A 192134-nucleotide genomic window follows, 5' to 3' on the forward strand; every position below is an offset into this window, starting at 1 on the left:
GGCCAGATGCACATCCACACCGCCATTGGCCACCCGTCGAGCGATATGCTCGAGTATATCCCCTGGCTGCGCGAGTGTTTCACCGAACCCGTCAGCGTCACCGACGGCTGGTACGACGTCCCGCGCGAGCCGGGCGCTGGCACCACGCTGCGCGCGGACGCCCTCGAACGTTTCGGTGTGGCATGAGCGGCGCCGGAATGATGAAGGCCGTGCAAATCGACGCGCCCGCGTCGATTTCGCTGGTCGAGCGCCCCAAGCCCGCGCCCGCGGCCGGCGAGGTGCGACTGGCGCTCACCCACGTAGGCTACTGCGGCTCGGACCTCAGCAGCTTCCAGGGCCGCAACCCCATGGTCAGCTTCCCGCGAGTTCCCGGCCACGAGATCGCCGCGGTAGTGGATGCGCTTGGTGAGGGTGTCGAGGGGCTGAGCCCCGGCCAGCCCTGCACCGTGCTGCCCTATTTCAATTGCGGAACCTGTATCGCCTGCCGCAAGGGCCGGCCAAACGCCTGCCGCAACAACCAGACGATGGGCGTGCAGCGCGAGGGCGCGATGGCCTCCTACGCCTGCGTGCCGGCCGCCCATGTGATCCCCGTCGACGGCTTCGCGCAGCGCGATCTCGCGCTTATCGAGCCAATCGCGGTGGGCTTCCACGCGGTCGAACGTTCCAACCTCGGTGCCGACGACACGGTTGCGGTGCTCGGCGTCGGGATGATCGGCCTCGGTGTGCTCCTGGGCGCAGTGGCGCGCGGCGCGCGGGTGATCGCGGTTGATGTAGCCGATGCCAAGCTCGACCTCGCCCGCCGACTTGGCGCGACCGAGACGATCGACGGCGCCGCTGAAGACACCGTCCAGCGCCTTGCCGAGCTGACTGGTGGCGATGGGCCGACGGTGATCATCGAGGCGGCGGGCGCCGCCGCCACCTTTCGCCAGGCGGTCGATGCGGTCTCCTCCTGCGGGCGCGTGGTCTATGTCGGCTACACCAAGACCGAGGTCTCCTACGAGACTCGGCTGTTCCCGATGAAGGAGATCGAGATCTTCGGTTCGCGCGGTGCGACCCGCGACGATTTCCGGCGCGTCGTCGACTTCCTCCGCGCTCGGCCCGGCACCGGCGATCTCATTATCAGCAGCATGCCCGGGATCGCACAGGCGACCGAGGCGATGCTGGCCTGGGCCGCAGACCCCGGCTCGGTGACAAAAATCGTCATCGAAATGGACACCGCCGCGACGGAGACCGCGTGATGCCGCTCGATCTCTCCGCCTATTCCCTTGCGGGACACCGCGTTCTGCTCACCGGAGGTAGCGGCGGCATCGGAATGGGAGTGGCACGCTGCCTTATCGCTGCAGGGGCCGAGGTCCTCCTCTCGGGGACGCGGGCCGAGAAACTTGCCGCGGCACGGACCGCGCTGGGGGGCAATGTCGGGACGGTGGTGCATGACGTCACCCGGTTTGGCGAGGCCGAGGCGCTCGCGATGCGCGTAGAGGCAGACTACGGCCCGGTGAGCGCGCTGATCAACAACGCGGGCAACACCGTCAAGAAGCCGATCGCCGAGATGAGCGACGCGGATTTTTCCTCGGTGATGGAAACGCATGTGGCCGGAGCCTTCGCTCTGAGCCGGGCGTTCCTGCCGCAGATCACGGCCTCGGGGAAGGGCTCGATCCTCTTCACCGCCTCGATGGCCTCCTACCTCGGCATCCCGCATGTTATCGGTTATTCGGCCGCCAAGACCGCGCTGCTTGGCATGGTGCGTGCGATGGCGACCGAGCTTGCACCGGAAGGCGTGCGGGTCAATGGCGTGGCGCCGGGCTGGATCGGCACCGATATGGTGCGCAAGAACACGGCCACCGACCCCGAACGTCTGGCAAAGATCATGGGACGGATTCCGATGAATTGCTTCGGTGAGCCTGAGGACATCGGCATGGCCATGACCTTCTTGCTCTCCCAGGCCGCGAAATACGTCACCGGCCAAGTGCTTGCGGTCGACGGCGGCGCGCAGTCGGGCTTCTGAGAGACGCGCCCGGCGAAGATCTTGGCGCCGCTCCCCTGCGCCAAGAAATTCTCTTCAGTCAAAGCGAAGCTCGCTCGATCCCGCCCGGCCCGGCAGCTGGGCGGGCCGACCGGGGCCAAAGATTTCTTAATAGACAGAGCCCTCCGGACCCGGGCGTACAGCCGCATACCGCAACCCCGCCGGGAAGAAGAGCATTTCTCCCGCCGTCACCTCGTAACGGGTCTCGTCAATCACAACCTTGGCCGTGCCGGAGTTCATGCCAATATCTGGTCATTACCCTGCCAATGGGTCTGACCATCGAAATTCGCTCCCGGCTCGGTCATCACTCGGACAGCCGAAAGGTGATCACCGCAGATGCCCTGCCGGCTCGACCCCGACCTCATCCCCATGATTTCCGCGAGGCTCTCCCAGTCAACGTGCATAGGCTCAGGACTTCGGTAACGGGAGCGTCCCAGTCAAGGGTTTTCGCGCATGTCGAATGTCCCGCTTAACCGCGGTCTAGTCCTTTGAACCGTTGATCCGCTTCCCTATTCGGCGGCCTTCTTTTGAGATCGACCCGGGTACATGCTTCGGTCCGTGCTCGGCGCGGTGGCCGCCAACATGATGCTGGTTCAATGCAATTCCGGTGTGCCCATCTCATTGGCGTGCTCGACATGGTCGGCATCAGTCCTGAGCACGGCATCACCGAAACCGCGTCCCGTGGGGACCTCAAAGGCCCGCGATTAGGTGGGCAGCAGTCTGGAACCTGTGTCGTCAACCGGCATAAAGCACCGGCGTATCGAAGCGGAAGTCGGTGTCATCCTTCCACATCCGGTGCAGGATCACGGCGATACGTCGGGCCAGCGCAACCATTGCGCGCTTGGTGCCCCGGCGGCGCGCGAGTTTCGCCGCCCAGGTTCGCAGCCATGTTGCCCGCCCGCGATGCATCATGACGGTGGCAGCCTGGCACAGGGCACGACGCGGGTTGACGTCGCCCGCCTTGGTGATCCCGCCCGAGATGTCGCGCTCGCCAGACTGGTTGCGAGACGGCGTCAGACCGACCCACGGCCCGACCTTTTTCGAGGATGTGAAGCGACCAGGATCATCGATCGCAGATCGGTAGGTCAGTGCCACGACCACGCCAATCCCGGGCATCGACATTAGGCGCAGACAGACCGGATCGTCATGAGCAAGTTGGCGGACATGGCGTTCAAGCCCTGCCAGTTCTCGCCGCAGCGCTGCCCGCGCGCGAAGCATGGGCTCGGTTGCCGCTTCGGTAACGGGAGCGTCCCAGTCAAGGGTTTTCGCGCATGTCGAATGTCCCGCTTAACCGCGGTCTTGTCCTTTGAACTGTTGATCCTGAGAACGGCGGTGCAAAATTAGTCCACGGTGTGGAGTGCGCCCCTCGGGCTGGACCAGTCAGGCGGCTCGCTTTGACCGGGGCGCGGCGTTTCTTTCTTCGAACTGGTTGGGGCTCAAGTAGCCGAGCGCAGAATGCAGCCTGGTGGAGTTGTAGACGTTGTCGATGAAGTTTGGCAAATCCGCTGCGACGTCTTCGAAGGTCTCGTATTCGGTCACATAGACCGCCTCGACCTTCAGCGTCTTCATGAAGCTTTCGGCTTGCGCGTTATCGTAGGGATTCCCTCGACGGCTCATGGACCCGAAGAAGCCGTGGCGCTCGAGGATGCGGCGATGCCGGGATGCGGCATATTGCGCTCCCCTGTCGGTATGAAAAACACATCCCGGCAGCGGGCGTCGGGATGCGGTTGCAGCCTTCAGCGCAGCCGCTGTGAGGCGCACGTCGATGTTGCGGCCCAGCCCGTAGCCCACGACCTTGCGCGACCAGGCGTCCAGAATGACGGCCAGATATACGAAGCCGGTCCCGATGGCGACATAGGTGATGTCCCCGACCCAGAGCTGATCCGGTCCATGGACTTCAAACCCTTTGGCAACATTCGGATAGATCGGGCTATCGTGGCTGCTGTCGGTGGTTGCGACATAACGGCGTTTCCGCTTTGGATTCAGATCATTCTCACGCATGATCCGCCGCACTTTCTTCGAGTTCACGACAAGACCACGGTGGCGTAATTCAGCAGTGACACGGCGATACCCATAGTTGCGGCAGGTCTCCGTGATCAACAGGATCTCGCTGACGGCCGGATCTTCTGCGGTTAGGCTGGAAGCGTCGTAAAAACTGGAACGGGGAAGATCCATCAACTCGCACCCCCGTCTGACCGAGAGGCCGACGGGCCGGTGATCACGGATGTAGATCCGTTTCTCTGCGACCGTGTGTGCGCCCGCGCCGTTTTTAAAAACTCGATCTCGAGCGCCTGACGGCCGACAAGCCGTTCGAGCGCCGCGATCCGCGTTTCGTATTCGGGGAGCAGTTCCTCTTCGATGGCGTCATCGTCAAATTCGCCGCGCTCATACTTGTCGATCCAGATCGGGATCAGCGTGCGGCAAATATCGTGCCTCTGGCTGAGCGCGCGCATCGACTCGCCGTTGAAATAGGCTTCGACGACTTCGCGTTTCTTGGACGTGCTGTGACGACGGTGCTTCTTGGTCATGCGGTTCTCCTTATCAGAACCACGACCCGGTCAAAATCTTCAGCTCAAGCTGTCCAGCCCGAGGGGCGCACTCCATGCGGCGGCAGGGAGGGCGTGGAGATCTATACCGTGGAGTTATATCGAAAGGTTCGTCTGGCCTGCGCCGACGGCATGAGCAAGCGTGCGGCAGCAGCCCATTTCAACATCTCTCGTGATACGGTGGAGAAGGCCTTGGCGTTCTCGGTGCCGCCTGGCTATCGGCGAACGGCGCCGATCAAGCGGCCAAAGCTGGACGGGTTTACCGAGATCATCGACGGGTGGCTCGATGGCGACAAGACGGTGCATCGCAAGCAGCGGCACACCGCCAAGCGCATCTTCGACCGGCTTCGTGATGAGCATGGGTTCACCGGCGGCTACACGATCATCAAGGACTACGTTCGGGAGCGCCAGCGGCGTGGACAGGAGATGTTCGTGCCGCTGGCGCATCCTTCGGGGCATGCGCAGGCGGATTTCGGCGAAGCGGTCGTTGTCATCGCTCGCCATTGCGCTTGAACCAATGGCGCACAATGGCTCGCCGTCGAACAGAAGGCTCATTTCTTCGTCATGGATCTGCCGCAGAGCGACGCGTGTTTCGTGCGAGCCTACCCCGCAGCGACGGCGGAGGCCTGGATGGATGGCCATGTCCACGCCTTCGCGTTCTTCGGAGGCGTGCCGCTGTCGGTGCTTTACGACAATGACCGCTGCCTGGTCTCGAAGATCCTGCCTGACGGGACACGTCGGCGCGCCACGCTGTTCAGTGGGTTGCAGTCGCACTACCTGTTTCGCGACCGCTACGGGCGACCGGGCAAAGGCAATGACAAGGGCAACGCCGAAGGGCTCGTGGGATATTCGCGGCGGAACTTCATGGTTCCCGTCCCGCGCTTTGCCAGTTGGGAAGCTTTCAACGCTGATCTCGAAGTCCGGTGCCGCAAGCGCCAGCGCGACGTCTTGCGGGGCGAGGCCGAGACGATCGGCGCACGGCTGCAACGCGATCTGGCGGAGCTAAGAGCCCTGCCAGGAACGCCGTTCGACGCCTGCGAGCAGGTCAGCGCCCGGGTCAGCTCTCAATCTCTCGTTCGGTACGGCACCAACGATTACTCGGTGCCGGTTGCTTATGGGCATCGGGATGTTTGGGTGCGCGGCTATGTTGATCAGGTCGTGATCGGCTGTCGCGGCGAGGTCATCGCCCGGCACCCGCGGTGCTATGCGCGCGAGGACATGATCTTCGACCCGATCCATTACCTGCCGCTGCTCGAGAAGAAGATCAATGCCCTGGATCAGGCCGCCCCCTTGGCGGGCTGGGTCCTGCCAGTTGAGTTCGAGACCCTGCGCCGCCTCATGGAGGCGCGGATGCAGAAGATGGGCCGCCGCGAGTACGTGCAGGTGTTGCGCCTTCTGGAGACCTTCGAACTCGCCGACGTGCATGCCGCGGTGAAGAAAGCGCTGAAGCTGGGGGCGGTCGGCTTCGACGCTGTCAAACACCTCGTGCTGTGCCACGTCGAGAGGCGGCCACCGAAGCTTGATCTCGACGTCTATCCCTACCTGCCGCGGGCCAACGTGGGGACCACCTCGGCGGCAAGCTACATGTCTCTGCTGTCGGGAGACGCGGCATGACCGGTGCGCCGCAGATCCTGCTTGCTCATCACCTGAAGACGCTGAAGCTCCCGACCTTCTTGCGGGAGCACGAGAAGCTGGCGCGCCAATGTGCAGCCGAGGGCCTGGACCACGTCCAGTTCCTCGCCCGACTGGTCGAACTGGAACTGATCGACCGCGAGGGACGGATGATCGAACGCCGGATCAAGGCTGCAAAGTTCCCCGCCAAGAAGAGCCTGGACAGCTTCGACTTCAAGGCGATCCCGAAGCTCAACAAGATGCAGGTACTGGATCTCGCCCGTTGCGAATGGATCGAGCGGCGCGAAAACGTCATTGCGCTCGGACCGAGTGGCACGGGCAAGACGCATGTTGCTCTGGGGCTGGGACTGGCCGCTTGTCAGAAAGGAATGTCGGTCAGCTTCACTACGGCCGCGGCACTGGTCAACGAGTTGATGGAAGCCCGCGACGAGCGCCGCCTCCTGCGGCTCCAGAAGCAGCTGGCCTCGGTCAAACTGCTCATCATCGATGAGCTGGGCTTCGTGCCTCTGTCAAAGACCGGCGCCGAGCTACTCTTCGAGATGATCTCGCAACGCTACGAGCGGGGCGCCACGCTCATCACCAGCAACCTGCCGTTCGACGAATGGACCGAGATCTTCGGAACAGAGCGGCTGACCGGCGCTCTGCTCGACCGCCTGACCCACCACGTCAACATCCTCGAGATGAATGGCGAGAGCTACAGGCTCGCGCAAAGTCGGGCCCGAAACGCCGGCCAGACCCCATAGAAAACCGCAACGCGCGCTTGAGCCCGCCGCTCGGGCTACGCCCTCCCGGCGGGCTCAAGCGCGCAAGAAAGTGGCCTGCTTTTGCGCCGCCCCTGGAGTGCGCCCCTCGGGCTGGACAGCTTGAGCTGAAGATTTTGACCGGGTCGTGGTTCTGATAAGGAGAACCGCATGACCAAGAAGCACCGTCGTCACAGCACGTCCAAGAAACGCGAAGTCGTCGAAGCCTATTTCAACGGCGAGTTGATGCGCGCGCTCAGCCAGAGGCACGATATTTGCCGCACGCTGATCCCGATCTGGATCGACAAGTATGAGCGCGGCGAATTTGACGATGACGCCATCGAAGAGGAACTGCTCCCCGAATACGAAACGCGGATCGCGGCGCTCGAACGGCTTGTCGGCCGTCAGGCGCTCGAGATCGAGTTTTTAAAAACGGCGCGGGCGCACACACGGTCGCAGAGAAACGGATCTACATCCGTGATCACCGGCCCGTCGGCCTCTCGGTCAGACGGGGGTGCGAGTTGATGGATCTTCCCCGTTCCAGTTTTTACGACGCTTCCAGCCCAACCGCAGAAGATCCGGCCGTCAGCGAGATCCTGTTGATCACGGAGACCTGCCGCAACTATGGGTATCGCCGTGTCACTGCTGAATTACGCCACCGTGGTCTTGTCGTGAACTCGAAGAAAGTGCGGCGGATCATGCGTGAGAATGATCTGAATCCAAAGCGGAAACGCCGTTATGTCGCAACCACCGACAGCAGCCACGATAGCCCGATCTATCCGAATGTTGCCAAAGGGTTTGAAGTCCATGGACCGGATCAGCTCTGGGTCGGGGACATCACCTATGTCGCCATCGGGACCGGCTTCGTATATCTGGCCGTCATTCTGGACGCCTGGTCGCGCAAGGTCGTGGGCTACGGGCTGGGCCGCAACATCGACGTGCGCCTCACAGCGGCTGCGCTGAAGGCTGCAACCGCATCCCGACGCCCGCTGCCGGGATGTGTTTTTCATACCGACAGGGGAGCGCAATATGCCGCATCCCGGCATCGCCGCATCCTCGAGCGCCACGGCTTCTTCGGGTCCATGAGCCGTCGAGGGAATCCCTACGATAACGCGCAAGCCGAAAGCTTCATGAAGACGCTGAAGGTCGAGGCGGTCTATGTGACCGAATACGAGACCTTCGAAGACGTCGCAGCGGATTTGCCAAACTTCATCGACAACGTCTACAACTCCACCAGGCTGCATTCTGCGCTCGGCTACTTGAGCCCCAACCAGTTCGAAGAAAGAAACGCCGCGCCCCGGTCAAAGCGAGCCGCCTGACTGGTCCAGCCCGAGGGGCGCACTCCACCCGTGGCCGGTTTTTGCTCCGCCCTTGACATTATGAATTTCGACCCCAACGCGCAAGACTGCAATTTAGCGGCAAACAGCGCCCCCCCTTTCACCGCGAGGCGTCTACCGCCAGCGCGGCAATCCTGTAGAACCCATGCGCCATCTTTGTGAATGGTGTAAGCACGAAGAATGCCAGCACCGAGCCCAGATGAAGGGCAAGCAAAACCGGCATCACCGAGCTCTGCCCGAGCCCATAGAGGAACAGCCCGCTGAGGCCTACGAACCCCAGAAGACTGACAAAAGCGATCTCGCCGCCGAAGGCTCGGTTCGCTCCGAGCTGCCTGTCGGACTTCAGCTTCAGCCGGATCATCTCAACACACCCGAGCACTAGCAGCAGCCCGCCGGAGAGCCCCAGCAATTTCGGAGCGGAAATGATCCCATAGGGAGCGGGCATGCCCAGGACATAGTGCATCACGGTCGCGACGCTGGTGGAGGCAAAGCACAGCAGGAAGCCGTACATCACCGCTTGGTGTGCCGCCCGCCGCGCGTGGCTGAAGCGATCCTCGACCTCGAAGTTGCAGCCGTCGCCATGGCCGCCCTTCAGGTTCTTCATATTGGCGGCCTGCCGGAAGGCCCGCGCAAGGTGCACCATCTCCAGGGGCTGAGCTCCAACGCGGTGCCAGTATCGACGCAGACTGATTCCAATGCTGAGCAAAGGGAAGAGGAACGCGGGCAAGAAAATTGCCACCATGGCATTGTGCGACTGGACAGCGTAGAAGCCCTCCCCGCTGACCGGTTTCAAGATGCTCGCCAACCAGAACAGCAGCGCAAAGCCGAGCACGGCAGCAGCTGCGATCATCACGCCATTCTTCTGAAACGCCTTGCCCGCTGCGCTTGGGAAGGCCAGGTCTTCCCAACTCTCCTGGCGGACGTTCGCCAGCGCCTGCGGCAGGTTCAGATCGAATTCATGCGGGGCGGTGTATTGGCAGGCGTAGTAACAGCCCCGACAATTGTGGCATAGATTGGCAAGCTGCGTCAGATCTCCGTCTGAGAAGGCGCGCTCAGCATGGAGCGCGGGGAAAACGGAGCAATAGCCCTCGCAATAGCGGCAGGCGTTGCAGATTTCGGCCTGACGGCGGGCCTCGTTCAGGAAATCAGTTTGCATGGGCTGCGGCCTCCCTGCCTGCGATGCGTCCGAAGACGGTGCCGATCGTCATGCCAAAACCGGCGAGATAACCCTGCCCCAGAATGGATCCGGCCATGGTTTCTCCTGCGGCCCAGAGGTTTGAGACAGGGCGGTTTCCGATGGAGCACTGCGCACGCTCGTCCACTTTCAATCCCAGGTAGGTGAAGGTTACGCCCGTCCGGAGCGAGTATCCGTAGAAGGGCGGCTCGGTGATGGCGCGCGCCCAATTTGTCTTGGGCGGGGTAAGCCCCTGCGTAGAGACGCCGTCCAGCTCGGTCGGATGGAAATCGGAGGGGTCGCCGCAGGCTGCATTGAAGTCGGAGATGGTCTGCAGCAGTGCGTCCGCGGGAAGGCTCATCATTTCTGCGAGTTCCTCCAGCGTGTCGGCCTTGATCGGCGGGAAGACCGAAGGCATGAACAGGTTGAGGGATTTCGCATCGATGATGACATATCCCACTTGGTCGGGCTGCGCGGCCACAAGCCTCCCCCAGATCGCATAGCGTTTTGGCCAGACGTCTTCGCCTTCGTCGTAGAAGCGCTGGCCGTCCTTGTTCACCACGATCGAGAACGGGACGCAGTCCAGTCGCGTGACGATGCCGCCGTCGAATTTCGGCGCGCGCCCGTCGATGGCGACGGCGTGGCACTGGGTCGGATCGCCCACCTGTTCGATGCCCTGTTCGAGCAGATCTCCCAGCACCACACCCCGATTGTAGGGCGTGCCCCGAATGAGGAAATTCTTGGCCGCAGGTCCCCAGGCGCGGGCAAGCCAGTCGACATCCGCCTGAAAGCCCCCTGCGGCCACGACAACGGACTTGGGCGCCAGGCGATGACTCTTGCCGCCTTGCGTGTAGTCAAGGAAATCGATGCGATCTTCATTCAGTTCGAGGTGCGTCACCTTCGCCTCGTATTCGACTTGCACGCCGAGGGCTTCGGCGGTGCGGTAATAGGCGTTCACGAGGCTTTTGCCCCCGCCGAGGAAAAAAGCGTTGGTCCGGGCCAGCGACAGCGTCCCGGACAGCGAGGGCTGGAACCGGACACCGTGCGCTTCCATCCACGGCAGGCATTCTTCCGAGGTGCGGATCGCCAGGCGTGCGAGCACTTCATCAGTCTTGCCCCCGGTGACCTTCATCAGGTCTGCCAGGTATTCCTCTTCGCTGTAGCTCTCGACGAGCGGACCCAGTGGCCCATCGTGCATGCACCGAAAGTTGCGGGTGTGTCTCGAATTTCCGCCGCGGTACGTTTTGGGCGCGCCTTCCAGGATCAGAACGCGCGCGCCGGCCTCCGCAGCTGTGATGGCGGCGCAGAGCGCCGCGTTGCCGCCGCCGATCACGACGATATCGGGGTTTTTTTCAGGGCGGGTCACAGCAGGTCTCCATCGAAGCCGGAGGTCCGGCCGGGTTGGGCGCGCAGGGCACGGACACGCACCCGCTGTGCCGCTTCGATATGCGCGCGCATGGCGGCCTCGGCCAGGGTGCCATCGCGCCTCTTGATCGCGTCAAGAACGCCAAAATGCTCTTCCACGGCCTTTTCGGCGCGGTCCGGTTCGGTCAACGTCGTCGGGCCTAGGATCATGAGCGCTTTTTGCAGCGCGTGGATCGACCGCGCGAGAAACCGGTTCTTGGCCGCATCAAGAAGGGCGGCGTGGAACTGGCGGTTCAATACGAAGGCCTCGGGCGCGCCGCCAAGCTGAGCCATCTGCTGGTTCATCTCGAAGAGCTCTTCGATCTCGATGTCCGAGGCGGCGCGCGCGGCGAGCCGTGCGGCGGTGCCTTCGAGGACGCTGCGCATCTCGTAGAGCTCCATAACCTCGGCATAATCCAACGTTCGGATACAGGCGCCCTGACGGGGTACATGTGTCACGACGCCATCTGCTTCGAGCTGCCGGATCGCTTCACGCACAGGCGTGCGCGACATGCCCAGCCTTTCCGCCAGCTCCGTTTCCCGCAGACGGTCACCGGGGTTCAACCGCCCTTCGCGAAGTTCGGTCATCAGCCGAGCGTAGGCGCCGTTCGCCTGCGGGCCGCTGTCATCTTCGGTCGCCATCGCCTCCTCCGAATACACCTTGTATGCAACTGGATACACGCGTATTCATTTAATGGTCAAGAGAGGCAGGAGGCAGGTTTGCGCAAACATTTCTTGGAACAGGTGACTCTGCGGCGAATGATGACCCTAGCCCTGGCGGCGCTCGGCACCCTGATCTTCCGGCTCTGCCACCTGCCGTTGCCTTTCCTCTTCGGCCCGATGACCTTTTGTCTCGCCGGGGCGCTGGCGCACGCCCCGCTGAAAGGCTTCGGGCAGGTTTCCGTTGCGGCCCGTACGATCCTCGGCGTCGCGGTGGGCGCGTCGATCACGCCCAGCGTCATCGCCGAGCTGCCGCGCATGGCAACTTCGGTCGCCCTGATTCCGCTCTTCATTGCGCTGATCGCACTCGTCGGAGTGCCTTTCTTCCGGCGGCTCTGGGGCTTCGACGCCCCGACAGCCTATTACGCCGCGATGCCGGGTGGACTTCAGGACATGGTGATCTTCGGCAGCGAGGCCGGGGCCGATCCCCGCGTGCTGTCGCTGGTCCACGGCACCCGCGTGCTCATCATCGTGACGCTGGCACCCTTCATCCTCGGACATTTTTATGGCGCGCCGCTGACGAACCCGATCGGGGCACCGGTCACCGATTTACCCGTGCATGAACTGTTGATCATGGCCGCAGCGGCCTGGATCGGTTGGAAGGGAGGAGAGCGCCTCTGCCTATTCGGCGCGTCGATCCTGGGGCCGATGATCGTCACGGCGGTCCTGTCGCTGACGGGCCTGGTCCACTCCCGGCCGCCCGCCGAAGCGATCCTCGTCGCGCAGTTCTTCATCGGCTGCGGGATCGGGGTGCAGTTCCTGGGGGTGACCTGGAAGGAATTGACCCGCGTCGTGGCGGCGGGCATCGCCTATGTCTTCGTGCTGGCACTGCTCGCCGCAGGCTTTTCCGGCGTTGTCACCGCGCTCGGGCTGGGCGCACCGGTTGCGGCATTCCTCGCCTTTGCACCCGGAGGTCAGGCCGAGATGACAGTTCTGGCCATCGTGACCGGCGCTGATCTGGGCTTCGTCATCACCCACCATCTGACGCGCATCGTCATCGTGATCGTCGGTGCCCCGGTCCTGGCAGCGTTCATAGAGCGAAGACGGAAGGGTTGACCATGTGGATCGGCACCCCGGCGCTGTAGGCATTGACCTGCTCGAAGATGTCGGCGAACTGCTTGTCGAATTCATCCTCTGTCACGAAACCAATATGCGGCGTGGCGATCAGCTTCGGATGCGACAGGAGCGCGTCATTGGCATCGGTAAGAGGTTCGGACTCGAATACATCCACGGCCGCCAAGCCGGGACGGCCTGCTTTCAAACCCGCAAGCAGCGCGCCCGGCGTGATGAGCCCTGCTCGGGAGGTGTTCACAAGCACGGATCGTGGCGACATGCGCCCAACGTCTTCCCTGGTAACGATGCCGCGTGTTCCGGACGTTAGGCGCAAATGGAGGGACACGACGTCGCTTTGCTCGAAGAAAGCGGCTCGGCTCTGAGCGACGTGAAGGCCTGCGGCGCTCGCCCTCGCACGCCCTTCCTCCGAAGCCCACCACAGCACGTCCATGCCAAAGGCCCGTGCGTAATCGGCTACGGCGCGGGCGATGCGCCCGTAACCGTAGAGCCCCAGAGTGCGGCCTCGCAGTGTGCGTCCCACGCCCATTTGCCAGCGTCCAGCCTTGGCGCTCGCCATCTGTTGCGGCAGCTGCCGCATGGCCGCGAGAATCAGCGCAAAGGTCAGTTCAGCTGCAGCGTAATTCACGCCATCCGCTCCGGTGTTTGAGCACAACAGCACGCCACTGTCTGTACAGGCGCCGACATCGACATGCGGCCAGGCACCCCGCTGAGAGATCAGCCGAAGGTTCGGCAAACGCTCAAGCAGGCCGCGTGTGACGGCTGTGCGCTCGCGGAAGAGCACGATACATTCGGCCTCGGCGAGACGGGCAGCGAGCGCAGCCTCGTCGGATTCGTGATCCGTCCAGACCGTGACGTCATGTCCCTTGAGCAAGCTAAAGCAAGGCAGCTCCCGCAAGGTGTTGAACCAGTCGTCCAGGATATGCACCTTCATGCCGCCGCTCTCTCTTCAGCCCTGCGCAGAGAGCGCCTTGATGGCCCGGCAGACGCGGTCATGCAAGATCACTAGATCGGCCTTCCTTGGTGCCTGCTCGAGGATCCGCTGAGATAAGTCATTACGGATCTCCTCGAGTTCGCGCCGCACATGGCCGAGTTTCTCAAAATCGCTCATTCAAGGCTCCTCAATGCGACAAGAGTACGGGAATATCAATCTGCGCCAGGACCTCGGAGGTGACACCCCCCAGCAGATCCTCCCGGAACTTCGAGTGCTCGAAGGCCCCGAGCACCAGCAGCGACGGTTGATGCTTCCGGCACCAGGAAATCAACGTGGCAGCCACCGGATGTGACGTGGGCCATTCCTCGTGAACGGCGTCCACACCGTGGCGGGAAAGATGCTTCATCAGATCCTCGATCGGCCAGCCGGTACGTGGCCCGACGGTCAACACACTGACGCGCCCGTCGTCCTCGAGAATGCGCAGGCTGTCCGACAGGGCACGCGCCGCGGCCCGGCCCCCATCCCAGGCCAGCGCTGTATGGCTGAGCCTCCCTCCGCCTTCGTACCCGGAGGGCACGACAACGACGGGACGACCGGAAAGCAGTGCAATGCGATCCGGGTGAAGGGTCACATGTTCATCGTCGGTGTCTGAATAGCTGCCCACGATGAGCATGTCATAATGCCGCGCGGCCTCGGACAGGACGGTGTCGACACGGCCCGTCACCTCTTTGAGTTGGAGCGCGTTGACCAGTCCCAAGGCCGTCCGTTCAGCTTCGAACTTTGCTTCAATCTCGCGCAGGATACTGGAGTTGGCCGCATCCAGCAGCGCACGCGCCTCCTTTGGTATCCAGCGCGAGCGCTTGTCGATCACCTCGTGCGCGCTGTGCGCCATCATTGCGGTGACATGCGCCCCCGAGCGCTCCGCAAGCGAGGCGGCATAGCGCAGGGCCGCGATCGAGCCCTCGGAACCATTGAAAGCCACGAGCAGGTTCTTCATCGGCATGTCAGCGACCCTTCCAGACAGAAGCAGGCACGTAGACGAGCCCGTCCGCCAGCTTGCGCGCAGTACGCAGCAGCCCGGCGGAGTTGAGGGTGAAGTGGTTGTTCAGCTCAAAGTCCACCAGCACCTCGATATTACCGGAGGCATGTTCCAGAACCACGTTTGCAGGGCTTTCCGTGGGCCGCTCCAGCATTCCATCGGCGACGGTTCCGGGGGTCAAAGCACAGGACGCGAGGCATTGTGATCCCGTCACCGCCATCGAGGGATGCGTCGTCCAAGGCATGAAGTAACGTGTACAGATCGTGCCTCCATCGCGGGCGGGCGCCAGCAGGCCGAACTTCGGCGTGACGGATTGCGAGACATCCCCCATACCCATCGCGGCCCCCGCGAGGCGCCGCACACTCTCCATCCGGGCAAAGAAGTCCCGGTTCGCGTCCAGATCCGCCACGGTTTCGTATCCGGTCAGGCCGAAATCGGCGGCCCGGGCGATGACCATCGGCATCGCCACGTCCATGCAGGTGACCTCGATGCCCTCGAAGGTGTCGCGCAGGTTGCCCGTGGGCAGGAAGGCACCGGTCGAAGATCCCACCACACCCATGAAGTTCAGCGCAATCGGTGCGGCGGTGCCAGGAACCCCGGCAATGGCCGTGTCGCCCTCGTAGCGCACCGCCCCGCCCGGGGTGTGCACCCGGGCAAGCACCCGTGCCCCGGTATTGACGGCGCGAATGCGGACTTCGGTATCGTCGCCGGACGGGGTGACAATACCCATTTCGATTGCGGCCGGGCCGACTCCGGACAGGATGTTGCCACAGGTGGGTTTGAAGTCCACGAGCCGGTCCTCGACCGAAACCTGGGCGAAGAAGTAATCCACGTCCGCCCACTCGTCCGCCGACGGTGAAAGCATGGCGACCTTCGTGGTCACGGCGACGCCTCCGCCGATGCCATCGAGGTTGATCGCATTGCCCGAGCCAAGCGCCGCGATCAGCACCTCGGCAAGGGTCTCGCGGTCGTCCGGCAGGTCGGCGCGGTTGAAGTAGGGTCCCCGCGAGGTGCCACCACGCATGAAGACAAAAGGAATGCCTGTCTGTGTCATGTCATTGTCTCCGGAAGGATCATTTCAGTGGCCAGGGGAGATCGACGGCGTGCTGCAGCAGCCCCGGCGGGAAGTCGCGGTTCAGCGCGCCCCCCATCACGCACATCAGCGTGATTCCGGCGGCCGTCAGGATCAGCGCCTTCGGCCATACGGCCTGTGCCCGAACCCTGAGGAAGATCACGAGGAAGCCGGCCAGTGCGAGGATGAAGCCAAGGAAATATGTCGCGACGATCAGCCCGCCGAACCATGCAAGTGTGCCCCAGAGCCCGTAGGGCGCGTCAGCGTCCTCGCCCGCCATTTCCTTGTCGGCAAAGATGCTGTCACCCTCGGGCCGCAGGATCATCTGCACCAGCAGGATGAGCAGCGCGGCCAATGTGACGCCGCCGATCACCAGCGGCACGATCTTGTCCGTCATGTTGTAATCGGGGATCGCGTTGGCGTTGATCAGAGCGGTGACGACATAGGCCATGATGACCATCAGGAAGATGATCGGCGCGCGCTTGGACCCCGACTGCACGTCGCCCTCGGCCATGATGGTCTTGGCCTGGCGAAGACCCAGCACCACCGAGACGACCGTAATGATGAGCAGAACGATCACGATCGGCGAGAAGAGGTAATCCATGCCCTCTTCGAATGACTTGCGGAAGCGGAAAGACGCGATCTGGAACGCCTGGTTCGAGAATTTTTCGACCGGGTTCGAGAGCACGAAGCCGATCAGGAAGGCCGGACGCGACCAGTCGAAGCGGCGCAGGAAAATGCCGATCAGGCCGATGGCAAAGAGCGCGAGGATGTCCTCGAAGTTCTGTCCCGACTGGAAGGCCGCGAAGGCGATCAGCATGAACAGGAACGGCGCAAGGTAGGTGAAGCGGATGGTGGTCAGCTTGGCGATGCCGCCCGAGACGCCGATGCACAGCAGAGTGCCGACGACATTGGCCAACGCCAGCAGCCAGACGATGGAATAGGTGATGTCGAGGTTGTCGCGCAGCATCGCCGGGCCGACCTCGATGTCGCCCGAGCCCAGCAGGGCGATGGCACCGATGAAGATCGCCATCGAGCCCGAACCGGGAATGCCGAACAGCAGCGTCGGAACCAGCCCGCCGCCCTCCTTGGCGTTGTTCGAGCTTTCCGGCCCGATAACGCCGCGGATCTCGCCCTTGCCGAATTGCGACTTGTCCTTTGTGGTCTGGACAGCGTGGCCGTAGGCGATCCAGTCCACGACCGAGCCGCCGAGGCCGGGGATCACCCCCACGACAACGCCGATCAGCGAGCAGCGCACCGACAGCCACTTGTTGGCGAACCAATCGCGTACGCCGTCCATCCAGCCGGCGCCAAGGGAGGCATCCTTGGCGATGGAACGGTCCTGCCTCAGCAGGGACACGATCTCGGGCACGGCAAAGATACCCAGGCCCACGATCACCAGCTGCAAACCGTCGGTCAGGTAGGGGAAATCATAGCTGGCCATGCGCAACGAGCCGCCCGCATCGGCTACGCCGATGGTGCCGATCAGCATGCCGAGACCCGCCGCCGCGAGACCTTTCAGCGCAACGCGCCCTGCGAGCACGGCCACCATGGACAGGCCCAGGATCGAGATCATCAGCATTTCCGGCAGGCCGAAGGCCAGGACCAGAGGACGTGCGACCACGATGAACAGCGTCAGGAACACCGCGCCGACGAGACCGCCGAACAGCGAGGCGGTGAAAGCCGCCGACAGCGCCCGCGCCGCCTGCCCCTTGCGCGCCAGCGGAAAGCCGTCGAGCACGGTGGCCTGGGATGCGGACGAGCCCGGAATGCCCATGAGCACGGAAGAGAACGTGTCCGAGGTCGGAACCACGGCCACCATACCGATCATCAGCGCAAGACCGAGCACGGGTTCCATGCCGAACATGAAGGGCAGGAGCAGCGACAGACCGGCGATGCCACCGAGACCGGGAAACACGCCGACGGCAAGGCCCATGACCACGCCCAGAACCAGGTATCCCAGAACGACAGGTTGCAAGATGAGAGCCCATGCGTCGGCAAGCGCCGGCAGGGCGGTCGCGAAGAGTTCCATCGCACCGTTCTTTCGGTTGAGTTTTCAGGGGGAAGAAGCGCTGCGGGTCGCGGCCGTAGGGACGCGACCCGCAGGTGTGTCGATTACTCGATCGTCACGCCGTAGGAGACCTTGAGCCAGTCGATGACATAGGCCTTGGCCTCAGCGCTCACGGTGGTGGCTTCGTCTGTGGCCTTCTTTGCGCCTTCGCCGACGAACATCTGGTACTTACCGACTTCGTTCGAGGAGATCTCTGCGAAATCAGCGCGCGCGCGCACCGCCTCGAAGGCCGCGACATAGGTGTCGATCACCTCCTGCGGGGTGCCCTGCGGCAGGAAGGCGATCTTCTGCGACGGATAGCCGGCGATGAAGAAGGCCTTCCATGCGTCCCAGGCGACACCTTCGGTCTCGCAGCCTTCCGTGGCGGCGCAAACTTCCTTGAAGGAGGGCATGTCCGGGAAGGTGGGGTCGCGCACGATCGCACCTTCTTCGTCCAGCGCGCCCCAAGTCATCATCGGAATAGCGGTGCCAGCCTCGACCAGATCCGAAGCGCCGGACAGGTAACCGGAGGATGTCTGGTAATCGATCGTGGCTTCGCCGCGCTCGAACATCAGCCGGCCGTCACCGCGACCTTTGATGCCGAAGACCGGCTCCACCTTCATGCCCAGCAGTTCCCAAGCCAGCAGCGGAACGAGATCGAGACCGGTGGCCCCCTGCGAGCCGAAGATCAGGTCCACGTCCTGCAGCGCGTTTGCCGAGCCGTCGAACTTTGCGCCGTCTTCCGGGTTCAGATAGGCTACGCCGCCGGTGCCGGTCGCCATGACCGCGATCCAGTCCTTGAATTCGTAGCGCACGCGGGGGTCGCTCAGCAGATAGGGAAACTGCGTCGACCCCGACGAGCCGAAGAGCAGCGTTCCGTCCTTGTGCTCCTGCTCCTGGAACCAGTTCGCGCCTTTCGTCGATCCGGCACCCGGCATGAACTTCACCACCACGGTGGGGTTGCCCGGCAGTTCCTGAGACAGGAGCGGCGCGAAGAAGTTAGCCCACTTTGCCGATCCGCCGGTTTCCGAGAAGGGGATCACCCATTCAATCGTCTTGCCGGAAAAGTCGACTTCGGCCAGCGCCGGGCCAGTCGTGAGTGCAAGGCCGGCAACGGCAGCGGCGAGGTTCTTGATGGTCATTGGTATCCTCCCGTAGAGCACGGCGCGGCGCATCCACGTGCGACGCTCCGAGTGATAGTGTTTCAAGGGAAACAATTCCCTCCTCCGATGCCGCCAATGTGCCGTTCCAACCTTGCGCGAAACTTGCGCAACATGACAAAGAAGTAATCATGCGTATCGCCGTCATCGAAGACAATGAGGCTCTGGCCCACGGAATAGCCTTCCGCTTGCGGGACCGTGGGCACTCGGTAGACCTGCTCCATGACGGCGCGGAAGCCGATGCCTTCCTCGCGCAGGAGGGCGCGGATCTCGTCGTTCTGGACCTGAACCTGCCACACATGGACGGGATCGACGTACTCCGGGCCCTGCGCCGCCGCGGCGACGGAACGCCGGTCATCCTGTTGACCGCACGCTCGGAGACGGCAGAGCGGGTGGCGGGATTGGATGCCGGGGCGGACGACTATCTGACCAAACCCTTCGAGATGGACGAGCTCGAGGCGCGCCTACGCGCGATGGCGCGTCGCAAGAACCTCGAGTTTGCCGCGCGCGAACCGCTTGGCCCCTTGGTTTTCGACCGCGCCGGCCGGCAGCTCTTGCAGGACGAGCAACCGCTCGACATCCCGCGCAAAGAGATCGCAACCCTCGAGTGTCTGCTTGAGCGGCGCGGGCGCCTCGTCTCCAAGTCACAGCTCATCAGCCATGTCTACGGAATTGGCGCTGACGCAGACGACACCGCAATCGAGCCGCATGTCTCGCGTCTGCGAAAACGGCTCGACCCCTTCGGGATACGGATCAAGACAGCGCGCGGGCTCGGATACATGCTGGAAGTCGGTGGTGCTTGAGCCTCGCGGAAGGAGGCGTCGCAAGGCCATGTCACTTCGGCTGCGGCTGTTCCTGGTGATCTTGCCTCCGCTTCTGGTCGTTGCCGTTCTGCTTGGCCTCTGGCGTTTCGCCGCGGCGCAAGAGACCTCAGAAGAGCTGTTCGACCGCAGTCTCCTTGCCGCGGCGCTTGCGATTTCGCGAGATGTGGCGATCTCCGATGGCGATGCCCTTTCGCCGAGCACCCGAAACTTCATCTCCGACGCAGGCGGGGGAGAGATTTTCTACCATGTCACCGGACCTGGTGGCTACTACGTGACGGGATACGCCTATCCCCCGCGCGCCGCCGGGCAGCTGAGCCGGGACATGCCCAGCTACTACGTGGCCGACTATCGGGGCGATCAAATGCGCGTCCTGCGCATGATCGAGGACCGCACCATTGGCAACCTCTCGGGCGAGACGGTAGTCACCGTCTGGCAGCGGGTGAGCGACCGTCAGGCTTTCGCCCGGGAGCTGGCTCTGCGAGCCATTGGTATCATGGCGGGCTTGATGGCCACGCTGGCTCTGGTGATCTGGTTCGGCGTCCAGATCGGCCTGCGCCCCCTCAACGATCTGCAGGAAGCCATCCGCCGACGCTCTCCCGACGAGCTCGGACAGATCCGCCGACCGGTTCCAAAAGAGGTCGCCGGGGTGGTCTCGACCCTCAATCGCCTCTTCGGACAGCTGCGCGACAGCATCGAGGTGCACCAGGCGTTCATATCCGATGCAGCCCACCAGTTGCGGAACCCGGCCGCAGCGCTCTTGGCCCTTGCAGAGACACTGCCCGATGTCCGGGACGACGGCGAGCGGAACGCCCGCCAAGCCGAACTCATCTCCGCCGCGCGCGCCTCTGCGCGCCTGGCGAACCAGTTGTTGCAGCTTGAACGCCTGCGCTATGGCGATGGCGGCACACTTTCCCGGTTCGACCTGAACGATGTGGTGGAACAAGCCTGCCAAGGTCTCGCGCACGCTGCACTGTCCCGCGATATCGAATTCTCTTTGGAACGTTGCGCGCAGAGCCTGATGATGGACGGGGACCCCACACTCCTTGGAGAGGCGATCACCAACCTCTTGGAAAACGCCCTGCGCCATGGCGGCGACGAGATGACCAGAATTTCGGTGCAAACGGGCATGGACGACGCCGTGATTACTGTTACTGTGCAGGACGACGGCCTAGGCATTCCGCTTGACCAGGCTGAGACGGCGTTCCGCCGGTTCTCACAGTTGCGCAACGGCGAGGGAACCGGCCTTGGACTTGCGATCGTTGAACAGGTGATGCGCAAACACCGCGGCAGCGTGCGGCTGGAGAACGTTGAAAAAGGTACCAACGTGCGTCTCGAAGTGCCGCACGCGTAGGGGTTTCGCCAGTGACGGGAGCGGCATTTTGCGTGCCAATGTGACTGCAATCCGCTCCGCGGGACGCGGCTTCCGGAGCCAGACCAGAACTGACATGCTCGTCGAGCAGACCCCCGGCTTTTTCGAGTTTTACGACCTGCCGACCATCGCCCTTAAGACCTTGCCTCGCGTCGCCCGCATCGCCTCCTGAGCCACGCGCTCTTCTCTCCGACGCGGGTGAACTCGACGGCCGCACTCTCTGTTGCAACCAAGTTGAAATGTCCTCGGCTGCGCAAAGCAGAAATGTCTCACCGAGGGTGGAGAAGCATGGCCGGGCAGGGCGAAGACCCCACATATCGCAGCCCTGATCGGCCATGCGTTCAGAGCCGGAGCTTGCGGGGCTCCTTTGCGCTGTAGAAGGCGCGGAAACCTTGCTCATCGAGGAGCTTCTCGAAGGCCCGCCAGGCAAGGCCGTCGGCAAAATATGGAGGGTTGTCCAAGATCGTCAGCGTCCCGAAGGCGTTCTCCACTGACAGGATCCACGAAGGATCGTCTGAGGTTCGGTAAATCTCCACGGTGAAGCGGTGGCCGTCGATCACCACGTCCTGCGTCAGGTTCGAGAAGATGATCTCCGGCTCTGTATTGCCTGCCATGTGCCTGCCTCGCTCACTCACTCGCTCGCGGCGGAGGTTAGCATCGCGGCGACGCGGCGACAGCGTCATTCCGGGGGTGCTGCGGCCCGCGCCTTTGCCTGGCGCGCTGCCAGCGAGTTCCAGCCGTCGTTGCGGCGACCTGTCGGCTCGTAGCGGGTCCGCTGCTTGCCGGCCCGCCGCTTCTTCGGACGCGCCTTGTCCTGCTCGGCCTTGATGTATTCCAGCACCGCGCTCAGATGCTTGTTCTCGGTGATCGCGGCATGGCTGACGCGCTGGTCTTTGTCGAACACGGAGTAGGGCAGCGACACGCCTTTCCAGCGGACTTCGAACCGGCCATCGGGGAACTCGTAGGTGTCGACATACTTGCCAGGCAGTGCGCGCGTGATGTCGTTCTCCGCAAGGATGATGCGCTGCCGCTCATAGGAGAAGGCCAGTTGCCTGGTGACATAGCGCTCATCGCGGAAGCACAGGATCTCTCGCAGACGTTCCGGTTCCATGTTCAGGGACCGGTGCAGGTTGTCGGCCCGTAGCGGCGCCTTGGCGAACTTCGCATTATGGCGCGCCAAGAACCTTGGCAGGATCGCGTTGCCGGCTGCCATGTCGCAGACGCCTGCCAGCCGTAGTTCCTTCACCAGCCGATCCTGCAGGGTACGGTTCGCGCGCTCGACGCGGCCCTTTGCCTGGCTGCTGTTTGCACAGAGGATCTCGATGTTCAGATCGTTCAGCGCCCGACCGAACTGGGTCATGCCATGGCCCGACTTCGCCCCTTGCTTGGCGACACGGAACACCGAGTGTTTGTCGGAATAGCGAGCCTTGGTCCGCCATTGGTTCGAGGACAATGGCGAGCGCCACGGGCCGGCCGTGCGCCGCGAGATACCGCTCGAGCGCGCCGAAATAGCTGAAGGTGCTCTCAGAGGCTACAAACTCCAGGTGCATCAGCGTGCTGGTGGCGTCGTCGACAAAGGCCAGCAACGTGCAGGCCGGACCACGTTCCTCGAACCAGGCGTGATCAGAGCCGTCTATCTGCACGAGTTCGCCATAGCAGTCCCGGCGCCGGCGCGGCTGGTGAAACATTCTGCGCTGCTTGCGCGACAGCCAGATGCCGACATCCTGCATCCATTTGCGCAAGGTCTCCCGCGACACCTACAGGCCATGGTCTTCCGCCAGCTTCTCGGCTGCGAACGTGGGCCCAAAGTCGGCGTAGCGCTCACGGATCAGCGTCAGCGCAAACTCACGCACCGCGGGATCGATCCGGTTGTTGGACGGACGTCCGCGGGCCTTGTGCCGGATCGCCGCCGGACCATCGGCCTGGAACGTCTTCAGAAGCCGATGAACCTGCCTTCGGCTCAAGCCCAGGACCGAGGCTGCCGCCACCGCAGACATCCGGCCTTGCACCACATCACTCAGGACTTCGATCCGGTTCAGCTCGCGCTCGCTCATGACCACCAATCCCACGGCCGCACTCCAATCCTGCCCAATCAGGGGAGTGTGACACTTCAGCTTTGCTCATGTGAGACATTCTAACTTGGCGCTTACACTCTTACTTCGGGTAAAAACGGATTATGTGATTCCATTACCCGTGGCACAGCTGCTGGCAGGATCGCTGATCGCGCTTGTCGCCTGGATGATGCTGTCGCCGTTCCTCTGACAACCCATTCACGGCGCGGACGGTCGCCTTCGCCCACAGTGCAGAGCGGAAAAGGCCCGCCATTGGCGGGCCCTTTGGCAATTGGCATGCATGTGCCCTCGCGCGGGGCAAGTTGGGCCTACTGCTCGGCGTCTGCCGCCGCTCAAGCGGGATCAGTGGGTCAGGCCGCTGTCGCCACGGCGAGGATGTTGTAGGGCAGCCCCTCGACCGGGATCGTCACCGTTCCTGCAAGACTTGCGGGGTCGACAAGCCGCACCAATCCCTCAAGCGGATCGGTGAGCGCGATGCGGTCCCCCGCCACGGCCAGGCGCGGACGTGGATCGCGCCAGTGCCCATCCATCGAGCAAGGCTGCGTGATGCGGGCCGAGGCCTCGATTTGCGCCGGGTGTTGTCTGCGGCGGCGGGCCAGGCGCGCCTGATGCAGTGTGCGAAATGCTGACCAAACCGGTTCACCCATTTGCGAACGGCTTAACGGCTGACGACTACGCCTCGCTCGGCGAGCGGACCCTCTAAATCCGCCGTACTCAGCGCGAGCCGATGGTCGGCCCAGACGGCGTCTGGGGATGATCACGCGGGGGAAATGCAAGCCTTTCAGGCGCGGTATCTAAGGTGGGATCTTCATTTCCACCAGTTAGACCGGCTCAACACGGAAAGCAAATTGGCACTCCCTCCTCCAATTGTCGCCCAAGGAATGAAAGAGCCATCGGCGAAACTGCCCGTTTCTTAGGCGAAAACCACACCCTTTGCAACTGATGAAAAAGTGTTGTCTTTTTTCACTTGTGCGAAATGAAAATATTTACGAGTTTTTCACTGAGCCTATTTGGTGGCAACCAGCATAGCGGACCACGACTGGGACGAGAATCCGGAGATCATATGATCGGACAAGATATCAAGGCGTTACGGGTAGCCCGTCAGCTCACGCTTCAGGCATTGGCGAAGGCGCTCGACCGTTCCGTTGGCTGGATGAGCCAAGTGGAGCGCGGCTTGTCGGAGCCCTCCATGAAGGATCTGCGAGCGATGGCGCGGATCTTCGACGTGCCCCTGTCGATGTTCTTCGGCGCCACCGACGCCCCCCCGGAGGAGCGCGGATACGTGGTCCGGGCAACTGCGCGCCGCGAAATCGGTGAGCGGGACGAAGGTCTTGTCGAGTCGCTCGTGTCGCCCGATCTGACCGACGATTTCGAAGTCATCCACTCGACCTTCCTGCCGGGCAGTGCGCTCGACGAGCCCAAACAACGCGCCACCACCGAAGTGGCCTACCTTATCTCCGGGCGGCTCGACATCTTCATCGGTGATCAGCGGTTCACCATCGACGCGGGCGACAGCTTCCGCATCAAGGGCTCGGAATACCGCTGGGCCAACCCCTACGACGACCCCGCCTGCGCGATCTGGGTCATCTCCCCCCCTGTCTACTGAGGTTTCATCATGGCTCTTCCCTCCACGGCCCGTGTGGTCATCATCGGCGGCGGTGTCGTCGGCACCTCCGCGCTGTATCATCTGGCCAAGGCCGGCTGGACCGATTGTGTCCTGCTCGAAAAGAACGAGCTGACGGCGGGCTCCACATGGCATGCGGCGGGCAACTGCCCCAACTTCGCCGCTAATTACGGCATTATGAACATGCAGCGCTATGGGCTGGCGATGTATCGTGATCTGGCCGCCGAGGTGGATTACCCGATCAACTACCACGTCACCGGCGCGGTGCGGCTGGCCCACACCCACACGCGCATGATGGAATTCGAACGCGTGCGCGACATGGCCGCCCAGATGGGTCTGCAAATGGACATGTGCACGCCCGATGAACTTCAGGCCCACATGCCTTTCATGGAAACCCATGATCTGGAAGGCGGGCTGTGGGATCCGCTCGATGGCGATATCGACCCCTCTCAGGTCACGCAGGCACTGGCCAAGGGCGCTCGCGCGCTTGGCGCCACCATCGCCCGCTTTACCCCCGCCACCGGCGTCAGCCGGGAGAATGGGGAGTGGGTGGTGCACACCGATCAGGGCGATATCCGAGCCGAATTCGTGGTCAACGCCGCCGGCTACTACGCCGCCCGCGTCGGCGAATGGTTCCTGCCCCACGGCGGGCGCGAGGTGCCGCTCACCGTCATGAGCCACCAGTATTTCCTCACCGAGGCGATCCCCGAGATCAAGGCCTGGACCGAGGAGAACAAGCGCAAGGTGCCGATGCTGCGCGACGTCGACAGCTCCTACTACCTGCGGCAGGACACCTTTTCGCTGAACCTCGGCCCCTATGAGCGAAACTGTCAGGTTGGTTGGGCGTCGGGCGCGGAGATGCCCGAGGATTTCAGCTTCCAGCTTTATCCCGACGATCTCGACCGTCTGGAGTGGTACATCATGGACGCGATGGAGCGCGTGCCGCTTCTGGGGTCCCAGGGCGTTCAGCGCAACATCAACGGCCCGATCCCCTACGCCCCCGATGGCCTGCCGATGATCGGCCCGATGCCGGGCGTGCCCAATGCCTTCGAGGCGCACAGCTTCACCTTCGGCATCGCGCAGGGGGGCGGCGCAGGCAAGGTGCTGTCGGAATGGATCATGCACGGCTACACCGAATGGGACATGTGGTCGGTCGATCCGCGCCGCTACACCGACCACGCCGATGCCGGGTTCACCACGGCCAAGGTGATAGAGACCTACGGCCACGAATACGCGATGCACTTCCCGCATCACGAATGGCCTGCGGGCCGCGACAAGAAGCTCTCGCCCAACCATGAGCGCCTGCTGGCCGATGGCGCGCAGATGGGCGCCTACAACGGCTGGGAGCGCGCAAACTGGTTCGCCAAAGAGGGTGACGACACCTCCGAAGATGCGACGCACACCTGGGACCGAAATGGCCCATGGCAGGCCCGCGTCCGCGAAGAGGTGCTGGCCGTGCGCGATGGCGCAGGGGTGATCGATCTTGCCGGGTTCTCGCGCTTCGGCGTTTCGGGCGACGGCGCGGCAGAGGCGCTGCGAGGCCTCATTACCGGGGCCCTGCCCAAGGTGGGGCGGATGAACCTGATCTACATCGCCGACGACCGGGGCCATGTGCTGACAGAGATGTCCTGCATCCGCCACGGCGAGGATGATTTCACCCTGACGACCGCTGCCGTCGCCCTCTGGCACGATGCCGAGATCCTGCGCGCCGCCATGCCCGAGACTGTGACGGTCACCGACAAGACCCGCGATGTCGTGGGCATGCTGGTCACCGGTCCGACCTCGCGTGATGTGCTGGCCGGGATCTCTGATGCCGACCTCACCCTCGGCTGGCTCACCCACCAGCAGGCCAAGGTGGCGGGCAAGCCCGCGATGCTGGCGCGCGTCTCCTTTGTCGGGGAACTGGGGTGGGAGGTGCATTGCGCCCCCGAGGATGCCGCGCCGGTTTATGCCGCGATCCGCGATGCAGGGGCCACGCCCTTCGGAATGTATGCACTCAATTCCATGCGGATCGAAAAGGGTTATCTCACGTGGAAGGGCGATCTGTCCGCCGATTACACCCTGTTCGAGACCGGCCTCGGCCGCTTCGTCAAACTGGACAAGCCGCAGGATTTCCCCGGCAAACCCGCGCTGGCAAAGGCGCAGCAACAGCCCGCCAAACGGCTCGCGTCTCTGACCGTCGAAACCGGGCAGCAGGATGCCCCCTACATGGCCAGCGTCTTTGCTGACGGCGAACTGGCGGGCGTGGTGCTGTCCTCGGCCTACGGCCACCGCGTTGAGGCGGCCATCGCGCTGGCGATGCTGGATGCCTCTGTCCCTGCAGGCGCTTCGGTCGAGGTGGCCGTCTACGGCCAGCGGCTGAGCGCCACGGTCAATGAAACGCCAACCCTGTGGGATGAAGACAACGCCCGCATCCGCGCCTGACCCCGGATCTGAAAGGACGCCCAACATGGCCCTCCCCCCTGAACGCGCCCGCGTCGTGATCGTCGGCGGCGGTGTGATCGGCTGCTCTGTCGCCTATCACCTCACACAACTCGGCTGGAAAGACGTGGTGCTGCTCGAACGCAAGCAGCTGACCTCCGGCACCACATGGCACGCCGCGGGCCTCATCGCCCAGCTGCGCGCCACCAAGAACATGACCAAACTGGCGAAATATTCGCAGGAACTCTACGGCAAGCTCGAAGAGGAAACCGGCGTCGCCACCGGTTTCCGCCGCAACGGCTCGATCACCGTGGCCCTGAGCGACGAGCGCCGCGAGGAGATCCTGCGGCAAGCGTCGATGGCCCGCGCCTTCGGTGTCGAGGTCGAAGAGATCAGCCCGTCGGAGCTGAAAACCCGCTATCCGCATGTGAACGTTGATGACGTGAAGGCCGCCGTCTACCTCGACAAGGACGGGCAAGGCGACCCCGCCAACATCGCGCTGGCGCTGGCCAAGGGCGCCAGGATGCGCGGCGCACAGGTGATCGAGCGTACCAGGGTCACTGGCTTTGGCCGCGACGGGCGCCGTATCGACAGCGTTTCCTGGCAGTCCGAGAGCGGCGAGAGCGGCACCATCCAATGCGAAATGGTGGTGAACTGCGCCGGCATGTGGGGCCACGAGGTCGGCCGCCAGATGGGCATCAACGTGCCGCTGCATGCCTGCGAGCACTTCTACATCGTCACCGACACCATCCCCGGCCTGACCCAGCTGCCCACCCTGCGCGTCCCCGAGGAATGCGCCTACTACAAGGAAGACGCCGGCAAGCTGCTGCTCGGCGCCTTTGAACCGGTGGCCAAGCCCTGGGGCATAAACGGCATCTCCGAAGACTTTGAGTTCGACCAGCTGCCCGAGGATTTCGACCATTTCGAGCCGATCCTCGAACAGGCGGTGAACCGGATGCCCCTGCTGGCCGAGGCGGGCATCCACACCTTCTTCAATGGTCCCGAAAGCTTCACCCCCGATGACGCCTATCACCTTGGCCTTGCGCCGGGGATGGACAATGTCTGGGTCGCCGCCGGCTTCAACTCCATCGGTATCCAGTCGGCGGGCGGCGCGGGATCGGCGCTGGCCTCGTGGATGGACACGGGCGAAAAGCCGTTCGATCTGGGCGATGTGGACATCGCGCGGATGCAGCCCTTCCAAGGCAACAAGACCTATCTCTTTGAGCGGTCGAAGGAAACGCTGGGCCTGCTCTACGCCGATCACTTCCCCTATCGGCAAAAGGCCACCGCCCGCGGTATCCGCCGCTCGCCGCTGCATGACGCGCTGCTGCGCGAGGGCGCGGTCATGGGCGAGTTGGCCGGCTGGGAGCGTGCCAACTGGTTCGCGGACGCAGGCCAGACGCCGGAATATCGCTACAGCTGGAAGCGCCAGAACTGGTTCGACAACGCCGCCCGCGAACACAAGGCGATCCGCGAAAACGTCGGCATCTACGACATGTCGTCCTTCGGCAAGATCCGAGTTGAAGGCCCGGATGCGCAAGCGTTCCTCAACTACGTCTCCGCCTCCAACCTGTCGGTCCCGGTGGGCAAGATCGTCTACAGCCAGCTACTCAACGCCTCCGGCGGGATCGAAGCGGATGTGACCATCACCCGCCTGTCCGAAACCGCCTACCTCGTCGTCACCCCCGCCGCCACGCGGCTGGCCGATCAGGAATGGCTGCGCCGCCACATGGGCGATTTCCGCGTGACGCTCTTTGATGCCACCGGGTCCGAGGCGGTGATCTGCGTCATGGGCCCCAAATCGCGCGATCTGCTCTCCCGCGTTTCGCCGGCTGATTTCTCCAACGAGGCCAACCCCTTCGGCACCGCGCAAGAGATCGAGATCGGCATGGGCCTCGCCCGCGCGCACCGCGTCACCTATGTCGGCGAACTGGGGTGGGAGCTGTATGTTAGCACCGACATGGCCGCCCATGTCTTCGAGGTGCTGCGCGAGGCAGGCCGCGACATGGACGCAAAGCTCTGCGGGCTGCACATGATGGACAGCTGCCGCATCGAAAAGGGCTTTCGCCACTTCGGGCATGACATCTCGTCCGAGGATCACATCTTGGAGGCCGGCCTCGGCTTCGCCATCAAGAAGACAGATGTGGATTTCGTCGGCCGCGACGCCGTTCAGCGCAAGCGCGACGAGGGCCTACGAAACCGCCTCGTCCAGTTCAAGCTGACCGACCCGGAGCCGATGCTCTATCACGCCGAACCCATCGTGCGCGACGGTGCCATTGTCGGCTACCTCGCATCCGGCGCCTACGGCCACCACCTCGGCGCGGCGATGGGCATGGGCTACGTCCCCTGCCCCGGCCAGTCGGTTCAGGATGTGCTTGGCTCCACCTACGAGATTGAGGTCGCCGGGCGCCGCATCAGGGCCGAAGCCTCGCTCAAACCCTTCTATGACCCGAAATCGGAGCGCGTGAAGGTCTGACCTTCCCGGGCCCCCGCAACCAACAGGAGCACGCAAGAGATGAAGATCCTTGTCCCCGTCAAGCGCGTGATCGACTACAACGTGAAGGTCCGCGTCAAACCGGACGGCAGCGGTGTCGATCTGGCCAACGTCAAGATGTCGATGAACCCCTTCGACGAAATTTCGGTCGAGCAGGCGATCCGCCTGAAGGAAGCCGGGACCGCAACCGAGGTGGTCGTCGTCTCCATCGGTGACAAGAAGGCGCAGGAAACCCTGCGCACCGCACTGGCCATGGGCGCCGACCGCGCCATTCTCGTCGAGGCCGAGACCGGCGACGATATCGAGCCGCTGACCGTCGCCAAGATCCTGGCCAAGATGGTAGCCGACGAGGCCCCCGAGCTGGTCATCGCCGGCAAGCAGGCGATTGACAACGACATGAACGCCACCGGCCAGATGCTGGCTGCGCTCCTCGGCTGGGGTCAGGCAACTTTTGCCTCCGAGGTCGAAGTAGAGGGCGGCAAGGCCTCTGTCACCCGTGAGGTCGACGGTGGCTTGCAGACCATCTCGGTCAAGTTGCCGGCCGTCATCACCACCGACCTGCGCCTGAACGAGCCGCGCTACGCCTCGCTCCCCAACATCATGAAGGCCAAGAAAAAGCCGCTCGAAGAGAAGACTGCCGCCGATTGCGGCGTCGATCTCGCCCCGCGCCTCAAGGTGCTGGCAACCGAAGAACCGGCAGGCCGCGCGGCGGGGATCACCGTCGGCTCGGTCGAGGAATTGGTCGGCAAACTCAAGGAACAGGGGCTGGTCTGATGGCTGTACTTCTACTGGCAGAAATGGCAGGCGGCGCGCTGGCGCTGGATGCAACCGCCAAGGCCGTCACGGCGGCGGCGCAACTGGGCGAGGTGACTGCGCTGGTCTGTGGTCCCACGGCAGCGGGCGAAGAGGCCGCAAGCCTTGAGGGCGTGGCAAAGGTGCTCGTCTGCGAAGATGCCGCCGTGGCCAACGGTCTGGCCGAGAACCTGGCTCAGCTGATCCTCGACCAGGCGCAGGGCTTCACTCATATCGTGGCCCCGGCGGGCAACTCCGGGCGCAACGTGCTGCCCCGCGTAGCCGCTCTGCTCGACGCGATGGTGATGACCGACGTGACCGAGGTGGTCTCGGCAGATACCTTCAAGCGGCCGATCTACGCTGGCAACGCGATCCAGACCGTCCGGTCGATCGATCCGGTCAAGGTGCTGTCGATCCGCACAACCGGCTTCGAGGCCGCCGGCACCGGCGCGGCCGCTCCGGTAGAGACCGTGGCACTGTCCGCTGTGTCCGACCTCAGCGTGCATGTGGAAGACAAGGTCGTCTCCTCCGACCGGCCCGAGCTGACCTCGGCCAAGGTGGTCGTCTCCGGCGGTCGCGGCATCGGCTCCGAGGAGAACTTCGCCCTCGTCTCGACCCTCGCGGACAAGCTGGGCGCGGCGGTCGGTGCCTCGCGCGCGGCGGTGGACTCGGGCTTTGCCTCCAATGACCTCCAAGTCGGCCAGACCGGCAAGGTGGTGGCGCCCGACCTCTATATTGCCGTCGGCATCTCCGGCGCGATCCAGCACCTCGCGGGGATGAAGGACAGCAAGGTGATCGTCGCGATCAACAAGGACGAAGACGCCCCGATCTTTCAGGTCGCGGACTACGGCCTTGTGGCCGACCTCTTCGACGCCGTGCCGACACTGACAGAGGCGCTCTGATCGATGGGCGCGCAGCTGATAGACGGCAAGGCCTACGCGCAGGCGGTCCGAACCCGCGTCGGTCTGCGCGTCCGCGAACTGGTGGCCGAGACCGGGCAAACGCCCGGTCTGACCGTGGTGCTGGTGGGCCATGACCCCGCTTCGGAAATCTACGTCCGCTCCAAGGGCAAGCAGGCGGTGGAGGCAGGCATGGCCTCCTTCGAGCACCGCCTGCCCGCTGACACCAGCGCCGAAACCCTCCTAGCGCTGATCCACCAACTCAACGAAGACAGCCTCGTGCATGGCATCCTCGTGCAACTGCCGCTGCCGGATCATCTGGATGCGCGCGCGGTGATCAACGCGATCTCGCCGCAAAAGGACGTGGACGGCTTTCATATCTCGAACGTCGGAATGGTCGGCACGGGGCAAGATGCCATCGTGCCCTGTACGCCGCTGGGCTGCATGATGATGCTGCGCACCCTGCACGACGACTTTCGCGGCAAGACCGCGCTGGTCATCGGCCATTCCAACGTGGTTGGCAAACCGATGGCGCGGCTGCTGCTGAATGCCGATTGCACGGTGATGGTGGCGCACAAGTCTTCGACCAACATCCCCGAACTGGCGCGCATGGCCGATATCGTCGTGGCCGCCGCGGGCGTGCCCGGGCTGGTCAAGGCCGATTGGCTCAAGCCCGGTGCCACGGTCATCGACGTCGGGATCAACCGCGTTGCGGCCCCCGACCTCGGGCCGGACAAGACGCGCATCACGGGCGATGTCGACATCGCCGCGCGTGAGATTGCCGGTGCCATCACCCCCGTGCCCGGCGGTGTCGGCCCCATGACCATCGCCTGCCTGCTGGCCAACACACTCTCTGCCTATTGTCACCTGCTCGGCCTGCCCGACAGTCCCATCTCCCTAGACCCCCAGGACCCGACATGACCAAGTTTTGCCTGACCGTGACCTGCCCCTCCCGGCGCGGAATTGTCGCTGCGATCTCGACTTTCCTTGCCGACCATGCCTGCAACATCACCGACAGCGCCCAGTTCGACGATCAGGAGACGGGCCAGTTCTTCATGCGCATCAGCTTCGTGCCGGAGGACGGCGCGGCGCTGGAGGCTCTGAACACCGGATTCGCCACCATCGCCGAAGAGATGGAGATGACCTACGCCTTCCACGACGAGGCCGAGAAGATGAAGGTCGTCATCATGGTCTCTCGCTTTGGCCACTGCCTGAATGATCTGCTCTACCGGGTGAAGATCGGCGCGCTCCCTGTCGAGGTGGTGGCGGTGATCTCCAACCACATGGATTACCAGAAAGTCGTGGTAAACGCCGATATCCCCTTCCACTGCATCAAGGTGACGAAGGACAACAAGCCGCAGGCCGAAGCCGCCATCATGAAGGTGGTCGAGGATACCGGCGCGGAGCTGATCGTGCTGGCCCGCTACATGCAGATCCTCAGTGACGAGATGTGCCAGAAGATGTCGGGCCGGATCATCAACATCCACCACTCCTTCCTGCCGTCGTTCAAGGGCGCGAACCCCTACAAGCAGGCCTACGAGCGCGGCGTGAAGCTGATCGGCGCGACCTCGCACTACGTCACCGCCGACCTCGACGAGGGGCCGATCATCGAACAGGATACCGTGCGCATCACCCATGCCCAAAGCGCGACGGACTACGTGTCGCTGGGCCGCGACGTTGAAGCCTCCGTGCTGGCGCGCGCCATCCACGCCCACGCCCATCACCGCGCCTTTCTCAATGGCAACAAGACGGTGGTCTTCCCTGCTTCGCCGGGCAGCTTTTCCTCGGAACGGATGGGCTGAACCGGACGCCGAAACCGGCCTTACAGATAGAGATAATTGGACCTAATCGCAGGTGTGATCCGGCGGTACGCAAGGGTGACCGCGCATGATCACGCGCCTGAAGACGAGAGCACACATGACCACACCGCAGCAAACCCCCGAAGACATCATCGCAAGCTACGCGGGCGTGAACCTGATCGGCAATGCCCGTGTCCCTTCCGCTGTCACGCTCGACGTGCTGAACCCGGCCACCGGGGCCGTGATCGGCGCGGCTGCTGCAAGCGACGCGGCAGAGACCGCCACCGCCGTGGACTGCGCGCGCGAGGCACAGATCGCCTGGGCGCAGGTGCCCGCGCGCGACCGGGGCAAGGCCGTCGCTGCCGCCGCCCGCGCCGTGGCGGACAAGGCCGAGCTGATAGCGCAGGTGCTCGCCCGCGAGACCGGCAAGGCCATCCGCACCGAATGCCGGGGCGAGGTCACTGTCGCCACCGACATCGTGGAATTCTACGGCGGCCTCGGCTCCGAGCTGAAGGGCCAGACCGTGCCCTACAACCCGCGCATGCTGACCATGACCACGCGCGAGCCGCTCGGCGTCGTGGCGGCCATCGTGCCCTGGAACGTGCCGCTCGTGCTCTTCGCGCTGAAGGTCGGCCCGGCGCTGGTTGCGGGCAATACCGTGGTGGTCAAATCGTCAGAGGAGGCGCCCTTTGCCACTTATCTCTTTGCCGAGCTGATGATGCAGCACCTGCCGGCGGGCGTGCTGAACGTGGTGAACGGCACCGGCGCGACATGCGGCAACGCGCTCACCAGCCACGCGGACGTGGCCAAGATCACCTTCACCGGCTCCGAGGCCGTAGGCGAGACCATCAACAGGATCGGCGCGAGCCGGATCATTCCCGTCTCGCTGGAACTGGGCGGCAAATCCGCGATGATCGTCTGCGCCGATGCTGATCTGGACAAGGCCGTAGCCGGGGCGATCTCGGGCATGCGCTTCACCCGGCAGGGCCAGAGCTGCACCGCCGCCAGCCGCATCTATGTTCATGACAGCCTGCACGATGCCTTCATGGAACGGCTCGGCGCGGCGCTCGACAAGCTGGTCATCGGGGACCCGCTGGACGAGGCCACGGACATCGGCACCATCATCAACGCCAAGCAAGTTGCGACCATCGACAGCTACATCGCCAAGGCCGAGGCCACCCCCGGCGCGCAGGTTCACCGCTATGGCGCCCTGCCAGATGATGCCGCGCTGTCGCCGGAGCTGTTTGCCCGGCCGACCATCCTCACCAGCCTGCCCGACGATCATCCGTGCGTGATGGAAGAGATCTTCGGCCCCGTCGCCGTGGTCAAAGGCTGGTCTGACTACGACGCGGTGCTGACCTTGGCGAACTCGACGCACTACGGCCTGGCCGCGTCGGTCTGGACCGGCAGCCTGTCCACCGCGCTCGACAGCACGGCGCGGCTGAACGCGGGCTATGTGCAGGTGAACCAGAACCTGACGATCCAGCCCAACGTCTCCTACGGCGGGTTCGGCCGGTCGGGTCAGGGCAAGGAAGCCTCGCTGGAGGCGATGGTCGAGCATTTCACGCGCTCCAAGACCATCGTGATGAACTTCGACTGATACGGCGCTGATGCCCGACATCATCATTCTGGCCGCTTCCACTCTGGCGGCGGGATTCTTGCGGGGCGTGACCGGGTTCGGCTTCGCCCTCGCTGCCGTTCCGCTCTATTCCCTCAGCGTGCCGCCGCTTCAGGCGGTGATCCTGGCGCAGATGCTGCAGATCGCTGCCGCGCCGGTCGATTTTCTGCAAGTTCGCCGTCATGTGGATCGGCGCGCGCTTGGCCTCCTTTGTACCGGGGCGCTGGTCTTTACGCCCGTCGGCGCATTTTTCGCGCTGCACCTGCCGGCGGATGTGCTGCGGCTGGCGATTGCCGTGGTGGTGCTCATGGGGCTGGTGGCGCTTCTGGCACGGTTCGCAGTGCCGGGCGGGCGCGGCGCCACGATCATCGCAGGAGCCATGGCCGGGTTGCTCGGAGGCCTTGCAGCGATGCCCGGCCCGCCCGCCGTCGCCTATTTCTTGGGCCGAAGCGCCGATAGGCGGGTCAGCCGCGCCTCGCTGATGCTGTTCTTTGCCTTCACCGCCTGCGTAGCGCTTGGGTCTCTGGCCCTTGCCGCAGATGTGCTGCGGTGGGAAATGCTGGCGCGGGCTGCCAGCGCCTGGCCGCTGATGATCCTCGGGACATGGGCCGGCACCCGCCTGTTCGAACGTCTGGGCGAAGGTCACTACCGCATCGCTGCGTTGGCGGTGCTGTTCGTGTCGGCGTTTCTGACCGGGGCGAAGGGGCTGACCGGACTGTTCTGAGTAGAAGGACAAAGGCCCCTGCTTGGGTGCGCCATGCCGTGCCTCGACCTCGTTCGGCGCAAGGATCGCCCCCCCGATCGCGCAATCAGCCATACCCACAGCCCCGAACGCAAAACGCCACCCCCGACGGGGTGGCGCTTCTTCTTGCAGGCGGCGGCTCCGGTCAGGAGCGGCCCTTCCACGGCACGAGGTGCCCTTCGGCCTTGCGCATGAGGATGTCGATGGCGAAGCCGATCACGCCGATGATCACGATGCCCATCATCACGATATCCGTCGACTGGAACTTCGAGGCGGCGACGATCATCTTGCCCGCGCCTTTCTCGGCGGCGACCAGCTCGGCGGCGACGACCGTGCCCCAGCAGACCCCCATGGCGACCCGCGCCCCGGTGAAGATCTCGGGCAGCGAGTTGGGCACTATCACATGGCGCAGCACCTGCCATTTGGAGGCACCCAGAGAATAGGCCGCATGGACCTTGATTATGTTCACACCCGACACGCCGGCCCGCGCGGCAATGATCATCACCCAGAGCGCTGCGAGGAAGAGCAGCACGATCTTGCCTTGCTCGCCGATACCGAACCAGATGATCACCAGCGGGATCAGGGCCAGCGGCGGCACCGGGCGCATGAACTCGACGATCGGATCGAACCAGCCGCGCGCCCAGCCCGACAGCCCCATGGCATAGCCCAGCGGGATCCCCACGATGGAGCCCAGCACGAAGCCCGCGACCACCCGCCAGAGCGACCAGCCGACGTGTTCCCAAAGCGAGACATTCTGGTAGCCGTTCTTCGCGATGTCGAAGAACTGTCCCACCACGGCCTCGGGCGCGGGCATCCAGATCGGCTCCATCTGCAGCCCGCTGTCGGGCGTGAAGTTGAGTGAGCCCTTTGCTGTCATGACCACCTGGCCGTGAGGGACGGAGGCCATGCCCCCCGGAGCGATCGGCTGGCCCGCGACGGAGGTGATCCGCGCGTCCTCGCCGTCGTTGCGCTGCGCGCTGATGAGCACCGACCGCCAGGCGGCGACGGTGGCGGTGTCGCTGGTGACGAAGCCGGTCGCCGGGCCGGGCTCAGGGTCTTCGGCCGCCGTGTCGGCGTCATGCACGGTGACGGTCACGGTGCCCTGCCCGGTGCTGCCGTCCGGCGCCTCGGCGGTGTATTCAAAGGACGTGGTGCCGGTATAGGGCCCCGGCACATGGATCGGCACCAGCTTCGATCCGGTGAAGGCGCCCCAGACGAGGAAGACCACCACCAGCGACAACACCGAGGCGATGCGATCCGGTTTCACCGCGCTTTCGTCGCCGAAGGTCACGGTCTTGAGCGAGGTGAAGTCGCGCATCTGCCCGATGCGGCGGCGGATCAGCGTGATCGCGAAGGCCGCGCCGAAGAACAGCGCGACGTAGACGGCAAGTATCAAAAGTCCGGTCATGTCAGTGTTCCGCCCCGCCCATGATTTCCTCTTCCATTTCCCAGATCATCCCGAGGATCTCGTTCTTCATCTCGCCGAACTTCGGGCCTTCCTTGACGCGGCGCAGATCGCCGCCCACGGCCGCGTCGGCAAAGGGCAGACGGTATTCGCGGTGGATGCGCCCGGGGCGCGGCGCCATGACCAGCAGGCGCTCGCCCAGCAGCAGCGCCTCATCGACCGAGTGGGTGATGAGGATGATGGTCTTGCCGGTCTCCTTCCAGAGTTTCAGCACCAGCCCCTGCATCTTCTCCCGGGTCAGCGCGTCGAGCGCGCCCAGCGGTTCGTCCATCAGGATCACGTCGGGATCATTGGCCAGGCAGCGGGCGAGCGCCACGCGCTGCTGCATCCCGCCGGACAGCTCATAGACCGCCTTGCTCTTGAAGGCGCCCAGACCCACCGTATCGAGCAGGTTCTCGACGATCGTGTTACGGTCGACCTCGGACATGCCCTTCATGCGCGGGCCGAAATCCACGTTGTGGCGCACGTTCATCCATTCGAACAGAGCGCCTTTCTGGAACACCATGCCGCGTTCCGACCCCGGTCCGGTCACGGGCCTGCCGTTCAGGGTCACGCCGCCATCGGTCTGCGACAGGAACCCCGCGAGGATGTTCAGCAGCGTGGACTTGCCACAGCCCGATGGCCCGAGCACGGAGATCAGCTCGCCTTTCTGAATGTCGAGCGACACGTCCTGCAGCGCCTGCACATGGCTGCCGTTGGGCAGGTCGAAGCGCATGGACAGGTTGTCGATGCTGAGAAATGACATGGGTCGCCCCCCTTCGATGATCATGCGGCTGGCGGGTCGTGCAACCCGCCAGCCGAGCCGGTGTTATTGCGTGGTGACTGTGGCCGCGAGCGGACCGGTGTTCACCGCGTCCTCGTAGCTCGGCAGCGCAGAATTGATGCTGCCTGCCTCGACGAAGACATCCGCCACGCCCTTCATAAAGGTCGCCGCATTGCCGCCCAGCCACTTTGCCGAGAGTTGCTCTTCGACCGACGGGAAGGAGAAGGTGGCGATGGAGGCCTCGGCCGCTTCGGGCGTCATGCCCGCTTCGGAGGCGATCTTCGCCAGCATCTCGGGCGATCCGGTCTGGGTCCACTCGGCGTTGTACTGTGCGGTGACGGCGAGGAAATCAGACAGCATGTCGGCGTTTTCGATGACGAAGTCGGTGGGCGCCGAGGTCACGTCGAATACGAGAATTCCCAACTCTTCCTTCTCGGCACCGGTCAGCAGCACGTTGCCGTGTTCCTTCATCCGCGCGAGCCCGCCGCCGTACCCACAAGCGAAATCGACTGCGCCCTGCGCCAGCGCCGCTGCGCCATCGGTAGGGGCCATGTCCACCACGGTCAGCGAGGCAACATCGACGCCGAAATGCTCCATCTGACGCAGGAAGCCATAATGCGCTGCGGTGCCCAGCGGCACTGCGACCTTCTTGCCCGCCAGCTCGTCTGCCGAATCCTTGTCGATCTCGAGCATGGTGGCAACGACGCAATTGTCGTTCTCGGAGTAGCTGACGGCCACGTCGACCACCTGCAGCGGCTGGCCTGCCGATGCCGCGACGACGAAAGGAGGCACGCCCTGGCTGATCGAGATCTGCACGTCGCCCGAGGCCATGGCGGCGGACATCGCGGTGCCGGTCTCGAAGGAGACCCAGTTCACATCCATACCGAGCGCCTCGTCATAGGCACCATCGGCCTTGGCGGCGAGGAAGGGCATCGGCCATTCGAGGAAATAGCCCACGGTCAGCTCCTGGGCTGCCGCGGATTGCGCGGTCAGGGCCAGTGCGGCGCCGGTCATCAGTCTGGAAAGGGTGGTCATGGTGGTGTCTCCGTTGTTGGCTCTGTACCGCGGGGCTGCGTCTTCGGGTCTTGTCGCCCGCTGCCTGACGATTGCGGTTGAGACAAAGCAGACACCGCCCGACCGGAGCGGCTCAACGGCCTTCATCAACTGGACTTACAGGTTGGAGCAAACCGGCCCTATTTGAACGGCCTGCCTGGTGAATACCTGGGCGCATTGCGGGCCGCGGGTCGACCACACCCCAGGCTTGCCCCTCCCACCCCCCGTCTTCTCCCCTGAAAGGTCCCGAACGATGAACCGCATCACGCCTCCGAACGATTTCACCGACATCGTCAGCGCCGATCGCGCCCATGTCTGGCACCACCTGACGCAGCACGCGGCGCATGACACGGTCGATCCCGCGATCATGGTCGAGGGCAAGGGGATGCGGGTCTGGAATCAGGCCGGCAAGGAACATCTGGACGCGGTCTCGGGCGGCGTCTGGACGGTGAACGTGGGCTATGGCCGCGCCAGCATCGGCCAGGCCATCGCCGAACAGGTCACGAAGATGAACTATTTCGCGGGCAGCGCCGGGTCGATCCCCGGCGCGCGATTTGCTCAAAAACTCATCGAGAAGATGCCGGGCATGAGCCGGGTCTACTACGTCAACTCGGGCTCCGAGGCCAACGAGAAAGCGTTCAAGATGGTGCGCCAGATCGCCCATAAGCGGTTCGGCGGCAAGAAACACAAGATCCTCTTCCGCGAGCGCGACTACCACGGCGCGACCATCGCCACCATCTCTGCGGGTGGCCAGCCAGAACGCAACGCGGGCTACGGCCCTTTCACGCCGGGCTTCGTCCAGGTGCCGCATTGCCTCGAATACAGGGCGCAATGGGATGTGGAAAACTACGGCGAGCGCGCCGCTGATGCCATCGAGGAGGTCATCCTGCGTGAAGGCCCTGACACCATCGGCGCGCTCTGCCTCGAGCCGGTGACGGCGGGCGGCGGCGTCATCACCCCGCCGGTGGGCTACTGGCAGCGTGTGCGCGAGATCTGCGACCGCTACGATATCCTGCTGCATATCGACGAAGTGGTCTGCGGCGTCGGACGAACAGGCACCTGGTTCGGGTATCAGCACTACGGCATCGTGCCGGACATGGTGACGATGGCCAAGGGCGTGGCCTCCGGCTATGCGGCGATCGCCTGCCTCGTGACCACCCAAGAGGTCTTCGACCGTTTCAAGGACAACGCCGCCGATCCCATGAGCTTCTTCCGCGATATCTCGACCTTCGGCGGCTGCACGGGCGGACCGGCTGCCGCGCTGGAAAACATGGCGATCATCGAAAGCGAAGGGCTGCTGGCCAACACCACCGCCATGGGCGCGCGGCTGATGGACAACCTGCATGCGCTGGCAGAGCGCCATCCGGTGATCGGCGACGTGCGCGGGCTGGGGCTGCTCTGCGGCGCCGAGCTCGTGTCCGACCATGTCAGCAAGGAGCCGGTGCCGGAGGCGCAGGTGAAGGCCGTCGTGGCGGATTGCATGGCGCAGGGCGTCATCATCGGCGCCACATCGCGCGCCCTGCCGGGGATGAACAACACGCTGTGTCTTGCCCCTGCGCTGATCGCCACGGGCGATGACATCGACACGATCACCGATGCCATCGACAGCGCGCTGACACGGGTCTTTGCCTGACGGAAAGGGGCTTGCATGGGGGACTGCCGCGCATAATCTTGCGCGGCAGTCCCCAGAGGAAACGACGTGCCCATTCCGCCGGAAATATTCCTGCTCCCCCACGGGAGCACGGCCACGCTGCAGCAGCAGATCCAGCAGATCGTGGCGGACGCCATCGTCATGGGCCGCTGCGCCCCCGGCGAGCGACTGCCGTCTTCGCGGCGGCTGGCGCAGCACCTTGGCGTGTCGCGGATCACGGTCACGCTGGCCTACAGCGAACTGGTCTCCAACGAATACCTCCACGCCCGCGGCGGCTCGGGCTTCTATGTCGCCGAAAACGCGCCGCGACGTCCGGTCTTCAACGACAGTTGCAAGGGTAGCGCGCCGGGCATCGACTGGCAGCGCCGCCTGCCGCGGACCATTCCCGAACGCGACGACATCCTGCGCCCGCCGAACTGGAGCGACTACCGCTACCCTTTCATCTACGGCCAGTCCGACACAACGCTCTTCGATCACGCCAACTGGCGCAAATGCGCGATGCAGGCGATGGGCCGAAAGGACTTCGACAGCCTCACGCACGACAGCTATCAGCAAGACGATCCGCTGCTGGTGGAATACATCCTGCGTCACATCCTGCCCCGCCGGGGCATCCACGCCGCGCGCGACGAGCTGATCATCACCATGGGCAGCCAGAACGCGCTTTGGATGATCGCGCATCTGCTGCTGGATCAGGCGCCGAGGACCGTGGTCGAGAACCCGTGTTATCCCGGCCTGCGCAAGATCTTCGACCAGAAGGGGCTGGTCGTGACCTCAATCGACGTGGACGAGGACGGGCTTCCGCCAGAGGCGCTGCCGCCGGAATGCGACCTGGTGTTCATCACGCCCAGCCATCATGCGCCGACGAATGCGACCATGCCAGTCGCCCGGCGCAAAGCTCTGCTGGAACGCGCCGACGCGGATGATTTCCTCGTGGTCGAAGACGATTACGAGTTCGAGATTTCCTTCGGCAGCGCCCCCGCCCCTGCGCTGAAATCGCTCGACCGGGCCGGCCGCGTGGTCTACGTCAGCTCGTTTTCCAAGTCGATCTTTCCGGGGCTGCGTCTGGGCTACATGGTGGCCGCCCCCGAGCTGATCCGCGAGGTGCGCCGTCTGCGCAACGTGGTCATGCGCCACCCGCCGAGCCACCTTCAGCGCACCACCGCCAACTTCCTGTCGATGGGTCATTACGACAGCCAGATCCACCGCATGACACGGGTTTACGGCCAGCGCCGCGCCCTCATGGAAAAAGGCCTGAAGGATCTCGATCTCGGCACGGTCGCCCGCAGCGGCTCGGGCGGGTCGTCCTTCTGGATCAAGGCCCCCCCCGGCATCGACACCTCCCGTCTGGCGATGGATCTGCGCGCGCAGTCGTTGCTGATCGAGCCGGGGCAGGCCTTCTTTGCCCGTCGCTCGCCGGACACGACACACTACCGCCTCGCCTATTCGACCATCCCCACCAACCGCATCCAGGACGGTCTGGAGTTGATCGCTGCGGCACTAACAGCTTGATTGTGCGCGAGACGCCGTTGCGTGACCGGCCCGCCGCTCAGATGTCGAAGGCTGCCACGAAAGCATCCAGCGCGGCATCGCTGTCGCCCGCGGCGAAGGCTTCCATACCTACCGGCCCGGCATACCCCATACGCTGCAAAGCACGTGCGACGCCGGAATGGTTGATCTCGCCAGTTCCCGGTTCGCAGCGGCCGGGATTGTCGGCGACCTGCACCTCGCCGATCCAAGGCAGGCAGGCTTCGCACCAGCGGATGAGATCGCCCTCGCCGATCTGCGTGTGATAGAGATCGAGGTTGATGCGCAGCTGCGGGCGGTTCACCGCAGAGACAAGTGAAAGGACATCTGCGGTCGATCCGAACGGGCAACCGGGATGATCCAGCGGGTTGAGGTTCTCCAGCGTGAAGACCACGCCGAGCTCCTCGCCCAGATCGCAGAGCCGGTGCAGCGTGTCGCGCGCGCACAGCTCCATGCCGGGCGAGAACGCCCCGTGCTGCGGGATCGGGATGCCCCCGTCTCCAAGCCCAGTACCATGCAGGTTCAGTCGGTCCACGCCAAGGCGTTTGCCCACGGCGGCGGTCTCACGGGCCGAGGCCAGAAGCATGTCAGCCCCTTCGGCATCCGTCAGCCGACCCTTAAGATAGCCATTCATGATGGTGTAGTTTGCGCCGACCTTTTCCAGTTTGCACAAGTCGTGATCGGGCCAGTTCCAAAGGCCCACGCCCAGGCCGCGCTCGGTCAGACGTGTTGCGCGCCAGTCGATGGGACGGTCCAGCCAGAGCATTTCGGCACAGGCGGCGAGTTGAAAGGTTCGGGACATGCGGGTCACTCCTGCGGGCGCGATGGCCTGGATTTACATGAGGTGTGCAACGGGAGGCGCGGCGACGAAACGCCATTTGCGCAGAGGCCCGGCCATGACGTTAAGGTAGTACATCTCGAAGCCATGCGGCGCTCCGCAGGGGTGGTGGCCACGCGGGACACAGACGACGTCACCATCATGCACGGCCATGGTTTCGTTCAGCTGCAGATCGTCGGTATAGACGCGTTGGATGCCGAAGCCATCCGCCGGGTTCAATCGGTGGTAATAGGTTTCTTCGAGATAGGTGATCCGCGGGAAATCATCTTCGTCGTGGCGATGGCTGGGATAGGACGACCAGTTGCCCGCCGGGGTGAAGACCTCGGTGACCAGCAGGCTGTCGCAGTAAACCTCGTTTTCCATCGCAATGTTGTTGATGAAGCGGATGTTCGACCCTTCACCGCGCTGGGTCAGCTCGATTCCGTCCGGGCCGATCCGCCGCGCCGCGTGGCCCCCTTTGCCGGGGGCCTTGCAGACCGCAATCACGCAGTCCGTCGTGGCCACCGCGGTCCAGTCCGATCCGTTCGGAAGATACAGGCAGTGCGGCGGGGTTTTCTCGAAGACACTCATGCGCGCGCCGAGTTCGCCCCACACCTGACCCGCGCCGCTCAGCTGCGCCTTGCCCTCGACCATGACGAGGATCACCTCGTCGCTGCCGGTGCTCTCTGCGATGCTTTCGCCGGCACGCAACCGCCACAGGTCAAAGCCAACATAGCGCCAACCTGCGCTTTCCGGCGTGATCCGATGCACCTTGCCGTGGGTGCCAAAGGGACGTTTCAAAAGCTCGGGCATTCGGGTCTCCGTCAGATCAGGCCGGTTTCGGCGGCGATACGTTTCAGCGTTGCAAGACCGAGCGTCTGGTACAGCAGCGGGTTGCGCTGGTCCGGGTCCTGTTCCGCTTCGATGACGATCCAGCCGTCGTAGCCATAGGTGCCAAGCACCTTGAGCAGCGGCTCGAAATCAACCTCGCCCTCCTGATCACCCGGGACCGTGAACACCCCGGCCCGCACCCCGTCCATGAAGGACATGCCTTCGGTCTCCACCCGCTCGCGAATTGACGGACGGACGTTCTTGGCATGGAAATGCCGCACGCGGTCGATGTGACGGGACAGGACCTCAGCCGGGACACCACCGCCGAAGGAGCAATGCCCGGCATCGAACAGCAGCTTTGTCGCAGGGCCGGTGGCCGCCATGAAGGCATCGATGTCCTCCGGCGACTGCACCACGGTCCCCATGTGGTGATGGTACACGAGCTCGATGCCCTGCGCCGCGGAATACTGCGCGATTTCCTCGACCTTGGCCCCGAACGCTTTCATGCCTTCTGCATCCAGCACGGGTCGCGTGGTGAGCGGCTGATCCAACCCCTGCACGGAATTGGAGGTCTCGCAGGCGATGCACACCTTGCAACCATTGTGCTTCAGCCGGTCGAGATGCGGCTGGATCGCTGCCTTCTCCTCCTCCACCGACTGCGCCAGCAGGTTCAGCGAATGCCAGGCGGAGATGAAGGCAAGGCCCGCCTCCTCCATCATCACGCGCAGCTCTTCGGGATCGGCGGGCCAGCGGTGGCCGTTCTCGATCCCGTCAAAGCCGATCTGGCGGCCTGCCTCGTCGAGGATGCGGTCGGTGGGAATATGGGCGCCGAGCGTCTGGTCGTCGTCATTGGCCCAGGCGATGGGGTTGGTTCCGAAACGGATCATGTATGGTCTCCTCGGGAGCGCTCAGTTCACGAGACGCTGACGTTGCTTGTTGTCGAGATACTGCGCGTAGGCGCGGGCCAGCGTGTCACCCTCGCCGGTCTCCGGCACGGCCACATCCCACCAGTGTCCGGCCTCACCGAAGCCGGGGCCTTCGGTGGCGTCCGTGTCGATCACGATGACCGTGGGGATGTCGCGCCCCCGTGCCTCGGCGATCTGACCTTCGAGATCGGCAATGCTGCGCGCCTTGACCGCATGGGCGCCCATCGACGCGGCATGGGCCACGTAGTCGATCTCCGGCTGGGCCACGACGTTGCAGTCCTTGTAGAGGTTGTTGAATTCCTCGCCACCGCAGCCCTGCTGCAGCCGGTTGATGCAGCCGTAGCCGCGGTTGTCCGTCAGGATCACCGTGAACGGCACGCGCCGCATCACCGCCGTGGCAAGCTCGGAATTGGCCATCATGTAGCTGCCGTCACCGACGAAGCAGATCACCTCGCGTTCAGGCCGGGCCAGCTTGATCCCCATTGCACCGGCGATCTCATAACCCATACAAGAAAAGCCGTATTCCATGTGATAGCCGCTCTGCGAGGGCCGCCACAGCAGCTTGAGCGCACCGGGCATCGTGCCTGCGGCACACATGACAATCGCGTCCTCCCCCGTGGCCCGCTGAACCGCGCCGATCACCTCGGCGTCGCTGGGACGCTCGTCCTCGGGGCGCTTGCGGTCGCGGCAATGGTCGGTCACAGCATCCAGCCAAGCGGAGCGGGCAGCCGCATCGGCTGTCTTTGCCCGATAGGGCCCGAGGGCGGCAGTCAAAGCGTCGAGTGCGACCTTGGCGTCGCCCATGACTGGGAGGGCGCCATGTTTGACCGCGTCGTAGGCCGCGACGTTGATCGAAACCAACCGCCGCCCCGGGTTACTGAACAGTGCCCAGGACCCCGTCGTGAAGTCCTGAAAGCGCGTGCCGACACCGATCACCAGATCCGCCTCGGACGAGACGGCATTCGCCGCGGCCGATCCATCGACACCGCTGGCACCGAAGTTCATCGGGTGGCTTTGCGCCAGCGCCGATTTCCCGGACTGGGTTTCGACCACGGGGATATTGTGGGCTTCGGCAAAGCGGGCAAGAGTGTCCTCGGCCTGTGAATATATCACCCCGCCGCCGGCGACGATCACCGGTTTGCGCGCGGATCGGATCAGCGCGACCACATCCTCGATTTCGCGCGTATCGGGCTGCGGACGCCGGATGCGCCAGACGCGCGGTTCGAAGAATTCGACCGGGTAATCATAGGCCTCAGCCTGCGTATCCTGACAGAATGCCAGAGTGACGGGCCCGCAGGTTGCCGGGTCGGTCATGGTGGCCAGCGCACGCGGCAGCGCGGACAACAGATGCTCCGGGCGGCTGATCCGGTCGAAGTACCGCGACACCGGCCGCAGGCAATCATTGGCAGAGACCGTGCCATCCTCGAAATCCTCGATCTGTTGCAGCACCGGATCGGGACGGCGACCCGCAAAGACGTCACCGGGGATCAACAGGATCGGCAGGCGGTTCACATGGGCCAGCGCTGCCGCGGTCACGAGGTTTGTCGCCCCCGGCCCGATCGACGAGGTCACCGCCATGGCGCGGGTCCGCCTGCTGGCCTTGGCATAGGCGATGGCCGTATGCGCCATGGTCTGTTCGTTCTGGCCCCGCCACGTGGGAAAGTCCCCCTGCGCCTTTTCCAGAGCCTCGCCCAGACCGGCCACATTGCCGTGGCCGAAGATCGCCCAGATGCCTTCGACAAAGCGCTGACCCTCTTCATTGGTCTGCACGGCGAGCCATTTGACCATGGCCTGCGCGGCGGTCAGTCGGATCGTGTCGGTCATGCGTCCACTCCAGCTGCAAGAGAATTGTCTCCGGCGCGCGCGCGGTCCCAGACTTCGCACAGGCGAGCATAGCGCTCTGCCATCTGTGCGACGGCGGTCTTGTCGTCCATCTCGCCGCGCATCCAGGCCCGCGCCGCATCGCCGAAGATCGTGCGCCCCACGGCAAAGCCCTTCACCAGAGGCTGCTTCGCGGCGAGCGCAAAGCTCTCCGCCAGCTCGGCCTCCGGCGCATCGAGGCCCAGCACCACGATGCCGCGCGTCCTCGGGTCATTGCGCTCGATGGCGTCGACCGCCTTCTGCCAGGCTTCTTCGGTGCGGAACGGCTCGAGCTTCCACCAGTCGGGGAACACCCCCGCGTCGTAGAATTGCTGGATCAGCGTCGCGGTGGTGTCGTCATCGACCGGCGCCACCTTCGAGGGGATGACCTCAAGCAGGAACTCCAGTCCATTGCGGCGCGCCGCGGTGAAGATGCGCTTCACGCGCTCTTCCTGCAATTTGCGCGTCGCCGCGTCGTCGTCGGGGTGGCAGAAGACCAGCAGCTTGACCACGTTCTCACGCGCCCATTCGCGGAACTGCCCGTAATCCTCACCGAGCTCAGGCTCAAAGCGGATCGGGCGCGAGCCGGGAAGCTCGGTCGGCCGCCCGATCCAGAGCCCGGAGCCGCTGGCCGCGTGCAGCGCAGACCGTCCAATGCGGTTGTCACAGAGTATGCCGTAGCCGCCCTGGCCGTCTTGCACCTTGAGTGCCGCCTGAAGGCAGAGCGCCTTGAACGCGCCGCCTTTTTCCAGCGTGTAGCCTTCCATCTCCTCGAGCTGCATGCGGTGGTCGAAGGCGAAGGTGCGCAGGATCGACCAGTCGCCGCGACGATTGGTGGCCCAGTGCACCTGCTCAAGCTCCGCATCGTTGCGCAGGTCGGGGCGGATGATACCCCGGTTGAAGAAAAACCGAAGCTCTTCCCAGCTTGGGTAGGCTGGCGTGCAGCCATGGCGCGACACCGCGAAGGCGCCACAGGCATTGGCGTATTTCAGCGCCACCGGCCAGCGCTCGCCGTCAAGCCACCCCTTGAGCAGACCTGACATGAAGCCATCGCCTGCACCCAGCACGTTGAACACCTCGATGGGGAAGCCGGGGCCCGTCTGGCCATCTTCGAGGCTGCCAGGGATCTCACCCTCAAAAGCCACCGCGCCCATTGGCCCGCGCTTGCAAACCAGCGTCGCGCCTGAGACCGCGCGCACCGCGCGCAGCGCCTCGATGGTGTCTGTGGAGCCCCCGGCGATGTGGAACTCTTCCTCGGTGCCCACGATCAGGTCGAAATGGCGCAGCACCTCCTGCAGGCTCGCGGTCACCCGCGCGCTCTCGACAAAACGACTCTCGCCGTCGCCATGGCCTGCCACGCCCCAAAGGTTCGGACGGTAGTCGATGTCGAGCGCCGTTTGCCCGCCGTGCTTCTTCGCCAGCGCCAGCGCCTTGAGTACCGCCGCGCGCGGGGTTTCATGCGCGAGATGGGTGCCGGTAACGACCACGGCGCGGGCAGAGGCTACGAGTTCCTCGTCGACGTCGTCCTCGCAGAGCGCCATATCAGCGCAGTTCTCACGGTAGAAGATAAGCGGGAATTGCTCCTGATCGCGGATTCCAAGGATCACCAATGCACTCAGCCGGTCTGGGTCGGTTTTCACGCCAGCGACCTCGACACCGTGGCGCACCAGCTCTTCTCGGATGAAGCGCCCCATGTGCTCGTCGCCCACGCGTGAGATCAGCGCTGAGCGCATCCCGAGCCGCGCGGTGCCGCAGGCCATGTTGGTGGGCGAACCACCGATATACTTGTCGAACGAGCCCATATCCTCGAGCCGCCCGCCGATCTGCGCGCCGTAAAGGTCCACCCCCGCGCGGCCGATGGTGATGACGTCCAGTGTCTTGCTCATGTCGCGTCTCCCAGGGTGACAGCCTGGCCGCCAGAGGCGGCCATGGCATGGATGATGCGCTCGATCTCGAGCCCGGCGGCGAAGTCCGGGCCGGCGGGCACGGCGCCAGCGATGGCTGCGCAGAGGTCGCGCGCCTCGATGACCTTCTGCTCGTTGAAGCCGAAATTGTGCCCGGGTGCGGGGCAGAAGGCGGCGAATCCGGGCTGCCCGGGTCCACTCAGGTGCCGCGTGAAGCCGGGCGTTCCGGCGCGGTGCACCCAGAGCTCGTTCATGGCTTCCTGATCGAAGAGGATCGTCCCCTCCGAACCATGTACCTCCCATTGCAGGCGGCACTTGCGGCCCCGCGCCACGCGGGAGGTCGCAAAGGATCCCTGCGCTCCGCTCTCGAAGCGCAGCAGGGCCAGCGCGCTGTCTTCGTTCTCGACCGGCCGCATGCCTTCGGGCGAGGCCCGTTCCGGGATCGCGATCTGGGTCATCGCGGTCAGCTCCGCCACCGGGCCCATCAGCGCCAGCATCTGGCTGATGAGATGGCAGCCGAGATCGCCGAGCGCGCCCAAACCGCCGCCCTCATGAGTCATGCGCCACGACCAGGGCAGCGCGGGATCGGCGGAATAGTCCTCGTCATAGACACCGCGGAAGCTGCGCAGCTCACCGATCTCGCCGCGCGCGATCATCTCCTGCGCGGCGCGGAAGGACGGGTTGCGCAGGTAGTTGTAGCCCAGAAGCGTGCGCTGCTCAGGGCGTGACAGCGCCAGACCCGCCATCGCCTCGGCATCGCTGAGGGTGAGCGCCATGGGCTTTTCCAGCCAGACATGCTTGCCTGCCTCGAGGGCGGCGTCCGCCATGGCACGGTGCATGCCGTTGGGTGTGGTGATCGAGACCACGTCAACGCCTGGGTCCAATACCGCCGCGCGCCAGTCCGTCGTGGCGCGGGCAAAGCCGAACTGCGCCGCATGCGCCTCGGCCTGCGCCGCGCTGGCATCGCAGAGGATCTCGAGCCGTGGCCGCGCGCCCCCGAAGACGGTGGCGACGTTGTTCCAGGCCATGGCGTGGCACTTGCCCATGAAGCCGGTCCCGATCAGGGCCACTCCGAGCGATGTTTGGGGCATGTCATGCATGGTCGCACCCGGTTGTTCGGTGGGAAAAGGTGCGGACGGCACAGCGTGGCGCCGCCCGCGGGGGGAGGACCTCAGATCGTGCCGCCGAGCGAGCCTTCGAGCTCGGCCAATTCCTGACCGCCGGCCATGAGATCCTGAAGCTCTGCCGAGCTGATCTCGCCCTTCACGGCGGTGCCGAGGGTCTGGCCGCGATTGAGCACGGTGAAGCGGTCTCCGACCGCCATCGCGTGGCGCACGTTGTGGCTGATGAAGACCACGCCAACTCCCTGCTGGCGCACCCGGTCGATGGTCGAGAGCACGTTCGAGGTCTGGCGAACGCCGAGTGCCGAGGTCGGTTCGTCGAGGATCAGCACCTTGGCCCCGAAATAGACCGCCCGGGCGATCGCGACGGTCTGGCGTTCGCCGCCCGAAAGCGTGCCGACCGCTTGGTCGGGGGCGCGGAGGTTGATGCCCATCTTGCGCATCTCCTCCATGCAGATCTCGTTGGCGCGATCGATGTCGAAACGCTTGGCGATCCCCCTGCCCCTGGTCGGCTCGCGCCCCATGAAGAAATTCCGTGTCACCGACATCAGCGGGATCATTGCGAGATCCTGGAACACCGTCGCGATGCCCGCCTCCATGGCATCGCGCGGGCTGTCGAAGGCCAGCGGTTTTCCCTCGAAGAAGATCTTGCCGGCAGTGGGCTTGTGCACGCCTGACATGGTCTTGATGAAGGTCGACTTGCCGGCGCCGTTGTCGCCCAGGAGGCAGTGGCATTCGCCCGGGGTGACATCGAAGGTGACGCCGTTCAGGGCGATGACATTGCCGAAGTGCTTCTTGATATTCTCCATATGGATGATCGGCTTGACTGCCTTGGGAACATCACCGTGATGAAACTTGGTATCATGCGACATCTCAGCGTTCCCCCGTCACGCGCTTGCGGATCACGTTGTTGAAGACCACGGCCAGCAGAAGCATTCCGCCAAGAAAGATCTGGAACCAGTCCTGATCGAAATCGGTGTAGGTCAGGCCGATGGTGACCATGCCGAAGATGATGGCACCGAAGAAGGCGCCGATGGCCGAGCCGTAGCCGCCGGTCAGCAGGCAGCCGCCGATCACCGCCGTGATGATCGCCTCGAACTCCTTCATGAAACCGCGGCGCGCATCGGTGGAGCCGGCGTCGATCACTGTGATCACGGCGACCAGCGCTGCGGCGCAGGCGGTGAGCATGAAGAGCGAGATCTTCACATTGCGCACCGGCACGCCGGAGTTCTTGGCGGCGTTGGTGTCGCCGCCGGTGGCGAAGACCCAGTTGCCGATCGGGGTGCGCAGCAGCACGTAGGTGGCGACCAGTGCGAAGGCGATGAACCAGAGGATCTCGACCGGGATGCCGGGAACCTTGGGGGCGCCGGACTTGAAGGTCTCTATCAGGCCGATCGAGGCCAGCCAGCCGAAGAGCCCGGTAAGGGCATCGCCGGAGAAGACCGGCGCGAGCCAGTCGCCCTCGACCGCGTCGCGGACGCCGCGCAGTTGGGTCGAGCCGCCGGTGAAGAGCTTGAGCCCGACCAGCGAGGCGCCGCGCAGGATGAAGAGCCCGGCCAGTGTCACGATGAAGGAGGGAAGCCCGGTACGCAAAACGATCATTCCGTTCACCGCGCCGATGCAGGCCGCGAAGGCCAGGGTCAGCGGAATGGCGAGGATCAGCGGCAGGCCGGCATTGACCGTGAGCACCCCGAAGATCATCCCCGCGAAGGCCACCATCGAGCCGATGGAGAGATCGAACTCGCCGCCGATCATCAGCATCGCCGCGGCGATGCCGAGAATCCCGAGCTGAGCCGCCGGGGTCATGAAGTTCATGATGCCCGACAGAGTGAACATCGCGCTGTCCGCGGTGAACAAGAAGAACAGGGTGACGAGCACGACGCCGCCGATGGCTCCCAGTTCCGGTTTCTTCATGAGTTTGGTTGCAAAGGATTCCGCGCGTATGCGCTCATCCGGCTGCTCGATCATGTCGGCAGACATCGTCCCCTCCCGTAGCGGTGGTGAGTGGGCCGCGCGCGTCCCGCGCGACCCCTTGATCGTTCGATCAGCGGATGCCCTGAGCGGACAGGTCGATCACCTGCGCGGCGCTCTCCTGGGTCACGAGGTTCGGGCCCGAGGGCACATCGCCACCCGGCACCAGCCCGTAGGCTGCGTTGAGCGCCAGGAAGGTGACCGGCAGGTAGCCCTGCAGGAACTGCTGCTGGTCGATGGCGAAGGCGGCTTTGCCATCGGCCACCGCCTCGAGGAACCCGGCCGAGAGATCGAAGCTCGCAACCAGCACGTCGTCACGGCCAAGCGCTTCCACGGCGGCCACTGCCGGCTCGCCGACCAGCGAGGCGCCGAGGCCCAGAACGGTGTCGACGTCGGGATCGGAATCGAGCGCCGCGCGGACCTTGGATTCAACCTCGGTCGGGTCGTTCATCGTCGGGATAACGGTGACCTCCTGCCCGAAGCCCTCGGCGAAACCCTCGCAGCGCATGTCGAGCGCGACGTTGCCGACCTCCTGGTTGACGCAGATGCCCTTGGTGCCACCCATCTCGGCCAGCTTCTGGCCGGCGGCGAGGCCCGCATCATACTCGGACTGGCCGACATGCAGCAGCGCGCCAAGTTCGCGGGCCACGTCGGAGCCCGAGTTCATCGAGATCACGGGGATGCCGGCCTCGACGGCGCGCTGGATCGACGGCCCGAGGGCGTCGGCATCCGGGATCGAGACCACCAGCCCATCGGGCTCCTGGTTCACCGCAGCATCGATCATCTGGCTCATCTGGACCATGTCGAAGGTCTCGGGCGAGCGGAACTCGACATTCGCGCCGGTGTCTTCGCCAGCCTTCTGGACGCCGTTCTTGACCACGGACCAGAACGGATCGTTGGCCTGTCCATGCGCCACGACGATGATGTCGGCGGCAAGCGCGGGCGCGGCCACGGCAAGCGCGGTTGCGGTCGCGACGGATGCGAGCAGTTTGTTCATGATGGTGTTTCCTCCCTGGAAATATGCGCGGCTAGAGCGCGCCGCTCCTCGATACCCGGCACAGTCGGGGCCGGCCCCGTTCGACCCGCGCCCGCGGCGTCTCCTCTTGCCGCGCGTACGGGAATTCCTGCCCGTCAAAGCGTGACGATCTCGCCGGTCCCGAGGGATTGCGTCGCCGCCTCGGCAAGCTCCAGCGCCGCGACGCCATCCTCGAGCGTCACCGGCATCGCAGTGCCATCGAGCACCGCAGAGACAAAGGCTTCCCACTCGGCGGCATAGGCCGGCATGTAGCGCTCGAGGAAGAAGTAGGTCGGCTTCGCCGAGACCACGCCGGCGGTGGTGGATTTCACCACGCTGTTCTCGAGCATGTTGCCCGCCTGAAGCAGCCCCTCCGAGCCCAGCAGCTCGATGCGCTGGTCATAGCCGTAGACCGCGCGGCGGCTGTTCTTGATCACGGCGATGCTGCCGTCGGCATAGGTCATCGTCACGACGGCGGTATCGACATCCCCTGCCGCGCCGATCTCCGGGTCGACGATGCTGCTGCCGGTGGCCCGCACCGACACCGGGCGCGATCCCATCAGGAAGTTCGCCATATCGAAATCGTGGATCATCATGTCGCGGAACAGCCCCCCAGAGACCTTGATGTAGCTGACCGGGGGCGGCGCCGGATCGAAGGAGGTGAGCGACAGCAGCTCGGACTTGCCGATCTCGCCGCCGACCGAGGCCCGTTTCAACGCCGAGAAGTTCGGGTCGAAGCGCCGGTTGAAACCAATCATCACCGGCTGGCCGGTGGCGGAGACGGCTTTCAGGCAGGCGCGTGCCCGCTCGAGCGAGAGGTCAACGGGCTTTTCGCACAGCACCGCCTTTCCTGCCGCCGTTGCTGCTTCGATCAGGTCGGAATGGGTGTCGGTGGAGGTCGCCACCAGCACCGCGTCGATCTCGGGATCGGCGATGATCTCCTCGGAATTGCAGACCGCCGCGCCATAGCCGGCGGCGAGCTTTTCCGCGCTCTCGGCATAGACATCCGAGACCGCGGCCAGCGCCGAGCGTGGATTGTTGGCGATGTTGACCGCGTGTACCTGACCAATCCGGCCAGCGCCGAGCAAACCTACCTTGAGCATGATGTCCTCCCATTTTGCGGCGCCTCCAACGCCGCAGTTGATAGAAGGAATACAATCTTTGCACGCGCGTGCAAGAAATTTTTGCACGCGCGTGCGCAACGCTGACAATGAGCTTTTCCAACTCCTTGCTCTCGCGTGCAAAAACGCGTGCGAATTTCGTGATAAGTTGCTAGAACTGCGATGGCGGCGCAGATCCTGCACTGCGGAAATCAACGTCGAGGGGAATCAGATGACGGCAAGCGAGGGTCGGGGCAACGTGACGGCCGATGACGTGGCTGTCGCCGCCGGCGTCTCGCGCTGGACCGTGAACAGGGCCTTCAAGAAGGAGGCCTCCATCTCGCCCGCCACCCGTGAGAAGGTCATGACCGCGGCCAGATCGCTGGGCTACATCCCCGATCTCAGCGCGGCGGCGCTCGCCTCGGCGCGCTCGAATCTCGTGGCGCTGCTGATCGACGATTTCTCCAACCCCCACAAACTCGTCATGCTCGAGCGGCTGACGCGGGCGCTGCGCGGGCGCGGCTGGGACACGCTGCTAGTCAACACGCTCGATCGCGACGACACCGCCCCGGCCCTGCTCAACGCCAGCCAGCGCCGGGTCGATGCCACGATCCTGATCGGGATCCAGTTCGACGACGACGTGCTCGATGCCGCCCACGGCGCGCGCCGTTTCAAGAAGCTGATCATCTTCGCGCGGACCTCGGAAAACCCCGACACAATCTCGATCGCGGTGGATGACGTCGCGGCGACTCGCGAGATTGCACGATATGTCACCGATCGTGGCTACAGCCGGCCGCTCTATGTCGCCGGCCCGCGCACCGTCTCGGCGCACCTGATGCGCAAGGAGACCTTCATCGAGTTTTGGCGCGGCCATTTCGGCGTCGAGCCCGAAAGCGTCACTGTCGAGGCTTATGACCCGATCCTGGCCGCCGCCTGCAGTCTCGAACTGCTCGAGAACCGGCCGCGCGCGGAGCATCCGGACATCATCGTCTGCGAAAACGATGCCCTCGCCCTCGGCGTCATCGACACCATCCGGCACCGGCTGAAGCTCCGGGTGCCGGAGGATATCGCCGTGATCGGCTTCGATGATGTGCCGCAGTGCGAAAGCCCGAACTATCGCCTGACGACCTATCGCCAGCCCCTGACCGAGATGGCAAACTATCTCGTCGACGTGCTCGAGAGCACCGAGCCCGGCAATCTCGACCGGACCTTCGAGGGCCAGCTGATCGTGCGCGAAAGCGCCTGACGCGAAGCAGGGCCATGATCGCGCCCGTCGCGCGGCTCACAGGATCAGGGTCGCGCGGAAGTCGTTGACATTGGTGTGAGTGGGCCCGGTCTTGATCAAGGCGTCGCAGGAGTGAACAGACTGTAGCTGTCATGCGCGACAAGCATCTGGCGCGGGTCGAGGCCCGCCCCCGTGGCCCGCGACAGAATATCCGGCCCGATCAGCGCACCGGCGGCATCCTCGGTCCCGTCGATGCCGTCCGTGTCAGCAGCAAGCGCGCTGACCCGTGGCGCTCCGTCGAGCGCCAGGGCGAGAGAGAGGAGGAACTCGGTATTTCGGCCTTCCCGTCCGGGGCGCTCCTGTCCGATCGTGACCGAGGCCTCGCCGCCAGAGAGCAGCACGGCGGACGCACCTGCGGGTGCCGCGTGCCGCCGGACGGACGCCGCGATGCCCGCCATGACCTTGCCGAGCTCCTGCGCATCCGCCTCGAGCGCGTCGCCAAGCAGCACCGGCGTGACACCTGCCGCCCGAGCGACCGCCGCCGCGCAACACAGGAACAGATCCATGACTGACCCCTCCCCGATCCGCGTCGATATCGTCTCCGACGTTGTCTGCCCGTGGTGCGTGATCGGCTATCGCCAGCTGGCCCGCGGCGCCGAGGCGACAGGCATCCCGCTCGAACTGAACTGGCACCCGTTCGAGCTGAACCCCGAAATGCCCCCCGAGGGTGAGAACCTGCGCGCCCATCTTGCGGCGAAATACGGCACCACGCCCGAGGCCTCGTGCCAGGCTCGCGACCGGCTGACGGGGCTTGGCGCCAGCCTTGGCTTCACCTTCGATTATGCCGACGACATGCGTATGGTGAACACCTTCAAGGCACATCAGCTCATCGAGTGGGCCGGCGAGAGCGGACAGGCCCACGCCGCGAGCCTCGCGCTGATGGAAGCGTTCTTCACTCGGCGCGAGGTTCTCAACGACACCGAGGTTCTGGCGAGGGTCGCTACCTCGCTCGGCCTGTCGCCCGACGACGCCCGCGCCATGCTTGAAAGCGGCGTCAATGCGGCGCTGGTGCGGGAAAAGGAGCGGTTCTGGACCTCGCGCGGCGTCTCCGGTGTGCCAACGATGATCTTTGCCCCGCGCCACGCGGTGAGCGGCGCGCAGGGCGAGGCCAATTACGCCCGCATTCTCCAACATCTCTCGCAGGAGGCCGCATGACCGAGATCCACCGCGAAGAGACCGAGACCAAGGGCCGCTACTGGACCGTGGTCGACGGCCACGAGGTCGAGATGACCTATTCCCGCGCGGGTGCGACGCAGATCATCATCGACCACACCGGCGTTCCCGACGCGCTGCGCGGCCAGGGGGTCGGCCTGCGGCTGGTCGAGCTCGCGGTGCAGGATGCCCGCACCGAGGCGCGCCAGATCATGCCCCTCTGCCACTTCGCGCGGGCTCAGTTCTCCCGCCAACCCGAGTGGCACGACGTGCTGTGAGACGAAAGACGATAGGCGCATGGCACGGCTGCTCCAAATCTGTCAATCGGCAGCGAACTTTGGGTCTGACGCATATTTGATGCAGCTGATTCCTTGCAGCGCTACATTTTGGCAATCTTCGCGGGAGGTTGCCCATGGCATCTGGAATGGATCGACGGGCGTTCCTGCCCGGAGGGTTGAAGGCGGAACGTGTCGAAGAGGTGGACGACAGGGTGTTGATCTATGCGCGTCCGGTCGGGGGAGCTGCCGCCTGCCCAGGATGCGGCGAGATTTCCCGACGCATTCATAGCCACTACCAGCGCCGTCTTGCGGATCTGCCGGCGCATGGGCGGCAAGTAAGCATTGTTCTGTCTGCTCGGCGCTTTCGGTGCCGGTCGATCTCATGCCGGACACGGATCTTTGCGGAGCGGTTCGCGCCAGCGATTGCTCAGGCCTACGGACGGCGGACGGGACGCCTGCAAGACCTGGTCCGTCATCTCGGTGTCGCCCTCGGTGGACGCCCGGCTCAGGCGCTGGCCACACGACTGCTCCTGCCAGTCAGCAAGGATACCTTCCTGCGCAGCGTCCGCACCGCGCTGAGACCGCCGGCCAGCGCGCCACGGGTGATCGGCTTAGACGACTGGGCTTGGCGGCGCGGCCAACGCTACGGGACAGTGATCTGCGACCTCGAGAAGCGGCAGATCATTGATCTGCTGCCCGACAGGGAGCCGGCGACCGTGGAAGCATGGCTGCGGAGTCAGCCTCAGATCGAGGTGGTCGCCCGCGATCGGAACGGCGGCTACGGCGGCGCGGTCACGCGTGCCCTACCTTGGGCGATCCAGGTGGCGGATCGTTGGCACCTCCTCGAGAACGTCAGCGCGGCATTTCTGGCAGCGGTGCGACGCCAGATGCCAATAATCCGCCGCACGGTTGGGGCGACGGAGCTCGACGCCGCCCTGCTCACCGCGGCCGAGCGCCTGCAATACGACGGCTTCCAGCGCCGACAGCATACAAACGAAACCGTCCGCCGTATGACCAGTGAAGGTATTCCGATCAAGCGCATCGTGCGGACGACAGGGCTGAGCCGCGGCCTCGTCCGCCGGATCGTGCGTGGCGAGCGCGACGATGTCTTCCGGGTGCGCCAAAACAGCCTGACCCCTTGGTTACCTCGGCTGGAGGAAGATTGGGCCGGCGGGTGTCGCAATGCCACAGAGCTCTGGCGCCGGCTTCGCACCTCGGGCTTCGGCGGTAGCCTCCGAGTGGTTGGCGAATGGGCGACGCGACAGCGGCGTGCAGAGAGTGCGATGCTGGCCGGCAACGGGAAATGCCCATCCGCGCGCAGGATCGCGCAGCTTATGACCTCGGCACGAAACCATCTGTCCAAGGCGGACGCCGTGCTCATTGCGCAAATTGAAGCCGCGCTGCCAGCTTTGGCGGCCACCCGTCTCCTCGTCGATCGGTTCGTCGCCATGGTGCGCAACGGCACATCGGGCGACCTGGCGGCGTGGCTCGTTGAAGCAGCGACCAGCGAGATCGCCTCATTCTCCCGCGGCCTCGCCGCTGATCGAGCTGCTGTGGTCGCAGCCCTGACGGAGCCTTGGTCCAACGGTCAAACGGAGGGACAGATCAACCGCCTCAAGACCCTCAAACGACAGATGTACGGCAGGGCCAACATCGAGCTTCTGAAAGCGCGTCTGGTCGCTGCATCATGACGCTGGAGATGCACCAAATTTGATTCGTAGCCAGTTTTCCATGCCTGTTCACAGACAAGACTGCGGAGAGCTTCCTGGGCTTCATCGACATAACTTCGATCCGCCTCTGGCTTCGCCATTTGTCGACATGACCTAATGCGCCCACACACGCCGCGAGCGACGCGCCAAGATGAAGGCGAGAGTCGCGAGATGATTTTCTGCCAGACTTGCGCTCGCGCGCTGAGCCGCCGGAGCGATCATCCTCATTCGCGACCCGGGACGCCAAAGCGCTCGGCCTGCGCCCGAGCGCAATTTTCGAGCACCGCGAACAATTCGAGGCTGCCCGGACCGCGCACGAAAGGATGCGGCTGATCCTGCATCCGATCTCTCAGCGCCGCGAGCCGGGGCAGCGTTCCATCCCGCCGAGGGTGACCGGACAGAACCACGTCAACCCCTGCCTGCTCCGAAATCCGAGCCATTCTCGCGGCAGAGTCGGCGTAGGTTTCGAACATCCACCGGGTCTGCCCAAAGTTGAAGCCGGTTCCGCCCCACAGCATGGCAACGTGATTGTTCTGCCCATCGGTCACCTCGAACACCGGCGACAAGGTGCCAGGCGTATGACCAGGGGTTAGGTGTATCGTCAGCTCCGAACTGCCGAAGCCGAGGGTCTCTCCGTCGGTCACGGTTCCGCCACGCTCCGGCGGTGGGCCAAAGCGCGGATGCGTCCCAAGCCGCTCCACGAAGTCCCAGTCCTGCGCCGACATCAGCACCTCAACTCCAAGTTCGCGCGCGATATAATCCGCGCCGCCATAGTGATCGCCATGTCCGTGGGTCACCAGAACCGCCTGAATGTGGGTGGGGTCAAGACCGAGCGTTGCCATCCCGCCAAGGATGAACTCCTCGGCCTCTTCATCGCTGTTCAACCCGTCGATCAGTATGTAGCCGTCCTCGGTGCCATAAAGCCATGCCGTAACCGTCGGCGTTCCGAGAAACCAGAGATTGTCGAAGACCTGCGTCGGTGGAACCGCCTCGCGTGGGATGGTCTCTAGGGTGCTCCTCGAGGCGGCACTGGGCTGCGCGCCGGGCTTGCGAGGGAGATTGACGTCGCGGATCCGAGCCTCGAGATCGCAGAGCGACGCATAGCCAGGAAACGCTTTGGAGGCAGCGATCCCGCGTTCAGCGAACCGCTGTGCTTGCGGTGGGACCTCAGCGATCGCAGGACAGGTTACGGCCGCCGCCAGGATCGCGATGAGAGATGATCTGAGCATGGTGGCCTCGTGCAAGTGGCAGATCTGGACCGCCGGCCTGACCGCTCCGGCCCAGCGGCTTACATCTGGGCATAGCCCCGCGGCCGATAGGTGACAATCAGAGACCGAGATGCGGCGAAACCGCGGCCTGCTCAGAGGGTGAAGGCCGTGACGAAGGCATTTAGAGCGGCGGCGTTGTCAGCCGCCGCAGAGGCCTCTACGCCCACAGGTCCGCGATAGCCCGCTTGTACCAGTGCCTAGGCGACGCGGTCATATGCGATCTCGACGGTTCCCGGCTCGCAGCGGCCGGGCTTGTCGGCGACCTGGATCTCGCCGATCCAAGGCAGGCAGGCCTCGCACCAGCGGATGAGACCGCCCTCGCTGATCTGCGTGTGATAGAGATCGAGGTTGATGCGAAGGTGCGGCCGGTCGGCGGCGGCGATTAGCGCCAGAACGTCGGCGGTCGCGCCGAAGGGGCAGCCGGGATGGTCACGCGGGTTTAGGTTTTCCAGCGTGAAGATCACGCCTCTTCCTCGCCCAGATCGCAGATCCGCTGCAGACCCTGGGCCAAACTTCTCGCGCCGCAATTCGCCGACAATACGTTCCACCCACCGCTGCGCCTCAACCGCGTCTTCCAGGGCGGCCTCGGTTTCCGAGAAGCGCGCGTTTAGGCGGGCGCTTACTTCAGCCAGGGCCATGTCGGTCATTGCCACGATCTTGCACATGGCCTCCGGAGGCTCCATCGCACAGCGCTGCCGACTCATTCCACTGCAGCTTATTCCGTCAGCTACGGCCGGGCTGGCCCCATCGAGTGGTCCTGGTAAATGCTAATGCATCGTCAGTCTTCAATCTACCCGGATGAAGGTCTTCAGTGCCGGTACCCGATATCCAAGAGCGCTTTGTGGCCGAGCGAGCCAAGCAGACACTTATGCCAATTATATCGACTATGAATATAAATATAACGCTCTGCTTTCGCCACGCGTATTCCGCCTACGCTTCCATGCGCCCTGTGATCAGGAGGATCGCAAGACGCCGCCGAAGCGGCTGCTCCGGTGATTTTTTAGGAGGAGATTCCCATGAAATCCTTGGCAACAAGCGCTATGCTCATAGGCTTGGCTCTGCCCTTGTCTCCGGCTCTTGCGCTCGACACGACCGATATGATCGCCGCGCGCCAGCTCATCTTTGGGCGAGAGAACGTCGACCCCGAAACCGGAGAAACATCATCAGACAAGGTGATTTTCTCATGGCTTTCCGCGTCGAGTTTTGCGGCCTCGGTCGAAGGACGCGTGTTCATGCTCGACAGCTACATGACGCGTCAGGAGATCACGCCAGGCCGCACACCGCTGGTCATCGCAGACCTCGTCAATTTGAACCCCGAAGCAATCTTGCTTGGCCATGGTCACGGCGATCACGCCGACAACGCGGCCTATATCGCGGGCAAGACCGGTGCGACCGTTTATGCGACAGAAGAAACCTGCGGCACCTTGCAAAAGGATTTCGAGCGCATGGCATCAGACCCTCTGATTGCAGAGGTTCCGGCGCGCGCCTTCCCGGACGAAGCAAAATTGAACTGCTCGGCCGTAACCACAGCAGGTTCGACGCCCGGCACCGAAGTGCTCCGACTGCCATTTCTTGAACCCCAGGCCTGCACCGTCGCATTCCGGCATCTGCATTCCGTCGCCGTGGATCCTGACCATGACTTCCCGCCCACGCCGGTCGAAATCATCGTTGATGAACGCGACGAGTACCTGTTCCCGGCCGGTGTCGAGCAATGGCCCAATCCCCGCAACATGCCAGACAATTTCCAACCCTCGGAGGGCCAGTTCAACACGCAGACCACACCTGGTGCACCCGGTGGCCCCGAGTTGCTCTTCTTCAGCTTCATGCTGCGGAACGGCAGCAATTTTTCCTTCGTATATCACAACACCGCTGGTGCGCTGAAAGAAGGGAAAGGCAATGGCTGGGACGGCAGTCCCGAGGATGGCGCGAGGATAGTGCACCTGCTGGAAGCTCTTGGCCCGACAGACGTCCAGCTTGGAACTGCGGCAACGGGGAACTTCGACAATAATGGCCTGCGTGATCTCATCATGTACCAGCAGGCAATTCAGCCGAAGATCTACATCCCGAACCACATCACGACAGGCAGCAGAGCTCGCGAAGGGTCCTCGCTTTCCGTTTATGCTGGCTATGTGAATCAGCTCGATCTCATGGGGATCCCAAAAGAGGAGCGTCCCCGCCTGCACTGGCTCGTCGATCCTGTCGACTACATCAAGCCAATCGTGTTCGACGTCGACAACACCGCCTGGGCAGATCCAGCGAAGCCTGACATCTTGTCCGGATATTGCGAGATGAGCGGTATCGACCAACCCGCCCCGATCACGCTGGAGTAAGAAATGTGGTGCTGGCATTGCCAGTCAGGGCGATGCCAGCACCGCATCCGGGGCAATGCTCGTGCTGCTGTGCCATGTACATAAGGCGCAAGATCGCCGGGCGCTCTCTATCAGTCCCTGAATGGATAGGTCGGATCGATTGCCTCCTGAGCCGCCCTCGTCGCGCCGTTTCTGGCAGCAAGTCGGGCGAGCCTCGCTGAATGGATAAAAGCTTTCAGCTCCACTCGTGCCGTCTTCGAAAACTCGACGTCACCGGTACGTCGCCACGCGGATGTTGTTGGTAGAGCCCGATTGGCCGAAGGGCACCCCGGCGACGATCAGCAGCCGTTCGCCGCTGCGGCAGTCGATCAGCCGAGCGCTTTCGTCGCGGGCCATCGAGATCATGCTGTCGTAGTCCAGCGCCGAGCTTTCGAGCACCGAGCGCGCGCCCCAGACCAGCGCCATGCGGCGCGAGACCTGATCGCGCTGGGTGACCACGATCAACGGCAGCATCGGGCGGCGGGCGGCGAGCCGCGTCGCGGTGGCGCCGCTCATCGAATAGGCCACGATGCAGCGCGCCCCGACCGCATCGCCAAGCGCCGCGCCGCTGTCGGCGATCGCGTCGGCGGCGGTCTGCGGCGCTTCGCGCGACGCGCAGACGGCGCGGGCGTAATGGTCATGCGCCTCGGTACTGCGGATGATCCGGTCCATTACCTCAACCGCCTCGGCGGGGAAGGCGCCGGTGGCGCTTTCCGCCGAGAGCATCACCGCATCCGCGCCGTCGTAGATCGCCGTCGCCACATCCGACGCCTCGGCCCGGGTCGGCGCGGGCGAGGCGGTCATCGACTCCAGCATCTGCGTCGCCACAATCACCGGGCGGCCCTCGCGGCGGCAAAGCGCGATAATCTCCTTCTGCCGCGCCGGCACCTCCTCGGGTGGGATCTCGACACCCAGATCGCCGCGGGCGATCATCACCGCGTCGGCGCCGCGCACGATGGCGCCGATCTCCTGCAGCGCCGAGGGTTTCTCGATCTTCGCCACCAGCCCCGCCTGCCCGGCGATCAGCGGCAGGATCTCACCCAGATCAGCGGCCTTCTGCACGAAGGAGAGCGCCACCCAGTCCACCCCTTGCGCCAGCCCGAAGGCCAGATCGGCGCGGTCCTTTTCGGTCAGCACCGGCAGGTCGAGCAGGGTGTCGGGCAGGTTGACCCCCTTGCGGTCGCTGACCTTGCCACCCTCCAGCACCTCGGCCTCGATCCGACCCCCGGCAGCATCCAGAACGCGCAGCCGCACCCGCCCGTCGTCGATGAAAAGCCAGTGCCCGGGGGCGGCGGCGGCAAAGACCTCGGGGTGCGGCAGCGGCAGCGCGGCGGGATCGGCGGTGGTCTCGGAGAGCACGAAGCCCACCCGCTCGTGACGGTCGAGCACACGGCAGCCACCGGCGATGCGGCCAAGGCGGATCTTCGGGCCCTGCAGGTCCTGCAGGATCCCGATCGGCACGCCGACCTCGGCCTCGAGCGCGCGGATCGCCCGGATCACCGCCGCATGGCCGGCATGGTCGCCATGGCTGAAGTTCAGGCGGAAGGTGTCGACCCCCTTGTTGAACAGCGTGCGCAGCATGAACGGGGCGGCAGAGGCCGGCCCCACGGTCGCCACGATCTTGGCCCGTCGGTTGCGGATCATCGGAAGTGTCCTTTGCAGAGGTTAGCCGGCCGGTCCCGAGATCAGGATGGCGCGGAAGTCGTTGACATTGGTCAGCGTCGGCCCCGGCACCACCTGCGCGCCGAGCGCGGCGAAAAAGCCGTGGCTGTCGTTGGCGGCAAGCGCGGCCTGCGGGTCGATCCCCAGCGCGGCGGCCCGGCTCAGCGTGGTCTCGTCGATGATCGCCCCGGCGACCTCGGCGGCGCCGTCGACGCCGTCGGTGTCGCAGGCGATGGCACTGATCCCCGGCGCGCCCCGCAGCGCAAGGGCGAGCGCCAGCGCGTATTCGGCATTCGGCCCGCCGCAGCCATTCCCCCGGCGCGTCACCGTGCATTCGCCGCCCGAAAGCAGCAGCACCGGCGGCGCGTCCGGGCCAAGGCGCGCGCGGGTCTCGAGCGCCAGCGCGGCGTGGGCCTGGGCCAGATCGCGCGCCTCGCCCTCGAGCGCATCGCCGAGCATCTCCACCCGGCAGCCCGCGTCTTCCGCCAGCGCGGCGGCGGCCTGCAGCGATTGCGACGGCGCGGCGACGATGCGGGTCTCGCTGCGCGCGAGCTTGGGGGCGCCGGGCGGCTGGGTCACCGGCGGGCCGGCCAGCACCGCCCGCATCGCGGGGCTGAGCGGGATCGACCAGCGCCGGGCAATCTCCAGCGCCTGCGCGGGCGTCGAGCTGTCGGCGACGGTCGGTCCAGAGGCGATGAGCTCCGGGTCGTCCCCCGGCACGTCCGAGACCACCAGCGAGAGCATCCGCGCCGGCCATGCGGCGGCAGCAAGGTTGCCGCCCTTGGCGCGCGACAGGTGCTTGCGCAGCGTGTTCATCTCGGCGATCGGCGCACCCGAGGCGAGCAGCGCGCGGGTCATCTGCTGTTCTTCGTCAAGCGTGATCTCTCCCGCCGGGAAGGTCAGCAGCGACGAGCCGCCGCCGGAGATCAGCGCGAGCACGAAGTCGCCCTCGCCGCAGCCCTTCAGTAGTTCGATCATCCGCCGCGTCGCCTGCAACCCGCGCGCATCCGGCACCGGGTGCGCGGCGAGCGCCACCTCGATGCCCCGCAGCGGCCTTGCATAGCCGTCGCGGGTGAGGATCAGCCCCTCGCAGGGGCCCCAGGCGCGCTCGACCGCCTCGCCCATGCGGGCCGAGGCCTTGCCCGAGCCGATGACCACCACCCGGCCCGCGGGACGCACCGGCAGCCAGTCGGGGATGCAGCGCATCGGGTCGGCCGCCGCCACCGCCGCGTCGAAGAGCCCGCGCAGGAAGGTCTGGCGCTCGGTCTGGGCGGCTGCGCCATTTGCCTCAGCCAAGCGCATCGGCCACCGCCTTGCCGCAGGTCTGCGTGTCGGCGCTGCCGCCAAGGTCGCGGGTGCGCAGGGCGGGTTCGACCAGCACCCGCTCGATGGCGGCGACGATCTCGGCCGCCGCCTCGGGGTGACCGAGGTGCTCGAGCATCATTGCCCCGGCCCAGATCTGCCCGATCGGGTTGGCGATCCCCTGCCCCGCGATGTCGGGCGCCGAGCCGTGCACCGGCTCGAAGAGCGAGGGGAAGCGGCGCTCGGGGTTGATGTTGCCCGAGGGCGCGATGCCGATGGTGCCGGTGCAGGCCGGGCCGAGATCCGACAGGATGTCGCCGAAGAGGTTGCTGGCGACCACCACGTCGAAGCGGTCGGGGTTCAGCACGAAATGCGCGGTCAGGATGTCGATGTGATACTTGTCCCAGCTGACCTCGGGATAGGCGCGGGCCATCTCCTCGACCCGCTCGTCCCAGTAGGGCATGGTGATCGAGATGCCGTTCGACTTGGTGGCCGAAGTGAGCCGCCGGCGCGGCCGGCGCGCGGCCAGCTCGAAGGCATATTCCAGCACCCGGTCGACGCCGGTGCGGGTCATCACCGTTTCCTGCAGCACCACCTCGCGCTCGGTGCCGGGGAACATGCGCCCGCCGATCGAGGAATACTCGCCCTCGGTGTTCTCGCGCACGATCCACATGTCGATGTCGCCCGGGCCGCGCCCGGCGAGCGGCGAGGCCACGCCCGGCATCAGCCGCGCCGGGCGCAGCGAGATGTATTGGTCGAACTGCCGGCGGAACTGCAGCAGCGAGCCCCAGAGCGAGACATGGTCGGGCACCGTCTCGGGCCAGCCGACCGCGCCGAAGAAGATGGCGTCGTGACTCTCGATCTGCGCCTTCCAGTCGTCCGGCATCATCTGGCCGTGTTGCGCGTGGTACTCGCACGAGGCGAAGTCGAACCCGTCGAGCTGCAGCCCGAGGTTGTGGCGCTTCGCCACCGCCTCGAGCACGCGCAGCCCCTCGGGCACCACTTCCTTGCCGATGCCGTCACCGGGGATGACGGCGATTTTCACCCTGTTGCTGGTCATGGCTCCGGCCTTTCTCAGAGGTTCTCGCCGCGGATCGCTTCGCAGACCGCCTCGGTCACCTCGTGGGTGGTGGCGCTGCCGCCGACGTCCGGCGTCAGGATGCCGTCGGCGCAGACCTTCTCGACCGCGCGCATCAGCCGGTCGGCGGCCGGCTTCTCGCCGAGGTGCTCGAGCATCTGCGTCGCGGTCCAGAAGGTGGCGACGGGGTTGGCGATGCCCTTGCCGGTGATGTCGAAGGCCGAGCCGTGGATCGGCTCGAACATCGAGGGATACCGCCGCTCGGGGTCGATGTTGCCGGTCGGCGCGACGCCGAGCGAGCCGGCTAGCGCCCCGGCCAGATCCGACAGGATGTCGGCGTGCAGGTTGGTCGCGACGATGGTGTCGAGACTGCGCGGGTTCTTCACCATGCGCACGGTCATCGCGTCGACCAGCATCTTGTCCCATGTCACGTCGGGGTATTCCTTCGACACCTCGGCGGCGATCTCGTCCCACATCACCATGCCGAAGCGCTGCGCGTTCGACTTGGTGACCACCGTCAGCAGCTTGCGCGGGCGCGACTGGGCCAGCGCGAAGGCATAGCGCATGATCCGGGTGACGCCGACGCGGGTGAAGATCGAGACCTCGGTGCCGACCTCCTCGGGCAGCCCCTTGTGCGCCCGCCCGCCGTGGCCGGAATATTCGCCCTCGGAATTCTCGCGCACGATCACCCAGTCAAGATCGCCCGGCCCGACCCCCGCCAGCGGCGAGGAGATGCCCGGCAGGATCTTGGTGGGGCGCACGTTGGCATATTGGTCGAAGCCCTGACAGATCGGCAGGCGCAGCCCCCAGAGCGTGATGTGGTCGGGCACGTCGGGCGCGCCGACCGCGCCGAAGAAGATCGCATCAAAGGCCTTCAGCTGCTCGGGCCCGTCCTCGGGCATCAGCGCGCCGGTCTTCTTGTAGCGTGCCGAGCTCCAGTCGAATTCGGTCACGTCGAAGCCGAAGCCGCCGTCGCGCCGGGCCAGCGCCTCGAGCGCCTGCAGCCCTGCGGCGATGACTTCCGGGCCGATGCCGTCTGCCGGGATGGCTGCGATCTTATAGGTCTTCATGGGCTCTCACCGTTCTGTGTCAGGGGCAGCCGGCGGCCGGCGCGCATGACGAGGGGGCCGCCGCTGCCGGCGCTGCCCTGTCTCCTCCCCTCGCGACGCCGCTGCGGCAATCACCGGGAAAACCTACGAGGCGAGGCATGGACAGCTCAACTTTCGCAGGATTATATACAGAACTGAAATAGTGGGCGGAGGGCCAAGATGGACATCGCGCAGCTGAAATGTTTCCTCGCCGCCGCCGATGCGCTGCATTTCGGGCGGGCGGCGCAATCGCTCGACATGCTGCCTGCCTCGCTGGGGCGGCAAATCCGCATCCTCGAAGAGCGGCTCGAGACCCGGCTCTTCCTGCGCACCACCCGTTCGGTCGCGCTGACCGAGGCGGGCAAGGCGGTGCTCGAGGACGTGCGGGGGCTGGTCGAGCAGGCGGAGCGGATCGAAGCCCGGGTGCGGGAAATCCGCAAGGCCGAAAGCTCGGTGCTGCGCGTCGGCGCGATCGACAGCGCGGCGGCGGGGCTGGTGCCGCAGCTGCTACAGCTGATGCGCGCCGAGCACCCGGAGCTTGAAGTGCAGATCGTCGAGCAGAAGACCATCCACCTGCTGCCCAAGCTGCTGAGCGGCAGCCTCGACCTTGCCTTCTGCCGCCCGCCCGACATGCGCGATCCGCGGATCAACTTCCGCACGCTGTTCTTCGAAAGCGCCGTGGTCGCCCTGCCCTCGGACCACCCGCTGGCGGCCCGCGCCGAGGTGTCGATCCGCGATCTGGTCGACGCGCCGCTGATCGTGCCCGACCGCCGCTCGCGGCCGCATTCGCACGACCTGACCATCAAGCTGTTTCTCGACGCCGGGCTCACCGCCCGGATCGCGCAGGTCGCCGAGGAGAAGCACACGATCGTCAACCTCGTCGCCTCGGGTTCGGGCCTCGCCATCGTGCCGCGCTGGACCTCGCGCATCGCGGTGCCCGGGGTGACCTTCGTGCGGCTGACCATCCCCGAGGGCACCACCCGCTCGAAGCTGATCCTCGCCGCCGCCTGGACCCGGGGCGCGCGCGACCCGCAGCGCGACGCGCTCTTGGCAACGCTCGAGCAGCACCTTGCCGAGATCGAGGCCAGCGCCTGAGAGGGTGCCTGATAATAACGATTTTGAATATAATCTACGGCGCATTCATCTGAGCGCCCCGCCCCGCCATGGTGTCCGTCGTGGGTGCGGCCCTGTCGCAAGGCGCCGCACCGGAGGAGACCTTGGGAGGAAGATCATGAAATTCACCACCATCTCGGCGTTCGTCGCCGGCGCGCTTGTCGCGCTGCCCGCCGCCGCGCAGGACAAGTCCGACTGGCCGTCGAGCCTGTCGATTTCCACCGGCTCGCAGGGCGGCGCCTATTTCGTCTGGGGCTCGGGGCTGGCCTCGATGATCGGCGAGGCGCTCGGCGTCAGCGCCTCCGTCGAGGTCACCGGCGGGCCGATCCAGAACGTCGCGCTGGTCGAGGCGGGCGAGACGCTTGTCGGCTTCACCACCATGGGCCCGGCGCAGGAGGCGATGGCCGGCGAGAGCGAGCTGATGCCGGGCATGGAGGCGGCCAACCTGCGCGCGCTCTTCCCGATGTACCGCACGCCGCTGCAGGCGGCGGCGCTGAAAAGCTCGGGCATCGCCACGGTCGAGGATCTGGCCGGAAAGCGGGTGAACTTCGGCCCCGCCTCGGGCACCTCGGCGACCTACTGGCAGCGCTACTTCTCGGACGCGGGCATCGAGGTGAACGCCAGCTTCGCCGGCGCCTCCGACGCCGCGGGTCAGCTGGGCGACGGGCTGATCGACGCCTTCGTCTACGCCTCGGGCATCCCGACCGGCGCCTATTCCGAACTGGCGATCCAGCAGGACGTCACCTTCATTGGCCTCTCGGAGGCCAATGTCGCCGAGTTCACCGCTGCCGTGCCCTCGATGCAGCCCTTCACCATCCCGGCGGGCACCTACAAGGGGCAAGACGCGGATGTCGCCACCGTCGCCATGTGGAACTACGCCATCGCGCATGAAAGCCTGCCCGAGAGCCTTGCCTACGAGATCACCAAGCTGGTGCTGGGCGACAACGCGCGCATGCAGCAGGTCCACAAATCCGCGGTCGAGACCATGGCCGAGAACTGGGACACCAACGATTTCATGACGTTCCACCCCGGCGCCGTGCGCTATTACGAGGAAATCGGGATCACCATCCCCGAAGAGCTGCGCTGAGCCGGTCTCGCGCGCTGCCCCGCGGGCCGGAGGCACCGGCCCGCGGTTTCCCTGACACGCTTTGCATTCCGGTGATGCCATGACCACACCCGCCCGCGGTGACCTTTCCGCGCCGGGCTCGCTCGACGAGCTCGACGCCCCCGTCTCGGCGACCTCCGCCGTCGACGAGGAGCCCCCCGCCAGCAACCAGCGGATTTTCGATGGCATCCGCAACCATGCCTTTGCCACCGCCTGCGCCGCCTACACGCTGTTCCACCTCATCGTGATGAACCTCTACCCGCTGGAGACCTGGACCTACCGGCTGCTGCACCTCGGCGGCGGGCTGGCGCTTGGCTTCCTGCTGTTCGGCGCGCATACGGTCGATCCCGACAGGCCCTCGCGCAGCCGCAGCCTGCCGAGCCTTGCGCTGCTGGTTCCCGCCGCGGCCTGCGTGCTCTACGGTTTTGCCGCCATCGCCACGCTCTGGGGAAGCTGGTGGCTGACCGGCGCCGCCAAGCCGCCGGCCTGGACGATCACCAGCTTCGGCCTGCCGCTGACGCTTGGCACGGCGCTGACCGTGGTGCACGGCTGGCTGTTCTCCGACAGCAAGCTGAACCGCTGGACGCCGACCGACGTGCTGCTGACCCTCGCGGCCATCGCCTCGACCGGCTATGTCATCTACTTCGCCCGCGCCCTGCAACTGCGCGCGGGCATGCCGATGGCCCAGCCCTCGGACATGTGGGCGGCGATCACCGGCGTTATCCTGATCCTCGAGGCGGTGCGGCGCATGGCCGGGCTGGCGCTGGTGATCATCGCCTCGGTCTTCGTGGCCTATGCCTTCGCCGGGCCCTGGCTGCCGGGGATCCTGCATCACGACGGCTACACGGCGAAGCGGTTCTTTTCCTACATCTTCACCGACAACGGCATCCTCTCGGCGCCGATCGCGATCTCGTCGACCTACATCATCCTCTTCGTGGTCTTCGCCGCCTTCCTGCAGGCGACGCATGTGGGGGCCTATTTCGTCAACGTCGCCTTCGCCGCCGCCGGGCACAAGCGCGGCGGGCCGGCCAAGGTGGCGGTCTTCGCCTCGGGGCTGATGGGCATGATCAACGGCACCTCGGCGGGCAACGTGGTAGCCACCGGCTCGCTGACCATCCCGCTGATGAAGCGGGTCGGCTACCGCGCGCAGACCTCGGCGGCGGTCGAGGCCGCGGCCTCGTCGGGCGGGCAGATCATGCCGCCGATCATGGGCGCGGGCGCCTTCATCATGTCCGAGATCACCGGCATCCCCTACACCGACATCATCTGGGCGGCGCTGATCCCGGCGGTGCTCTACTTCGCCTCGGTGTTCTTCATGGTCGACCTCATGGCGCAGCGCTTCGCCATGGTCGGGCTGCCGCGCTCGGCGCTGCCGAAGCTCGGCGCGCTGATGCGGCAGGCCTATCTTTTCGCGCCGATCGTGGTGCTGATCTGGGCGCTCTTCGTCGGCTACTCGGTGATCCGCTGCGGCACGCTGGCGATGATCACCGCCGCCGTGGTCTCCTGGCTGACGCCGAACCGCATGGGGCCGCGGCAGCTGTTCCACGCGCTCGACCTCGGCGCGCGCATGGCGCTGCAGCTGGTGGCGGTCTGCGCCGCGGCGGGGATCATCGTGGGGGTCATCGCGCTCACCGGCATCGGCACGCGCTTCTCGGCGCTGCTGCTCGGCATCGCCGACCAGTCGCAGCTGCTGGCGATGGTTTTCTCGATGTTCGTCGCGGTGATCCTCGGCATGGGCATGCCGACCACCGCCGCCTATGCCGTCGCCGCCTCGGTGATCGCGCCCGGCCTCGTGAACCTTGGGATCGAGCCGCTGACCGCACATTTCTTCATCTTCTACTTCGCGGTCATGTCGGCGATCACCCCGCCTGTGGCGCTTGCCGCCTACGCCGGCGCGGCGCTGGCGCAGTCCGACCCGATGAAGACCAGCGTCGAGAGCTTCCGCATCGGACTTGCCGCCTTCGTGGTGCCCTACATGTTCTTCTTCTCGGACTCGCTGCTGATGCAGGGCGACTGGATCGACACCATCCATGTCACCGTCTCGGCGCTGATCGGCATCTACCTGCTGTCCTGCGGGATCATCGGTTGGTTCTTCGGGCGCATCGGCTGGATCCCCCGGCTGCTGCTGATCGGCGGCGCGCTCGGCATGCTCGATGCGGGCTGGCTGTCGGATATTGTCGGGCTCGGCATCGGACTGGGGCTGTACCTCTGGCAGCGGCAAATCGTCAACGCTGCGCAGGTGGCGCACGGCAAGGACTGAGCGAAAGGCGAACAGGAAAGGGCGGCCCCCCGGGGCCGCCCTTTTCTATTGCCAAGTTTACCCACCCGATATTCACCCCGCGGCAAGCGCGTCTATCCAAACGGCTTGCTGCAAACGATCAACCTCCAACTGGCAATGATCACCCCGCACTTGAGCATCAACCGCTGTGCAATCAGGGGCAATACGCCCGCTCCGCTGCTCCAGATCGCACGAGGCGCCTTTCCGTAGTGCGGCTCATCTTCCTCCGGCTCGCGACCCAGCTGCCTAGTGCCGGCGGGTTCGAGCGATGAGCCGGCCCCTGACCGATGCGAGACCGGAGGCAAACTTCACCGCGGGAAGTCTGTGCTGCCGGGCAAATCCGACCTCGCAAGTCCACCATCCGGCACGATGCAGCGTGCCGGGAACTGTATTTCGGTGATCGACGCAATCCGAGTGCATTGCTCGGAAGTGTAGAGCACTTGCTTGCTCCAACGGATAAGGTCAAATTATGTAGCAACTAATCGGGAGATGGATGACCTTGGCATTGGGGCAAGCTCCATCAGTGCAAAAAACCCTCGTGACGCGCCCAGGCGATCGTTGGCGCAAATTGTCCACTTCCTTCCGCTCGAGGCCTTACAAAATTTCAGGCAATCTCGCAGCAATCAAGACTACGTTGCGCACATCTGCAAGGCCCCAGCTCCAAAGTTGTGATAGGCGCTATTGCGCCAGCCAGCCCCCCTCGACCGGAAGCACGGCGCCCGTGGTGAACGAGGCCGCGTCGCTGGCGAGGAAGAGCGCGGCGCGCGCCACCTCTTCAGCGGCCCCGAAGCGGCGCATGGCGTGGCGCTCCTTCGACATCCGCTCGCGCGCCGCCGGATCAGGCGCGCGCGCGAAGGACCGATGCAGCATCGGCGTTTCGATGGCACCGGGCACGAGGCAATTTGCGCGGATGCCCTCTTCGGCGTAATCCAGCGCGATGTTGCGGGTCAGCGCCAGAATGGCGCCTTTGGACGCCACATAAGACGCGTTTCCCCGGCCCCCCGCCAGCGCAAGCTGCGAGCTGACGGTGACGATCGAGCCGCCCCGCCCGCGCATACCGGGCAGCACCGCCTCGATCCACGTGACGCAGCCCATGAGGTTGACGCTCAGCACCCGATCCCATGTATCGCGCGTGGTCTCATGCAGCTGCCCGCCGACCGAAACCGCCGCGTAGGTGACCAGCGCATCCACCGGGCCAAAGTCGGCGACCGCCGCCTGCGCCGCCGAGATATCGGTGACATCGGCGCAGAGCGGCGTGATGCCCCGGCCCGGGGCCGGCATGTCGCGGTCCACCGCCAGCACCTCGGCACCCTCCTGCACAAACAGCGCCGCCGTCGCCGCGCCGAGGCCGCTGGCGGCCCCAGTGATCACGCAGCGGCGTCCCGCGAGGGCACCGCTCATGCCAGCACCTGATTGAGGAACCGCTGCAGGCGCTCGCTTTTCGGCGCGGTGAAGACCTGCTCGGGGTCGCCCGCCTCGACGTCGCGGCCGCCGTCCATGAAGACCACCTTCTTCGCCACTTTGCGGGCAAAGCCCATCTCATGGGTGGCGACGATCATCGTCATCCCCTCGGCGGCCACCTGCTCCATGGCGCGCAGCACATCGCCGACAAGTTCAGGGTCGAGCGCCGAGGTCGGCTCGTCGAAGAGCATGACCTTGGGCCGCATGGCCAGCGCCCGCGCAATGGCGACGCGTTGGCGCTGACCGCCCGACAGTTGCTCGGGAAAGGCACCCGCCTTGTCCGCGAGCCCGACCTTGGCCAGAAGCTCATGCGCCACGTCCACTGCATCCGCCCGCGAACGCCGCAGCACGGTGATCGGGCCGGTGATGATGTTCTCGATCGCGGTCATATGCGGCCAGAGATAGAAATGCTGGAAGACCATGCCGATCTGCGCCCGCATCGCCGCGAACTCACGCCCGTTCATCGCCCGCCGCTGGCCGTTCTGCTCGCGGTAGCCCACCGGCGCGCCGTCGACGAGAATGCGCCCGCCGGTGGGCGCCTCGAGATGGTTGACGCAGCGCAGCAGGGTCGATTTGCCCGAGCCCGAGGGGCCGATCAGACAGACGACCTCGCCTTTGCCCACATTCATCGTCAGCCCGCGCAGCGCCTGCACCGAGCCGTAGCTCTTCGAGAGGTCCTCGATCTGGATCATCGGTGTCGCGCTCATGCTTCGCGGCCTCCTTCGGCAAGAATGCGCAGCCTTTCGCGCTTGGCCCGGCTCAGCGGGCGCTTTTCGACCTGCAGCAGCCGCTCGAGCCAAAGCTGCAGCCCGGTGAGCGCGCTGGTCAGCGACAGGTAAATGAGACCGGCGAACGAGAGGATCTCGATGGCGCGGTAGGTGCTGGAGTAGATCATCTGCGAGGTCAGCATCAGCTCTTGCACGGTGATGACCGAAGCCAGCGAGGTGTTCTTTGTGTGGGTGATGCAGTTGCTCATATAGGCGGGCAGGATCACCCGGATCGCCTGCGGCAGAATGATCCGCAGCAGGATCGAGGGATAGCGCATGCCAACCGCCTGCGCCGCTTCGGCCTGACCGGGATGCACCGCTTGCAGGCCCGAGCGGATGATCTCGCAGTTATACGCCGCCGAGCTTGCCGAGAAGGCGATGATGGCCGCGGGGAAGGCCTCGAGCATCAGCCCAAAGCTGGGGGCCGCGTAGTAGATGAAGAAGAGGTGAAGCAGAACCGGCGTGCCGCGAAACACCCAGACGTAGACCAGCACAAGGTTGCGCAGCCAGCGAAAGCGCGACTTCCGCCCGAGGGCAAGGAAAAGGCCGCAGATCGTGCCGATGTTCTGGCTGAGCACGGCGATGGCGATGGTCATGAGGGTCGCGTGGAACAGCGCGGGCACGTAGTTCAGCACGATCGAATAGTCGAGCTGCATAAAAGCCTCCGGGGGTTAGAAGCGCCCGGCCGCAGAGGACGGCCGGGCCGGGGTGGTGATCAGGAGGGAAGCTCGTCGATCAGCTGGTCAGTGTAGTTCTTGATGCCGAAGTATTTCTCGGCCCATTCGTCGAGCAGGCCCTTTTCGCGCATCTCGCGGATCGCGGCGTCGATCTCGGCCTTCAGCTCGTCCGAGCCGGGCTGCATCGGTACGCCGACGAAGCTGACCTTGTAGGGCTCGCCGACGATCTCGGCCACGCCGGGGTTTTCGCGGATGAAGTTGGCGGCGGCATTGTCGGGCGCGATCAGCGCGTCGATGCGGCCGATCTCGAGATCGCGGAACATCTCGACGTAACCGGCATAGCCGTTGAACCGGTCGAAATCGCCGAATCTCGCTTCGATTTCCTTGGCCGGGATTTCGCCGTCATTGCCGCCGGCGATGCCGCCGATGCGCTTGCCGGCCAGCGTTTCATAGCCGTCGATATCGGTGGCGTCGGTGCGGCGTACCACCACCACAGCGGCCCGCGAATAGGGGATCGAATAGAGGAAGGTACCAAGCCGTTCCGGCGTCATGTTCACATTCGAGAAGACGGCATCGAAGCGCCCGGCCTGCAGACCCGGCAGGATGCCTTTCCAGTCGAGACGGTTGAGCTCGATCGGCACGCCGATCTTCTTCTCGACGTAGCGGGCGATCTCGATGTCATAGCCCGTAAGCTCGTTGTTCTCGTCCACATAAGTGTTCGGCGGCAGGTTGGCGGTGGTCACGGCGATCAGCTTGCCGCGCTCGCGGATGGCCGGAAGGTCATCGGCCTGCGCCAGCACCGGCAGCATGGCTGCCGAAAGAGCGGCAGCAAGAATAAGACGCATCGACATGCGAAACTCCTGTTGGTTGGTCGGGATCGGTGGGCGGTATTTTTGTGGTATCCCACTGGTGCTCATCCAAAACACAGGCGCGAATTTGGCGTCAAGCCGCAACGAGCGCTGGGGAAACAACAAAGGAAACAAAGATAAATTACTGTGCAAACAATGGCTTAGATGATTTTCGGCAATAGCAGACACCTCCGCCGGAGCGGGTGGAAAAGCCGTAAGGCGCGCGGGTTGGCTGTCCCTGCGCGTCGCTGTCAGGCGGCCATCCAGCCTCCATCGACCAGCAGGTTGTGCCCGCAGACGAAGCGGGTCTGCGGGTTCGCCAGAAACAGCACCGCCTCGGCGACGTCAGACGGCGCTCCGAGCCGCGGCATCGGGGTGCGCGCCTCGGAATAGGCCATCGCTTCGGGGCTCACCGCCGCGCCGGTCTTTCCGGTCAAAATCTTGCCCGGCGAGACGGCGTTGCAGATGATGCCATCCGCCGCATGATCGGCGGCGATCTGGCGGTTCATCTGCAGCACCGCCGCCTTCGAGACCCCATAGGCAAAGGAGTTGGGCGAGGCGATCATGCCGTGCTGCGAGCCGATGATCACCATGCGCCCGCGCTCCTCGTCCCGCAGCGGCTGGCCAAGCATCTGGCGCAGCGCCGCATGCAGCGTGGTGTAGACCCCGGTGAGATTGACCTCGGTCACCCGCCGCCATTCCGCCATATCGGTCTCGGGCAGCCCCTTGCCACCGGGCACCATGGCATTGGGCACGACGATATCGAGCCGGCCATGCTCGGCGGCGATCTGCGACATCAGCGCCGCGCTGGCCCCGGAATCGCGCACGTCGAGCAAGGCAAACCGAGACTGCGGCGAGAGCCTGCGCAGCGGCTCGATCACCGGCGCGCCGCCCTCGACCACCGCCCCGGTCACATCGCTGGCCCAGACCAGCGCCCCCGCCTCGGCCAGCCGCAGCGCAATGGCCCGACCGATGCCCGATGAGGCGCCGGTGACCAGCGCCGTGCGTCCGGCCAGAGGTCCCTGCCCGCTCATCGCAGGATCCGGTCGAGGAAGGTACGGGCGCGGGGATGGCGCGGATCGCTGAAGAACTCTTCGGGCGGGCGGCGTTCGAGGATGATGCCCTGATCCATAAAGACCACCTCATCCGCCACGCGCCGCGCAAAGCCCATCTCATGGGTCACGCAGATCATCGTCATCCCGTCTTCGGCCAGTTCCGAGATCACGTCGAGCACCTCGCCGATCATCTCGGGATCGAGCGCCGAGGTCGGCTCGTCGAACAGCATCGCCTGCGGCTTCATGCACAGGGCGCGGGCGATCGCCACGCGCTGCTGCTGGCCGCCCGAAAGCTGCGACGGCAGCTTGTCGGCGTGATCGGCGATATGCACCCGCTCGAGGTATTGCATCGCCCGCTCGCGCGCCTCGGCCTTCGGCACCTTGCCGATGCGGACCGGCGCGATGGTCAGGTTCTGCAGCACCGTCAGATGCGGGAAGAGGTTGAAGTGCTGGAACACCATGCCGACCTTGCGGCGCACCGCATCCGCGCCCTTGCCGCTTGGCGCAAGGAAGGTGCCGTCGACGGTAATCCGGCCCTCGAGGTAGCTTTCGAGCCCGTTGACGCAGCGGATCAGCGTCGATTTGCCCGACCCCGAAGGCCCGCAGATCACCAGCTTCTTGCCCTTGGGCACCGACAGGCTGACTTCCTTGAGCGCCTGATATTTGTCGTAGAACTTGCTGACCGATTGCATCTCGATCAAGGCGTTGGTCGTCTGCGCGGTCATGCAAGCGGCCTTTCTTCACTGTAAATCTGGTCGAGCCATGCGGCGTGGTCGGCGCAGGCCTCGGGCAGCGGGCGCATCCCTCGATAGCCGATGCGCGCCGCCAGTCCCGAGATATCGAGCGGTGGCCGCCCGTCCGAGACGCGGGCCACCAAATTGGCCGGACCACCCGCCGCAACCCCGGCGGGCGCCCCCATCTGTTCAGCCCAGTCGAGCGGGCTCGACACATAGCCCGCGCCAAGGTTGAAGGTCTCGGTCTCGGCCACCGTGGGTGCCTCGGCCAGCGCGGCGAGCGCCGCGCCAACGTCGCGGGAATAGACCCAATCGGCGATCATCGTGGAGGGCAGCGTCGGCGTGATGCCAGCCCGGTGCAGCGCGAGGATCTGCCCCTGCGCCGACAGGCTGGGCCGGGCTGCGCCCTGCACTTCCCACGCGCCAAAAAGCGGGCCGAGGCGCAGGATCGTCGCATCCAGACCGTCGCGCGCGGCGACCAGCCGCACGAGCTTTTCGCTGGCCTCCTTGGTGATGCCATAAAGCGAATTGGGCCGCAGTTCGGCGTCTTCGGGCAGGGTCTCTCCCGGCCTTGGATCACCGCCATAGACCGCGGCGGACGACAGGTAGAACACGCGGCGGATCCCCAAAGCGGTGGCGGCGTCCAGAACGTTCGATGTGCCGGTGAGGTTGACCGCGATGATCTTGGCGGCTGCGGCGCGCTCCATGGCGGCATCGGGGGTCAGCGCGGCGGTGTGGATCAGCAGGTCGGGCTCGGCACTGGCGAGGGCCGCACGGACCTGCGCCGCATCGGTCACGTCGCAGGGCAGAAAGCGGGCCCCGTTCAGCGCTGGATGCCCGGCGTGCTGCGGCGGTGCGAGGTCGAGCAGCACCGGCGTATGACCGCGCTTCAGCAGGGCCTCGGCGGTGGCCAGCCCGACAAATCCGGCCCCGCCGGTGATGGCGATACGCATCAGCGTCCCCTCAGGATGATGGCCCGGCGTTCGAGGATCGAAACCCAGCGCGAGAACGGCCAGAGCAGAATGAAGAAGATCACCGCGACGGCGGTGAGCGGGGTGGGGTTGTAGGTCTGCTCCTGCGCCACCCGCGCCGAGCGCAGCAGTTCCGGCAATGCTACGATGGCGGCGATGGAGGTGGCCTTGACCAGTTCCAGCGCGTTGGAGGCGCAGGGCGCCAGCACCCGGCGCATCGCCTGCGGCAGGATGATCGCGGCCATGGCGTGCAAACGCCCGAAGCCAAGCGAATAGGCGGCCTCGAACTGGCCCTTGTCGATCGACACGATCCCGGCACGGAAGATCTCGCCGAAATAGCCGGTGTTGTTCAGGCAAAGCGCCAGCACCACCGCGCTGAACGCGCTGATGCGGATGCCCACGGCGGGCAGGCTGTAGTAGATCAGCACCAGCAGAACCAGCGCCGGGAAGGCGCGCAGAAGGTCGATCACGGCGATCAGAAACCGGCGCATCCGCGGCCCCGAGAACGACCAGGCCACCCCGGCGCAAAGCCCGCAGAGCGCGGCCAGCGGCAGGCAGACGGCGACCAGCTTCAGCGTCACCTCCAGCCCCTGCAGCAGCAGCGGCCAGATGCGCAGGAACGATTGCCAGTTGGCGAAATTCGCGAGGAAAAGCTCCATATTATCCTCTCCTCACTTCAGGCTCATCTGCGCTTCGATGCGGCGCGAGAGCACCACGAGCGGGATGAAGAACAGCAGATACATCCCCGCGGCCAACATCAGCGGCGAGGGGTTGGCGGTGATCGACATGTAGCTCTGCGCCGCCCCCAGCGTGTCGTCAAGCGAGACCGAGACCCCAAGCGCCGTGCCTTTCGACACGCTGATGATCCGGTTGGTGACCAGCGGCGTCGCCAGCCGCACCGACTGCGGCAGGATGATGTAGGCCAGCGTGCGGATCGGTCCGAAGCCTAGCGCCTTGGACGCCTCCCACTGGCCTTTCGGCAGCGCCATGATCGCCGCGGTGAAGATCTCGGCGCAGAAGGCCGAGAGCACCGCACCGAGGCCGATCGCCACCGCCACGAAGGGCGACAGGCGGATCCCGGCGTAGGGCAGCGCGAAGTAGCAGAAGATCAGGATCACCAGCTGCGGCAGCGTGCGGAAAAGCTCGATCCACGCGCCCACAAAGACATTCACCACGCGCCAGCCGGGCAGCCGCGCCAATGCCAGCGCCATGCCCAGCACCAGCCCGATGAGGATCACGCAGAGCGAGACCTCGACGGTGATGACAAAGCCTTTCAGCACCACGGGGAAGGCGCCCGCGATGACATCCATATTGAAGTAGTTACGTATCAGCTGATCCATGCGTGCTCCTGAGCGCTGCAGCCCAGAGGCCGGGCTGCAGTCTTTTCACGTAGAGGAGGGAGACACCGCGGATCAGCCGCAGGTCAGCTCGTGCTCGGTCTCGTCATAGCCCTTGAAGCCCGGCGCGCCGTAGCCCGGGTAGACGGTGACGAGCGGGCTGTCCTCGGCGACATCGCCGCCGTACCACTTCTCATAGAGACCCTTGAGGGTGCCATCGGCCTTCATGCATTCGATCGCGCCCTCGACGGTGTCGCGATAGGCTTCACTCTCGTAGCGGAAGGCATAGCCGAACATGCGGCCATCGTAGTCTTCCATCGCCAGCGTGATCGCCGGGTTCTGACCGGCCGCATAGGCGGCGGTGGGGATCTCGTTGATCGCGGCGAAGGCACGGCTGGTGATCACCGCCTGCACCGAGTCGGGGAAGGTGTCGTAGCGCTGAACCTCGAAGCCATATTCTTCGGCGTTCTCGGTGGCCCAGGTGTCGGAGATGGTGCCGCGGTTCACCGCGACGGCCTTGCCTTCCAGATCCTCGAAGGCGGCCATGCTCTCACCCTCGCGGGTGATGAAGCCATTGCCGGTGGCGAAGAACGGCTCGGAGTAGAGCATGGTCTCGGCGCGCTCGGCGGTGATGTTAAGCGGGTTCACGGTGAACTCGATACGGCCCGACAGCAGCGCGGCGAACAGGCCCGAGAAGTTGATGTCGGTGATTTCGACCGAGGGACGGCCGATGCGCTCGGCGATCTCGGTGATCATGTCGTAGCCAAAGCCCTCGGGACCGTCGACACCGCGCACCATCCACGGTGCGAGGCCAAAGTCGGAGCCCACGACCAGCGGCTTGTCAGCCGGATGGGCGTCGTCCTGGGCAAAGCCCGCGACGGGCGAGAGGGTTGCAGCAAGCAAAAGGGAGGCGGTCAGCTTTTTCATCATTCAGACCCTGTTGTGGTGGTTTTCTTGTTTTGATCGGCGGAGGGGAGGTAGGGGTGCACGTCCCGCCAGTGCCGTGCGATGTCCGAGCGGCGGCAGATCCACAGATCGTCGCGGCCACGGACATATTCGAGAAAGCGGCGCAGCCCGGCAGCGCGGCCGGGGTGGCCCGCGACCCGCAGATGCAGGCCGACGGACAACATCTTGGCATCGGGTTCGGCGCAGAGCGTCTCGACGCTGTCGCGCAGGAACTCAAAGAAATCGCTGGCGGTGGCGAGGCCCCCGCGCAGGAATTTCGCGTCATTGGTCGCCAGCGAGTAGGGCAGCACGAGATGCGGCTTGCCACTGACCTCGGTCCAATAGGGCAGCTCGTCGTTATAGGCGTCGCTGTCGTAGTCAAAACCGCCGTGCTCGGCGATCAGCGCGCGGGTGTTCACGCTCGGCCCATAGCGGCAGTACCAGCCGCCCGGCGGCGTGCCGAGCAGATCGGTGATCACATCAAAGCAGCGGGCGATGCGCGCCGCCTCCTCATCACGGCTGAGACCGCGGTGCTGCTCCCAGCGCCAGCCATGGGCGCAGACGTCGAAATCCGACTGGCGCAGCCATGCGGTGATCTCGGGATTGCGCTCGAGCGCGAGGCCGCAGACCATGGCGGTGGCGGGCAGCCCGGCCTCTTCGAACATCCGCGCGATGCGCCAGAACCCCACCCGCGATCCATATTCGAACATCGTCTCGGCGGCGAGATTGCGGCCCGGAATGGAATCCGCGGCGACTTCGACGAGCCCGGTCTCGCTGAACCCGTCGCCATCGGGCACCGAGGGCTCGGAGCCCTCTTCGATGTTGAGCACGAAGTTCAGTGCGAGCTTGGCCCCATTGGGCCATTGCGCCGCGGGCGGGCGCGGACCGTAGCCAATGAAATCGCGGTCGAGATGATCAGCCATCAGACAAGCTCCTCTGCCGGCAGCACGTGGATCGGGGTCGAGACCGGCATGAAGATGTCATCCGCTTCCTGCGGGTGGCGCTGCATCTGGACAAAGAACTCTGCCGGCGCGTCGAACACCTGCATGCCCGCGTGCCAGACGTTGCGCCGATAGATCACCCCCTGCCCCGGCGTGGTGACGAAGGCGCGCGCCGTGGCCGCATCGGGCAGGCCATCCGCGTCGTCGCAGACCACGATCAGAAAGCGCTGGCCGCTCAGCGGCACAAAGGCCTGATCCGAGAACGGGTGCCGCTCCATCTCGGCGATTTCCACGACCCCCTCGATCGCCGTCTTCAGCCGGCTGACCCAGCTCGCCACGCTCAACCCCTCGGACTCGGTGGCGGCATGCAGCGCCACCGGATGCCGCCGCTCGGTGCCGCGATGCGCGATGACCTCACCGTAAGGAGCGAAAGCCTTGCTGGTCAGCAATTGCGGCGTCAGGACACAGGGGGCTTGGGTCATCCGAGGGGCGGTTCCTACTTGGTGTTTTTATGGTGCCTTAGTGGTATACCACTAGAACACCATCTGGATCTTGCTTGTCGAGTCCTTTTTTGCGAAGGTGGCGAAATCCTTGGGAGGCAGGCGGCAGGACCGATGCGAGACGCTTCAGAAATCATCGACGAAAAGCAAACCCTGTCTGAACAGGCCTATCAGTATGTGCGCAGTCTCATCTTCGCCAATGAGGTCAAACCGGGCGAGATCTTCACCGAACGCAAGCTTGCGGAACGGCTCAATATTTCGCGCACACCGCTGCGCAGCGCGATCACCCGGCTGACCGGCGAGCGGCTGCTGGAGCGGCTGGCGAACGGCACGCTGGTGATCCGCGAAGTGCCGCTCGACGAGTTGCTGCAGATCATGGTGATCCGTCGCCAGCTTGAAAGCGAGGCCGCGGCGCAGACCGCGGTGCGGGCCCGTCCCGGCGCCGCCGAACCGCTGATCGCGGAGACGCATGAGGTCATTGCCTCGCCGGAGATGGAGCTTGAACCCTTTTGGGCCTATGACGACCGTTTCCACGTCTTCATCGCCGAAAACAGCGGCATGCCGCTTCTGGCCGAGATGATCGCCAACAACCGCGACAAGGCCCGGATGTGCCACGTGGTGCGGATGGAGCGCAATTTTGCCGAGCAGGCGCGCGAGCATCTTGGCGTGCTCGAAGCCATCGCAGCGCAGGATCCCGACCGCGCCCGCGCCGAGATGATCCGCCACACCGACTGCGTGCGCGACCGCTTCCTGCGGTGGTACACCGGTATCTGACGGGCACTGCGGGTCACGGCTTTGCGCCCGCGCGTCAGCTGGCCGCGGGCCCGCAACTCACACGGTCGGACGCTCGACAGGCTGGCCCGCGGCGCGCGGGCGGGGCCCCCGTGGGCCGCGCTCGCGTGTCTGCGCAAGCGGCAGGTCCAACGCGGCGCCATGCCGCGCCACCAGCGCAAACACAGCTAGGAAGGTCCAGAAATAGAGCGAGCCGACCGTGACCCGCGCCGCCAAGACATCCGGCGGGCTGATCACCACCAGGACCAAGGGCACCGCCAGCGCCATTGAGGCAAATCGCCCGGTCCAGCCGCGGCGGTCCCAAAGCTCAATCAGGATCGGCACGGCCAGCAAGAAGTAATGCGCCCAGCCGATGGGCGACGCGAGCAGCGACACCAGCAGACCGACGGCAGAGGCCAGCATCACCGGCGGGCGGCGCCACAGCGCCCAGCCTCCGGTGGCCGCCAGCAAGGCAAGGCTGGCCCAGACACCAAACGCGCCCAGCCCGATCCGGTGCAGAAATCCCGCGACCGACCCGTTGGTCGGAAAGACGTCGCGCGCGCCCTCGCTGGCCAGCAAGTCAAACCATTGCGCCCAAGTCTCGCCGCCATAAAGGCCGAGCGAAATGGCAACCAGAGCCAGAAAGCTTGCAAACGCGGCCATGGCGGGGGCGATATGCCCGGCAAGCAACAGCACCACGGGCCAGACCAGGAAGTTGGGCTTAACCGCCGCCACCACGCCGATCAGCACACCCGCAAGAAGCCTCCGCCTGCCTCGGCGCAGGCTGATCCAGGCCAAGACCGCACAAAACGCCAGCGGGATATATATCTGCCCCAAATGCAGCGTGTCCCAGAAAGACCCCAAAGCGAGACACCACACGACGGCAACCGTCGGCATGGCGTCGCCGTAATGCACCTTCAGAAGTCTCAGCAGGGCGATGCCAAGCACAATGGAGATACTCCACCAACCCCAATAGGACTGCGCGATCTCGAACGCGGCGAAGCCCTCGAACAGCGGCAGCACCGTCGGCGGGTTCAGGTTGAAATTATATCCTGAAAACCATGCCGTCTGGAGCAAGAAGGTCCGGTCATGAATGGCGTAAGGGTTCTCACCAAGCGCGGCCGCCTCGCCTGATCCGTAAAAACTGCTGAAGTCCAGAATGCCCTGCGTCGGCAGGCTCCAGAAAAGGCTCAGGATCAGGCACATTGCGTAGAACGCCAACTCGAAACGACCGTGCCGCCCTGCGCTGTCCATTATAAACCTCCTAAATACATCACTTTTTTCCAAAGCCTCCGCGTTGCGCGAAAAGATGTCAACGCTCGCGCCGCCCAAAGGGACACGGCGCCGCTTGGGTGTTGCGACTTGGTAAAAACCGTCAGCACGAGAGGACGGACGCGCCACTAAGCCCGCCGCCCCCTGCTTCTTCTCTTCAAAAATACGCAGATCCGGCGCGGCCACCCGCGCCGCGCCGCTCAGCCGCGCAGCGCCGGCAGCCCCACCCCGGTGGACTGAAAGCCGCCATCCGAAGCGATGGTCTGCCCGGTCACATAGCTCGCCCGGTCCGAGCACAGGAAGACGATCACCGAGGCGATCTCATCCTCCGAGCCATAGCGGTTCAGCGGGATCGCATCGTGATAGGCGGCGATGATCTCGGGCGAATGCACCGCCATCGCCAGTTTCGTGCGCACCGGGCCGGGCGCCACGCAATTGGCGCGGATGCCGTATTCGCCCAGTTCCGCCGCCTGTTGCTGCGTGAGCTGGATCACCCCGGCCTTGGAGGTGCCATAGGCCACCCGCAGCGTCGAGGCGCGCAGACCCGAGATCGAGGCGATGTTGACGATCGCGCCCTGCACCTCTCTCAGATGCGGCACCGCCGCCTGCGAGCAGAGGAACACCCCGTCGAGGTTGGTCGCCATCACGGTGCGCCAGCGCTCGAATGTGGTGTCCTCGATGGGGCCGAAATCGGCGACCCCGGCGTTGTTCACCAGCGCGTCGATCCGCCCGAAGGCCCCGGCCACTTCCTCGATCATCGCCGCCACCTGATCGGGCTGCGAGACGTCGCAGACCACCGGCAGCACGCCCTCGAGCTGCCCGGCCTCTTCCATCAGCGCCTCGGCGTCGCGGTCGATCATCGCCACGCGGCGGCCTTCGGCGAGGAACTGCTTGGTGGTGGCAAGCCCGATGCCGCGCGCGGCGCCGGTGACGATCGAGGTCTTGGGGGCTGTCTTCTGGGTCATGGCATAGTCCTCAATTGGCGGGCCCGAGCAGGGCAAGGGAAAGCTGCGGCACCAGCCCGATCACCGCCAGCCCGACCCCGCAGACCAGCAAAAAGGGCAGCGCGCCGCGCGCAACACGTTCGATCGGCAGGCGGGTGACATTGGCGGCGACGTAAAGGTTGATGCCCACCGGCGGGGTGATCAGCCCGATGGCGAGATTGACCATGACCAGCACGCCGAACCAGACCGGATCCCAGCCCAGTTCGCGCACCACCGGCATGAAGATCGGCAGGCAGATGAACATCACCGTCACCGCGTCCATGAACATGCCCGCGATCAGCAGGATCAGCATGATCACCAGCAGGATCACGCCCTCATTGCCGGAAAGCCCCAGCAGCGCGCCCGAGTAGCTGCCGACCAGATCCTCCACCGTCACCACCCAGCCGAAAAGGCTGGCATAGGCGACGACGAGCATCACCGTGGCCGAAGACGCCGCCGCATTGGACAGCGAATGGTAAAGACCATCCAAAGTCAGCGTGCGGTAGATCAGCCCGCCGACCAGCAGCGCGTAGACTGTGGCGACCAAAGCGGCCTCGGTGGGGGTGAAAATGCCCGAGTAGATGCCGCCCAGAATGACCACCGGTGTCATCAGGCCCCAGAAGCTCTCCTTGAACGACAGCCACAGCCGCGCGCCATAGGATTTCTCGGCATGCGGCATGGGGCTTAGCTTTTCCAGCGAGGCGGCGTGCCCGGTCTTCGGCTTGGCGAAGGGCAGCGTCAGCAGCATCATCGCCCCCATGAAGAGCCCCGGCAGAATGGCGGCGAGGAAGAGATGCGAGATCGAGGTCTCGGCGATCACCCCATAGATCACCAGCCCGATCGACGGCGGGATGACGATCGACAGCGCCGCGCCGGTGCAGACGAGGCCCGCCGCATAGGGTTTGGGGTAGCCGTCTTCTTCCATGCCCTTGATGATCATCGGCCCGATGGCGGCGACCGAGGCCGGGCCCGAGCCACTCACCGCGCCCCAGAACAGGCACACGGTGGTCCCGACCACGCCCATACCGCCGGGGGTGCCGCCGATCAGCACGCGGAAGAAGCGGATCATCCGCTCGGCGATCCCGAGCGAGCCCATCAGCGTGCCCGCGAGGATGAAGAAGGGGATGGCCAGCAGCGAGAATTTGGTGATCCCCGTGGCGATGAGATCGCCGGCGAGTTCGAGGCCAAAGCCGATCTGCCACATGGCGTAGATCGCCGAGAGCCCCAGCGAGAAGGCCACCGGCACGCGCAGCGCCAGCAGGATGAAGAACAGGATCACCATCTCGGTGCCTGCGGGAAGTGCGGGGATCAGGTCATACATCGGGGATGACCTCGTGATCCTCGCCGGTGCGCCAAACCACCCATGCGTGCTGCAGGTAGCGGATCAGCACCAGCGCAAAGCCGAAGGGCACGGCGGCCTGATAATACCACGCGGGGATCTGCAGCCCGTAAGAGCGCATGCCGTTGCCCATCATGTTGGTCATCGCCTGCCAGGAAAACCACGCCGAGAGCACCAGCAGCAGCGCCGAGGCCAGCACCGACAGCGCAAAGACCACCCGCCGCGCCGGGCGCGGCAGCAGGTCATGCACCAACCCCACCGCCAGATGCTCGCCGCGGCGCGCGGCGATGGCGGCGCCGAAGATGGTCAGCAGCAGAAAGCCGTTGGTCAGCAGCTCTTCGGTGGCGGCCAGCGAGTAATGCGTGCCGTAGCGCACCACGACATTGGCAAAGCCGAGAAAGGTCATGGCCAAAAAGAGCACCGCGCAGATGATCTTCTCGGCCTCGCGCAGGATGAAGGCCATTGCCCCTCCCTTGGATCAGCAGGCGAGTGTCTTGGGGACGAAAGACGTGTCCCCGCGGGGACACGCCGTTTTTCGGGGGTTACTTCGCGCCGTCGATGGCGGTCTGGAAGCTCTGCACCAGCTCGGCGCCGACCTTGTCTGCCCATTCGTCAAAGGCGGGCTGGGTGGCCTTCTTGAAGGCGGCAAGTTCCTCGGCCGACGGCTCATAGACCTCCATGCCCTTCTCGCGCAGGAAGTCGATGCCCGAGGCGGTGGCCTCGCGGCTGATCTCGCGCTGGTAGCTCATCGCCTCGGTCGCGGCGCTCTGCAGCTTGGCCTGCGTGTCGGCGTCATAGCTGTCCCATTTCTTCTGGCTGATGCCGATGAAGATCGGGTCATAGGAATAATGCCATGTGGTCAGGTACTTCTGCACCTCATAGACCTGCTGCGGGATGATCACCGCGCCGATCGGGTTTTCCTGACCGTCGACCACGCCCTGCTGCAGCGCGGTCATCGTCTCGCCCCACTGCATCTGCTGCGGGTTGGCGCCGAGCGCGTTCATCACGTCGATATACATCGGGCCCGCGACGCGCATGTTGAGGCCCTTCATGTCCTCGGGGGTCTTCACCGGGCGGGTGTTGTTGGTCACCTCGCGGAAGCCGTTCTCGCCCCATGCCAGAACGATGATGCCCTTGCCCTTGAGGATCTCGGCCAGCTTGGCGCCGGGCTCGCCCTGCGTGGTGGCATCGACCTGCGCGTAATCGGCATAGAGATAGGGCAGCGAGAAGGCCGCCATCTCGGGCACCAGCGGCGTCACGTTGATCGCCGAGGTCACCACCAGATCGAGCGCACCGCGGCCGACCATCTCGGCCTGACGCATCTGGTCGCCACCGGCAAGCTGCGCATTGGGGAAGACACGCACCGAAAGATCGCCGCCGGTCGCCTCGGAGAGCAGTTCGGCGAATTTCTCGGACCCTTTGTGCCAGGTCGTGGTGTCGCCGGTGTTGTGCGACAGGCGCAGGGTTTCTGCGGCAGCCGCGCCGACCATCATCGCGCCCGCAAGCACGGTTGCCAGGGCAGTGCTGCCCAGTTTCGCAAATGTCATTCTGTCCTCCCAGAGTTCGGACCGGCACCGGCCCCCGCCTCGCACGGCCTCCCTGCCCTGCGCTGCGATCCACATCATGGAACAGTTTCATTGCCACGGACAAGAAGAACTTGCAATATTGTGAAAGGAACAAAATATTGCGGGGCAACTTTGCGAAGTCTCGTGGGAGGAGGCGGACCATACAGGTCCATATTATGGAACAGGTGAAGGCAGATACCGGCGCACTCGCAGGCAGCCAGAGCGTCGACCGGGCGCTGGCGCTGCTCGGCATGGTCGGGCGTCGCCCGCTGGACGGCGCGAGCCTTGGCGAGCTGGTCGCGGAGTTGGGGCTCAACAAGCCCACCGTGCGGCGGCTGATGCTGGCGCTGATCCGCAACGGCATGGTCGAGCAGAACGAGGAGAGCCGGCGCTACTTCCTCGGCGAAGAATCCTATATTCTCGGGACCTTCGCCGCGCATCGGCATGGGCTGCTGGAGTTGTCGTTCGAAACCCTCGCGCGGCTAGCGCAAGAGACCGGGGACGCCGCCTTCCTGTCGATCCGGCGCGGCTTTTCCTCGCTCTGCCTGCACCGCGAAGAGGGCACCTATCCGATCCGCACCTACGCGCTGATGACCGGGCGGCTGCACCCTCTGGGCGTCGGCGCGGGCTCGCTGGCGATGCTTGCCTCGCTGCCCGATGCCGAGGTCGAGGCGGCGCTGGCCGCCAATGCCGCGCGGCTCGAGGAAGACTACCCCGGCCTGCCGCCGGACCAGATTCGCGCCCGAGTCGCCGAGACACGGGCCAAGGGCTACGCGCTGAACCCCGGTCTGGTGTTCCCCAACTCATGGGGCATGGGCGTCGCGCTGCGCCGCCCCGACGGCGCATTGGCTGGCGCGCTGTCGCTGGCCGCCATCGAAAGCCGCATGCAGCAGCCGCGCCGGGAGGAGCTTGTGGCGCAGCTCAAGGCGGCGGCGCAGGAGATAGAAGGCACGCTCGCGCAGCTCTACGCCGCGCGCACCCGCATTTGAGGAGGACAACATGCGAGACCCACAGATCGTCGGTTGGGGCCACACGCCCTTTGGCAAATCCGAGCACCCCGACACCGAAAGCCTGATGGCCGCCGCCGTCAGCGAGGCGCTGGAGCACGCCGGGATCACCCCCGAGGACGTCGACGGCATCTTCACCGGCGTGTTCAACAACGGCTTTTCGCAGCAGGATTTTCAGGGCGCGCTGGTGGCCATGGGCGACGCGCGGTTCGCCCATACCCCCGCCACCCGCTACGAGAACGCCTGCGCCACCGGCTCGGCGGCGCTGCATGGCGCGATGGATTTCATCGCCGCCGGGCGCGGCCGCATCGCGCTGGTGGTGGGCGCCGAGAAGATGACCGCCACCCCCACCGCCGAGGTCGGCGATATCCTTCTGGGCGCCAGCTATTGCAAGGAAGAGGCGGACATCAGCGGCGGGTTCGCCGGGCTCTTCGGGCAGATCGCGGGCAGCTATTTCCAGCGCTACGGCGACAAGAGCGAAGAGCTGGCGATGATCGCCGCCAAGAACCATACGAACGGCATGGCCAACCCGCTGGCGCATATGCGCAAGGATTTCGGCACCGCCTTTTGCAACACGGTCTCGGACAAGAACCCGATCGTCGCGGGGCCGCTGCGGCGCACCGACTGCTCGCTGGTCTCGGACGGGGCGGCGGTGCTGGTGCTGGCCGATGCAGAAACGGCGGCAGAGATGCAGCGCGCCATCGCCTTCCGCGCCCGCAGCCACGTCAACGAGATCATGGCGCTGTCGCGCCGCGACGTGCTGGAGTTTGCCGGTGCCCGCCGCGCGTGGGCGCAGGCCTTCGAGACCTCGGGGTTGACGCTCGACGATCTGTCGCTGGTCGAGACGCACGATTGTTTCACCATCGCCGAGATGCTGGAGTATGAGGCCATGGGCCTTGCCGAGCGCGGCGACGGCGGGCGGGTGATCCGCGAGGGCATCACCGCCAAGGACGGCAAGCTGCCGGTCAACGCCTCGGGCGGGCTGAAGTCCAAGGGCCATCCCATCGGCGCCACCGGCGTGTCGCTGCACGTGATGGCGGCGATGCAGCTTGCCGGGGACGCGGGCGAGATGCAGATCCCCGGCGCCGAGATCGCGGGCGTGTTCAACATGGGCGGCGCGGCGGTGACCAACTACGTGTCGATCTTGGAGCGGGTGAAATGAGCGCCGCCGCCATCGACCTCTCGGGCGGACTGCCCCCCGTCTCGACGCGGGTGATGAACCTTGCCAACTTCCTCACCGAAAGCGCCCGGCGCCACCCGCAGGACGTGGGCTTCGTCTGGGGCGCGCAGACATGGACATGGGCCGAGATGGAGGCGCGCTCTGCCGCCTTCGCCGCCGCGCTGTCGGGCAAGTTCGGCCTGAAGAAGGGCGACCGGCTGCTGGTGCAATCGGCCAACAACAACCAGATGTTCGAGGCGATGTTCGCCTGCTGGCGCATCGGCGCGGTCTGGGTGCCCGCCAACTTCCGCCAGTCGCCCGAGGATATCGCCTTTCTCGCGCAAAGCTCGCAGGCCAAGGGGATGCTCTGCGAGGCCAGCTTCCCCGAGCATGCGGCGGCCTGCGCGGGCCTTGGCTTTACCATCGGCATCGGGGACGGTCTGGGGGAGAGCTACGAGACGCTGGTCGCCGACCATCTCGGCCAGCGCCCGCCGCAGGCGGAGGTGCAGCGCGACGATCCGTGCTGGTTCTTCTTCACCTCCGGCACCACCGGGCGACCCAAGGCGGCGGTGCTGACCCACGGCCAGATGGCGTTTGTCGTCACCAACCACCTGTGCGACCTGATGCCCTGCACCGGACCCGAGGATGCCTCGATCGTCGTGGCGCCGCTGTCGCATGGCGCGGGCATCCACCAGCTCGCGCAGGTGGCGCATGGGGTGAAGACCATCCTGCCCGCAGGGGCCAAGTTCGACCCCGATGAGATCTGGGGGCTGGTCGCCAAATGGAAGGTCACCAACCTCTTCACCGTGCCGACCATCGTCAAGCTGCTGGTCGAGCACCCGTCGGTGCACGACCATGACCATTCCAGCCTGCGCTACATGATCTACGCGGGCGCACCGATGTACCGTGCCGATCAGGTCCGCGCGCTGGAGGAGCTGGGGCCGAAGCTGGTGCAATATTTCGGGCTCGGCGAGGTCACCGGGAATATCACCGTGCTGCCGCCCGCGCATCATTCGGTCGACGATGCCGCGATGCGGATCGGCTCCTGCGGCTTTGCCCGCACCGGCATGCAGGTGCAAATCCAGGACGCCGAGGGGAATGAGGTCGCGCCCGGCGAGACCGGCGAGATCGCCGTCATCGGCCCTGCGGTCTTTGCGGGCTATTTCGACAACCCCGAGGCCAACGCCAAGAGTTTCCGCAATGGCTGGTTCCTGACCGGCGATCTGGGCCATATGGATGCCGAGGGCTTCGTCTATCTGACCGGCCGCGCCTCGGACATGTATATCTCGGGCGGGTCGAACATCTATCCGCGCGAGATCGAAGAGAAGATCCTGCTTCACCCCGAGATATCCGAGGTTGCCGTGCTGGGCATGCCCGACCCGGTGTGGGGCGAGATCGGCGTCGCGGTCTGCGTGGCGCGCGGTTCGGGCGTGGCACCCGAGGCGCTGCTCGACTGGCTGGGGCCGAAGATCGCCCGCTACAAGCTGCCGCGCCATGTGGTGTTCTGGCAGGAGATGCCGAAGAGCGCCTATGGCAAGATCACCAAGAAGATGATCCGCGAAGAGCTGCTCGCGCGCGGCGATCTGCCCGAGCCTGAGCCCGAGCCCCGGAAGGCCTCGGTACAATGAGCACTCTGCAACTTCTCAGCCATCCCGGCCCGCGCGCCGAGGCGCGTTTTGCCGCGCTGCCCTGCCGCGCGCAGCCGGTGGAGATCCGGCTCGCGGCGGGGCAGAGCTTTGAGCGGGCGGTGGTGCAGGGCTTTGCCGAGGCCGGGTTCTCGGCGGGCTATCTGCGGCTTGCGGACATCGGGTTCGAGCGGCTGACCTATGTGATCCCCGCCCCCGCGCCCGGCGACGGGCGGGCGGCGTGGTACAGCAAGACCTATGTGCTCGAGCGCGCCGAGATCGCAGAGGCCGGGCTGCATCTGGGCATGAAGGACGGCGCGCCTTTCCTGCATTGCCATGGGCTGTGGTCCGGCGCGGGAGGCCCGCTGCGCATGGGGCACCTTCTGGCGGCGGAGTCGGTGCTGGCCGAGGCGGTGACCATGAGCGGCTGGGGCATCACCGGCGCGGCGCTGGAAGTGACGCCGGACGCCGAGACCGGCTTTGATCTCTTTGCCCCGCGCGCGGTGGGTGAGGCAGGCAGCGGGCACCCGGCCCTGCTGTGCACCCTGCGCCCCAATGAAGACCCGCACAGCCTGCTTCCGCAACTTGCCGGCGGGATGGAGCGGGCGCGGATCGAAGGGATCGGCAGTCTGGTGAACACACGGCTCGAGACCGGCACGCTGGAGAGTTACGCCACCGAAATGCTGCTGCGTGCCGGGCGGCTGACCGGCGAGAGCGTCATTCTCAACGCCGCTTCGGTGGGGTTTGACGGCACGCCAATGACCGGCGTGCTGCGCCCGCATGAGAACCGCATCTGCATCACCGCCGAGCTGTTGCTGATCAGGGAATAGCCCCCCGATCTGCCCAGCCCGCCAAGCTCTGACGCATCCGCCTCATCTTGCATCCACCCTGTCTTGCATCCACGCACCGCGCCTAGCTGAACAGGAAGGCATCCGCGCCAGAGGCGAGGCTCAGAGGGTCGAAATGCAGGTAGTCCGTGCGCAGCGGCTCGCCGCCATCGGGCTGCCCGATCAGTTCGATCCTCTCACCGGGGCCGAGATCGAGGCCATATAGCCTATGCTGCGCGGCCCCGGCGGGGGTGACGATGGCATCGCCGAAGGTGCCATCCCACAGCCAGCTGTCCACCTCCGCGCCATTTAGCCATAGGCTCATCCGACTGACACCGTCGCTTTCGTCGAAATAGCCGATGGTCAGATCGTAAAGCCCCGCCGCGCCGTCAAAATCGTAGAGCGCGCGCTGATCCGGCCCGCCGCCCGCCTGCAGATAGGCGCCGCCGGAGGCATGCGGATTGGTGACGACCTGAAAATCCTTGGTGATCTCCAGCGTTTCGGCCTCGACGGTGAACGGCGCGCTCGCTGTGGGCGCGGGCCGGATGTCGATGTAATCGGTGCGCAGCGGCTCGCCGCCATCCGCTGTGCCCGCCAGTGTCAGCATGTCGCCCGCGTTTAGCGTGACGAAGGGGATCACCCGCTTCATCGCGGCGGCCCCGGTGACGGTGTCCCCGGCGGGATCGGCATCCCAGACCCATGCGTCCAGTGTCTCGCCATTCACCTCGAACCGCAGGCTGCTTGCGCCGTCCGCTTCGTCGAAATAGCCGATGATGACGCTGTAAACGCCGCCCGGCCCCGCGAAGCTGCCCGACGCCGCCGCCGTGCCGCTGCCGGTGCCGGTGGCCTGCACGTAGGCGTCTTCGGACGCCCACGGGTTGTGCTGCACCGCAAAGCCGCTGCCGAGATCGAGGTCTTCGGCCTCTGTGCGGCCAAGGCCGATCTCGCTGGGTGGGCGGGTGAGGTCGCTGTATTCGACCACATAGCCGAAGGCCTGGTTCGGGTTGGGCGGCACGCCATTGTCGGCCCATGTGCCGGTGGCGTAAAGCGAATGCACCGTCAGATAGTCCTCTCCCGGCGGCTCGAACCACGCGTTGTTCAGCTCGGACCCGCCCCAGTCGGCATAGGTCAAAGCGCCGGAAGAGCGTGTCCAGAAGACCTCCCCGGCCTCGGGCCCGGTCGCCCATTCCCAGACGCCCTCGACGCGTTCGTCGGTGCCACCGGCCCAGACGTTCGGCGGGGTCATCGCGAGGATGAAGTCATTCTCCTCGGCCGAGGTGATCGTGGCGAGATAGCCCGGCAGACCAAGGTGGCTGCGGCTCTCGGCTTCGGCCTTCGCCTCGGCCCAAGTCAGCGGCCCTTCGACATATTGATACCAGTGCCCGTTGCCGCCCTCGGCCTCGGACCATTGTACGATCTCGCCCAGTTCCTGTTCCTCAAAGGTGGAGATGAACACGTCCCAACCGCCATTGGTGTCGTCCGCCACGAGGTTGGATGCGCCGCTGGTGAAGACGATCCCCGAACCGTCCGGCAGAAACTCGGGCCAGAAACTCATTCCGTCTCCGATCTCGCCCGCGACATTGGTCGAGACCGCCGTCACCGTCCCGCTGATCAGGTCCTTGATGAAAATGTCCCATTCGCCGTTGCTGTCGCGCACCGAGAGGCTGCTGGTGTCGCTGTAAAAGGCGATCTTGGTGCCGTCGGGCGAGAACACGCCGCCATAGCTGTCGCCGATCCACTGGTTGCCGAAAGCGTCGGTAGAGACCATCTCGACCGCGCCGGTGATCAGATCCTTGATGAAGAGGTCCTGCGAGCCATTGCCATCATGCGCGACGAGGTTGGTCGCGCGGCTCGCAAAGAGCAGCTTCGTGCCATCTGGCGAGAAAGCCCCGCCCGAGCTTTCACCATTGCCCTCTGTGCCGTCCGCAGCCACCGAGACGCGCGTGACGGCGGCGGTGGTGAGGTCCTTGATGAAGACATCTCCGACACCATTGCCGTCGCCGTCGACAAGATTGTCCCCGCGGCTGGAGAAGGCGAAGGTCGCTCCGTCCGGCGAGAAGGAAGAGGCACCGCTGGAGCCATTGGCCCCCTCGCCCGCTGCATTGCTCGAGATCAGCGACACCGTGCCGGTGGCGATATCCTTGAGAAACACCCCGTATCCCGTGAAGTCGACGCCCGGCAGAAGATTTTTTGCGGTGCTGAAAAAGGCGACCTGCGTCCCGTCGGGCGAGAACCGCGCGCCATTGCTGGTCCCTTCGCCAGCCACGCCCTGCGCATCTGACGAAATGAGCATGTCCTCCCCGGTCAGCAGGTCTTTGAAGGCCACCGCCTCATCCGCGATGTATGTGCTGCCCGGCGGGTAGCGGTAGGTGACCCCAAAGGCGACCCGCGTGCCATCGGCAGAAATCGCCGGGTTCCAGCCGCCTTCTTCGGTGGCGGCGACACTGGGATCGACGGTGAGCCGTTGCACAGCCCCGGTCGTCAGGTACTTGAGGTAGATGTCGCCATAGATGTTGACGTCTTCGGGCACCAGCTTCGACCCGCTCAGAAAGACGAGCCATGTGCCATCGGCGCTCAGATGGCCTTGGCTGCTTGCCCCATCGCCCTGCACCCCATCGCTGTCTGTGGAAACCAAATCGACCGATACCACCTTCAGTTGCGTCGCCATGACCCTACCCTCCAATGATCTGTTCAAAATCGCTTAAATCTATGTGTCTTCCGGGCCCTTCGCGGCGCGGGCGCGCTCGCAGAGCGATCTTGCATGGCAGTCTGGCATGGAATGGGGGCCGCGCTCTTGACGGTGATCATCGTCGCCGGAAAACCCGCACACGAGGCGCGCCGCCTGACCCAATTCGCGGATCGGGCGGCGCGGCGTTATTGCTCGCGGAAGGCGCGCGACATGCTGTCGAGGATCGGCTTGCTGATATAGGCCGCGAAGGTGCGGGTCTGGGTCATGATCATGATCTCGACCGGCATCCCCGGTGTCGGCGCGAACCCGGGCACCCGGCCGACCTGCTCTGGCGGCAGCGAGATCCGGGCGATGTACATCTCCTGCCCCAAGCTCATCTCCGGATCATGCAGCGAGTCCGCCGAGATATAGGTGACCTCGCCCTGCAGAACCGGCGTGGTGCGCTGGTTCAGCGCTATGAGCCGCACCGTCGCCTCCTGCCCGACCATCACGCTGTCGATGTCGGTGCGGGGGATCTGCACTTCGATGATCAGCGGCGCGTCGGCGGGCAGAAGCTCGACGATGGGCTTGCCGGTTTCGATGACCCCGCCCGGCGTGTGGAAATGCAGCCGCACCACCGTGCCGGTCACGGGCGCGCGCACCACCGAGCGGTCCAGCACGTTGCGAGCCTTGCGCGCCTGCTCGGTGATGCTTTCAAGGTCGGCCTCGATCGGCCCCAGCTCGTCAAGCGCGGTCTGGCGATAGACCGCGCGCGCGGCGCTGATCTCGCTGGTGTATCTCAGGACCATCTGGCGGATCTCGTCGACCTCGGCATCGAGCCGCGCCAGTTGCCCCTCTGCCTCGGCCTGTATCCGGCGGATGGCGTTCAGTTCGGACTTCTGCACCAGATTGCGCTCGAAGAGCTTGTTCTTATCGGCGAACTCCTCCTTCAGGATGTCCGCACGCAGGCGCAGGAACTCGAGCTGCGAGACATAGCCGCTCTCGCGCACCCGCAGCGCATCGATCTGCTTTCGCAGCAGGGTGATGTCATTGGCCAGCGATTTGCGCGAGACCGCATGGGCCAGCCTCTGGCTGTCGAGGATCGCGGCGAACTCGGGATCCTCGGCCTCTGAGGTCAGCGCCTCGGAAAACACCATCTCGGTCTCTTCGCGATATTCGGCATAGAGCCGTTCGGCAATCGCCCGCAGCCGGTAGCGCCGCAGGTGCAGCTCGCGCTCGCTGGCCTGCGCGGCGGTGCGATCGAGGCTCAGGATCTGTTCTCCGGCGTGAATGAGTTGCCCTTCCGAGACATAGATCTGCTCGATGATCCCACCTTCGAGATGCTGCACGATCTTGTTGCGGCCGGTGGCGACAAAACTGCCCTGCGCGATCACCGCCGCGGCGAGCGGCGCGGCAAAGGCCCAGAGCGCAAAGCCGCCGAAAGCCGCGACCATAAGGCCGAGGCCGAGCACCGCGAACTTGCTGACCGAGCAGGGAACCTCTGCATACCACGGGGCGTCGGTTTCGATCAGATCACTCATGCGGGCCTCCTTCCGAGCCGGTGACAGATTTCGGCGGCGCCTTGGGCCCGTTGATCTTGGCCAGAACCGTCTCGCGCTCGCCAAACAGGGCGACCCTGCCATCGGTCAGCAGCATGATCTTGTCGACAACCCCAAGCAGCGTCGGCTTTTGGGTGATGACGACGACGGTGATGCCCTTGGATTTGGCGTGCTGCAGCGCCTGCGCGAGCGCCTTGTCGCCCGCCACGTCGAGGTTCGAATTCGGCTCGTCCAGCACCAGCAGGCAAGGATTGCCGTAAAAGGCGCGGGCCAGCGCGATGCGCTGCTTCTGCCCGCCGGACAGGGGCGAGCCGTCGGCGGCCACGAGCGTCTCATAGCCCTGCGGCAGATTGGCGATCATATTGTGCACATCGGCCAGAACGGCTGCCTCGTGAATGGCGGCGTCCGTGGCGTCGCTGCGCATGCGCGCGATATTGTCCTTGATGGTGCCGGGAAACAGCTGCACGTCCTGCGGCAGATAGCCGATGTTCTCGCCGAACTGCCGCGGATCCCAGTTGCGAATGTCCATCAGATCCAGCCGCACGCTGCCCGAGGTCGGCAGGATCGAACCCACCAGCATCTTGCCAAGCGTGGTCTTGCCCGCCCCGGAATTGCCGATCACCGCCAGCGTGTCGCCGGGGCTGAGGGAAAAGTTGATTCCGTTGAGCACGACCTGCTTGGTCCCGCCCGGCACGTAGAGCAGCCGTTCGACGTCGAGCCGCCCCTGCGGATGCGGCAGCCGCAGCTTCTCGAATTTGTTCTGCGTGGAGCGCAAAAGGCCGGAGACCCGCTCGCTCGCCCCGCGCGTGAGCAGAAAGGTGTTCCACCCCTCGATCGACCCTTCGATCGGCGAGAACGCCCGCCCCGCGATGATCGACGCGGCAATGACCATGCCGCCGGTGATCTCGCCCTCGATCGCCAGAAACGAGCCCCAGCCAAGGATCGCGATCTGGGTCAGCAGACGCACCGCGCGCGAGATCGAGGCGAAGATCACGTTGCGGTCCTGCGCGCGCACCTGCGCGCCGAGCGAGGCTGCTGTGTCCCGGCCCCAGATCCGCACCGCCTCGGGGATCATCGCCAGAGCGTTGATGATCTGGCTGTTGCGCGACATGGAATTGAGATGCTGATTGGCCTTGGACTGGGCGATATTGGCCTCGGCGAACTGGCGCGAGGTCGCCCGCTGGTTGGCGAGGGCGATGACCATCAGCAACACCGCGGTGACGAGCACGATCAGCCCCAGTTCGGGATGCACCAGAAAGATCGCAAGCATGAACAGCGGCGCGAAGGGCACGTCGAGAAAGGCGATCAACGTCGAGGAGACCAGAAAACTGCGCATCTGCTGCAGATCGCCCAGCGTCTGATACTCGCGCCCGCTGCCGTGCAAAGAGGCATGCGCCGCGGCGCTCAGCACCGGCGCGCCAAGCCGCGTGGCGACCAGAACCGCCGTCCGCATCAGGATGAAGCGCCGGATCGCGTCAAACACCGATTGGAACAGGATCGCCCCGACGATGATCACGGTCAGCATCACCAGCGTGTCCAAGGACCGGCTGGTCAGCACCCGGTCGCTGATCTGAAAGAGGTAGATGGGGATCGACAGCAGCAGGATATTGGTGGCGAAGGTCAGCACGCCGACGACCGCAAGATTGCGCGTCACCGCGCGCCGGACGTCGCGCAGGATCCGGTCAAAGCGCTCTGGATCCTGCCTGCGGTGGAATTTGACCGGCGGCTTGCCATTGCCGCCGCCCGCGCCGGACTTGCGCATGATGGGCTCATTGGCGCGCGCCTCGATGGTCGTTCCGAAACCGTCCTGCCTGTGGCCCGCGGCGGTGCCATCGTCGCGCATTTCTGTCCTGCGACGCTGTTGCGGTGCCGCGTCGGACCCGGCGTCGAAGGCGCGTCGCTGCGGGGCGGTCATGCGACGCTCCCGCGAGGGACAGCCCCCGCCGGTTCAAAGTTGTAAAATAAGCCGGTCAAATCACTTGTCCTTCTGAAAATACGTCAAGTCAGACAGAAAAATTGTCCAAAGTGGTGAGTGGTGGGTGGTCTCAAATACGTCAGGTCATCGCCGAGGACAGGTCGTCGGCCTGCATCAGATCCTTCATCTGCCCCATCTCGGCTGCGAGGTCATCGAGCTGCTGCTCGGCGGCAAGCTCGGTTTCGGCAAGGAATGCGACGGCCTCGGACAGCAAGTCGCCGCTCTCGGGCACCGGCTCGTCGACCAGCGACGCCTGATGGATGAGCAGATCGGAATAGGCTCCCTCCGCGGCCATGACCTGCGAGTCGATGCCGATGTCGTCAATCGAGGCCATGTTCATCAGCGCGTTCTGCCCGATGACAAGCTCCATGTCTTCGGGCAGCGCGTCCGGCAGGCGGACATCGTCATTATCGGTGAGCGCCGTGGTCTGCTCGACGATACGCGCCTGGATGAGATCGCCCTCGACCATCAGCACACGCGCGTATTCGAGCCCGGCAAGCGCCGGATCCTGCAAGAGTTTTTCGCGCAGGATATCCATGTCGTCATGCATGCCCGCAACGATCTCCGACATGGTCTCGGTGATCTCCACCGCGGTGTCGACGCCGGTCTTTTCGATCCGCGCCTCGTTGAGCAGCATGTTCCCCTGCGGCGCCTCTTCGGCCTCATCCGCGGCCATTTCGGCAAGCGGCGCATAGGCGTCCGAGCCATCGGGGTCTGCGACCTCGGGCGGCTCATCCTCCTGCTCGGGCGGTTCGGCCTCCGCTGGCACGTGGTCTGCCTCTGCCCGGATGTCTGCTGCGGTTGGCGTTTCGGCGCGGTCCTCCAGTTGCACCCCGGCCTCTGCCGCCTCGTCCAACGTCCGGTCCATTTGCTCGGCCATCTGCTCGGCCATCGCTGCTGTGGCAGCCTCGGCGATGGATGTGCCCGGAGCGTCGCTGGTCGCCTCGCGCGGCGATGGTGCGGGCTGCGGATCGGGCGGGGCAGAGGTCGTGCCCGCCGAAGCCTCGGTGACCTGCCGTTCAGAGATGGTTTCGGTCTCGACCAGCAGCACATCGGGCTCGATCGGAACACCATCCACCGTGCCAAGCACTGCGGCCCCCGGCGTTGCGGGCACATCGGTCACCTCCGGCGTTTCGGGCACGACTTCGGGCACAGGTTCCGGCAGGGTCTCTTGCAGGGTGTCTGGCACGGATTCAGACACGGCTTCGGGCACGGCGACAACCGGATCGGGCTCTTGCTCTGGCTCTGGCAGCCCCTCGATCCGGTCATCGTCTTCCAGCGACAGCTTCTGGCTGATGGCGTTGATCTCGATGAAATCGCCCTTCACCAGTATCTGGTCGTAGTTGAGCCCCACCGCGAGCACATGGCTCGCGTTGAACAGCGTGTTGTCGCCAAGGATGAACGCGCTGGAAGAGGCCGCGATGGTCACGCCGAAAACGTCATTGTCGAAGGCTTCGATCAGCTGGTTGATGTGGTGGGACACGATGAGATCGCCGTCGATCCGGTCGAGGTAGAGCCATTTCGGCGCCGCGCCATCGCCAGAGATTTGCTCTGTCTGGCGGGTGATGGGGGCCGCGGTTTCACTGATCTCGGCGATCTGGGTCACCGTGGTTTCCTGCAAGGCGTCGAGCTGCGCACCGATGTCCTTGTTCGACACGGCGGCGACCTGTTCGATCTGGTCAAGTTCGATCCATGTGCCGCCCGCGGCGATCACCGGCGCGTCGACCCATGCGGTCGAGATCGAGGCTTCGTTCACCGCTTGATTGCCGCCCGTCACGAGGCTGTGCCCGTCTTCGAAGTCGCGATTGACGCCAGCCTCTTGCGGCAGGTCGCGCGGGGCCACGCCAGCATCCGAGCTGTCGGAGGCGTCTTCGGTGCGGTGGTATTCTGGCAGCAGGTCTGTCCACTCCGGCGCCTCGTCGCTGCGCGTGCCGTTGACGAACTGGCCCACCGCGTCCTCGCCATAGTGGACGGCCCGCTCGACCGTCGGCGTCTGCGGGTCTGTCTCGGTCGGTTCCGGCACCACGTCCGGCAGCACGTCTGCGGTCGCCGCTGTGACGGCCTGCGAAACGGCCTCGAGCGGAGCACCCGACGAAACCGGGGCATCGGACGCAACCGCCTCTGCGTCCGCCAGAGCGGCCTCCTCGGTCTCTGCGGGCGGTGAGGTGGCCGCCATTTCCGTCGGTTGCGGCTCCGGCGCGACAGGGGCTTCGCTCGTCTGGGCCGCTTCTGGACCGCTCGCCACCGGAGTATCCGCGGCGGCAAGCGACGACAGGGTGACCGGCGCAGGCGCATCGGGCAGAGCCGCCTGCCCCGTGTCCTCCGCCTCGGCAGCCAGAGCCTCGGCCCGCGCCGCCAGCATCGCTTCGGCCATCGCCTCGGCCTCTGCCAGATGCGGCACCACGCCAAGATCGGGCAGGCTGTCGGTGACCAGTTCCAGCGCCTCCGCCTCGGCGGCCATCGAAGGGCCATCGCTCAGGTCATCGCTCTGGCGCGGGGCAAACCCCGTCTCGCCGAGCACATCGTCATCGCGCAGCCAGATCTGCTGATTGATGATGTTCAGCACCGACCCCGGATGCGGCAGATCCGGAAGGATCGGCGGCGGCGGAGGCGGCGCGTCCGGCGTGTCGAGCGCGGGAAGCGGCGTCGGGGTATCGGGGATCTCTATGGTTGCGGTCTGCCACGGCGCGTCCGGCTTGCCCGGGTCGATCGGCGGGACATAGGGCAGCGGCACCGGCGGCAGTTCGAGATCGAAGGCATAGGACAGCGGCGCGACATTGCTGCTCACAAGATCATAGCTGTGCTCGATCACCGGCGAGACCTCCTCGAGCCCATCAAGCTCCATGGTCTTTGCCCGCAGTTCGAACTCTTCGTAGATGTCCCGGAGCCGCGCCTGATCCACCGACAGATCAAACAGGCCGATGAAATGGGTGATCGTGTCGGTTGTTCTGTCTGGCCACATTGGTCTGCTCTCATAAAAAGCGCCGGGACCGCAAAACGCGGTCCCGGCAGGGGGTCATGTTATCGATCAGGCATCGTCTTCGCCGACGCTGGTGGCAGTCATCGAGCCGCCGACCATGGTCATATCGACGCTGTTGCCGAGCACATTGGCGCCCATCACGATCGATTGGTTGAACGCGCTGGTGTCGACCACGGCCGCGGCCGATGCGTAGGACTCGCCCGTGACGAACCCGTCATCGCCATTGCCCGAGCCCCAGGACCCGGCGTTGCCGCCTGCCCCGCCGGCACCCGAGTAGGCCCCGCTGGCGTCGCCGCCATAGACCTCGCCGCCGGTTCCGGCCCCGCCGTAGGAGGCGCCAGAGACCGCGCCGCTGTCGCCGCTCATCGAGGTGGCTTCGCCGCCGGCGCCGCCCATGCCCGAATACGCCGTCCCGGTGGCCGATCCAGTGCCGCTTGCGCTGGAGTTGTCATCGGTCCAAGCCGCACCGCCATAGCCGGCGATGGCCTCGGCCATACTGTCGGCAGAGCCGTCGGTCTCGGATTGCGCGAAGACATCGGCATAGCCGCCGTCGCCGCCGCTTCCGGTCGCGGTGCCCGCGCCGTCAGCCGCCGAGTCCGCGCTGGTGGTCGCCGTCGAGGTGCCACCGGCGCCGCCCGCGCCCGCCGCCATGATGTCGGCGGAGGCATTGCCGTCCGCGGTTCCCGACACATCGCCGGAGGTGCCGCCGGTGCCGCTGGTCATGGCGTCAGCCATCGACGAGCCATCCGAGGTGCCGCTGCTTGCCCCGCCTGCACCGCTGGTGCCGGTGTTGGCGTTGTCGAGCGCGATCGAGCCGTCGGATGTGCCATCGGCTGCACCCGAAGCGCCGCCGGTGCCGGTGTTCGCGGCATCATTGGCGCCCGAGCCATCGGCGGTGCCATTGGCGTCACCCGCCGCGCCGCCCATGCCGGTATTGGCGGAATCCGCCCGTCCCGAACCATCCGCGGTGCCCATGACATCCGAAGCGCCGCCCGCGACCTCCGAGGCGGCATCCGCCGCGCCCGAGCCGTCGTTGGTGCCGCTGGCGTCACCGCCCGCACCACCGCTGCCGGTATTAGCCGCGTCAGCCCGTCCCGAGCCGTCGGCCATGCCGGTCAGATCGCCGGTCTCACCGCTGGCGACATCGGCCGCGGCATCCGCCGCGCTCGACCCGTCATTGGTACCCGAGTTCGATCCGCCGTCACCGCCGGTGCCGGTCGATGCGGCATCTGCCGCGCCCGAGGCCTCGGAAGCGCCGTCGACATCGCCGCCGTCACCGCCAGCGCCCTCGGCCATCGCATCGGCCGCGCTGTCGTTTTCGGCTGTGCCGCTGACGTCGCCGCCACGGCCCGCGGTGCTGGCGTTCTCGTTCCAGCCGTCACCGCCGTCACCGGCATCGCTGTCGACGTTCTGCTCACCGGCGCCAAGCCCGACGGTCTGGGTGTTGGGCCCATTGTCGGCGGAAGAATCGCCGCCCGCGGCATCCCCAGAGGCATCGCCGCTTTCACCGCCATAGCTGTCGCCGGTGCTGTCGGCATCGCCCTTGGCCTTGGCAAGCGCCCCGTTCAGCGACTCGCCACCGTCGGAGTCGCCGTCGGTTTTCGCCTCACCCTCGGCCTTGGAGGCGCTCAGGTTGTGGCTGTCACCGCCGTCGGACTCGACCGTGGTGTCGGCCTGACCGGCGGACTCGGCCACGGACTCTGCGGTCGCATCGCCGCCATCGCCGGTGGTGCCATCGTTGTCGGCGGTTCCATCGGCATCCGAGGCGGCTTCGCCATCATTGGCCCCGCCTTCGCTGGCGTGATCGCTCGCGGCATTGCCTGCGGCATCGGCATAGGTCTCGCCATAGCCTTCGCCGCCATAGCCGGTGCCGTCGGTGTCAGCCTGACCGTCGCCAGCTGCCGAGGACTTGCCATCAACGTCGCCACCATAGCTGGTGCCGTCGTTCTGCGCTTCGCCGGTGGCATCGGCCTCGATCGTGGCGTCGGTATCACCGCCGTTGCCGGTCGTCGTGGTGGTGTCGGCATCGCTCGCCGCGTCGGCATAGGCCTCGCCGTAATTGTCACCGCCGTCGCCAGCTTCGGAATTGGTGTCCGCCGCGCCCGCCGAGTCTGCCGTGGTGTCGCCGTCGGTATCGCCGCCGTCACCCGAGGTGCCGTCTACAGCGTTGTCGCCATCGACCGCAGACTCGATGGTATCGGCGTTGTCACCGCCATCCGCCGCGCTGCCGGCCAGTCCGCCGATCGCCCCGGACAGACCAAAGCCAGTGCCCGTGGCATCGCCGTCCCCGGCTTCGCCGCCCGTGCCTTCGGCATCGTTCTGCGTGTCGATCACATTCTCTGCGGTGCCGGTGTTGTCGGCATCGCCGCCGTCGCCGCCGTCAGCCGAAGACGCGGTTTCCGATGTGGTCTCGACGGCGCTGTCGACCGCGCTGTCGGCATCGCCGGAATCGCCAGCATCGCCCCCCGCAGCGTCAGAGATGGAGTCGCCGCTGGTACCGCCGGTTGCGGTGGCCATGCCGCCAGCGCCATTGGCGCCGTCGCCATCACCGGCGATCGACTCGCCGCCCTCGCCGGACGCGCCGCCTTGGGCATCGGCGCTGATGCCGTCCGCCGCCGAGGCGGTGCCACCCTTGGCGTCGCCATACTGATAGAAGCCCGCGTCATTGGACACGCTTGCCTCTTCAAGATGGTCGTTGTCTTCGAGCCAGGCCGACTGGTTGTTGATCGACATGAAGTCATTGCCGGCGCCGGTCAGCGCATCACCCACGGTGGTGTTCTCGCCGACATGGAAGTCATCGCCCGGATCGTAGTTCAGATCGCCGCCAGCGGTCATGTCATCGCCGGGATCATTGGTGATGTCGCCGCCCGCGGTCACATCGTCACCGGGGTCGTAGCTCAGATCGCCGCCCGCGGTCAGCACGTCGTTGATCGAGGCTTCGTCGGAGAGATCGAGGTCGACCACATCATCATCGCGCGGGATCCATTCGCCCTCGCCGAAGTCGATGTTGATGTCATTGCCGTTCGACACGGTGTTGTCGTTGTCGGCCGATTGCTGCTGGCTCTGGTCCTGAGCTTGATCCTGGCCCTGATCCTGACCTTGCTCTTGGCCCTGATCATTGCGGACGTCCGTGTCCTGCGATTGCTTTTGCTGCTGCGCGGTCAGATCCGCTTCCTTGATCGAAATGTCGCCAGCGTCGACATCGGCATTGAGGGTTTCCACCTCTGCCTTGCCAATCGCGACGGCATCCGACATTGCGCGCGGATCTCCGCCCATACCATGCATGTTTCTATTGCTAGCCATAATGCATTCCTTTTGCGAAAAGGCACCATTGGCCGCCAGTCATCTAAAAGGCAGCATGAAGGGTGCGTATTGCGTCGCACTAGAAATTCCGGCCCAGAAACTGGACCGATGCGACTTCAGGATAGAAAGATATATTTGGAGTACGTCTTCTCTTTGCTTCACCCTCCTAAACAGGGTCGAAGGTTCAAAAAGCCGATCTGATGAATGATCATCTCGGTGTAACAATCCTGCCGAGTGCGCGGCGATATGGCCATATAGCATTTCGGGCTATAGACCGGACAGCCTGGCAGAGCACTCAGTTACGCATTGTTTTTAAGTGCAAAAATTGCCCTATGCGGGTCACCAAGCGGCGTCTTACAGGCCATTTCGCGCGACAAACGCCCAATGAGGGACGGCGGCGGGGCACCCCGGCGAGCTCTCGGCCTAGACCCGTGGCTAGGGTGCCCTAGAGCTTTGTAAAACTGACCAAACATTCACCCGGCACCACCAAAACCGCCCAAGGATGTATCATTTCTGTCGATTTCACCTGCTCCTTTGGGTATAGTCCACTGGCGAGAGGGCGTTTCTGTCGCCGCAATTTGCGAATCTGGTCTCGGCCATCATTTTATGGTCCGCATTATTTTGCGCCTTATTCCACTCGCGCTGTTTTCCTAATATTGGTCTTTCACATCTTTTCAAATTCAAGCCTGCACCGTGCGAAAATTGTCCGGAGGGGCCAAATTGCAAGAAGTAGACACATTCATCGGCAACTCATTGGGTGGGGATGCAGAGGTTTCCTTTATTGGGAATTCCCTGTTTTACGGCCCTCAGGTCATCAGAAATATAGAATTGGAATTTGGAATTCGGGGGCAGCGGTACGACAGTCTTCTCGCCGCGGCCAAGGCCCGCTCCGGCTCGGCGTTTCAGCTTGTGCTGGTGGATCAGATGCATGCCGAGGATCTGCTCGAGCTTTGCACCAGCGGGCGCTTCGATCCGGGCATGGCAACGCTGGCGCTCGCCTATCGCGACGCGGAGGTTGCGCGCAACTTCCTGCGGCGCTGGTACGCAAAGCTCGACACGACAATCGGCTTTTTGCCGATGAATGTCGCGCTCGAGGTCTGGCTGTCGCTCGTGCGGCTGCTGCTGCATGGGCAGGTGGTGCTTCCCGATGAGCTGGTCGCCAGCAGGGCCGCGCTCGGCGACGCGCCGCCCGCGCCCAAAGACCCGCCACTCTGCGCCCTGCCCCCCACCGGCCTGTCCTCGACTGGCCTCAAGCCGCTGACACTGCGCGAGCAGGAAGTGCTGGAGCTCATCGCGCGCGGTGAGAGCAACAAACGGATCGCCGCAGAGCTCGATATCACCGTGCATACGGTCAAGCTTCACGTGCACAACCTCGTGCGCAAGCTGGACGTGCCGAACCGCACCGCCGCGGTGAGCCTGTATTTCGAGCAGCAACAGCAGCAGGGGAGTGGGCGCTAGATGCAGGATGACGACCCGTTCTTTGACAAGCTGTTGCTGCGGATCGGGCGGCTCAACTACGTCTGGACCAATACCGAAAGTGTGCTGATCCATTTCATCGCCGGGCTTTTGGGCACCGACAAAGAACGCGCCGTCATCGTCTTTCTGACCCTCAACACGACGCGCGCGCGGCTTGATCTGGTGGAACGTCTGGCGAAAACCGAAAGCCGCCCGGCGGCGGATCGCGATGATATTCTCGCCTGTACCAGCCAGCTCTCCGCTCTGGCCCGCCTGCGCAACCACTACAATCACTGCATCTATTCGTTCGACAGCGAGAGCGGCAGCTACAAGACCATCCTGATGCGCATCGCCGACCGCAAGACCGACATCCGCATGGGCCGCAGCGGCGAGATCGACGACGCCGAGATCGCGCGCATCGAGCAGACGATCACCCAGCTTGGCGCGCTGAACGTGCAGATGTGGGACCTGATCAAGCGGCGGGCCTTTCCCATGTAGGTCTTGCATGTGGGGTGTTGGCCCGCCGCCGGTGCGGCAGACCGCGCCCAGACGACAAAACGCCTTGGCGCCGCTCGGCCGCCAAGGCGAAAGGTCCTAAAATAGGGTGCGGCGCTTCCCACTCCGGAAACCATTTAACAAAACACTGACTAAATGACGCCGCGTCGTATCGGTAGCATGGGTGGGCGGGCTCGCCAAGAGATTATCATTTTGATAAATTCAATTCCGCCCCGACCGTGACATTTGTTGACGTCGCGCGCGGCCTGTAGGAACAATGGCGCCATGGACAAGCTCAGCTCAATTCTGCAACTGCGCGAAATGCTTCGGCAACTCGAGCGCGATGTCGGCCTCGAGGATCTCAGCCGCTTCGAGCGCGACGTACTGCTGGCGGCGCATGGGCTGTGCGAGCGTCCGGGCGATGTCATCAGTTCCGAGCAGATCCGCGAGCATGCGCTGGTGCGTCCCGCCGCGCAGGCGACCTTTTACCGCGCCATCCGCACGCTGCTGGAACGCGGGCTGCTGGAACGCGCCGCCGACACCAAGGCGAAATCCTATGTGGTGCGCAGCGATCTGGTGGGCTCGCCCCTGCCGCTGCCTTGACGCGCGGCTTTAGGGGCCTGCTTTAAGGGACCGCTCTTAGGGGCTGGCCTTGCTCCTCAGACCGAGCCCCGCGCATTCGCGCAAAGGCGGCCTGTCCCGACGGCCAAGTCAAAGAGAATTGCGCGTTACCTTTCGATGCCTTACCGAGGGTGAACCGAGCCTTGGCATCCTGCGCGCTTACCCTCTGAGACACGGACGTGACGAAACTTCTGAACATTGCGGTTGTGGCCCTGGCCTACATCCTAGCCCACGGGCTTACGGCGGTGCTGATCACACCGCTGCAATCGCGGCTGCTCCCGGACATCACCGTCTTTGCCAGCCTCGTCTATCTGCCGCATGGGGTGCGCGTGCTGTCCACATGGCTGATGGGGCGCATCGCCTTTGTGCCGCTGTGCATCGGCGCCTTCCTGTCGGAAGCGCTGTTCACCCCGGCAGAGGTCAGCAGCGCCGCCGACCCGGTGATCCTGCTGTCGATCGCCGTCGGCGCGGCCTCGGCGCTGCTTGCCTTCGAGGGGCTGGCGCTGGCGGGATACCGGCTCTATGCCCGGCAACAGCGCGAGATCCACTGGAAGTGGCTGCTGCTGGCGGGCACGCTGGCTTCGGTGATCAATTCGGTGGGCCAGTCGCTGGTGTTCTCGGGCGACATGCTGCCCGACCATTCCTTTGCGGTGCTGGCGGTCTATGCGCTGGGGGATCTGATCGGGCTGATCGTCACCACCTTTGCGCTGATGCTGATCTTTCGCTGGTTCCGGATCAGCGGCGCAAAGCGCTGATCCGCCGCCGCGCCCGACAGGTGACGGGCGCAGCGACGAGCCTTGGACACAAGATCAGGCGGCGAGCTTGCGCTTGGCGGCGGCCAGCTTGCCCGCGTAATCCAGCGCGGCGAGCATGTTGACGTGGTTGGCCTTGCCACTGCCCGCGATGTCGAAGGCGGTGCCATGGTCCACCGAGCACCGGTCGATCGGCAGCCCCAGCGAGACGTTGACCGCCGTGTCGAAGGCGATGAGCTTGATCGGGATGTGGCCCTGATCGTGATACTGCGCGATCACCAGATCGAAGGCGCCAGTGTTGGCGCGGTGATAGACCGTATCGGCCGAGATCGGCCCCTGCACATTGATGCCCTCGGCCTTGGCCATCTCGACACCGGGGGCGATCTGCTTGTCGTCCTCGCTGCCAAAAAGCCCGCCCTCGCCGCAATGCGGGTTGATCCCGGCGACCGCGATGCGAGGGTTTTCCAGCCCCATGCGGCGCAGGTGATTGTGGCCGACGCGGATCGTCTCCAGCACGCGCTCTGGCGTGGCGCGGGTGATCGCATCCTTCAGCGACACATGCGTCGAGACGTGCAGCACGTTCAGCGTCGGCGAGGCCAGCAGCATCCAGCTCGATTTGCAGCCGGTGAGATGGGCCAGCATGCCCGTGTGCCCGTCGTAGTGATGCCCCGCCGCGTTCAGCGCCGCCTTGTTGATCGGCGCGGTGACGATGCAGGAGGCCGCGCCCGAACTGGTCAGCTCGACCGCCTTGTTGATGTATTGGAACGAAGCCTCGCCGCAGGCCTCCGACAGCACGCCGAAGGTGCCCGGCAGCCCGTCCACGGGCACATGGATGACCTGCAGCGCCGCCTCGGGGCCGCTGCCCTGCGGGCGCAGCGCGAGACCCAGATCGCAGGCGCGGATCGCGCGCTGCAGCGTGTCCTCGTCCCCGATCACGGCGTAGCGGGCGCGCTCTGCCGGCGAGAGCCCGGCCATGGCCTTGACGGTGACCTCGGCGCCAACCCCGGAAGGGTCGCCCATGGTGATGACAATCGGTTTGTCGGACATAACGTCCCTCCAGCGAGTGTTCGGGGCAGGCCGCCTCAGCGGGCGGCCAGTTCCTTGGTGTTGAGACAGCGCGGCGGCATGTCCCCGGCAAACAGCGCATCGAGGCTTTCGATCACCATCAGGCCGACGTTTTCCAGCGCTTCCTTGGTATCGGCCCCGGAGTGCGGCGTGAAGACCGCGTTCGGATGCGCGAACACCGGGTGCGACACGTCCGGCGGCTCGGAGACATAGGCGTCGATGGCCACCCCGCCGAGCGTTCCCGCCTCCAGCGCCGCGGCCACCGCGTCGAGATCGACCACTTCGCCGCGCGCGAGGTTGATCAGCTTGGCACCCGGTTTCATCAGCGTCAGCGTTTCGGCGTTGATCAGCGCGGCATTGCCCTCACCGCCGAAGACATGCAGCGACACGTAATCGGACTGCGCCAGCAGATCCTCAAGCGGCAGGAAGGTGACGCCATGCTCTGCGGCAAAACCCTCATCGGGGTATTTGTCGGTGGCGACCACCGTCATCCCCAGACCCAGCGCCAGCTTGGCCAGCCGCTTGCCGATATTGCCGAGGCCGACGATGCCGAGGGTCTTGCCGCCCAGTTGCGTGCCGATGCGCCGCTCCCAGCCGCCAGAGGTGACCGAGCCGTGGCCCTGCGGGATCCAGCGCGCCATCGAGAACATCAGCCCCACCGCAAGCTCGGCCACTGCGTCGGCATTGGCGGCGGGCGTGTTGCAGACCGGCAGCCCCGCGGCGGTGCAGGCGGGGATGTCGATATTGTCGACGCCCACACCATGTTTGACCACCGCGCGCAGGTTCTGACCCTGCGCCAGCGTCTCGGCGCTCACCGGCACAAGGCCCACCACCAGCGCGTCGGCGCGGGCGATATGCTCGGACAGGCCGCCGTCGGGCTTGCTGGTGTCGGTGCAGCGGATGAACTCCCAGCCGCGCGCCGCGATCAGCTCGGGCACCCGGCCATGCTTGCCAAAGCCCGGCGAGGTGGTGACGACAACGGGTTTAGGGCCAGCCATCAGATCAGCTCGTATTTGCGCAGGATCGCTTCGATCTGCTTGTCCTGCTCGGGGTCGGGCAGCAGCGCGGGCTGGCGCGAGGCACCGACGGAAGGGTCCATCACCCACAGCGCGCGCTTCACCAGCGCGGGCGGATAGCCCAGCTTGTAAAGATCGGTGCGGAAGCTGCCATAGGTGTCCTGCGCCGCCGCCGCGCCCGCCTCGTCGCCAGCGTTGAAGCAAGTGACGATCCGCGCCAGCACCTCGGGCATGACGTTGCCAAGGCCAGAGATCGCGCCCTTGGCGCCGTTCTGGAACGCCCAATGCACCAGATGATCGGGGCCGGAATAGACGTCGAACGCCTCTTCCTCGCGGCCCACGGCCATATATTGCTCGAGCGTTTCCTGCGCGCCGCCGCTGTCCTTGATGCCCGCGATATTGGGGTGCTTGGCCAGCGCCCGCGCGGTCTCGGGCTCGATGTGGTTCTGGGTGCGCGCGGGGATGTCGTAAAGATAGACCGGCGTGCTCACCGCATCGGCGACGGTGGTGAAATGGCGGATCAGACCGTCTTGGGTGCAGGCGATGAAAAACGGCGTGATCACCGCAATCCCATCGACGCCGATCCGGTCGAACTCTTTCGACAGCGCCACGGTCTCGAAGGTTGCGGGCATCCCGGCGTTGACGATGACCTTGGCGCGGCCATCCACCTCGGCCACCACCTCCTCGGTCAGCTTCACCTTCTCGTCGAAGGTCAGCGCCGAGAAATCGCCGTTGGTGCCTGCGCACATGATGTTGTTGCCAGCGGCGACCTGACGGCGCACCTGCGCGCGGGTGGCCTCGAAATTGATCGTCTCATCGTCGTTGAAACAGGTGACCAGCGCGACGAAGGCTTCTTTTTGCGAACTCATGCGTTCTCCTGATTATTGGTGTTGCGCGGCACGCTTGCGAACGATCGCGCGCGAGATGAAGGGCCATGCCGCCGAAAGGACAGTGAGCCCGAGGAACAGCAGGGTGATCGGCGTCGAGATGAACGAGAGCACGTTGTCGTCGTTCTGAAGCAAACCGCGGCGCAGGTTGGATTCCAGCAGCGGCCCGAGGATCAGCGCGATACAGAGCGCCGCCTGGCTGAAGCCGAATTTCTGCATCCCCCAGCCCAGCACGCCAAAGCCCACCATCGTGTAAAGGTCCACCGGGTTGAGGTTGATCGAGAAGGCGCCGATGAAGCAGAACACCACGATCGACATGGCCAGCAGGCGGCGCGGGATCATCAGGATGCGGCTGAACAGCGGGATCAGCGCCATGCCAAAGATGAACATGAAGATGGTGGCGATGAAGGTGCCGCCGAACATGCCGACCACCACATCGGGGTTGGTCTGGAACAGCATCGGTCCCGGCGCGAGCCCTTGGATCAGCAGCCCGCCCATCAGCACGGCGGTCACCACGTCGCCGGGGATGCCAAGCGCCAGCAGCGGGATCAGCGCCGCGGCGCAGACCGCGTTGTTGGCCGATTCCGTGGCGGCGATGCCGGGGGCATAGCCGGTGCCGAATTTCTCGGGGGTGTTCGAGGCGCGGCGAGTCTCATTGTAGGAAATCCACGAGGCGGTGCCCGAGCCGGTGCCCGGCACAATGCCGATCAGCGTGCCGATGAGCGAGCCGCGGATCAGTGCGCCCTTGCTCTCGGACATCTCGGCGCGGGTCGGCCAACGGCCGGTGGCGCTTTTGATCGGCTCTTCGCCGACGGCGATCCGCTCCATCTGGGTGAACACCTCCGAGAGCGCGAAAAGGCCGATCAGCGCCGGGGTGAAGGCAAAGCCCGAGGCAAAGCCCTGAATGTCGAACGTATAGCGCATGACGCCCGAGATCGGATCGGCGCCGACGGTCGAGATTAGGATGCCCAGCAGCCCCGAGATCGCGCCCTTCAGCAGATCGCCCGACAGCGAGGCGATGATCGTCAGGCCAAAGAGGGCCAGCGCGAAATATTCCGCCGCGCCGAACTTCAGCGCGATGCCCGCCAGTTGCGGCGCCAGCGTCGCCAGCACCACCGCCGCGATCAGCCCGCCGATGGTCGAGGCGATGGTCGCCATACCAAGCGCCCGGCCCGCCGCGCCCTTTTGCGCCATCGGATAGCCATCCAGCACCGTCGCCGCCGAGGCCGGGGTGCCCGGGGTGCGCAGCAGGATCGACGAGACGCAGCCGCCGTAGATGCCGCCGATATAGATGCCGATCAGCATGTTGAGACCCATCACCGGCGTCATGCCGAAGGTGAGCGGGATCAGCAGCGCCACCCCCATCGTCGCGGTGAGCCCCGGCAGCGCGCCGATGACCAGACCGCCGAAGGTTCCAAGCGCGATGGTCAGCAGGACCTGCGGCTCGAAGAGAGGTGCGAGAAAGGCGATTGTGTCCATGACAACCCTGCAGCTGAGTGGGTCCGCCGCTGCCGGCGGCTGAGTGGATAGGCCGCTGCCGGCGGCTGGGAAAGGCAGGGACCGGGGCACGGCATGCCCCGGTCGGGGGACGGGTGCCGGGGCGCACCCGGCGCCGCGTCAGTTGTTCATGCCGAGCATGTCGAGTTTCTCAAGCACGGCGCGGGTGGTTTCCATGTCCTTGCGGGCACGGGCCTCGAAGGCCTCGCCATCCTCATAGGTCACGAACTCGCCCATGTCGGTGAGGGTCTTTTTGAACTCCTCATCATTGGCCAGTTCCTGAACCGCGCCGCGCAGCCACGCGAGGGTCTCCTCGTCCATGCCCTTCGGGCCGATCAGGCCTTTCCACGACGACCAGGTGAAATCGACACCCTTTTCGACCGCGGTGGGCGTGTCGGGGAAGAGGTCGATGCGCTCGTCTTCCATGACGAAGAGCGGCGTCATCTGGCCCGACTCCGAGGCGGCTTTGGCTTCGGCGGGCGAGGCCACCATCGCGTCGATATGGCCGCCGATACAGGCGGTGCGCGCCTCGGACGAGCCGTTGAACGGCACCGACTCGATGCTGATGCCCGCGGCATCGGCAAAGGCTTCGGCCGAGATCTCGGTTCGCGCCACCGGCGCCCGAGTTGCCGACCTGCGGCTTGCCCGATTTGGCGTACTCGATGAAGGCGTCATAATCGGCGAAGGGCGCATCGGCGCAGGCCACCATGACCTGCAGCGAGCGGGCATAAAGACCGATGAATTCCACGTCGTCGAGCTGATAGTCGGTGCCGCCGATCAGCGGCTTGATCACCAGCGGACCCTGCGCGCCTGCGCCAAGGGTGTAGCCGTCAGCGCGGGCGTGGATCGCCGCCGAAGAGCCGATCGCGCCGCCGCCGCCGGGCTGGTTGCGCACCACCATCTGGCCGTCCTTCAGACGCTCGAAAGCATCGGCCACCACGCGCATCGACAGGTCGGTCGAGCCGCCCGCGGAATAGGGCACCACGACCTGAACCGGGCGCTTGGGGAAATCCGCGGCCAGCGCCGCACCCGCAGTTGCCGTGGCCAGCGCGGCCCCGATGAGTGTTGTCTTAAACATGAAGTCTTCCTCCCTTCAGTATGGTTGTGTTTGGTCGGTCGCGCCTAGGGCAGCCAGACCGACAGCAGTTCGGTGAACCCGAAGTAGATCGCCAGCGTCATACCGACGGGAAACAGCACGACGAGCAGCCAGTTGCGCTCGCCCAGCAGGATCAGCCCGACGATGAAGGCAACCAGCGTCGAGGGCAGATAGCCCACCGGCATGAAGGCCACGGCGTAGCAGATCATCAGCAAGGTAAAGCCCGCCATGGCGGCCAGCGTGCGCTTGCCGGGCATGGTGATATCGGTCTCGGGGTCATGCTCGGCGCGCAGCGCCCGCACGATCAGCAGCACCGACAGCACCGAGACGAGGCCGATCACCAGCCACGGCACAAAGCTCGGTCCGGCGGCGCTCGAGTTGAAACCCTGCTTGATGTAGGTGGCGCGCCAGCCGGCGAAGCCGCAGAACAGCAGCAGGCCGCTGCCGATCCAGAGATCTGCCTTTTGCTCGCGTAGGATCATCTGCCACTCCTCCCTTGGACAGCGGGCCCTGGTCACGGGGCCGCGTCGGAACCCGCCTGCAACATGGCCGGAACTTGTCGGGCAAAATGCAGGCGAGATGATAACATGTCAATTCATAAACCGAAAAATTCTGTAAAAACGCCCGTGACGGCGGCTATCTCAGGCTGCCACCCCACCCCAAACACACAGTAAAAACGCAATATAACCACTGGTTATCTCAAATTTCCGCGACCGATCGCTCTTTTGGGATAGGCGCCCCGCCCGCGATTCCGCCAAAGTTACTATTTGACAACTTGTAAAACTTACGCCAGTTCTGAGCCCAAGCGAGCCTGCGGCCCCGCGCCAGCGGCGACTCGGACACGCAAGAACACGGGCGCGCCACGACGACCAAACCCGCGCCCCAAACGATCAAGGGCGCGACCGCGCACCCAGAGGAGGACCCCGCCATGCATGACCTGACCACCCCGATCGAGCTGCGCCGCCCCGCGCTGATCCACTACGGCAGCGGCACGCTGGACAAGCTCGCCGAGTGGGTGGCCGCCTCGGGCTATAAGGCGCCTTTCGTGGTGGCCGATCCGGTCAACGCCGCGCGGCTCTCGGTGCTTGGTCTGGGCGAGGTGGGCTGTTTCGGCACCGTGGTGCCCGAGCCCGACAGCGACAACCTTGCCGCGGCAGTCGCGGCGGCGGGCGGCGCCGATCTGGTGATCGGCTTCGGCGGCGGCTCGGCCATGGATCTGGCCAAGCTGGTGGCGGTGATGGTCGGCCAACCGCTCGGCCTTGCCGAGATCAGCGGCCCCAACCGCGCCCCCGCGCGCAAAGTCGGCCTCGTGCAGATCCCCACCACCGCGGGCACCGGGTCCGAGGTTGGCACCCGCGCGCTGGTCACCGACCCCGCCACCAACAGCAAGATCGCCACCGAAAGCCCGCATATGCTGGCCGATCTGGCGATCATCGACCCCGATCTGACCATGAGCGTGCCCGCGCATGTGACCGCCGCCACCGGCGTCGACGCCATGGCCCATTGCGCCGAAGCGTTCACCTCGAAGCGCGCGCATCCGCTGATCGACGGCTACGCGCTGCAGGGGATCGAACTGGTGGGCCGCTACCTGCGCCGCGCCGTCGAGAACGGCAGTGACACCGAGGCCCGCGCCGGCCTGTCGCTGGCGGCCTTTTATGGCGGCATCTGCCTTGGGCCGGTGAACACCACCGCGGGCCACGCGCTCAGCTACCCGCTCGGCACCCGCTACAAACTGCCGCACGGGATCGCCAACGCGCTGATCTTCCCGCATGTTCTTGCGGCAAACGCCGAGGCGCAGCCGGAAAAGACCGCACTGATCGCCAAGGCGCTGGGGTTCGAAGCGGGCAGCGAGGCCGCGATCCGCGAGGGCGCCACCGCCTTCTGCGCCGCGCTTGGGCTCGACATGCGGCTGCGCGCGCATGGGGTGGCCGAGGATGATCTGGGGTCCATGGCCGAAGAGGCGCATGCGATCCGCCGCCTGCTCGACTGGAACCCGCGCGATCTGTCGGTCGGGGAGATCGAGGAGATTTACCGCCGCGCCTACTGACCGGCGCGGGGTCAAGGGCATCGAGGGAGGAGAGATGCGCAAACGGGTGCATATCGTCGCCGACGACCTGACCGGCGCGCTCGACAGCGCCGCCACTTTCGCGGCGCGTGGCGCGCGGGTGCGGGTCGCCTGCCGCCCGGCCGATCTGCCCGAGGCGCTGGCCTCCGAGGCCGAGGTGATCGCCGTCGCCTTCGGCACCCGCGACGGGACGGAGGCCGAGGCGATCGAAATCGCGCGGCAGGTGGCGGGCGCGCTGTCGGGCCAAGACGGCATTCTTTTCAAGAAGATCGACAGCCGCCTCAAGGGCCATATCGGCGCGGAACTGGCACAGCTGGCGGCCCCCGGCGCGCCGCTGGTGGTCAACCCGGCGATCCCCAAGCTCGGGCGGCACTGCCTTGGCGGCGCGGTCACCGGCGCCGGGGTGGACACGCCCATTCCCATCGCGCCGCGCCTTGGCCGCACCGTCGCGGTGCCGGACACCCGCAGCGCCGAGGATCTGGACGCGCAGCTGCCCGACACGCTGGAGGGGGCCGTTCTGGTCGGGGCCGCAGGTCTGGCCGAGGCGCTGGCGACCCGGCTCTGGCCACACCCCGACGCGTCTACGCCCGCCGCTTCCGCGTCGCTGCCGCTCACCCGCCCTGCCCTGCTGGCCATCGGCTCGCGCGATCCGGTGACCGGCGCGCAGCTTGAGGCGCTGCAAGACGTCCCGCTGTTGCCAGCGCCCAATGGCGCCAGCCCCGCGCTGCCCGGCCCCGCCGAGGCGCCGCTGCTGGTGATCCGCATGACCCCGGGCGAGACGGTGATCCCCGGTGCCGAGGCGGGCGCCGCCTTTGCCCGCACCATCGCCGCGGCGCAGGCGCATCTGCAGCCCGCCACGCTGTTTGCCTGCGGCGGCGAGAGCGCCGCGGCGCTGCTGGCGGATCTGGGGATCGGACAACTGGACGTCTTGGGCGAGGCTCTGCCCGGTGTGCCGGTCTCGCGCCCCGCCAGCGGCCATAAATTCACACTGGTGACCAAATCCGGCGGCTTCGGCGCCCCCGACACTTTGGTCAAACTTGTAAAAATGCTGGCGAGCGACTAATCCCTTTATGCTCAGGACGAGGCAGGGCTGATGGCGACAGGCAAAACGAAGACGCGAATGCCCCTTGCTGACAAGGTGTATCATTCGCTGCACGCGCGGATCGTCAACGGCGAGTATCCCGCCAACGAAAAACTCCCCGCCGAAATGCAGCTTGCCGAGGAATTCGGCGTCTCGCGCCCGGTGCTGCGCAGCGCGCTGGAAAAGCTGCGCGACGAGGGCATGGTGGTTTCGCGTCAGGGCGCGGGCAGCTTCGTGCGCGCCAATGTCTCCCCGGCTCCGCTGGGCTTTTCCAAGGTCGAGACGCTGGCCGACATCCAGCGCTGCTATGAGTTCCGCATCAACCTCGAAACCGAGGCCGCCGCGCTGGCCGCCGAGCGCCGCAATGCCGAGCTTCTGGGCGAGATCGAAAAGGCGCTGGACCTGCTGCGCGCCGCCACCGGATCGCTGCAGCACCGCGAGGACGCGGATTTCATGTTCCACGGCAGCATCGCCCGCGCCTCGAACAACCAGTATTTCGAGGCCACCTTCCGCGCCCTGCGCGACCATGTGAACGTCGGGATGAAGCTGCACGGCGAGTTGCTGATGAACGACGGGCGCAAGGGGCTCGAAGAGGTGCTGGCCGAGCACACGCGCATCTATGAGGCGATTCGCGCGCAGGACCCCGAGCGCGCCCGCGCCGAGATGCGCATCCACCTCGAGCATTCGCGCGACCGGCTGTTCGGCGGCGGGCTGCTGGATCTGTCGCTGCGCTGAGCCGCCGCCGCCCCACGCCGGACATAAACCCGCAAAGAAAAAGGGGCGCCCGCGGCTGACACGGGACGCCCCAGAAAACCCCGGACCGAAGAAACCTCCAGACCGGGGGTCGGGAGCCTGAAGTTACGGCGTGTACCAGATCGGCGAGCCGTAGGCGCGTTCCTGTCCGGTGGTCTCGGCAGCATCGGGGATCTCCACGCCAAAGCGCTGCGCGTCATAGACCACCCAGCGCGGCGTCGGAATCTCCAGCACGCGCGCGTAGTAGAACGCCTTTTGCGCCGGGTCGAACTCGGGGTCGGTCCAGACCGTGGCAAGCTCTGACGCGCCGATGGTGTTGTACCAAGTGGCCGCGGCGATATCGACGGTGTTGCCAACGACGGGCAGCATGCCGTTCGCATCCATCTCGCGCCCGTCCGACCACGCCACGTCGAAAACCTTCTCATGGCTCTCGCCCGCGGCGTCCATCCAGCCTTTGACGATCTGGATGCGGTCGAGATTGGCGCCGATCGGATCACGCAGCGCGTAGACCATGAAGGTCGGCGCCTCGGCCCCCTCGGGCGCGGCGCGCAGATCGCCGCCCATGGGCACGCCCTTCTCGTAGCCGATAAAGGCCGGCTGGCGCGAGCGCAGGTCGTCCTCGGTGAACTCCCAGCCGCCGAAGAAGCGCAGCATCATGCGCGGGCCGGTGGTGGCATAGACCTCCTTGCGCTCCATCGCGTCAAAGATCGCCTCGCGGGTGTTCTCCTTGGCCCAGACCGCCGCCAGCCCCGAGGCCACCAGCTGATAGCCCTCGAAGGTGCCCTTGTCGGATTTGGCGAACGGATGCTCCATCCGTGTCGGCGAGGGCTCGGCCGAGGCCGCCTTGCCAAAGAAGTTCTCTTCTTCGATGGCGGGCAGCGAGGTGTGCGAGTCGGTGGAGCCGACCATGCCGAACTTATAGGGGTTGGTGCCGAATTTCTCTTCCAGCTGCAGCCCCATCTTCAGCGCCTCGCGGGCATACTCGTATTTGAGCATCTCGTCGGTCTTGGCCGCGCTGAGATCGAGGTTGCCCACGTCCCATGTCTCATAATCGGCGAAAGCGTCATCGGGGCTGAGCAGCGGATGCGCCTCGCCGTCGCCCTTGATCTGGGTGGCCTCATAGAGCGGTTCCCATTTGGCGCGCTTCTGAACATAGTCCTCGTCAATCGCCTTGCCGGTGAACTGCTGCTCGAAGGGGAACATGATGCCGTTCGACAGGTTGCCATTGTGCGCCAGCGCCAGCACCGAGCCGCCGGTCTTGGCCTCGTAATCCTCGAGGTACTGATACAAATCGAGCGGATCGGTGCTGCCATAGGGTGGCTGCGTGACCATCGGCACCACCTGCGACGCCTTGGCCCCGCCGTCGCGGAAGATCACGTTGCGATGCAGGTTGTTGCCGCTGTCGAGCGAGGTCCACTCATAGCCGATGAAGGCGGTGAAATTGCCCGGATCGTTGAACCGCTCGGCGGCCTCGATGACGTCGCCCCAGACGGTGTTGTAGATTTTCGAGCCGGGCGCATAGTCCTTCAGCAATTGCTCGGGCAATGTGGCCTGCGCGAAATTCGTGATCAGATCGAGCGCCGCATCCGCCGCCGCCTGCCCGCCCGCCTGCAGCCCGTCGTACCACGCCTGCCCCTCGGGCACGGCAAGAATATTCGGCGCGCCCGCAGCAAGATCGGTGGAAAAGCCCATCATGTCGGAATGATCGGCGATCACCACCCAGTCGAGCGGGCGGCCCATCTTCACCGGCAGCCCGGTGGCCGAGGTCACCTCTTCGCCGCGGGTAAAGCGATAGGCGGGCTCCAGCCCCAGCGTATTGCCGAAAAGCCCTGCGTCGGCGGACAATGCCGTGTGCAGATGCGAGTCGCCCCAGAACACCTGACTGGGAAAGGCGCGCTGCGCGTAGGGCGAATAGGCTTTGCCGTGGTAAAGCCCGGTGATGGACTCTTCGGACGGCACGAATTGCGCCGCAGCGGCGCAGGGCAGCGCGGCAATCAGCAGCGCGGCGGGGAGTTTCAGGTCAGGAACCTTCAGCTCAGGGCTTTTCAGGCGTCGGGGATGGGTCAATGGCTCACTCATGGCGCTCTCCTCCCTTGGATGGCCGGTGCTCCGGCAACGGGACAACCCCGTCCGGTCCGGCACGGCGGCACAGAAAACAGAACCAGAAATGGCTACGGCGGCAGGGCTGCGCGCACTTGAAATAGGCCCGCACCCCCAAGGCAACTGCCGCAAAAGCCTACGCCCCCCGGCAGGCCGCGCGTTGACTTCGGTCAATGACCGGGTGATTCCGCGCGCCAACTGAGGCCCGGCCCCTACCGCGCCAGACGCCACACGCCCCCCATGAGCGCCGCTTGGCGCATGGCGGCCCTTCGGCCATCGGCCATTCCCTTTTGCCCGCAAAAGAGGCTATGGCCGCGCCCAACGCGAGGCTTCCGAGGAGAGAGAGATGTCGTATTTCCCCAAATGGCGCAGCACCACCGGCGCGGTGGTGATGCCCGACGAGAGGCTGCCCGGCGCGGCCTCGGTGCCGATGGGCATCCAGCACCTGCTGGCCATGTCCGGCTCGACCATCGTGGCGCCGATCCTCATGGGGTTCGATCCCAATGTGGCGGTGTTCTTCTCGGGCATCGGCACGCTGCTCTTTTTCATCATCACCGCCGGGCGGGTGCCCAGCTACCTCGGCTCGTCCTTCGCCTTCATCGCGGTGGTGCTGGCGGTGACCGGACAGGAGGGCGCGACCATCGCCCATGCGCTTGGCGGGATCATCGCCTGCGGCGCGCTCTACGCGCTGATCGGGCTGATCGTCATGGCGGTCGGCTATGGCTGGGTCGAGCGGCTGATGCCGCCCGTGGTCACCGGCACCATTGGCATCGCCATCGGCCTCAACCTCGCGCCGGTGGCGGTAGACCAGCTGAACGCCTTCGGCTCGCCCACGCCCTCGCATCTGAGCGTGGCGCTGCTGACGGTGCTCTGCATGGCGATGGTCTCTTGCTACGGCCATTCCCGCACCCGGCGGCTGTCGGTGCTGCTGGCGCTGCTCTTTGGCTATGCGCTGGTGCTGGTGCTGGGCAACCTCATGGGCCTGATGACCCCGATCGACTTCTCTGCCGTCGCCGGAGCCGCTTGGTTCGGCCTGCCGAAGTTCCAGACGCCCGAGTTCCACTGGTCCGCCATCACCCTCATCGCCCCGGTGGCGATCGTGCTGGTCGCCGAGAACCTCGGGCATATCAAGGCGCTTGGCGCGATCACCGGCAAGGACATGGACCCTTACATCGGGCGCGGCTTTCTGGCCGACGGTCTGGCGACCATGGTCGCGGGCTCGGGCGGCGGCACCGGGGTGACCACCTACGCCGAGAACATCGGCGTCATGGCGATGACCAAGGTCTATTCCACGCTGGTCTTTGTGATCGCCGCTGTCGCCGCGATCCTGCTGGGCCTCTCGCCGAAGTTCGGCGCGCTCTTGCAGACCATCCCCGCGCCGGTTCTGGCGGGGCTGTCGGTGGCGGTGTTCGGGCTCATCGCCTCGGCCATGGCGCGCATCTGGATCGAGAACAAAGTGGATTTCTCGGACCCGCGCAACCTCTTCACCGCCGGTGTCGCGCTGATCTTCGGCGCCGGGGATTTCACCCTGCACATCGGGCAGTTCTCGCTGGGCGGCATCGGCACCTCGACGCTGACCGCGCTGCTGCTTTACCAACTGCTGGGCATTGGCCGCAAAGCCTGACGCCCTCTCGCTCCGCGCGGCCCGGCGCTGCGCGGAGCACCCCACCAAAGCGGCTCAGGAAAAACGGATCAGGCCCGCCCCAGAAGCCGCAGCAGGATGCGCGTGTCGTGGTCCTGCCCGCCAAAGAACACCGCCAGCACGCGGATCTCTTCGGCCGCATCATCCACATCGAAGTAAAAGATCGCCCGCTCTTTGGTGACATGGCGCAGCGCCGTGCCCAGTTCGGGCCGCCGGGTGCCCTGATGCGGCGCCTGCCCCAAGCCTTCCATCGCCGCAAGGATCGCCGCCAGCCGCCGCTCGGCGATCTCGAATGCCGCCTCCACGGGCTCGCCAAGCGCCTCGGCGCTGCCCGTGATGAAGTCGAAGATCAGCTCCAGATCGCGCGCGACCGCCGCCGCCCGCAGAACCTTATAGGCCACGCTCGGCCCGCTTGCGGGCGATCATCGCCTCGGTGCCTGCGCGCCCTTCGTCCAGCGCCACGAAAGCCCCGGCGCGCCGCGCGTCCAGCAGCTGCCGCAGCGCCTCGGCCTGTTCGCTTTCCTGCCGCATCAGCTCGACCCCATGTTGCAGTGCCGCGCTGAGCGAGGGAAACCGCCCGCCCTGCACGAGGCTGCGCACATAGGCATCCTGCGCTTCGGTGAGTGAGATAGAGGCTTTGACGCTCATGGTGGGGCCCTCATATGCTACTGGGTAGTATATGGGCGCAGGCCCGCTGCGGTCAACGTGCGCGTGCATCAGGCGCGGGGGCGGCCCTCTCCGCCGCCCCCCATCCTTTCTCCGGCCCTTGCTAGTCGCCCGCCGTCTGCACCGGCGTGCCGACCAGAAACCCGAAGTCGCAGCCCTTCTCGGCCTGCAGGATTTCCTCGGCGTAGAGCTTGGCATAGCCGCGCTCGGCGGTGGCCCGCTGCGGGGTGTGGCCCTCACGCCGCGCCGCCAGTTCCTCCTCGCCCACAAGCACCTCGATGCTGCGGTCCTTCACGCTCAGCCGCACCCGGTCGCCGGTGCGCAACAGCCCGATCGGCCCGCCCGAGGCCGCATCCGGCGAGACATGCAGCACGATGGTGCCATAGGCGGTGCCGCTCATCCGCGCGTCCGAGATGCGCACCATATCCTTGATGCCCTGCCGCGCCAGCTTTTTGGGGATCGGCAGATAGCCCGCCTCGGGCATCGCCGCGCCGCTGGTCGGCCCGGCGTTCTGCAGCACCAGCATGTCGTCTTCGGTGACGTCGAGATCGGGATCGTCGATGCGCTGCGAGAAATCCTCGAGCGACGAGAAGACGATCACCCGCGCCTCTTTTTCAAAGAGCTTCGGGTCGGCCGCCGAGCGCTTCAGGATCGCGCCGTTCGGGGCGAGGTTGCCATAAAGCGCCACCAGCCCGCCGGTTTCGCGGATCGGATCGCTGGCCGGGCGGATCACCCGCCGGTCGACCCAGTCTTCCGCCGCCTCGATCCGCTCGCCGATGGTCTCGCCGGTGATCGTGCGCGCGTCGAGATGCAGCAGGTCGCGCAATTCCCGCATCACCGCCGGAATGCCGCCCGCATAGTGCAGATCCTCCATGTAGTAGTCGCCGGTGGGCTTGAGATCGACCAGCACCGGCGTGCGGTCGCTCAGCTCATTGAGCCGCCGCAGGTCGAGCGGCAACCCGGCCCGCCCGGCGATGGCCGCCAGATGCAGCACCGCGTTGGTCGAGCCGCCAAGCGCCAGCAGCACCGTCACCGCATTCTCGATCGCCTGCTCGGTCATGATGCGGGCCGGGGTGAGATCCGAGCCGATGAGACCCATGGCGATGCGCCCGGTGTCCTCGGCCATGCGCAGCCGGTCGGCGCTGACCGCCGGAATGCCCGCGCCCATCGCGGGCATCATGCCCATCGCTTCGGTGAGGCTCGCCATGGTCGAGGCGGTGCCCATTACCGCGCAGGTGCCCGCGGTCGAGGCCAGCTTGCGCTCCACCGTGTCGATCTCCTGCTGGTCGATCTCGCCCGCACGGAACTGCTGCCAGAAGCGGCGGCAGTCGGTGCAGGCGCCCAGCCGGTGCTCTTTATGACGCCCGGTGGACATCGGCCCTGCCACCAGCTGGATCGCCGGAAGCCCCGCCGAGATCGCGCCCATCAGCTGCGCCGGCACGGTCTTGTCGCAGCCTCCCAGCAGCACCACCGAGTCCATCGGCTGGGCGCGCACCATCTCTTCGACGTCCATCGACATGAGGTTGCGGAACTTCAGCGAGGTCGGGGTTAGAAACACCTCGCCCAGCGAGATCGTCGGAAACTCCACCGGCAGCCCGCCCGAAGCCAGCACGCCGCGCTTCACCGCCTCGATCATCTCGGGGAAATGCCGGTGGCAGTTGTTGAACCCCGAGGCCGCATGGGCGATGCCGACGATCGGCCGGTCGAGCATCTCGCGGCTGTAGCCCATCGAACTGGCGAAGGACCGGCGCAGGTAGCGCGAAAAGGCCGGATCGCCGTAGTTGGTGAGGCCGCGGGCGATGCCCTGCCCCTTGGTCGTGTCGTTGGTCATGGCGTCCTTTCCGATCACGCGTAGCGCGTCTTCACGTATTTTGCTTCGAGATATTCGAGGATACCGAGCTGGCCCCCCTCGCGGCCGAAACCGCTGTCCTTGACCCCGCCGAAGGGCACCTCGGCGGCGGCGAGCAGCATGTCATTGACCCCGACCATACCCACCTCCAGCGCCTCGGCGGCGCGGCTGGCGGTCGAGAGCGAGCCCGAGAAGACATAGCCCGCAAGGCCAAACCCGGTGTCATTGGCCAGCCGGATCACCTCGTCATGGTCGCGGAAGGGCACAATCGGGGCAACCGGGCCAAACGGCTCTTCGCGCAGGATCGCCGCATCCATCGGCACCCGGCCCAGCACGGTGGGCTCGAAAAAGAACCCCTGATTGCGCCCGGCGGGCACGCTGCCCCCGGCGAGCAAATCCGCCCCCTTGTCGCGCGCGTCCTGCACCAGCGCCGCCACCCGGTCGCGGCCGCGGGCATTGGCCATCGGTCCCATCTGCACGCCCTCATCGGAGCCGCGGCCCAGCGTCACCCCTTTGGCGACGCGCGCCATGGCCTCGGCAAAGGGCTCATAGACGTCCTCATGCACGAAAAACCGCGTCGGCGAGATGCAGACCTGCCCGGCGTTGCGGAACTTGGTGGCACCGCAGATCTCGCCCACGCGCACCGGATCGGCATCGGGATAGACCAGCACCGGCGCATGGCCGCCCAGTTCCATCGACAGTTTCTTGAGCCCCTGCGCGCTCTGCGCCATCAGCAGCTTGCCCACCGGCACCGAGCCGGTCAGCGAGACCTTGCGGATCACCGGCGAGGCGATGAGATGCGCCGAGATCTCGGCCGGATCGCCCAGCACCACGTTGAGCACGCCCTTGGGCAGCCCCGCCTCGACCGCGCATTCGGCGATATGCGCCATGCTCGACGGCGCTTCTTCCGAGGGTTTCACGATGATCGGACAGCCCGCCGCCAGCGCCGCCGCGACCTTGCGCGCGGGCAGAAGCGCCGGGAAGTTCCACGCGGTGAAGGCGGCCACCGGCCCGACCGGCGCATAGCTCACATCCAGCCGCACCCCCGGCTCGCGCCCGGCAAGCGTATGGCCGAATATGCGCCGCGCCTCGTCGGCGTACCAGTCGAACTGATCCACCGCCGCCTGCCATTCGCCCTTGGCCTCGGCCAGCGGCTTGCCGGTCTCGACGCTCATGTCCCATGCGGCGCGCTCGGCGCGGTCGGCCATGCAGCGGGCGGTCTCGCGCAGCAGCGCGCTGCGCTGCCAGCCCGGCGTCGCCGCCCAGACCGGAGCCATGCGGGCGACGGCCTCCAGCGCGGCATCAAGCTCGGCGGTGCCGGCGCGCGGGATGGTGCCCAGCACGTCCTCGCTCACCGGATCGATCACCGCGATCTCGCCGCCCGAGGCGACCTCTTTCCATTGCCCATCGATGTGCAGGCCGAAGCTCTGGTAGACGGTCATGGTCTCTCCCTTTCCCGAAGGAGGGCACGCCGGGCGCACCCTCTGATGTCTGTCAAAGATGCTTGATGGCGGGCTCGCCCTCGGGCGCGGGGCGCACCGGCGCCCCGGCGGTGCCGCGGGCAAGGTTGCCCTGCACCTGCTGCACCAGTTGCAGCGCGCTGTAGATGCCCATGATGGCGCAGCAGAAGGGCAGCGCGCCGTAGTACCAGATCTTGTTGATCTGCAGGATCGCCGTGGTCTCGCGCGCGTTCACCGCGTATTGCCAGCCATAGACCACCATGATCGCCGCGAAGCTCAGCGAGACGAGCTGCACGAAGACCTCGAGCCAGCCCTTCCACGCCGCATCACCGGCGATGATCACATCGACCCGGTAGAGTATGCCGCGGCGCCACAGCGCCACGACCCCCAGCAGGATCATCCAGATCGTCGCCAGCTCGCCGATCTCGTCATAGGCGACAAAGGCGATCTCGGTGGCGCGGGCGATGACCCGGATCAGTAGCAGGACGAACAGCGTCGTGATCCCGGTGATCACCCCCCAGCGGGTGACCTTGTCCACGGCGGTGTCGAGAGCGGTGAAAATGCGTGTCAATGTCAGCATGGTTCAGAACCCGAAGAGTGCGGGGACCCACATCACGAGGCCCGGCATGAAGGTGATGGAGATCAGCACGACGGCGAGCGCGATCAGATAAGGCCAGATCTCCTTGATGATCTCGACCAGATCGACGCGCGCCACCTGCGCCACGGTGTAAAGGCAAAGACCCACCGGCGGGGTGATCAGCCCGATCATCAGGTTGAGCACGACGATCACGCCGAAATGCACCGGGTCCACGCCCAGTTGGATCGCCACCGGCAGCAGCATCGGCATGCAGATGATCATCACCGCGATGCCTTCGATGAACATGCCGAGGATCAGCAGGATGAGGTTGATCATGATCAGGATCGCCCAAGGCTGATCGGTGATGCCGAGCATCGCGTCGACCACCGCGTTGGGCACCTGTTGCTGCACCAAAACCCAGCTGAACGGCGCGGCGGCGGCCATGATGAACAGCACCTGCACCGTCTGCTGGCCCGACACCCAGAAAATCTCGGGCAGGTCGGTGATCTTCAACTCGCGGTAGAAGAACACGCCGACGATGATCGCATATGCCGCCGCCAGCACGGCGGCCTCGGTGGGGGTGACGACGCCCAGAAGCAGCCCGCCGACCACGAAGATCGGCATCACCAGCGCGGGCAGCGCGCCCAGCACGGTCAGCGCGCTTTCGCGCAGGCCGGGGCGCTCTTCGAGGCGCGGCAGGTTCTTGGCGCGCGCGGTCAGCGCGATCACCGCCATCATGGCGATGCCCATCAGCAGCCCCGGCATGATCCCGGCAAGGAACAGCGCCCCCACCGAGACATTGGCGATGCTGCCGTAGATGACGAAGGGAATGCTTGGCGGCACGATCGGGCCGATGGTCGATGAGACCGCGGTGATCGCGGCGGCGTAGCGCGGCGAATAGCCCGCGTCCTTCATCGCCTTCACCTCGATCAGCCCCAGCCCCGCGGCATCGGCCACCGCCGAGCCCGACATGCCCGAGAACAGCATGCTGCCGACCACGTTCACATGGCCCAGCCCGCCGCGCACCCGGCCGACAAAGACCAGCGCGGTGCGGAAGATGCGGTCGGTCATGCCGCCGGTGTTCATCAGGTTGCCGGCGACGATGAAGAAGGGGATCGCCAGCAGCGGAAACGAGGTGGTGCCGACATAGAATCTCTGGATCAGCACGGGCAGAAGATCGGGGCCCACGGCCCACCACATCGTGCCCACCGCCAGCATGGCGAGCGCGATCCCGATCGGGGTTCCGATCAGGATCAGCAGCACCAGTGCCGACATGATCACGGCAACGGTCATGATACCGGCCTTTCTTGCAAGAGGGGGTTGGACCGGCGGCGCGGCGCGCCACCGGCCGTCACGGGATCACGAGGTGCGGGCCGCCTCGACGTAGCCCATCCACTCGTCCCAGGTCTCGCCGCCGATGCGCTCGCGCAGACGCTCCCACGCCGGGCCCATCATGTCGCGGAACGGGCCGGGGTCGGGCCGGGTGACCTGCACGCCCTCGGCCTCCATCTTGGCGAGCATGTCCTCTTCGCCCGCCTGCACCTCGGCCTGCGCCTCCTTGCCCGCCTTCAGCGCCTCTTCCGACAGGATCGCCCGGTGTTCGTCCGACAGCCCGTCGAGGCTGCGCGGGTTTCCGGTCAGCATGAAGGAGGTGTAGACGTGGCGCGTCGTGGCGATATGGCTCTGCACCTCGTAGAACTTATTGGCGTAATCCACCGAGATCGGGTTGTCCTGCCCGTCCACCGTGCCGCTCGACAGCGCGAGGTAAAGCTCGCCGAAGGCGATGGTCTGCGTGTTCGCGCCAAGCGCCTCGAAGGTCGCCTGAATCGACAGCTCGGGCGGCACCCGCAGCTTCAGCCCCTTCACGTCGTCGGGGGTCATCACCGGGCGGCGCGAGTTGCTGAGCGCGCGGAAGCCGTATTCGAAGTTGGCGATCCACGCGAGGCCGTTGCGCTGCAGGAACGCGTCGAGCCAGGGCCGCGCGGTCTCGCCCAGCACGCGGTGCGCGTGCTCGTAGCCGTCGAACTGATAGGGGATCTGGATGACCCCGGCGCTCTTGTCCTGCGCTTCGATGTTGGGCGGGTTGAACATCACCAGATCGATCGCGCCCATCTGCGCCTGTTTCACCGTCTCGGGCGGCGAGCCGAGCGCGCTGTTGGGGAAGATGGCGATGGACAGCTCGCCCCCCGTGCGCTCTTCGATGGCGGCGGCCATGCGTTCGGCGGCCTGATAGGACGGATGCGTCGCGCCCAGCTGGTGCGAGAGCTTCAGCTTGGTCTTGGCTCCGGCCAGTGCCGGGCGCACGCCCAGACCCGCCGCCAGCGACAGCGCGCCGGCCCCTTGCAAGAATCCTCTCCGGTTCAGACTGAATTTGTTCATTGGTCTTCCTCCCTTTTTGTGTGATCGGGGGCGCGGTCTACACGACCGGGGCTCCCTGCGCGCGCGCCATCAGCGCATCGAAGTCCGCGCGGCAGTCGCGCAGCACCTCATCGGCTCCGCGGGCATCGCCCGCGAAGAAATGGCTCTCATGTTCGATCGAGACCGCACCGCGATAGCCGCCCTCCAGCAGCACCCGCAGCATCGCCGTCAGGTCGATTCCGCCCTCGCCCAAGGGCACGAAGCGGAAATCCTCGGGACCGCCCACCGCGTCCTTGAGGTGCACATGGGCGATATGCGGCAGCAGCGCCTTGGCCGCCTCGGTGGTGTCGTCGCCCATCGGGTGATAATGCGACGCATCGAAGTTGATCTTCAGCCCCGGTGCCGCCTCCAGCGCCGCCAGCGCGGTTTGCACCGTGCCGATCTGCCGCCCGACGATGGCCTCGAGCGCCAGCGTCAGACCGCGCCGTTCGGCATCCTCCACCGCCACCGCCAGCGAGCGGTGCAGCGCGGCGATCCCGGTCTCCTCCCCCGGGATCACATGCACCAGACCGATGCCCAGATCGACGGCGCGATCCATCATCTCGCGGCCCCATGCGAGCGCGGCATCGCGCCGGTCGTCCCGGCTCGAGCCAAAGTCGCAATGGTGGATGCACAGGGCCGAATAGGGCCCCATGCCCGCCAGCTTGTCGATCACCGCCCGCGGGGTGTCCGGCGTGATATGCGCCGGGCCCCAGGGCAGCAGCTCGCCGTTGAGCTCGACCATCTCGTACCCGTGGTCGCGGATCTTCCGCACCGCCTCGAGCACCGGCAGGTCGCTCAGAAAGCCGGTGTGGAACGACAGCGGCAGGGTGATCTGGTCCGTCATGGTCTCAGCCTTCCTCGAAGATCTTCAGCGCCTCGGTGCCGATCTCGGTGTCGCCGGTCCAGTGACCGCCCGAACAGCCGATGGCGCCGATGATCTGCCCGTCCACGACGATCGGCTGACCGCCGCCATAGGTGATCATCCGGTGCACCACGCCGGGCACGCCGATGCGCAGCGGCTCGTCGCTTTGCATGATCTCCTGCCACTTGTGGGTCGGGATATGCGAGACGGCGGCGGTATAGGCCTTGTCGATGGCGATCTGCCCGGCGGCGGGATTGGTGGCGTCCATCCGGCGGAAGGCCATCAGGAAGCCGCCATCATCGACCACCGCAACGCAGACCGACTTGCCGATCTTCTCGGCGTGGGCAAAGGCGCGGTCGATCAGCGCCTCGGCGGCGGCCAGCGTGACGACGGCCTTGGGGCGGGTCAGCGCGGTCATGGTCATGTCCTCGGGCATGGCTCAGGCACTCCGGACTTGGATTGCGGGTTTGGCGTATTGATCGGCCGAAAGCTCCATGCGCTCGCGCATCGCGCCTTCCAGCGCCTGACTGCCCGCCGCGGTGAAGGGCAGCGACAGATCCTTGCCGCGCGCCACCAGCAGCGCGTTGAAGAGGTCCTTGTCGAAGAAGCGGAACAGCTCTTCGCTGCCGGTCAGCGGGTGGTTGTGCAGCAGCCGGTCGTAATTGCCCCAGACCTGACAGACCCAGCTGTCGGAGGTGGTGTCGGTGGCGAAGTCGGCCAGCAGCTTCTCGTCGATGCCATGGGCGCGGGCGACGCGCATCGCCTCCATCGCCGCCAGCCAGTTGCCGAAGGTCATCATCTGAATGGCAACCTTGGTGGCCGCGCCAAGACCCAGCTCGCCCATATGTTCGGTGCGGCGCGAGATGGCGTCGAAGTAATCGCGATTGGCGTCGATCACCGCCTTGTCGCCCCCGGCCATGACCGCCAGATCGCCCTCGCGCGCCCGCAGATCGCCGCCGCTCACCTGCGCGTCGATCAGCTTCAGCCCGCGCGCGTCACACTCTGCGCCAAGCGCGAGGATGGTCTCGGGCAGCACGGTGGAATGCACGATCAGCACGGTGCCGGGCTTGGCCAGCTCCAGCAGCCCGCCGGCGTCGCGGAACAGCCGGTTGAGCTGCGCGTCATTGACCACGGCGACGCCGATGGTCTCGCATTCCTCGCAAAGCTGCGCGTTGCTCTCGGCAAAGCGCGCCCCTGCGGCGAGACATTCGGCGGCCTGATCCTTGCGCAGGTCGCGCACCAGCACGTCGAGATCGGCGCGCAGCATCGACAGCACCATCGGGGTGCCGATATTGCCGACACCGACAAAGCCTACGGTTCTCTTGCTCATCTTGTCCTCCCTTTCGAGGTCTTCGAGTTTCAGGGTCAGAGCGATTGGCGCAGCCAGCGCGACTGCACGTCCTCGACCCAGTTTCCGACGTTCCACTTGCCCCAGCTTCCCATGCCCGCGCGGGGCTCCTCTCCGCTGTAGACGGGAACATGCAGGACGCTCAGCCCGTCATGGGCCTGTCCCTGTTCCAGCGCGGTGCGCAGCGCGTCCGCGGTGCCCCCGACGCTCAGGCTCAGCACGCCAGAGACCGATCCGGCCATCTGGGCGTAATCCACGGCGACCCCGTCATTGGTGCGGAAGTCGCGGCCGTATTGGGCCAATTGCAGGCTGCTGATCGCGGCCATGCGGCGGTTGTCAAAGATCACGATCATCCCGCGCAGCCCGTGCTCGACCCCGTCGATCAGCGCCTGCGGGTTCATCATGAACGAGCCGTCGCCGGTGAAGGCGATGACGTAATCGGGCGTATCGGCGATGGCCGAGGCGAGGATGCCGCTGGTGGCGAACCCCATGTAGCTGGCCCCGGTCTCGGTGAAGGTCTGGCCGCTGCGGCTGTCGGCGACGATCTGAAAGCCATTGGCCTGCACGTCGCCCGCATCGAAATATTTCACCGCGCCGATGGTATTGGCGAACTCCGACACGATGCCGATGGCGGCGGGCTGCGCCAGAACCGGGGCCTGCCACACCGGATCGACCTGCGGCGGCAGCGCCAGACGCTCGGCCTTGAACGCCCCCCACTCGGCCTTGCGCGCGGCACACTCCTCCAGCCATTTTTCCTTGCCGGGATCACCGGTCCGCGCCTCCAGCGCCGCGGTCAGCCGCCGCGCCACCGCGCCCAGATCCCCCAGCAAAGAGATCGTGTCGTTATAGTGCATGGCGTCGCCCGCATCGGCGTTGAGGTTCACCACCGCCCGCGCCCGCGGGTAGCCGATGCCCGAGCAATCCGCCTGACAGACGGCGCGCGAGCCCGCGACGATCACCAATTCGGCGTGCTCCATGGCGAAATTGCCGCTCAGCGAGCCCTTGGAGCCGCCGACATGCATGTTCAGCGGGTCATCGTCGGCGAGCACCCCGGTCGAGCCCGGAGACAGCACGACAGAGGCACCCGCCGCCCGCGCCAGCGCGCGGATCTCGGCGTCGAAGCCGCGACAGCCGCCGCCCGCCTTCAGCACCACCCGGTCGGTGCGGGCGATCAGCTCGGCGGCGCGGGTGATCGCCCCCTCCCCTTCCGGTGCCAGCGGCTCGAAAGCGGGCCGCGCCGGGAAGCTGGCGAGGTTGAACTCAGCCACTTCGGGCTGCACGTTGATCGGCAGATGCAGATAGAACGGCCCCGCCTTCGCGGGGGCAAAGACCTTCTGCCCACCCCGGCGCAGCGCGTCACGCAGCGCCTGCGGCCGCCACAGCATATAGCTCTCGCCCATCAGCGCGGTCATGCGCGGATAAAGCGCCTGCTCGGCCTTGGGGATCTGCTGCATGTTGTAGCCCTCCCCCAGCGTCGTCTCGTCGCCGTAGACATGCCACACGCCCACGCCGTTCGAGGCGGCGGCGAGCGAGCCCGCCATGGCCTGCAGCGCGCCCGGCCCGATCGACGTCACCAGCGCCGGAACCTCGCCGTAGTGCCACGACAGCGCAGTGGCGGCATGGGCCATCTCCACCTCGTTGCGGAAGTTGTAGGTCTGGGTGACGCCGGCCTCGGTGTAGATCCGCAGCACCTCGCCCAGATCGGTCGAGCCATGGCCGAAGATCGCCAGATATTTGCGCGTGCCCTGCTTCAGCAGCCCCAGCACCAGCGCCTCGCTCAGCGACAGTTCGGCCAGTTGCGGCAGCGTGCCTTCGGCCAGCGCCGCCTCGAACCCGCCGCTGGCGGCGATCGCTTCGGCGCGCGCGCGCGTTCCTTCGGCGCCGGACAGCGCCGCCGTGATCTTCACATCCTGTTTGTTCATTGTCCTGTCCGCCTCTTACGGGTCGTAGCGGGAAAGCGAGAGCGACCGGGCGGCGCTGAGCACCTCCTGCCGAACCAGCGAAAGATGCGCCTCGGTCGCGCGGTTGATCGGGGTGGAGACGCTGAGCGAGGCCATGACCTTGCCCTTTACGTCGAGCACCGGCGCACCAATGCAGACCACGTAAAGTTGGAATTCTTCGCGATCCATGGTGCAGCCGGTGGCGCGCACCTCCGCAAGCTCGGCCAGCAGCGTGTCGATGTCGGTGACGGTGTGGCTGGTGAAGGCTTTCATGCCATGCTGCGTGGTCAGCCGCCGCACCTCGGCCTCGGGCAGCCCCGAGAGCAGCGCCTTGCCGGTGGCGGTGGCATGCATCGCGGTGGATTTGCCGATCGAGCCGCTGTCGACACGCAGCGCATGCAGCGCGTCACGCTTGACCAGCGTGATCATCTCGTCGCCCTGCAGCACGGCAAGGTGCACCGCCTCTTCGGTGGTCTGGTTGAGCGCGTCCAGCACCGGGCGCGCCCGGCCCGGAAGCTCGGCCTTGATGTTGACCGCATCGGCGATCAGCACCACCTGCGAGCCCAGCATATAGCGGCCCCGCGCGGTGCCCGGACGCACGTAGTTGCGGGCGATCAGCGTCTTGATGATGTGGTGGCAGGTCGAGGCGTTGAGCCCCAGGTCCTCGCAGATCAGCGCCAGCGTGACCTCGCCGCGATGGCGGGCGATGGTCTCGAGGATCGCCAGCGCGCGGTCGACGGATTGGATCGTCTTCTCCGGCGGCGCGGCCTGATCCCTGATGCTCAGGTCATTCGACATCTGCAGTTCCTCCCTGCCCAGAAAGCTGCAGGAGGCGGGCGCGTCGCTCCAGATCTTTTTCATATCGTGGCGGTGATTTCATATGGTGAAAGATCATGTATGCGTAGTCATGACCCCCCTGCCCTATCGAGACGGGCCGCTAATCCCCTTCCCGCAAAAGCTTTTCCCGCACAAAAGAAGACCGGCCGCGCGCTGCGCGACCGGTTTCCCGGGGGTGCGGTGCCCCCGTCCCCGCGTGGTCCCCAGCTCCGCGACCAGGGCCCCCGCATGCCGAGTCAGGCGACGAGAAGATCTCCAAGCTCGCCTGCATACAGTGTTGGGAAACTACTCGAGAACGCATCGAGCCCGGTGGGCACGGCGGTGAAACGGGCCGTCCCGTCGTTGATCAGCACGAACGTGTCGGCGCTCTCCTCGGCGACGAGGATCAGGTCAATGTCGCCATCGCCGTCAAAATCACCCTGCGCGGTCAACTCGCCCACGAGGCTGGGATCGAGCGAGGCCACCTCGATCGACAGCTCGCCCTCCTCGAGCGGGAACTCGAACAGCCGCAGCCCCGCATCGAGCCCCGCAAAGCCGTCCTCGATGCTTGCCCCGACCATCTCGAGCTTGCCGTCCCCGTCATAGTCACCGATCTGCAGAAAGCCGATGCCGTTAAGCTCGCTCTCGGGGAAAGACGGGGCAACCGCCGCCGCGTCCCGCGCGCCGGTGCCGTCATTGATGTAGGTGTAGATGCCGCCGCCATCGCTGACCGCGACAAAGAGCACATCCAGATCGCCATCGCCGTCGAGGTCGGCAGGGATCTCGGTGCTGTTGCCATCGTCGCTGGCGCCATAGCTCCCCACCGGATCGAAGCCGCCCGCACCGTCGTTGATCATCACCAGCGTGCTGCTGAACTCCCACGCGACGCTGAGCAGCAGGTCGAGCTTGCCGTCATCGTTCATATCGGCGAGCCCGGCGAAATTGCCGCCTTGGCTGAGGTCATAAACCTCTTCCGGCACCGGCAGTTCGATCAGGTTGAACGTGTCGTCCCCAGCGTTGTCAAAGATCATGATCCGGCCCGCGATGACCGACACCGCGGCAAAATCCACGTCGCCATCGCCGTCGATATCCCCGGCGTCGCCGGTCTGCAGGATCTGCCACAGCCGGTCCACCACCGAAGCGGGATAGCCGAAAAGCCCCGCAACAAAGCTGGTGCTGTCGCTGGTGGTCTCGGTAAAGCCGCCGCTGCCGTCGTTCTCATAGACGGTGGTCACCACCTCAAAGATGAACTCATCGGCCGGAGAGGTGGCCTCGGGCAGCGGGAAGGGATCGACAACCGCCACGTCGAGAAAGTCGAGATCGCCGTCGCCATCCATATCCACCGCGCGCAAAGTGCCATCCGGCGTGACCCCGGTGGCCAGTTCGGTGAAACCGCCGCTGCCGTCGTTCAGCGCCACATAGACCTCGCCGTCGCGCAGGTACCACAGATCAAGCGTCGCCGGAGCGCTCGGCCCGCTCGCGCCCGGCGCGACACTGGTGAACTGCAGATAATCGACGCGCAGCGGCTCGCCGCCATCGCCCTGCCCCACCAGTTCAATCGTGTCGCCCGCCTCCAGCGCCAGCCCTTCGATCACCTCTTCCACAAGGCTCGCGCGGCTGGCGATGCTGGCCCCGCCGCTGCCATCCCAGTCAAAGCGCGCCACTTCCGCGCCATTGACCAGCACCTGCAACCACGAGACGCCATCGGTCTCGTCGAAATAGCCGATGGTCAGATCGAAACTGCCGGACTGCTGCACGCTGTAGCTGGCGCGCGCCTCATCGCCGCTGGTGTGCTGCAGCATCTCGCGCCCCGAGGCCGCGCCGTTCGACCGCACGCTGAAGCCCGAGACGATCTGCAAATCCTCGGCCTCGATCACAAAGCTCTCGTCAAGCGCCGGGGCGGCGGCGGCAGCGATCTCCAGATAATCGGTGCGCAGCGGCTCGCCGCCGTCCTTCGCGCCGCGCAGTTCGATCACGTCGCCCGGTGCCAGCACCAGCCCGCTGACCGTATAGTCGGCCATGGAAGCGGCGGTGACGATGGCATCGCCGGTGGTGCTGCCCCAGTCAAAGCTCGCGACCACCGTGCCATTGACCAGCACTTCCATCATCGAGACCCCATCGGTCTCGTCGAAATAGGCCACCGTTAGATCGTAAAGCCCTGCAACACCGTCAAAAACGCCCCCCGCCTGCGCGCTGGCGCCGGTCGCTTGCAGATAGGCATCGCCCGAGGGATGCGGGTTCGAGGCGACGGCGAAACCGGCACCAATGCTCAGCGCCTCGGCTTCGGTGAGGCCAAGGCTCAGAGTGGCGGTGGGGCTGAAGTCGGGAAAGGAAAAGACGGAACTCTGCGACAGGGCAGCGGGCATAGATGTGCCTCCGAAATCTACAAAATTGAATCGGTCGAAAACGGCAGTGAAATGAATGCGACCGAAACTGGCCGAAAAATGAATGAAGCCAGAGTGCGCGGAAGCCGCGGGCACGTCAACTCAGAGCCTTGGGTCGGCAGAAGTTTGCGCAGGAGCGCCCCCCGAACCAGAGCGCGTGGTGTCAGGTGACCACCTGCACCTCATCCACACCGCCATCGACGGCACGGCAGGCGCTCAGCAGGCGCGCGCCCAGATGCCCCGAGACATAGCTGGCGTGGAACCGCGAGGGCGCGACCAGCACCAGCCGCCCCCCTGCCCGCTCGCGCCGTTCCAGCGCGGCGAACCACGCGGCGTAAAGCGCCGGGTCCTCGCCATGCAGCACCGCGCGGGCCAGACCCCACTCGCTTTCATCTTCCAGATTGGGCGCGGGAATTTTTCCCTTAACCGGGAGAGGCACCACTTTCTCGTCCACTGGCTCGCTGCCGCTGAGCCGCTGTTCAAGATCGGGGCCCACGTCGCCCCAGCGCGTGCGGCTGTCTTCGAGGATGCGCTCGATGGCGAGGGAATATTCGCTGACCCGCCCGCGCGCGCCCTGCCGCTTCACCTTCAGCCAGCCCATGGCGCGCAGCTTGGCCATCTCGCGTTTCACCGTGCGCTCATCCACCAGCCACAGCCGGGCGATCTCGCGCTGGCCCACGGCCAGTTCGTCGCGGGCCCAATTGTAGCGCGCGGTCACCAGCGTCATCAGCCGCAGGACCAGACGCTGGCGGCCCTTGTCCTGCGCCAGCGCATAGGCTCCCATGACGGTGAGCAGGTCGTATTTCATCGCGGCGGCGTTGCGCCCGGCCGCTTTCGTGGCAAGCATGTCCCTGCCCTCGTGTTTCCTGCCGCCTGTGTGCGGTGCCTCGAGTATGCGGGCTCTTTCGGCCCGTTGCGTCTTTGCCAAGGAGAGCGTGCGGTGATCGGACCGAAAACGCAACGCTCTTTCCCGAGCCTGTGCCATTTGCGTCCGGTTTCTCAATTCTGTCAAGCCGGGGTCCGTTTTGGCTCCAGACCCAAACCCATTTTCGAATGAAAATATCGGTAGTCTGGTATAGGGGGACACTCAGGGAGTCCCCTATTTTGCCAAAAATGTCCCCCAATATGTAGGGGAGCCCCAGAATGTGTCCCCCATTATCCGACCCTGACTCCGGGTAAGTCGCGGGGCTGAGGCCGAATTGGACTCCCTTTGCTGCAAGGCGCCGCGGCGCTGAGGACACAGGCAAATCCACGATTTCCGCGAATGCCTTATTAAACAGTAATAGCTTTTGCCTTGAATGCAAATTCAGCGTAAATTCCTGCCCATCGGAAATTAGCGTCCAGCGGTTTCGCCAAAGCTGTCCCCACGGGGACAACAGGCGCAACGGCGGCCTCTCCGGAGGGGCAAATCCAGACTGTCCCCGCGGGGACAGGTGCAAAACCGGGTGTCCCCGCGGGGACAGGTTAAATTTGTCCCTACCGGGACAGGCATAAGAGCGTCCCCGCGGGGACAGCAGGCAAAGCGTCCGCAGTGGCGCGACAACATGAAAGTGTCCCCGCGGGGACAGGAGGCAGGATGTTTACACATGAAGACCTTGCGCGGCTGCAGGCGCAGTCGCTGAAGATGCAGGGATGGATCCGGCAGCAGACCTTCTCGCCCGAGATGGAAAAGACCCTGCGCCGGTTCTCCAGCTGGGAGGTGGCCGAACTGATCCTGCAGGTGAACCAATCCACCCTGCGCGGCCGCATGGCCGCCGACCCGCATCTGCCGCAGGGGCTGGTCGAAGAGGATGGCCGCCAGCGCTGGTACTCGCTCGAAGAGATCAACGAGATCCGCCGCAAGCTGAAGGTCAACCGCAAGAGCCTGATGCCGCCCCGCCCCGCGAAGAAACGCGCCTTCCGCGTCGCCATCTCGAACTTCAAGGGCGGCGCGGGCAAATCCACCGTGGCGCTGCATTTCGCCCATGCCGCCGCGCTTGATGGCTATCGGGTGCTCTGCGTCGACTTCGACCCGCAGGCGACGCTCAGCCACTCCATGGGCCTGTCGGACATCACCGAGGAATACACCGTCTGGGGCATTATGGCCCGCGACCTGATCCGCGAGACCGAACGGATGAACGCCGCCACCCGCGGCGCCGAAAGCGGCTCGTCCCTGCCCGAGCGGCGGCTGCCCGAGGCGATCACCTCCATGGGGCTGCGCGACCTGCGCGCCGCCGATTTCATCAAGCCGACCTCCTGGCCGACGATCGACATCATCCCCTCCTGCGCCAACGCAGCCTTTGTCGAATTTGCCTCGGCGCAGTACCGGCACCTCAACCCCGAGTGGTCGTTCTTTGCCGCGGTCAGCCGCTACCTCGACAGCCTGCCGCCCGATGCCTACGATCTGGTGATCTTCGACTGCCCGCCCGCCATCGGGTACCAAAGCATGAACGCGGTCTTCGCTGCCGACATGCTCTATATCCCCTCGGGGCCGGGCTATTGGGAATATGATTCCACCACCTCCTTCATCGGCCAGCTCAGCGAAGCGCTCGGCGATCTGTCGGGCTTCGAAGGCGTTGTCCCCGCGGGGACACTCACCTTGCCCAAGGCGTTCCTCGATGTGCGCTTCCTGCTGACCCGCTACGAGAGCGGCAATGATCTGCACCGCGCGATGCGGCAAGCTTTCCAGAAGGTCTGGGATGAGAGGATGACCGAACACCCGATCGAGATGACCCGCGCCGTCGAGCAATCCGGCCGCTTCCTCAGCTCGATCTATGAAATCGACTATCGCGAGATGACCCGCGAGACATGGCGCCGGGCGCGCGCCTCTTTCGACCGCGCCTATGAGGAGTTCCGCAGCCACGTGCTGACCGCGTGGGACAAGCTGGAGGATGAGGCATGAGCAAGCGACGCGGTTTCGACATCGACTTTCCCGAAACGCCCGATGGGGTCTACACCGGCGGCGGGCGCAAGACCGCGAGCGACGAGCCGGCGCGGCCCGCTGTCCCCGCGGGGACACGGCGCGGCCCGATGGCGGCGGCGATCAGCGAAAACGCCGAAGCGCTGCGCGACCGCGCCGAAGCCGAGCGCGCGATCCGCGAAGAGAACGACCGGCTGGCGCATGACTATGTGCGGCTGAAGCGGGCAGGGCTGATCACCGATCTGGTGCCGATCGACGCGGTGCTGACCACCAAGCTCACCCGCGACCGCGCCGCCGGGCCGGACCCCGAGATCGAGGAACTCAAGGCCTCGATCCGCGAGGTCGGCCTGTCGAACCCGATCCGCGTCGAGCCGGTGGGCGATCACTTCGAACTGGTGCAGGGCTTCCGGCGTCTGTCGGCCTTCCGCGAGCTTTATGCGGAAACCGGCGACGAGGCCTACGCCCGCATCCCCGCCGGGCTGGTCGCCTCCGGCGAGGCGCTGGTGGGTCTCTACCGCAAGATGGTCGACGAGAACCTCGTGCGCCGCGGCATCTCCTTTGCCGAAATGGCGCAGCTGGCGCTGAGCTTCGCGCGCGATCCGGCGACCGACACCGATGACATCGAAGAGGCGATCACCCTGCTCTACGCCTCCGCCGGGCGGCAAAAGCGCAGCTACATCCGCCATTTTGCCACGCTGCTCGAAGAGCTCGGCGGCGAACTGCGCCACCCCGAGGCGATCTCGCGGCAGCTGGGTCTCGATCTGGTGAAGCGCATGGGTGACGAGCCGGGTTTCTCGGCGGGGCTGAAAACCATGCTGGCCGGGCAGGGCGAGGTCTCGTCCGATTACGAGGTGGCGCGGCTGACCGACGCGGTGAAATCCGCGCCCAAGGCGGCGCCGAAGCCGAAAGGATCGAGCGCCAATGCCGCCGCCAAGACGACGCTGCGCTGCACTGTCCCCGCGGGGACAGTCCGCTGCGCGGCGCGCGACGGCAAGGTGGAGCTGGCGATGGAGCGGGACTTCTCGAGCATCGACCGGCACCGGCTGGAGGCAGCGGTGGCGGCCTTCATGGCAGCACTCGACGACTGACGCGGCGCATCATTGCCAGCAGGGTTGCGCCCCTGTCCCCGCGGGGACAGGGGCTTTTTTGTGCCTGCTTGGCGGCGCGCGAGACCCAGTGCGAGACCCAGTGCAAGACCCAGCGCGGCGCAGGTCTGGCCCAGGACTTAGCGGTCTGTCCCCGCGGGGACAGGGGTGAAAATGGGGGCTCTGCCCCCTGGCCGCATGGCGGCCGCCCCCGGGATATTTTCATCTAGACGAAGCGGCAGGCGCGGGTCTGTCCCCGCGGGGACAAGACCCAAGAGGCGCCGCCGCACCGGGCAATCTGGTGAGTGTCCCCGCGGGGACAGCGCGCCTTTGGCGCGCGCCTTGGCAGCGGCTGAGGCGCTCTTTCTGGGGCGGGTGATCACGTGTCCCCGCGGGGACAGACCCCGGCAAAGGCTCTCTGAGTGCTGGCGCACCGACCGGCTTTCCCGTTGTCCCCGCGGGGACAGCTCCGCCCTAGGTCCTTCCTCTTGGCCTAAATATCCCGGGGAGTCCGCCTGCGGCGGGCAGGGGCGGAGCCCCCTCATGCTCCGGCATCGACGCTCATTGCATGACTGTCCCCGCGGGGACACCTAGGGCATCCCCCCTTCGTCTAGAGCGAAGTATCCCGGGGGAGGCCGCTGTGCGGCCGGGGGCAGAGCCTCCCTTAGGCTCGATCTGGGCGCTCGGCGCGGGACTGTCCCCGCGGGGACAGACAGGGGACGGGCTTTGGCGGCTACGCACTGTGGCAGGCTTCAGGCCGCGGATCAGCCTTCTGTCCCCGCGGGGACAGCGGTCTTCATTAAAGTATTATGTTAAATTAGTATGTACCCGCGCGCGCGGCCCGTTCGCCCTTCACGGCGTAGCAAAGCAGCAGCCCGAAGGCCCCGAGAAAGCCGAGCGTGGCGATCGAGGGGAACTCTCCGCGCATCGACAGCGCCGCCATCAGGCTGTCGAACCGGCCCGGCACCGAGGCACCGAAGACCGCGAGACCGCAGGCGCTCCAGCAGCAGACCGCGAGGGCGATCTTGCCGCCGACCCCGGCGAAGCGCGCGGCGTCGGGCAGCAGCAGCGCCAGCGCCATCCCCACCGCGCAGAGGTCGTAATCGTAGTTGTAGGGGCTCACCGCATAGCTCGACAGCAGCGCCACGCCGAGCAACCGCCTTGGTTGCCAGCGGCGCAGCGCCAGAGCCGCCACCAGCCCGAGCGCCAGCGCCGCCACGCTGGCCTGCGCGGCGAAGGCGAGATCGGCGGAGGCGCCGGAGTTGCGCAGCCCGGCGTAGACCGAACTCATGCGGAACAACGGATAGCGCCCCTCGGCCAGATAGGTGCCGGAGTCCTGCGCGCTTTGCGCCACCACGGTCCAGATGCCGGGGCCGAAGGCCAGCGTGGCGGCGGCGACCGCGGCGAGGGTGACGGCCACCGAGACCGCAAGAACCTTCCAGCGGCCCGTCACCAGCGCGTGCAAGGCGAGACCAACCGCGAGATGCGGCTTGATCGCCATCAGCCCCAGCGGCACGCCCGCAGAACCGGTGCCGCGCAGCGCCAGCAGCGCGTAGCTGCCCACCAGCGCGGCGGTCATCATGCCGTTCTGCCCGGTCAGCAGCGTCACCATCAGCGCTGGCAGCACCAGCACCAGCGCGGCGTCGAAATGCACCCCGGCGAGCCGTTTCAGCACCCAGAGGAATCCGGCCAGCGACCCGGCGGCGAAGGCGAAATAGGCCAGCCAGCGCGGCAGCAGCGCCAGCAGCGCGACGAAAAGGTCCATCTGCGCCGGATAGGTCCATGGCATGAAGCCCTGATCGGGCCCGTTCACCGCATCCTGCGCCGGTGCGAAAAGGCCAAAATCATAGGTCTCGGCAACCCGGCCCTGCCAGACATACTCGCCGACCATGTAGAAAACGTTGAAATCGAGGAACAGGGGGTCCTTGCCAAGCAGCCCGCCCATATGTTGCGCCGTGGCAAAGAGCAGCATCGCGAGCAACATCGCCATCAGCACCGCGCGGCTCATGGCACTGAGGCGGAAGAGCACCGGCTCGCCGGGAACGCGGGCACCGGGAAGGCCGGTCTCGGCGAGGGCGGGGGAGCTGTCTTGCATCGGGCGGGTCCTTGGGTCGAGGTCTTGGATCGGCGGGGTCGGCAGGAGAAGCGTAAAGCGGGCAGGGCAGGGGGGTCAGAGGCTCAGCTTCTTGAACACCCGCTCGGGGATGGCGCGGATCACCGCCATGATCACCCGCCAGATCGGGCGCACATAGATCACGTCGCGGCCTTTGCTGCAGCCGCGGAAGATCGCCTCGGCCACTTCCTCGGGGGCGGCGGTGAGCTTTTGCGGCAGGTCCATTCCCTCGGTCATGCGGGTGGTGACAAAGCCCGGCAGCACGGTCAGCACCTGCACCCCGCGCCCGGCGAGGCGGTTGCGCAGCCCCGACAGAAAGGCGGTGAACCCGGCCTTGCCCGCGCCATAGACGTAATTCGTCGCCCGCCCGCGCTCGCCCGCGACCGAGCTGATGCCGACCAGCGTGCCGGAGCCGCGCGCCTCGAAGCGGTTGGCGAGATGCGCGAGGATGCTGGCGGGGCCTTCGAAATTGCTGCGCAGCACCGCGATGGCGGCCTCGGGCTCGGCGGCGCTGTGCTCTTGCGTGCCCATCAGCCCGACGGCGCAAACGGCGATGCCGGGCAGCTGCGGCAGCGCCTCGACAAAAGCGCCATGCCCGGCAGTGTCGAGCGCGTCGAACTCATGCAGGGTCACGCTCATCCCGTGGCGCAGGGCAAGATCGGCGCGCTCGGGCTCGAGCGTGTCGGCGTGGCGCGCGGCCAGTTGCAGCGGATGGCCCGCGGCGGCGAAGCGATGCGCCACCGCCAGACCGATGTCCGAGCGCGCGCCGAGGATCAGGACGGGGGGAAGAGAGGTCATAGCGAAAGCCTTTGCGAAAGGGCCGATTGCAGCGGGGCGGCCATGCCTGCGCGGGCGCGCAGCGCGGCGAGATCGGCGGCGCGCGGATCGGCGCGGTGCAGGGTCTCGGCGCGCATCCGGGCATCCTTGGCCAGATAGAAGCGCCCGCCGTTGTCGAGGGTGATGGCGTCGAGCCGGTCGAGCAGCGCCAGCGCGCGGCGGCTGGCGGGGAAATCCATCGCCAGCGTGTAGCCCTGCATCGGAAAGGAAAACGCGCCGTCCTGCGCGCCAAAGCGTTTCAGCACCGCAAGAAAAGAGGCGCAGCCGGTCTCGGCGGTGGCGCTCAGCAGCGCGGCAAGCCCCGCGCGGGCGCTGGCGTCGGGCAACACGCATTGGAACTGCACAAAGCCGCGGCGGCCATAGATGCGGTTCCAGCCGAGGATCGCGTCGAGCGGGTAGAAATAGCTTTGCCAGTCGGTGACGCCCGCGCCCGCGGCAGCGCAGCCCCGCCGGTAGTAGAGCGCGTTGAAGCCGCGCACGCTGTGGCGGTTGAGCGCAAACCCCGGCAGATCGAAGGGCAGCTTGCGGGCGCCGCGTTTGGCGCTGGCGAACGGGTCGGCGGCCTGCGCGGCCTCAAGCTTGGCGCGCGGCAGATGGTGGCCAAGCGTCAGCAGCGAACGGCCAAGCGCGCTGCCGCTGGCGAGGCAGTCGATCCATGCCACGGAATAGGGGGCGCTCTCATGCTCTTCGAAGCCGCGCAGCACCGCATCGAGGTCGGGGCAGGGCAGGGTGGTCTGGCCGATCCAGCCGCTTTCGACCGCGAGCAGCCGCAGCGCAAGGCGCAGGATCACCCCGGTGAGCCCCATGCCGCCCAGCGTCCAGTCAAACAGCTCGGCATTCTCGGTGCGGCTGCAGCGGCGACTCTCGCCATCGGGGCCCATCAGGTCGAGCCAGTCGACGCAGGCGCGGAAGCTGCCGTCCAGATGATGGTTCTTGCCGTGCACATCCGCCGCCGCCATGCCGCCCAAGGTGACAAAGCGGGTGCCGGGGGTGACCATGGGAAACCAGCCGCGCGGTAGAAAGGCGTCGATCACATCCGACAGCAGCACCCCGGCCTCGGCCACCAGCTGGCCGCTCTGCGCATCGAATGCGATCATGCGATTGAGGTGCCGGGTCGACAGCGTGGTCTGGGCGCCGACCGCCGCATCGCCATAGGCGCGGCCGTTGCCGCGGGCGATGGCGCCGCCCTGTGCTTTGTCGGTGGCTGCGGGATCGGTGGCTGTGGGGCGGGCGAGCAGGGCGCGCAATGCCTGAGCATCGCGCGGGGCCTCCAGCGCGGTGTCGCGCGGGGCAAAGCGCCCCCAACCGGTCAGTTTCACGCCGCCTGCTCCTGCCCCTCTCGCGGGGTCTCGTTGCTGTCCTCACCCGTCATTGCTACGGCAAAGACGAAGCGCCGGTCGAGACGGTATTTCACCACATAGCCCACACTCAGCCCCAGCGCGGCGCCAAGCTCGCGCGCCGCATCGCTGCGCCAGAGCAGCCAGAAGGCGGTTTCCGTGCCCCAGAACAGCGCCGTGGTGGCAAGGCCCATCAGGCTGTAGAGGGCGAATTGCCGGGGTAGGGGCGTGGTGCCGCGGTCGTGGAAGATCCAGCGCTTGTCGAGCGCGTATTTCACCGCCAGCCCGATCAGCGTGCCAAGCGCGATGGCGGGCAGCAGCAGCTGCTCGGGGTCGCCAAAGGCGAGCACCGCGCGCTGTGTGCCGAGGTTGGCCGCCATCGCCAGCAGGGCAAAGCCCGCATAGCGCAGCACCAGCGTGGGGAGGCTCAGCCGGGTCACGTCAGGGCGGTCCAGAGCGTCTCGCCAAGCGCCGCCCAGAGGCCGAAGCCGAGGATCGCCAGCGCCGAGAGATGGCTGACGCGGTCGCGGGCGGCAAAGACCACCGGATCATCATGCATCTGGCCGCGCTGGGTGAGCAGCACCATGCGCGTCACCCAATAGAGCAGCACCGCGCAAATCCCCCAGAGCGCCTGCGGCATCGAATAAAGCGCCAGCACCGCGGGCGAGGTCACGTAAAGCGCCATCACCAGCACCGACAGATAGCCCGAGCCAAGCCCCACCATGGTGATGATCGGCAGATCGTCGGTGCTGTAGCCGCGCCCGGCGGGGGCGGTCTTGCCGCGCGCCTTGTGGTCGACCAGTTCCGCTTGCCGCTTCACCGCCGCCAGCGCGAAGAAGAAGAACAGCGAGAAGGCGGCGAGCCATGCGGAAAGCTCGATCCCCAGCGCCACAGCGCCCGCCACCATGCGCATGGTGTAAAGCCCTGCAAGCGCAAGGATATCGATCACCGCCGCGCGTTTGAGATAGAGCGAATAGGCGGTGGTCAGGGTCATATAGCCGGTCATCACCGCCAGCATCTGCGGCCCCATGGCCATGGCGATCCCCAGCCCGCCGCCGCCAAGCGCCAGCAGCATCGCCGGACCATGGGCGATCGGCAGGCGGCCCGAGGCGAAGGGCCGGGCGCGCTTGCGCGGGTGGGCGCGGTCGGAGTTGAGGTCGAGCAGGTCGTTGAGCACATAGACCGCGCTGGCGACGAGGCAGAACGACGCGAAAGCGGCCAGCGCATGGCCGAGGCTGCCGGCGGAGAGTTGATGCGCCGCCAGCATCGGCAGGAAGACCAGCAGGTTCTTCAGCCATTGATGCGGGCGCAGGGCATCGAGATAGGGGCGCAGCGCAAAGCCGCGGGTGCGCATATGTTCGGTGTGCTGCGCCACACGTTCAGAGCGGCGGCGCAGTGCGGCGGGGGCGTTGACGGTGATGGCGCGGCTGGCGTGCTGCCAGATCGGCAGGTCGGCGCTGGCATCGCCCATATAGGCAAAGCGGCTGGCACCCCAGCGCGCGGTGATGAAGGCGGCCTTGCGCGCGCCCTTGAGGTTGGTCTGCCCGTCCGAGCCATGCGCCTCGTCGAAAAGCCCGGTATGGGCGGCGACCGCATCGGCGATGCTCTGGTCGGCGGCGGTGACCAGCACCGCGCGGCCGCCCTCGGCGCGCCATGCCTCGATATAGGCCAGCACCGCGCGGTCATAGGGCAGATGCTCGGCCTCGAGGGCGGCGGCTTGGGCGAGGCTGTGCTTGACCGCGGCGCGGCCCTGCAGCAGCGCGCGGGCGGCGCCGAGCGCGCCGCGCCAGTCGCGGCCAAGTGCGGACCAGAAGCTTTCAAACAGCGTGTCGGTGTGCACCAGAGTGCCGTCGAGATCGACCACCAGCAGGCCGGGGGTGCTGAGGGTTTCGCGGGCGGTGTCGGGGGCGGTTTCGAGATCGGGCTGGACCTGCGGCGCCAGCGCGCCGCGCAGCGCCACGACATTGGTGCCACTCTCAAGCGGCTGCGGCTGTTCCGCCGCGGTGAACCCAGTAACCTGCGAACTGATCATCGTCCAACCCCTCACACTGACAGCTCACAACCAATGGGGGAAATGGGGCGAAAATTGGCCGCATAGGGGATATTTCCGGGAAGTGTGGCACGCCATGTTCTGGGGGGCCTTCTCGTGAGCCCTTCTTGAGCGGTCTGGCAGCGCGGGGCGCGGTCGGCAGGCTGCCGCTCGTCATGCGCGAGAAATGGCTAAACCACTCGCCCTGAGGCATTTTGGGCGCTAGTCTCGCGCCATTGTTTCCGGTTCAGGCCTTTTCCATGTCCAGATTTGCCAGATACCCCGCCGGGCTGCCCGCGCTTTTCCTCGTCGAGATGTGGGAGCGGTTCAGCTTCTACGGCATGCGCGCCATTCTCGTGCTTTACCTCATCGACGCCGTCGAGACCGGCGGCATGGGGATGCAGACCTCCGAGGCGGTGGCGATCTACGGCATCTACTCGGCGGCGGTCTATATCCTCGCGCTGCCCGGCGGCTGGATCGCCGACCGGTTCTGGGGCGCGCGGCGGGCGATCACCGTGGGCGGACTGGTGATCATCCTTGGGCATATCCTGCTGGCGATCTCGGGCTCTACCGCGTGGATTTTCCTGGCCGGGCTGGTCTGCATCGCGCTGGGGACGGGGCTGCTGAAGCCCAATATCTCGAGTATGGTGGGTGAGCTTTACCCCAAGGATGACGTGGGCGGGCGCGACGCCGGGTTCTCGTTCTTCTACATGGGCATCAACATCGGCGCGATCCTTGGCGGCTTTGTTGCGGGCTATCTGGGCGAGGTCTGGGGCTGGCACTATGGCTTTGGCGCGGCGGCGGTGGCGATGCTGCTGGGGCTGCTGAACTTCCTGCACGCCGGGCGCGGCTCGCTGCGTGGCAAGGGCGCGCGCCCGCCGCAGAAAGACCCGGCGGAGGCGGGGCGCGACCGTCTGGTGAGCCTTGGGCTGTCGGCGGCGGTGGTGCTGATCCTTGGCGCGCTGATCGCCGCCGGGGTGCTGGACGTGCGCAGCGCCGAGGGTGTGGCGCAGGCCACCGGCGTGCTGATCGTGACGGTGGCGGTGGGGTTCTTTCTCAACATCTACATCGCGGGCGAGCTGTCGGCCGACGAGAAGAAGCGGATGATCGTGCTGGCGATCCTGTTTGTCGCCGCGGCGCTCTTCTGGTCGCGCTTCGAGCAGGCGGGCTCGTCGCTGTCGATCTTCGCCGCCGAGCTGACCCGGCGCGACCTGATGGGCTTTGAGGTGCCGGCCTCGTGGTTCCAGAACCTCAACCCGGCGTTCATCATCCTGCTGACGCCGCTGTTCGCATGGTTCTGGACGCGGGCGCAGGACCGCGGCTGGGAGATCTCGGTCTTTGTGAAATTCGGTCTGGCGCTGGTGCTGGTGGGCCTCGGCTTCTGGCTGCTGGTGCCCGCGGCAAAAGTGGCGATGACCGGGGTGCAGGTCTCGGCGCTGTTCCTGATCGGCACCTTCTTCATCCACACCTGCGCCGAGCTGCTGCTGAGCCCGGTGGGCCTGTCGACCTTCTCGCGGCTGGCGCCGGAGCGTTTCACCAGCCAGATGATGGGCTTTTGGTTCCTCGCCGCGTCGCTCGGCAATCTGATTGCCGGGCTGCTCGCGGCGGGCATGGACACCGAGACGCCCTCGGAGCTGCCGGGGCTGTTCAACGGGCTGTTCACCGGCAGCGCGGTGGCGGGGCTGGTGCTGATCGCGCTGGCCCGCCCGCTGACCCGCTGGGCGCTGTCGGGCAACGAAAGCCTCGCCGCCGCCGAAGACACCGGGCGGCACGGCTGAGGGGAGGGGGCCGCGCCGTTGCTCAAGTCGCGGGCAGCGTGGGACATTTTGGGGCAAAGACCCGCCGGTGCATTGTACGCCCGTGTCACAATCTCTTCACGCTCCCGTTGCCTGCGACTATTCTCGCTATACTTTTAGGTAGCCGCTGTGAGACTCTGGTGGCATGAGACCTTCCCGTGACCCTGCGGATCGTCCAGTGATTCAAGGGGTGAAATGAGGGCGGCGGGGGTGTGCAGGACCATCGCCGGTCCGCAGACCTTAATTTGTACAAATTCGTTCATTACCTTGATTACACCAAGCCCCGAGCCAAGTTCGGGGAACATTAGAAAGTCATCGCAACCGCTTGTCGCGTGTTTGAAGAGGGGTCGCCCGGCGCGGCGGAAGCAGACACCGGGCCCGTGCTGGCTCGGATGGCAGAGGTTTCCCGCCTCAGCGGTCGCAGATTTTGATTGGAGAACATTTGATGGAGGATGTCAGCGTGAAGAAACGCGAGCCCGCTCCGAATGGTGACAGCCCGGCGCGGCGCAACTGGAAACAGAACCCCGAGGCGGTGCGCGCCAATATCCTCAAAGTGGCGCGCGAGGCCTTTGTGGCCAACGGGCTCACCGGTGCGAAGATCGACGAGATCGCGGCGCGCACCGAGACCTCGAAACGGATGATCTACTATTACTTCGGCGACAAGGAGGGGCTCTACCGCGCGGTGCTGCAGGAGGCCTATTCGCGGGTGCGCAGCGCCGAGGACGAGCTGGAACTGGCCAGCCTGCACCCGGTGGAGGCGCTGCGGCGGCTGGCGGAGTTCACCTTTGACCACCACGCCGAGGACCGCGATTTCGTGCGGCTGGTGATGGTCGAGAACATCCATGACGCGCGCCACATGCAAAGCGATGGCGATATGGCGGGGCAGAATATCTCGGCGATCCGGCTCTTGGACGAGATCTATCAGCGCGGCTGCGCCGCCGGGCTGTTCCGCCGCGGGCTGACCGCGCTGGAGCTGCATTGGCATATCTCGGCGCTGGCGGTGTTCAACGTGTCGAACCGGGCGACCTTCTCCAGCCTGTTCGGCGATGATCTCTTCACCCCCAAGGGCCAGCAGCAGCTGCGCCGCCATGTGGGCGACATGATGCTGCGCTTCGTGATGAAACCGGGGCTGTCGGTCGAGGAAGCCTCGGCCAAGCCGATCGCCGAGACGCGGGTGATCCATCCCGACATCTACCGCTTCCGCGAGACATGGGACGCCACATGGGCGAGCCTTCCGACCGACGGCGATGCGGCGACGCGGCGGCTGCATTTCGAGTCGGTCTCGCGCTCGCTGCGGCTGCCCAGCCCCGAGGGGATCGAGACCGACGAGGAGCATTGGATCGACAGCGAGGCCGAGCCGGTGCGCGTGCGGCTGTTCCGCCCCGAGGGGCCCGAGCCGCTGCCGGCGTTGATCTATCTGCACGGCGGCGCGTGGCGGCAGGGCAGCCCCGAGACCCATTGGAACATCACCGCCCGGCTGGCGGCGCTGTCGGGCTATCTGGTGATCTCTGCCGATTACGCGCTGGCCCCCGAGGCGCCTTATCCGGCGGCGCTGCAGCAGATCGGCGCGGTGGTCGCTTGGGCCAAGGCGCAGCACGAGATGCTGGGCATCGACCCGGGCAAGCTGGCGATCGGCGGCGATGGCGCGGGCGGCAACCTCGCGGCGGTCGCCGCGCTGCGCTGCCGCGATGCGGGCGTGCCGCTGGCGGCGCAGTTGCTGATCTATCCGATCTGCGATTTCGACACCACGCGGCCCTCGGCGCAGGTCAACCGCGAGGGGCCGCTTTGGACGCTCGACCAGTTGATGGCGGCGCAGGAGCAATATTGCCCCGACACCAGCCTGCGCACGCATGACCCGCAGCTTGCGCCGCTTCTGGCATCGTCGCACGCCGGGCTGCCGCCCGCCTATATCGCGCTGGCCGAGCATGATCCGCTGCGCGACAGCGGCGCGGCCTATGGCGAGGCGCTGGAGGCGGCGGGGGTGGCCGTGGCGGTGGATCCGGGCAGCGGGCTGGTGCGCGACTATCTGCATGCCATCGGCTTTGGCACCGTCGCCGAGGAACGGCTGCGCGACATGGGCGGCTGGCTGCGCTCGCAGGCGGGCAAAAGCGTCGCGGGCGAGTGACCTGCGGCGGGGCAGGGGGGATAAGCGGGGCAGGGCGGATCAGAACGCGCTGCTCAGCCCCGCCCCGATGCGCAGCTCGCGATAGCTGTAGGCGTCGATCGAACTGCTCCGCCGCGCCGCCGCGATCTCGACATAGGGGGTGAGGCGGCCAAAGACGAACGTGTCGGTCTTGTCGATGCGCAGCTCCAGCCCGTATTCGCGTTCGGAGCGGGTCTCGGAAAAGCCCGCGCCCGCCGCCACCTGCTCGAAGGCCAGCGCATAGACCGACGGCTCCAGCAGAAAGCCGCCGCCGACCTCGGTGCGCCCGCCGAGGCGCAGCTCGGCGTAGTCGTAGGAAAGATCGTCGCGCCACGCCGCCTGATGCTGCAGCGAGAGGCTGGCGGCGATCTGCGCCCGCCCGCCAAGCGGTTTGATCACCGTGGCGCTGGCGCTGGCGCGGGTGACATCCTCGCCCTCAAAGCCGCCAAGCGTGACGTCCATCAGCTCGGCCTCGAGCGCGGTGGTCAGGCCCGAGGCGCTGCGCCAGCTGATCCCGGCGCCAAGCCCGAAGCGCTCCTCGGTCATCTCCCAGGCGTCGTAATCGGTGCCCGCCAGCAGTTCGAGATAGGCGGTGCTGCGCGGCCAGGTAAACTGCAGACCGGCGGCCAGTTCGGCGCTGGCCTCGTCGAAGATGTCGCCCTCGGTCTCATAAATCTCGCCCGCGCCGCGCAGATAGGCGGTGAGCGTGGCGCCGCCCATGCGCGTGGCCAGTGGCCATTGCCGCCGCGCCGCGCCGCGCAGCGCCAGCCCGGTCAGCGGCGGATCGGGGCGGTTCATCTCGAACGGCAGGGGGCCGTCGCCGAGGTCGAAATCGAACCTGTCGGTGTCATAGCTGCGCCCGGCACCGCGCGGGGCGCGCAGCCCGATGCTGTATTCGGCGCGCCAGCCGCGCTTTTCGTCGATCGCCCGCATGAAGCGCAGCACGTTGTCGCGCACCTGCGGCGGCAGGTCGGGGCTGGAGAGCACGATGCGGAATTGTTCACGCGAGCGGGCATATTGCCCGGCCTCGAAGAGCGCGCGCGCCAGTTCGAGGCGCACCCGCACCAGTCCCGGATCCTGCGCCAGGATGCGGCGCAGCAGCCGCACCGCCGCCTCGGGGTCGCGGGTGGTCATCGCCTGCTGAAAGCGCGCCTCGATCTGCGCGGGGTCGGGGGTGGCTTCTGGCGTGGCGGCGGGGGCCATATCCTGCGCCCGCGCCGTGCCAGCCCCAAGCCCGCCGCCAAGCAGCGCCAGAAGCGCAAGCGTGGCGAGGCGGGGCAGGACCGTGCGGCGCGGCGCCGCACGGGGGCCTATGCGGGCCATGGTCACTGGATGGCGCCGAACGCGCCGATATAGGTGCTGTCGGCGGTGGTCCCCGAGAAGGTGCCCCCCACCTCAGCCGCATCCGGGCCATAGAACTGCCCGTCGACCGTGCCGGTCAGCGTGCCCGTGTCCATGGTTGCGGCAAAGCCGGTGCCGGAAACGCTGCCCTCTGCGTAGAAGTCCAGATCGGACCGCGAGCCGGTGATCACCCCGGTGATCGGATCGGCGGTGACGGTTTCCGAGCTATAGACCTCGACGGTGTCGAAATCGGTGTCCACGGCGATATAGGAGGTGGTCACCGCCACCTCGCCATCGGTGAACACCTGCCCGGTGCTGTCGCCATAGTAGCTGGCGGAGCCGCTGCTGGGCATCTGGCTGGCACTGGTGCGCGCGCCGATCGAGCCTGCGCCTGCCAGCCGCGTGGTGCCGGTCAGCCCGGTCTGCCATGTGCCATAGCTCTGGTACTCATAGCCTTGCTGCAGCGGGTCGGCGGTGACCATGATCCGGTCGCCATCGGCGCTGACCGCGGTGATCGCGCCCTGCTGCACGGTGAACGTGTCGCCCGCGCTGCGCGAGAAGGTGAGCGTGCCGTCGGGGGTTTCGACGCTGATCGCCTCGATCTCGCCGTCCTCGAAGGTCAGCGAGGCGTCGATGTTCCGGTCCGAGACCGGCGTTTCGACCGAGGTCACCGTGCCGTCGGCATTGGTGACGTAACGGGTCGAGACACCCATGCCGCTGGCGCTATAGGTGCCATCGGCAGAGCCATCTTCAACGAATGATACGAGTTCGGAGAGACCGGTGGAGTTATTTGAACCGCCTCCACTCCCGCCGCAGGCCGACAACAGTGAGACGGCGGCGACACCAACAACAAGATACTTCATAGTTCCTCACAAAAATCATTTATAATCAGTAATCTACTGTGCAGGGCCGCGCCTTGAATTGGCGGTGTCCCATAGGCTGACCGGAAATTGGCCGCGCGGAAAAGAAACCGCAGTGATCTAAATCTTGCGCCCCTGCAGGGGTCATATGTCGAGCAAAGCATAATCTTTGTGAGTTTGTAAATATCCTTGCTTGTTTCGCGAGCGCTTTACTTCTGATTGTTTCCATATCCGCAACTAAACATCAGGAGCTGTGTTTGCCGCGCTCCACGCCCCCGAGGTGCCGCCGCGACCGGCGTTCAAGCTGGCGTTTCGAGATGCGCCGCCGACACCTCGCTGGGGCTCATCAGCCCCAGCAGGCCGATGTCGCGGTGCAGCTCGCGCTTGAGGATGCCGATCGCCTTGGTCACGCCCGCCTCGCCGCCGATCACCGCGGCATAGAGCATGGGCCGCCCGACCCAGACGAAATCCGCCCCCAGCGCCAGCGCCTTGACCACATCGGTGCCGCGCCGGATGCCGCCGTCGACCATCAGCGCCATGTCGCCCGCTTCCTCGCGCGCCACCGCCAGCGCGCGCACGCCGCTGATCGCGTAATCGAGCTGCCGCCCGCCGTGGTTCGACAGGATGACGCCGTCGCAGCCCAGCTTGCGCGCCTCGGCCACATCGAGCGGCGAGAGCAGCCCTTTGATCACCAGCCGCCCCTTCCACAGATCGCGGATCAGCGCCACATGCTGCCAGTTCAGGTGGTCCTTGCGCCCGTGATCACGCGCCGCGCGCTGCGAGATGATCGGCGCGCCGCGCTCGGCGAAGGAGTTCTCGAAATGCGGCATGCCGTGGGTCATCAGGTCGCGCAGGAAGGTGCCGAACACCCAGCGCGGGCGCAGACCGAAATCCCACAGCAGCCGCGGCGAGATCCGCAGCGGCGTGGAAAAGCCAGAGCGGATGTTGTTCTCGCGGTTGGCCAGAACCGCGGCGTCGGCGGTGAGCACGAGCGTCTCGTGGCCCGCCTTGCGCACCCTCTCGATCAGCGCGCGGATGCGGTCATCCTCGCCCGGCAGATAGGCCTGAAACCAGCCGTCGGGATTGGCCTCGCGCACCCGCTCGAGCGGGGTGAGGGACGAGCCGCTGAGACAATAGGGGATGCCCTCGGCCTGCGCGGCGCGGGCCATGGCCACATCGCCGTCGCGCGCCATCAGCGCGGCGATCCCCATGGGCGCGATGCCAAACGGGGCCTGCCAGTCGCGACCAAAGAGCGGATGGGTCAGGCTGCGCCCCTCGACGCCGCGCAGCACGCGGGGCACCAGACGGTGCTCGGAAAACACCCCGCGATTGTCGGCGCGGGCGGCGGTGGTCTCGGTGCCGCCGGAGATATAGCCAAACAGCGGCCGCGGCAGGCGCCGCCGGGCCGGGGTTTCAAAATCGTTGAGGCTCAGCAGCTTGGTCATCGGGTCCCTCCATCCGCGGCTGACCCTAGTGGGCTTTGCCGAGAACGGGAACTCTGAAACCGACCGCGCGCAGGGGGGCGCAGCGGGCCGCGCCGGCTCTGATCGGCGCATTCGCGGGCAGCGCTTTTAACGGCTGCGTGAATATGCGGGGTGACGCAACTCCGTCCTTTTTACCCCATATGATTGCAGATAGGGTCAAATCTCGCGCGGGCCTTTATTTGGCACCGCCGCGACCACAGATGGAGTTCTGGAGATCAGCCGAGGGGGCACTTTGGAACAAACCGTGCTGGATATTGACGAGGTCATCCCGGGAACGGGCAGCTATGAGTGGCATCTTTCCGGCGACCGGCTGTTGTGGAGCAAGGGCCTGCTGGCGCTCTATGGGCTGACGCAGGCCCCGGATCGCGGCGAGGGGTTTTTCACCTCGGTGCACCCCGAGGACCGCGACCGCATCCGCCAAGAGATGGCCGAGGTCTGCGCCAAGGCCGACCGTTTCGAGCACAGGTTCCGCATCGTGCGCCCCGATGGACGGCTGCGCTTTGTGTTGGATCGGGGCGTGGTTGTCCGCGATGCGGCGGGCGCTGCGGTCAAGCTCTCGGGCGTCGAGACGGATGTGACCGATGTGGTCGATGCCTCGAGTTTTCCGGCGGGCCAAGGTGCGGCTCCGGCGGCGCGCGGCGACGGGCGCATGGAAGAGGCGGATGTGATCGACGCGCTGTTCAACGACGCGCCGGTCGGCATCGGCATCTGGGACCGCGATCTGAGGTTCGTGAAGATCAACCCGCTGTTGGCCGAGATGAACGGTCTGGCGCCCGAAGTGCACATCGGCAAGACCCCCAAGGAACTGCTGCCCGATGTGGTCGATATCGACGGCGTGACCAGCCTGCTGCAAGAGATCCTGAACAGCGGCGTCGCCAAGCGCGATGTGGAGATCTCGGGCAGCACCCCGGCCCGGCCCTCCGAGCGGCGCTATTGGAAAGAGCATTTCTTTCCGATCCGTTCTGCGGGCCGCGTGTCCGGGCTGGCCGCCATCGTCGAGGATGTCACCGAGGCGCGCAAGGCGCAGGAGACCATCGACGCGCTGCTGCATGAGCTCAACCACCGGAGCAAGAATCTCGTCTCGCTGATCTTGGCGATCTCGCGTCAGACGGCGCGCTCGCGGCCCGATGATTTCCTGCCGGTGTTCCAGAGCCGTCTCGAGAGCATGTCGGCGGCGCAGGATCTTCTGGTGCGGCGCAGCTGGCAGGACATCGAGCTTGAAGCGCTTGTCCGCTCGCAGCTGCCGCATTTTGCCGAGCTGATCGGCACGCGGATCATTCTGCGCGGCGCGCCGGATGTGGTGATCCCGGCCTCGGCGGCCCAATCGCTGGCGCTGGCGTTCCACGAGCTGACGACGAACGCGGTGAAATACGGCGCGCTGTCGAATGAGGCGGGCAAGCTGACAATCGCGTGGCAGCTGTCCCCGGACGGCACCGAGTTGCAGATCGTCTGGCGCGAGCGCGGCGGCCCGGCGGTTTTGCCGCCCTCGCGCAAGGGCTTTGGCTCGACGCTGACCGGCGCAATGCTGCAATCCACGCTGAGCGGCGAGATCGAGGCGGACTACTCGAGCGAGGGTCTGACGTGGAGCGTGAAATTCCCGCTGAACTCGTGAGTTAGGCTTCCTGCGCGTCGAGACCCGAGAGGCGTTTGGCGTTGGCGCTGGTGGCGCTTTGGTAGGGCGCGAGCCCGGCGAGGGTCGCCGCCGCATAGCCCCGGTTCGAAGCCAGCGCGCGCAGGTAGTTTTCGCTGGCGCTGGCAAAGGCCGACGGTTTTTCGACGATCATCCGCGCGGCTTCGGCGGGGGCCATGGCGCCGGTCGCCATCTGCATGGTGCGAAGCTGGACGACGGTGGCTGCCGAGATCATCACCTCGGTCCCGGCCATGGCCGCTTCGTGCCATTGCACCACGTTGCAAAACAGGCTGCCGAACATGCGCGTTTCCTCGTGCAGAATGGCCCGGTTGCTCCGGGCACCGTATGTTGAAAGCCCGAGGGCGGGCTTTGGTTCCGTCTTCTGAAGATGCACTTTGTGTCTATGTTCTGCGCGATGGCAAGGCCGCGCAACGCGCGTTTTGCCACGCCCGGGCTGCGGCAGAACTCTCGGCGGAAAAGTGATCCAAAGCGGGGGCTGCCGCGTACTCCCCACATCAAGAGCAGAGCCCCGCAGCGCGATCTCTTGAAACCATCGAACAGATGCGCTCCTTGGCGCGGTGATTGCCATCCACGCGGGCGGGGCTAGCTCAGATAAAAGCAAACCTTCGACGGAAGTGCCCATGACCGCAGAAGTGTCCGCAGAAATCCTCGCCCGGATCCAGTTCGCCTTTACGGTGTCGTTCCACATCATCTTCCCGGCGTTTTCGATCGGGTTGGCCAGTTATCTTGCCGTGCTCAACGGCGCGTGGCTGTGGACGAAGGACGGGCGCTACCTTTCGCTGTTCAATTACTGGAAGAAGATTTTCGCGGTCGCCTTCGGCATGGGCGTCGTCTCGGGCATCGTCATGTCCTATCAGTTCGGCACCAATTGGTCGGTGTTTTCCGACAAGGCCGGGCCGGTGATCGGGCCGATGATGGCCTATGAGGTACTGACCGCCTTCTTCCTCGAGGCGGGATTTCTGGGCATCATGCTGTTCGGGCGGCAGCGGGTGGGCGACGGGCTGCACATGTTGGCGACCTTCATGGTGGCCTTCGGCACGCTGATCTCGGCCACATGGATCCTTGCGGTGAACAGCTGGATGCACACGCCCGCCGGGTTCTCGATCGCCGAGAATGGCCAGTTCGTGCCCGAGGATTGGTGGCAGATCGTCTTCAACCCCTCTTTCCCCTACCGGCTGGTGCATATGGTGCTGGCGGCCTATCTCACCACGGCGCTTGTGGTGGGCGGGGCCTCGGCGTGGCAACTGCTGAAGACGCCGGGGCATCCGGTGTCGAAAAAGAGCCTGTCGATGGCCATGTGGATGCTGGTGATCGTCGCGCCGATCCAGATTTTCGCGGGCGACCAGCACGGGCTCAATACGCTGGAACATCAGCCCGCCAAAGTGGCCGCCATGGAGGGGCATTTCGAGAGCCATGAGGGCGGCGTGCCGCTGGTGCTTTTCGCGATCCCCGATCAGGAAAACCAAGAGCTGGATTACGCGCTGGAGATCCCGCATCTGGGCTCGCTGATCCTGACCCACAGCTGGGAGGGGCAGATCCCCGCGCTGTCGGAATTTCCCATCGAGGATCAGCCCCCAGTCTGGATCGTCTTCTGGTCGTTCCGGGTGATGGTGGCGCTTGGCTTTGCCTTCCTTGGCCTCGGGCTCTGGGGGCTGTGGGCGCGCTGGCGCGGCTGGCTGTACCACGACCCGTGGCTGCTGCGCGCCGCGGTCGCGCTGGGGCCGACGGGGTTTGTCGCAGTGCTGGCGGGCTGGATCACCACCGAGGTCGGGCGTCAGCCGTGGACAGTTTACGGCTTGCTGCGCACCTCCGACAGCCATTCGCCGCTCGACCTGCCGGCGCTGACCACCTCACTCATCGGCTTTGTCGTGGTCTATTTCTTCGTCTTCGGGGCGGGCATCTTTTACCTGCTGCAGATGATGCGCAAAGCGCCCGACACGCCGCGGCTTGGCCTGCGTGACGGGCCGATCCGCACGGCGGGGATCATGCCGGGCCCTGCGCAGCCCCGCGACCAGAGGAGCGACTGACATGTTCGGACTGGAGCTTTCCTTCATCTGGGCCGGGATCATCGCCTTTGCGGTGCTGGTCTATGTGATCCTCGACGGGTTCGACCTTGGCGTCGGCATCCTGTTTCCGCTGGCCAAGACCGAGCAGGACCGCGACGTGATGATGAACTCGGTGGCCCCCATTTGGGATGGCAACGAGACATGGCTGGTGCTGGGCGGCGGCGGGCTGTTTGCGGTCTTTCCCTTGGCCTATGCGGTGGTCATGCCGGCGCTCTACGTGCCGATCATCCTGATGCTGCTGGCGCTGATCTTTCGCGGCGTGGCCTTCGAGTACCGCTGGCGTACCAAGCGCTGGAAGCGGCTGTGGGATTTCGCCTTTTTCGGCGGCTCGCTGGTGGCGGCCTTCGCGCAGGGCATGGCGCTTGGCGGGCTGGTGCAGGGCATCGAGGTGGTGAACCGCGGCTATGCGGGCGGCTGGTGGGACTGGCTGTCGCCCTTCTCGCTGCTGACCGGGCTGGCGGTGGCCACGGGCTATGCGCTGCTGGGGGCGACATGGCTGGTGATGAAGCTCGAGGGTGACATCCACGACAAGATGCGCCGCATCGCGCAACCGCTCGGGCTGGCGACGCTGGCTTTCCTTGGGCTGGTGTCGATCTTCACCCCGTTGCAGGACGAGGTGTACTTCGAGCGCTGGTTCAGCGGCGGCTCGCTCGCCTTTGTGGTGGTGGTGCCGGTGCTTGTGCTGCTCTGCGCGGCGGGGCTGTGGAAAGGGCTGCGCGGCGGCGGCGACCATTTGCCGTTCTTCTCGGCGCTGGGGTTCTTCGTGCTGGGCTTCATCGGCATCGGCATCAGCTTTTACCCGATGATCGTGCCGCCCTCGCTGACCATCGTCGAGGCCGCGGCGCCCGACAGCAGCCTTGGCTTTGCCTTGGTCGGCACGGTGATCCTGATCCCGATCATCCTTGCCTATACCGCCTATGCCTATTGGGTGTTCCGCGGCAAGATCGACCCCTCCGAGGGCTACCACTGATGCTGGGCAAGCGGCTCTTGTGGTTCCTTGCGCTCTGGCTGGCCGGGGTCGCCTGTGTCGGTGCGGTGGCGCTGTTGATCCGGGCCGCGCTGCCTTATTGAAGCGCGCGGCGCGGCGGAATACGCGCCCGCATATAGACTGCTTTCCAAATAGGCATCCCGGCGTTGCATTTGTGCGGGAAAACCGCGTTTCCTGAATAAAACCGGGGCGGAAATATCCGACCTTCGGAATTCGACAAAAGCGCCCGATATTTTCAGGAACCAAAGCCGGGCCGGGGGGTTCCTGCTGCGGATCATCCGGCCGGCCTGATCATTTCGACCACCTCTGCGGCGAGATGCGGAACGCATCTTTCGCAGGGCATTTCAGCATCCTGACAGGGCCATGATTCATGCGGATTTCCAAAAGCTTGCCAAGCACCTCCCGGTGCCTTCCCTTCCTGCTAGCGGGCGGCCGCGGCGCACGCCTCTTTGAGCTCACCAGCGCGCAGTGCAAACCTGCCCTCAGCTTTGGATCCGGCGAGGGGCGGATCGTCGATTTCATTCTGGCGGCAGCCGAGCGGGCGCAATTCGAAAGCCTCTTCGTCGCCACGCAATATCGCCCCAATGACCTGTGCCAGCACCTCAATCGGCATTGGGCGCATGGCTTTGCCAAAGGGATTTCGGTGCGCGACGGCGAATTTCTGAGCCCCTATGGCTATCGCGGCACCGCCGACGCGCTGCGCTGCAATATCACCGCGCTCGACGCCTATGCGCCGCGCGACGTCATGGTGCTTTCGGGCGATCATGTGCTCGACATCGACCTTGAGCAGCTGCTCGCCCATCACCGCGGGCACGCCCTGCCGGTCACCGTCGCGGCGACGCCGGTGCCGCTGTCGCAGGCGCGCGGCTTTGGCATCTTCGATCTCGATGCGGATGGCGAGGTCTTTGGCTTTGCCGAAAAGCCCGCCGAGCCGCAGCCTATGCAGGACGACCCCGAGCGTGCGCTGGCCTCGACCGGCATCTATGTGTTCGACTGGATCTGGCTCAAGCAGGTGCTGCGCGAAGCGCCCGGTCGCCCGGCCACGCGGCATGACTTCGGGCAGGACATCCTGCCGCTGGCGCTGCGCGAGGCGGCGCTGTCGGTCTACCGGCTGCCCGACAGCAGCGACGGCCAAAGCGCCTATTGGCGCGACGTGGGCTCGCTCGACGCCTATCGGCGCGCGCAGCTTGATTTCGCCGCCGAGGTGCCGCCGGTGGCGCTGCCCAAGACCATGCAGCGCGCGCAGACCGACTGTATCGACAGCATCGCCGAGGGCACGGTGTTCCTGCCCGGCAGCAAGATCGGCAGGCGATGCCAGATCAGGAACGCCATCGTCGGCTCTGGCGTGCGGCTGCCGGATGGGTTCCGCGCGGGCTATGACGCCGAAGAGGATGCGCGTTTCTTCCGCAGAACTCCCGAGGGCACGCTGCTGATCACCGCCGAGATGATGGACCGGCGCAACGCCGCCCTGCGCAAGACCACAGCAAGGGCCCCCATCCACCGGGTGCCCCGGATGACCGCTCTCACCAGCTTGGAAGGCTGACATGATCGATCCGCGTGACGTCTCTATCGACCCAGCCCGGTCCCGCCCGGACCAGTTGGGGGCCCGCTTCGACGGGGAGGGCACCAACTTCGCGCTCTTCTCCGACCATGCAGAAAACGTCGAGCTGTGCCTGTTCGACGAGGCTGGCGCGCAGGAGCTGACCCGGCTGGAGCTGCCCCGCGCCGAGGGCGGCATCTTCTTTGGCTATTGTCCCGACCTCGGGCCGGGGCAGGCCTATGGCTACCGGGTGCATGGGCCGTTCGAGCCGGAAAGCGGCCATCGCTTCAACCCGCACAAACTGTTGCTCGACCCTTACGCCATGGCGATGCGCGGTCAGCTAACCTGGGACGATGCACTGTTTGCCTATCCGGTGGGCGGCTCGGATCTGGATCTTGACACCCGCGACAGCGCGCCTTTCATGCCCAAGGCGGTGGTTGCTGACCCGGTGTTCGACTGGGAGGCGGATGCCGCGCCGCAGGTGCGCTGGCGCGATACGGTGATCTATGAGGCGCATGTGAAGGGGCTGACCATGCGCCATCCGGGCGTGGTGCAGGCCGACCGGGGCACCTTCCGCGCGCTCGCCTCCGACCCGATCATCGAGCATCTGCAAAAGCTTGGCGTCACGACGATCGAACTGCTGCCGATCCACGCCATGGTGCAGGACCGGCATCTGATTGAGAAAGGGCTGCGCAACTACTGGGGCTATAACACGCTGGGGTTCTTTGCGCCGAACCGCACCTATCTGGCGACCGAGGATGTGCGCGAGGTGCGCGCCGCGGTGAAACGCTTCCACGCCGCCGGGATCGAGGTGATCCTCGATGTGGTCTACAACCACACCGCCGAGGGCAACGAGCTTGGCCCGACCCTGTCGTTCAAGGGCATCGACAACGCCAGCTACTATCTGCTGTCGCCCGAGAACCGCCGCCACGGCTTTGACACCACCGGCACCGGCAACACGCTCAACGTCGCGCATCCGATGGTGCTGCGCATGGTGATGGACAGCCTGCGCTATTGGGTCGAGGCCTTTCACGTCGACGGCTTCCGCTTTGATCTGGCGTCGACGCTGGCGCGCGAGCCCGATGGCTTCGAGCGCGAGGGCGCCTTCTTCAACGCCATCCGGCAAGACCCGGTGCTGAGCCAGATCAAGCTGATCGCCGAGCCTTGGGACGTGGGCGAGGGCGGCTATCAGGTGGGCGGCTTCCCGTGGCCCTTCCGCGAGTGGAACGACAAGTTCCGCGACGACGTGCGCGGCTTCTGGAAGCGCGAGCCGGGCAAGCTTGGCGGCCTCTCGGAGCGACTGATGGGCAGCCCGGTGCAGTTCAACCACTCGCACCGCCCGGCCACCTCTTCGGTCAACTTCATCGCCGCCCATGACGGCTTCACCCTTTGGGACACGGTCTCGTACAACGACAAGCACAACGAGGCGAACGGCGAGGATGGCCGCGACGGCCACAACCACAATCTGTCGGACAATATGGGCCATGAGGGCGCCACCGACGATCCCGGCATCCTTGCCGCGCGCACGCGGCGGGTGAAGGGCATGCTGGCGACGCTGTTCCTGTCGCATGGGGTGCCGATGCTGCTGGCGGGCGACGAGATGGGCCAGACCCAAAGCGGCAACAACAACGCCTATTGTCAGGACAATGAGACCACCTGGATCAACTGGGAGGCGGCGCGTCCGGGGCTGGTCGAGACGGTCTCGGCGCTGACCGCGCTGCGCCGCGAGTGGCGCGGGCATCTGGCGCCCTATGGGTTCTGGCCGCGCCCCGAGGCGACCGAGAGCATCTGGCTGCATCCCGAGGGGCGCGAGATGTCCGAGCGCGATTGGCAGGACGGCGGGCTTTTCGCCATGGGGCTGCGGCACCATCAGGAAGACTGCCCGGATCTGCTGATCCTGATCAACGGCGGCGAGTCCTGCACCTTCACCCTGCCCGACGGGGCGTGGGAGCTTATCCTCGACACCGGACGCGACGACACCGGGAGCGACGAGATCACCTGCGCAGAGCGCCCCGGACCCGAGATCACCGTGGGGGCGCAATCGGTGGCGGTGCTGCGCGATCGCAGCGGCGCTGCGGGCGCAGGAGGGGTCTGACCATGCAGCCGCGGTGGGGCGCTCATGCGGACGGGGATGGCCTGTGGTCCTTCGGCCTCTGGGCACCCAAGGCGCGGCGGGTGCAACTGTTGCTCGAGGGCCGCGAGATCGCCATGCGCAGCGAGGCGGGGGTCTGGAGCGTGCGGCTGCCCGCGCGGGCTGGCATGGCCTATCTCTTCAGGATCGACGGGCGGGATGTGCCCGACCCGGCGGCGCGCGCCCAGCTTGGCGGCGTTGAGGGGCCATCGCTCACCGTCGATCCCGCGCGCTACGACTGGGGCACGCCATGGCAGGGGCGGCCGCTGGAAGAGGCGGTGATCTTTGAGCTGCACGTGGGGGCGTTTACCCCCGAGGGCACATTTGCCGCCGCCGCCCGCCGCCTGCCGGATCTCGCCAGCCTAGGCATCACCGCCATCGAGATCATGCCGGTCTCGCAATTCGCCGGACGCCGCGGCTGGGGCTATGACGGCGTGCTGATCCGCGCGCCGCATCCGGCCTATGGCACGCCCGACGAACTGCGCGATCTGGTGGCGCGGGCCCAAAGCCTTGGCATGATGGTGATCCTCGATCTGGTGATGAACCACTTCGGCCCCTTCGGAAATCTGCTCCCTAGTTATGCGCCCGAGTTCTTCAACCAGCGCCCGACGCCCTGGGGCGACGGCATCGCCTTCGAGCGGCCCGAGGTGCAGGCGTTCTTCAGTGACGCCGCCTTGGGCTGGCTGCGGGAGTACCGGCTCGACGGGTTTCGCTTCGACGCGGTGCATGAAATCCGCGACGGACAGGACCAGCGTTTCATGCGCCAACTTGCCGCCGAGATCCATGCGCTCGATCTGGGGCGGCCGGTGCATCTGATCTGCGAGGACGAGCGCAATCTGCCGCATCTGCGCGAGGCCGGGTTCGACGCCGAATGGAACGACGATTGGCACAATGCGATGCATGTGGCGGTCACCGGCGAGACCCATGGCTATTACAGCCGCTTTGCCGAGGATCCCTTTGACGATGTCGCCAAGGCGCTGAGCCGCGGGCAGGTGGACGAGGGCCAGCCCCATCCCGAAGAACCGCGGGGCGCGCCTGCCGCGCATCTGCCGTGGACCGCTTTCGTCAACGCCAATCAGACCCACGACCAGATCGGCAACCGCGCGCTTGGCGAGCGGCTGATCTCGCTGATCGGCGACGGCCCGGCGCGGGTGCTGCATGCGGCGCTTTTGCTGATGCCCTTCGTGCCGATGCTGTTCATGGGCGAGGAAGAGGGCAGCGAGGCGCCTTTTCTGTTCTTCTGCGATCCCCCCGACGAGGCCGGGCGCGCGGCGGTGCGCAAGGGCCGCGGCGCCGAATTGACCCGCATCGGCTATGATCTGTCGGGCATGCCCGACCCCACCGGCCCGGAGGCGCTGGAGGCCTCGCGCCCCTATCCCGCATCAGACCCGGCGCGGGCGGCGGCGTGGCGCGATCTGACCCGCGATCTGCTGGAGCTGCGCGCGCGCAAGATCGTGCCGCTGCTCAGCTCGGGCAAGCTTGGGCTGGGCGCGGTCACGCGGCTTGGCGCGCGGGCCTATGCGGTGCGCTGGCCCTTCGCGGCGGGCGAGATCAGCATGCTGCTGTCGTTGGGAGAGCCCGCCACCGGCGCGCAGGGGCTGCCGCGCGCCGAGTTTCGGCTCGGCGATCCGACCCTTGATCCCTTTGCCATCGAAGTGGAGATCACCGCGTGAGACCTCTTATCGCGACCTATAGGCTGCAACTTCGTCAGGGTGTCGATTTTGGGCGCGCCGCGCAGCTTTTGCCCTATATCGCCGATCTGGGGGTGAGCCATCTTTACCTCTCGCCGATCTTCACGGCGCAGAGCGGCTCGACCCATGGCTACGACGTGGCCAACCCCGCCGAGATCGACCCGGTGCTTGGCGGGCGCTCCGGTTATGAGCGCCTCGTGACGGCGGCGGAGGCACATGGTCTCGACATCGTGCTCGACCTCGTGCCCAATCACACGGTGCTCAGCACAGAAAACCCATGGCTTGTGGATGCGCTGACCCATGGCGCCGAGAGCCGCTTTGCCAAGTATTTCGACGTCGACTGGGCCGAGGGGCTGATCCTGCCGCTGCTGCCGCAGCCGAAAGACGAGATGCTGCAGCAGGGCGCATTTAAGATCGACGCTGGCGGGCAGCGCATCACATGGCAGGGCGGCTGGCTGCCGCTCGCCCCCGGCAGTGCCGAAAGCGGCGATCCTGCGGACGTGCTGGACCGCCAGCATTGGCATCTGCGCCACTGGGTGCGCGAGCGCAAGCGCCTGACCCACCGGCGGTTTTTCAACATCACCAGCCTCATCGGCATGCGGATTGAACTGCCCGAGGTGTTTGAGGCGATGAGCGCCCTGCCGCTTTCGCTGGTGCGCGAGGGCTTGGCGCATGGGCTGCGGATCGACCATGTGGACGGGCTCGCCGATCCCGCCGAATACCTGCGGCGCCTGCGGCAGGAGGTGGGGCCGAAACTGCCGATCTGGATCGAGAAAATCCTCACCGGCGAGGAACGGCTGCAGCATTGGCCGGTCACCGGCACCACCGGCTATGAGGCCAACGACCGGATCACCCGGCTGCTGCTGGACGCCGAGGGGATGGACCGGCTCGACCGGATGTGGCGCGGCGCGACCGGGGCCAAGGGCGACTATGCGGCGGCCTGCCGCGCCGCGCGGCATCAGATCCTGTCGGAGGATCTGGCGGCGGAACTGTCGGAACTGACCCGCATCGCGCTGCAGGCGCTGAACGAGACCGACGCCGAGGAGGACGCCGCGTTGGTCAAGCCCGAGCAGATCAAAGAGGCGCTGCGCGCGCTGCTCGTCGCCTTCCCGCGTTACCGCAGTTACATTGACAGCGACGGCCCGAGTGCCGAGGATCTGCAGCTGCTGACCCAGACCGCCGAAGAGGCCGCCGCCACGCTGCCCGACCGCCAGATGCTGGACCGGCTGCACGCGCGGCTCGCCGCCCCGAAAGGCCGCGCTGGCCGCGCCTTCGTCCGGCGCTTTCAGCAGGTGACCGGCGCGGTGGTCGCCAAGGCGCAGGAGGACACCGCCTTTTACCGCCACACCCGCTGTCTCGCCGAGGCCGAGGTCGGATCCGAGCCCGATGCCCCGCCGCTGACCCCGGCGGAGTTCGAAGACTATTGCACCGAGCGCGCCCGCCTTTGGCCGCAGGCGCTGTCGCTGGGATCGAGCCATGACACCAAACGCGGCGAGGATGCCCGCGCGCGGCTCATCGCGCTGACGCATCTGCCGGAGGAAGCCGCCGTTCTCTGGGCGCAGGCCGCCCGACTGCAAGGGCCGAACCCGCCCGACGGTTCGGTGCGCTGGTACATCCTGCAATCGGCCATCGCGCTTTGGGATCCGGACCGCGCGGACCTCGAGGACCGGCTGGCGGAGCACCTCGAGAAGGCGCTGCGCGAGGCCAAGGAACTCACCGACTGGCACGACCCCGACGAGGACGCCGAGGCGCAGGCGGCAGACTTCGGGCGGGCGCTTCTGGCGCAGTGGCGGGCGGATCCGCCCGAGGCGCTGCGCAAGCTTGGGGCGATGGGCGAGGGGCTGTCGCTGACGCAGCTCGCCCTGCGCGTCTTCATGCCGGGCGTGCCGGACATCTATCAGGGCAGCGAAAAGGGCAGCTTCGATCTGACCGACCCGGACAACCGCACGCCGCTCGACCCCGCCGCGCCGATCTCGGTGTTTGGCTGGCGCAAGACCGCGCTGCTGAAAGAGCTTGTGGCGCTGCGGCGCGCCGACCCCGAGCTTTTCACCAAGGGCAGCACCCGCCTCACACCCGAGGCGGAGGGCCTCGCGCTGACCCGCAGCCTCGGGGGGCGGGCGCAGCGGCTGCTGTTCTCAGCGGAGGGGGCGTTTGATCCGCAGTTCCGCTGCGCCTGCTCTGCAAAGACCAGTGCCGCGCAATAGGCGGCGCGTGCCCCCACCCGCGGGTCTGTTCCCAGTTGCCCTTGGTGCCCCCCATCCACCCTCCATTCGGCGGAGATCGCGCATGGCCTATGAAAACCCCATCCCCCTGAGATCGCGTGGCAATCGGCCCGTGAGGCCGCCGCGCCCCCGCCCGCCTGCGGCCCATCGCGTCGCGATCGTCGGTGCTGGCCCGACCGGGGTCTACACGCTCGCCGCTTTGCTGCGGCAGGCACCGTCGCGGCTGCATGTGGACATCTTTGAGAAGGGCAGCGCCGCCGGTCCGGGGATGCCTTATAGCGCTGATATGAACGCGCCGGTCATGCTGTCGAACATCGCCAGCCGCGAGCTGCCGCCGGTTCTGACCTCGCTCAACGACTGGCTGCGCGGGCTCGACACATCGGATCTGGCGCGCTTGGGGCTGCGCGCGGCCCAGATCAGCGACGAGGCGTTTTATCCCCGCCTTGCGCTTGGGGCCTATTTCACCGCGCAGATGTCGGATGTGATCGCGCTTGGGCGGCGGCAGGGGCACCGGATCGAGCTTCACCTGCACCACACGGTCACCGACATCGCGCCGCGCGCCGCGGGCATCGAGCTGGCGTGGCGCAGTCCGGGCAGCGCGTCGAAGGCGCTCTATGCGGATGCGGTGCTGGCCACCGGGCACCGCTGGCCGGACCGGACGTGCGCGGGCGGGGCGGTGCTGCATTCGCCTTGGCCCGCCGAAAAGCTGACCCGGCTGCCGCAGCAGCGGATCGGCGTGCTGGGCACCTCGCTGTCGGCCATCGATGTCGCCGTGACCATCGCCTCGGCCCGCGGGCGCTTTTGCGAAGAGGGCGGGCAGATGCGCTATGTCGCGCAAGAGGGGCGGGCGCCGTTCCTGCTCAGCCTCATGTCCCGCAAGGGGCTGCTGCCCGAGGCGGATTACTGGTACGATCTGCCGCTGCCCGAGCTGCCCCGTTTGGCGGGTATCTGCGCGGAGGTCTCTGGCCTGGAGGTCTCTGGCACGGAGGAGGGCGCTCTGCTCGACCGCGCCTATCGGGCCTTCGTTGCGGACCTGCAGGCGGCGGATCCGGCGTGGCTGGCTGGCCTCGGCGGGCCAGACGTGCCCTGCCAAGAGTTTTGCCACGGCTATTTCGCCGAGCGCCTCGCGGCGGATCCTTTCGATTGGGCCCGTGCCAATCTTGTAGAGGCCGAAGAGACCGTCGCCAGCAAGACCCCAACGCCATGGCGCAGCGCGCTGCTGCGCGCGCATGAGCTGTTCGAGGAGCTCATCCCAAGGTTCAGCGATGCCGAGGTTGCGGCGTTTCACGCCTCGCTGAAGCCGCTGTTCACCGATTGCTACGCCTGCGTGCCGCACCCGTCGATCAAGCGCCTGCTGGCGCTGCGCGAGGCGGGGGTGCTCGAGGTGCTGCGGCTTGGTGAGCATACCGGTGATGACGGCCAGATCACCGCCTGCGCACAGGGTGTTTCGGTGCGCCACGGCGGGCAGGAGAGCCTGTTCGAGATGCTCATCGACGCCCGCGGCCAGCGCGCCATGACGCTGGCGGACCTCGGGTTTCCGTCGCTGGCGCGCGCGGATCTGCTGTCAGAGCCGCTGCGCTTTGACGCTTTCGTGCTGCCCCTCGCCGCGCCCTGCGCGGGGCGCATCCATTGCGTCGCGCTGCCGGCGCTCTTGCGGCGTCATCCCTTCGTGCAGGGGCTGGTGAACGCCAGCGAAATGGGCGGCGAGACGGCGGAGATGATCGCCAAAGCGATGCGCAAAACGGCTGTGAAACCCGGCTGAGCCACCCTTCGCCGCATCGGCAAAGACTGGCCGACCGGCGCTTGGGCGCTATCTGCGTTCCAATCCTTCAAGCCAACGTGACCATTCAGGAGAGCCAGATGCACGATAAGATGCCGCAGGAACGGCTGTTCATCTTCCCGAGGGTGCACAAGACCGTCTTTGCAGTCTCGGCGCTGCTCATCATCGGATTTATCCTCTTCGGGGCGACCTTCAGCGAACAGGCCAACAGCGTCTTCACCGGCATCCAGAACTGGTTTGCCGACACGCTGGGCTGGGCGCTGATCATCGAGGTCAATATCTTCGTGCTCGCCACGATCTACCTCGCCTTCGGACCCTTCGCCGACATCCGCCTTGGCCGGATGAACGACAAACCCGCCTACGGGCTGATCTCATGGACGTCGATGCTGTTCTCGGCGGGCATCGGCATCGGCCTGATCTACTGGGGCGTGGCCGAGCCGCTCTATCATTACTTCGCGCCGCCCACCGGCGATGCGGAAACCCAAGAGGCCGCGCGGCAGGCGATGGTGATCTCCTTCCTGCACTGGGGCTTCCACGGCTGGGCGATCTACGCGGTGATCGCGCTGGCGCTGGCCTATTTCCACTTCCGCAAAGGGCTGCCGCTGACCATCCGCTCAGCGCTCTATCCGATCCTCGGCGAGAAGATCTTTGGCCGCTGGGGCAGCGCGGTCGATATCCTTGCGGTGTTTGGCACGATGTTCGGCATCGTCACCTCGCTGGGGCTTGGCGCGATGCAGATCAACTCGGGGCTGGGTGAGGTGTTCGGTGTAGAGAACAGCGTGGTCACCCAGATCCTCATCATCGCGGTGATCACCCTTGCGGCGACGATCTCGGTGGTGGCGGGCCTCGACGGCGGCATCAAGCGATTGTCGAACCTCAACATCGGCCTCAGCTTCGTCTTGCTGATCTTCATGCTGATCGTCGGCCCGACGGTGTTCATCTTCGATCTCTTCGTGCAGAGCTACGGCGATTATGTCGCCCGCTTCGTCAGCTGGGCCAGCTGGACCGAGGCATGGCAGGCCGATGGCTCTTGGCAGAATTCCTGGACCATCTTCTATTGGGCGTGGTGGATCTCGTGGTCGCCGTTCGTCGGCGTCTTCGTGGCGCGCATCTCCAAGGGCCGCACCATCCGCGAGTTCGTGCTGGGGGTGATGCTGCTGCCGACCTCGATCATGTTCTTCTGGTTCTGCGCCTTTGGCGGCACCGCGCTGAACATCTCGCTGGGCGGCGATCCGGCGCTGGTCGAGGCCACCAAGAACGCCTATGGCGACGCGATGTTCGCGCTCCTCGATTACTTCCCCGCCTCGGGGCTGATGTCGGGCTTTGCGATGATCCTGATCGTGCTGTGGTTCGTGACCTCCTCGGACTCCGGCTCTTTCGTGATCGACATGCTGACCGCGGGCGGTGACACCGATCCGCCGCGGGTGCAGCGGGTGTTCTGGGCGATCACCGAAGGCGCCGTGGCCTCGGTGCTGCTGCTGGCGGGCGGGCTCAACGCGCTGCAGGCGGCGGCGGTGGTGGCGGGCTTTCCGTTTGCCGTGGTGTGCCTGTTCATCCTGATCGGCCTGTTCAAGGCGCTGCGCTGGGACACGCTGATGGTCTATCGCCACAACCAGCGCTACCGCGACGACGAAGAGGCGGATCACGCCATGCCTTCGGAACTGCCGGGCGAGCTTTACGGCGCCGATCCGACGCCGCCACCGCAGCCGGACGCCGCGTATAAGCCCGCGGAGTAAGTGCCGTAGGATTGCGAAATGGGACCGGCGTGCGCGCCGGTCCTTTTTTGTGGCGACACGTAGTTTTTGGCGAGGCGCAGGGCCTCAGGCGGGCGGCCACATGCGGCTGAACACCCCGTCCCGCTTCACCAGCCCATGCAGCGCAGCAGCCCCGGCGTGCACCGCGATCAGCCCAATCAGCAGCGTCTTGGCCAGATCGTGAAAGCCGCTGGCAGATTTCGCCAGCGCCTCATCCTTGCCGACCATGCCGCCAAGCAGCGGGTCCCAAACCTCCATCGGAAAGCCGCCCGCCTGCACCCGCACGATGCCAGAGATCACCAGCGCCACCAGCGTCAGATAAAGCAGCCAATGCACCAGTTGCGCGACCAGCGCCTGCAGCGCCGGGACGCTGGCCGGAAGCGGCGGCGGCCGTGAGATCAGCCGCACCACCAGCCGCAGCACGACCAGAGCCAGAATGATCGGGCCGATGTTCTTGTGATAAAGAAAGAGCGTATTCTGCAGCGCCCGCGGCAGCCCCTCCTGCACCATGACCAGCCCCGCGGGGATGGTGGTGAGCACAAGCAGCACCGTCAGCCAGTGCAGCAGCCGCGCCGCGCGGGAATAACGGGGGAAAACCTCTGTCTGAGCCACGCTGGCCATGCGCCGACCTCCCGGTTCTGAGCTCTCACAGCCTAGTGAGTACATGCCCTTACGTAAAGCGCGGTGCTTGACAGGCGCGGGCGCGGCAGCACTTCATTTGGGATGGACCTGCCGCCGCCCCCTGTGCAACGCGCCTCGGCTCTCGCCGCTGCAAGGACGCCTTTTGCGTCCCTCGCGCTGCTCGCCTCGGGGTTTGCGCTGGCGCTTTGCGGGCTGTCGTGGTGGCTGGCCGGGGCTTTGATGCTGCTGCCGGTGCTGGGCTTCGGGCTGGGGGCGGGGGTCTCGGGCCATTTCCTGCTGCGCCACTGGCCCGCGCCGCGCCTCGGCTATGCCAATGCGCTCACCCTCGGGCGGCTGGCGCTGGCGGCGCTGATGCTGCTGCCCTTGGGGCAACCCGCGCTGACCGAGGGCGCCTCTGGCTGGGGGTTCTTCTGCCTCGCGCTGATCACGCTGGCGCTCGATGGGGTCGATGGCCCGCTGGCGCGGCGCAGCGGGCTGGCCGGACCTTGGGGCGCGCGGTTCGACATGGAGGTCGACAGCGTCTTTGCCCTGCTGCTCGCGGCGGTGGCATGGCGCAGCGGCGCGGCGGGCGGCTGGGTGCTGCTGCTGGGCGGGCTGCGCTATCTCTTCGTCAGCGCCAGCCTGCTCTGGCCGTGGCTCGACGCGCCCTTGCCGCAGCGCTTCCGGCGCAAGCTGGTCTGCGTGGTGCAGATCGCAGTGCTGGCGGCGCTGCTCGCGCCCATGGCGGTGCCGCCTTGGTCCGAACTCGCGGCGCTGCTGGCGCTGGCGCTGCTGGCGTGGTCCTTCGCGCTGGATGTCCTCTGGCTGGCGAGGCGGCGGTGAGCGGGGCCGGGGCGGGAAGGGGAGGACCGCTGCGGCTCTGGCTGGCGCTGCTCGTCTCGGCGGTGCTGGTCGATCTGCTGCTGATCCTGCCCAACCACCCCGGCGCGCTGCGCTGGCCCGCGCTGAAAATGGTGCCGCTGGAGCTGCCGGTGCTGCTGCTGGGGATGCTGGCGCTTGGGCCGCGCGCCCGCCCGCTGGCGATGCTGGCGAGCGTGGCGCTCACCCTGATGACGGCGCTGAAACTGGCCGATCTTTCCGCCTATACCGCCTTTGGCCGCGGCTTCGATCCGCTGGCGGACATGCATCTCGTGCCCGCGGCGGCGCATCTGCTGCGCGGCAGCGCCGGGCTTGCGGGCGCGCTGGTGGTCGGCGCGGCGCTGGCGCTGCTGCTGGGCGGGGCGATGGTTTTGCTCTACCGCGCGCTGCGTCTCTGGGCGCGCTGCGGCAGCCGCCTGCCGCGCGCCTTGCGGGTGGTGGCGGGGGGCACCGCGCTGGTTTTCGCGCTGCTCTGCGCCGCCGAGATCCGCACCGCGCTCAACGGCTGGCAGGGCTGGCGTCCGCCCGGCAGCGCCTTCACCGCGCGGCTCGGGGCCGAGCACATCCGCGACTTTGCCCGCGCCCGCAGCGCACTCGCCGAGTTCGAGCGCGCCGCCGCCACCGACCCTTGGTCCGGACGCGATGGCCTGCTGTCGAAACTCGAGGGCCGCCCGGTGATCATCGTCTTTGTCGAGAGCTACGGCCGCGCGGCCTTTGACAACCCGCTCTATGCGCCGCGCCATCTGGCAACGCTGCAGGCCGGAGAGGCGGCGCTGGCGCAGGCTGGGCTGGCGATGCGCTCGGGCTGGCTGCGCTCGCCGGTGCAGGGCGGACAAAGCTGGCTGGCCCATGCGACGCTGGCGGCGGGTGTGGAGGTCAGCGACCAGCGCCGCTACCGCGCCCTGCTGGCCAGCGCCCGGCAGAGCCTCTTCACCCTCGCCACCCGCGCCGGGTATCACACCATGGCCGTGGCCCCGGCGATCGTCATGGACTGGCCCGAAGGTCCGGCCATGGGGTTTCAGGAGATCCGCGCCGCCGCCGAGCTTGGCTATCGCGGGCTGCCGTTCAACTGGGTGACCATGCCCGATCAATACACGCTGGCGGAGTTCGACCGGATCGCCGCCGATCAAGGCGCCCCGCTGATGGCCGAGATCGCGCTGATCTCCAGCCATGCGCCCTGGACGCCGGTGCCGCAGATGGTGCCTTGGCAGGCGGTGGGGGATGGCAGCATCTTTGACGCCGAGGCCACCTCTGGCCCGAGCCCCAAGGAGGTCTGGGCCGATCCGGACCGCATCCGCGATCACTTTGGCCGCTCGCTCGATTATGCGCTGCGCAATGTGCTGTCATGGGCGGCGCTGCCGCGCGCCGAGCCGCCGCTGATCCTCGTGCTGGGCGATCACCAGCCCGCCGAATTCGTGGCGCAAGCGGGGGGCAAGGATGTGCCCCTGCATCTCATCGGCCCGCCCGAGGCGCTGCGCCTCTTCGACGGTTGGGGCTGGGCCGCGGGGCTGCAGCCCGACCCGGCGCAGGACGCCCTGCCCATGCGCGCGTTCCGCGACATGTTCCTGCGCGCCACCAGCGCGGCGGGGCCGCAGATGCGGGCGGACGGGTCATGAGCGCGCTGCGTCTTCTGCTGCCGCTCGGGCTGATCGGGGTGTGCCTGTGGCTCGCCGACGGGCGCGAGGCGCTGCGGCGGCTGGCGGAGCTTTCGCCGGGCTGGGGGCTGGCCACGCTGGCGCTGCTCAACGCGGTCACGCTGCTGTCGGCGCTGCGCTGGCGGCGGACCGGTGCGGCCTTGGGGCTGCAGATGCCACGGGGCGAGGCCGCGCGCGAATATTACATGGCGCAATTCGTCAATCAGACCCTGCCCGGAGGCGTGCTTGGCGACGCGGCGCGGGCCGCGCGCAGCCGCCAGAACGGCCCGCTGAGCCGCGCCGCGCAGGCGGTGGTGCTGGAGCGCGCAGCGGGGCAGGCGGGCATGGGGTTCGTCGCCCTCACCGGGCTGGTCCTGATGCTGTCGGACGTTGGAGCCCCCTCGGCCCTCGGGTTTGCGCCAAGCCTTTGGCTGCCCGGCGCGGTGCTGATCCTGATGTTAGGCGCGCTTGCGGTCCTTGCCAGTCGGAGGCGGGGCCGCGCGCAGGGCTGGCGCGCCGCTGCCCACGCGGCGCTGCTTGGCCAATGGCGCACGCAAGTAACGCTGTCGCTGGCGATCGCCGCTCTGACCGTCGCCGCCTTTTTCACCGCCGCGCGGGCCAGCGGCAGCCTGCTGCCCGCGGGCCACGCCGCGCTGATCGTGCCGCTGATCCTGGCGGCGATGCTGCTGCCCGCCTCTGTCGCGGGCTGGGGCTGGCGCGAGGGCGCGGCGGCGGCGCTGTTTCCGCTCGCCGGTCTGAGCGCCGAGGCGGGGCTAGCGGCGAGCATCGCCTTTGGTCTGATCAGCCTGCTCGCCGCCCTGCCGGGGGCATTCTTCCTGCGCCGCTGTCCGCAGGCACAAGCGCAAGGCACCGCCGGCATTGCCTCACCCCATGATTAGCCTAGTCTCATTTCAAACCGGGAGGGTCCCATGCAATTTCTGACACCCACACGCCGCCTGTTTCTTGGAGGCACCCTGTCCACCGCCGGGTCTGCGCTGCTGACGCCGCAGCGGGCGCGGGCGCAGGACGCCGTCGCCCTGCAATTGTCGTGGCTGCATTCGGTGCAATTCGGCGGCAGCTACATCGCCCAGAAGAACGGCTATTGGAGCGACGCGGGGCTCGAGGTCTCGCTGCTGCCGGGCGGGCCCAATGCGCCGGTCGAGCCGCCGGTGGTGGCGGGCACGGCGCTGGTCGGCATCTCGGCGGCGGATTACACCGCCGCAGCGGTGAACCAAGGCGCGCCCTTCAAGATCATCGGCGTCGCCATGCAGAAGAACCCGTTCGCCATCGCCTCGCTGCCCGACAACCCGGTGAACAGCCCCGCCGATTTGGTCGGCAAAAAGATCGGCATGGCGCTGGCCAATACCCCGGTGCTCGAGGCGCTCTGCACGATCAACGGCGTGGATATCGCCGGGATCGAAGTGGTGCCGACGCAATATGACGCCGCGCCGCTGGTGCAGGGGCAGGTGGATTGCCTGCTGTGCTGGGCCACCGATCTGCCCGTGGCGATGGAGATGCAGGGCGTCGAAAGCGTCACCATGCTGCTCGCCGATCACGGCTATGCGGTGCATTCGCAGACCTATATCGCCACCGAAGACAGCCTTGCCACCCGCCGCGACCAGCTCGTGGCGCTGATGAAGGGCGAGGTCACGGGCTGGCGGGACTACCTCGCCGATCCCGAGGCCGCGGCGGAGCTGACCGTCGAGGTGTTCCCCGATGCGGGGCTCGATCTTGCGACGCAGAAGCTGCAGGCCGAGCGGCAGGTGCCGCTGATGTTCTCTGACCTGACCGAGGCCGAGGGCTTTGGCTGGTTCACCGAAGAGACCGTCGCCGCCAATGTGGAAACGCTGGAGCTTTTGGGCAAGCCGGTCTCGCCTGATCTCTGGGACCGTTCGATCCTGGAAGAGGTCCATGGCTAGGCCGCGCCGCGCCAGCCTGCGGGCGCGTGCGGGGGGATGACCGCGCGCCCCGATATCGTGCTTGCCGGGGTGGCCAAGCGCTTTGCCGCGGCGGGCCGCCCTGTGGAGGCTGTGGCGCCGGTTGATCTCACCCTCGCGGGCGGGCAGATGACCGCGCTTGTGGGTCCCTCGGGCTGCGGAAAGTCGACGCTGCTGCGGCTGATCGCCGGGCTCGAACCGCCCAGCGAGGGCCGGATCACCATCGGCGCCGAAAGCCCCAACGATCTGCGCCAGCGCGCCGGGCTGGCGGTGGCCTTTCAGGACGCGGCGCTGCTGCCGTGGCGCACGGTCGAGGGCAATATCGCGCTGGGACGGGCATTGGCGCGCAAGCCGCGTGACCCCGAGATGATCCGCGAGATGATCTCGCTGGTCGGGCTTGCGGGGTTCGAGCGCCGCCGCCCGGCGGAACTGTCTGGGGGGATGCGCCAACGCGCCGCCATCGCCCGCGCGCTGGCCGGAGAGCCCGAGCTTTTGCTGCTCGACGAGCCCTTTGCCGCCGTCGATGCTCTGACCCGCGACCGGCTCAACACCGAACTGCCGCCGCTTTGGGAGGCGCGCGGCGCGACCTCTGTTCTGGTGACCCATTCGGTGGCCGAGGCGGTGCGCCTGTCGGACCGCATCCTTGTGCTGACCCCGCGCCCGGCGCGCGTCGCCGCCGACATCCCGGTGCCGCTGCCGCGTCCGCGCGGGCCCGAGGTGCTGGCGTCCGAGGCGTTCCGCGCGCTCTGCACAGAGGTCACGGAGGCGCTGCGCGATTACCAATATCCCGAAAGCGTCGCGGCGCAATGAGCGCAGGCCCCGCCGCACTGCGCCTGCCCCGCCCGCTGCCGCGCGGGCTGGGGCTCTTGCTGGTGTTGCTGATCTGGGAGGGGCTTGCCCGCGCCACCGCGGGCAGTTTCATCATCGCCGCGCCGAGCCAGATCGCCGCCTATATGGCCGCCCATTCCGGGCTGCTCTGGCGGGCCTTCGGCACCACGCTGGCGGCGGCGGCGCAGGGCTTTGTCTGGGGCAATCTTGTGGGGGTGCTGCTGGCGCTTCTGGCGGTGCTGTTGCCGCGCGGCGAGCGGCTGCTGGCGACGCTGGCGCTGCTGGTCTTCTGCCTGCCGCTGGTGGCCACCGGGCCGATCCTGCGGGTGCTTTACGGGCCCGGCACCGGCCCGCAGGTGACGCTGGCGGCGCTGGCGGTCTATTACACCACCTTCCTGCCGGTGCTGGTTGGGTTGCGCGCCGCGCCGCAGGGCTGGTTCGACCTGCTGCGCAGCTACGGGCGAGGGCGGATGACCGCGCTGCGCGAGGTGCGGCTGCCCGCGGCGCTGCCTTATCTGGTGGCCGGTCTGCAGATCGCCGCGCCTGCGGCCTTCCTCGGGGCGATGGTCGGCGAGTTCACCGGCGCCGAGCGCGGGCTTGGCGTGCTGACCGTGCGGGCGCTGCGGGCGCTCGATCTGCCCGCCACATGGGCCATCGCGGTGATCGCCGCCGGGGTCTCGATGCTGGCCTTCGCGGCGGTGGGCGCGCTTGGACGCCGCTTGGACATTGCCCCGCCCGAAGTGCTGATTGCCGCGCCCGTGGCGCGCAGCCGCCGGGTCTGGCACGCCCCCGCGCAGGCGCTGCTGGCGCTTGGTGTCACGCTGCTGATCTGGAAGGGCAGCATGGAGGTCTTTGGCCTGCCACGGTTCTTCGCCAAACGCCCCGAGGATGTCTGGAGCTACCTGTTCACCAGCCCCGGCGCCGAGGCGCAGCGCGCCCGGCTTTTCGGCGCGCTTGCCGAGACGTTGGCGCTGGCCGGACCGGGCTATCTGGCCGGGCTGGGGCTGGGCGCGGGGCTGGCGCTGCTGCTGGTGCTGCTGCCGCGCCTTGCCGGGGCGGTGATCCCGCTGTCGATCGCCCTGCGCTCGATCCCGATCATCGCCACCGCGCCGCTGATCGTCTGGGCGCTGGGGCGCGGCGCGGCGGGCACCATCACCGTGGTTGCGGTGATGATCTTTTTCCCGACGCTGATCGCCTGCCAGCACGGGCTAGCCCGCACGCCGCGCGCGGTGCTCGATCTCTTCGAGGTCTACGCCGCCAGCCCGCTGCGCCGTCTCATCGGCGCGCAGCTGCCCGCCATGCTGCCCGCCTTCTTCGCCTCGGCGCGCATGGCCATTCCCGCCGCCATCCTTGCCGTCACCACCGCCGAATGGCTGGCGACCGGGCGCGGCATCGGCGCGCTTATGGCAACGGTGGCCTCGACCTCGGATTACGGCATGCTGTGGAGCGCCATCGCCCTCGTCGGGCTGGCGGCGGTGCTTGCCCATGCGCTGGTCGCCGCGCTCGAACGGGCGGTGCTGGCCCGCACCAGCGCCGAGCAGCTTGCGCGATGAGATCCTGCAGCTTTGCCATCCCCGGCGATCACCGCCAGAAGACCGGCGGCTTCATCTACGAGCGTCGCCTGCTCGAGGAATTGCAGGCGACAGGCCGCGAGCTGCGCCATATCGTGCTGCCCGCCGGGGCGGCGGCGGCGGAGCAGGGCGCGGCGCTGCGCCGCGAGGTCTCGGGCGCGTTGGAGGCGCTGCCGCCCGAGCAACCGTTGATCCTCGACGGGCTGGTCTTTGCCGCGATGCGCCCCGAGGCGCTGGCCCGGCTGCGCTGCCGGGTGGTGGCGATGCTGCATCATCCCATGGGGATGGAGCAGGGGCTGCCTGCCGATCTCGCGCGGCAGCTGCTGGCGCAGGAGCGGAAAAACCTGTCGCTGGCGGCAGAAATCGTCGTCACCAGCCCGCACACGCGGCAGACTTACATAGACCTCGGGGCCGATCCCGCGCGGATCACCGTGGCGCTGCCGGGCTATGACGGGCCGCGCGATCTGCCGCGCGTCGAGGCCGGGCCGCGCATCCTCTCGGTCGGTCTGCTGGCGCCGCGCAAGGGGCATGACGTGCTGATCCGCGCGCTGGCGCAGGTCGCCGATCTTGCGTGGAGCGCGCGCATCGTCGGCAAGACCCATAGCGCAGATTATGCCGCCGATCTGGCCGCGCTGATCGAGGATCTGGGGCTGCGCGGTCGGGTCGAGCTTGCAGGCGAACTGTCCGATGCCGCGCTCGCCGAGGCCTATCGCAGCGCGCGGGTCTTTGCGCTGGCCACGCGCTACGAGGGCTACGGCATGGCGCTGGCCGAGGCGCTCTGCCACGGGCTGCCCATCGTCAGCTGCGCCGCCGGGGCGGTGCCCGGTACGGTCGGAGATGCGGCGCTGCTGGCCCCCCCCGATGATCCCGAGGCGTTCGCCGAGCACCTGCGCCGGCTGCTCACCTCGCCTTCGACGCGCGAGGGTCTCGCCGCCCGGTCCCGCGCGCTCGGACGCGCCCTGCCGCGCTGGCGCGATACGGCAGTGGTGATGGGGCGGGTGCTGGACGGGCTTTGAGCCTTGGTCGCTGGTAAGGAGGGGGAGGGAGCGCGGCGACCCCAGGGAGGAGGAGAGGGGCCGCCGCTAAAATGCAGGGCTCAGGGAGGAGGAGGGAGCCCGGCAAATTCCACACGGACATCTCTGTGCCGTGATGGAAATTTAGGAGATGCCGCGCTGCAGAACAATGCCCGCCTCCGCAAAGCTGTTCTGCAAATGATGCATATTTCATGCAGGATGAAAGACTGTCCTGTCACCCTGATAGGGCGGCCACCCCGGCGGACCGGGGCGGCCATTGGTCTTAGTGGGGTCTCTCTGGCTCAGAGCGCCATGTCCGGGACTTTCTGAACAGCGCCATCGACGCCGGTCTCACCGATCAGCGAGCGATCGACCGTGGGCATCGGCAGCGCCAGCTGCAGAACCTCGGCGGTCTCCTGCCATTCACGCTCGAGCGCATCCGGATCGTCATTGAGCTTGGTGCCATAGCTCGGGACGATGGTGCGCAGCTTGTCGGCCCAGTCGCCCGCGACCTTTTCCGGGAAGACCTTCTCCATCAGGCTCAGCATGATCGGGGCCGCGGTGGAGGCGCCCGGCGACGCGCCGAGCAGGGCCGCGATCGAATTGTCTTCCGAGGCGACGATCTCGGTACCAAGCTTCAGCTGGCCACCGTCTTCGGTGTTCTTGATGATCTGCACCCGCTGACCGGCCTTCCAGAAGCGCCAGTCTTCGTCCTTGGCATCGGGGACATAGGCGCGCAGCTGCTCCATGCGGTCGTCGTTGTTCTGCATCAGCTGACCGGCGAGGTATTCCACCAGCTCGAACTCGTTCCAGCCGACCTGGAGCATCGGCACGATGTTGTCGAGCGTGACCGACGCCGGCAGATCCCACAGCGAGCCCTGCTTGAGGAACTTCGTCGAGAAGGTCGCGAAGGGCCCGAAGAGCAGGGTTTCCTTGCCATCGAGGAAGCGGCGGTCGAGGTGCGGCACCGACATCGGCGGGTTGCCGGTCGCGGCCTTGCCGTAGGCTTTCACCGCGTGGCGACCGACCACATCCGGATTCTCACAGATGAGGAAGGCACCGCCCACCGGGAAGCCGCCATAGGCATCGGCCTCGGGAATTCCGGACTCCTGAAGCAGCGGCAGCGCACCGCCACCGGCGCCGATGAACACGAAGCGGGCCTCGATTGCTTCCTCGCGGCCGCCGCCTGTGGGCTCGTGGAAGACGCGCCAGCCACCGTCGGCGGTGCGCTCCATCGAGGTCACCTCGCGGCCGGTCGTCGTGGTGAAGCCATCCATCTCGTTCAGATGCTCGGCATACTGGCGGGTGACCTCGCCGTAGTTCATGTCGGTGCCGAGCTGCGACCAGGTTGCCGCCACCTTCTCTTCCATGTTGTGGCCCTGCATCATCAGCGGGGTCCATTGCTTGATCTCGTCATGGTCGGTCGAGAACTTCATGCCAGCGAAGAGCGGGCTCTTTTGCAGTGCGGCATGGCGCTTGCGCAGGTATTCGATGTTCTCATCACCCCAGACGAAGGACATATGCGGGGTGGAGTTGATGAAGCTGCGCGGGTTTTGCAGCACGCCGCGACGGACCTGATGCGCGAAGAACTGGCGCGTGATCTGCCATTGCTCGTTGATCGACAGGGCCTTGGTGATGTCGATCTCGCCGGTATCGGTCTCGGGGGTGTAGTTGAGCTCGCAGAGGGCCGAGTGACCGGTGCCGGCGTTGTTCCAACCGTTGGAGCTTTCCTCGGCAACGCTGTCTAGGCGCTCGATCATCTCGATGTTCCAGCCGGGCTCCAGTTCCTTGAGGAAGACCCCCAGTGTCGCGCTCATGATGCCGCCGCCGATCAGCAGGGCGTCGACCTTGTGGGCGGTGGCCTGCGCCATGCCGCGGATCGGCGTGACGGCCGAGACAGCGCCAGCCGCGACCGCGGTGCCAAGCAGCTGTCGCCGGGTGAGGCCACGTGATTTTGCGGATGTCGAGGATCTCTTCATAGGGAAGCCTTTCGTTTTTTGCCTCCCTAAGCGGCGACTTATGCGGCAGCGTGCCGCAGGTCAACCGTGTGCCGTTGCATACCGAATATGTGATCAGCCCAACGGTGCCGCCGACGCGCGACCGGGGGGCACGGCTGTGACGCGGCACGAAGATCGCCCCAGACATGGTGAAACGGCCCCGCCACGGCGCGCGTGGCGGGGTGATGATCAGCCCGCCACCTTCTCGGGCTCAGGCGCGCTTGCCAGATAGTCGCGGGCGCGGATGTCCCCGGTCTCGGGCGCCGACAGCCCGAAGTTGCCGCGCAGCGTTGCCTGCGCGTACTCGGTGCGGACAAGGTCGCGTCGGCGCAGCTCGGGCAGCAGCAATTCGACGAAATCATCAAGACCGCTGGGCATCGCGGCGGGGCAGATGTTGAAACCGTCGGCGGCACCGTTTTCCACCCAGTGCTGCAGGTCATCTGCGATGCTTTCGGGGGTGCCGATCAGGAGGCGCTGGGAATTGGCCGAGGCGGCATGCTGATAGAGCTGGCGGATGCTGAGGCCTTGGCTCTGAGCAAGGTTGTAGAGGTTGTCGGCCATCGAGCGCACCGTGGCATTGGCCGAAGGGGCCGGGACCGGGCCGTCCGGGTCGTGCTGCGACAGATCGCCAAAGAACGGGTAGAGCACACCGAGGCCGATCACCGGATCGATCAGCTCCTGCAGCGCGTCGAATTTCGCCTGCGCCTCTTCCTGTGTGCGCCCGATATAGAGCGTGATGCCCGGCATGACCGCCAGATCGGACGGCTTGCGCCCGAAAGCCGCGACGCGTTTGTCAATGGCGGAGCAAAAACCAGCCACGGGGCGGCGTAAAAGCAGGCCACGTTTATGCGCGCACTTGAGCCCGCCGGGAGGGCGTAGCACGAGCGGCGGGCTCAAGTGCGCGTCGCGGTTTTTTACGGGGTCTGGCCGGCGTTTCGGGCCCGACTTTGCGCGAGCCTGTAGCTGTCGCCATTCATCTCGAGGATGTTGACGTGGTGGGTCAGGCGGTCGAGCAGAGCGCCGGTCAGGCGCTCTGTTCCGAAGGTCTCGGTCCATTCGTCGAACGGCAGGTTGCTGGTGATGAGCGTGGCGCCCCGCTCGTAGCGTTGCGAGATCATCTCGAAGAGTAGCTCGGCGCCGGTCTTTGACAGAGGTACGAAGCCCAGCTCATCGATGATGAGCAGTTTGACGGAGGCCAGCTGCTTCTGGAGCCGCAGGAGGCGGCGCTCGTCGCGGGCTTCCATCAACTCATTGACCAGTGCCGCGGCCGTAGTGAAGCTGACCGACATTCCTTTCTGACAAGCGGCCAATCCCAGTCCCAGAGCAACATGGGTTTTGCCCGTGCCACTTGGTCCGAGCGCAATGACGTTTTCGCGCCGCTCGATCCATTCGCAACGGGCAAGTTCCAGCACCTGCATCTTGTTGAGCTTCGGGATCGCCTTGAAGTCGAAGCTGTCCAGGCTCTTCTTGGCGGGGAACTTTGCAGCCTTGATCCGACGTTCGATCATCCGTCCCTCGCGGTCGATCAGTTCCAGTTCGACAAGTCGGGCGAGGAACTGGACGTGGTCCAGGCCCTCGGCTGCACATTGGCGCGCTAGCTTCTCGTGCTCCCGCAAGAAGGTCGGGAGCTTCAGTGTCTTGAGGTGATGAGCAAGCAGGATCTGCGGAGCACCGGTCATGCCGCGTCTCCCGACAGCAGAGACATGTAGCTGGCCGCCGAGGTGGTCCCGACATTCGCGCGCGGCAGGTAGGGATAGACATCGAGGTCCAGCTTCGGCGGCCGTTTCTCAACATGGCAGAGAGCGAGGTGCTTCACGGCATCGAAGCCGACCGCGCCCAATTGCAGGGCCTTCTTCACGGCCGCGTGGAGATCATCGATGTCGAAGGTTTCCAGCAGGCGCAAAACCTGCACATATTCCCGGCGTCCCGCCTTGATCATCCGCGCTTCCATCAGGCGGCGCAGGGTTGCGAACTCCGGCGGCAGGTTCCATTCGGCAAGAGGCGCGGCCTGATCCAAAGCATTGATCTTCCTCTCGATGAGCGGGAGGTAATGCACCGGATCGAACACCATGTCCTCGCGGTCATAGCAGCGGGGATGGCGTGCGATGAACTCGCCGCCGCAGCCGATCACAACCTCGTCGACATAGCCCCTGATCCAGACATCGCGGTGGCCGTAGGCGACCGGCACCGAGTAATCGTTGGTCTTGTAGCGCACCAGCGCTTGGGAACTGACTCGCCCGGTGGCTTGGTCGCAGGCATCGAACGGCGCGGGTGGCAGATCAGACATCACGACCAGATCTCGCACGAGGCGTTCCCCGATGGTCTCGGACTGGCCGCGCAGAACATCCGCCTGACGTTTGCGACACTGCTCCTCCAGATAGGCGTTGAACGAAGCCCAACTCACAAACCGCGGGACCGGGACCATGAAGTTGCGGCGGGGATAGCCGACCAATCCTTCCGCGTTGCCCTTGTCGTTCCCCTTGCCGGGGCGGCCATAGCGGTCTCGGAACAGGTAGTGGGACAGGAACCCGCTGAAGAGCGTGGCCCGCTGACGTGTGCCGTCCGCCAGGATCTTCGCAACAAGACAGCGATCGTTGTCGTAGAGGACCGATACCGGCACCCTGCCGAAGAAGGCGAAGGCGTGGACGTGGCCGTCTACCCAGGCTTCCGCTGTCGCGGCGGGATAGGCGCGCACGAAGCAGGCATCACTGTGCGGCAAGTCCATAACGAAGAAGTGCGCCTTCTGCTCGACGGCGAGCCATTGTGCGCCATTGGTTCAAGCGCAATGGCGAGCGATGACGACCACAGCCTCGCCGAAGTCGGCCTGGGTATGTCCTGGCGGATGGGCCAGCGGCACGAACATCTCTCGGCCGCGCCGCTCGCGCTCCCGCATGTAGTCCTTGATGATCGTATAGCCGCCCGTGAAGCCATGCTCATCGCGAAGCCGCTCGAATACCCGCTTCGCCGTGTGCCGTTGCATTCGATGGACCTCGCGATCCCCTTCCAGCCAGCCATCGATGATCTCGGTGAACCCATCCAGCTTCGGCCGCTTCACCGGCGCCGTCCGCCGGTATCCAGGCGGAACCGAGAACGCCAACATCTTCCGAACGCTGTCTCGGGAAACCCCAAACTGACGCGCAGCCTCGCGCTGGCTCATGCCTTCTGAACAAGCCAGGCGAACCTTCCGATACAAATCCACGGTGAAAATCCTCCCGCCCTCCCTGTCGCCAGAAAGGGTAAAGGTGGACGACTTTTACGCTGCCCGCAGCGGGCTCATCCCGCCGCTACCGTGGTCGACTTTCTCACCGCCGTTCTCACGACAAGCTGAAGAAAGTGGAGAAGGCCGCGAAACTCGAAGCTCTGTTCCACGGCGATCCCGACCTGCGCAGTGCGCTTGGCATCACCGACGCGCAGGCGGCGAAGATCGACGCATGGCTTCCTGAGGGCATGCAGTGAAAACGCGGGCGGGGCGCAAGCGCCCCGCTTGCCCGGGTGGGACGGCGGGCGGGCCAAACAGTGACCCCGCTTAGGCCCGCCCGTCTGCCTGACCCATCCCGTTCCACGAGCATGCGATATGGCGCGCCCCGCAACTTTAGATGGAGGTTCTCATGCCCGACTTCACTGCCCACCGTCACCCTGTCCTGACTGTCCGCTGCCCGGAGTGTGATCGCGCCCCCGGGGTCTGGTGCCGCCGTCCGAGCGGGCACAGGGCGAGCGATTTGCACCAGCGCCGATATACGGAGGCGGACCGCGCCTTCGTTGATCAGCACGGCCCCGACGCGAGCGTCGCGCGTGATGACGACGGCTGGCTCATCGATCCACGCGGGCGCGTCGGAATCCGGCCTCGTGCCGAGCAGGCCAGATGATCTCTGATCTGTCCTTTGTGGTAAAGGACCACCTGGCCCCCCCCTTCGGCGGGGTCCTTTTTCGAGGTCCAAGGGTGTCCTGCCAGGGGAGGGCGCAAGACCCTGCCCTGGCAGGACTGGCGCTGTCCGCGCGGGAGCCGCTCTCGCGGAAGGGCCCTGCGTTACCCCGGGGTCGTCGACATTCATGTCCGAGCGCGGCGAGAGGCCCTGTCCTGGGCAGGCGCTGAGAAGCCGATCTCGATCGGTCCGCCATGCCGGCACTGTCAGCCTGATCCATTTAGGGTCTGGGAAATGCGCGCCGGGTCGCGAACCTAGCCCTCAAGGCGGTCCGCGAAAAGCTGGGATGGGGAGGCTCGGCAGGGAGCGCCGATATTCCCGGATCACCGTCTCGAGCGCATCTGGCGATCCTCGGCCCGGCCGCGCGTGGCATGCTGGCCGTGATGCTGGCGTTCACGCCCTCGATCGAGCACCGTGTCCTGAGCCGGCGCCCGCTATCTTCCGCAGCACGGCCGCCAGGCGCCCCAAGTTTGGCGAGGTCGTCCATTCATTGTGTCTTCGGCATCCTCATAGGATCCGCCGCTCGAGATGTGACCCAGGGCATAGGTCTCTTTCGCCTCGGACGCTGGGACGAACGTGATGTGACGTCGCCGGCGCTGCGCGTCACCGCCCGCGATCATCTGACCGCCCAGGGGCGATGCCGGAGGTTCTGTAGCTGCCGTCCATGATTGTCCCGCCTGCAGAGAGCCGAGCTTGCAAGGTGCCGCCCTGTCGCCGCCAGCGTGTTTCGGACACTCAACATGACTCGGTCCGCTCTTCGCGACCGGTCGGCGCTAAAGCGCCGTCCTTCAAACGAAAAAACGGCTTCCGCTTTGCGGACCCTCCGGTTTTTGGTTTGATCGCATCGCGGCCCGGTCTGCTCGTTTTTCACCGAAACACTCAAACTGACGGAGACACAAAATGCGTACCTTTGCAGAATTTCAGATCATCGGCCGGGTCGGGAAAATCAAGGAAGTCGGCCCCACGCTCCGGGTGAGCATCGCCGCCGAATACGGCCGGAAAGATGATCGCGGCGACTTCCAGTCGCGCCCCTTCTGGAACGAGGTCACGATCTTTAAGGATAGCGTCATCGGCTGGGCGAAAGAGAATATTGCCCCGGGCGACGTGGTCCACACCCGCGGCACCATGCGGCAGAGCGAATACACCAAGGACGGCCAGACCGTCTACGACGTCACCTTTGCGGCCAACGATTTCGACCTGCTGCGCAAGAAGGTCAGCGATGGCTGAGGCAAACGGGCAGGGCGGCCATCGGCCGCCCTTTCCGCTTTGTCAGCCGCGCGGCTTACCCGGCGGCGCAATGCGCGCGCCCGGCGCGATCCGCGGAACCTCGGTCTCCCTCGGCGCGTTCTTCTGATCTCGTCTTTTCGGGATCGCTCGTCAGGGCCTGGATCGCTTCGGTGAGTCCGCCGAGGCGCATCAGGCTGCGCCTGCGCCCGGAGAACCAAGAGGCGCTCCTTCCCGATATCTCGGGCAGCATCGTTCCATAGGCGAGGGCGAAAGTCTGGTAGCTGACGTCGCTGGTCCCGAGCTCGGCGAGCACGAACATTTAAGACCCCCGGGCAGGGTATTGCGCTAAGGTCACCCGCATCAGAAACAGCCGTTCGTGCCTTGGGCAGCGAAAGCTGACTGAGAGCCCAACATGACCGATGCTGCAATGTGTTTGGATGTCCGTTCCCCTTGCAGTCGTTACTCTGCCAAGGGCAAAATCGAAAATTTTTGGTTTCGAGCGATAGTTTTGAGAATGGCTGGGTAACCCAGAAGTGCCTAGAAAGTCGAATGTGGGGTAGACACATCGCCACAAGAAGCAATTTCGTGTTCGGAGCTTGGGGCGGATTGGCAACTTATCCTTCATTCATTGACCAGTTGCCGGATGGTCGCGCCTTGGTTAGTCTCGTTGGAAAAGGTTGCGTCGGGGGAACGGGTGAAAGCTCTTTGTGTATTAGTTTCTGTGGCAACCATCTTGGGTGCAACCAAAATTGCCTTCGCTGAGAGTTGGGCCGTGAAAGTGGAAGAGCTTGAGTGCTTGGTCCAAAATCTCGAAGCATACCATCAAGCGCCGGTCGACCCAGTGATCATCGTCTTGGGCGGATGTCCTGAAGTAGATCCGACGGCGGCTTTTGCGTCTATTGCGCAAAACTCTGCAGTAAGCGAAGTCCGAATAGAAAATGATGATGCCCAAAAGCCCGCCGAAATCATTATCTTGGATAAATCGTCTCTCGACTGTCTTGCGCCTTACTTGTCCGACACTACCAACGGGATAGTCACACTGCCGGAGAACCCCTGCAAGTGACTGATGGGCAAGATCGCACACCAAAGAAATCAGCACGGGCCTTGCGTGGCGAACCCGGTCGTATTGTTGGCAAGGCTTTAGAGAGTGGTGCGAACCTGGCTGTCGTGTTTGGTATCGTTTTCGCATTCTATGAAATCTCTCGCCAGTCGAATGCGGAGCGAATGGCAGCCTCGCTGCAGCAACTCGCGGTTTTTCAGGAATCGCATATTGTTGATGCCCGCTTGCGCTTGCAGGAGTATTGGCTGCGGCAACCTGTTGGGGTGGTGAGCGGCAAGGCCGGAAACCGATTGGTCTTTGACAGGCTAGCCAGGGATCAGATTTTTCCGAAAGACGGAGATACCAACGCAGGCGACTTGTTGCGTGTACTGGATCAATTAGATTTGATGGGTGCGTGCATTCAAAGCAAGGTCTGCGAAGGTAAGATAATTTCACGTCAATTTGGGAGATATGCCGCCAGCTTGATGTGCTTATATGCAAGTCCCATTGATGAGCTCCGTGATCAATATGAAATGAAATCGCTGGGCACCCAAATAGTGGCGATTATTGGAGAGGAAGACCCTTGCGATTTTCAAAAACGGTCACCTTGATGGCATTATCTTTGATCTGAGATTTTCACTCATCGTTTGGAAGAGAGCCCTGCTTTCTCATTCCTGAAGCTTTTATAGGAGTTCAGTTTTGAAGCTTTCAACGCCCATTTTCTCATTTCTCATTGCAGCTTTGATTGGTGTGAAATCCTACGCAGCCGATTTCTCGGTTATTCCAAAGTCTGGCGACCCGGAGGAGTTCGCTCGTTTCAAAATGACTGGCCCAATCTCTCCTGGAGACGCAGATAGACTTGTTGCGTTGCTGGACCAAGAGTTGCAGGATTACTATTGGGACACGCATTACGTGACGCTCACATTGGATAGCCCGGGTGGTTCCTTCAATGAGGCGCTGAAGCTGATGGATCTGCTCAAAGAGCGTCAAATTGGAACCAGAATTCAAGAAGACGCGTCGTGTATGTCCGCCTGCGCGGTGGCGTTCATGGGAGGCAGCCGTGTCGTAGCAAACATGTTTCGGATGAGCCGGATTGTCGAGCCCGGCGGGCGGCTTGGCTTCCATGCGCCTAGCTTGAACATTGGCGGTGAAGCGATGGTCCCAGCGCAACTCTTGCAGAATTCTTACGAAAGCGCCCTCTCCGCAATCTCAGGAATACTGGATCGCCGCGAACGCTTCGAAATTCAAACATCCTTGGTTGAGAAGATCATTGAAACGCCGCCTTCTGAAATGTTCATCGTCGAAACCGTCGATGATTTCGCCAGGTGGGACATTGCGGTGGAAATGGATCAATCAAATTGGGAGCCTGATGCAAACGATGTCGCCCGAATGTGCCTGAATCAAGCGATGTGGACATCTGGTGGTGGAATTGCGGAAAGTGATCTAAATAAAAGCTCCGGGGTGCCGCCCCATTCCGAAAGAGTCAAGGAATGGGCAAGCAGGGTAAATTTCTATGAGCCCCCTGATCAGAAGGGAATTCGATCCGTTTTCGCATATGCATCAGACACAGGCATGACCACTTCTACCTGCGTAGTGCAGCTGGTTGATTTTCAAGGAAAGTGGCACCCTTCTGTATATTGGTCACAAGTGGACCCAGAAACCGCTGTGAGGATCGCAAGCAAAACGGAGAGCGAGTATCGAACCTATATGCTGCACGCGCTTCCATTCGATTTACCTGTGGCGAATCTGAGATAAAGATCCCTGCCGAGAGACGACGGAAACGGATGGCGCGCACCAAAGGACTGGAAGCTCTTGACGGGCTCTATTTTCGAGATCCGCACTGCGATCATCGAAATGTCCGCGTAGAAATCCGCTATTCGGGAATGCTACTTTTCCCAATACGCGATTGGCGCCGGACAACTGATGGCTGAACGATGGGCATGTAAATTATTCTACAATATATAGTTGCAATTCATGTCATGAATTTATACAACTTTCTGTAATTAAAGGCGAAAGTAATTTGGCGCAAGGCCCTTTAACCCCCGCCATTCTAGTAATTCTTCGTGGCACAATCTTCCGGATCGCAACGAGATGGTCGCCGTATGCAGCCATTTACGCAAACGCAGCGAAATGACGCTTTGTCCCGCATTAGACCCCTTCGTCGACCACGTGTCGAACGTCAGCAAATCGCAATCGGCATGGTTGCGCAGCGTGCCAGGGTTTTCATCCCCAGCGGCAGTGGGTAGCCCTATGGATAAAAACTCCCTCGGCCCTTCCTGCATTGGCCCGACCCTAGTTTGCCCAAAAATCGGGCGTTGATCTTAGGGGACGCTCTACGGCCTCCTTTGCTCAGCGCACCCAAGGACCCCCTAACCGCGCCTGCCCCGCCTTCGGCCGGGCATCAAGCCAGACCTTCCCACAAGCCGGCTCGCCATCCTTCGCGATATGGCTGCGCGTCCCGCTCGCCGCCTGCAAGGCCCGCCCCGTCCCCTCGGCCGGGGGCGGGCTGGAAAGCTCTGGCGGATTGATCTGAGGAGAGCCGCGCGGGGCGCGCGGCTCGCATCGCTCCAAAGGGCAGGGCAGGGGCTCGACGGGCTGCGCCCGCTCACCCCCGTCCTGGCATGATGCTGTTTGTCTGTCCGCCCAACAGACCGGCCCCGGAAAGTCAAAAGACAAGCGCCGCCTTTGGCGTCGTCTCCGCCGGGGCCGTGTCCTCGCGCGGCGCGCTGCGGGCCGCACCACCCCCGTCTCCGTTCCTTTGACTGTCCGTGTCCGGCCCGTGGGTCGGGCTTCGCCCTCTCCCACTCTGTTCCGCCGAAAACATGCGTTTCCGGTCAGACAGATTGGCCGAGGCGCAGCCCATCGGCGGAAGGCGGGCTCGGAGCCCCCACCGTCTCCACCACGAAGGAGGCCACAAATGGCAAAGGCGAAATTCGACGTATATCAGCACGTCACCGATGAGATCATTGCGCAGATCGAGGCGGGCACACCGCCCTGGCGCAAGCCCTGGACCGGCGGCGCAGGTGGCGCGCAGATGCCGGCCCGCTTCAATGGCGAGGACTACCGCGGCATCAACGTGCTGATGCTCTGGGCGACGGCCGCCAGCAAAGGCTATGTGTCGGCACGTTGGATGACCTATCGGCAGGCGCAGGAGCTTGGGGCGCAGGTGCGCAAGGGCGAGACGTCGGCCACGGTGGTGAAGTTCGGCACGGTCGAGCGCGAGAGTGACGACGGCGACGAGAAGAAGATCCCCTACTGCCGCGCCTACCGCGTGTTCAACTCCGACCAGATCGATGGCCTGCCGGAAGACTTCTACACCCGTCCGGAGCTGCCGCGGGATCTCGGCACCCAGGCCGATCCGGACCTCGAGGTGTTCCTCGCGCGCACCGGTGCAGCGATCCATTCGAGCCCGGAGCCGCGAGCGTACTATGACATCCGGGCGGATCGCATCCACATGCCGCCGATCGAGACATTTCTCAGCGCGCAGGCATTTTACGGGACCGTTCTTCATGAGCTGACGCATTGGAGCGGTGCGGAGAAACGTCTCGACAGGTTCAAGCGCTTCTCCGACCGCACGGCCTACGCCTTCGAGGAATTGATTGCTGAGGTCGGCGCCTGCATGCTCGGGGTGCAACTCGGCGTGGCGCCGGAGTTTGACCAGAGCGCGAGCTATGTTGAAGGGTGGGTTGCGGCCATGAAAGGCGACAATCGCGCGATCTTCCGCGCCGCGTCGGAAGCGCAAAAGGCGGTGGACTTCATCTTGGCTGAGGCCGGGTGGAGCGTCGCCGAGCAGGCCGCCTAAGGCGCTTCCCCGCTTAGAGATGATGATCGGGCCTCGCTCACGCGGGGCCCGCCAAATTTTCGCGGGTTGGTCTCAGCGTCTGCGCCGCCGAGGCCAACCCGCGCGGGCCGGGCCTAGGTCCGGCCCGGGGAAGATGAGGCGGGGATTGGCTCCTCGCAGATCAGGCCCATCTTGAAGGCGCCGGGGTTCTCCCAGGCAATTTCGGTCTCTCCTGTGTTCCACCGAAATCTCAGTCCCAGGAACTGTTCTTCCCCTGCGTCATCGAGGTGAAAAACTTTGGAGATCGGGAAGGCATAGAGTTTCTTTGCCAGCATGGTTCTTGTCCCAAATAGTTGAAGCCGGATAGCGCGCTATCCGGTCTGCCCGCTGGCGAGGCCGGGGGTAGCAAGGGCAGCAGAAATCGACAGGGGTGGTGCGGCCCGCAGGCCCTCGGCCGAGGACACGGCCCTGGCTATTTCTGTTGACCGCGCGAGGGGCTGCGCCCCTTAGCCCTGTCCATGCAGTTTTGCTTGCGGGCTTCGGTTTTCATTCCGGATGGTATGCCCTAACGTAAGAGAAATACGCTTTGTGCTCCAAAGGAGTGTTTCATGCGATGTTCATCATTCGGTGCATTCATCGTCTCCGCGCTGATGCCGCTCACCCTGCAGGCTCAGCAGGAGACCGGATCGCAGGAGGGGGCCGCGGCGGGCGCTGCACCGCTGGTGATCTCGGATGTGACCTGGTCTCACAGCCTCCAGCGCGGATTGCCTGTGCATGATCTCGAGGGCCCCGGCGCATCGCTGCAGCTCGTCTGCGATCCTGATCGTGTCTTCGGCCCGCAGCCGAACGGGTCTTTCGCGGTGACCCTGCCGCAGGAGCGCGCACCGGCGCGGATCGTGGTCCTGGCACAGACCGGCGAGCAGGCGGCGTTCGAGCTCGTAGACGGTCGCATCGCTCAGGCGAAGGCTGATCCCGATGCGTGGGCGACCCTGGTCACCATCCTTGGGTCGAGCACCGAATTTGCCGTGGTCAGCGCGCATGATGCGGTGACCTGGAATGTGGGCGAGGTCCTCACCGGCCCGTGTGAGTGAGTAGGCACCACGCCCAAAAGCCCAGGGTGACGCTTATCCCGCCGCCTTCCGCTCGTAGACCGCGAGCGCGTCGAGTTCGTAGAGCCGGAACAGCGCGCCGATGATCCGCGCATCGGCGATAAGATCGAGCGGATCGCCGATCTCCGCGCGCAGGGTGCGGACAATCTCGGGATCGGAATAGGCATTCACGAAAAGCCCGCCGCCGCCCTCGGTCCGCGCCAGATCGAGATGTGTCTTGAGCCGCGTGCTGTCGCGCAGCGCGCTTGCGTGATCGAGATCCAGGTATCTCTTGCGCGCCTGCTTCATCAGTGCCTTTTCGAGATAGTCGACGCTGGTGCCCAGCCGGACCGCCAGTGCCTCAAGCCGCGCCATGTCGGCCGGCAGCCAGACCACGAAGCCGCGCACGTTTTTCTTCGCTGGAGCCCCGGCCTCTTCGGGCGCCGCGGCGCGCCGCGCTGCCGCCTTCGGCTGCGCCGGTCGCGGGCGCTTTGAGGTCGCTGAGTTCTCTGTGCCCGCCGGAGCCAGATCAGGGGAGACGCCGGCGCCTGCGTCGGCGTCGGGTTTGGGTTTGGTCCTCGGCTCTTGCGGCTCGGGAGTAGTGCGGCCTGCGTAGCGGGCCGTGGACCCTGCGAGCCGGCTGCTCGCCTTGGCGTGCTCGGCGGCATTTGGCAGCGCGTGGGAGGTGCGCACGACACGAGACCTCTTGCGCTTTTCTGGTTTGGGATCGTCGCTCACTCTGCCGCCTCCCTCACGTCGATGACCGCAAGGAGTTCGTCGAGCAGCGCGTCGCCGCCGGCCAGGATGTCCAGCATGGCGCCGCCCTGCAGCCGCCCGGCGGGCTGGGAGTTCGCCGCCTCGGCGGCCACGCCGAGCGGACCCCAGGCCGCGATCTCGCGCCAGTATTTCGAGTTGGGGATCACGGTCAGCGCATGCGGCATGTCCATGACCGCCTGCAAGGCGTCGCGATCGCGCGGGGTCAGACTGGCGATGTCGAGATCCCCGGTCAGCACCGAGATCATCTTTGCTGGCACCGCCGTCAGCACCGTGCGCAGCGCCGGGGTCGGGGAGTCGGGTGTGACGGTCTTGAGGATATCCTCGAACCACTCGAGCGTCCGCTCGGCGATCGAATAATCCGACTGCTCGGGCCGGGTCGGGATCAGCACCAGATCGGTGGCGAGGATCAGGTCTTCGGTGTCAGCATTGGCCCCCGGGCGGGTGTCGATCAACACGAGATCATAGCCCTCGGCTTCCATGCGATCGTAGCCGTCGTAGATCTCATCCATATCCGCGACCGCGCCGCTGATGGTCAGCTGGTCATGACGCCAGGCGGGTTTGTCGATCTTGCCCCAGGAGGCGCGGTTGAAGCTGGCCTCCCAGCCAAGCGCCTGCGGGTCGGTGTCGACGTCAAAGATGTGGACCTTCATCCCGCGGGCGAGGGCGGCCGAGGCGAGGATGCGGGTCAGCGTCGTCTTCCCGCTTCCGCCTTTCATCATCATGGTCGAGATGGTCTTCAAGCTCGGTCCTCCA

General features: G+C 65.8%; 164 protein-coding genes and 5 pseudogenes (1 of these 169 running past the window's edge). 71 read left to right on the forward strand and 98 right to left on the reverse strand.

Going from position 1 to position 192134, the window contains the following annotated elements; all coding sequences use genetic code 11:
• The 3 genes in view from ACXAD2_RS00825 to ACXAD2_RS00835 are tightly spaced (each overlapping or abutting the next) and all read left to right on the forward strand, a layout consistent with a single transcriptional unit that may run on beyond the window.
• Positions 1-186, forward strand: the 3' end of a protein-coding gene (locus ACXAD2_RS00825) for a mandelate racemase/muconate lactonizing enzyme family protein (protein WP_475165625.1). It extends 921 nt beyond the left edge of the window; the window shows 186 of its 1107 coding nt (coding positions 922-1107); the start codon falls outside the window, past its left edge; its stop codon occupies positions 184-186.
• On the forward strand, positions 183-1238 hold the full coding sequence (locus ACXAD2_RS00830) for a zinc-binding alcohol dehydrogenase family protein (RefSeq protein ID WP_475165627.1): 1056 nt from the start codon (positions 183-185) through the stop codon (positions 1236-1238). The genes ACXAD2_RS00825 and ACXAD2_RS00830 overlap by 4 nt, the downstream gene beginning before the upstream one ends.
• Complete coding sequence (locus tag ACXAD2_RS00835) at positions 1238-2005, forward strand: SDR family NAD(P)-dependent oxidoreductase (RefSeq protein ID WP_475165631.1); 768 nt, start codon at positions 1238-1240, stop codon at positions 2003-2005. The genes ACXAD2_RS00830 and ACXAD2_RS00835 overlap by 1 nt, the downstream gene beginning before the upstream one ends.
• Before the next feature lie 753 nt (positions 2006-2758).
• Here the strand turns inward: ACXAD2_RS00835 and ACXAD2_RS00840 are convergent.
• The 3 genes and pseudogenes from ACXAD2_RS00840 to ACXAD2_RS00850 all read right to left on the reverse strand — a co-directional run.
• A pseudogene (locus tag ACXAD2_RS00840) lies at positions 2759-3268 on the reverse strand (transposase); the annotation flags it as partial.
• A 135-nt stretch (positions 3269-3403) separates the two neighbouring features.
• Complete coding sequence (locus ACXAD2_RS00845) at positions 3404-4255, reverse strand: IS3 family transposase (protein WP_475166049.1); 852 nt, start codon at positions 4253-4255, stop codon at positions 3404-3406.
• Positions 4198-4551, reverse strand: coding sequence for a transposase (locus tag ACXAD2_RS00850; protein WP_475165633.1), 354 nt, complete (start codon positions 4549-4551; stop codon positions 4198-4200). The genes ACXAD2_RS00845 and ACXAD2_RS00850 overlap by 58 nt, the downstream gene beginning before the upstream one ends.
• Positions 4552-4659: 108 nt before the next feature.
• Here ACXAD2_RS00850 and istA point away from each other — a divergent pair.
• The 4 genes and pseudogenes from istA to ACXAD2_RS00870 all read left to right on the forward strand — a co-directional run bounded on the left by istA (position 4660) and on the right by ACXAD2_RS00870 (position 8260).
• Positions 4660-6183: pseudogene (gene istA, locus ACXAD2_RS00855) on the forward strand (IS21 family transposase).
• Positions 6180-6944: an IS21-like element helper ATPase IstB gene (istB, locus tag ACXAD2_RS00860; protein ID WP_475165636.1), complete on the forward strand. Its 765-nt coding sequence runs from the start codon at positions 6180-6182 to the stop codon at positions 6942-6944. Before istA ends, istB (ACXAD2_RS00860) begins: the two are co-directional and overlap by 4 nt.
• 168 nt (positions 6945-7112) lie before the next feature.
• The gene (locus ACXAD2_RS00865; RefSeq protein ID WP_475165640.1) at positions 7113-7466 is read left to right on the forward strand and encodes a transposase; all 354 of its coding nucleotides are present in this window, start codon (positions 7113-7115) and stop codon (positions 7464-7466) included.
• Entirely contained in the window at positions 7415-8260 is an 846-nt protein-coding gene (locus ACXAD2_RS00870; RefSeq protein ID WP_475166051.1) for an IS3 family transposase, read from the forward strand. The genes ACXAD2_RS00865 and ACXAD2_RS00870 overlap by 52 nt, the downstream gene beginning before the upstream one ends.
• Before the next feature lie 118 nt (positions 8261-8378).
• Here ACXAD2_RS00870 and tcuB read toward each other — a convergent pair whose 3' ends face one another.
• The 3 genes from tcuB to ACXAD2_RS00885 are packed head-to-tail and all read right to left on the reverse strand — an operon-like array spanning position 8379 to position 11498.
• Positions 8379-9434, reverse strand: coding sequence for a tricarballylate utilization 4Fe-4S protein TcuB (tcuB, locus tag ACXAD2_RS00875; protein ID WP_475165644.1), 1056 nt, complete (start codon positions 9432-9434; stop codon positions 8379-8381).
• On the reverse strand, positions 9424-10818 hold the full coding sequence (gene tcuA / locus ACXAD2_RS00880; RefSeq protein WP_475165650.1) for an FAD-dependent tricarballylate dehydrogenase TcuA: 1395 nt from the start codon (positions 10816-10818) through the stop codon (positions 9424-9426). Before tcuA ends, tcuB begins: the two co-directional genes overlap by 11 nt.
• Positions 10815-11498 carry a GntR family transcriptional regulator gene (locus ACXAD2_RS00885; RefSeq protein ID WP_475165652.1) on the reverse strand — a complete coding sequence of 228 codons (684 nt, stop codon included), beginning with the start codon at positions 11496-11498 and terminating at the stop codon, positions 10815-10817. Before ACXAD2_RS00885 ends, tcuA begins: the two co-directional genes overlap by 4 nt.
• A 117-nt stretch (positions 11499-11615) precedes the next feature.
• On the opposite strand from ACXAD2_RS00885, the gene ACXAD2_RS00890 reads away from it, so the two are divergent.
• The gene (locus ACXAD2_RS00890) at positions 11616-12632 is read left to right on the forward strand and encodes an AbrB family transcriptional regulator (RefSeq protein WP_475166054.1); all 1017 of its coding nucleotides are present in this window, start codon (positions 11616-11618) and stop codon (positions 12630-12632) included.
• On the opposite strand, the gene ACXAD2_RS00895 is transcribed toward ACXAD2_RS00890, so the two are convergent.
• From ACXAD2_RS00895 to ACXAD2_RS00920, 6 genes are all read right to left on the reverse strand, one after another.
• A complete protein-coding gene (locus ACXAD2_RS00895) occupies positions 12607-13581 on the reverse strand; it encodes a D-2-hydroxyacid dehydrogenase family protein (protein WP_475165657.1) in 975 nt (324 codons plus the stop codon). The genes ACXAD2_RS00890 and ACXAD2_RS00895 overlap by 26 nt on opposite strands.
• 15 nt (positions 13582-13596) lie before the next feature.
• Complete coding sequence (locus ACXAD2_RS00900) at positions 13597-13758, reverse strand: hypothetical protein (RefSeq protein ID WP_475165660.1); 162 nt, start codon at positions 13756-13758, stop codon at positions 13597-13599.
• A gap of 10 nt (positions 13759-13768) precedes the next feature.
• The gene (locus ACXAD2_RS00905; protein ID WP_475165663.1) at positions 13769-14584 is read right to left on the reverse strand and encodes a universal stress protein; all 816 of its coding nucleotides are present in this window, start codon (positions 14582-14584) and stop codon (positions 13769-13771) included.
• Position 14585: 1 nt separating this feature from the next.
• A complete protein-coding gene (locus ACXAD2_RS00910) occupies positions 14586-15674 on the reverse strand; it encodes a 4-oxalomesaconate tautomerase (protein WP_475165666.1) in 1089 nt (362 codons plus the stop codon).
• A 19-nt stretch (positions 15675-15693) separates the two neighbouring features.
• Entirely contained in the window at positions 15694-17724 is a 2031-nt protein-coding gene (locus tag ACXAD2_RS00915) for a tripartite tricarboxylate transporter permease (RefSeq protein ID WP_475165670.1), read from the reverse strand.
• An 83-nt stretch (positions 17725-17807) separates the two neighbouring features.
• Positions 17808-18884: a tricarboxylate transporter gene (locus ACXAD2_RS00920; protein ID WP_475165674.1), complete on the reverse strand. Its 1077-nt coding sequence runs from the start codon at positions 18882-18884 to the stop codon at positions 17808-17810.
• 149 nt (positions 18885-19033) lie between these two features.
• On the opposite strand from ACXAD2_RS00920, the gene ACXAD2_RS00925 reads away from it, so the two are divergent.
• Both ACXAD2_RS00925 and ACXAD2_RS00930 read left to right on the forward strand, forming a co-directional pair.
• Complete coding sequence (locus tag ACXAD2_RS00925; RefSeq protein ID WP_475165677.1) at positions 19034-19705, forward strand: response regulator transcription factor; 672 nt, start codon at positions 19034-19036, stop codon at positions 19703-19705.
• 28 nt (positions 19706-19733) lie between these two features.
• Positions 19734-21077, forward strand: coding sequence for an ATP-binding protein (locus ACXAD2_RS00930; RefSeq protein WP_475165678.1), 1344 nt, complete (start codon positions 19734-19736; stop codon positions 21075-21077).
• Positions 21078-21436: 359 nt separating this feature from the next.
• Here ACXAD2_RS00930 and ACXAD2_RS00935 read toward each other — a convergent pair whose 3' ends face one another.
• The 4 genes and pseudogenes from ACXAD2_RS00935 to ACXAD2_RS00950 all read right to left on the reverse strand — a co-directional run.
• On the reverse strand, positions 21437-21709 hold the full coding sequence (locus ACXAD2_RS00935) for a hypothetical protein (protein WP_475165680.1): 273 nt from the start codon (positions 21707-21709) through the stop codon (positions 21437-21439).
• Between the two features lie 65 nt (positions 21710-21774).
• A pseudogene (locus ACXAD2_RS00940) lies at positions 21775-23164 on the reverse strand (ISNCY family transposase).
• Between the two features lie 353 nt (positions 23165-23517).
• The gene (locus ACXAD2_RS00945) at positions 23518-23814 is read right to left on the reverse strand and encodes a hypothetical protein (RefSeq protein WP_475165682.1); all 297 of its coding nucleotides are present in this window, start codon (positions 23812-23814) and stop codon (positions 23518-23520) included.
• Positions 23748-23961, reverse strand: a pseudogene (locus ACXAD2_RS00950) (IS6 family transposase); the annotation flags it as partial. The pseudogene ACXAD2_RS00950 and the gene ACXAD2_RS00945, both read right to left, overlap by 67 nt.
• A gap of 269 nt (positions 23962-24230) precedes the next feature.
• Between ACXAD2_RS00950 and ACXAD2_RS00955 the strand changes: the two are divergent.
• The 9 genes from ACXAD2_RS00955 to ACXAD2_RS00995 all read left to right on the forward strand — a co-directional run bounded on the left by ACXAD2_RS00955 (position 24231) and on the right by ACXAD2_RS00995 (position 35538).
• Positions 24231-24773: a helix-turn-helix domain-containing protein gene (locus tag ACXAD2_RS00955; RefSeq protein ID WP_475165685.1), complete on the forward strand. Its 543-nt coding sequence runs from the start codon at positions 24231-24233 to the stop codon at positions 24771-24773.
• A 6-nt stretch (positions 24774-24779) separates the two neighbouring features.
• Entirely contained in the window at positions 24780-27215 is a 2436-nt protein-coding gene (locus tag ACXAD2_RS00960) for a GcvT family protein (protein ID WP_475166058.1), read from the forward strand.
• 25 nt (positions 27216-27240) lie between these two features.
• Positions 27241-29688: a GcvT family protein gene (locus ACXAD2_RS00965; RefSeq protein WP_475165688.1), complete on the forward strand. Its 2448-nt coding sequence runs from the start codon at positions 27241-27243 to the stop codon at positions 29686-29688.
• Between the two features lie 39 nt (positions 29689-29727).
• On the forward strand, positions 29728-30480 hold the full coding sequence (locus ACXAD2_RS00970) for an electron transfer flavoprotein subunit beta/FixA family protein (protein ID WP_475165691.1): 753 nt from the start codon (positions 29728-29730) through the stop codon (positions 30478-30480).
• Positions 30480-31400, forward strand: coding sequence for an electron transfer flavoprotein subunit alpha/FixB family protein (locus ACXAD2_RS00975; RefSeq protein WP_475165693.1), 921 nt, complete (start codon positions 30480-30482; stop codon positions 31398-31400). The genes ACXAD2_RS00970 and ACXAD2_RS00975 overlap by 1 nt, the downstream gene beginning before the upstream one ends.
• Positions 31401-31403: 3 nt before the next feature.
• A complete protein-coding gene (folD, locus tag ACXAD2_RS00980; protein ID WP_475165695.1) occupies positions 31404-32318 on the forward strand; it encodes a bifunctional methylenetetrahydrofolate dehydrogenase/methenyltetrahydrofolate cyclohydrolase FolD in 915 nt (304 codons plus the stop codon).
• Positions 32315-33199: a formyltetrahydrofolate deformylase gene (gene purU / locus ACXAD2_RS00985; RefSeq protein WP_475165697.1), complete on the forward strand. Its 885-nt coding sequence runs from the start codon at positions 32315-32317 to the stop codon at positions 33197-33199. Before folD ends, purU begins: the two co-directional genes overlap by 4 nt.
• 115 nt (positions 33200-33314) lie before the next feature.
• On the forward strand, positions 33315-34796 hold the full coding sequence (locus tag ACXAD2_RS00990; RefSeq protein ID WP_475165701.1) for an aldehyde dehydrogenase family protein: 1482 nt from the start codon (positions 33315-33317) through the stop codon (positions 34794-34796).
• A 10-nt stretch (positions 34797-34806) separates the two neighbouring features.
• Positions 34807-35538, forward strand: a complete 732-nt coding sequence (locus ACXAD2_RS00995) for a sulfite exporter TauE/SafE family protein (RefSeq protein ID WP_475165706.1) — start codon at positions 34807-34809, stop codon at positions 35536-35538.
• Between the two features lie 163 nt (positions 35539-35701).
• Here the strand turns inward: ACXAD2_RS00995 and ACXAD2_RS01000 are convergent, their stop codons facing one another.
• The 3 genes from ACXAD2_RS01000 to ACXAD2_RS01010 form a co-directional block, all read right to left on the reverse strand.
• The gene (locus ACXAD2_RS01000) at positions 35702-36964 is read right to left on the reverse strand and encodes an ABC transporter permease subunit (RefSeq protein WP_475165710.1); all 1263 of its coding nucleotides are present in this window, start codon (positions 36962-36964) and stop codon (positions 35702-35704) included.
• Between the two features lies 1 nt (position 36965).
• Positions 36966-37766, reverse strand: a complete 801-nt coding sequence (locus tag ACXAD2_RS01005) for an ATP-binding cassette domain-containing protein (protein ID WP_475165713.1) — start codon at positions 37764-37766, stop codon at positions 36966-36968.
• 63 nt (positions 37767-37829) lie between these two features.
• Entirely contained in the window at positions 37830-38819 is a 990-nt protein-coding gene (locus ACXAD2_RS01010; RefSeq protein ID WP_475165717.1) for a taurine ABC transporter substrate-binding protein, read from the reverse strand.
• A gap of 271 nt (positions 38820-39090) precedes the next feature.
• On the opposite strand from ACXAD2_RS01010, the gene ACXAD2_RS01015 reads away from it, so the two are divergent.
• Together ACXAD2_RS01015 and pdxR are read left to right on the forward strand one after the other, a co-directional pair.
• Entirely contained in the window at positions 39091-40470 is a 1380-nt protein-coding gene (locus ACXAD2_RS01015) for an aminotransferase family protein (RefSeq protein ID WP_475165718.1), read from the forward strand.
• A gap of 66 nt (positions 40471-40536) precedes the next feature.
• Positions 40537-41997, forward strand: coding sequence for a MocR-like pyridoxine biosynthesis transcription factor PdxR (gene pdxR / locus ACXAD2_RS01020; RefSeq protein WP_475165719.1), 1461 nt, complete (start codon positions 40537-40539; stop codon positions 41995-41997).
• Between the two features lie 37 nt (positions 41998-42034).
• Here pdxR and ACXAD2_RS01025 read toward each other — a convergent pair whose 3' ends face one another.
• The 10 genes from ACXAD2_RS01025 to iolG form a co-directional block, all read right to left on the reverse strand.
• Positions 42035-42814 (reverse strand): TIM barrel protein, encoded by a 780-nt coding sequence (locus ACXAD2_RS01025; protein ID WP_475165723.1) that lies wholly within the window; start codon positions 42812-42814, stop codon positions 42035-42037.
• Positions 42815-42847: 33 nt separating this feature from the next.
• The gene (gene iolB / locus ACXAD2_RS01030) at positions 42848-43642 is read right to left on the reverse strand and encodes a 5-deoxy-glucuronate isomerase (RefSeq protein WP_475165726.1); all 795 of its coding nucleotides are present in this window, start codon (positions 43640-43642) and stop codon (positions 42848-42850) included.
• Positions 43643-43653: 11 nt separating this feature from the next.
• Positions 43654-44547, reverse strand: a complete 894-nt coding sequence (gene iolE / locus ACXAD2_RS01035; protein ID WP_475165729.1) for a myo-inosose-2 dehydratase — start codon at positions 44545-44547, stop codon at positions 43654-43656.
• A 21-nt stretch (positions 44548-44568) separates the two neighbouring features.
• Complete coding sequence (iolD, locus tag ACXAD2_RS01040; protein WP_475165731.1) at positions 44569-46410, reverse strand: 3D-(3,5/4)-trihydroxycyclohexane-1,2-dione acylhydrolase (decyclizing); 1842 nt, start codon at positions 46408-46410, stop codon at positions 44569-44571.
• Positions 46407-48332 (reverse strand): bifunctional 5-dehydro-2-deoxygluconokinase/5-dehydro-2-deoxyphosphogluconate aldolase, encoded by a 1926-nt coding sequence (locus ACXAD2_RS01045; protein WP_475165732.1) that lies wholly within the window; start codon positions 48330-48332, stop codon positions 46407-46409. The genes iolD and ACXAD2_RS01045 overlap by 4 nt, the downstream gene beginning before the upstream one ends.
• Positions 48329-49420, reverse strand: coding sequence for a Gfo/Idh/MocA family protein (locus ACXAD2_RS01050; protein WP_475165735.1), 1092 nt, complete (start codon positions 49418-49420; stop codon positions 48329-48331). Before ACXAD2_RS01050 ends, ACXAD2_RS01045 begins: the two co-directional genes overlap by 4 nt.
• 101 nt (positions 49421-49521) lie before the next feature.
• Positions 49522-50343, reverse strand: coding sequence for an ATP-binding cassette domain-containing protein (locus tag ACXAD2_RS01055; protein WP_475165738.1), 822 nt, complete (start codon positions 50341-50343; stop codon positions 49522-49524).
• 1 nt (position 50344) lies between these two features.
• The gene (locus ACXAD2_RS01060; protein ID WP_475165740.1) at positions 50345-51451 is read right to left on the reverse strand and encodes an ABC transporter permease; all 1107 of its coding nucleotides are present in this window, start codon (positions 51449-51451) and stop codon (positions 50345-50347) included.
• Positions 51452-51515: 64 nt separating this feature from the next.
• A complete protein-coding gene (locus ACXAD2_RS01065) occupies positions 51516-52439 on the reverse strand; it encodes a sugar ABC transporter substrate-binding protein (protein ID WP_475165744.1) in 924 nt (307 codons plus the stop codon).
• Positions 52440-52573: 134 nt separating this feature from the next.
• Entirely contained in the window at positions 52574-53560 is a 987-nt protein-coding gene (iolG, locus tag ACXAD2_RS01070) for an inositol 2-dehydrogenase (RefSeq protein WP_475165746.1), read from the reverse strand.
• A gap of 229 nt (positions 53561-53789) precedes the next feature.
• Between iolG and ACXAD2_RS01075 the strand changes: the two genes are divergently transcribed.
• Positions 53790-54803 carry a LacI family DNA-binding transcriptional regulator gene (locus ACXAD2_RS01075; RefSeq protein ID WP_475165749.1) on the forward strand — a complete coding sequence of 338 codons (1014 nt, stop codon included), beginning with the start codon at positions 53790-53792 and terminating at the stop codon, positions 54801-54803.
• A 95-nt stretch (positions 54804-54898) separates the two neighbouring features.
• Here the strand turns inward: ACXAD2_RS01075 and ACXAD2_RS01080 are convergent, their stop codons facing one another.
• Complete coding sequence (locus ACXAD2_RS01080; protein WP_475165750.1) at positions 54899-55348, reverse strand: MOFRL family protein; 450 nt, start codon at positions 55346-55348, stop codon at positions 54899-54901.
• On the opposite strand from ACXAD2_RS01080, the gene ACXAD2_RS01085 reads away from it, so the two are divergent.
• The 3 genes from ACXAD2_RS01085 (at position 55347) to ACXAD2_RS01095 (ending at position 57963) form a co-directional block, all read left to right on the forward strand.
• On the forward strand, positions 55347-55997 hold the full coding sequence (locus tag ACXAD2_RS01085; protein ID WP_475165752.1) for a DsbA family oxidoreductase: 651 nt from the start codon (positions 55347-55349) through the stop codon (positions 55995-55997). The genes ACXAD2_RS01080 and ACXAD2_RS01085 overlap by 2 nt on opposite strands.
• A complete protein-coding gene (locus ACXAD2_RS01090) occupies positions 55994-56272 on the forward strand; it encodes a GNAT family N-acetyltransferase (RefSeq protein ID WP_475165754.1) in 279 nt (92 codons plus the stop codon). The genes ACXAD2_RS01085 and ACXAD2_RS01090 overlap by 4 nt, the downstream gene beginning before the upstream one ends.
• A 134-nt stretch (positions 56273-56406) precedes the next feature.
• Entirely contained in the window at positions 56407-57963 is a 1557-nt protein-coding gene (locus tag ACXAD2_RS01095) for an ISL3 family transposase (protein WP_475165757.1), read from the forward strand.
• 242 nt (positions 57964-58205) lie between these two features.
• Here ACXAD2_RS01095 and ACXAD2_RS01100 read toward each other — a convergent pair whose 3' ends face one another.
• Complete coding sequence (locus ACXAD2_RS01100; protein WP_475165760.1) at positions 58206-59210, reverse strand: MBL fold metallo-hydrolase; 1005 nt, start codon at positions 59208-59210, stop codon at positions 58206-58208.
• Between the two features lie 236 nt (positions 59211-59446).
• A complete protein-coding gene (locus tag ACXAD2_RS01105) occupies positions 59447-59896 on the reverse strand; it encodes a TIM barrel protein (protein ID WP_475165763.1) in 450 nt (149 codons plus the stop codon).
• A gap of 369 nt (positions 59897-60265) precedes the next feature.
• Between ACXAD2_RS01105 and ACXAD2_RS01110 the strand changes: the two genes are divergently transcribed.
• On the forward strand, positions 60266-61579 hold the full coding sequence (locus ACXAD2_RS01110) for an MBL fold metallo-hydrolase (RefSeq protein ID WP_475165766.1): 1314 nt from the start codon (positions 60266-60268) through the stop codon (positions 61577-61579).
• A 249-nt stretch (positions 61580-61828) separates the two neighbouring features.
• Here the strand turns inward: ACXAD2_RS01110 and pyk are convergent, their stop codons facing one another.
• From pyk to ACXAD2_RS01130, 4 genes are read right to left on the reverse strand one after another with little or no spacing between them, the layout of a single operon-like run.
• A complete protein-coding gene (gene pyk, locus ACXAD2_RS01115; RefSeq protein ID WP_475165769.1) occupies positions 61829-63241 on the reverse strand; it encodes a pyruvate kinase in 1413 nt (470 codons plus the stop codon).
• Positions 63242-63262: 21 nt separating this feature from the next.
• Complete coding sequence (locus tag ACXAD2_RS01120; RefSeq protein ID WP_475165772.1) at positions 63263-64561, reverse strand: glycerate kinase type-2 family protein; 1299 nt, start codon at positions 64559-64561, stop codon at positions 63263-63265.
• The gene (locus ACXAD2_RS01125) at positions 64548-65621 is read right to left on the reverse strand and encodes a tartrate dehydrogenase (RefSeq protein ID WP_475165775.1); all 1074 of its coding nucleotides are present in this window, start codon (positions 65619-65621) and stop codon (positions 64548-64550) included. The genes ACXAD2_RS01120 and ACXAD2_RS01125 overlap by 14 nt, the downstream gene beginning before the upstream one ends.
• Before the next feature lie 14 nt (positions 65622-65635).
• Positions 65636-66709 carry a tartrate dehydrogenase gene (locus ACXAD2_RS01130; protein WP_475165779.1) on the reverse strand — a complete coding sequence of 358 codons (1074 nt, stop codon included), beginning with the start codon at positions 66707-66709 and terminating at the stop codon, positions 65636-65638.
• Between the two features lie 198 nt (positions 66710-66907).
• On the opposite strand from ACXAD2_RS01130, the gene ACXAD2_RS01135 reads away from it, so the two are divergent.
• The 3 genes from ACXAD2_RS01135 to ACXAD2_RS01145 all read left to right on the forward strand — a co-directional run bounded on the left by ACXAD2_RS01135 (position 66908) and on the right by ACXAD2_RS01145 (position 71205).
• Complete coding sequence (locus ACXAD2_RS01135; protein WP_475165783.1) at positions 66908-67822, forward strand: LysR family transcriptional regulator; 915 nt, start codon at positions 66908-66910, stop codon at positions 67820-67822.
• 136 nt (positions 67823-67958) lie between these two features.
• Positions 67959-68927 carry a TAXI family TRAP transporter solute-binding subunit gene (locus ACXAD2_RS01140; protein ID WP_475165785.1) on the forward strand — a complete coding sequence of 323 codons (969 nt, stop codon included), beginning with the start codon at positions 67959-67961 and terminating at the stop codon, positions 68925-68927.
• A gap of 79 nt (positions 68928-69006) precedes the next feature.
• A complete protein-coding gene (locus ACXAD2_RS01145) occupies positions 69007-71205 on the forward strand; it encodes a TRAP transporter permease (RefSeq protein ID WP_475165790.1) in 2199 nt (732 codons plus the stop codon).
• A gap of 696 nt (positions 71206-71901) precedes the next feature.
• On the opposite strand, the gene ACXAD2_RS01150 is transcribed toward ACXAD2_RS01145, so the two are convergent.
• The 12 genes from ACXAD2_RS01150 to ACXAD2_RS01205 all read right to left on the reverse strand — a co-directional run bounded on the left by ACXAD2_RS01150 (position 71902) and on the right by ACXAD2_RS01205 (position 81441).
• Entirely contained in the window at positions 71902-72624 is a 723-nt protein-coding gene (locus ACXAD2_RS01150) for an SDR family oxidoreductase (RefSeq protein WP_475165794.1), read from the reverse strand.
• Positions 72621-73391: an amino acid ABC transporter ATP-binding protein gene (locus ACXAD2_RS01155; RefSeq protein ID WP_475165799.1), complete on the reverse strand. Its 771-nt coding sequence runs from the start codon at positions 73389-73391 to the stop codon at positions 72621-72623. Before ACXAD2_RS01155 ends, ACXAD2_RS01150 begins: the two co-directional genes overlap by 4 nt.
• On the reverse strand, positions 73388-74107 hold the full coding sequence (locus ACXAD2_RS01160) for an amino acid ABC transporter permease (RefSeq protein ID WP_475165801.1): 720 nt from the start codon (positions 74105-74107) through the stop codon (positions 73388-73390). The genes ACXAD2_RS01155 and ACXAD2_RS01160 overlap by 4 nt, the downstream gene beginning before the upstream one ends.
• 59 nt (positions 74108-74166) lie before the next feature.
• Positions 74167-74979 carry a substrate-binding periplasmic protein gene (locus ACXAD2_RS01165; RefSeq protein WP_475165805.1) on the reverse strand — a complete coding sequence of 271 codons (813 nt, stop codon included), beginning with the start codon at positions 74977-74979 and terminating at the stop codon, positions 74167-74169.
• Positions 74980-75227: 248 nt separating this feature from the next.
• Entirely contained in the window at positions 75228-76010 is a 783-nt protein-coding gene (locus tag ACXAD2_RS01170; RefSeq protein WP_475165809.1) for an SDR family NAD(P)-dependent oxidoreductase, read from the reverse strand.
• Positions 76007-76756: an amino acid ABC transporter ATP-binding protein gene (locus ACXAD2_RS01175; RefSeq protein ID WP_475165812.1), complete on the reverse strand. Its 750-nt coding sequence runs from the start codon at positions 76754-76756 to the stop codon at positions 76007-76009. The genes ACXAD2_RS01170 and ACXAD2_RS01175 overlap by 4 nt, the downstream gene beginning before the upstream one ends.
• Positions 76753-77718 (reverse strand): NAD-dependent epimerase/dehydratase family protein, encoded by a 966-nt coding sequence (locus tag ACXAD2_RS01180; RefSeq protein ID WP_475165816.1) that lies wholly within the window; start codon positions 77716-77718, stop codon positions 76753-76755. Before ACXAD2_RS01180 ends, ACXAD2_RS01175 begins: the two co-directional genes overlap by 4 nt.
• Positions 77718-78395 carry an amino acid ABC transporter permease gene (locus ACXAD2_RS01185; protein ID WP_224906699.1) on the reverse strand — a complete coding sequence of 226 codons (678 nt, stop codon included), beginning with the start codon at positions 78393-78395 and terminating at the stop codon, positions 77718-77720. The genes ACXAD2_RS01180 and ACXAD2_RS01185 overlap by 1 nt, the downstream gene beginning before the upstream one ends.
• A 12-nt stretch (positions 78396-78407) precedes the next feature.
• Entirely contained in the window at positions 78408-79076 is a 669-nt protein-coding gene (locus tag ACXAD2_RS01190) for an amino acid ABC transporter permease (protein ID WP_224906697.1), read from the reverse strand.
• Between the two features lie 72 nt (positions 79077-79148).
• Complete coding sequence (locus ACXAD2_RS01195) at positions 79149-80000, reverse strand: substrate-binding periplasmic protein (protein ID WP_475165821.1); 852 nt, start codon at positions 79998-80000, stop codon at positions 79149-79151.
• Positions 80000-80941, reverse strand: coding sequence for a polysaccharide deacetylase family protein (locus ACXAD2_RS01200; protein ID WP_475165825.1), 942 nt, complete (start codon positions 80939-80941; stop codon positions 80000-80002). The genes ACXAD2_RS01195 and ACXAD2_RS01200 overlap by 1 nt, the downstream gene beginning before the upstream one ends.
• Positions 80941-81441, reverse strand: a complete 501-nt coding sequence (locus tag ACXAD2_RS01205; RefSeq protein ID WP_475165826.1) for an ureidoglycolate lyase — start codon at positions 81439-81441, stop codon at positions 80941-80943. Before ACXAD2_RS01205 ends, ACXAD2_RS01200 begins: the two co-directional genes overlap by 1 nt.
• 132 nt (positions 81442-81573) lie before the next feature.
• Here ACXAD2_RS01205 and ACXAD2_RS01210 point away from each other — a divergent pair, with 132 nt between their 5' ends.
• Positions 81574-82233, forward strand: a complete 660-nt coding sequence (locus tag ACXAD2_RS01210; RefSeq protein ID WP_224906689.1) for a GntR family transcriptional regulator — start codon at positions 81574-81576, stop codon at positions 82231-82233.
• Positions 82234-82290: 57 nt separating this feature from the next.
• Here the strand turns inward: ACXAD2_RS01210 and ACXAD2_RS01215 are convergent, their stop codons facing one another.
• From ACXAD2_RS01215 to ACXAD2_RS01235, 5 genes are all read right to left on the reverse strand, one after another.
• Positions 82291-83688 carry a glycosyltransferase family 87 protein gene (locus ACXAD2_RS01215; protein ID WP_475165829.1) on the reverse strand — a complete coding sequence of 466 codons (1398 nt, stop codon included), beginning with the start codon at positions 83686-83688 and terminating at the stop codon, positions 82291-82293.
• A 14-nt stretch (positions 83689-83702) separates the two neighbouring features.
• Positions 83703-84467 (reverse strand): SDR family NAD(P)-dependent oxidoreductase, encoded by a 765-nt coding sequence (locus tag ACXAD2_RS01220; protein WP_475165831.1) that lies wholly within the window; start codon positions 84465-84467, stop codon positions 83703-83705.
• Between the two features lie 10 nt (positions 84468-84477).
• Complete coding sequence (locus ACXAD2_RS01225) at positions 84478-85806, reverse strand: TRAP transporter large permease (RefSeq protein WP_475165833.1); 1329 nt, start codon at positions 85804-85806, stop codon at positions 84478-84480.
• Positions 85799-86287, reverse strand: a complete 489-nt coding sequence (locus tag ACXAD2_RS01230; RefSeq protein ID WP_164181466.1) for a TRAP transporter small permease — start codon at positions 86285-86287, stop codon at positions 85799-85801. The genes ACXAD2_RS01225 and ACXAD2_RS01230 overlap by 8 nt, the downstream gene beginning before the upstream one ends.
• Positions 86288-86366: 79 nt before the next feature.
• Positions 86367-87371 carry a DctP family TRAP transporter solute-binding subunit gene (locus ACXAD2_RS01235; protein ID WP_475165835.1) on the reverse strand — a complete coding sequence of 335 codons (1005 nt, stop codon included), beginning with the start codon at positions 87369-87371 and terminating at the stop codon, positions 86367-86369.
• Positions 87372-87565: 194 nt separating this feature from the next.
• Between ACXAD2_RS01235 and ACXAD2_RS01240 the strand changes: the two genes are divergently transcribed.
• Genes ACXAD2_RS01240 through ACXAD2_RS01255 form a run of 4 tightly spaced genes read left to right on the forward strand, consistent with a single transcriptional unit; the run spans position 87566 to position 92010 of the window.
• Positions 87566-88378 (forward strand): IclR family transcriptional regulator, encoded by an 813-nt coding sequence (locus ACXAD2_RS01240; RefSeq protein ID WP_475165836.1) that lies wholly within the window; start codon positions 87566-87568, stop codon positions 88376-88378.
• A 10-nt stretch (positions 88379-88388) separates the two neighbouring features.
• A complete protein-coding gene (locus ACXAD2_RS01245; RefSeq protein WP_475165838.1) occupies positions 88389-89558 on the forward strand; it encodes an acetyl-CoA acetyltransferase in 1170 nt (389 codons plus the stop codon).
• Complete coding sequence (locus ACXAD2_RS01250) at positions 89555-91183, forward strand: acyl-CoA synthetase (protein WP_475165839.1); 1629 nt, start codon at positions 89555-89557, stop codon at positions 91181-91183. The genes ACXAD2_RS01245 and ACXAD2_RS01250 overlap by 4 nt, the downstream gene beginning before the upstream one ends.
• Positions 91180-92010: a PPC domain-containing DNA-binding protein gene (locus ACXAD2_RS01255; RefSeq protein WP_475165841.1), complete on the forward strand. Its 831-nt coding sequence runs from the start codon at positions 91180-91182 to the stop codon at positions 92008-92010. The genes ACXAD2_RS01250 and ACXAD2_RS01255 overlap by 4 nt, the downstream gene beginning before the upstream one ends.
• Before the next feature lie 82 nt (positions 92011-92092).
• Here ACXAD2_RS01255 and ACXAD2_RS01260 read toward each other — a convergent pair whose 3' ends face one another.
• The 5 genes from ACXAD2_RS01260 to ACXAD2_RS01280 all read right to left on the reverse strand — a co-directional run bounded on the left by ACXAD2_RS01260 (position 92093) and on the right by ACXAD2_RS01280 (position 104492).
• Positions 92093-94675, reverse strand: coding sequence for a hypothetical protein (locus tag ACXAD2_RS01260; RefSeq protein ID WP_475165842.1), 2583 nt, complete (start codon positions 94673-94675; stop codon positions 92093-92095).
• Between the two features lie 206 nt (positions 94676-94881).
• The gene (locus ACXAD2_RS01265; RefSeq protein WP_475165844.1) at positions 94882-96216 is read right to left on the reverse strand and encodes an HlyD family type I secretion periplasmic adaptor subunit; all 1335 of its coding nucleotides are present in this window, start codon (positions 96214-96216) and stop codon (positions 94882-94884) included.
• The gene (locus ACXAD2_RS01270) at positions 96209-98149 is read right to left on the reverse strand and encodes a type I secretion system permease/ATPase (RefSeq protein WP_475165847.1); all 1941 of its coding nucleotides are present in this window, start codon (positions 98147-98149) and stop codon (positions 96209-96211) included. Before ACXAD2_RS01270 ends, ACXAD2_RS01265 begins: the two co-directional genes overlap by 8 nt.
• 139 nt (positions 98150-98288) lie before the next feature.
• Positions 98289-101171, reverse strand: coding sequence for a hypothetical protein (locus ACXAD2_RS01275; RefSeq protein WP_475165851.1), 2883 nt, complete (start codon positions 101169-101171; stop codon positions 98289-98291).
• A 66-nt stretch (positions 101172-101237) separates the two neighbouring features.
• On the reverse strand, positions 101238-104492 hold the full coding sequence (locus ACXAD2_RS01280; protein WP_475165853.1) for a beta strand repeat-containing protein: 3255 nt from the start codon (positions 104490-104492) through the stop codon (positions 101238-101240).
• Between the two features lie 828 nt (positions 104493-105320).
• Here ACXAD2_RS01280 and ACXAD2_RS01285 point away from each other — a divergent pair.
• From ACXAD2_RS01285 to ACXAD2_RS01300, 4 genes are all read left to right on the forward strand, one after another.
• Positions 105321-105950 carry a helix-turn-helix transcriptional regulator gene (locus ACXAD2_RS01285; protein ID WP_475165856.1) on the forward strand — a complete coding sequence of 210 codons (630 nt, stop codon included), beginning with the start codon at positions 105321-105323 and terminating at the stop codon, positions 105948-105950.
• Positions 105951-106445: a hypothetical protein gene (locus tag ACXAD2_RS01290; RefSeq protein WP_475165859.1), complete on the forward strand. Its 495-nt coding sequence runs from the start codon at positions 105951-105953 to the stop codon at positions 106443-106445. It abuts the gene before it with no gap.
• A 282-nt stretch (positions 106446-106727) separates the two neighbouring features.
• Positions 106728-107045 (forward strand): hypothetical protein, encoded by a 318-nt coding sequence (locus tag ACXAD2_RS01295; RefSeq protein ID WP_475165863.1) that lies wholly within the window; start codon positions 106728-106730, stop codon positions 107043-107045.
• A 197-nt stretch (positions 107046-107242) separates the two neighbouring features.
• The gene (locus ACXAD2_RS01300) at positions 107243-107818 is read left to right on the forward strand and encodes a hypothetical protein (RefSeq protein WP_475165866.1); all 576 of its coding nucleotides are present in this window, start codon (positions 107243-107245) and stop codon (positions 107816-107818) included.
• 54 nt (positions 107819-107872) lie between these two features.
• Here ACXAD2_RS01300 and pdxA read toward each other — a convergent pair whose 3' ends face one another.
• From pdxA to ACXAD2_RS01335, 7 genes and pseudogenes are all read right to left on the reverse strand, one after another.
• Positions 107873-108862: a 4-hydroxythreonine-4-phosphate dehydrogenase PdxA gene (pdxA, locus tag ACXAD2_RS01305; protein WP_475165871.1), complete on the reverse strand. Its 990-nt coding sequence runs from the start codon at positions 108860-108862 to the stop codon at positions 107873-107875.
• A gap of 35 nt (positions 108863-108897) precedes the next feature.
• Positions 108898-109878, reverse strand: coding sequence for a phosphoglycerate dehydrogenase (locus tag ACXAD2_RS01310; protein ID WP_475165875.1), 981 nt, complete (start codon positions 109876-109878; stop codon positions 108898-108900).
• Positions 109878-110765, reverse strand: a complete 888-nt coding sequence (locus ACXAD2_RS01315) for a dihydrodipicolinate synthase family protein (RefSeq protein ID WP_066112122.1) — start codon at positions 110763-110765, stop codon at positions 109878-109880. Before ACXAD2_RS01315 ends, ACXAD2_RS01310 begins: the two co-directional genes overlap by 1 nt.
• Before the next feature lie 12 nt (positions 110766-110777).
• Positions 110778-112262: a tripartite tricarboxylate transporter permease gene (locus tag ACXAD2_RS01320; RefSeq protein ID WP_475165883.1), complete on the reverse strand. Its 1485-nt coding sequence runs from the start codon at positions 112260-112262 to the stop codon at positions 110778-110780.
• A gap of 138 nt (positions 112263-112400) precedes the next feature.
• Positions 112401-112832 (reverse strand): tripartite tricarboxylate transporter substrate-binding protein, encoded by a 432-nt coding sequence (locus ACXAD2_RS01325; RefSeq protein ID WP_475165888.1) that lies wholly within the window; start codon positions 112830-112832, stop codon positions 112401-112403.
• Positions 112833-112944: 112 nt separating this feature from the next.
• Positions 112945-113358, reverse strand: a pseudogene (locus ACXAD2_RS01330) (tripartite tricarboxylate transporter substrate-binding protein); the annotation flags it as partial.
• A 44-nt stretch (positions 113359-113402) separates the two neighbouring features.
• A complete protein-coding gene (locus ACXAD2_RS01335; protein ID WP_066112113.1) occupies positions 113403-113858 on the reverse strand; it encodes a tripartite tricarboxylate transporter TctB family protein in 456 nt (151 codons plus the stop codon).
• Between the two features lie 446 nt (positions 113859-114304).
• Here ACXAD2_RS01335 and ACXAD2_RS01340 point away from each other — a divergent pair, with 446 nt between their 5' ends.
• The 3 genes from ACXAD2_RS01340 to ACXAD2_RS01350 are packed head-to-tail and all read left to right on the forward strand — an operon-like array spanning position 114305 to position 117257.
• Positions 114305-115423, forward strand: coding sequence for an iron-containing alcohol dehydrogenase family protein (locus ACXAD2_RS01340; RefSeq protein WP_475165895.1), 1119 nt, complete (start codon positions 114305-114307; stop codon positions 115421-115423).
• 34 nt (positions 115424-115457) lie between these two features.
• On the forward strand, positions 115458-116504 hold the full coding sequence (locus tag ACXAD2_RS01345; protein WP_475165899.1) for a four-carbon acid sugar kinase family protein: 1047 nt from the start codon (positions 115458-115460) through the stop codon (positions 116502-116504).
• Between the two features lie 57 nt (positions 116505-116561).
• Positions 116562-117257 (forward strand): FadR/GntR family transcriptional regulator, encoded by a 696-nt coding sequence (locus tag ACXAD2_RS01350; RefSeq protein ID WP_475165902.1) that lies wholly within the window; start codon positions 116562-116564, stop codon positions 117255-117257.
• 123 nt (positions 117258-117380) lie between these two features.
• Here ACXAD2_RS01350 and ACXAD2_RS01355 read toward each other — a convergent pair whose 3' ends face one another.
• Positions 117381-119354: a DUF3604 domain-containing protein gene (locus ACXAD2_RS01355; protein ID WP_475165907.1), complete on the reverse strand. Its 1974-nt coding sequence runs from the start codon at positions 119352-119354 to the stop codon at positions 117381-117383.
• A 367-nt stretch (positions 119355-119721) separates the two neighbouring features.
• On the opposite strand from ACXAD2_RS01355, the gene ACXAD2_RS01360 reads away from it, so the two are divergent.
• Positions 119722-120999, forward strand: coding sequence for a solute carrier family 23 protein (locus ACXAD2_RS01360; RefSeq protein WP_475165911.1), 1278 nt, complete (start codon positions 119722-119724; stop codon positions 120997-120999).
• A gap of 68 nt (positions 121000-121067) precedes the next feature.
• Here the strand turns inward: ACXAD2_RS01360 and ACXAD2_RS01365 are convergent, their stop codons facing one another.
• The 14 genes from ACXAD2_RS01365 to ACXAD2_RS01430 all read right to left on the reverse strand — a co-directional run bounded on the left by ACXAD2_RS01365 (position 121068) and on the right by ACXAD2_RS01430 (position 136166).
• Positions 121068-121418 (reverse strand): type II toxin-antitoxin system RelE/ParE family toxin, encoded by a 351-nt coding sequence (locus tag ACXAD2_RS01365; RefSeq protein ID WP_475165914.1) that lies wholly within the window; start codon positions 121416-121418, stop codon positions 121068-121070.
• Positions 121408-121665: a ribbon-helix-helix domain-containing protein gene (locus ACXAD2_RS01370; RefSeq protein WP_066112081.1), complete on the reverse strand. Its 258-nt coding sequence runs from the start codon at positions 121663-121665 to the stop codon at positions 121408-121410. The genes ACXAD2_RS01365 and ACXAD2_RS01370 overlap by 11 nt, the downstream gene beginning before the upstream one ends.
• Before the next feature lie 121 nt (positions 121666-121786).
• Positions 121787-123514, reverse strand: a complete 1728-nt coding sequence (locus ACXAD2_RS01375; protein ID WP_475165918.1) for a dihydroxy-acid dehydratase — start codon at positions 123512-123514, stop codon at positions 121787-121789.
• A 14-nt stretch (positions 123515-123528) separates the two neighbouring features.
• On the reverse strand, positions 123529-124974 hold the full coding sequence (locus ACXAD2_RS01380) for an NAD-dependent succinate-semialdehyde dehydrogenase (RefSeq protein WP_475165920.1): 1446 nt from the start codon (positions 124972-124974) through the stop codon (positions 123529-123531).
• A gap of 52 nt (positions 124975-125026) precedes the next feature.
• On the reverse strand, positions 125027-125572 hold the full coding sequence (locus ACXAD2_RS01385; protein WP_475165921.1) for a TRAP transporter small permease: 546 nt from the start codon (positions 125570-125572) through the stop codon (positions 125027-125029).
• 3 nt (positions 125573-125575) lie between these two features.
• The gene (locus tag ACXAD2_RS01390; RefSeq protein ID WP_475165923.1) at positions 125576-126862 is read right to left on the reverse strand and encodes a TRAP transporter large permease; all 1287 of its coding nucleotides are present in this window, start codon (positions 126860-126862) and stop codon (positions 125576-125578) included.
• Positions 126863-126928: 66 nt separating this feature from the next.
• Entirely contained in the window at positions 126929-127948 is a 1020-nt protein-coding gene (locus tag ACXAD2_RS01395) for a TRAP transporter substrate-binding protein (protein WP_475165926.1), read from the reverse strand.
• Positions 127949-127985: 37 nt separating this feature from the next.
• Positions 127986-128813: a sugar phosphate isomerase/epimerase family protein gene (locus ACXAD2_RS01400; RefSeq protein WP_475165928.1), complete on the reverse strand. Its 828-nt coding sequence runs from the start codon at positions 128811-128813 to the stop codon at positions 127986-127988.
• Between the two features lie 4 nt (positions 128814-128817).
• Entirely contained in the window at positions 128818-129267 is a 450-nt protein-coding gene (locus tag ACXAD2_RS01405; RefSeq protein WP_224906639.1) for a GlcG/HbpS family heme-binding protein, read from the reverse strand.
• 3 nt (positions 129268-129270) lie between these two features.
• Entirely contained in the window at positions 129271-130161 is an 891-nt protein-coding gene (locus ACXAD2_RS01410; protein ID WP_475165930.1) for an NAD(P)-dependent oxidoreductase, read from the reverse strand.
• A 35-nt stretch (positions 130162-130196) separates the two neighbouring features.
• Positions 130197-132101: a thiamine pyrophosphate-dependent enzyme gene (locus ACXAD2_RS01415; RefSeq protein ID WP_475165932.1), complete on the reverse strand. Its 1905-nt coding sequence runs from the start codon at positions 132099-132101 to the stop codon at positions 130197-130199.
• Positions 132102-132116: 15 nt separating this feature from the next.
• Positions 132117-132980, reverse strand: a complete 864-nt coding sequence (locus ACXAD2_RS01420; protein WP_475165934.1) for an IclR family transcriptional regulator — start codon at positions 132978-132980, stop codon at positions 132117-132119.
• Between the two features lie 212 nt (positions 132981-133192).
• Entirely contained in the window at positions 133193-135301 is a 2109-nt protein-coding gene (locus ACXAD2_RS01425; protein ID WP_475165936.1) for an FG-GAP-like repeat-containing protein, read from the reverse strand.
• A gap of 181 nt (positions 135302-135482) precedes the next feature.
• On the reverse strand, positions 135483-136166 hold the full coding sequence (locus ACXAD2_RS01430; RefSeq protein WP_224906634.1) for a hypothetical protein: 684 nt from the start codon (positions 136164-136166) through the stop codon (positions 135483-135485).
• Positions 136167-136895: 729 nt separating this feature from the next.
• Between ACXAD2_RS01430 and ACXAD2_RS01435 the strand changes: the two genes are divergently transcribed.
• Entirely contained in the window at positions 136896-138200 is a 1305-nt protein-coding gene (locus ACXAD2_RS01435) for an AAA family ATPase (RefSeq protein WP_066112049.1), read from the forward strand.
• On the forward strand, positions 138197-139306 hold the full coding sequence (locus ACXAD2_RS01440; protein ID WP_475165940.1) for a ParB N-terminal domain-containing protein: 1110 nt from the start codon (positions 138197-138199) through the stop codon (positions 139304-139306). The genes ACXAD2_RS01435 and ACXAD2_RS01440 overlap by 4 nt, the downstream gene beginning before the upstream one ends.
• 814 nt (positions 139307-140120) lie before the next feature.
• On the opposite strand, the gene ACXAD2_RS01445 is transcribed toward ACXAD2_RS01440, so the two are convergent.
• From ACXAD2_RS01445 to ACXAD2_RS01465, 5 genes are all read right to left on the reverse strand, one after another.
• Positions 140121-141398 carry a glycosyltransferase family 87 protein gene (locus ACXAD2_RS01445; protein ID WP_475165942.1) on the reverse strand — a complete coding sequence of 426 codons (1278 nt, stop codon included), beginning with the start codon at positions 141396-141398 and terminating at the stop codon, positions 140121-140123.
• A 75-nt stretch (positions 141399-141473) separates the two neighbouring features.
• Positions 141474-142214 carry an SDR family oxidoreductase gene (locus ACXAD2_RS01450; protein WP_475165945.1) on the reverse strand — a complete coding sequence of 247 codons (741 nt, stop codon included), beginning with the start codon at positions 142212-142214 and terminating at the stop codon, positions 141474-141476.
• A complete protein-coding gene (locus ACXAD2_RS01455) occupies positions 142211-143572 on the reverse strand; it encodes an FAD-binding oxidoreductase (protein WP_475165946.1) in 1362 nt (453 codons plus the stop codon). The genes ACXAD2_RS01450 and ACXAD2_RS01455 overlap by 4 nt, the downstream gene beginning before the upstream one ends.
• Positions 143569-144030, reverse strand: coding sequence for a GtrA family protein (locus ACXAD2_RS01460; protein WP_475165950.1), 462 nt, complete (start codon positions 144028-144030; stop codon positions 143569-143571). The genes ACXAD2_RS01455 and ACXAD2_RS01460 overlap by 4 nt, the downstream gene beginning before the upstream one ends.
• Positions 144027-145622 carry a UbiA family prenyltransferase gene (locus ACXAD2_RS01465; RefSeq protein ID WP_475165953.1) on the reverse strand — a complete coding sequence of 532 codons (1596 nt, stop codon included), beginning with the start codon at positions 145620-145622 and terminating at the stop codon, positions 144027-144029. The genes ACXAD2_RS01460 and ACXAD2_RS01465 overlap by 4 nt, the downstream gene beginning before the upstream one ends.
• A 257-nt stretch (positions 145623-145879) precedes the next feature.
• Between ACXAD2_RS01465 and ACXAD2_RS01470 the strand changes: the two genes are divergently transcribed.
• Both ACXAD2_RS01470 and ACXAD2_RS01475 read left to right on the forward strand, forming a co-directional pair.
• A complete protein-coding gene (locus ACXAD2_RS01470; protein WP_475165955.1) occupies positions 145880-147397 on the forward strand; it encodes a peptide MFS transporter in 1518 nt (505 codons plus the stop codon).
• Between the two features lie 463 nt (positions 147398-147860).
• A complete protein-coding gene (locus ACXAD2_RS01475) occupies positions 147861-149540 on the forward strand; it encodes an alpha/beta hydrolase fold domain-containing protein (protein WP_475165959.1) in 1680 nt (559 codons plus the stop codon).
• Between the two features lie 39 nt (positions 149541-149579).
• Here the strand turns inward: ACXAD2_RS01475 and ACXAD2_RS01480 are convergent, their stop codons facing one another.
• The 3 genes from ACXAD2_RS01480 to ACXAD2_RS01490 all read right to left on the reverse strand — a co-directional run bounded on the left by ACXAD2_RS01480 (position 149580) and on the right by ACXAD2_RS01490 (position 153204).
• Positions 149580-150881, reverse strand: coding sequence for a surface lipoprotein assembly modifier (locus ACXAD2_RS01480; RefSeq protein ID WP_475165961.1), 1302 nt, complete (start codon positions 150879-150881; stop codon positions 149580-149582).
• A gap of 2 nt (positions 150882-150883) precedes the next feature.
• Positions 150884-151762, reverse strand: a complete 879-nt coding sequence (locus ACXAD2_RS01485; protein WP_475165965.1) for a transferrin-binding protein-like solute binding protein — start codon at positions 151760-151762, stop codon at positions 150884-150886.
• Positions 151763-152058: 296 nt separating this feature from the next.
• Positions 152059-153204, reverse strand: a complete 1146-nt coding sequence (locus tag ACXAD2_RS01490) for an alpha-hydroxy acid oxidase (RefSeq protein WP_475165968.1) — start codon at positions 153202-153204, stop codon at positions 152059-152061.
• A 283-nt stretch (positions 153205-153487) separates the two neighbouring features.
• Here ACXAD2_RS01490 and ACXAD2_RS01495 point away from each other — a divergent pair, with 283 nt between their 5' ends.
• Entirely contained in the window at positions 153488-154855 is a 1368-nt protein-coding gene (locus ACXAD2_RS01495; protein ID WP_475165970.1) for a PAS domain-containing protein, read from the forward strand.
• 1 nt (position 154856) lies between these two features.
• On the opposite strand, the gene ACXAD2_RS01500 is transcribed toward ACXAD2_RS01495, so the two are convergent.
• Entirely contained in the window at positions 154857-155174 is a 318-nt protein-coding gene (locus ACXAD2_RS01500) for a hypothetical protein (protein WP_475165972.1), read from the reverse strand.
• A gap of 340 nt (positions 155175-155514) precedes the next feature.
• On the opposite strand from ACXAD2_RS01500, the gene ACXAD2_RS01505 reads away from it, so the two are divergent.
• The 9 genes from ACXAD2_RS01505 (at position 155515) to ACXAD2_RS01545 (ending at position 169048) form a co-directional block, all read left to right on the forward strand.
• On the forward strand, positions 155515-156921 hold the full coding sequence (locus ACXAD2_RS01505) for a cytochrome ubiquinol oxidase subunit I (RefSeq protein ID WP_475165975.1): 1407 nt from the start codon (positions 155515-155517) through the stop codon (positions 156919-156921).
• A gap of 1 nt (position 156922) precedes the next feature.
• The gene (cydB, locus tag ACXAD2_RS01510; protein ID WP_475165978.1) at positions 156923-157930 is read left to right on the forward strand and encodes a cytochrome d ubiquinol oxidase subunit II; all 1008 of its coding nucleotides are present in this window, start codon (positions 156923-156925) and stop codon (positions 157928-157930) included.
• Positions 157930-158031 carry a DUF2474 domain-containing protein gene (locus tag ACXAD2_RS01515; RefSeq protein ID WP_224906600.1) on the forward strand — a complete coding sequence of 34 codons (102 nt, stop codon included), beginning with the start codon at positions 157930-157932 and terminating at the stop codon, positions 158029-158031. Before cydB ends, ACXAD2_RS01515 begins: the two co-directional genes overlap by 1 nt.
• A gap of 287 nt (positions 158032-158318) precedes the next feature.
• Positions 158319-159491, forward strand: coding sequence for a sugar phosphate nucleotidyltransferase (locus tag ACXAD2_RS01520; RefSeq protein ID WP_475165982.1), 1173 nt, complete (start codon positions 158319-158321; stop codon positions 159489-159491).
• 1 nt (position 159492) lies between these two features.
• Positions 159493-161583: a glycogen debranching protein GlgX gene (gene glgX / locus ACXAD2_RS01525; RefSeq protein ID WP_475165984.1), complete on the forward strand. Its 2091-nt coding sequence runs from the start codon at positions 159493-159495 to the stop codon at positions 161581-161583.
• Between the two features lie 2 nt (positions 161584-161585).
• Positions 161586-163292: a malto-oligosyltrehalose trehalohydrolase gene (gene treZ / locus ACXAD2_RS01530; RefSeq protein ID WP_475165986.1), complete on the forward strand. Its 1707-nt coding sequence runs from the start codon at positions 161586-161588 to the stop codon at positions 163290-163292.
• Positions 163289-165514, forward strand: coding sequence for a malto-oligosyltrehalose synthase (gene treY / locus ACXAD2_RS01535; protein WP_475165987.1), 2226 nt, complete (start codon positions 163289-163291; stop codon positions 165512-165514). Before treZ ends, treY begins: the two co-directional genes overlap by 4 nt.
• 130 nt (positions 165515-165644) lie before the next feature.
• A complete protein-coding gene (locus ACXAD2_RS01540; protein WP_475165989.1) occupies positions 165645-167294 on the forward strand; it encodes an FAD/NAD(P)-binding protein in 1650 nt (549 codons plus the stop codon).
• Between the two features lie 98 nt (positions 167295-167392).
• Entirely contained in the window at positions 167393-169048 is a 1656-nt protein-coding gene (locus ACXAD2_RS01545) for a BCCT family transporter (protein ID WP_475165991.1), read from the forward strand.
• 84 nt (positions 169049-169132) lie between these two features.
• Here the strand turns inward: ACXAD2_RS01545 and ACXAD2_RS01550 are convergent, their stop codons facing one another.
• Complete coding sequence (locus ACXAD2_RS01550) at positions 169133-169687, reverse strand: cytochrome b (RefSeq protein WP_475165993.1); 555 nt, start codon at positions 169685-169687, stop codon at positions 169133-169135.
• Positions 169688-169789: 102 nt separating this feature from the next.
• Between ACXAD2_RS01550 and ACXAD2_RS01555 the strand changes: the two genes are divergently transcribed.
• From ACXAD2_RS01555 to ACXAD2_RS01585, 7 genes are read left to right on the forward strand one after another with little or no spacing between them, the layout of a single operon-like run.
• A complete protein-coding gene (locus tag ACXAD2_RS01555) occupies positions 169790-170530 on the forward strand; it encodes a CDP-alcohol phosphatidyltransferase family protein (RefSeq protein ID WP_475165995.1) in 741 nt (246 codons plus the stop codon).
• Positions 170527-172182: a sulfatase-like hydrolase/transferase gene (locus tag ACXAD2_RS01560; RefSeq protein WP_475165997.1), complete on the forward strand. Its 1656-nt coding sequence runs from the start codon at positions 170527-170529 to the stop codon at positions 172180-172182. The genes ACXAD2_RS01555 and ACXAD2_RS01560 overlap by 4 nt, the downstream gene beginning before the upstream one ends.
• Positions 172179-173099: a lysylphosphatidylglycerol synthase transmembrane domain-containing protein gene (locus ACXAD2_RS01565; RefSeq protein WP_475165998.1), complete on the forward strand. Its 921-nt coding sequence runs from the start codon at positions 172179-172181 to the stop codon at positions 173097-173099. Before ACXAD2_RS01560 ends, ACXAD2_RS01565 begins: the two co-directional genes overlap by 4 nt.
• Before the next feature lie 30 nt (positions 173100-173129).
• Positions 173130-174119 carry an ABC transporter substrate-binding protein gene (locus ACXAD2_RS01570; protein ID WP_475165999.1) on the forward strand — a complete coding sequence of 330 codons (990 nt, stop codon included), beginning with the start codon at positions 173130-173132 and terminating at the stop codon, positions 174117-174119.
• Between the two features lie 36 nt (positions 174120-174155).
• Positions 174156-174947: an ABC transporter ATP-binding protein gene (locus ACXAD2_RS01575; RefSeq protein WP_475166002.1), complete on the forward strand. Its 792-nt coding sequence runs from the start codon at positions 174156-174158 to the stop codon at positions 174945-174947.
• Positions 174944-176518 carry an ABC transporter permease gene (locus tag ACXAD2_RS01580; protein ID WP_475166003.1) on the forward strand — a complete coding sequence of 525 codons (1575 nt, stop codon included), beginning with the start codon at positions 174944-174946 and terminating at the stop codon, positions 176516-176518. Before ACXAD2_RS01575 ends, ACXAD2_RS01580 begins: the two co-directional genes overlap by 4 nt.
• Entirely contained in the window at positions 176515-177552 is a 1038-nt protein-coding gene (locus ACXAD2_RS01585; RefSeq protein WP_475166005.1) for a glycosyltransferase family 4 protein, read from the forward strand. Before ACXAD2_RS01580 ends, ACXAD2_RS01585 begins: the two co-directional genes overlap by 4 nt.
• A 299-nt stretch (positions 177553-177851) precedes the next feature.
• Here ACXAD2_RS01585 and mqo read toward each other — a convergent pair whose 3' ends face one another.
• From mqo to ACXAD2_RS01610, 5 genes are all read right to left on the reverse strand, one after another.
• A complete protein-coding gene (gene mqo, locus ACXAD2_RS01590) occupies positions 177852-179528 on the reverse strand; it encodes a malate dehydrogenase (quinone) (RefSeq protein WP_475166008.1) in 1677 nt (558 codons plus the stop codon).
• Between the two features lie 207 nt (positions 179529-179735).
• Positions 179736-180428 carry an LLM class flavin-dependent oxidoreductase gene (locus ACXAD2_RS01595; protein WP_475166010.1) on the reverse strand — a complete coding sequence of 231 codons (693 nt, stop codon included), beginning with the start codon at positions 180426-180428 and terminating at the stop codon, positions 179736-179738.
• Between the two features lie 32 nt (positions 180429-180460).
• Positions 180461-181225: an IS21-like element helper ATPase IstB gene (gene istB, locus ACXAD2_RS01600; RefSeq protein ID WP_446288431.1), complete on the reverse strand. Its 765-nt coding sequence runs from the start codon at positions 181223-181225 to the stop codon at positions 180461-180463.
• Positions 181222-182271, reverse strand: a complete 1050-nt coding sequence (locus tag ACXAD2_RS01605; RefSeq protein WP_475166013.1) for an IS21/IS408/IS1162 family transposase — start codon at positions 182269-182271, stop codon at positions 181222-181224. The genes istB (ACXAD2_RS01600) and ACXAD2_RS01605 overlap by 4 nt, the downstream gene beginning before the upstream one ends.
• A gap of 51 nt (positions 182272-182322) precedes the next feature.
• Positions 182323-182703, reverse strand: coding sequence for an IS21 family transposase (locus ACXAD2_RS01610; RefSeq protein WP_475166014.1), 381 nt, complete (start codon positions 182701-182703; stop codon positions 182323-182325).
• 176 nt (positions 182704-182879) lie between these two features.
• On the opposite strand from ACXAD2_RS01610, the gene ACXAD2_RS01615 reads away from it, so the two are divergent.
• The 3 genes from ACXAD2_RS01615 (at position 182880) to ACXAD2_RS01625 (ending at position 184696) form a co-directional block, all read left to right on the forward strand.
• Positions 182880-183002 carry a hypothetical protein gene (locus ACXAD2_RS01615; RefSeq protein ID WP_475166015.1) on the forward strand — a complete coding sequence of 41 codons (123 nt, stop codon included), beginning with the start codon at positions 182880-182882 and terminating at the stop codon, positions 183000-183002.
• Between the two features lie 152 nt (positions 183003-183154).
• Positions 183155-183412: a zinc finger domain-containing protein gene (locus ACXAD2_RS01620; RefSeq protein WP_475166017.1), complete on the forward strand. Its 258-nt coding sequence runs from the start codon at positions 183155-183157 to the stop codon at positions 183410-183412.
• A 957-nt stretch (positions 183413-184369) separates the two neighbouring features.
• A complete protein-coding gene (locus ACXAD2_RS01625; protein ID WP_475166019.1) occupies positions 184370-184696 on the forward strand; it encodes a single-stranded DNA-binding protein in 327 nt (108 codons plus the stop codon).
• Positions 184697-184751: 55 nt separating this feature from the next.
• Here the strand turns inward: ACXAD2_RS01625 and ACXAD2_RS01630 are convergent, their stop codons facing one another.
• Positions 184752-185015, reverse strand: coding sequence for a hypothetical protein (locus ACXAD2_RS01630; RefSeq protein WP_475166022.1), 264 nt, complete (start codon positions 185013-185015; stop codon positions 184752-184754).
• Between the two features lie 453 nt (positions 185016-185468).
• Between ACXAD2_RS01630 and ACXAD2_RS01635 the strand changes: the two genes are divergently transcribed.
• From ACXAD2_RS01635 to ACXAD2_RS01655, 5 genes are all read left to right on the forward strand, one after another.
• Positions 185469-185759 carry a hypothetical protein gene (locus tag ACXAD2_RS01635; protein ID WP_475166023.1) on the forward strand — a complete coding sequence of 97 codons (291 nt, stop codon included), beginning with the start codon at positions 185469-185471 and terminating at the stop codon, positions 185757-185759.
• Positions 185756-186346, forward strand: a complete 591-nt coding sequence (locus ACXAD2_RS01640; RefSeq protein ID WP_475166026.1) for a hypothetical protein — start codon at positions 185756-185758, stop codon at positions 186344-186346. Before ACXAD2_RS01635 ends, ACXAD2_RS01640 begins: the two co-directional genes overlap by 4 nt.
• 88 nt (positions 186347-186434) lie before the next feature.
• Complete coding sequence (locus ACXAD2_RS01645; RefSeq protein WP_475166028.1) at positions 186435-187490, forward strand: COG3904 family protein; 1056 nt, start codon at positions 186435-186437, stop codon at positions 187488-187490.
• A 1162-nt stretch (positions 187491-188652) separates the two neighbouring features.
• The gene (locus ACXAD2_RS01650) at positions 188653-189537 is read left to right on the forward strand and encodes an ArdC family protein (RefSeq protein ID WP_475166031.1); all 885 of its coding nucleotides are present in this window, start codon (positions 188653-188655) and stop codon (positions 189535-189537) included.
• Positions 189538-190124: 587 nt separating this feature from the next.
• Positions 190125-190607 (forward strand): hypothetical protein, encoded by a 483-nt coding sequence (locus ACXAD2_RS01655; RefSeq protein WP_475166035.1) that lies wholly within the window; start codon positions 190125-190127, stop codon positions 190605-190607.
• Between the two features lie 33 nt (positions 190608-190640).
• Here ACXAD2_RS01655 and ACXAD2_RS01660 read toward each other — a convergent pair whose 3' ends face one another.
• Both ACXAD2_RS01660 and ACXAD2_RS01665 read right to left on the reverse strand, forming a co-directional pair.
• Positions 190641-191342 carry a hypothetical protein gene (locus tag ACXAD2_RS01660; RefSeq protein ID WP_475166036.1) on the reverse strand — a complete coding sequence of 234 codons (702 nt, stop codon included), beginning with the start codon at positions 191340-191342 and terminating at the stop codon, positions 190641-190643.
• The coding region (locus ACXAD2_RS01665; protein ID WP_475166039.1) for a ParA family protein at positions 191339-192134 on the reverse strand (796 nt) is incomplete at its 5' end. The genes ACXAD2_RS01665 and ACXAD2_RS01660, both read right to left, overlap by 4 nt.

This window comes from Salipiger sp. ABN3_019 (genome assembly GCF_056158605.1).

Coding starts and splice junctions, on each gene's coding strand:
- ACXAD2_RS01080 (WP_475165750.1), bottom strand. CDS start 55,348: ATGGATCTGTTCCTGTGTTGCGCGGCGGCGGTCGCTCGGGCGGCAGGT.
- ACXAD2_RS00885 (WP_475165652.1), bottom strand. CDS start 11,498: ATGGCGACCGAAGATGACAGCGGCCCGCAGGCGAACGGCGCCTACGCT.
- ACXAD2_RS00895 (WP_475165657.1), bottom strand. CDS start 13,581: ATGAAGGTGCATATCCTGGACGACTGGTTCAACACCTTGCGGGAGCTG.
- ACXAD2_RS01485 (WP_475165965.1), bottom strand. CDS start 151,762: ATGAAGTATCTTGTTGTTGGTGTCGCCGCCGTCTCACTGTTGTCGGCC.
- iolE (WP_475165729.1), bottom strand. CDS start 44,547: ATGATCCGTTTCGGAACCAACCCCATCGCCTGGGCCAATGACGACGAC.
- ACXAD2_RS01375 (WP_475165918.1), bottom strand. CDS start 123,514: ATGACCAACGACACGACCAAGGGGCAGGGCATCGCCCGCGGCCTCACC.
- ACXAD2_RS01385 (WP_475165921.1), bottom strand. CDS start 125,572: ATGCTGACATTGACACGCATTTTCACCGCTCTCGACACCGCCGTGGAC.
- ACXAD2_RS01380 (WP_475165920.1), bottom strand. CDS start 124,974: ATGACCGTCTACCAGAGCTTCGGCCTGCACATCGATGGGCAATGGAAA.
- ACXAD2_RS01390 (WP_475165923.1), bottom strand. CDS start 126,862: ATGACCGTTGCCGTGATCATGTCGGCACTGGTGCTGCTGATCCTGATC.
- ACXAD2_RS01085 (WP_475165752.1), top strand. CDS start 55,347: ATGACTGACCCCTCCCCGATCCGCGTCGATATCGTCTCCGACGTTGTC.
- ACXAD2_RS01195 (WP_475165821.1), bottom strand. CDS start 80,000: ATGAAAAAGCTGACCGCCTCCCTTTTGCTTGCTGCAACCCTCTCGCCC.
- ACXAD2_RS00850 (WP_475165633.1), bottom strand. CDS start 4,551: ATGACCAAGAAGCACCGTCGTCACAGCACGTCCAAGAAACGCGAAGTC.
- ACXAD2_RS01100 (WP_475165760.1), bottom strand. CDS start 59,210: ATGCTCAGATCATCTCTCATCGCGATCCTGGCGGCGGCCGTAACCTGT.
- ACXAD2_RS01320 (WP_475165883.1), bottom strand. CDS start 112,262: ATGGACACAATCGCCTTTCTCGCACCTCTCTTCGAGCCGCAGGTCCTG.
- ACXAD2_RS01000 (WP_475165710.1), bottom strand. CDS start 36,964: ATGACCGGACTTTTGATACTTGCCGTCTACGTCGCGCTGTTCTTCGGC.
- ACXAD2_RS01225 (WP_475165833.1), bottom strand. CDS start 85,806: ATGTATGACCTGATCCCCGCACTTCCCGCAGGCACCGAGATGGTGATC.
- ACXAD2_RS01105 (WP_475165763.1), bottom strand. CDS start 59,896: ATGACCGACATGGCCCTGGCTGAAGTAAGCGCCCGCCTAAACGCGCGC.
- iolB (WP_475165726.1), bottom strand. CDS start 43,642: ATGCCCGAGCTTTTGAAACGTCCCTTTGGCACCCACGGCAAGGTGCAT.
- ACXAD2_RS01575 (WP_475166002.1), top strand. CDS start 174,156: ATGACCGCGCGCCCCGATATCGTGCTTGCCGGGGTGGCCAAGCGCTTT.
- iolD (WP_475165731.1), bottom strand. CDS start 46,410: ATGACCGACACGATCCGACTGACCGCCGCGCAGGCCATGGTCAAATGG.
- ACXAD2_RS01295 (WP_475165863.1), top strand. CDS start 106,728: ATGGACAAGCTCAGCTCAATTCTGCAACTGCGCGAAATGCTTCGGCAA.
- ACXAD2_RS01065 (WP_475165744.1), bottom strand. CDS start 52,439: ATGAACAAACTGCTCGCATCCGTCGCGACCGCAACCGCGCTTGCCGTG.
- istB (WP_475165636.1), top strand. CDS start 6,180: ATGACCGGTGCGCCGCAGATCCTGCTTGCTCATCACCTGAAGACGCTG.
- ACXAD2_RS01630 (WP_475166022.1), bottom strand. CDS start 185,015: ATGTTCGTGCTCGCCGAGCTCGGGACCAGCGACGTCAGCTACCAGACT.
- ACXAD2_RS01220 (WP_475165831.1), bottom strand. CDS start 84,467: ATGACCCAGAAGACAGCCCCCAAGACCTCGATCGTCACCGGCGCCGCG.
- ACXAD2_RS00935 (WP_475165680.1), bottom strand. CDS start 21,709: ATGGCAGGCAATACAGAGCCGGAGATCATCTTCTCGAACCTGACGCAG.
- ACXAD2_RS01655 (WP_475166035.1), top strand. CDS start 190,125: ATGCGATGTTCATCATTCGGTGCATTCATCGTCTCCGCGCTGATGCCG.
- ACXAD2_RS01505 (WP_475165975.1), top strand. CDS start 155,515: ATGACCGCAGAAGTGTCCGCAGAAATCCTCGCCCGGATCCAGTTCGCC.
- ACXAD2_RS01185 (WP_224906699.1), bottom strand. CDS start 78,395: ATGGAGCTTTTCCTCGCGAATTTCGCCAACTGGCAATCGTTCCTGCGC.
- ACXAD2_RS01140 (WP_475165785.1), top strand. CDS start 67,959: ATGAAATTCACCACCATCTCGGCGTTCGTCGCCGGCGCGCTTGTCGCG.
- ACXAD2_RS01465 (WP_475165953.1), bottom strand. CDS start 145,622: ATGATCAGTTCGCAGGTTACTGGGTTCACCGCGGCGGAACAGCCGCAG.
- ACXAD2_RS01145 (WP_475165790.1), top strand. CDS start 69,007: ATGACCACACCCGCCCGCGGTGACCTTTCCGCGCCGGGCTCGCTCGAC.
- ACXAD2_RS01060 (WP_475165740.1), bottom strand. CDS start 51,451: ATGTCTGCCGACATGATCGAGCAGCCGGATGAGCGCATACGCGCGGAA.
- ACXAD2_RS00965 (WP_475165688.1), top strand. CDS start 27,241: ATGGCCCTCCCCCCTGAACGCGCCCGCGTCGTGATCGTCGGCGGCGGT.
- ACXAD2_RS01405 (WP_224906639.1), bottom strand. CDS start 129,267: ATGCCCGAGGACATGACCATGACCGCGCTGACCCGCCCCAAGGCCGTC.
- glgX (WP_475165984.1), top strand. CDS start 159,493: ATGATCGATCCGCGTGACGTCTCTATCGACCCAGCCCGGTCCCGCCCG.
- ACXAD2_RS01045 (WP_475165732.1), bottom strand. CDS start 48,332: ATGAGCAAGACACTGGACGTCATCACCATCGGCCGCGCGGGGGTGGAC.
- ACXAD2_RS01315 (WP_066112122.1), bottom strand. CDS start 110,765: ATGAGTTCGCAAAAAGAAGCCTTCGTCGCGCTGGTCACCTGTTTCAAC.
- cydB (WP_475165978.1), top strand. CDS start 156,923: ATGTTCGGACTGGAGCTTTCCTTCATCTGGGCCGGGATCATCGCCTTT.
- ACXAD2_RS01585 (WP_475166005.1), top strand. CDS start 176,515: ATGAGATCCTGCAGCTTTGCCATCCCCGGCGATCACCGCCAGAAGACC.
- ACXAD2_RS01335 (WP_066112113.1), bottom strand. CDS start 113,858: ATGATCCTACGCGAGCAAAAGGCAGATCTCTGGATCGGCAGCGGCCTG.
- ACXAD2_RS00890 (WP_475166054.1), top strand. CDS start 11,616: ATGATGACCCTAGCCCTGGCGGCGCTCGGCACCCTGATCTTCCGGCTC.
- ACXAD2_RS00945 (WP_475165682.1), bottom strand. CDS start 23,814: ATGGGTGAACCGGTTTGGTCAGCATTTCGCACACTGCATCAGGCGCGC.
- ACXAD2_RS01265 (WP_475165844.1), bottom strand. CDS start 96,216: ATGAGTGATCTGATCGAAACCGACGCCCCGTGGTATGCAGAGGTTCCC.
- folD (WP_475165695.1), top strand. CDS start 31,404: ATGGGCGCGCAGCTGATAGACGGCAAGGCCTACGCGCAGGCGGTCCGA.
- ACXAD2_RS01210 (WP_224906689.1), top strand. CDS start 81,574: ATGCGAGACGCTTCAGAAATCATCGACGAAAAGCAAACCCTGTCTGAA.
- ACXAD2_RS01430 (WP_224906634.1), bottom strand. CDS start 136,166: ATGCTTGCCACGAAAGCGGCCGGGCGCAACGCCGCCGCGATGAAATAC.
- ACXAD2_RS00955 (WP_475165685.1), top strand. CDS start 24,231: ATGATCGGACAAGATATCAAGGCGTTACGGGTAGCCCGTCAGCTCACG.
- ACXAD2_RS00930 (WP_475165678.1), top strand. CDS start 19,734: ATGTCACTTCGGCTGCGGCTGTTCCTGGTGATCTTGCCTCCGCTTCTG.
- ACXAD2_RS01555 (WP_475165995.1), top strand. CDS start 169,790: ATGGACCTGCCGCCGCCCCCTGTGCAACGCGCCTCGGCTCTCGCCGCT.
- istB (WP_446288431.1), bottom strand. CDS start 181,225: ATGACCGGTGCTCCGCAGATCCTGCTTGCTCATCACCTCAAGACACTG.
- ACXAD2_RS01475 (WP_475165959.1), top strand. CDS start 147,861: ATGGAGGATGTCAGCGTGAAGAAACGCGAGCCCGCTCCGAATGGTGAC.
- ACXAD2_RS01545 (WP_475165991.1), top strand. CDS start 167,393: ATGCACGATAAGATGCCGCAGGAACGGCTGTTCATCTTCCCGAGGGTG.
- ACXAD2_RS01205 (WP_475165826.1), bottom strand. CDS start 81,441: ATGACCCAAGCCCCCTGTGTCCTGACGCCGCAATTGCTGACCAGCAAG.
- ACXAD2_RS00865 (WP_475165640.1), top strand. CDS start 7,113: ATGACCAAGAAGCACCGTCGTCACAGCACGTCCAAGAAACGCGAAGTC.
- ACXAD2_RS01350 (WP_475165902.1), top strand. CDS start 116,562: ATGCCCCTTGCTGACAAGGTGTATCATTCGCTGCACGCGCGGATCGTC.
- ACXAD2_RS01605 (WP_475166013.1), bottom strand. CDS start 182,271: ATGGACTTGCCGCACAGTGATGCCTGCTTCGTGCGCGCCTATCCCGCC.
- ACXAD2_RS01410 (WP_475165930.1), bottom strand. CDS start 130,161: ATGAGCAAGAGAACCGTAGGCTTTGTCGGTGTCGGCAATATCGGCACC.
- ACXAD2_RS01340 (WP_475165895.1), top strand. CDS start 114,305: ATGCATGACCTGACCACCCCGATCGAGCTGCGCCGCCCCGCGCTGATC.
- ACXAD2_RS01450 (WP_475165945.1), bottom strand. CDS start 142,214: ATGACCTCTCTTCCCCCCGTCCTGATCCTCGGCGCGCGCTCGGACATC.
- ACXAD2_RS01230 (WP_164181466.1), bottom strand. CDS start 86,287: ATGGCCTTCATCCTGCGCGAGGCCGAGAAGATCATCTGCGCGGTGCTC.
- ACXAD2_RS00975 (WP_475165693.1), top strand. CDS start 30,480: ATGGCTGTACTTCTACTGGCAGAAATGGCAGGCGGCGCGCTGGCGCTG.
- ACXAD2_RS01490 (WP_475165968.1), bottom strand. CDS start 153,204: ATGACCAAGCTGCTGAGCCTCAACGATTTTGAAACCCCGGCCCGGCGG.
- iolG (WP_475165746.1), bottom strand. CDS start 53,560: ATGCTCAAGGTAGGTTTGCTCGGCGCTGGCCGGATTGGTCAGGTACAC.
- ACXAD2_RS01235 (WP_475165835.1), bottom strand. CDS start 87,371: ATGACATTTGCGAAACTGGGCAGCACTGCCCTGGCAACCGTGCTTGCG.
- ACXAD2_RS00830 (WP_475165627.1), top strand. CDS start 183: ATGAGCGGCGCCGGAATGATGAAGGCCGTGCAAATCGACGCGCCCGCG.
- ACXAD2_RS01520 (WP_475165982.1), top strand. CDS start 158,319: ATGCGGATTTCCAAAAGCTTGCCAAGCACCTCCCGGTGCCTTCCCTTC.
- ACXAD2_RS01250 (WP_475165839.1), top strand. CDS start 89,555: ATGAGCGCCGCCGCCATCGACCTCTCGGGCGGACTGCCCCCCGTCTCG.
- ACXAD2_RS01515 (WP_224906600.1), top strand. CDS start 157,930: ATGCTGGGCAAGCGGCTCTTGTGGTTCCTTGCGCTCTGGCTGGCCGGG.
- ACXAD2_RS00995 (WP_475165706.1), top strand. CDS start 34,807: ATGCCCGACATCATCATTCTGGCCGCTTCCACTCTGGCGGCGGGATTC.
- ACXAD2_RS01025 (WP_475165723.1), bottom strand. CDS start 42,814: ATGTCCCGAACCTTTCAACTCGCCGCCTGTGCCGAAATGCTCTGGCTG.
- ACXAD2_RS00925 (WP_475165677.1), top strand. CDS start 19,034: ATGCGTATCGCCGTCATCGAAGACAATGAGGCTCTGGCCCACGGAATA.
- ACXAD2_RS01270 (WP_475165847.1), bottom strand. CDS start 98,149: ATGACCGCCCCGCAGCGACGCGCCTTCGACGCCGGGTCCGACGCGGCA.
- ACXAD2_RS01310 (WP_475165875.1), bottom strand. CDS start 109,878: ATGGCTGGCCCTAAACCCGTTGTCGTCACCACCTCGCCGGGCTTTGGC.
- ACXAD2_RS01400 (WP_475165928.1), bottom strand. CDS start 128,813: ATGACGGACCAGATCACCCTGCCGCTGTCGTTCCACACCGGCTTTCTG.
- ACXAD2_RS01355 (WP_475165907.1), bottom strand. CDS start 119,354: ATGAGTGAGCCATTGACCCATCCCCGACGCCTGAAAAGCCCTGAGCTG.
- ACXAD2_RS01370 (WP_066112081.1), bottom strand. CDS start 121,665: ATGAGCGTCAAAGCCTCTATCTCACTCACCGAAGCGCAGGATGCCTAT.
- ACXAD2_RS01440 (WP_475165940.1), top strand. CDS start 138,197: ATGAGCAAGCGACGCGGTTTCGACATCGACTTTCCCGAAACGCCCGAT.
- ACXAD2_RS00920 (WP_475165674.1), bottom strand. CDS start 18,884: ATGACCATCAAGAACCTCGCCGCTGCCGTTGCCGGCCTTGCACTCACG.
- ACXAD2_RS01260 (WP_475165842.1), bottom strand. CDS start 94,675: ATGGCGACGCAACTGAAGGTGGTATCGGTCGATTTGGTTTCCACAGAC.
- ACXAD2_RS01565 (WP_475165998.1), top strand. CDS start 172,179: ATGAGCGCGCTGCGTCTTCTGCTGCCGCTCGGGCTGATCGGGGTGTGC.
- ACXAD2_RS01150 (WP_475165794.1), bottom strand. CDS start 72,624: ATGAGCGGTGCCCTCGCGGGACGCCGCTGCGTGATCACTGGGGCCGCC.
- ACXAD2_RS01415 (WP_475165932.1), bottom strand. CDS start 132,101: ATGAACAAACAGGATGTGAAGATCACGGCGGCGCTGTCCGGCGCCGAA.
- ACXAD2_RS01125 (WP_475165775.1), bottom strand. CDS start 65,621: ATGACCAGCAACAGGGTGAAAATCGCCGTCATCCCCGGTGACGGCATC.
- ACXAD2_RS01425 (WP_475165936.1), bottom strand. CDS start 135,301: ATGCCCGCTGCCCTGTCGCAGAGTTCCGTCTTTTCCTTTCCCGACTTC.
- ACXAD2_RS01345 (WP_475165899.1), top strand. CDS start 115,458: ATGCGCAAACGGGTGCATATCGTCGCCGACGACCTGACCGGCGCGCTC.
- ACXAD2_RS00970 (WP_475165691.1), top strand. CDS start 29,728: ATGAAGATCCTTGTCCCCGTCAAGCGCGTGATCGACTACAACGTGAAG.
- ACXAD2_RS01155 (WP_475165799.1), bottom strand. CDS start 73,391: ATGAGCGCGACACCGATGATCCAGATCGAGGACCTCTCGAAGAGCTAC.
- ACXAD2_RS01095 (WP_475165757.1), top strand. CDS start 56,407: ATGGCATCTGGAATGGATCGACGGGCGTTCCTGCCCGGAGGGTTGAAG.
- ACXAD2_RS01190 (WP_224906697.1), bottom strand. CDS start 79,076: ATGGATCAGCTGATACGTAACTACTTCAATATGGATGTCATCGCGGGC.
- ACXAD2_RS01135 (WP_475165783.1), top strand. CDS start 66,908: ATGGACATCGCGCAGCTGAAATGTTTCCTCGCCGCCGCCGATGCGCTG.
- ACXAD2_RS01570 (WP_475165999.1), top strand. CDS start 173,130: ATGCAATTTCTGACACCCACACGCCGCCTGTTTCTTGGAGGCACCCTG.
- ACXAD2_RS01180 (WP_475165816.1), bottom strand. CDS start 77,718: ATGCGTATCGCCATCACCGGCGGGGCCGGATTTGTCGGGCTGGCCACC.
- ACXAD2_RS01280 (WP_475165853.1), bottom strand. CDS start 104,492: ATGGCTAGCAATAGAAACATGCATGGTATGGGCGGAGATCCGCGCGCA.
- ACXAD2_RS00835 (WP_475165631.1), top strand. CDS start 1,238: ATGCCGCTCGATCTCTCCGCCTATTCCCTTGCGGGACACCGCGTTCTG.
- ACXAD2_RS01090 (WP_475165754.1), top strand. CDS start 55,994: ATGACCGAGATCCACCGCGAAGAGACCGAGACCAAGGGCCGCTACTGG.
- ACXAD2_RS01010 (WP_475165717.1), bottom strand. CDS start 38,819: ATGACCACCCTTTCCAGACTGATGACCGGCGCCGCACTGGCCCTGACC.
- ACXAD2_RS01290 (WP_475165859.1), top strand. CDS start 105,951: ATGCAGGATGACGACCCGTTCTTTGACAAGCTGTTGCTGCGGATCGGG.
- ACXAD2_RS00910 (WP_475165666.1), bottom strand. CDS start 15,674: ATGACACAGACAGGCATTCCTTTTGTCTTCATGCGTGGTGGCACCTCG.
- ACXAD2_RS01075 (WP_475165749.1), top strand. CDS start 53,790: ATGACGGCAAGCGAGGGTCGGGGCAACGTGACGGCCGATGACGTGGCT.
- treZ (WP_475165986.1), top strand. CDS start 161,586: ATGCAGCCGCGGTGGGGCGCTCATGCGGACGGGGATGGCCTGTGGTCC.
- purU (WP_475165697.1), top strand. CDS start 32,315: ATGACCAAGTTTTGCCTGACCGTGACCTGCCCCTCCCGGCGCGGAATT.
- ACXAD2_RS00990 (WP_475165701.1), top strand. CDS start 33,315: ATGACCACACCGCAGCAAACCCCCGAAGACATCATCGCAAGCTACGCG.
- ACXAD2_RS00905 (WP_475165663.1), bottom strand. CDS start 14,584: ATGCCGATGAAGAACCTGCTCGTGGCTTTCAATGGTTCCGAGGGCTCG.
- ACXAD2_RS00915 (WP_475165670.1), bottom strand. CDS start 17,724: ATGGAACTCTTCGCGACCGCCCTGCCGGCGCTTGCCGACGCATGGGCT.
- ACXAD2_RS01130 (WP_475165779.1), bottom strand. CDS start 66,709: ATGAAGACCTATAAGATCGCAGCCATCCCGGCAGACGGCATCGGCCCG.
- ACXAD2_RS01620 (WP_475166017.1), top strand. CDS start 183,155: ATGCCCGACTTCACTGCCCACCGTCACCCTGTCCTGACTGTCCGCTGC.
- ACXAD2_RS01240 (WP_475165836.1), top strand. CDS start 87,566: ATGGAACAGGTGAAGGCAGATACCGGCGCACTCGCAGGCAGCCAGAGC.
- ACXAD2_RS01445 (WP_475165942.1), bottom strand. CDS start 141,398: ATGCAAGACAGCTCCCCCGCCCTCGCCGAGACCGGCCTTCCCGGTGCC.
- ACXAD2_RS01170 (WP_475165809.1), bottom strand. CDS start 76,010: ATGAGCGGGCAGGGACCTCTGGCCGGACGCACGGCGCTGGTCACCGGC.
- ACXAD2_RS01480 (WP_475165961.1), bottom strand. CDS start 150,881: ATGGCCCGCATAGGCCCCCGTGCGGCGCCGCGCCGCACGGTCCTGCCC.
- mqo (WP_475166008.1), bottom strand. CDS start 179,528: ATGAAGAGATCCTCGACATCCGCAAAATCACGTGGCCTCACCCGGCGA.
- ACXAD2_RS01650 (WP_475166031.1), top strand. CDS start 188,653: ATGGCAAAGGCGAAATTCGACGTATATCAGCACGTCACCGATGAGATC.
- ACXAD2_RS01200 (WP_475165825.1), bottom strand. CDS start 80,941: ATGGCTGATCATCTCGACCGCGATTTCATTGGCTACGGTCCGCGCCCG.
- ACXAD2_RS01110 (WP_475165766.1), top strand. CDS start 60,266: ATGAAATCCTTGGCAACAAGCGCTATGCTCATAGGCTTGGCTCTGCCC.
- pdxA (WP_475165871.1), bottom strand. CDS start 108,862: ATGTCCGACAAACCGATTGTCATCACCATGGGCGACCCTTCCGGGGTT.
- ACXAD2_RS01120 (WP_475165772.1), bottom strand. CDS start 64,561: ATGCGCTTGGCTGAGGCAAATGGCGCAGCCGCCCAGACCGAGCGCCAG.
- ACXAD2_RS01435 (WP_066112049.1), top strand. CDS start 136,896: ATGTTTACACATGAAGACCTTGCGCGGCTGCAGGCGCAGTCGCTGAAG.
- pyk (WP_475165769.1), bottom strand. CDS start 63,241: ATGATCCGCAACCGACGGGCCAAGATCGTGGCGACCGTGGGGCCGGCC.
- ACXAD2_RS01160 (WP_475165801.1), bottom strand. CDS start 74,107: ATGCAGCTCGACTATTCGATCGTGCTGAACTACGTGCCCGCGCTGTTC.
- ACXAD2_RS01580 (WP_475166003.1), top strand. CDS start 174,944: ATGAGCGCAGGCCCCGCCGCACTGCGCCTGCCCCGCCCGCTGCCGCGC.
- ACXAD2_RS01015 (WP_475165718.1), top strand. CDS start 39,091: ATGAACCGCATCACGCCTCCGAACGATTTCACCGACATCGTCAGCGCC.
- ACXAD2_RS01005 (WP_475165713.1), bottom strand. CDS start 37,766: ATGTCATTTCTCAGCATCGACAACCTGTCCATGCGCTTCGACCTGCCC.
- ACXAD2_RS01175 (WP_475165812.1), bottom strand. CDS start 76,756: ATGACCGCGCAGACGACCAACGCCTTGATCGAGATGCAATCGGTCAGC.
- ACXAD2_RS01610 (WP_475166014.1), bottom strand. CDS start 182,703: ATGAGCCAGCGCGAGGCTGCGCGTCAGTTTGGGGTTTCCCGAGACAGC.
- ACXAD2_RS01470 (WP_475165955.1), top strand. CDS start 145,880: ATGTCCAGATTTGCCAGATACCCCGCCGGGCTGCCCGCGCTTTTCCTC.
- ACXAD2_RS01275 (WP_475165851.1), bottom strand. CDS start 101,171: ATGTGGCCAGACAGAACAACCGACACGATCACCCATTTCATCGGCCTG.
- ACXAD2_RS00900 (WP_475165660.1), bottom strand. CDS start 13,758: ATGAGCGATTTTGAGAAACTCGGCCATGTGCGGCGCGAACTCGAGGAG.
- ACXAD2_RS01360 (WP_475165911.1), top strand. CDS start 119,722: ATGTCGTATTTCCCCAAATGGCGCAGCACCACCGGCGCGGTGGTGATG.
- ACXAD2_RS01245 (WP_475165838.1), top strand. CDS start 88,389: ATGCGAGACCCACAGATCGTCGGTTGGGGCCACACGCCCTTTGGCAAA.
- tcuB (WP_475165644.1), bottom strand. CDS start 9,434: ATGCAAACTGATTTCCTGAACGAGGCCCGCCGTCAGGCCGAAATCTGC.
- ACXAD2_RS01625 (WP_475166019.1), top strand. CDS start 184,370: ATGCGTACCTTTGCAGAATTTCAGATCATCGGCCGGGTCGGGAAAATC.
- ACXAD2_RS01165 (WP_475165805.1), bottom strand. CDS start 74,979: ATGTCGATGCGTCTTATTCTTGCTGCCGCTCTTTCGGCAGCCATGCTG.
- ACXAD2_RS01420 (WP_475165934.1), bottom strand. CDS start 132,980: ATGAAAAAGATCTGGAGCGACGCGCCCGCCTCCTGCAGCTTTCTGGGC.
- ACXAD2_RS01055 (WP_475165738.1), bottom strand. CDS start 50,343: ATGTCGCATGATACCAAGTTTCATCACGGTGATGTTCCCAAGGCAGTC.
- ACXAD2_RS01395 (WP_475165926.1), bottom strand. CDS start 127,948: ATGAACAAATTCAGTCTGAACCGGAGAGGATTCTTGCAAGGGGCCGGC.
- ACXAD2_RS01500 (WP_475165972.1), bottom strand. CDS start 155,174: ATGTTCGGCAGCCTGTTTTGCAACGTGGTGCAATGGCACGAAGCGGCC.
- ACXAD2_RS01255 (WP_475165841.1), top strand. CDS start 91,180: ATGAGCACTCTGCAACTTCTCAGCCATCCCGGCCCGCGCGCCGAGGCG.
- ACXAD2_RS01550 (WP_475165993.1), bottom strand. CDS start 169,687: ATGGCCAGCGTGGCTCAGACAGAGGTTTTCCCCCGTTATTCCCGCGCG.